The organism is Enterococcus sp. 5B3_DIV0040, assembly GCF_002140755.1.
GTDB classification, from domain to species: Bacteria; Bacillota; Bacilli; order Lactobacillales; family Enterococcaceae; genus Enterococcus_D; species Enterococcus_D casseliflavus.
The window spans coordinates 355479-586164 of the sequence record NZ_NGLC01000001.1 but is presented as its reverse complement, the minus strand read 5'-3'; the positions used below and the strand labels follow the sequence as shown (position 1 = coordinate 586164).

The 230686-nt window shown below is 43.1% G+C and carries 212 protein-coding genes and 2 pseudogenes (2 of these 214 only partly in view); 56 read left to right on the top strand and 158 right to left on the bottom strand.

Annotation, left to right across the window (positions count from 1 at the left end; all coding sequences use genetic code 11):
* Positions 1-387, bottom strand: the 5' portion of a protein-coding gene (locus A5883_RS02860) for a DUF1934 domain-containing protein (RefSeq protein ID WP_005228669.1). 51 nt of this gene lie to the left of the window's left edge; only the first 387 of its 438 coding nucleotides appear in the window; the start codon lies at positions 385-387; the stop codon falls past the left edge of the window.
* A gap of 223 nt (positions 388-610) precedes the next feature.
* Here A5883_RS02860 and A5883_RS02855 point away from each other — a divergent pair, with 223 nt between their 5' ends.
* Genes A5883_RS02855 through yidA form a run of 3 tightly spaced genes read left to right on the top strand, consistent with a single transcriptional unit; the run spans position 611 to position 3614 of the window.
* Positions 611-1432, top strand: coding sequence for a lipoate--protein ligase family protein (locus A5883_RS02855; RefSeq protein WP_034869150.1), 822 nt, complete (start codon positions 611-613; stop codon positions 1430-1432).
* Entirely contained in the window at positions 1416-2786 is a 1371-nt protein-coding gene (locus tag A5883_RS02850) for an HD domain-containing protein (protein WP_010749809.1), read from the top strand. Before A5883_RS02855 ends, A5883_RS02850 begins: the two co-directional genes overlap by 17 nt.
* A 9-nt stretch (positions 2787-2795) precedes the next feature.
* Positions 2796-3614 (top strand): sugar-phosphatase, encoded by an 819-nt coding sequence (yidA, locus tag A5883_RS02845; protein WP_086337977.1) that lies wholly within the window; start codon positions 2796-2798, stop codon positions 3612-3614.
* 45 nt (positions 3615-3659) lie between these two features.
* On the opposite strand, the gene A5883_RS02840 is transcribed toward yidA, so the two are convergent.
* Positions 3660-4103, bottom strand: a complete 444-nt coding sequence (locus tag A5883_RS02840) for an NUDIX hydrolase (RefSeq protein ID WP_005228661.1) — start codon at positions 4101-4103, stop codon at positions 3660-3662.
* Positions 4104-4250: 147 nt separating this feature from the next.
* On the opposite strand from A5883_RS02840, the gene gloA reads away from it, so the two are divergent.
* Together gloA and A5883_RS02830 are read left to right on the top strand one after the other, a co-directional pair.
* On the top strand, positions 4251-4625 hold the full coding sequence (gene gloA, locus A5883_RS02835) for a lactoylglutathione lyase (protein ID WP_005228659.1): 375 nt from the start codon (positions 4251-4253) through the stop codon (positions 4623-4625).
* A gap of 77 nt (positions 4626-4702) precedes the next feature.
* Positions 4703-5416 (top strand): gamma-glutamyl-gamma-aminobutyrate hydrolase family protein, encoded by a 714-nt coding sequence (locus A5883_RS02830; RefSeq protein ID WP_015510190.1) that lies wholly within the window; start codon positions 4703-4705, stop codon positions 5414-5416.
* Positions 5417-5488: 72 nt separating this feature from the next.
* On the opposite strand, the gene A5883_RS02825 is transcribed toward A5883_RS02830, so the two are convergent.
* The 9 genes from A5883_RS02825 to zapA form a co-directional block, all read right to left on the bottom strand.
* A complete protein-coding gene (locus tag A5883_RS02825) occupies positions 5489-6742 on the bottom strand; it encodes an ABC transporter permease (protein WP_005228656.1) in 1254 nt (417 codons plus the stop codon).
* Positions 6735-7634, bottom strand: coding sequence for an ABC transporter ATP-binding protein (locus A5883_RS02820; RefSeq protein WP_005228654.1), 900 nt, complete (start codon positions 7632-7634; stop codon positions 6735-6737). The genes A5883_RS02825 and A5883_RS02820 overlap by 8 nt, the downstream gene beginning before the upstream one ends.
* A gap of 17 nt (positions 7635-7651) precedes the next feature.
* Complete coding sequence (locus A5883_RS02815) at positions 7652-8332, bottom strand: DUF2812 domain-containing protein (protein WP_005228651.1); 681 nt, start codon at positions 8330-8332, stop codon at positions 7652-7654.
* Positions 8319-8645, bottom strand: coding sequence for a PadR family transcriptional regulator (locus A5883_RS02810; RefSeq protein WP_015510192.1), 327 nt, complete (start codon positions 8643-8645; stop codon positions 8319-8321). The genes A5883_RS02815 and A5883_RS02810 overlap by 14 nt, the downstream gene beginning before the upstream one ends.
* Positions 8646-8766: 121 nt before the next feature.
* Positions 8767-11001: a L,D-transpeptidase gene (locus tag A5883_RS02805; protein ID WP_086337976.1), complete on the bottom strand. Its 2235-nt coding sequence runs from the start codon at positions 10999-11001 to the stop codon at positions 8767-8769.
* Between the two features lie 179 nt (positions 11002-11180).
* A complete protein-coding gene (trxA, locus tag A5883_RS02800) occupies positions 11181-11495 on the bottom strand; it encodes a thioredoxin (RefSeq protein WP_005228645.1) in 315 nt (104 codons plus the stop codon).
* A 96-nt stretch (positions 11496-11591) separates the two neighbouring features.
* On the bottom strand, positions 11592-13955 hold the full coding sequence (locus tag A5883_RS02795; RefSeq protein WP_074933413.1) for an endonuclease MutS2: 2364 nt from the start codon (positions 13953-13955) through the stop codon (positions 11592-11594).
* A gap of 78 nt (positions 13956-14033) precedes the next feature.
* A complete protein-coding gene (locus A5883_RS02790; protein WP_005228642.1) occupies positions 14034-14588 on the bottom strand; it encodes a CvpA family protein in 555 nt (184 codons plus the stop codon).
* A 23-nt stretch (positions 14589-14611) separates the two neighbouring features.
* Positions 14612-15052 (bottom strand): cell division protein ZapA, encoded by a 441-nt coding sequence (gene zapA / locus A5883_RS02785; RefSeq protein ID WP_005228634.1) that lies wholly within the window; start codon positions 15050-15052, stop codon positions 14612-14614.
* Between the two features lie 216 nt (positions 15053-15268).
* Between zapA and rnhC the strand changes: the two genes are divergently transcribed.
* Entirely contained in the window at positions 15269-16195 is a 927-nt protein-coding gene (rnhC, locus tag A5883_RS02780) for a ribonuclease HIII (RefSeq protein WP_005228632.1), read from the top strand.
* 89 nt (positions 16196-16284) lie between these two features.
* Here rnhC and A5883_RS02775 read toward each other — a convergent pair whose 3' ends face one another.
* Positions 16285-17265 carry an ROK family protein gene (locus tag A5883_RS02775; RefSeq protein WP_015510195.1) on the bottom strand — a complete coding sequence of 327 codons (981 nt, stop codon included), beginning with the start codon at positions 17263-17265 and terminating at the stop codon, positions 16285-16287.
* Positions 17266-17424: 159 nt separating this feature from the next.
* On the opposite strand from A5883_RS02775, the gene A5883_RS02770 reads away from it, so the two are divergent.
* The 3 genes from A5883_RS02770 to A5883_RS02760 are packed head-to-tail and all read left to right on the top strand — an operon-like array spanning position 17425 to position 19328.
* Entirely contained in the window at positions 17425-17817 is a 393-nt protein-coding gene (locus tag A5883_RS02770) for a VOC family protein (RefSeq protein WP_074933412.1), read from the top strand.
* Positions 17818-17830: 13 nt separating this feature from the next.
* Positions 17831-18472, top strand: a complete 642-nt coding sequence (locus tag A5883_RS02765) for a sugar O-acetyltransferase (RefSeq protein ID WP_074933409.1) — start codon at positions 17831-17833, stop codon at positions 18470-18472.
* 19 nt (positions 18473-18491) lie between these two features.
* Positions 18492-19328 carry a histidinol-phosphatase HisJ family protein gene (locus A5883_RS02760; RefSeq protein ID WP_074933406.1) on the top strand — a complete coding sequence of 279 codons (837 nt, stop codon included), beginning with the start codon at positions 18492-18494 and terminating at the stop codon, positions 19326-19328.
* A 119-nt stretch (positions 19329-19447) separates the two neighbouring features.
* Here A5883_RS02760 and A5883_RS02755 read toward each other — a convergent pair whose 3' ends face one another.
* The 4 genes from A5883_RS02755 to A5883_RS02740 form a co-directional block, all read right to left on the bottom strand.
* A complete protein-coding gene (locus tag A5883_RS02755; protein ID WP_005228611.1) occupies positions 19448-21172 on the bottom strand; it encodes an ABC transporter permease/substrate binding protein in 1725 nt (574 codons plus the stop codon).
* A complete protein-coding gene (locus A5883_RS02750; RefSeq protein ID WP_005228609.1) occupies positions 21165-22379 on the bottom strand; it encodes a quaternary amine ABC transporter ATP-binding protein in 1215 nt (404 codons plus the stop codon). Before A5883_RS02750 ends, A5883_RS02755 begins: the two co-directional genes overlap by 8 nt.
* A gap of 135 nt (positions 22380-22514) precedes the next feature.
* Complete coding sequence (locus A5883_RS02745; RefSeq protein WP_005228608.1) at positions 22515-23168, bottom strand: GntR family transcriptional regulator; 654 nt, start codon at positions 23166-23168, stop codon at positions 22515-22517.
* Between the two features lie 54 nt (positions 23169-23222).
* Positions 23223-24416, bottom strand: a complete 1194-nt coding sequence (locus A5883_RS02740; RefSeq protein ID WP_074933396.1) for an NAD(P)-dependent oxidoreductase — start codon at positions 24414-24416, stop codon at positions 23223-23225.
* Between the two features lie 94 nt (positions 24417-24510).
* Here A5883_RS02740 and A5883_RS02735 point away from each other — a divergent pair, with 94 nt between their 5' ends.
* A complete protein-coding gene (locus tag A5883_RS02735) occupies positions 24511-25134 on the top strand; it encodes a DapH/DapD/GlmU-related protein (RefSeq protein WP_005228606.1) in 624 nt (207 codons plus the stop codon).
* 194 nt (positions 25135-25328) lie between these two features.
* Positions 25329-26867: an AMP-binding protein gene (locus tag A5883_RS02730; protein ID WP_005228605.1), complete on the top strand. Its 1539-nt coding sequence runs from the start codon at positions 25329-25331 to the stop codon at positions 26865-26867.
* Positions 26868-26939: 72 nt separating this feature from the next.
* On the opposite strand, the gene menC is transcribed toward A5883_RS02730, so the two are convergent.
* The 6 genes from menC to menB are packed head-to-tail and all read right to left on the bottom strand — an operon-like array spanning position 26940 to position 34280.
* Positions 26940-28067, bottom strand: a complete 1128-nt coding sequence (menC, locus tag A5883_RS02725; protein WP_016608806.1) for an o-succinylbenzoate synthase — start codon at positions 28065-28067, stop codon at positions 26940-26942.
* Between the two features lie 15 nt (positions 28068-28082).
* The gene (gene menH / locus A5883_RS02720; RefSeq protein WP_074933394.1) at positions 28083-28922 is read right to left on the bottom strand and encodes a 2-succinyl-6-hydroxy-2,4-cyclohexadiene-1-carboxylate synthase; all 840 of its coding nucleotides are present in this window, start codon (positions 28920-28922) and stop codon (positions 28083-28085) included.
* Positions 28919-30631, bottom strand: coding sequence for a 2-succinyl-5-enolpyruvyl-6-hydroxy-3-cyclohexene-1-carboxylic-acid synthase (menD, locus tag A5883_RS02715; RefSeq protein ID WP_074933391.1), 1713 nt, complete (start codon positions 30629-30631; stop codon positions 28919-28921). The genes menH and menD overlap by 4 nt, the downstream gene beginning before the upstream one ends.
* A complete protein-coding gene (locus tag A5883_RS02710; protein WP_074933389.1) occupies positions 30624-31988 on the bottom strand; it encodes an isochorismate synthase in 1365 nt (454 codons plus the stop codon). Before A5883_RS02710 ends, menD begins: the two co-directional genes overlap by 8 nt.
* The gene (gene menE / locus A5883_RS02705; RefSeq protein ID WP_086337975.1) at positions 31966-33465 is read right to left on the bottom strand and encodes an o-succinylbenzoate--CoA ligase; all 1500 of its coding nucleotides are present in this window, start codon (positions 33463-33465) and stop codon (positions 31966-31968) included. The genes A5883_RS02710 and menE overlap by 23 nt, the downstream gene beginning before the upstream one ends.
* Positions 33465-34280: a 1,4-dihydroxy-2-naphthoyl-CoA synthase gene (menB, locus tag A5883_RS02700; RefSeq protein WP_005228595.1), complete on the bottom strand. Its 816-nt coding sequence runs from the start codon at positions 34278-34280 to the stop codon at positions 33465-33467. The genes menE and menB overlap by 1 nt, the downstream gene beginning before the upstream one ends.
* A 188-nt stretch (positions 34281-34468) precedes the next feature.
* On the opposite strand from menB, the gene A5883_RS02695 reads away from it, so the two are divergent.
* Together A5883_RS02695 and A5883_RS02690 are read left to right on the top strand one after the other, a co-directional pair.
* On the top strand, positions 34469-34837 hold the full coding sequence (locus tag A5883_RS02695) for a PaaI family thioesterase (protein WP_005228593.1): 369 nt from the start codon (positions 34469-34471) through the stop codon (positions 34835-34837).
* Between the two features lie 202 nt (positions 34838-35039).
* The gene (locus A5883_RS02690; protein WP_005231861.1) at positions 35040-36239 is read left to right on the top strand and encodes an AI-2E family transporter; all 1200 of its coding nucleotides are present in this window, start codon (positions 35040-35042) and stop codon (positions 36237-36239) included.
* Positions 36240-36284: 45 nt separating this feature from the next.
* Here the strand turns inward: A5883_RS02690 and A5883_RS02685 are convergent, their stop codons facing one another.
* The 15 genes from A5883_RS02685 to A5883_RS02615 all read right to left on the bottom strand — a co-directional run bounded on the left by A5883_RS02685 (position 36285) and on the right by A5883_RS02615 (position 48532).
* A complete protein-coding gene (locus tag A5883_RS02685) occupies positions 36285-37229 on the bottom strand; it encodes an ROK family protein (protein ID WP_086337974.1) in 945 nt (314 codons plus the stop codon).
* Positions 37226-37864, bottom strand: a complete 639-nt coding sequence (locus tag A5883_RS02680; protein WP_086337973.1) for a GyrI-like domain-containing protein — start codon at positions 37862-37864, stop codon at positions 37226-37228. The genes A5883_RS02685 and A5883_RS02680 overlap by 4 nt, the downstream gene beginning before the upstream one ends.
* A gap of 276 nt (positions 37865-38140) precedes the next feature.
* The gene (locus A5883_RS02675; RefSeq protein ID WP_086337972.1) at positions 38141-38821 is read right to left on the bottom strand and encodes an amino acid ABC transporter permease; all 681 of its coding nucleotides are present in this window, start codon (positions 38819-38821) and stop codon (positions 38141-38143) included.
* Positions 38821-39672 carry a transporter substrate-binding domain-containing protein gene (locus A5883_RS02670; RefSeq protein ID WP_015510211.1) on the bottom strand — a complete coding sequence of 284 codons (852 nt, stop codon included), beginning with the start codon at positions 39670-39672 and terminating at the stop codon, positions 38821-38823. The genes A5883_RS02675 and A5883_RS02670 overlap by 1 nt, the downstream gene beginning before the upstream one ends.
* Positions 39673-39684: 12 nt before the next feature.
* The gene (locus tag A5883_RS02665; RefSeq protein WP_086337971.1) at positions 39685-41136 is read right to left on the bottom strand and encodes an amidase; all 1452 of its coding nucleotides are present in this window, start codon (positions 41134-41136) and stop codon (positions 39685-39687) included.
* 259 nt (positions 41137-41395) lie between these two features.
* The gene (locus tag A5883_RS02660; protein ID WP_010749839.1) at positions 41396-42238 is read right to left on the bottom strand and encodes a DUF368 domain-containing protein; all 843 of its coding nucleotides are present in this window, start codon (positions 42236-42238) and stop codon (positions 41396-41398) included.
* A 122-nt stretch (positions 42239-42360) separates the two neighbouring features.
* Positions 42361-42870, bottom strand: coding sequence for a GNAT family N-acetyltransferase (locus tag A5883_RS02655; protein WP_086337970.1), 510 nt, complete (start codon positions 42868-42870; stop codon positions 42361-42363).
* Between the two features lie 113 nt (positions 42871-42983).
* Positions 42984-43610, bottom strand: a complete 627-nt coding sequence (locus A5883_RS02650; protein ID WP_010749841.1) for a glycosyltransferase family 32 protein — start codon at positions 43608-43610, stop codon at positions 42984-42986.
* Between the two features lie 176 nt (positions 43611-43786).
* Positions 43787-44890: an alpha-hydroxy-acid oxidizing protein gene (locus tag A5883_RS02645; protein WP_010749842.1), complete on the bottom strand. Its 1104-nt coding sequence runs from the start codon at positions 44888-44890 to the stop codon at positions 43787-43789.
* Between the two features lie 151 nt (positions 44891-45041).
* The gene (locus tag A5883_RS02640) at positions 45042-45458 is read right to left on the bottom strand and encodes an NUDIX hydrolase (protein ID WP_086337969.1); all 417 of its coding nucleotides are present in this window, start codon (positions 45456-45458) and stop codon (positions 45042-45044) included.
* Between the two features lie 103 nt (positions 45459-45561).
* Positions 45562-45885: a DUF1292 domain-containing protein gene (locus A5883_RS02635; RefSeq protein WP_086337968.1), complete on the bottom strand. Its 324-nt coding sequence runs from the start codon at positions 45883-45885 to the stop codon at positions 45562-45564.
* Positions 45886-45907: 22 nt separating this feature from the next.
* A complete protein-coding gene (gene ruvX / locus A5883_RS02630; protein ID WP_005234242.1) occupies positions 45908-46339 on the bottom strand; it encodes a Holliday junction resolvase RuvX in 432 nt (143 codons plus the stop codon).
* Entirely contained in the window at positions 46339-46605 is a 267-nt protein-coding gene (locus A5883_RS02625; protein ID WP_005228556.1) for an IreB family regulatory phosphoprotein, read from the bottom strand. The genes ruvX and A5883_RS02625 overlap by 1 nt, the downstream gene beginning before the upstream one ends.
* A 145-nt stretch (positions 46606-46750) precedes the next feature.
* Complete coding sequence (locus A5883_RS02620; protein ID WP_086337967.1) at positions 46751-47581, bottom strand: TIGR03943 family putative permease subunit; 831 nt, start codon at positions 47579-47581, stop codon at positions 46751-46753.
* Positions 47582-47584: 3 nt separating this feature from the next.
* Positions 47585-48532 carry a permease gene (locus tag A5883_RS02615; RefSeq protein WP_086337966.1) on the bottom strand — a complete coding sequence of 316 codons (948 nt, stop codon included), beginning with the start codon at positions 48530-48532 and terminating at the stop codon, positions 47585-47587.
* Between the two features lie 220 nt (positions 48533-48752).
* Here A5883_RS02615 and A5883_RS02605 point away from each other — a divergent pair, with 220 nt between their 5' ends.
* Positions 48753-49115 carry a thioredoxin family protein gene (locus tag A5883_RS02605; RefSeq protein ID WP_086337965.1) on the top strand — a complete coding sequence of 121 codons (363 nt, stop codon included), beginning with the start codon at positions 48753-48755 and terminating at the stop codon, positions 49113-49115.
* A 93-nt stretch (positions 49116-49208) separates the two neighbouring features.
* On the opposite strand, the gene A5883_RS02600 is transcribed toward A5883_RS02605, so the two are convergent.
* On the bottom strand, positions 49209-49883 hold the full coding sequence (locus A5883_RS02600) for a redox-sensing transcriptional repressor Rex (protein ID WP_005228549.1): 675 nt from the start codon (positions 49881-49883) through the stop codon (positions 49209-49211).
* 217 nt (positions 49884-50100) lie between these two features.
* Here A5883_RS02600 and A5883_RS02595 point away from each other — a divergent pair, with 217 nt between their 5' ends.
* The 4 genes from A5883_RS02595 (at position 50101) to add (ending at position 55278) form a co-directional block, all read left to right on the top strand.
* Positions 50101-52032 (top strand): ABC-F family ATP-binding cassette domain-containing protein, encoded by a 1932-nt coding sequence (locus A5883_RS02595; protein WP_086337964.1) that lies wholly within the window; start codon positions 50101-50103, stop codon positions 52030-52032.
* Between the two features lie 100 nt (positions 52033-52132).
* A complete protein-coding gene (locus tag A5883_RS02590) occupies positions 52133-52855 on the top strand; it encodes a C39 family peptidase (RefSeq protein WP_086337963.1) in 723 nt (240 codons plus the stop codon).
* 148 nt (positions 52856-53003) lie between these two features.
* A complete protein-coding gene (gene ald, locus A5883_RS02585) occupies positions 53004-54110 on the top strand; it encodes an alanine dehydrogenase (protein ID WP_081116086.1) in 1107 nt (368 codons plus the stop codon).
* A gap of 151 nt (positions 54111-54261) precedes the next feature.
* A complete protein-coding gene (add, locus tag A5883_RS02580) occupies positions 54262-55278 on the top strand; it encodes an adenosine deaminase (RefSeq protein WP_086337962.1) in 1017 nt (338 codons plus the stop codon).
* Positions 55279-55347: 69 nt separating this feature from the next.
* On the opposite strand, the gene A5883_RS02575 is transcribed toward add, so the two are convergent.
* The 17 genes from A5883_RS02575 to A5883_RS02490 form a co-directional block, all read right to left on the bottom strand.
* Positions 55348-56115, bottom strand: coding sequence for a histidinol-phosphatase (locus tag A5883_RS02575; RefSeq protein ID WP_086337961.1), 768 nt, complete (start codon positions 56113-56115; stop codon positions 55348-55350).
* A 272-nt stretch (positions 56116-56387) separates the two neighbouring features.
* Positions 56388-57371, bottom strand: coding sequence for a LacI family DNA-binding transcriptional regulator (locus tag A5883_RS02570; RefSeq protein WP_254907811.1), 984 nt, complete (start codon positions 57369-57371; stop codon positions 56388-56390).
* A gap of 285 nt (positions 57372-57656) precedes the next feature.
* Entirely contained in the window at positions 57657-58496 is an 840-nt protein-coding gene (locus A5883_RS02565) for a sugar phosphate isomerase/epimerase family protein (protein ID WP_086337960.1), read from the bottom strand.
* Positions 58468-61140: a beta-galactosidase gene (locus tag A5883_RS02560; RefSeq protein WP_086337959.1), complete on the bottom strand. Its 2673-nt coding sequence runs from the start codon at positions 61138-61140 to the stop codon at positions 58468-58470. The genes A5883_RS02565 and A5883_RS02560 overlap by 29 nt, the downstream gene beginning before the upstream one ends.
* Before the next feature lie 193 nt (positions 61141-61333).
* Positions 61334-63544, bottom strand: coding sequence for a helix-turn-helix transcriptional regulator (locus tag A5883_RS02555; protein ID WP_086337958.1), 2211 nt, complete (start codon positions 63542-63544; stop codon positions 61334-61336).
* 86 nt (positions 63545-63630) lie between these two features.
* Positions 63631-64509, bottom strand: a complete 879-nt coding sequence (locus A5883_RS02550; protein ID WP_005234200.1) for a carbohydrate ABC transporter permease — start codon at positions 64507-64509, stop codon at positions 63631-63633.
* An 11-nt stretch (positions 64510-64520) separates the two neighbouring features.
* Positions 64521-65468, bottom strand: a complete 948-nt coding sequence (locus A5883_RS02545) for an ABC transporter permease (protein WP_005234199.1) — start codon at positions 65466-65468, stop codon at positions 64521-64523.
* Positions 65453-67966: an exo-rhamnogalacturonan lyase family protein gene (locus A5883_RS02540; protein WP_086337957.1), complete on the bottom strand. Its 2514-nt coding sequence runs from the start codon at positions 67964-67966 to the stop codon at positions 65453-65455. The genes A5883_RS02545 and A5883_RS02540 overlap by 16 nt, the downstream gene beginning before the upstream one ends.
* Complete coding sequence (locus tag A5883_RS02535; protein ID WP_010749862.1) at positions 67941-68615, bottom strand: YesL family protein; 675 nt, start codon at positions 68613-68615, stop codon at positions 67941-67943. The genes A5883_RS02540 and A5883_RS02535 overlap by 26 nt, the downstream gene beginning before the upstream one ends.
* Positions 68615-69283: a DUF1961 family protein gene (locus A5883_RS02530; RefSeq protein ID WP_086337956.1), complete on the bottom strand. Its 669-nt coding sequence runs from the start codon at positions 69281-69283 to the stop codon at positions 68615-68617. The genes A5883_RS02535 and A5883_RS02530 overlap by 1 nt, the downstream gene beginning before the upstream one ends.
* 279 nt (positions 69284-69562) lie before the next feature.
* Entirely contained in the window at positions 69563-71077 is a 1515-nt protein-coding gene (locus A5883_RS02525; protein WP_086337955.1) for an extracellular solute-binding protein, read from the bottom strand.
* Between the two features lie 374 nt (positions 71078-71451).
* On the bottom strand, positions 71452-72969 hold the full coding sequence (locus A5883_RS02520; RefSeq protein WP_086337954.1) for an MGH1-like glycoside hydrolase domain-containing protein: 1518 nt from the start codon (positions 72967-72969) through the stop codon (positions 71452-71454).
* 51 nt (positions 72970-73020) lie between these two features.
* Positions 73021-74274, bottom strand: coding sequence for a glycoside hydrolase family 28 protein (locus tag A5883_RS02515; RefSeq protein ID WP_086337953.1), 1254 nt, complete (start codon positions 74272-74274; stop codon positions 73021-73023).
* Between the two features lie 421 nt (positions 74275-74695).
* On the bottom strand, positions 74696-76309 hold the full coding sequence (locus A5883_RS02505) for a glycosyl hydrolase family 28 protein (RefSeq protein WP_086337952.1): 1614 nt from the start codon (positions 76307-76309) through the stop codon (positions 74696-74698).
* Positions 76310-76384: 75 nt separating this feature from the next.
* Positions 76385-77218, bottom strand: coding sequence for a carbohydrate ABC transporter permease (locus tag A5883_RS02500; protein ID WP_086337951.1), 834 nt, complete (start codon positions 77216-77218; stop codon positions 76385-76387).
* A gap of 3 nt (positions 77219-77221) precedes the next feature.
* The gene (locus A5883_RS02495; RefSeq protein ID WP_016608843.1) at positions 77222-78181 is read right to left on the bottom strand and encodes a carbohydrate ABC transporter permease; all 960 of its coding nucleotides are present in this window, start codon (positions 78179-78181) and stop codon (positions 77222-77224) included.
* Between the two features lie 188 nt (positions 78182-78369).
* A complete protein-coding gene (locus tag A5883_RS02490; protein ID WP_086337950.1) occupies positions 78370-79680 on the bottom strand; it encodes an ABC transporter substrate-binding protein in 1311 nt (436 codons plus the stop codon).
* A gap of 264 nt (positions 79681-79944) precedes the next feature.
* On the opposite strand from A5883_RS02490, the gene A5883_RS02485 reads away from it, so the two are divergent.
* From A5883_RS02485 to A5883_RS02475, 3 genes are read left to right on the top strand one after another with little or no spacing between them, the layout of a single operon-like run.
* On the top strand, positions 79945-80601 hold the full coding sequence (locus A5883_RS02485; protein WP_010749870.1) for a DUF624 domain-containing protein: 657 nt from the start codon (positions 79945-79947) through the stop codon (positions 80599-80601).
* Positions 80570-82339 (top strand): sensor histidine kinase, encoded by a 1770-nt coding sequence (locus tag A5883_RS02480; RefSeq protein ID WP_086337949.1) that lies wholly within the window; start codon positions 80570-80572, stop codon positions 82337-82339. Before A5883_RS02485 ends, A5883_RS02480 begins: the two co-directional genes overlap by 32 nt.
* A complete protein-coding gene (locus tag A5883_RS02475; protein WP_005234181.1) occupies positions 82336-83787 on the top strand; it encodes a response regulator in 1452 nt (483 codons plus the stop codon). The genes A5883_RS02480 and A5883_RS02475 overlap by 4 nt, the downstream gene beginning before the upstream one ends.
* Before the next feature lie 155 nt (positions 83788-83942).
* Here the strand turns inward: A5883_RS02475 and rhaM are convergent, their stop codons facing one another.
* Positions 83943-84254 (bottom strand): L-rhamnose mutarotase, encoded by a 312-nt coding sequence (gene rhaM, locus A5883_RS02470; protein WP_060791390.1) that lies wholly within the window; start codon positions 84252-84254, stop codon positions 83943-83945.
* 39 nt (positions 84255-84293) lie between these two features.
* Complete coding sequence (bglB, locus tag A5883_RS02465; RefSeq protein ID WP_086337948.1) at positions 84294-85400, bottom strand: beta-galactosidase BglB; 1107 nt, start codon at positions 85398-85400, stop codon at positions 84294-84296.
* A gap of 132 nt (positions 85401-85532) precedes the next feature.
* Between bglB and A5883_RS02460 the strand changes: the two genes are divergently transcribed.
* Entirely contained in the window at positions 85533-86417 is an 885-nt protein-coding gene (locus A5883_RS02460; RefSeq protein WP_086337947.1) for an AraC family transcriptional regulator, read from the top strand.
* Between the two features lie 124 nt (positions 86418-86541).
* Here the strand turns inward: A5883_RS02460 and A5883_RS02455 are convergent, their stop codons facing one another.
* Positions 86542-87966 carry a 6-phospho-beta-glucosidase gene (locus A5883_RS02455; RefSeq protein WP_086337946.1) on the bottom strand — a complete coding sequence of 475 codons (1425 nt, stop codon included), beginning with the start codon at positions 87964-87966 and terminating at the stop codon, positions 86542-86544.
* 11 nt (positions 87967-87977) lie between these two features.
* Positions 87978-89834, bottom strand: a complete 1857-nt coding sequence (locus tag A5883_RS02450; RefSeq protein WP_086337945.1) for a beta-glucoside-specific PTS transporter subunit IIABC — start codon at positions 89832-89834, stop codon at positions 87978-87980.
* A gap of 469 nt (positions 89835-90303) precedes the next feature.
* Here A5883_RS02450 and A5883_RS02445 point away from each other — a divergent pair, with 469 nt between their 5' ends.
* The gene (locus tag A5883_RS02445) at positions 90304-91125 is read left to right on the top strand and encodes an MBL fold metallo-hydrolase (protein WP_086337944.1); all 822 of its coding nucleotides are present in this window, start codon (positions 90304-90306) and stop codon (positions 91123-91125) included.
* A 35-nt stretch (positions 91126-91160) separates the two neighbouring features.
* Here A5883_RS02445 and A5883_RS02440 read toward each other — a convergent pair whose 3' ends face one another.
* The 8 genes and pseudogenes from A5883_RS02440 to A5883_RS02405 form a co-directional block, all read right to left on the bottom strand.
* Positions 91161-92048: a MurR/RpiR family transcriptional regulator gene (locus A5883_RS02440; protein ID WP_074933326.1), complete on the bottom strand. Its 888-nt coding sequence runs from the start codon at positions 92046-92048 to the stop codon at positions 91161-91163.
* A 128-nt stretch (positions 92049-92176) separates the two neighbouring features.
* Positions 92177-93355, bottom strand: coding sequence for an MFS transporter (locus A5883_RS02435; RefSeq protein ID WP_034858974.1), 1179 nt, complete (start codon positions 93353-93355; stop codon positions 92177-92179).
* A gap of 290 nt (positions 93356-93645) precedes the next feature.
* A pseudogene (locus A5883_RS02430) lies at positions 93646-95404 on the bottom strand (1-deoxy-D-xylulose-5-phosphate synthase).
* Between the two features lie 442 nt (positions 95405-95846).
* Positions 95847-96920 (bottom strand): ABC transporter substrate-binding protein, encoded by a 1074-nt coding sequence (locus A5883_RS02425; protein ID WP_086337943.1) that lies wholly within the window; start codon positions 96918-96920, stop codon positions 95847-95849.
* A complete protein-coding gene (locus A5883_RS02420; RefSeq protein ID WP_005228535.1) occupies positions 96917-97753 on the bottom strand; it encodes an ABC transporter permease in 837 nt (278 codons plus the stop codon). The genes A5883_RS02425 and A5883_RS02420 overlap by 4 nt, the downstream gene beginning before the upstream one ends.
* Positions 97750-98559: an ABC transporter permease gene (locus A5883_RS02415; protein ID WP_005234157.1), complete on the bottom strand. Its 810-nt coding sequence runs from the start codon at positions 98557-98559 to the stop codon at positions 97750-97752. The genes A5883_RS02420 and A5883_RS02415 overlap by 4 nt, the downstream gene beginning before the upstream one ends.
* Before the next feature lie 12 nt (positions 98560-98571).
* A complete protein-coding gene (locus A5883_RS02410) occupies positions 98572-99660 on the bottom strand; it encodes an ABC transporter ATP-binding protein (RefSeq protein WP_005228533.1) in 1089 nt (362 codons plus the stop codon).
* 16 nt (positions 99661-99676) lie between these two features.
* The gene (locus A5883_RS02405; RefSeq protein ID WP_015510239.1) at positions 99677-100219 is read right to left on the bottom strand and encodes a helix-turn-helix domain-containing protein; all 543 of its coding nucleotides are present in this window, start codon (positions 100217-100219) and stop codon (positions 99677-99679) included.
* Positions 100220-100605: 386 nt separating this feature from the next.
* Here A5883_RS02405 and A5883_RS02400 point away from each other — a divergent pair, with 386 nt between their 5' ends.
* Genes A5883_RS02400 through A5883_RS02385 form a run of 4 tightly spaced genes read left to right on the top strand, consistent with a single transcriptional unit; the run spans position 100606 to position 103577 of the window.
* The gene (locus A5883_RS02400) at positions 100606-101595 is read left to right on the top strand and encodes an acrylyl-CoA reductase family protein (RefSeq protein ID WP_086337942.1); all 990 of its coding nucleotides are present in this window, start codon (positions 100606-100608) and stop codon (positions 101593-101595) included.
* Entirely contained in the window at positions 101592-102341 is a 750-nt protein-coding gene (gene coaB / locus A5883_RS02395) for a phosphopantothenate--cysteine ligase (protein WP_086337941.1), read from the top strand. The genes A5883_RS02400 and coaB overlap by 4 nt, the downstream gene beginning before the upstream one ends.
* A gap of 31 nt (positions 102342-102372) precedes the next feature.
* Positions 102373-102930 (top strand): phosphopantothenoylcysteine decarboxylase, encoded by a 558-nt coding sequence (gene coaC, locus A5883_RS02390; protein ID WP_005228528.1) that lies wholly within the window; start codon positions 102373-102375, stop codon positions 102928-102930.
* A 2-nt stretch (positions 102931-102932) separates the two neighbouring features.
* Entirely contained in the window at positions 102933-103577 is a 645-nt protein-coding gene (locus A5883_RS02385; RefSeq protein WP_005228527.1) for an ECF transporter S component, read from the top strand.
* A 66-nt stretch (positions 103578-103643) separates the two neighbouring features.
* On the opposite strand, the gene A5883_RS02380 is transcribed toward A5883_RS02385, so the two are convergent.
* Positions 103644-104864 (bottom strand): hypothetical protein, encoded by a 1221-nt coding sequence (locus A5883_RS02380; protein ID WP_034869132.1) that lies wholly within the window; start codon positions 104862-104864, stop codon positions 103644-103646.
* 116 nt (positions 104865-104980) lie between these two features.
* Positions 104981-105865 (bottom strand): UDP-N-acetylmuramate dehydrogenase, encoded by an 885-nt coding sequence (murB, locus tag A5883_RS02375; protein WP_371875350.1) that lies wholly within the window; start codon positions 105863-105865, stop codon positions 104981-104983.
* Between the two features lie 222 nt (positions 105866-106087).
* On the opposite strand from murB, the gene A5883_RS02370 reads away from it, so the two are divergent.
* Both A5883_RS02370 and A5883_RS02365 read left to right on the top strand, forming a co-directional pair.
* A complete protein-coding gene (locus A5883_RS02370) occupies positions 106088-106840 on the top strand; it encodes an exodeoxyribonuclease III (RefSeq protein WP_005234144.1) in 753 nt (250 codons plus the stop codon).
* An 84-nt stretch (positions 106841-106924) separates the two neighbouring features.
* Complete coding sequence (locus A5883_RS02365; RefSeq protein WP_010749886.1) at positions 106925-107458, top strand: 3'-5' exonuclease; 534 nt, start codon at positions 106925-106927, stop codon at positions 107456-107458.
* Between the two features lie 75 nt (positions 107459-107533).
* Here A5883_RS02365 and A5883_RS02360 read toward each other — a convergent pair whose 3' ends face one another.
* The 5 genes from A5883_RS02360 to A5883_RS02340 all read right to left on the bottom strand — a co-directional run bounded on the left by A5883_RS02360 (position 107534) and on the right by A5883_RS02340 (position 111085).
* Positions 107534-108049: a GNAT family N-acetyltransferase gene (locus A5883_RS02360; RefSeq protein WP_086337940.1), complete on the bottom strand. Its 516-nt coding sequence runs from the start codon at positions 108047-108049 to the stop codon at positions 107534-107536.
* A 16-nt stretch (positions 108050-108065) separates the two neighbouring features.
* Entirely contained in the window at positions 108066-108590 is a 525-nt protein-coding gene (locus A5883_RS02355; RefSeq protein WP_010749888.1) for a GNAT family N-acetyltransferase, read from the bottom strand.
* Positions 108583-109056 carry a tRNA (adenosine(37)-N6)-threonylcarbamoyltransferase complex ATPase subunit type 1 TsaE gene (tsaE, locus tag A5883_RS02350; protein WP_010749889.1) on the bottom strand — a complete coding sequence of 158 codons (474 nt, stop codon included), beginning with the start codon at positions 109054-109056 and terminating at the stop codon, positions 108583-108585. Before tsaE ends, A5883_RS02355 begins: the two co-directional genes overlap by 8 nt.
* A 214-nt stretch (positions 109057-109270) precedes the next feature.
* Positions 109271-110254: a phosphate acetyltransferase gene (pta, locus tag A5883_RS02345; protein WP_005228517.1), complete on the bottom strand. Its 984-nt coding sequence runs from the start codon at positions 110252-110254 to the stop codon at positions 109271-109273.
* Between the two features lie 141 nt (positions 110255-110395).
* A complete protein-coding gene (locus tag A5883_RS02340; protein WP_016608882.1) occupies positions 110396-111085 on the bottom strand; it encodes a uracil-DNA glycosylase in 690 nt (229 codons plus the stop codon).
* A gap of 132 nt (positions 111086-111217) precedes the next feature.
* On the opposite strand from A5883_RS02340, the gene A5883_RS02335 reads away from it, so the two are divergent.
* Positions 111218-112087: a Cof-type HAD-IIB family hydrolase gene (locus A5883_RS02335; RefSeq protein ID WP_086337939.1), complete on the top strand. Its 870-nt coding sequence runs from the start codon at positions 111218-111220 to the stop codon at positions 112085-112087.
* A 39-nt stretch (positions 112088-112126) separates the two neighbouring features.
* A complete protein-coding gene (locus A5883_RS02330; protein ID WP_005228514.1) occupies positions 112127-112648 on the top strand; it encodes an LURP-one-related/scramblase family protein in 522 nt (173 codons plus the stop codon).
* Between the two features lie 4 nt (positions 112649-112652).
* On the opposite strand, the gene A5883_RS02325 is transcribed toward A5883_RS02330, so the two are convergent.
* Together A5883_RS02325 and gloA2 are read right to left on the bottom strand one after the other, a co-directional pair.
* Positions 112653-113219 (bottom strand): GNAT family N-acetyltransferase, encoded by a 567-nt coding sequence (locus A5883_RS02325; protein WP_005228513.1) that lies wholly within the window; start codon positions 113217-113219, stop codon positions 112653-112655.
* Positions 113220-113312: 93 nt separating this feature from the next.
* On the bottom strand, positions 113313-113690 hold the full coding sequence (gene gloA2, locus A5883_RS02320; protein WP_005228512.1) for an SMU1112c/YaeR family gloxylase I-like metalloprotein: 378 nt from the start codon (positions 113688-113690) through the stop codon (positions 113313-113315).
* Between the two features lie 136 nt (positions 113691-113826).
* Here gloA2 and nrdI point away from each other — a divergent pair, with 136 nt between their 5' ends.
* The gene (gene nrdI, locus A5883_RS02315) at positions 113827-114276 is read left to right on the top strand and encodes a class Ib ribonucleoside-diphosphate reductase assembly flavoprotein NrdI (protein WP_005228511.1); all 450 of its coding nucleotides are present in this window, start codon (positions 113827-113829) and stop codon (positions 114274-114276) included.
* Positions 114277-114317: 41 nt separating this feature from the next.
* Complete coding sequence (locus A5883_RS02310; RefSeq protein ID WP_086337938.1) at positions 114318-115967, top strand: MutS-related protein; 1650 nt, start codon at positions 114318-114320, stop codon at positions 115965-115967.
* A 67-nt stretch (positions 115968-116034) separates the two neighbouring features.
* Here the strand turns inward: A5883_RS02310 and A5883_RS02305 are convergent, their stop codons facing one another.
* From A5883_RS02305 to A5883_RS02285, 5 genes are all read right to left on the bottom strand, one after another.
* Entirely contained in the window at positions 116035-117855 is a 1821-nt protein-coding gene (locus A5883_RS02305; protein WP_086337937.1) for an LTA synthase family protein, read from the bottom strand.
* 192 nt (positions 117856-118047) lie between these two features.
* Positions 118048-118872 (bottom strand): ammonia-dependent NAD(+) synthetase, encoded by an 825-nt coding sequence (gene nadE, locus A5883_RS02300; protein ID WP_010749896.1) that lies wholly within the window; start codon positions 118870-118872, stop codon positions 118048-118050.
* A gap of 62 nt (positions 118873-118934) precedes the next feature.
* The gene (locus A5883_RS02295) at positions 118935-120401 is read right to left on the bottom strand and encodes a nicotinate phosphoribosyltransferase (RefSeq protein WP_086337936.1); all 1467 of its coding nucleotides are present in this window, start codon (positions 120399-120401) and stop codon (positions 118935-118937) included.
* 248 nt (positions 120402-120649) lie between these two features.
* Positions 120650-121003, bottom strand: a complete 354-nt coding sequence (locus tag A5883_RS02290) for a DUF1827 family protein (RefSeq protein ID WP_010749898.1) — start codon at positions 121001-121003, stop codon at positions 120650-120652.
* Positions 120990-121871, bottom strand: a complete 882-nt coding sequence (locus tag A5883_RS02285; protein WP_086337935.1) for an HAD-IIB family hydrolase — start codon at positions 121869-121871, stop codon at positions 120990-120992. Before A5883_RS02285 ends, A5883_RS02290 begins: the two co-directional genes overlap by 14 nt.
* Before the next feature lie 114 nt (positions 121872-121985).
* Between A5883_RS02285 and A5883_RS02280 the strand changes: the two genes are divergently transcribed.
* Positions 121986-122759, top strand: a complete 774-nt coding sequence (locus A5883_RS02280; RefSeq protein WP_074535470.1) for a MerR family transcriptional regulator — start codon at positions 121986-121988, stop codon at positions 122757-122759.
* Positions 122760-122820: 61 nt separating this feature from the next.
* Here A5883_RS02280 and A5883_RS02275 read toward each other — a convergent pair whose 3' ends face one another.
* Together A5883_RS02275 and A5883_RS02270 are read right to left on the bottom strand one after the other, a co-directional pair.
* Positions 122821-123738 (bottom strand): LacI family DNA-binding transcriptional regulator, encoded by a 918-nt coding sequence (locus tag A5883_RS02275; RefSeq protein WP_010749901.1) that lies wholly within the window; start codon positions 123736-123738, stop codon positions 122821-122823.
* Positions 123739-123751: 13 nt separating this feature from the next.
* Positions 123752-124015 (bottom strand): hypothetical protein, encoded by a 264-nt coding sequence (locus A5883_RS02270; RefSeq protein ID WP_005228502.1) that lies wholly within the window; start codon positions 124013-124015, stop codon positions 123752-123754.
* A 193-nt stretch (positions 124016-124208) separates the two neighbouring features.
* On the opposite strand from A5883_RS02270, the gene A5883_RS02265 reads away from it, so the two are divergent.
* From A5883_RS02265 to A5883_RS02245, 5 genes are all read left to right on the top strand, one after another.
* The gene (locus tag A5883_RS02265) at positions 124209-124457 is read left to right on the top strand and encodes a helix-turn-helix domain-containing protein (protein WP_005234115.1); all 249 of its coding nucleotides are present in this window, start codon (positions 124209-124211) and stop codon (positions 124455-124457) included.
* Between the two features lie 175 nt (positions 124458-124632).
* Positions 124633-125568, top strand: a complete 936-nt coding sequence (locus A5883_RS02260; protein WP_005228500.1) for an ABC transporter ATP-binding protein — start codon at positions 124633-124635, stop codon at positions 125566-125568.
* Positions 125561-126331 (top strand): ABC transporter permease, encoded by a 771-nt coding sequence (locus tag A5883_RS02255; RefSeq protein ID WP_005228499.1) that lies wholly within the window; start codon positions 125561-125563, stop codon positions 126329-126331. The genes A5883_RS02260 and A5883_RS02255 overlap by 8 nt, the downstream gene beginning before the upstream one ends.
* 151 nt (positions 126332-126482) lie before the next feature.
* Positions 126483-127166: an ABC transporter ATP-binding protein gene (locus A5883_RS02250; protein WP_005228498.1), complete on the top strand. Its 684-nt coding sequence runs from the start codon at positions 126483-126485 to the stop codon at positions 127164-127166.
* Positions 127163-128437, top strand: coding sequence for an ABC transporter permease (locus tag A5883_RS02245; RefSeq protein ID WP_086337934.1), 1275 nt, complete (start codon positions 127163-127165; stop codon positions 128435-128437). Before A5883_RS02250 ends, A5883_RS02245 begins: the two co-directional genes overlap by 4 nt.
* A 67-nt stretch (positions 128438-128504) precedes the next feature.
* Here the strand turns inward: A5883_RS02245 and A5883_RS02240 are convergent, their stop codons facing one another.
* Positions 128505-130334: a glucose PTS transporter subunit IIA gene (locus A5883_RS02240; RefSeq protein ID WP_086337933.1), complete on the bottom strand. Its 1830-nt coding sequence runs from the start codon at positions 130332-130334 to the stop codon at positions 128505-128507.
* 290 nt (positions 130335-130624) lie between these two features.
* Between A5883_RS02240 and A5883_RS02235 the strand changes: the two genes are divergently transcribed.
* The gene (locus A5883_RS02235; RefSeq protein ID WP_074933270.1) at positions 130625-131824 is read left to right on the top strand and encodes an enolase C-terminal domain-like protein; all 1200 of its coding nucleotides are present in this window, start codon (positions 130625-130627) and stop codon (positions 131822-131824) included.
* A 94-nt stretch (positions 131825-131918) separates the two neighbouring features.
* Here the strand turns inward: A5883_RS02235 and A5883_RS02230 are convergent, their stop codons facing one another.
* The 5 genes from A5883_RS02230 to A5883_RS02210 all read right to left on the bottom strand — a co-directional run bounded on the left by A5883_RS02230 (position 131919) and on the right by A5883_RS02210 (position 137169).
* Positions 131919-132626, bottom strand: a complete 708-nt coding sequence (locus tag A5883_RS02230) for a GntR family transcriptional regulator (RefSeq protein ID WP_005228494.1) — start codon at positions 132624-132626, stop codon at positions 131919-131921.
* Complete coding sequence (locus A5883_RS02225; RefSeq protein ID WP_074933265.1) at positions 132623-132949, bottom strand: MGMT family protein; 327 nt, start codon at positions 132947-132949, stop codon at positions 132623-132625. Before A5883_RS02225 ends, A5883_RS02230 begins: the two co-directional genes overlap by 4 nt.
* 139 nt (positions 132950-133088) lie before the next feature.
* Complete coding sequence (uxaC, locus tag A5883_RS02220; RefSeq protein WP_086337932.1) at positions 133089-134477, bottom strand: glucuronate isomerase; 1389 nt, start codon at positions 134475-134477, stop codon at positions 133089-133091.
* Positions 134478-134493: 16 nt separating this feature from the next.
* Positions 134494-135570, bottom strand: a complete 1077-nt coding sequence (uxuA, locus tag A5883_RS02215) for a mannonate dehydratase (protein ID WP_074933260.1) — start codon at positions 135568-135570, stop codon at positions 134494-134496.
* Positions 135571-135573: 3 nt separating this feature from the next.
* Entirely contained in the window at positions 135574-137169 is a 1596-nt protein-coding gene (locus tag A5883_RS02210; protein WP_086337931.1) for a mannitol dehydrogenase family protein, read from the bottom strand.
* Positions 137170-137357: 188 nt separating this feature from the next.
* On the opposite strand from A5883_RS02210, the gene A5883_RS02205 reads away from it, so the two are divergent.
* Complete coding sequence (locus A5883_RS02205) at positions 137358-138026, top strand: GntR family transcriptional regulator (protein WP_015510256.1); 669 nt, start codon at positions 137358-137360, stop codon at positions 138024-138026.
* A 97-nt stretch (positions 138027-138123) separates the two neighbouring features.
* Here the strand turns inward: A5883_RS02205 and A5883_RS02200 are convergent, their stop codons facing one another.
* Positions 138124-138960 carry a YitT family protein gene (locus tag A5883_RS02200; RefSeq protein ID WP_005234105.1) on the bottom strand — a complete coding sequence of 279 codons (837 nt, stop codon included), beginning with the start codon at positions 138958-138960 and terminating at the stop codon, positions 138124-138126.
* Between the two features lie 58 nt (positions 138961-139018).
* Positions 139019-139939, bottom strand: a complete 921-nt coding sequence (locus A5883_RS02195; RefSeq protein WP_015510258.1) for a cation transporter — start codon at positions 139937-139939, stop codon at positions 139019-139021.
* Positions 139940-140261: 322 nt separating this feature from the next.
* On the opposite strand from A5883_RS02195, the gene A5883_RS02190 reads away from it, so the two are divergent.
* Complete coding sequence (locus A5883_RS02190; RefSeq protein WP_034859003.1) at positions 140262-141053, top strand: L-threonylcarbamoyladenylate synthase; 792 nt, start codon at positions 140262-140264, stop codon at positions 141051-141053.
* An 82-nt stretch (positions 141054-141135) separates the two neighbouring features.
* Here the strand turns inward: A5883_RS02190 and A5883_RS02185 are convergent, their stop codons facing one another.
* Entirely contained in the window at positions 141136-141453 is a 318-nt protein-coding gene (locus A5883_RS02185) for a hypothetical protein (RefSeq protein WP_074933251.1), read from the bottom strand.
* Positions 141454-141968: 515 nt separating this feature from the next.
* On the opposite strand from A5883_RS02185, the gene A5883_RS02180 reads away from it, so the two are divergent.
* Positions 141969-142286 (top strand): RNHCP domain-containing protein, encoded by a 318-nt coding sequence (locus A5883_RS02180; RefSeq protein ID WP_170927546.1) that lies wholly within the window; start codon positions 141969-141971, stop codon positions 142284-142286.
* 206 nt (positions 142287-142492) lie between these two features.
* Here A5883_RS02180 and A5883_RS02175 read toward each other — a convergent pair whose 3' ends face one another.
* The 10 genes and pseudogenes from A5883_RS02175 to A5883_RS02130 all read right to left on the bottom strand — a co-directional run bounded on the left by A5883_RS02175 (position 142493) and on the right by A5883_RS02130 (position 155102).
* Entirely contained in the window at positions 142493-144262 is a 1770-nt protein-coding gene (locus tag A5883_RS02175; protein WP_086337929.1) for an ABC transporter ATP-binding protein, read from the bottom strand.
* A 2-nt stretch (positions 144263-144264) separates the two neighbouring features.
* Positions 144265-145974, bottom strand: coding sequence for an ABC transporter ATP-binding protein (locus A5883_RS02170; RefSeq protein ID WP_060791424.1), 1710 nt, complete (start codon positions 145972-145974; stop codon positions 144265-144267).
* 229 nt (positions 145975-146203) lie between these two features.
* Positions 146204-146641, bottom strand: a pseudogene (locus A5883_RS02165) (MmcQ/YjbR family DNA-binding protein).
* 253 nt (positions 146642-146894) lie between these two features.
* On the bottom strand, positions 146895-147509 hold the full coding sequence (locus A5883_RS02160) for a LysM peptidoglycan-binding domain-containing protein (protein ID WP_005228480.1): 615 nt from the start codon (positions 147507-147509) through the stop codon (positions 146895-146897).
* Positions 147510-147837: 328 nt separating this feature from the next.
* The gene (locus A5883_RS02155) at positions 147838-149121 is read right to left on the bottom strand and encodes a uracil-xanthine permease family protein (RefSeq protein ID WP_086338707.1); all 1284 of its coding nucleotides are present in this window, start codon (positions 149119-149121) and stop codon (positions 147838-147840) included.
* A gap of 49 nt (positions 149122-149170) precedes the next feature.
* Positions 149171-150526, bottom strand: a complete 1356-nt coding sequence (gene guaD / locus A5883_RS02150) for a guanine deaminase (RefSeq protein WP_086337928.1) — start codon at positions 150524-150526, stop codon at positions 149171-149173.
* 252 nt (positions 150527-150778) lie between these two features.
* A complete protein-coding gene (locus tag A5883_RS02145) occupies positions 150779-151054 on the bottom strand; it encodes a helix-turn-helix domain-containing protein (RefSeq protein ID WP_005228477.1) in 276 nt (91 codons plus the stop codon).
* On the bottom strand, positions 151041-151409 hold the full coding sequence (locus A5883_RS02140; protein ID WP_060791427.1) for a type II toxin-antitoxin system RelE/ParE family toxin: 369 nt from the start codon (positions 151407-151409) through the stop codon (positions 151041-151043). Before A5883_RS02140 ends, A5883_RS02145 begins: the two co-directional genes overlap by 14 nt.
* 168 nt (positions 151410-151577) lie before the next feature.
* Positions 151578-152912, bottom strand: coding sequence for a hypothetical protein (locus A5883_RS02135; protein ID WP_086337927.1), 1335 nt, complete (start codon positions 152910-152912; stop codon positions 151578-151580).
* A gap of 78 nt (positions 152913-152990) precedes the next feature.
* The gene (locus tag A5883_RS02130; RefSeq protein ID WP_086337926.1) at positions 152991-155102 is read right to left on the bottom strand and encodes a glycoside hydrolase family 65 protein; all 2112 of its coding nucleotides are present in this window, start codon (positions 155100-155102) and stop codon (positions 152991-152993) included.
* Positions 155103-155277: 175 nt separating this feature from the next.
* On the opposite strand from A5883_RS02130, the gene A5883_RS02125 reads away from it, so the two are divergent.
* Positions 155278-156495, top strand: coding sequence for an amidohydrolase family protein (locus tag A5883_RS02125; protein WP_086337925.1), 1218 nt, complete (start codon positions 155278-155280; stop codon positions 156493-156495).
* A gap of 82 nt (positions 156496-156577) precedes the next feature.
* On the opposite strand, the gene A5883_RS02120 is transcribed toward A5883_RS02125, so the two are convergent.
* From A5883_RS02120 to A5883_RS02100, 5 genes are all read right to left on the bottom strand, one after another.
* Positions 156578-157387: an alpha/beta hydrolase gene (locus A5883_RS02120; protein ID WP_086337924.1), complete on the bottom strand. Its 810-nt coding sequence runs from the start codon at positions 157385-157387 to the stop codon at positions 156578-156580.
* Positions 157388-157397: 10 nt separating this feature from the next.
* Complete coding sequence (locus tag A5883_RS02115; protein ID WP_086337923.1) at positions 157398-158864, bottom strand: alpha-L-fucosidase; 1467 nt, start codon at positions 158862-158864, stop codon at positions 157398-157400.
* 173 nt (positions 158865-159037) lie between these two features.
* The gene (locus tag A5883_RS02110) at positions 159038-160774 is read right to left on the bottom strand and encodes an ABC transporter substrate-binding protein (RefSeq protein ID WP_086337922.1); all 1737 of its coding nucleotides are present in this window, start codon (positions 160772-160774) and stop codon (positions 159038-159040) included.
* Positions 160775-160804: 30 nt separating this feature from the next.
* On the bottom strand, positions 160805-161752 hold the full coding sequence (locus A5883_RS02105; protein WP_086337921.1) for a carbohydrate ABC transporter permease: 948 nt from the start codon (positions 161750-161752) through the stop codon (positions 160805-160807).
* Between the two features lie 12 nt (positions 161753-161764).
* The gene (locus A5883_RS02100; protein ID WP_015510289.1) at positions 161765-162706 is read right to left on the bottom strand and encodes an ABC transporter permease; all 942 of its coding nucleotides are present in this window, start codon (positions 162704-162706) and stop codon (positions 161765-161767) included.
* Positions 162707-162940: 234 nt separating this feature from the next.
* Here A5883_RS02100 and A5883_RS02095 point away from each other — a divergent pair, with 234 nt between their 5' ends.
* Positions 162941-163546, top strand: coding sequence for a DUF624 domain-containing protein (locus tag A5883_RS02095; protein WP_086337920.1), 606 nt, complete (start codon positions 162941-162943; stop codon positions 163544-163546).
* Positions 163547-163556: 10 nt separating this feature from the next.
* A complete protein-coding gene (locus tag A5883_RS02090) occupies positions 163557-165341 on the top strand; it encodes a sensor histidine kinase (RefSeq protein ID WP_086337919.1) in 1785 nt (594 codons plus the stop codon).
* Positions 165342-165399: 58 nt separating this feature from the next.
* On the opposite strand, the gene A5883_RS02085 is transcribed toward A5883_RS02090, so the two are convergent.
* The 7 genes from A5883_RS02085 to xylB all read right to left on the bottom strand — a co-directional run bounded on the left by A5883_RS02085 (position 165400) and on the right by xylB (position 176143).
* On the bottom strand, positions 165400-166863 hold the full coding sequence (locus A5883_RS02085) for a glycoside hydrolase family 43 protein (protein WP_086337918.1): 1464 nt from the start codon (positions 166861-166863) through the stop codon (positions 165400-165402).
* Complete coding sequence (gene yicI, locus A5883_RS02080; protein WP_086337917.1) at positions 166864-169134, bottom strand: alpha-xylosidase; 2271 nt, start codon at positions 169132-169134, stop codon at positions 166864-166866. It lies immediately after the preceding gene.
* Entirely contained in the window at positions 169131-170030 is a 900-nt protein-coding gene (locus A5883_RS02075) for an ROK family protein (RefSeq protein WP_086337916.1), read from the bottom strand. The genes yicI and A5883_RS02075 overlap by 4 nt, the downstream gene beginning before the upstream one ends.
* Positions 170031-170167: 137 nt before the next feature.
* Positions 170168-171577, bottom strand: a complete 1410-nt coding sequence (locus A5883_RS02070) for a response regulator (protein WP_086337915.1) — start codon at positions 171575-171577, stop codon at positions 170168-170170.
* Positions 171578-171613: 36 nt separating this feature from the next.
* Positions 171614-173080, bottom strand: coding sequence for a glycoside hydrolase family 1 protein (locus A5883_RS02065; protein ID WP_086337914.1), 1467 nt, complete (start codon positions 173078-173080; stop codon positions 171614-171616).
* A gap of 141 nt (positions 173081-173221) precedes the next feature.
* The gene (gene xylA / locus A5883_RS02060; RefSeq protein WP_086337913.1) at positions 173222-174529 is read right to left on the bottom strand and encodes a xylose isomerase; all 1308 of its coding nucleotides are present in this window, start codon (positions 174527-174529) and stop codon (positions 173222-173224) included.
* 117 nt (positions 174530-174646) lie between these two features.
* Complete coding sequence (gene xylB / locus A5883_RS02055) at positions 174647-176143, bottom strand: xylulokinase (protein ID WP_086337912.1); 1497 nt, start codon at positions 176141-176143, stop codon at positions 174647-174649.
* A 250-nt stretch (positions 176144-176393) separates the two neighbouring features.
* Between xylB and A5883_RS02050 the strand changes: the two genes are divergently transcribed.
* Positions 176394-177572 carry an ROK family transcriptional regulator gene (locus A5883_RS02050; RefSeq protein ID WP_015510297.1) on the top strand — a complete coding sequence of 393 codons (1179 nt, stop codon included), beginning with the start codon at positions 176394-176396 and terminating at the stop codon, positions 177570-177572.
* Positions 177573-177627: 55 nt separating this feature from the next.
* On the opposite strand, the gene A5883_RS02045 is transcribed toward A5883_RS02050, so the two are convergent.
* The 4 genes from A5883_RS02045 to A5883_RS02030 form a co-directional block, all read right to left on the bottom strand.
* Entirely contained in the window at positions 177628-178461 is an 834-nt protein-coding gene (locus tag A5883_RS02045; RefSeq protein ID WP_005228444.1) for a carbohydrate ABC transporter permease, read from the bottom strand.
* The gene (locus tag A5883_RS02040) at positions 178462-179373 is read right to left on the bottom strand and encodes a carbohydrate ABC transporter permease (protein ID WP_086337911.1); all 912 of its coding nucleotides are present in this window, start codon (positions 179371-179373) and stop codon (positions 178462-178464) included.
* A 128-nt stretch (positions 179374-179501) separates the two neighbouring features.
* A complete protein-coding gene (locus tag A5883_RS02035; protein WP_005228442.1) occupies positions 179502-180827 on the bottom strand; it encodes an ABC transporter substrate-binding protein in 1326 nt (441 codons plus the stop codon).
* Positions 180824-182440, bottom strand: coding sequence for a glycoside hydrolase family 43 protein (locus tag A5883_RS02030; protein ID WP_074933200.1), 1617 nt, complete (start codon positions 182438-182440; stop codon positions 180824-180826). Before A5883_RS02030 ends, A5883_RS02035 begins: the two co-directional genes overlap by 4 nt.
* A 266-nt stretch (positions 182441-182706) precedes the next feature.
* On the opposite strand from A5883_RS02030, the gene A5883_RS02025 reads away from it, so the two are divergent.
* Positions 182707-183501 carry a helix-turn-helix transcriptional regulator gene (locus A5883_RS02025; RefSeq protein ID WP_086337910.1) on the top strand — a complete coding sequence of 265 codons (795 nt, stop codon included), beginning with the start codon at positions 182707-182709 and terminating at the stop codon, positions 183499-183501.
* A gap of 263 nt (positions 183502-183764) precedes the next feature.
* Here the strand turns inward: A5883_RS02025 and A5883_RS02020 are convergent, their stop codons facing one another.
* From A5883_RS02020 to gnd, 11 genes are all read right to left on the bottom strand, one after another.
* Positions 183765-184487 carry an HAD family hydrolase gene (locus A5883_RS02020; RefSeq protein ID WP_086337909.1) on the bottom strand — a complete coding sequence of 241 codons (723 nt, stop codon included), beginning with the start codon at positions 184485-184487 and terminating at the stop codon, positions 183765-183767.
* A gap of 96 nt (positions 184488-184583) precedes the next feature.
* A complete protein-coding gene (locus tag A5883_RS02015) occupies positions 184584-185201 on the bottom strand; it encodes a bifunctional 4-hydroxy-2-oxoglutarate aldolase/2-dehydro-3-deoxy-phosphogluconate aldolase (protein ID WP_086337908.1) in 618 nt (205 codons plus the stop codon).
* Complete coding sequence (gene uxuA / locus A5883_RS02010; protein ID WP_086337907.1) at positions 185198-186295, bottom strand: mannonate dehydratase; 1098 nt, start codon at positions 186293-186295, stop codon at positions 185198-185200. The genes A5883_RS02015 and uxuA (A5883_RS02010) overlap by 4 nt, the downstream gene beginning before the upstream one ends.
* 20 nt (positions 186296-186315) lie before the next feature.
* Complete coding sequence (locus A5883_RS02005) at positions 186316-186771, bottom strand: PTS sugar transporter subunit IIA (RefSeq protein WP_086337906.1); 456 nt, start codon at positions 186769-186771, stop codon at positions 186316-186318.
* 25 nt (positions 186772-186796) lie between these two features.
* The gene (locus tag A5883_RS02000) at positions 186797-187672 is read right to left on the bottom strand and encodes a hypothetical protein (protein ID WP_086337905.1); all 876 of its coding nucleotides are present in this window, start codon (positions 187670-187672) and stop codon (positions 186797-186799) included.
* A 103-nt stretch (positions 187673-187775) separates the two neighbouring features.
* The gene (locus A5883_RS01995; RefSeq protein ID WP_005228434.1) at positions 187776-188282 is read right to left on the bottom strand and encodes a PTS system mannose/fructose/N-acetylgalactosamine-transporter subunit IIB; all 507 of its coding nucleotides are present in this window, start codon (positions 188280-188282) and stop codon (positions 187776-187778) included.
* 18 nt (positions 188283-188300) lie between these two features.
* Positions 188301-189158, bottom strand: coding sequence for a PTS system mannose/fructose/sorbose family transporter subunit IID (locus A5883_RS01990; protein WP_074535421.1), 858 nt, complete (start codon positions 189156-189158; stop codon positions 188301-188303).
* A 19-nt stretch (positions 189159-189177) separates the two neighbouring features.
* A complete protein-coding gene (locus A5883_RS01985; RefSeq protein ID WP_005228432.1) occupies positions 189178-190011 on the bottom strand; it encodes a PTS mannose/fructose/sorbose/N-acetylgalactosamine transporter subunit IIC in 834 nt (277 codons plus the stop codon).
* Positions 190012-190022: 11 nt separating this feature from the next.
* On the bottom strand, positions 190023-191126 hold the full coding sequence (locus tag A5883_RS01980; RefSeq protein WP_005228431.1) for an iron-containing alcohol dehydrogenase family protein: 1104 nt from the start codon (positions 191124-191126) through the stop codon (positions 190023-190025).
* Between the two features lie 15 nt (positions 191127-191141).
* Entirely contained in the window at positions 191142-192143 is a 1002-nt protein-coding gene (locus A5883_RS01975) for a D-isomer specific 2-hydroxyacid dehydrogenase family protein (protein WP_010749950.1), read from the bottom strand.
* A 29-nt stretch (positions 192144-192172) separates the two neighbouring features.
* Positions 192173-193054 carry a phosphogluconate dehydrogenase (NAD(+)-dependent, decarboxylating) gene (gene gnd, locus A5883_RS01970; protein WP_086337904.1) on the bottom strand — a complete coding sequence of 294 codons (882 nt, stop codon included), beginning with the start codon at positions 193052-193054 and terminating at the stop codon, positions 192173-192175.
* Positions 193055-193221: 167 nt separating this feature from the next.
* Between gnd and A5883_RS01965 the strand changes: the two genes are divergently transcribed.
* Positions 193222-194073 (top strand): MurR/RpiR family transcriptional regulator, encoded by an 852-nt coding sequence (locus A5883_RS01965; RefSeq protein WP_005228428.1) that lies wholly within the window; start codon positions 193222-193224, stop codon positions 194071-194073.
* Between the two features lie 255 nt (positions 194074-194328).
* On the opposite strand, the gene A5883_RS01960 is transcribed toward A5883_RS01965, so the two are convergent.
* From A5883_RS01960 to A5883_RS01950, 3 genes are all read right to left on the bottom strand, one after another.
* Positions 194329-194700, bottom strand: a complete 372-nt coding sequence (locus A5883_RS01960; protein ID WP_010749951.1) for a YccF domain-containing protein — start codon at positions 194698-194700, stop codon at positions 194329-194331.
* Positions 194701-194851: 151 nt separating this feature from the next.
* Entirely contained in the window at positions 194852-195916 is a 1065-nt protein-coding gene (locus tag A5883_RS01955) for a DUF1002 domain-containing protein (RefSeq protein ID WP_086337903.1), read from the bottom strand.
* Positions 195917-196216: 300 nt separating this feature from the next.
* Positions 196217-196885, bottom strand: coding sequence for a CPBP family intramembrane glutamic endopeptidase (locus A5883_RS01950; RefSeq protein ID WP_060791459.1), 669 nt, complete (start codon positions 196883-196885; stop codon positions 196217-196219).
* Between the two features lie 399 nt (positions 196886-197284).
* On the opposite strand from A5883_RS01950, the gene A5883_RS01940 reads away from it, so the two are divergent.
* The 3 genes from A5883_RS01940 to A5883_RS01930 are packed head-to-tail and all read left to right on the top strand — an operon-like array spanning position 197285 to position 199838.
* Positions 197285-198259, top strand: a complete 975-nt coding sequence (locus A5883_RS01940; RefSeq protein WP_086337902.1) for an ABC transporter ATP-binding protein — start codon at positions 197285-197287, stop codon at positions 198257-198259.
* A complete protein-coding gene (locus A5883_RS01935) occupies positions 198256-199059 on the top strand; it encodes an ABC transporter permease (RefSeq protein WP_086337901.1) in 804 nt (267 codons plus the stop codon). Before A5883_RS01940 ends, A5883_RS01935 begins: the two co-directional genes overlap by 4 nt.
* A 5-nt stretch (positions 199060-199064) precedes the next feature.
* Complete coding sequence (locus tag A5883_RS01930; protein ID WP_005228413.1) at positions 199065-199838, top strand: ABC transporter permease; 774 nt, start codon at positions 199065-199067, stop codon at positions 199836-199838.
* A gap of 56 nt (positions 199839-199894) precedes the next feature.
* Here A5883_RS01930 and A5883_RS01925 read toward each other — a convergent pair whose 3' ends face one another.
* From A5883_RS01925 to A5883_RS01910, 4 genes are all read right to left on the bottom strand, one after another.
* On the bottom strand, positions 199895-200353 hold the full coding sequence (locus A5883_RS01925; protein WP_016608416.1) for a PTS sugar transporter subunit IIA: 459 nt from the start codon (positions 200351-200353) through the stop codon (positions 199895-199897).
* Positions 200354-200366: 13 nt separating this feature from the next.
* A complete protein-coding gene (locus A5883_RS01920; protein WP_086337900.1) occupies positions 200367-201533 on the bottom strand; it encodes an MFS transporter in 1167 nt (388 codons plus the stop codon).
* A 65-nt stretch (positions 201534-201598) separates the two neighbouring features.
* Positions 201599-202930 carry a 6-phospho-alpha-glucosidase gene (locus A5883_RS01915; protein ID WP_010749959.1) on the bottom strand — a complete coding sequence of 444 codons (1332 nt, stop codon included), beginning with the start codon at positions 202928-202930 and terminating at the stop codon, positions 201599-201601.
* A gap of 28 nt (positions 202931-202958) precedes the next feature.
* The gene (locus A5883_RS01910; RefSeq protein ID WP_016608417.1) at positions 202959-204530 is read right to left on the bottom strand and encodes an alpha-glucoside-specific PTS transporter subunit IIBC; all 1572 of its coding nucleotides are present in this window, start codon (positions 204528-204530) and stop codon (positions 202959-202961) included.
* A gap of 180 nt (positions 204531-204710) precedes the next feature.
* Between A5883_RS01910 and A5883_RS01905 the strand changes: the two genes are divergently transcribed.
* Positions 204711-205484, top strand: coding sequence for a MurR/RpiR family transcriptional regulator (locus A5883_RS01905; RefSeq protein ID WP_010749961.1), 774 nt, complete (start codon positions 204711-204713; stop codon positions 205482-205484).
* Positions 205485-205511: 27 nt separating this feature from the next.
* Here the strand turns inward: A5883_RS01905 and A5883_RS19080 are convergent, their stop codons facing one another.
* From A5883_RS19080 to A5883_RS01850, 12 genes are all read right to left on the bottom strand, one after another.
* Positions 205512-205757 carry a hypothetical protein gene (locus tag A5883_RS19080; protein ID WP_016608418.1) on the bottom strand — a complete coding sequence of 82 codons (246 nt, stop codon included), beginning with the start codon at positions 205755-205757 and terminating at the stop codon, positions 205512-205514.
* Positions 205758-206133: 376 nt separating this feature from the next.
* A complete protein-coding gene (locus tag A5883_RS01900; RefSeq protein WP_086337899.1) occupies positions 206134-206772 on the bottom strand; it encodes an HAD family hydrolase in 639 nt (212 codons plus the stop codon).
* Between the two features lie 12 nt (positions 206773-206784).
* On the bottom strand, positions 206785-209529 hold the full coding sequence (locus tag A5883_RS01895) for a sigma 54-interacting transcriptional regulator (RefSeq protein ID WP_086337898.1): 2745 nt from the start codon (positions 209527-209529) through the stop codon (positions 206785-206787).
* Between the two features lie 102 nt (positions 209530-209631).
* Positions 209632-210600, bottom strand: a complete 969-nt coding sequence (locus tag A5883_RS01890) for an SIS domain-containing protein (RefSeq protein WP_086337897.1) — start codon at positions 210598-210600, stop codon at positions 209632-209634.
* A 48-nt stretch (positions 210601-210648) separates the two neighbouring features.
* On the bottom strand, positions 210649-211461 hold the full coding sequence (locus A5883_RS01885; protein ID WP_086291725.1) for a PTS system mannose/fructose/sorbose family transporter subunit IID: 813 nt from the start codon (positions 211459-211461) through the stop codon (positions 210649-210651).
* Positions 211462-211474: 13 nt separating this feature from the next.
* On the bottom strand, positions 211475-212248 hold the full coding sequence (locus tag A5883_RS01880; RefSeq protein WP_086291724.1) for a PTS mannose/fructose/sorbose/N-acetylgalactosamine transporter subunit IIC: 774 nt from the start codon (positions 212246-212248) through the stop codon (positions 211475-211477).
* Positions 212249-212261: 13 nt separating this feature from the next.
* Positions 212262-212732 (bottom strand): PTS sugar transporter subunit IIB, encoded by a 471-nt coding sequence (locus tag A5883_RS01875; RefSeq protein ID WP_086291723.1) that lies wholly within the window; start codon positions 212730-212732, stop codon positions 212262-212264.
* Complete coding sequence (locus tag A5883_RS01870) at positions 212729-213145, bottom strand: PTS sugar transporter subunit IIA (protein WP_086337896.1); 417 nt, start codon at positions 213143-213145, stop codon at positions 212729-212731. Before A5883_RS01870 ends, A5883_RS01875 begins: the two co-directional genes overlap by 4 nt.
* A 461-nt stretch (positions 213146-213606) precedes the next feature.
* Entirely contained in the window at positions 213607-213870 is a 264-nt protein-coding gene (locus A5883_RS01865) for a type B 50S ribosomal protein L31 (protein WP_005233979.1), read from the bottom strand.
* A 99-nt stretch (positions 213871-213969) separates the two neighbouring features.
* On the bottom strand, positions 213970-215265 hold the full coding sequence (rho, locus tag A5883_RS01860; RefSeq protein WP_005228301.1) for a transcription termination factor Rho: 1296 nt from the start codon (positions 215263-215265) through the stop codon (positions 213970-213972).
* A 2-nt stretch (positions 215266-215267) separates the two neighbouring features.
* Complete coding sequence (locus A5883_RS01855) at positions 215268-216527, bottom strand: UDP-N-acetylglucosamine 1-carboxyvinyltransferase (RefSeq protein ID WP_086337895.1); 1260 nt, start codon at positions 216525-216527, stop codon at positions 215268-215270.
* Between the two features lie 173 nt (positions 216528-216700).
* Positions 216701-217570 (bottom strand): class II fructose-bisphosphate aldolase, encoded by an 870-nt coding sequence (locus tag A5883_RS01850; protein WP_005228297.1) that lies wholly within the window; start codon positions 217568-217570, stop codon positions 216701-216703.
* A gap of 369 nt (positions 217571-217939) precedes the next feature.
* On the opposite strand from A5883_RS01850, the gene A5883_RS01840 reads away from it, so the two are divergent.
* Positions 217940-218395, top strand: coding sequence for a YehR family lipoprotein (locus A5883_RS01840; RefSeq protein ID WP_005233973.1), 456 nt, complete (start codon positions 217940-217942; stop codon positions 218393-218395).
* 261 nt (positions 218396-218656) lie between these two features.
* On the opposite strand, the gene A5883_RS01835 is transcribed toward A5883_RS01840, so the two are convergent.
* The 5 genes from A5883_RS01835 to lacG form a co-directional block, all read right to left on the bottom strand.
* On the bottom strand, positions 218657-220264 hold the full coding sequence (locus A5883_RS01835) for a CTP synthase (RefSeq protein WP_005228290.1): 1608 nt from the start codon (positions 220262-220264) through the stop codon (positions 218657-218659).
* 525 nt (positions 220265-220789) lie between these two features.
* A complete protein-coding gene (locus tag A5883_RS01830) occupies positions 220790-222421 on the bottom strand; it encodes a glycoside hydrolase family 53 protein (protein WP_086337894.1) in 1632 nt (543 codons plus the stop codon).
* 15 nt (positions 222422-222436) lie between these two features.
* Positions 222437-224110, bottom strand: a complete 1674-nt coding sequence (locus A5883_RS01825; protein ID WP_010749966.1) for a PTS lactose transporter subunit IIBC — start codon at positions 224108-224110, stop codon at positions 222437-222439.
* 12 nt (positions 224111-224122) lie between these two features.
* Positions 224123-224440, bottom strand: coding sequence for a PTS lactose/cellobiose transporter subunit IIA (locus tag A5883_RS01820; protein WP_086337893.1), 318 nt, complete (start codon positions 224438-224440; stop codon positions 224123-224125).
* A 24-nt stretch (positions 224441-224464) separates the two neighbouring features.
* Positions 224465-225865, bottom strand: coding sequence for a 6-phospho-beta-galactosidase (gene lacG / locus A5883_RS01815; protein WP_086337892.1), 1401 nt, complete (start codon positions 225863-225865; stop codon positions 224465-224467).
* A 236-nt stretch (positions 225866-226101) separates the two neighbouring features.
* On the opposite strand from lacG, the gene A5883_RS01810 reads away from it, so the two are divergent.
* The gene (locus tag A5883_RS01810) at positions 226102-226887 is read left to right on the top strand and encodes a DeoR/GlpR family DNA-binding transcription regulator (RefSeq protein WP_010749969.1); all 786 of its coding nucleotides are present in this window, start codon (positions 226102-226104) and stop codon (positions 226885-226887) included.
* Between the two features lie 2 nt (positions 226888-226889).
* The gene (locus A5883_RS01805) at positions 226890-227582 is read left to right on the top strand and encodes an HAD family hydrolase (RefSeq protein ID WP_010749970.1); all 693 of its coding nucleotides are present in this window, start codon (positions 226890-226892) and stop codon (positions 227580-227582) included.
* Positions 227583-227653: 71 nt separating this feature from the next.
* On the opposite strand, the gene A5883_RS01800 is transcribed toward A5883_RS01805, so the two are convergent.
* The 5 genes from A5883_RS01800 to A5883_RS01780 form a co-directional block, all read right to left on the bottom strand.
* A complete protein-coding gene (locus tag A5883_RS01800; protein WP_005228270.1) occupies positions 227654-228361 on the bottom strand; it encodes a zinc metallopeptidase in 708 nt (235 codons plus the stop codon).
* 94 nt (positions 228362-228455) lie between these two features.
* Positions 228456-228788: a zinc ribbon domain-containing protein YjdM gene (locus A5883_RS01795; protein WP_010749972.1), complete on the bottom strand. Its 333-nt coding sequence runs from the start codon at positions 228786-228788 to the stop codon at positions 228456-228458.
* A 183-nt stretch (positions 228789-228971) separates the two neighbouring features.
* A complete protein-coding gene (locus A5883_RS01790; RefSeq protein WP_010749973.1) occupies positions 228972-229631 on the bottom strand; it encodes a methionine ABC transporter permease in 660 nt (219 codons plus the stop codon).
* On the bottom strand, positions 229624-230649 hold the full coding sequence (locus A5883_RS01785; RefSeq protein ID WP_010749974.1) for a methionine ABC transporter ATP-binding protein: 1026 nt from the start codon (positions 230647-230649) through the stop codon (positions 229624-229626). Before A5883_RS01785 ends, A5883_RS01790 begins: the two co-directional genes overlap by 8 nt.
* Before the next feature lie 14 nt (positions 230650-230663).
* On the bottom strand, positions 230664-230686 hold the final stretch of the coding sequence (locus A5883_RS01780) for a MetQ/NlpA family ABC transporter substrate-binding protein (protein WP_010749975.1). 835 nt of this gene lie beyond the right edge of the window; only the last 23 of its 858 coding nucleotides appear in the window; its start codon lies off the right edge, out of view — the gene reads right to left on this strand; the stop codon is at positions 230664-230666.

Genomic DNA, 230686 nt, shown 5'->3' with positions numbered 1-230686 from the left:
CATGAACAAGTCATAATCGATATCGATCTTTCCCGAGTATGGACGGTCTTTCAAGCTAACGTGCAGGTGATTGGTGAAGGTGTGGAACATCATCAAACCATACGGGGTTTGGTAGCTCGTCTCTAACCGTTCCTTATAAGAAAATTTCAAACGCATGCGCATTTCCCCTGAGCGAATCAATTGAATCAATCCGTCTGGCATGATTTTCATCGTGACGGGAACGTCGGTACCGTCTGGCTGGATCTCTTTGTAACGGATATATAAGGTATCACCGATCTTGACTGCTTGTCCTTGCAGATCAAACAGAAAGTTCTCTGTTTCCCCTGCTTGACGTACATTGGTTGTTAAATGAATCGAGATTGGGATTCCTTTTGATAATTCTTGCATGTACGTGTGCCTCCTTTGAAGATTTCAGTTTCATTCTTGCTTTTTTTCATTCGTTTGTCAATCATTTCAGTTGATTCTCCTTGGTCTATTTCTTCATTGAAAATAAAAAAGCGAAAACAAAAGCAAGTTTTCATTCTTTTCTCCAAGTAATTTTCCAAGAATCGTATATAATAAGGATAACAGGTATTTTTAAAGGAGTTTAACCGATTTGACTATCTATATAATGGATCAAACCTTACCACGTATCCACAATCCTTATGAGCCGTTTGCTTTCACCGATGTTGCCACCGAAGCTGCTGGCAAACTGGAACAAGTTTATTGTCATTTTTGGCAGTTGTCCGATACGATGATTTTAGGAATGAAAGATACCCGGCTGCCTTTTTTGATAGATGGTCTGCAGGTTTTGAAAGAAGCTGGCTATGCCTCGATCATCCGCAACTCAGGCGGGCTTGGGGTCATCAATGATGCCGGTATTTTGAATGTCTCCCTCATTTTCCCTAAACATTTGGCTGCCACTACGGATGCAGCCTATGAAATGATGGCGACATTGCTACAAGCAGCCTTTCCTGAGCGGACAATTTTGGCTTATGAAATTGCTGACTCGTACTGCCCAGGCACCTATGACCTGAGTATTGACGGAAAAAAAATTGCTGGCACAGCACAACGACGGATAAAAGACGGCGTGGCTGTCATGATGTATCTGAGCATCAATGGCGACCAACCAGCCCGCGGCTCTCTCGTTCGTCGTTTTTACCAAGCAGGTTTAAAAGAGCGCTTTGGTACGGATGGCTATCCAGCCGTCAATCCTGCGAGCATGACCACTTTAGAAGCGGCTCTCGGCCGTAAGTTTACCACACAAGAGGTGATTGACCGTTTGCAAAAAGCCCTGCTTTTCTTGATCACAGACCAATCCCTATATCCGCTTGAGTCACTGGATCAATGGCTTTCAGAAAATGACCTTAGCGAACAAATGCAGCAACGCTTAGCTGGCATGGAAAAGCGAAATCACCCAATAAAGGAGTTTAGCGATGAGCCTACCATATAAATATCAAACCTTAGCGATAGAAAAAGTGTTTCGTGACCCTGTTCACAACTATGTCCATGTGCAGCACCAAGTGATTTTAGACTTGATCAATTCCAAAGAAGTGCAGCGTTTGCGACGAATCAAACAACTAGGGACTGCTTCTTTCACCTTTCACGGAGCAGAACACAGCCGCTTTTCTCACTCCTTGGGGGTTTATGAAATCAGCCGCCGCATTTGCGATATTTTCCAACGCAATTATTCGATTGAAAAAGTTGGACCGAACGGCTGGGATGATAAGGAGCGTTTAGTGACCTTGTGTGCAGCATTGCTTCATGATGTGGGCCATGGTCCATACTCCCACACCTTTGAGCATATTTTTCATACGGATCATGAAGCCATCACAGTGGCGATCATCACTTCTCCTGAAACGGAAGTTCATCAGATATTGAACCGAGTGGAAGCTGGATTTCCTGAGAAAGTGGCAAGTGTCATCACTAAAACCTATCCAAATCCCCAAGTCGTTCAAATGATTTCCAGTCAAATCGATGCTGATCGGATGGACTACTTGCTGCGCGATGCTTATTTTACCGGCACTGAATATGGCACGTTTGATCTGACCAGAATTTTACGAGTGATTCGTCCGTACGAAGGCGGTATTGCTTTTTCTATGAATGGCATGCACGCTGTGGAGGACTACATCGTCAGTCGTTACCAAATGTATGTGCAAGTTTATTTCCATGCGAGTTCTCGAGGGATGGAAGTGATCTTAGCCCATTTGCTGGACCGTGCTGCAGAACTTTATCAGGTGGATCAGGAAATGTTTCAAAGCCATTCGCAACTGCTTCTCCCGTTTTTAAAACAAGAATTCACTTTAGATGAATACTTGAAACTCGACGATGGCGTGTTGAATACCTACTTTACCCAATGGACGGAAGAGAATGATCCGATCCTCAGCGATTTAGCCAAGCGGTTCTTAAATCGTAAACCGCTAAAATCCGCTCGCTTTGACGATGAGACACAGTTGCCGATGATTGAAGAAATGCAGGGACTGGTGGAAAAAGTCGGCTTCAATCCCCGCTACTATACTGCCATCAATTCAAGCTTCGATCTGCCTTATGATTTTTATCGACCAACTTCTGGTAAGCATCGGACACAGATCGAATTACAGGAAAAAGATGGTTCCCTTGTAGAATTATCCCAAGCCAGTCAACTTGTTGCAGCCTTAGCGGGACAGACCCAAGGTGACCAGCGCTTTTATTTCCCAAAAGAAATGATTGACCCCAACATCCAAAATCACTATGATTTATTTGGAGAGACGTATCAAGAGTTTGCCAAGCACATTCGCAATGGTGCTTTGATCAAACCAAGCCACTAGGAGGAACTTATGAGTATCAAACTGATCGCCATCGATATCGATGGTACCCTGCTGAACAACGACCGCAAGATCACTCCAGCAGTTTACAAAGCATTAAAAGACGCAGAAGCACAAGGCGTGCGCATCGTTTTGTGTACGGGACGCCCCTTAACTGGTGTCCAAGATTTATTGAAGGAACTAGACTTATTTACGGACAATGATTTCGTGATTACCTACAATGGCTCTTTGGTTCAAAAAACCAAAAATCAAGAGATCATCTCTGAATTCGGCTTGTCCCAAGATGACTATCTCTTTGTTGAGATGACTGCGAGAAAATTAGGGGTTCACCTTCATGTAGAAACTGAGGATACCATGTATACCGCTAACCGCGATATCAGTCCTTACACGATTTATGAAGCCTTCTTAGTCAACATGCCATTGAAATATCGGACACCAGAAGAAATGCCTGCTGACTTGAATATCATCAAAATGATGATGATCGATGATCCCGCAATACTGGATCAGATCATCCCACAATTGCCGAGCAGTTTGACCGACAACTACAATGTGGTTAAAAGTGCTCCATACTTCTTGGAAGTCCTAAATAAACAAGCCCATAAAGGAGCTGCTGTCAAAAAATTGGCGGAGCACTTAGGCATCAAACAAGAAGAAGTCATGGCGATCGGCGATAATGAAAATGATTTAACCATGGTGGAATATGCTGGTATCGGTGTGGCGATGGCCAATGCTACTGAAAACGTGAAAAATGCCGCAGATGTCCTAACCGCTTCAAATGAAGAAGACGGTGTAGCAGAAGTGATCAACAAGTATGTTTTAACAAATAACTAAGTGCAAAAAAAGTCAGGTTTCCTTTTTATCGGAAACCTGACTTTTTTATTTTGCCAACCACTGTTCAACTGCCCATTTATGGCTGCCGCGTTTCAATCGTTGGATCGCTTCTTCTGGCGTGTGCCAAGACAATTGATTGGTTTCTTCTGTCGGTTCGCAAACTTTTTTCCACTGTGTCATTAAATAGAAATAGCCCGGGTGATGGTAAAATGTATCGCGATGGCGCGAATAGAAGTATTCAACTGCCTCCCCTAGATACTCAGCGATCTCCCCTTCAAATCCAAGTTCTTCAATCAATTCTCGTTGGATCGCTTCTTCTTTGCTCTCATTTGGCTCAATTTCACCACCGGGCAAAAAGTATGCGCCGTTGGGTGCTTGCACCAAGATCACTTCATTTTTTTCGTTTGGAAGAACGACATACGCCCCATATCTTGATTTGTATGGTTTCCCCGCTTCTTTTTCCCCGAACACAATTTCCTTTTCTGGCATGATTCCCTCCACCAACACTTTCTTTCCATTTTACCTTATGCCAATAGTCTGGACAAGCTGGAAATAACGCTCGGTTGTCTTTTATTCGTTACAAAAAGAGAAAATATGTTATCATACAACTATCAAGATCGAAAGGATGATTTACCCATGAAAATGGCTCACACATGTGTCCGCGTCAAAGACTTAACGGCTTCTCTAGATTTTTATCAAACTGCCTTTGGTTTTGAAGAATCTCGCCGTCGTGATTTTCCTGAACATAAATTTACTTTGGTTTACTTAACTTTGCCTGGTGATGATTACGAGCTAGAGTTGACGTATAACTATGACCATCCTGGCTATGAGTTAGGCGACGGCTATGGCCATATCGCCATCAGTACCGATGATCTAGAAGCGCTTCATGAGAAGCACCAAGCGGCTGGATTTGATGTCACTGACCTGAAAGGACTCCCAGGAACTTCTCCTTCTTACTATTTTGTGAAAGATCCTGATGGCTACAAAATCGAAGTTATTCGCGAAAAATAAAGCGAAGGTGATCGAAAAAAGGACCTCGTGTCCTTTTTTCTTTTTCGATTCATTTACTAGTAGAAAGGTTTGATCAAATGAAGCCCATTATCGGCATCGCTGCTAATGAACGACCAATGATTGAAGAAGCAGAACATTGGTTGTCCTATACACCCAAAAATTTTGTGACCCATATCCAACAAGCCCAAGGCATCCCCCTATTATTACCAATGGGTGTCGTGGAAGATGCTGCGACTTACATCAGCAAAATCGATAAACTCTTGTTAGCCGGTGGTCATGATGTCTCCCCTGTTCACTATGGCGAAGACCCTCATCCCTTGATTCAAGGCATTCATCCTGATCGTGATGTCTTTGAATTGGCATTGATCAAAGAAGCAGTGGCTCAAAACAAACCGATCTTTGGAATCTGCCGCGGCATGCAGTTACTCAATGTCGCATTTGGCGGGAGTTTGTACCAAGATCTCTCTTTGATCGATCACCCAACGATCAAACACGTGCAATTGCCGACGTTCTTTCAATTCCCTACACATCGGGTAAAAATCAAGGCAGACAGTCGTTTGGCTGCTCTTTTAGGCACAACCTATCACGTCAATTCTTTTCATCACCAAGCAGTCAAAACCGTTGCGGATGATTTCAACGTGATTGCCACCGCTCCTGATGGTGTCGTTGAAGCCATTGAATCCACTGCCTATGGCGCACCGATCTTAGGCATTCAGTGGCATCCTGAGCTAGCCGCTCACAAGCTGCCTTCTGAGCAATCGATCTTCAACTTTTTTGTGCAGGAATTCTAAAGTCTTGCCCCTTGTTTTCTAGATTTTAGCGAATAAAAAACGCCCGATCACGAAAAGGATCGGGCGTTTTGCTTATTTTTCGTTTTTCATTAACACTAATGATTGTTTCAACGTTGCTAAAATGCCATTGTCGTTATAGATCAAGACATTTGATTTGTACATTTTTGCAGAAACCAGCATCAGGACGATCGTGGTAACAGCAAGAATTCCTACTGAAATTAATGCACCGCCGATACCCACTGTATCATTAGCAAGCCGTACTGGCATAATGAAGGAAGATAAAAATGGTACATAGGAAGTTACTCGTAAGACCACGTTATGAGGATCCATACCGCCTAGCACGATTCCAAGCATATACCCGCCCAATGAAAGATACGTCACTGGAATGATGGCCTTCGCCGTATCTTCTGCTTTGTTCACTAACGACCCGCAAAGGGCTGATAAGACCGAGTAGATCAAAATTCCTAAGAAGACGAAAACGATCGCAAACACCAGGAAGGGACCAAAAATGCCATCTGTCGAAAAGTTTGCCAACAAGTCTTTTACCATTGGGTTATCCTTGATCCAGAAATAGCTCCCGCCAAAAATCGCAACATAAGCAACTAGCTGGGTCGCTGCAACCATGATTACACCAGTCAATTTGGCATAGTAATGGATTTGCGCCCGTGTACTAGACAAAATGACTTCCATGATGCGTGTGCCTTTTTCAGAGGCAATCTCTTGTGCAATGATCTGTGCGTAAGTAATGATAAAGAAAAAGAGGATGATTGTTGCGATCATACTTACTAGTGATTGCATCGCGGTATTGTCTTCCCCATAAGTCATTTCGCCATCTTCACCGAAGGAAACTTTTTGACGATCAAGCGGTGCGACTTCACTAAGGACTGCCACTTGCTCAGCAGTCAAGCCAAGCTCACTAGCTCTATAGGAAGACTGCAAACCCGTCAATAACTGTTGGATCGTCAGCTCTAAAGCTTGCCCCATCGAGGACTCGCTTAATAATTCCCCTTGCAGCGTATCCCCAGAAGCAGTAATAAGTAACAAAGCATCAGCATCTTTGTCTGCCATCTGTTGCTGCCCTTGTTCTTCGCTGTCAACAATTTCAAATTCAAAATCATCGCCGCTTTGGTCCACAAAGGTCTGCGCAATGGCTGGTTCATTCGCATAAACGGCAATTTTGTCGACACTGTTCATACCATCAGCAAAATAACCAATGAGATAAAATGCCCCCGTTGCAATAAATGGCACGAGAATCATAATCAAAAACGAAATTGATTTGATATTTTTTTTATAAACATCTAATGCGATTACCCAAAACTTACTCATTTATTTTTCCCGCCTTCCGCTTAAAGATTTCTTCTAACGTTGGCGGTTGTTGATTGAACATAGGGATATAACCATCCGCCGTTGCTAAATCAAATAAGGTTTTTCCTACTGCAGGATCAGCAATCGTAATATCATAGCTGCCATCTTCTCTGGCAAGAACTTCCTCGACACCTGCCACTGCCAAGAGCTGTTCTTTCGTCAAGTTGGATTCTAAATAGACTTTCGTCCGCCCAAAGGATTCACGAATTTCATGAACTTTTCCGTTTAAGACGGTTTGACCATCCCGCAGCATAATCAAGTGATCGCAGATTTTTTCCACATTATCCATATTATGACTGGAGAAAATGACACATGAGCCATTTTTTTTCAGTTCAATGATCCCATTTTTCAACAGTTCTGCATTGACGGGGTCTAACCCACTAAATGGCTCATCTAAAATCACCAATTTTGGTTCATGGATCAACGTTGAGATCAGCTGAACTTTTTGCTGATTTCCTTTTGATAGCGATTTGACTTTATCGGTTTTCTTGCCTTTGACTTTAAATTTGTCCATCCAATAGTCGATTTTTGGTACGATGTCTTCTTTCTTCTTGCCTCGTAACCGCGCGAAATAGATCAATTGATCTTCAATGGTTACTTTTGGAAACAAGCCGCGTTCTTCTGGCAGATAGCCGATAATATTGTATTCTTTTTCACTTATTTTATGGCCATCCCATAATACTTCCCCTTGATCAGCTTTCAAGAAATCCAAGATCAATCGGAATGTCGTCGTTTTACCAGCACCATTTTGACCAATCAAGCCCATGATCTGTCCATCATTGATGGTAAAGGACAATTGATCGACTGCTGTATAATCGCCAAATGTTTTTACTAATTGTTTTGCTTCTAACACATGCTCACCTTCCCTGTCTAATAAAATATATCACTAAAGAAAAAGCCGATAACGGCGCCAATGATCGCTCCGACAAACATCAAGATGACGGTATCGCGGATCACTCGTTGACGCTTCGCCAGTTTCTCTGGTTCATTGTAATAACTTGCTCGATTTTTATATAAGAATTTCATCAGGATCGTGGTCAATCCTACCCCAATCGGGATAAACACCAGCCCCGTAATCAATCCTAGTCCAAAGGACCAAAATGGATTTGTGCGAATATTGAAATAACGGATCAAAAAGTAAATTGCTGCTAATATCACTAAACTGATCACCGAAAGTAGAATCGATTTTTTCATTAAATACCGTGTTTCATTATCGATCCGTTCTTGATAGCTTTCTTGGTCACTGAAAATCGCTGGTGTGTCAGGAGACGCTTTAAAATAAAAATAGCGATCTTTATAATTGCTGATATAAGTCCAGCCTCCTGCTTGATACATCGCTAAGTAATCAACGATCTCAGAGGGCTCTCCTTCGAAAAAGTCTACTGCATATTTGATCGTTTCTGGGTCTCCTTTGATAAACTTCAAAAACCCTAACCGATTCATCTTCACAAAGTGCCACCCTAACGACGCTTGTTTTTGCAGACGAACCATTTCCTTTTCTGGGTAATAGGCTACACCAAGTGAAAGAAGGTATTTCTTATTGATGCCCATCTTGCTCTCCCCCTAACGCTTCGAAAACCTGTTCTCCGATTTGATAAAATAATTTGCGCCGTTGAATATCTTTCTCCAGAACTTGTCTTCCTTCTGGTGTAATCTGATAGATTTTTTTTCGGTCAACGCTTTCCTCTAAATCGATCCACCCCTTTTTCGTCAGCTTCTTTAAAATCGTATACATCGTTGCGGGACCAATCTCAAACGTCCCTTGGCTTAGCTCATGGATCTGTTTCATGATGAGATACCCATGTTTCGGCTTTAAAAGCGCTAATAAAATCAAATAGGTTGAATCTGTCAATGCCTCATCCATTTGATTCCTCCGTCCCACTAGCTATATCACTTAATGATATATTATCGAATGATATAACCAGCGTCAATCTTTTTTTGAAAAATAAAAGCCGTCTCCACTAGGGGAAACGACTTTTTGAACATTAGTTAGCAATTTTGACAGGCGTATTATAAGGGATGTTATAGTAAAACCATTTGGCATCTGGGACTGCTAAACGAATGCAGCCATGAGAAGCCCGAGTGCCTAATTTTCGTCCTTCAACAGAACTAAAAGCATTAGTGGACCAAGCAATGCTCGTTGGGATCGTATGGAATAAATAGACGCCGTGATCTTTAAAGGAACGGTAGTAAGCGGCTCCTGAAAAAGCTAAGCCTTTTTCTGCTTGGATACGGAAATTCCCTAAAGGTGTTGGCGTATTGAAGGCACCGGTCGAGCAAAGCATCGTATAAATCACTTTATTTCCTGATTTGATGTAGACCCGCTGTTTGCTGATAGATACTTCAATGTTTAAGTTTTTAACGTTTAATGAAGGATATTTCCCTCCTGTAGTATACATCCAAAAGTTGCTATTTACATTTGTGGTTTGATTTTCCTTGACCCAACGGATTCGACCAGCTGGCGAAACGAGATACAAGTAATTGCCATCACTCGTTTTTGCTAGTTTGGTCGCTTGTGCCATATAGCCTTTGTAGGCACTCTTTTTCCCAAGTTTCGCACTATTTGGATCGGCTTTTTCAAAGAAATTGCCATCCCCATTCTTGATGACCACGTAGCGGCTAATGTTGCTTTGAGAAGTGATCGTATGGGCATTGGTCACCCCACTTGCATTGATGTAGCCTAACCATTTGTTGTTGAGATAGAGGGAGTAGTAGGTGGAGCCGTTGAAATGTTGATACTTCCCAGTAACTTGGATATTCTTGTTCATGTAATTCGCGCTACTGCCTTTTTTCTTCGCAAAAGCCAAATCTTGCCATAAGGTATAATTCTTACTTTTTAGGCGGACTGTGCGTTTTTCACTTTGCCAAGTGCCCCCTTGATTGTTGGCAACCGTTGCTGCATTGGCATTTAAGTAGCCGATCCACTTGCCATTCGCATCATAAAGGGACAAGTAGACACCGCCATTGACATGGTTGTATCTTCCTTTGGCAAGATAGGTTTTTCCCGCTAATTTCGTGGTAGTATTTTTCTTACTCGACCAGCGAAAATTGCCCCAAATCGTGTAATTTTTCTTGGTCAATGTCACATATTTCCCGTAGGACTGATAGGCGCCTTGCGCATCAGTCGTTAATTTGACACCCGAGGCATTGATATAGCCTAGCCATTTGTTGTTATTTGTATAAAGAGAATAGTATGTCGACCCATTCAAGTGGCGATATTTCCCAGTAACTTTGACTGTTTTTCCATTTAGAGAGGCTGTCGTTCCTTTTTTCGCTGTCCAATGAAAATTTTGCCATAGCGTATAATTTCCGCTGATGATCGTGGCATACTTTGATTCAGACTGCCATACACCCCCAGGTGATGTCGCTAACTTAACGCCGGTAGCTTTTATCCAACCGATGAGAACATTTTTATTTGAATACAATGCGTAATAGATCACGTTATTATTCGTCGTGAATACTTCTTTGATTTCAAAGGTTTGACCAGCAATGCTTGAAGAAGTGCTCGTTTTTTTATCTAAAAACACATCTTGCCAAAGCGGTTCTTTCGCACTTGTAACGGTTGCATATTTTTTCTCGGTTTTGAAGGTTCCGCTGGCAACTTTCACTGCTGCTTCTGCTACGACACCGACAACCTTTTGATCGTCACGAATTTCAAGATAGGTCCGCTTATCGGCACCTTGATACCGTTTGACACTACGGTATACCTTGCCAGCTAATTCATTGATCGTTCCTTGCTCGATCAATTGATCCTTCTCAAAACGGTAAAGGATGTTTTGCGTTTCAGGATTGGCTGCTGCAACCGGAGTGATTTTTATATATTGGTTTTTATCTGCAATTGATTCAACATCAATGATCCCTAAGTCTGGTTCTTCAGAAGATTCTTCCGTCGATTGAGTAGATGAATCTTGTGTGGTCTCGGTCTGACTGGTCTCAGTCGCAGCCGTGCTAGTACTTGACGTTGTTTCTGATGAAGAGGTAGACGTTGATGAAGACTCAGTTGCCGTGCTTGACTCTGTACTCTCTGTACTTGCCTCTTGAGATGATGCTGCGCTCGCTTCTGAGAAACTTTCTGACGTCGCCTCTTGTGCAGTGACAGACGCTGCTGTCGGATCCCCTTCATTTGCTGCATAAACTTGTGTGATCGTTCCTGCAATGGGTGCGACCAGTACCCCAACAATCGCAACGCCTTGAAGCAACCCACGTTTCAACTTCTTCATTTTTATTCCCCCTTTAATCCTATTTTGGTATTACTTTCTTACTATATTAACAAGATATTTTTTAGTGCCACTCCCCACTTTAAGTATACCACTGCCTAATAGAAAATTTGAAAAAAACGTCCCCAAAATAAAAAAAGCAATAGCCACTTTCGGCTATTGCTTCAAAAACGTTTCTTCTATTACATATGTTCCGCAACTAAAGCTTTCAATTGATCTTTTGTATGCACCCCAATTGCTTTATCAACGACTTGGCCGTCTTTTTTCAACAACAAAGTTGGAATAGACATGATCCCGAATGAAGCTGGTGTTTCAGGATTTTCATCCACATCCATTTTCACGATCTTCAATTCGTCTTCCTCATATTCATTCGCTAATTGTTCCAAGATCGGCGCTTGCATCCGACATGGACCACACCAAGTTGCCCAAAAATCAATAAGGACTAAGCCTTTATCGGTTTCTTCTGAAAAAGTTTTATCAGTAATTTCTTTTGCCATCGTACTTCCCCTCCATTTTTAAAACTAAAAAAAGTATACCACGTATCGGAAGTTTTTTAAAATCGTCTGCTTACAAAAGGTAAGGGTTCTTAAAGGTTAGTTAAACTTCACAATGGTCGCTCCATTGCCTCCTTGATTTGCTGGGGCAAATTCAAAACTTTTCACCGAGCGATGGTTTTTTAGGTAGTCAGTGATCCCTTGACGCAATGCGCCGGTTCCTTTACCGTGAACGATCGTCACCTGCGGATAACCTGCCAAAATTGCTGCATCCAAATACTGATCCACTTCATTGAGGGCTTCTTCGTACCGCTTGCCGCGTAAATCCAACTGATTGACCACTGGACTGCTGTCAGCAGAACGAATCGTATTAACGATACGCTGTGTAGGCTCCTTCACTGGCGCTGCTGGTTGGAGATCTGTTTCTGGCAAATTCATTTTCAGAATGCCGATTTGGACTTGCCACTGATTTTTACCGGCTTTTTTCAACAGTACCCCGCGCTGCCCATAAGAAGTTACGAGCACTTCGTCTCCTTCTTTCAGTGTCTTGGCTGCCTTGGCTTTTTGCAGAACCTTGTTTTTTTGCAGATGTTCTTCTTGCTGTAGCCCTGATAACTTGGTGCGCGCGTCGATCAGCTCGTGTTCTTTGACCTTCGTTTGACCGCCGGCTAACTGCATTTTACGAATATCGGCAATGATTTTTTCAGATTCTTCTTTGGCTTCTTCAACGATCTGATTGGCTTTTTGCCGAGCTTTCGCCAATTCTTTTTCACGTTCTTCAAAGAAATAACTATAGGCTGCTTCTAGCTCTTGGTGCAAGCGGGCCGCTTCTTTTACATGATGACGGACTTCAAGATACTCGGTTTCCGTCATTTTTCTTCGATTTTCTAAATCAGCGATCATTTCATTCAGGTCTTGGCTTTCTCCATCCATGATCTCTTTGGCTTGATCAATGATCGTATCTGGCAAGCCAAGTCTTTTCGAAATCTCAAACGCATTGCTTCGTCCTGGAACCCCGATCAACAAGCGATAGGTCGGACTTAAGGTATCAACATCAAATTCCATAGAGGCATTGATCGTATTGGATCGGTTATAGCCATAAACCTTCAATTCAGGATAATGGGTCGTCGCCATGACATAAGCCGACTTAGCCCCAAGTTCGTCCAAAATCGCAATCGCTAGTGCCGCCCCTTCTTGAGGATCGGTTCCTGCGCCTAATTCATCAAAGAGAACTAAGCTTGTCTCGTCGACTTTTTTCAACACTTCAACGATCGTTGTCATATGAGAAGAAAAGGTCGATAGACTTTGCTCAATGGATTGTTCATCCCCAATGTCCGCAAAAATCTCATTGAAGACACCCATTTGGCTTTCTTCTTCTGCCAGAATTGGTAAACCAGCTTGGCCCATGATCTGCAATAGCCCTAATGTTTTTAAGGTGATGGTTTTCCCACCGGTATTCGGCCCAGTAATGACAACGGCTTGATAGTCTTTTCCAATCGTAATATCGTTAGGAACGACTTTTTCTTGATCGATCAATGGATGACGTGCTTGCTTAAAAAAGACATGGTTGTCTTGATTGATCGCTGGTACGATTGCCTTCATCTCTTTTCCAAAACGAGCCTTGGCATTCATGAAATCCATGATCCCGATCACATACGCATTATGGAGAATCTCTCTTTGATATGGGGCTAACTCTGCTGACAATTCTGCTAGAATACGTGTAATTTCATCCCGTTCCGCAATTTGATGCTGGCGCAAACGGTTATTTTGTTCCACTACTTGTTTCGGTTCGATAAACAAGGTTTGACCAGAGGAACTTTGGTCGTGGACTACCCCGCCGAAAACACCTCGGTACTCTTGTTTGACTGGAATCACATAACGCTCATTTCGCATGGTTACGATCGTATCACTTAGATACTTTGCATTGCCACCTCGGACGATGCCATCCAATGTCTCGCGAATCGTCCGTTCTGCTCGTCGGATCGATTGGCGAATTCCACGTAGTGCTGGAGAGGCATCATCTGTGACTCGGCCATCCTCATCGATAGCTTCTTTCAAGCGTCGATTCAAGGTTGGCAAAGACACCAACTGTTCTTCCCAGTGATACAAGCGGGAAAATTCAATCTCGCTTTCAGACAAATCAGCAAAAAAGCGTTTCAATTCCTGCGTAGTTGATAAGACACGGGCAACTTGTGCCAACTCAATGCCGTTTAAATCGGCGCCAATTTCGATCCGTTTCATTTGGGGACGAATATTCTCAATCTTTGGTACAGGGATTCCGCCTCTTAAACGTTGGATCTTGATCGCGTCTTCTGTTTCTGCCAGCCAAGAGGAAATGACTTGCGCATCACTTGATGGCGCAAGCTTTGCTAAGGCTTCTTTTCCTTGGGCTGTTACAATATACTGACCGATTTGACTCTTTACTTGTTCAAATCCTAAAACATCAAGGATCTTAGTATTCATTCTTTTCTCACCTGCTTTGTTTTAACTTTTTGTTCCTAAGAAAAAGGCAGAATGGCTCTGCAACCATCTGCCTGCTTTTTACCCAATCACATCTGTGATCCACAATCGATAGAAGTAATCTGAGAGAATCGGCGACCGATCAACGATGAAATTCGCAGTTCCGCTCGTTTCAAACAGATTTTGAATCGTGGCAAACGGGATCATTGAGAGAATCATGAAAAACATGTACAAATTGATATACATCAAGATAACATTCAAAACACCCGCAACTGCCCAGTCATAACCACCTAAAAAACGTAGGCGTTTGTAACGCAAACTGTCTGCAAAAATCACCACTAGTTTTGTGATCAGCCATCCAGCAAAGAGCACCATCACAAAAGCGATGGCTGCATAATAGGCTTTGTCTAAATCTAAAGCCAGTTCCATATCGTAGTATTTTAACTTTGAGTCCGCCGTTACTGACATATAAGGAACATAGAGCTCAATTTTCTTCGCAATTTCTTGGTAATTTGCTACTGCAAAGAAAAAAGAGATCAAATAGCCCAAAACTGAGACCAATTGTAAACTGGTTCCGCGCCGTGCGCCGCCGTAAAAGGCTGCCAACAACAAAACCAAGACAAATAATCCAATCATTTAGGTATCCTTTCTACGCCGCACTACCCATGGGCTGTCTTTTCTTGAATTTTTCGTTTCCTTTGTTCATTTAAGATCTGTTGTGCTTCCACATGATTATGGATCTCCACATCACTGCGACCTGTCTCATCGAGAACTTTCCGTGCTTCGGATTCAATCGCTTCGATCCGCTTAATGCGATTCTCAAGCTCCGTTGCTTTAATGGCTTGTCCTCGCAGCTCGTCCACCTTTTTTTGTAGGACCAAAAGCTGTTCTTGTTTTTTCAGCTGGTCGGAAACAGCGTTGATCGCTAATAAGATCGACGCTTGTTCTTGATCGGTTTGTGGCGATAATTGCATGATCTCAAGCAGTTGGTCATTGACCAATCTTGTCACCATATCCATGTGTTCTTTGCTTTCGCGTCCAATAATCGTGTAACTTTGATTCGCGATAACTGCTTTATAACGTTTCTTTTGCTCCGTCATAGGAATATTTCCTCCCATTGCTTACATTCTGCTCTATTCTATCACTTATTGAACATGTGTCGCAAACTCTTAACTATTATACGTGATTTTCTTATGAATTTCCATGCCAATCGTTTGTTTGCTGATCGTCTTAGTAAAAAAGAATAAGAAGTATGGTAAAATCTTAAAGTATCCTTTTGTCTACCTAAAAAAAGACAAAAAATCAGGAGGAATCAAATGAGTACGATCGTTATCAAAGTACCAACTTCAACTATCCAAAAGATGCAGCAATTTTACCAACGAGATTTGCTAGCTAAGAAAGTTCCTTATACAGTGTTTGTCGCCAAAAAAGGGCCAACGACGATCACTGCTTATACGTCAGGAAAAGTCATGTTCCAAGGAGCGACTGCTGAAAAAGAAGCTTCCTTATGGGGCGATACGGCAAGTGCTGTACCAGATAAGAAAAAAGCGACTGTTTCATCCACTGCGTTGCCAGCAGGATTTAGCGAAAAAAGCGTCGTCGGCAGTGACGAGGTCGGTAATGGCAGTTATTTCGGTCCTTTGGTGGTCTGTGCCGTCTATGCAAAAAAAGAGCAATTACCACAGCTGAAAGCTTTAGGAGTCAAGGACTCAAAAATGCTGACAGATCCAGAGATCCGTAAGATGGCGCCGAAAATCAAAGAATTGGTTCCTTACCAATTGCTCACCGTCACGCCCAGCAAATACAACGAGATCCAACCAAAATACAACACAGTCCGAATGAAAGTTGCTTTGCATAATCAAGCCATTCGTTTGCTTTTGCAAAAGATTGCTCCTGAGACACCAGATGCCATTTTGATCGATCAGTTCACGAGCGAAAAAAATTATCGCACCTATTTAAAGTCGGAACAAGTAGCGGTCACTGAAAAGCTCTATTTTGCGACGAAAGGTGAACAATATCATTTAGCAGTAGCGGCAGCCTCTATTTTATGTCGTACAGTCTTTTTGGATGAATTAGATGCAGCCTCTAAAGAAGTCGGTTTGCGCTTGCCTTCTGGCGCCCACGCAGCTGCTGATCAAGTTGCAGCAAAATTACTGCAGCAAGGTGGCATAGCACTATTAGGCCAATATGCCAAACTGCATTTTGCGAATACCGAAAAAGCACAGAAACTCGCCAAGCTGTGAGTTCTCGTATTTTCAAAAAAACTGCTGCTACTTCTGAATAAAGGAAGCAGCGGCAGTTTTTGTCCTCAGTACCAGTTGAATGCTGGGAATCAAAGCCCTAAGCCAGCTGCTTCGATTCCCATCGTGATCAACCCAGCCAAATAATTTTCTGAAAACTGATCGGAAAAGTGTAATTTTGGCAAGACGCCATATTGAAACACTGCTGCCAGCTGCTTTTCCAAAAAGGAGCGCGACACGAGCGCCTGCCATTCAGAGGGCAAAAACAAAATGACTTGATGCGGGTCCGTCACTGCCACGATCGCTTGAAGAGTAGCAGTCACTTGTTCTGGGATCGCCTCTGTTGCCAAAGGGTAAGAAGCCGTGTAGAGATGCGGCAAATGCTTGATTTCGCCACTTAAATGGTTGGCTCCTTTAAAGAGCTGTTGGTCGATGACCAGTCCCGCACCTGGCGGATAATTTTTCGGAAAATAAATGCCAGCCACGATTTTTTTCTCTTCTTTGAAATGAAATACCGCAGCATTCACGTCATTCTCAATAAGCGTTTTTACAGCGATCTCCTTTTCAATCAATTCCCCTAGCGCCATGTCCTTAAATGCTGGAGCATCCATGATCTTCAGTCTTCCAGCAATTTCCACACCAGGAATTCCCACGACTGCCAAGCTGATTTTCGGGTATTCCTGTTTTATCTGACGAATCACTTGCAAGAACTGCGGCAATCGGCCCTCTGCTGACTGCTCATGATGCAAAATGTTCCCGACGAGATCGACGACTGAAAAACGAATCACGATCTGCTGGTCTTCTTCGATAAACTGAATGATCAACAACAGTGTCCGTTGCGCATTGTACTGGTAAGCCGCAGCTTGACGTCCTCCCGTTCGTTGCGGTTGATCCGTCGTCAAAAGCAACTGCTTTTCAATCAATTCAGGAAGCAGCTTGTTGATCGTTACCACGCTTAATTGAGAGGCATCTGCCAGTTGGCGCTTGGTCATAGGCGCTTGCTGCTGTTTTAGCAAATCCAGCAATACTGCCTGATTATGTAATTTAATGGTCGTTGGCTGATAAGCTTTCATTTTTCTCCCCCTCAACGCTCCTATTTTAACAGATAAAAAGCTGGGAATATACCTTTATTAATTTTGTTAACAAAGGTATAATAGAAGCAACTTATTAAACAAAGTTTACTAAGTTCAAAAAAAAACGATCTATGTTGCTTATTAAAGGAGTTGTCGATAATGAAAATTGAACACATCGCACTATATGTCAATGATTTGGAAAAAATGAGGACATTTTATGAAACCTACTTTCAGGCGGTCAGCAACCCAAAATACCATAATCCGAAAACAGGCTTTCAGTCCTATTTTTTGACCTTTGATTCTGGAAGTCGGTTAGAATTAACGACCAAGAAATTTTTAAGCCCTCGTATCAGCGAAAGCTTAGGCTACACTCACCTTGCGATTGCAGTTGGTGATCAAGCTGACGTCGATCGATACGCTCAACGGTTTGTTGAAGATGGCTACCCTCTTTTAAATGGTCCTCGTACAACAGGCGATGGCTATTATGAAGCAGTTATCCAAGACCCCGAAGGCAATTTGATTGAATTAACCACCGACGATTTACCGTCTTAGAAAGGATTTTGCAATGAAAGAAGACTTTGATTATCAAGCGATGTTGGCTGGTCAATTGTATCAAGCTTCTGGCATTCTCCCTGAGAATGGTTCAGCGGAGGGAAAAAAACGTGCCCAGGAAATCAACCACTTACCAGTCGATGACCAAGAACGAATCATCGCCAAAGAAAAAGCACTCTTTGGCAAATTTGGGCAGCATTGCTTTGTCCAACCACCCCTTTATGTTGATTATGGTCGCCATGTTGAGATTGGTGATCACTTTTATGCCAATATGGATTGCATTTTTTTAGATGTCAATAAGATTCTGATTGGTGATCATGTGATGGTGGGACCACGGGTCAGCTTCTATACCGCCGGTCATCCAATCGATTCTGTGGTCCGCAGTCAAGATTTGGAATTTGGCCTACCGATCACCGTCGAAGATTACGTTTGGATCGGGGGCAATAGTACGATTTTACCAGGTGTCACGATCGCCAAACATGCCATCGTCGCTGCTGGTTCCGTCGTCACAAAAGATGTGCCGCCGAATACGATCGTCGGCGGCAATCCAGCCCGTGTGATCCGTGAGATTCAGCCGGCTGACAAAGAACATTGGGAAACTGCCGCCCAGCTCTATCATCAAAAACGAGCAGACTGGCAGAAGCAGCAAAAATAACGAAACAAAAGGAGACGCCATGATTTTTACAGACTATCACGTCCATAGTGATTACAGCGATGATTCTTGGTATTTGATGGAAGATGTAGTCAAAGACGCCATTAAACTAGGCTTAGCAGAAATCTGCTTTACCGATCATGTGGATTATGGAGTCAAAGAAGACTGGCAAGCGACGGATACGTACCTCGTCGGGGCCAATAAAGTTGTAAAAAATGTCTACTACGACTTGTATTTTAACGAACTGGCACGCTTAAAAGAAACATACAGTGACCAAATCAAGCTAAAAACTGGGCTGGAATTTGGGATACAAATGCACACGATCCCACAATTTACCCGTCTTTATCATTCGCATCCCTTTGACTTCATTTTACTTTCCGTTCATCAGGTAGACGATCAAGAATTTTGGACTGGAGAATTTCAAAAAGGACGCAGCCAACAGGAATGCTACGAGCGCTATTATGATGAAATGTATCAGCTAGTCACGACATATAAAGAGTATTCCGTCTTAGCCCATATGGATTTGATTCGTCGTTATTTAGATAAAGAGAAGGACGCTTTTGAACAAACGAAAGAACAAATCGCAGAGATCTTGAAAGTCGTGATCAAAAATGGCAAAGGCATTGAACTGAATACCTCTTCCCACCGTTACGGAATCAACGGGTATACGCCATCGATCGAGATCCTCAAGCTTTATCGTGACTTGGGGGGAAGCATGATAACCATCGGCAGCGACAGTCATAAACCAGAGCAGCTCGGGTTTCAAATCAAAGAGGGACAAGATCTTTTACGGTCATTAGGATTTACTAAGCTCTGTACGTTTGAACAGATGCAGCCGATTTTCCATCGTTTTGCTTAACCTGCGCAAAAGCTCCGTCTTTTGCAAAAATCATCCCCTCGTCTTTCGTCATGAATCTAAGTATTTTAAACAACAAAAAGAACGACCGCTTCAATCTGCGGTCGTTCTTTTTTTAGACATCAGTTCGTCCAAGCAGCAACTTCTTCTGGGTGATTGGCTACCCAATCTTTGGCTGCATCTTCGGCTGACGTTCCGTCATTGATTGCTAACATGACTTCTTCCATGTCTTCTTGTGTCCAGTTGAAACGATCAAGTACTTCGTAGACTTCTGGCATGTCATCTGCTAATCCTTGGCGTACAACAGTGTTGATGCTTTCTGCTTCACCCATTGTTCCTTCTGGATCATCCAGATATTTCAGATCATATTTCGCAAACATCCAATGTGGAGACCAGCCAGTAATAACGATCTCATCTTGGTTCTTGATGGCTTGGCCTAATGCCACTGTCATCGCTCCTGAAGAAGAGGTAGCGACATTCCAATCGGAAAGGTTGTCATACGTTGCAACCGTATTTTCCGCTGCATTTACGACACCAGCGCCTGGTTCGATACCAGTGATGGTTTTTCCAGCTTCGTCAGAAAGGTCTGCGATGGAATCTACATCCATATAACTTGGTACAACGATCCCCAGTTTTGCCCCCTCTAAGTTAGGACCTAAGTTTTCAACTTGGTCTTGGTACTGTTCATACTGGGATTGATGCGTAGATGGCAGCCAAGCAGCGACCATCCCGTCAACTTCCCCTTTTGCCACCGATTCCCACATGATGGCATTATCCAAAGGCGTCGTATTGACTTCGTAGCCCATTTGCGACAAAACTTCTGCCACCACATGGGTAGATGCAACTTCCGTATCCCATTCGACATACGCCAAGTTCACCGTGCCTTTGCTGTCAGAAACATTTCCAAAGGCAAACGATGCTCCAATCAAAGCAACGACTGCCGCTGCAGCAATCCCGCCAAAAAGACGTTTTTGTTTGCGACTTGTCTTGCTGGCTGCTTTTTGATGTGCCGAACGATTCAAATTCTGGGTAAAGCGATCCATGATGATCGCCAAAATAACTAAGGATACCCCACTGACAAATCCGTTACCGACTTGTGCTCGTTGCAAGGCGGACAAGACGCCGCGCCCTAACCCAGGAGCACCGATCATTGACGCGATCACGACCATTGATAATGCCAGCATCGTGGTTTGGTTGACCCCAGCCAAAATAGTGCTTTTGGCTAGTGGCAATTCTAATTTGATCAGTTTTTGCCAGCCAGTCCCACCGAAGGAATCAGAGGCTTCCACCAATTCACGAGAAATTTGGCGAATCCCTAAGTTCGTCATCCGAACGGTTGGTGGTAGAGCAAAGATCACTGAGGCGAAGACCCCAGGAACCATCCCGATCCCAAAGAAAGCAACCGCAGGAATCAAATAAACGAAACCAGGCATCGTTTGCATAAAGTCTAAGATCGGCGTCACGATACTTTGCGCTTTTTCGCTTTTCGCCATTAAGATTCCTAGTGGAATCCCAATGATGATCGAAACCAAACTCGACAATAAGACCAACGTGACGGTGTTCATCAAGTCTGTCCATAACCCTTGGTTATAGATGAACAGCAACCCGACAAAAGTAAAAGCTGGCAAGCCGAATTTTTTGCGTGAAACGAAAAAGGCAGCAGCCGTCAATAAGACGATCATTAATAACGGTGGTACAAACAGTAATACATTTGTAATAGCGTCCATGATAAATTGTCCGAAAGACTGTAAGGCTGAAAACAATCCACTGAAAGTTCCTGTTAGCCAATCAGTAAAGTTTTCGACCCAATCAGCCACCGGAATCGTATGTTGTAAGAAATTATCCATTTGTCACTACCCCTTCCTCTGCTTGAGCGGCTGAATCAGTCTCAGCCAATGCTTCAATCACACTTCCGCGGATCACGACTCCGATCAAACGATCGTTTTCTACCACGGCTAAAGGTGTAGGCGAATCATAGATCAAATTGAAGATATCCGTTACCAGCATATCTTTATCGATCTTTTTAACATTTTTATCAATAACTTCCTTCAAGGTCAGATTGTTTTTCCGTGCCTCACGAGCAGACTCGGCTGTCAGGCTTCCTTTTAGGTGACGACGTTTGTCGACGGCTAACAGCATGCTGACTTCTTCTTTCCGCATCCGGTTCAATGCTACGCTTGGTCCATCGATCTCGATGTTCGTCGTCAATGCTGGGACCATGATGTTTTGCGCAGTCAAGACTTTGGAACGATCGACATCTTCCACGAAATCACGCACGTATTGGTTGGCAGGATTCGTCAAAATATCTTCTCCTGTACCGATCTGCATGATCTGACCATCTTTCATTAAAGCGATCCGGTCACCGATCCGCAAGGCCTCGTTCAAATCATGGGTGATAAAGATAATCGTTTTTTGAACATTGGCTTGCAATTCTAAAAGTTCATCTTGCATTTCACGGCGAATCAGCGGATCTAATGCTGAAAAGGCCTCATCCATCAAGAGGATCTCTGGATCATTGGCTAACGCACGGGCAAGTCCCACACGCTGTTGCATCCCTCCAGACAGCTGGTCAGGGTATTGGTCTTTAAAAGAAAGCAATCCTGAGTTTTCTAACGCTTTTTCCGCTTTCGCTGTTCGTTCTTCTTTCGAGACCCCACGGACTTCTAGTCCGTATTCTGTGTTCTCTAAAATTGTCCGATGAGGGAAAAGGCCAAAGCTTTGGAAAACCATGTTGATTTTGTGACGGCGAACTTCTCGTAGTTCCTCTTTACTCATTTTGGCAACATCCACGCCATCTATGTAAATATCTCCGCCAGACGGCTCGATCAATCGATTCAATAGTCGAATCAATGTTGACTTCCCGCTTCCAGAAAGGCCCATGATGACGAAAATCTCGCCTTCGTTGACTTCAAAGTTCACATCATAGACCCCAACGGTGGCACCCGTTTTTTCTAAAATCTCGTTTTTGCTGCGTTGTTCTTTGACCATGGCAAGAGCTTGCTGCTTTTTCTTACCGAAGATTTTGGTTAAGTGTTCCACTTTAACTTTACTCAAATGATTAATACTCCTTTTTCTGAAAAATTTCACGAAAGTGACCATACTATCTTAACAAGATGTGGTCACTTTGTCAAAAAAAATTTCCCAATGCTTTTTCTTTTGCAAAAAAAGCATGGGAATCAGGAAAAAGAATTACGCTGAATGGTCCGTTGGATAGAAGAAATTGGTCATGCGCTGCAACGCCAATTCATTCCCGACAAAATAAATCGTATTGCCTGCACTGAATTTCGCATAAGGTCCCGGTGACAACAACAATTCTTCGGTTGTTTGGATCGCGATGATCGTCGCCCCTGTTGCCTGCCAAACATTCAATTCGTTGATACTTTTTTCCAAATGCTGCGCCTGTTCCGTCAGCTGAAGCTCAAAGGGCACAAATGGACTCATGTGGTGTACCTTTTTGGTTTGCTGCACTAGCGTGTTCAACAAGTCAGAAAAATTATCCAGCTCTTGCTGCTGCCGCTCCACACTGTCTAAAATATCTTGTCTAATTTCTTGGATCGACTGCACATCTTGGTATTGTTCCACAAAGGCCTGTGCTTTTTCCTTTGAAGCAATATAGGCGCCGCTGCCATGACGGACGTCCATGATTTCTAAATCAACTAATACATTGATCGCTTTGCGGGCTGTTTCAGGAGAGACATTGAAATTGCTGGCTAACGTTGAGCGTGCATGGATCTTTTGCCCAACTTGGTAGCGATTTTCAACGATTCGTTCCGCGATCGCTACGGCAATCTGCTGATAACGAGGCAAAGCGACCTTCTTTTTATCTTGAAACTTATTCGTCATGATGAACTTCCTTTACTTTTTTTTCATCATAACAAGAAACATTGTTGGTGGCAACTATTCACTGGTTCGCGAATTTTTGATCAAGCGGGCACGAATGATCGCTGTTTCTTGCTGTATCTGCTGCTGTAGATCTTGCAGCAGTGTTTCATTTGTCTCATCAAGATCAATCAAAGTATAGGCAACTCCGGCTTTTCTCTCACTCGCCAAATTATCGATATCCACGCCTGCTTCAGAAATGATCCGCAATAATGGGGCAAAAGCACCAGGCTTGTCGTGATAAAACAGCGCTAAGCGATACGGTGCCAAAAAAGGCAACTCTGCATGGGGGAAATTGACCGATTCTTGAATCGTCCCAGCGCGTAAATAGACATGCATGCGATCAAAAACTACGTGATCCCCCTTTTCCAAGGCATTGGTAGTACTGCCGCCGATATGCGGATAACACAACACTTTCGGTTGTCCGATCAAGCCCGCACTAGGAAAATCAGTGATGTATTGTTTGAGCTGATTTTTGGCTAATGCTTCTAAGACGGCTGCTTCTTCCACGATTTCCCCGCGACCAAAATTCATCAACACTGCATTTTTTTTCATCTGCTGAATCGTTTGTCGATTCAGCATGCCTTTGGTCTCTTGACTTAAAGGGAGCAAGACCACTACAAAATCTGATTCGGTCAACAGCATTTGCAGGTCACTGACTTGCTCGTAATCGTGTGCTGCTTTCTTCGTTCGGGCATAGCCCAAAACCTCCATCCCTAGCTGATGACAGGCTTTTGCCACCCGTTCACCGATCTCTCCTAACCCTAAAATACCGATGGTTTTTCCAGCTAATTCTTCGCCAATCACTTCTTTTCGCCGTTCTTCAGCTACCTTCAACACCTCTTCTGCTTCAATTTGACCGGACGTTAGTTCTTCTTGCAAATCGGCTACCGTCTGGATCGCTTTGAATAAGGGGCGGACGCTGAGAAATAAATTGGATAGCACCAACTCTTTGACTGCATTGGCATTGACACCAGGACTATTGAAAACTACTGTGCCATTTTGAGTACACCGTGCCAAATCGATCGTATTGGTGCCTGTTCCTGAGCGAGCGATCACAGCTAATTCTGGTGTGATCAATTCGTTAGGAACCGTTGAACTGCGCACAAACAGCGCCTCTGGGGCCGCTTGATTTTTTAACGAGTATCCTTTTTTGATTGCTCGCTTAGCTATCGTTTCGGTCATCTTATCTAACTGATAAATCGTCTCCATAAAGCAGACCTCCTTTTGTCTTTAGTGCGTATTAGTCAAATAGTACAAAAAAGTGCGGTAAAATGATAGCAATACGCAAGAGAGGATGATTTCTATGCACCTATCGATCACAAATTTTCCAGATGAACAGCCGATCGTTGGCAAAGACTCGCAGCTTCAAGACACAACTTTAGGAGACTATGTCGAAATTGGCGAAGCCAATCACATTGATCATTCTTCCATCGGCAATTATACCTATACGGGGCAATATTGCTTTATTCAGAACAGCCAATTAGGACGTTTTATCAGTATCGCAGCGATGGTCCGCATCGGCCCTACCAATCATCCCTATGAACGCCCTAGTCAGCATCTTTTTGCCTATAATGGCGAAGGCTATGGATTTGCGCCAAAGGACGAGTTCTTCTTAGAAAAACGCAAAGCAAAAACGACTGTCATTGGCAATGATGTCTGGATCGGCCACGGTGCCGTGATCCAATCTGGTTTGACCGTCGGTGATGGTGCCGTGATCGCCTCAAACGCAGTCGTAACCAAAGATGTGCCGCCTTATGCGATCGTCGGCGGGGTTCCAGCAAAAGTGATCAAATACCGCTTTGATCCAGAAACGATCACTGCTTTGCAAGAAATCGCTTGGTGGAATTGGAATCGTGCAGAATTAAAAGCACGCTATTTAGACTTTCGCCTCCCAATCGAAGATTTTGTAGCAAAATACACTCGTTGATTATGCACTTTTTCCGCTTAGTACGAGGAATGAATGATAACACATCACAGTCATTCATTCTTCGAAAGTCTTTGCCCGGATGATTTTTTAGAAATAAATAAAAAACACAAAATATCTATTGTATCGAGGAATTCCTGTGCTAAAATGGAGAAATCAAATGAAGTTTTTCACGAACTTTTAAAGGAGTGTTCTATTTGTCCATTTTAGACTATCGTCCATTGAATCTATACACCAATTATCGCGAAGCTGCTGAGACGTTTCCTGACACCCCCATCATTCATGATGAAGTGTTGCCAGCATTTCCTGAGCTTGGCTATCGTAGTACCTACCGTTCGAGCCATGAAATGATTTTAAAGCGTGCTTATCAACTTGCCTCACTTGGCGTGCAAGCAGGAGATAAAATCATTCTGTATAAATCTTCAAAATTCGATACGTATTTGTTAGCAACGGCTGCTTCTTACCTTGGTGCCGTTCCTGCTATGATCTCCTATCATTTTCCTGCTGAAACCATCGAAGTGTTTGTGGATCGCTTAGAAGATCCTTACATCTTATTTGATGAAGAAACCGAAGGCCGCGTCGCACAAGTGAAAAATAGCAGTACTGACAAACAGATCGCTGTTCGCCATTTGCTGCAGCAGCCAGCGGAACCAGTGGAACAAACTGAATTACCGGTGGATCAAATTTCCTATATGACCCATACTTCTGGAACGACGGGTATTCCAAAATTGATTTGTCATTCAGCAAACTCCATGGGCTGGCGGACAAAATGGCAAAAAACGATCTTCACCAAGATCGATCGCACCAAAGCTGACTCTGATTTAATTGCGTTCCATATTTCACCGGTGCACTCCCGCTTCAATATCGGTATCTCCTCCTTGATGGCGATGGGCTTTCCGATGATGCCATTAGCCAATGCCAACGGCGCTCATGTCGTAGGCATGTTAAAAGAATATCCACCGATTGCTTTGGAAACTCATCCAAACAATTTTGTCCAATGGAGCTTTGTGGCAAAAGAACAACCAGATGCTTTTGCCAATATTCGTTACTATCACTCAACCTTTGATGCCATCAACAATCAAACAATGGCGACTTTTTTAAATACTTCAGCAACAAAAGAAGCACTCTTTTTACAAGTCTATGGCCAAAGTGAATGCGGGCCAATGATCCTAAAAGCACATACCTTAGAAAGCATCGCTACCAACGATGCCCGTGATATGGGTGTCGGTCTGGAGGACTTAACGAGAGCACGGATCGCCGATGCCGAGGGAAACGAGCTGCCAGCCAATACCGATGGGCACATCCATTTCCTTTCAAAAGGACGCGCGTTGACCTATTATAAAGAAGATCAGCGTTTTGCTGACAATGTCTATGGCGCTTGGTGGGACAGTGGTGATTACGGCATGATGGATGATCAGGGACATCTTTACTTAAAAGACCGTCAAGTGGACTTGATCAAAAATATTGAAAGCAATCTTGCCTTGGAAGACCTTTTGCTGGATCATTTAGACTTCCTTGCCGAAGTCGTGATCGTTCGCGACAAAGAAAACTCACCGCAACCAATCATTGCTTTAGCACCAAATCGTCAAATGGATTGGGATGCTTGGTGGAAAATGGTGGAAGATCTCCCTCACCTCAATCAGCCAATTTTACGCGACTACGAAGATATCCCACGAACAGCAACCATGAAAGTCCAACGACTACAAATTGAAAAAGAATTCAAAAACGCAGAATAAAGCAAAAGAAACGGCCCGCAGATTTCCCTGCTGGCCATTTCTTTTGCTTTCGCTGTTTTTTCTTTGCTGATGTTATTCTTTCGCTGATCGTTTTCTTGAGTAGATGCATTCTTTAGGTTGCCCATACTGACTTAGCTTTGTTTCTGCTAACGTGATGCCAAAGCCCTTTCCATCAGGTACCAGCAGCTTGCCTTCATGCAAAGTTGCAGGCTGTGTAATGACATCATCATAAAAGTAACGATCAGAAGCGGAAAGATCGCCAGGAAAATGGAAAATATCTTGACTCGCAAATTGCAAATTCATGGCTCGTCCCACACCAGACTCAAACATGCCGCCTAACCAAACGAGTAGTCCATGAGTTTGACATCGATCAAGGATTCGCAAGGCTTCGGTGATCCCACCGACACGGGGGATTTTCAGGTTGATCGCACGGCAGCTGTCCAGGGCTGCGACGGTATCGACGTCTTCTGCCGATCGAATATCTTCATCCAAACATAGAGGCGTCTTCATCTGCCGCTGCAGCTGACTGTGCCCCACCAGATCTCGTACCTTAAGTGGTTGCTCGATCATCACCAAGCCTAAGTCATCAAGTGCCAAAATGCGTTCTGGCTCACTCTGATAGGCTCCGTTTGCATCTGCCATCAAAAGCAATTCTGGAAAGGCTTGTCGAATCGCTCGCAAGGGTACCAGATCTTGCCCAGGCTTGATTTTTAATTTGATTCGTTGATACCCTTGGGCGACATAATCGGCAACAAGAGCCACTAGTTTTTCGACAGAGTCTTGTATGCCAAGACTAACGCCAACAACGACACTCGGTCGGGTTGCGGTATACAGCTCTTTCACACTTTGATGCGTTTGCTTGCCATATAGATCCCAAATCGCTGTTTCCAAAGCCGATTTTGCCATGTAGTTTCCTTGGACCGTTTGAAACAGTTGACAAACTTCTTGCGGATGCTCGATCTCTTGGTCAATCAATAATGGGATCAGTGCTGTTTCAATCACTTGTCGAGCAGAAAAGAGGGTTTCTTCAATGTAATCTGGCTGCTCAAAAGCGACCAATTCACCGATGCCCATCGTTTTATCCTCTGTCGTCACCAAATAAAGATCAAAAGCTTTTTCTGTTAATTGTCCATAACTTGTCACAAAGGGTTGTTTGAGGGGCAAGCGACAGGCGATGCGTTCAATTTTTTCAATCTTCATTGCGTTCTCTCCTTGTCAATCAGCTGACTGTGGCCCCGATCCTTTTACAAACCATTGATCGATTTCATGACGAACCTGTGTCGGCTGTTCTAAATGGATACAATGTCCAGCATTAGCAACGACTTTGATGGTCATCTCTGGTTGCAGCTGCTTCATTTGGTGGGCGATTTTACGAAACTTTACATCTTTTTCCCCCGCTAAATAAAGAATTTCACAAGCTAGCTGCGGAAGTGCCGACCAACAGCTTGGCTGTTTGCCAGTACCACCGTAAATCAAGCTTACTGCCAAGCCAAATTTGTTTTGCTGCAAGCGTCCTTGCCGTACAGCAGCCTGCTGCGCTAAAGGTAGCTCCTTTTGACTAGCAAACAACGGCAGTTCTTGCCAGTAATCGACAAAATCGACCAAAGGCTCCCTTAGTAAGCGCAACGCTAAGCGACGATCGTGCCGCTGACGAGCGAGTCGTTCCGCTGGATCAGCTAACCCAGGTGAACCACTCTCAAGCAAAAGATGGGTCACTGCCGTTGGTTCCATGACCGCCCAGACAAGTGCGATTCGCGCCCCCATCGAGTAGCCATACAGGCCATAACGTTCAATCCCTAACTTCGCTAAAAGGTGTGCGAGATCCTCCACCAGTAAAGGAAGTTCATAACGCATGGGATGGACATAAATCGATGAACGTCCATGTCCAATCAAATCGATTGCCAATACATTGTAAAAACCTTCCTCTGCAAAAACCGGTCGAAAGCTTTCCGAAGAACCCGTGAAGCCATGCAATGCCACAAGGGTTGGTAAGGATGGTCGATACGGCTGCAGCCACTGATAAAAATAACTGACGCCATTTATCGTGTCCTTCATTGCTGCGCTCCTGCCTCGCTAAACTGCTGTTGGAGTGCTTGCCAAGTGTTGACCGGATCTTTTTGCTCACCCTTCACTTCGATTATTTGAAAGCGCGGCTGTTGACTTGTTTCCGTTAAAATCGTTTGAAACTCTAGCAAAGAGGTCGGTGTGTGCCAATCTGCCTCATATAAGGCCGCCACTTTTTGAAACTCAAGATCTAACGGAGTACCAAAGAGCGGGACAAAGTCGTTTGGTTCTAAGGTGTTTTGTGACAAAAAGGAAAAAATCCCACCACCGTTATTATTCAGTAAAATGATCGTTACTGGCAATTGATACTGGCGCAGTAGTTGTAGGCCGTTCATATCATGGTACAACGCTAAATCACCAATCAACAAGTAGGTAGGCTTTTGACTGGCGGAAGCAATCCCAGCCACGGTCGAGACAAGGCCGTCGATCCCATTGACGCCCCGGTTTCCATACACGCGATAAGTGGAGGTAGTTTTGCTGCCGTAGCGATCAAAAAAACGGATCGCATTGCTGTTTGCCAAAAGAATTTGCGCTTCTTCAGGCAAACATTGTTGGAGCATGCGCACAGCGCTGCTCTCATCCCATTGTTGCAACTGGGGACTTGCAGCAATCACCTGATCTGCCCGCGCTTGAAGTGCTTGCCATTGTTGTTGCCACGCCGTATGTTTGACGATCGGCAACTGGGTGATGGCCGCCACGAAAGTGCTGATCGCTGTTTCGATCAAATAGTTTGCCCGATGCAGCTGATCTTGCCACTGCCCCGATGGATCAACAAAGAGCCACGTCGTCGTATCCGCTGCTTTGTTCAACCATAATAGGACATTTTTAGTGACTGGTAAGCGACCAAAACGCACGACCACTTCTGGTTGGAAGGCAGAAGTCAATTGCGGGAAAACAAGATCGGCTTGACTGATAAATGTTCCTACTTTGGTACCGGCTGTCGCCAGATTGGTCAATGGATCGCCGACGATCGGCCAGCCTAATTTCTCCGAAAAAGCCAGCAACTGCTGCGCTTCTTCGATCGTAAGGCTTTCTCCAGCAATCAGAATACCTTTTTTCTCAAAGTAAGGGGCTAGCTGGGTGATCATCTCTGCTGACAGCTCTTGTTGTGGTGCCAGATAGCTCACGTCTTGCTGCATACTGCATTGGCGACTAAAGTCAGGCAACAGCGGCTCCCGTAATGGAAAGTTGATTTGGACAGGGCCTTTCGGCTGTTTTTGCGCTTCGATCGTGCAAGTTGCAGCTTGCCAAAAACTATAACGCAACAAAGCAGGATCGTTTTCTGGCACCGTCATCTCTACCATCTTTTTGACATGAGAGGCATACAAATTCTGTTGATCCATTGCCTGTGGCGCCCCAACGCCCCGCAGTTCTGGTGGGCGATCAGCCGTTAAGACGATCAGTGGCAAGTTGGTAGCTTCTGCTTCACAAACAGCTGGATAATAATTGGCTGCTGCAGTTCCAGAAGTACACAGTAAGATCGTTGGCTGGAGATCAACTTTGGACATCCCTAAAGCAAAAAAAGCAGCCGAACGTTCATCGACAGCCACCGTACAGGTGATCTCAGGATCACGATGCAATAGTAGCGCCAATGGCGTGGAGCGTGAACCGGGACTAATGACTGCTCGCTTCGCACCCGCTGCTTTTAGTCCTTGGATCGCCGCTAGTAAATAGTCTGTCATGACTGTCTGGTTATTCATCTCCTAAGATCCCTCTCCTCATCGGTTGAAATTTTAACCGTGTTTCTTGACGTTCGGATTCCGCATCTGAATCGGCAACGATCCCACAGCCCGCATACAGCGTTGCTTGATTGCCGCTAAAGAATCCTGAGCGGATCGCCACAGCAAACTCGCCAATATCTTCTTGAATACCCAACCAACCGATCGGTCCACCGTACATCCCTCTGCTGGCTGGTTCATGGGTACGAATCCATGAGACGGCTGCTTCTTTCGGTTCTCCCCCCAATGCTGGGGTCGGGTGTAGTTTTTGCACGGCGGTCAGAAAGTTGACTCCTGCCTTTCTTTGCCCTGCTAAAGGAACAAACAAATGCTGAATGTCACGATTTTTGATCACGGAACGGGCTTCTGATTGAAAGCCGTCAGCTAACAAAGTGGCCAATGCCGTTTCTAAGCGATCGACAACTACTTGATGTTCATGGGTATTTTTTGCGTCCGCTAAGAGGGCTTGTGCCAGTGCCTCATCTTCATCTTTGGTTTTGCCTCTTGGTGCGGAACCTGCGATACTCACCGTTTCAAACTGATCGACAGTCGCTTTTAGCAAGCGTTCTGGCGTCGCACCAGCAAAAACATGGCCCCCATGTTCGATGGCAAAAAGATAGGTATTCGGCTGCTGTTGCGCCAACCGTTGCAACACCGCAGCACTAATGATCGACTGCTTCGTTTCTACCTTCATTCGTCTTGCCAGAACCACTTTTTTCAACGGTGTTTCAGTTGAGCGAATGGCTGCCACTGTCTCTTCGACCGCTTGCAGCCATTGGGTCACCTCTAGTTCCTCTTGTGCCTGAAAAGCAGGCGTTTCTGCTACAAGACTCTTGTCCGAATTGGCCTGCAACCAGCTTGCGACTTTTTCCTGTAAGGCAGCGACTTTTTGTTGTCGTTGTTTCTCGGAAGAAGCGGCTACTGTATAAACGACGCCACACTGATCGCCAGTTTTGCTGACCAGTATTTCTGGCAACGCAAAGAGACCAGCACCTAGCTCAGCCCAATCCTGACTGACTTCTGCCTGTTCATCAAAAGCAAAACCGCCAACTAACTGCGCCTGAAAAGGTGCCTCTGGTTGATAGTGGGCTTGCTTTAAGAGAGAGCGGACTTCTGAAAAGTCTGCAAGTTTGGGTTGCGAAAAAGTGGCTAACCAACCCAACCCTACCATACTAGTCGTTTCATCAGGAGTACGCCAGAAATAGCGTTCCCCTCGATATTCTTGTGCCGCTGCATAAAGAGCCAGTAAGTCACACCTTTCTATAGGTTGATACTCACTCAAATAGGTTTTCCCGGCAGCGATCGCTGCCTCATAATTACTTGTTGATTTGCTGTTCAATGTAGTTCACTCTTTCTTCACTCAGCAATAGCCTTTTTAAAACTTTACCGCTTGCTGTGCGCGGCATTTCTCGCACGTGATAAAAGCGGCGCGGAAATTTATAGTGGGCGATCTGCCCTTCTAACGTATCCAATAAAGCTTGGAAGTGGATCGGTTCATTTAACGTTAAATAAGCCGCGACAGATTGTCCCCACTCCTCGTCTGGCTCCCCCACCACAGCTGCCTCTTTGACCGCTGGATGCTGCAACAAGGCTTGCTCCACTTCTGCGGGATAGATGTTTTCTCCACCAGATATGATCAGTTCGCTTGCACGACTGACTACATACAAAAAGCCCTCTTGATCAAGATAACCTAGATCTCCTGTGGCAAACCAGCCCTCTTGGTCCCACTGCTGTGGACTGCGATCGTTCAAGTAACGAGTCGTGATCGCAGGTCCTTGCAGTTGGATCTCTCCGATCGGCTGGGTATTTTCAGCAGTCTGGTGGTCTGCCATTTTCCCATCAGTCGCAATTCGTAAATGGACACCTTGCAGGGGAACCCCAGAGGCGCCGATTTTCTCAGAAGCTTTTTCTGGCGGCAATGCCACCACTTGTGAGCAGGTTTCTGTCATCCCATAGGATTGAATCACAGAAAGCTGATTTTGCTGGCATTTTTCCAATACACTTTTGGCAATCGGACCGCCGCCTAGCAGGATATAACGCAACGAATCAAAGCCTTGTTGGGGCACCAAGGGCAGCAAATCTATCAGCATTTTTGCCACCAAAGAAACGATCGTCCCTTTCCCTGCTTCAAGGTCTTTTGCCATTTCTCCAGCATCAAAGCGCTCATACAAACGAACACTCATCCCAAGTCGCAAGGACCGTAAGAGAATTGATAACCCACTGATATGATACAGCGGAACTGCACAAAGCCAACAATCCTCGCTAGTGATGGCTAAGTTTTTTTGAGTCGCTTCGGCACTTGCTAGATGATTCCCAAAGGTTTGGGGCACACCCTTGGGATTGCCAGTCGTACCAGATGTATACATAATTGAAGCCACTTGCTCTGCTTGATAGATTGCTTCATTAGGACCAAACGAAGGAACAACAGAACCAACAAAAGCCTCCGCCTGTTTGATCGCTTGTCCAAAGGTCAAGCTGCGAACACCCGAAATCGCAGCCTGATCCGCCGCGATCACCCAGTCGCAGTGGGCATCTTGCAATTGGAAGGAGATTTCAGCGGCTGTCAATCGCGTATTCAGCAGCTGGACTTCGATCCCCAACTCCCATAACGCAAGGATCGTAAAGACCATTTCAGGGGAGTTATTGCTAAAAAGAGCTACCCGGTTTGGCTGATCAACGAATTGGGCTTGATAATAAGCAGCGTAATCATAAACCTCTTTTTGCAAGGCAGCAAACGACCAGCTTTTTTCATGCCAATAAAAAGCTGGTCGTTCTGGATGAAGTTGTGCTTGCCTTTGCAGCCAACTCCCAGTCATTATGGGAATTTAGGGAATTGGTCGAAGTCTGGTTGACGTTTTTCTTTAAACGCGTCACGACCTTCTTTGGCTTCATCCATCGTGTAATACAATAAGGTCGCATCGCCAGCTAATTGCTGAATGCCAGCTAATCCGTCCGTATCTGCGTTCATTGATGCTTTGATCATGCGTAACGCCAACGGGCTCTTTTGCAGCATCGTTTCTGCCCATTCCATCGTTTCATCTTCTACTCGATCAAGAGGAACGACTGTATTGATCCAGTTCATCGCCAATGCTTCTTCGGCGGTATATTGTTTTGTCATGAACCAAACTTCCTTGGCTTTTTTATGACCGATCGTCCGTGCAAGATAGCCCGAACCATAGCCACCATCAAAACTACCGACATTTGGTCCAGTTTGACCAAATTTAGCGTTATCAGCGGCGATCGTTAAATCACAAACCAATTGTAAAACATTTCCGCCGCCGATCGACCAGCCTTTGACCATGGCGATCACCGGTTTTGGTAACGTGCGAATCAAGCGTTGCAGATCCAATACGTTTAAGCGAGGAACCTGATCTTCCCCAACGTAGCCACCGTGACCACGGACTTTTTGGTCTCCGCCTGAACAAAAGGCTTTATCGCCGGCGCCTGTCAAGATAATCACGCCGATGCCTGGTTCATCGCGACTGATCGAAAATGCATCAATCATTTCAAACACCGTTTTTGGTGTAAACGCATTGTGGACTTCTGGGCGGTTAATCGTGATTTTCGCCACTTTTCCATGTTGTTCAAACAAAATTTCATCGTACTCTTTTAAGGTTTTCCATTCTCTCATTACTTGTTCCTCCTCAATTCACATAGCTCTATTATACACATATCTAGTCGCTTTTCGTTAGAAATTGCTTTGGTTAAGGGAATTTCTTAAGACTTCTCCCCCTGTTGCCGACTTTCTGAGATCTTCGGCTATTTCTACCAAAACTCGTGCTATAATCATGGTAACTTTCTTAGAAAAAGGAGCAAAAAATGAATTTACTGGAAGCCTTAGAAATCGAAGTAGAAGCAGCAACAGCCGATTTTGTTCGTTTACGGATGCCGATCAAAGCGCAGCACAAACAGCCTTTTGGTCTCGTTCACGGTGGCATTAACGGTGTTTTGATCGAGACCGCCTGTAGCATCGGTGCCAATCAAGCTTTGGCTCAAGAAGAGGCCTTTGCCGCCGGCGTTGACCTGCAAGTCAATCATCTAGCCGCCGCCCAAGAAGGAACCCTGATCGTAGAAGCTAGTCCTGATCGTATCGGCGCTCGTATCCAAACTTGGCAAGCCACTATTTGGTTAGCTAGCGGGTTAAAAACTGCCGTTGGGCGCTGCACCTTAACGACTGTGCGCAAATAATCCTTTACGCTCCTGTATTGTGCTCACGGGAGCGTTTTTTGGTCTGTTTTGAAGAAAGAGGTCACCAGTCAACGCCTTATTAAAGATATTCTTTCATTATAAAGATATTGAGAATGTGAGCGTGGTTTTTTCGAAAGGTACGTTGTTTTTTTACAGAATAGGGGTCTTTCGTTATAATGTAGCTAAGAAAGCGAGGCTTATTATGAAAAATAACCGATTGATCCACTTTTTAGGCGGCAAAACAAGCTATTATGTCTTAGGACTGATTATCTTGTCGGCAGTTGCTGTCTTTTTGCTAAATCAGATTTCTTTTTTATTTACACCCTTTTCAGCCATTCTTACAGCTATTATCCCACCCTTTTTATTTGGGCTGATCCTTTACTATCTGTTTAATCCGGTGGTCGATAAATTGGAAACGAAAAAAATTCCCCGCAGTGCTTCGATTGCTGGGATCTATCTGTTGATTCTTTTGTTGATCGTCTTTGCTGGTTTCCAGCTTTATCCGATTTTGGAGCAGCAAACCACCGATCTGATCAATAGCTTACCAAGTTTGGTCAGTGACTTTGAGAAAAACGCGACCGCCTTTTTAGAAAATACCCCATTTCAAGATGAGATGGCACAAATTACAGACACACTACAAAATATCACCAGTAATATCATGAGTTTTATTGGAGACTATTGGCAAACTGGTGCCGCTGGGCTCAGCAGTTTGTTTTCAACCATTTCGACCTTGTTCATTGCTTTGTTTACTGGACCGATCATTGCCTTTTTCTTATTGCGTAACCCAAACAAGTTTTATTTTTCGGTCCTCTCATTAGTGCCACCACGTTTTCGCAAAGACTTTAATGAAATCGTCAAAATCTCTGACTTACAAGTCGGTGCCTTTTTGAAAGGACAAATCATTTCATCCCTGATTTTAGGGGCGATCTATTGGGTCGTTTTCCTCTTGATCGGCCTAGAGTATGCCAGTATTCTGGCGATCGCCGCTGGTCTGCTTTGCATCATCCCCTATATCGGACCTTTTATCGTCTTTTTCCCGGGGCTTTTCATTGCCGCACAAGACTCCACCGGGATGTTGGTTAAGTTTTTGATTGCTTGGTTTGCTGTACAGCTGCTTCATGGCGATTTAGTCGTGCCCCGTGTGATGGGTGACCGATTGAAAATCCATCCTATTACGATTCTGGTTGTTTTATTGGTGATGGGTGATTTGATGGGAATCGTTGGGGTGATTTTCGGAATCCCGATTTATTGTCTGCTAAAAGTTCTTGTCGTTTACGTGTTCCGCAAATTCAAGCAGCGCTACAACCGCTATTACGGTCAAGACGGCAAATACTTCCACAGTGCCTTCACTAGCAAAGATTACCTAGGTGACGAAGACAAAGACACCAAGAAAAAAGCCTAAAAAACTGCTGCGAATCGTTGGTTCGCGGCAGTTTTTTTGTCTATTTTATTTCATCTCATGTTCCAAAAAGAAATGATAGAGCGCCCCTAATAAATTGGCGTCATTTTGAAATTTGCAGGCTTGGATCTCCGGCTTCGTCAAGGTCTGCTGCAAAATCGGCAAACTAGCCAGCAGTTGCTGATACTGACGGTCGATTTCTTCCACCACGATCGCTTGGGCACTGATGCCACCACCAATCACGAAGCGCTCTAAGTCGATCACGGCTTGAACATTGAGTATGACACACGCAATTTCTCGGCAATACGCTGTAAACAGCGCCCAGACCCATGGCTCTTTTTGATTGATAGCGTCAAAAACTGCTTCGCCATCCGCAAAATCAGCTAAGCCTAGCAGTTGGGCGCTGCGGCGAATCATGGCGACCGCTGAACCGCTAAAACCTGCCAATTGCTGCAGGGTCAATCCCTGATTATTTGGTTGCTCAGCGTTTTCTGGAGCATCGCTTCTCTTAGTGGCATTTAGTAGAAAACTTAATTCCCCTGCTTGAAAATGTGCACCTTGGATCAGTTTTCCTTCAACGATCACACCACCACCCAAACCAGTACCTAATGTTATGGCAGCCCCATTTTGAATCCCTTTAAGGTTTCCTAGCCACCATTCAGCTAATGCGGCTGCCTTACCATCGTTGGTCACAGCCAGCGGCACTTGGTACTTTGCCAGCAGCTGTTTTAAGGAGACTCCATCTAAAAAAGGCAATGCCCCGCCAAACGAGATCGTCCCTGTCTCTGGGTTGACTTTTCCTGGAGTACTAACAGCAATGCCCCGAATGCTCCCATGAACGTCTTCAATGATCGTTTCAATCCCTGTCAGAAATTCCGTAAGATTTTTCGGCGTATCCATCCGTCCTCGCGTCAGAATATTCCCCGAGCGATCAATGACAGCCGATTTGATTTTCGTGCCGCCGATGTCGATGCTTAAATAGTTTTTATTCACTGAATCCCACCCTCTGCTTCTACTGCCCATCGTAGGACCGTTTTGGCTTTATCTGGTGAAACTTTTCGCGGATCAGACAAATAGATTTCTCGATGCTGGAACGTGTCCATCGTTGGACGGATCACTAACTGCTCTTGTTTTAACAGCTCCTTCATTTTCGCAAATGTTTCCGCTTCAGTGTCAAAAGAACCTGTATGCATCGCTTGCAGACACAATCCTTCTTCATAGCGCTCAAAGATGAGCTTTTCTAGATTTGGATTGTCTTTCTTCTCTTTGACGGCCAAGAGCTGTTCTTGAAACAGTGTTTCCGTGACTGGTTCTGGTTGGCGAATCATGATTTTGTAGATCAATTCTTCTTTGTTGACGGCACCGGCTGGCTTTGTCAGAGAGGTCCACACACCTTCTAAAGGAAAGACCGTGTATTCAAAGGGTTCATTGCCAAAAGCCCCTTTTTTCAATCCCATCCTGAGTGAATAAGAAATCGTATATAAAGCGGCGATCTCTTCGCTGAATTCAGGTCGATTCGGATTGCCGCTGCCGCTCAAACTGATAAATTGATACGTTGGCACCTCGATCACTGTTGGTTTTTTGGGAAGATAGAGCTCTTTTTCTAGTTTGCGCCATTCATACTTCATAAGGACCCTCCTCGATTTGCTTTTCTTTATTTTACCATGAATCACTTGAGCCGAACGAATGAAATATAGACTGTTTAAGTGAAGGAAAATAACTTGGTCAGCACCATTTTCATACTGAAACTAGTTTGACATTACAGAAATTTCTCTATCTTCCTTGCCTTTGGTCATTGTTTTACTATGGCAATCTCCTTTCTTCTATCTTTTCAAATACAAAAACTGCAGAAATCAATTCAAGAAGAGAGTGATTTCTGCAGTGATCGAGCCTCGGCTCTTTTTTTATTGTCTTACAGCCTCATTAGAGGCAAAGCGTTTTGAAAAATGTTGTTCTAATCGCTTTTGCCCGGCTTCAATCAAAATGCACAACAGCCAATAAATGATGGCAACTAGCACATACATGGACATGTAATCAAAGGTTCGTCCGCCAACGATCTTAGCTTTTTGAAAAATATCAGGAATCGTGATCATTGCTGCCAAGGAGGTTCCTTTCAACAAATCCATTGCCACATTACTCAATGCCGGTACAGAAATACGAAAGGCTTGTGGCAAAATAATCAGACGCATCGTTTTCGTAAAGGATAACCCTAACGCATAGGCAGCATCAAATTGCCCACGATCCACACCAGCAATTGATCCTCGGTAGATTTCCCCGATAAATGCGCTGCTGGTCAATGTAAAACAGATGATCGCAGCACTAAGCGCCGACAATTGATAAGGCAAGCCAAAATACAGTAGGAACAACAAGACCAACGCTGGGACGCCTCTTAGAAATGAGAGGTAGCCCCGCACGAACCCTTTAATGATGGGGTTTTCCAGCATCCCTAAGAAGGTGACTGTGATCCCTAATACGTTGCCTCCTAGAAACGAAACGACAGCAATGCCGACCGTATAGGACAAGCCCGACAGCAAATAGGGCAATGACTCCCACATCAACGGCAAATCAAGGGTTGGAATATACATTAGTCTGTTTCAACCGTTTGGATCGCTTGATCAGATTTTACTGAAATATCGGTTTGAAAATACGTTTCCGCAAGTTCTTTTAAACGGCCGTCTTCTTTCATTTCTGCTAAAACAGCATCCACTTTTTCCTGCAATGCTTGATGATCTTTCACAAATAAGAAGCCCGTTTCATTCGGATTAAAGTAGACATCTTCCAAAATTTTTACAGGGATATCTGGCAAAGCAGCGACTGCCATTTTTTGCAAATAATAATCATTCAAGATCACATCCGTTCGACCATTCGCAACATCTGTCAAATACTGATCATTCGTTGCGTTGTCGTAAGTCACTAATTCTGCCCCATAGGATTCGGCTAAGCGCATGTAGCTGGTATTCGGTTCACCAGCAGCTTTTTTGCCATCCAAATCTTCTAAAGAAGCAATCCCAGAGTCATCACTTTTACGCACGATCATACTATCGAACGAGTATTTAATAGGCGTTGAGAGACTGAATTTTTCCGCCCGTTCATCTGTCAAACCAAAATCGTTGGCAGCAAAATCGGCTTCTCCACGTGTTAAAGAAGAAACTTGTCCATCGACATTGTACTCTTTAAATGTGATCTCTACGCCTAATCGTTTGGCGACTTCTTTTGCCACATCGACATCATAGCCCACTAATTCATTTTCATCGTTATAGTAAGACGATGGATACAAGGTTCCCGAAGTAGCAACAACCAATGTTTTGGCTTCTTCCACCTTGCTTAAACTGGTGTCTTCTTCCGTTGGTTTGCTGCAGGCACTTAACAGGACCCCCGCAAATAAACCTAAAAAGCCAACCATTGCAACGATTTTCCCTTTTCTAACTTGTTTCATAATATCCTCCTCTTAGTTTCCTTGTTTTGGCAACAGAAATCGTTGCTGTGTTTCAAATAAATAGCCGACTTGGAAAAGTAGGTCTTCTCTGCCTTTAGACGCCATAAATTGGACCCCTAGCGGCAACCCTTCCTCGCTAAGAGCAGTTGGCAAGCTGATGGCTGGCTGCCCCGTTAAATTGGCTAATTGAGTGTAAGGTGTCAGAGCATAGCTCTTGGCAAACATTTCTTCGATCAACTCACCCGCAGCACTTTTTCCAAGCGATTCGATCTCATGCAGTCTTTGGCGAATGCTATCGCTTTGTAAGTCTTCCTCGATCAAAGGGGCTGGAAAAGCCGTCGTCGGGGTCAAAAAGAGATCATAGGTTGAAAAGACTTCTTCCATTTTTTCTGCCAGCTGATCCCACCACTGCAAGGCAAGAACGTAATCGGCGGCAGACAGTTTTTTGCCATATTGGTAAAGTGCCCAGGTCATCAATTCCATCTCTTCCCGTCTGACCGGTACTTGACGAGCAGCATTGATCTCAGCAAACATCGCGGCTGTTTCGCCGCCATTCATGGCGTAATAGGTGGTCATCATTTGCTGACCATCCACTGGATAGCCCACTTCAACGACTTCATGTCCCTGCTTTTCTAAAAATGTGGCTGCACTTCGCACTGCTTGGATGGCAGTTTCAGACACTTGGCCACCGGTCGGCGATGCGGTAGTAAAAGCAACCTTCAACCGCGGTTTTTGACTCGCTTGCCGATGATGCCATTCTACTTGCGGTGCCTGATAAGGGGCTGTCGGCTGTGACGTCCGCAACGCATAAAACAACTGTTCCGTATCACGCATGGAAAGCGTCAACGCAAAGTTGATGGAAGCGCCTTGCCAGCTACGCCATTCACTAGGACCCACTGGCATCGTACCACGGGTTGGCTTCAAACCAATCAATCCGCTAAAGGATGCTGGAATGCGGATCGATCCGCCGCCATCACTGGCACCCGCAATCGGAAACATCCCCGAAGCCACTGCCGCTGCCGCACCACCACTGGAACCACCAGCTGAATAGGCAGGATTCCACGGATTACGTGTAGGCCCATACAATGTTGGATCAGTAATATTTTTGAATCCAAATTCTGGTGCATTGGTTTGCCCTAACGGCACAAAGCCTGCCTCTTCTAAACGAGAGACAAAATGAGCCGTGCGGCTGGCTCGTGCATTTGCAAACAGTTTGGCTCCTGACGTTGCTAGCCACCCTGCTTTGGTTTGGCCGAGTATTTTTAACGGCATGGGTTGTCCCCCAAAAACCGTTTTTTGAAGATGCTGCTCGTAATGCTGGATCGCTGCTTGCGGATCAAATGTTACAAGCGCATTCAAAAGCGGATTTTGTTGATTGACTTTTTCTTCGATCATCGCCACCCGCTCTGCAAAACTGATTTTTCCTTGCCGCAATTGTTCCGCCCAATAGGTCGCATCTTGCATGCTTGCCCCTCCTTTTTCTCAAAACCTCAAACAATTATCTATACTGTAACACACGAAAAAATCTTCTTTATATAGACTACAATATACCAAACACTAGGAAATCTTTCAACAAAAATAGAACAGTTTTTAAACCTGTATTATATCGTTATCAAACGTTCCCATATTTTTTACTACCAGCTGTCGACCAACGCTTCTTCTTAGCTGTCCCCATCATTACCTAACAAAAACGGCACATCGCCAAACGATGTGCCGTTTTGATTTACTTGTATTTTTCTTCCAGCTTGCTCATCCAAAGACCTAACCAAGCCCCCAAGACAAACAAGATAATTCCGATGACAGCCGTTACCCAAGTAAAGCCGCTATAGTTTGCCACCGGAGGAATCACGATCAATATCGTTGAGGCAATAACGATCCCTAAAATGAAGTGATAGACTTTTGAATGATAATGGCTCAATAGCCACTCCATCAATTTCGAAAACAGCAGCATCACTGCCAAGCCGCCAATGGCGATCGGTAGAAAGACCCCCATGATGTCAAAGCTCTTAAAGCCTTTCAACATCGGATCATAAAGGCCCAGAACGAGCAAAAGGTTTGAAGGACTCAAGCCAGGAACCAAAACACCTAACGCGATCAGACCGCCGGCGATAACAAAACCAATGAAATTGGCAGGGATCGTTCCTAAGATATCGCCCATAAAATAGAGGAACAAGAAGCCGATGACCATACTGCCGAAGAACCAAAGCAGGTCGCCGGTTGTCCGTTTGCTTTTCAAGGTCGATTCTTTAGCAAGTGCCGGTAACGTCCCAATAATTGCCCCCGCAAAGCCCCACAAAACGATGATTTGATAGTTTTGCAGCAGCCACTCTAATGGCTTTGATAAAAGCCCGATCCCTACGATTCCCCCGATCCCTACTGGCAGGAAAAAGAGGAGATTCTCTTTAAAATTCTTCGTGAGATGTGCCATAAAGCGCAGCATCCGCTCATAAATGCCTAAGATGGCTGCCAATACGCCACCTGAAACACCAGGCAAGATAAAGCCCAAGGCAATCACCACGCCTTTAAGAAAACGTGACAAAATACTTTCGTTTCTCTGTTTTTCCATTTACAATTGCTCTCCTTAGCGATGGTTTTCACCAATCGTTCTTTTTTCATCAATCCCTTTAACTATACTTGATTGCCAAAAAAATGGAAAGTAATTTCTAATTCCTCATACAAAGGCAGATTTCAAAGTTCTTTCAGCATCAAGAAATCCATCTGCTCATCATCCCCCATAAAAAAGGAATGACTGCCAACTCTTTCAAAGCCCATCGTATGATAAAAAGCCAACGCATTGTCGTTAAATTCCCAAACGCCTAACCAGATCGACTTTTTCTGCAGCTCTTTGGCGGTCTCTTGAGCAAACAGCAGCAGTGTTTTGCCATAGCCTCTGCGCTTATGTTCTTTTTTGATATAGATTCGTTCAATTTCCAACCCCTCTGGGGCGATTGCTTCCGTTTGCGCCTCACCCCAGTTAAGTTTGATATATCCTACGGTTTGATCATTTTCTTGTAAAAAATAAAACGCCGATTGCGGATTTTCTAACTCTCGGGTCAGTTTCGGCAGATTGTAGGCTTCTTCTAGATAGCTACGAGTATTTTCCTCCGTATTGAAAGGAGCAAATGTATCGTAATAGGTGGATACGCTAATTTCTCCCAATTCTTCTAAATCTGCCAAAGTACATCGTTTGATAGCCATCAAAACGCCTCCTCATTTTTTCAAGCTATTCTATCACATCTCCATCATCCCTTGCAAAAGCAAAAAGGACGGACAGCTTTCCCCACTGTCCGTCCTTTCATAGACTTACTCTTTTATAACCAAGAGCCAGAAAACTGATGGATCACCATCGTACTCGGATCTTCCTCGACCTCACCAGTGATATAGCTTTTTGGTGAAAACGTCATTTGCGGGAAGATTTCTACACCCTTAACGGTTTGTCGTTGATTATTCAATTCTAATCCGTGGTTTTGCAACAGTTCCGTCACTCGGATCACATTGGTGACGACATCTTCCGTTTTTTCTGCCCGGACAAATTTTCGGTCATCGTAATCGTGGTACCACTCTTCCATAAAGGGATGATGCGGCACCGCTCCAATGATCCCAGTAGAAATCTTGGTTTCGATCTCAAAGCCCATAAATGCCTCCAGTGTCAAGAGCTCATCTAAAGGTTTGACCACCTCGATATCAGTATCCATATAAATACCGCCTTCTGTCACTAACGCATACAAACGAACCACATCTGACACAAAGGCCCATTCTTCTTGGTCATAGGCCTCTTTTAGATAAGGACCGAATTTTGAAAGGTCGATCGTTGATTCATCCCAACGTTTGATCTCATAATCCGGACAATATTTTTTCCAGGTATCCATGTATTTCTTTTCTTGTTCACCTAATGGATTGCCGCCAAACCAGCAATAATGAATAATTTTTGGAATCATCAATCTCTCTCCTTTAGTTTATTGGTCTCTTTTAAGTGTAGCTGATTTTACAATTGTTTCAAAATCATATACACTTTTTTCAGCGAAAGCAGTTGCTCCTGCTCCTGGGCATGATCAGAAAAATCCATTAAAAAAGCACCAGAATCAGCGATTCTAGCGCCTTTTTGAGGGATTACTTATAAATAGCGATTGTCCCGTAAAACGGCTTTTTTAATATCTGCCACCGTTTGCGTCCCCGCAAGCTGCATGACCATCTCCAATTCTTTTTTGAAGAAATCAAAGACTTGTTGAACACCGGTGGCACCACCTAGAGCCAACCCATAAATCACTGGTCGACCGATTGCCACCAGATCTGCTCCGCAAGCAATCGCTTTAAAGACATGTTGTCCTCGCCGTACCCCGCTATCAAAGACGATCGGCGCCCGACCTGCTACTGCTTCAGCCACGATCTGCAAGGAATCAAAGGAAGCTGGACCACCATCCAATTGGCGTCCCCCGTGATTTGAGACCCAAATCCCTTGTGCACCTGCCCCTAATGCTCGTTCCACATCTTCTTCTGATTGCACCCCTTTGACATAAACCGGCAAATCAGATTCTTTGGCGATAAAAGCGACATCCTGAGGACTTAATTTTTGTTTTGAGGAGCCGTAAACGGCATCCATCGTTTGTCCGATCCCTGATTGATAAGCCTGAACGATCGGCATTGCCAACGGAAAGGTGAAGCCATTGCGGCGATCCGTTTCTCGATTGCCCCCCACGGTTGCATCTGCGGTCAAAACGATCGCTTTGGCGCCATTGCGTTTTGCCATCGCCAAGATGTCTTTGTTAATACCATCGTCTTTACTCATATAAAACTGGAACCACTGCGGCGCTTCTTGACCTCCAGCCGCTCGGATTTCTTCCAACGTACAAGAGGCATACGAACTCGCCGTATAGATCGTGCCAAAACGTGATACACCTTTGGCTGACGCTTGTTCTGCCGCAACATTTGCTAAGCCGTGGGCAGCCACAGGCGCCATAATGATTGGCGCTGACAACGTGTCACCGCCAAAGGACAACGTTGTGTCCGGTAATTCAATGTCCTTTAAGACATGAGGAATAATCAATTTGTGATTGAAGGCGCGTTCATTTTCTTGATAGGTAAAAATATCTCCCGCACCACTGCTGATATAGCCATACCCACCTTTAGGAATCACTTCCTCTGCCGCGATCTCCAAATCGCGCATATTGATAAAATCGATTGCTCCTTCTGCGGTACTTGCTTGATAAATTTTTTCCATGCCTTTCCCTACTCTCCAATAAGATAACGTTTACATTTTCATCCTACCCCTGATTGCAGGATCACGCAACTCATTCGCTCACTCCTACTCAACACGCTGCTTTTACTTTTCCACTCAAGACAGCCCTCCATTTGAGTGGGCTGAATTATTTTTATGTTCGTGAGAAATATTCTGCCAATAACAACGGCTGAATCGTTGGATATGTCCAGTTGGCAGGCGGCTCTGCCATTACATAGATTGCTTCGATCTCTGAGGTCAATTCATCCTGCAAGTCCGTGATCTGGGCTTCAAACACCAAGCCATAATCGGTCTCCCCGTTTTTTTCTACACCATAGATAAATAACGGTTCTAGGGTAAAGTGCTTGGCGCCTGTTTCTTCTTTTAATTCACGGGCAGCACACTCTGTGATGCTTTCTCCTAGTTCTCGCTTGCCTCCAGGGATCTCCAATGTGTCTCGTTCTTTGTGTTTGACATAGACGAACTTTTCTTGGTACTTGCTGATGATCACGGCAAAAACTAGCTGCTCTTCTGCGATCTTTTCAAGCTCGAATATCGTTACGTTACTCATTTTTCTCATTCCTTTCAAAAAGCAGACATGCTTCTAAAATAAACAGTCGTTAAATCAAAAAAAGTGCTGATCCCTTATGGAAAGGGTCAGCACTTGCAACTTATTACTCTTCTTCTTCCGCCATGAATGTGTTGAAGACTTCTTCAATCATATCCCATTCTGCTTCTGTTTCGATCTGTTCTAATTCACCTTCAGAACCGTCTTCGTTTTCAATATAAGCGTACGCTTGTAATTCAACGTCTTCTTCTTCTGGTACGCCTGCTGGATAAAGCAAGACGTAGTTGCGGCCGAATTCTTCCGTACCGTCAACCGTTAATAGAATTTCGTATAAGGTTTCATTTCCTTGATCATCGATTAAAGTAATGTGTTCATGTCCTTCATGATCGTGATCGTGATCGTGGTTATGATCGTGTGTATGTTCTGACATTTATTTTCCTCTTTTCTGTAAATTAAAACAGCTGTTTCCCAGCACCATCTAAATAATTCTGCAAAATCATGACTGCTGCTAATTTATCAATCACTTTTTTTCGTTTGGCACGCGATGTATTCGCCTGTTCTACCAGCATTCGTTCTGCTTGAACGGTCGTCAGACGTTCGTCTTGGTAAACGACCGGCAAACCGAATTGCTGTTCGATCGCTGCGCCGTAAGCCATAGAAGCTTCCGCTCTAGGTCCGATCGTATTATTCATATTTTTAGGTAGTCCTACCACAAAACGTGAGACTTCATATTCTTTCACCAATTCAGCAAGTCGATCATAACCGAAATTGCCTTCATCTTCATTGATGCGAATGATCTCGATCCCTTGTGCTGTCCAGCCCATTGGGTCACTGACCGCCACGCCGACTGTCCGCGAACCAACATCCAATCCCATGATTCTCATTATAGGTTGATCCCGTGATTGCCTAAATAATAACGGATCAGAACTTCCATGATCTCATCCCGTTCGTGACGACGAATCAAATTCCGGGCATCCCGATAACGAGGAATGTAAGCCGGGTCGCCAGAAAGGAGATAACCGACGATTTGATTGATCGGATTGTATCCTTTTTCCTCTAATGCTCGGTAGACGATAGCTAATGTTTCGCTGACTTCTTTTTTACGGCTATCATCAAAATCAAAGCGAACTGTTTCATCTGTAAAACCCATTTCACGACACCTCTCTTTTGTATAGATTTTAGCATATGTTCCTACTATATTGTACTAAACGTTTGATAAAACTACAAACATATGCTTAGATTTTCTCCATTATAACAAAGGTTTATGATGTTTTTATGAACTTTCTTAAAAAAAGCTAGAAAGCGCGATAGACATACTGGTTTTCTGGTGCTTCAATCGTCTTCTCTTGGTCTGCTACCACCATCGGCAAGTCCCGTTTGAAGGGTTGATAGTACTTCGATTGGATCGTCCCTTCCACGTGGAGCCACTGGTTATTTTCTGCCGTTGTTTGTTGCGGTAATTCCACTCGCAAACCAAAAACGCCTGAATCAGCCACACAATGGATAATGCCAAAACGAAACAAAAAGATTTCATTGGCATCATCTTGATCTGCATGGTACACAAATCCATCATAGGTGATTTTCTTGCCAATAAATTCGCTCGGGTACGTATAGATCAACTCCATGACTTCCAAGTAATTTTCTTCCGTTACCGCAATCGTCTCATCTTTGGCGTAACGTGCCAATGCTGCATCCATCTGAGTGTCATAATCTTCTTTGTTAAAATAAAGACTTGTATCGGGTTTCAGATATTGGGTCGTCATTTCTGGATCCCCCACAGATTCTTCACTTAGGGGGAAATTAAACCCTTTTGCTTCAACGATCGTCGTATCCAAGCTAACGGTGGGGAAAAAGAGACCCACGATGATCGGTAAGGCTAATAGAAAATACGCAATCACTCGTTGGTGTTTTTTCTCCAATCCATGCTGGTGCTCATCGTCATGATGATGCTCGGGCTCTTGTTTGACCCAAAAATACAGCTGGACCAAAGCCATTAATAAAGAAATGATCATGGATAAAATAGCGAGATAGCGATAATGAATGTTGATAAACTGATTAAGTTTGCCCGTCACTTGCAAATACATCATCAATTCAAAATAGCCTGATAAGATCAAAAAACGAATCATTCTTTACACCACCCATGCATAAATTGAAACGACGATTGCGACTAAACCAACTAAAGAAGCGATAAAACGCCCCGAAAAGTACCGCTTCATCATCAACAGGTTTTTAATATCTACCATTGGACCAAAAACCAGGAAACCGACGACTGGTCCCGTGCCGAATAAACTCAACAACGAAGAGCCGATAAAGGCATCTGCTTCGGAACATAAGGATAACGTTAATGCCAACAGCAGCATGACAAAGACCGCTAACAGCTTCGTGGAGCCTAATGTCAGCATCAAGCCAGTTGGCAGATAGGTCTGCATCGCTGAGGCGATCAACGCACCAATGATTAAATAACGCCCAGTATCGAAAAACTCATCCAAACTATGCTGCAACAAATGACGAATCTGCCGAAGAAGTGGATGGCTGGTCTTTTCCGTTTGATGGTGGGCGTGAGCATGCCCATGATGGTGTGGGTGAGCTGCCTGCTCATTCCCGCCACTTAATTGATTGGCAAGCCGTGTTTTTAAGATCTCTTGTTTGTTAAAATACGCCAGCCAGATCCCCACGACCATTGCGACCAATAAGCTGCCCAGTACACGCAAAAAGGCGAACTTCGCGGAATTTCCAAAGGCAATGAATGTAGAAAAAATCACGATAGGATTGATGATCGGTGCAGTCAGCATAAAGGCAAACGCCGTATACACTGGCACCTCTTTTTTTACGAACTGATTAACGATCGGTACGATCCCACATTCGCAGGAAGGAAAAAAGACCCCCAGACCACAACCAACTGTGATCGATGCCAATTTGTTTTTTGGTAAGAGTCTCGTGACTCTTTCTGGCGTCAAGAAGACTTGTAAGGCACCTGAGATCAAGCAGCCCAATAGGACAAACGGCAAGGCTTCAATGACGATAGATAAAAAAATAACACTCATTTGCAGGACAGAATTCGGTAATGCCTGAAACATAACTTTAACCTTCTTTATCAATAAATTCGAAACGCTGGAATTACTATACGTTTTTTCCTTTTTTTATACAACGTTTTTTTTAAAGCAGCCTATTTTTTTAATCGTTGCTTTAGATTTCCCTTATCTTTGAATCCTTCTTACTCACCTAAGCGATCAGCTGCTAGCAGATATTTTGACTTTTCCTCAAGAACAGCGTACATTTTCCATGGAGGAATGACTTATGCAAAAAAATCAACCGATCCAAGAGCAGCTCGCCCAACAACCGTTGGCACTACTCTATCTCTCTCAACCGAATTGCAGTATTTGTGTTGCAGACAAACCACGCATCCAAAAACTGGCACAAACCCAGCAACTCCCCCTATTAACCATCAACACGCTGGCAGAGCCAGAAGCAGCCAGTTTATTTTCGGTCTTGACGGTTCCCGTCGTCCTCTTGTTCGCGAATGGGAAAGAAGTGCATCGTGAAGCCCGCATCATCGATTTCACACGTTTGACTCAACAAATCTTGCGGTATCAAGAAGCGCTCACAAGCGTTGAAGAGCAAGATTCCTACGAATCACTTTTTGACCAGTTAGACGAGTAAGTTCAGTGGCGAAAAAGCAAAAAACAGCTGTCAGATCGTTGTATATACTACGATCTGGCAGCTGTTTTGTTGGTTCCTATTTATGTGATGCGATTATTCGCTTAGTGATGGTTCTTCTACTGGTTCTTCATGGGACAAGACGTTGCCTGAATGCAAGAAATAAATCAATGTTTGCAATTCATTGGTTAAGTCAACGTTTTGAATCAGCACGCCTTTTGGTGCAGTGATCCGTGCAGGTGTAAAGTTCAAGATTCCTTTAATGCCAGCTTTCACAAGCTCGTTCACTAAATCTTGTGAATGTTGTGCGGGAACCGTCAAAATAGCCACATCGATCTGCTGGATCTTCACTTGTTCCTTCATGTCATCCATTGGATAGACCGGCACACCATCTACGATTCGACCAACTAGATCTTCATTGACATCAAATGCAGCACTGATCCGAATGCTGTTGCTTTGGTGAAATTTGTATTTCAACAAGGCGCTCCCCAAGTTTCCGACACCGACTAAAGCTACATTCGTCATGTGGTCTTCGTTCAATGTCTTCGCAAAGAACTGCATCAAGCTTTCAACGTCATAGCCATAGCCGCGTTTGCCTAATTCACCAAAGTAGGAAAAGTCGCGGCGAATCGTCGCACTATCAACTTGAACAGCTTCACTTAGTTCGGTCGAAGAAACTTTTAATTTGCCAGCTTGGTGCAAAATACGCAAGTAACGATAATATAAAGGCAATCGCTTCGCTGTTGCCTTTGGAATTTGATGATCTTTCAAAGAATACTCCCCCATTGTGAAAAATTCACTTGTGATGAAGCTATCATAACAAATACATTGTTCAAAAATCAATTTGAATGCTCATAATTTGAAATATAAATTTTATAATGGTAAAATCAAACTTTTTCCCAATCGCCGTTTCCCTTAAAATATGATAGACTTGTAGTATTGCAACCTTGATACAGACAAGTTTCTTAAAGATAGGAATGACATACACATGATTTTATTACAAGCCAACCAAATCGCCCGTCTTTTCGGAGCCGAGGTTTTATTTGAAAATATCCAATTAGAAATTGCCAGCAATTCCCGAATCGCGCTTGTTGGGCGCAACGGTGCTGGTAAATCAACGCTACTGAAAATTATTGCTGGACTCGAAAGTCCTGATAAAGGAACGATCGCTAAAAACAAGACCGCTACGATGGGCTACTTAGCTCAAGATACCGGACTTGATAGTCAAGCCACCGTTTGGGAAGAAATGCTAGGAGCTTTTGCAACGGTTCGGCAGATGGAGCAGCGCATGCGTACCTTAGAGATCGCCATCTCCGAAGCAGATCCTGCTGCTGACTCTGGCAATCTCCTGAAAGAATACGACCAATTGCAGCATGAATTTGCAGAAAAAAACGGCTATGGCTATGAAAATGAGATTCGCTCCGTCTTGCACGGTTTTCAGTTTGATCCTTCTTTTTACACGCAAGCCATCAATACCCTTTCTGGTGGTCAAAAAACCCGCTTGGCACTAGCAAAAATGCTGCTGCAAAAACCTGATATCTTGATCCTCGATGAACCGACCAACCATTTAGACATCGAAACGTTATCTTGGTTGGAAAACTATCTGCAAGGATATGCCGGTGCGTTGCTGATCGTTTCCCATGACCGTTACTTCCTAGACAAAGTCGTCAACGAAGTCTACGAACTGAGTCGTCAAAAAATGCGCCACTACAAAGGCAATTACAGCCGCTATTTGACCCTGAAAGCGGAGCAGTTGCAAAGTGAATGGAAAGCCTTTGAAAAGCAGCAAGAAGAAATCAATAAACTGGAAGACTTTGTTGCCCGCAACCTTGTCCGTGCGTCTACCACCAAACGCGCGCAAAGCCGCCGTAAGCAATTAGAGAAAATGGACCGGCTGGATCGCCCGCAAGGAGATGAAAAATCCGCCCACTTCCTTTTTTCTATTGAAAAGCCTTCAGGAAATGTTGTGATGCAAGTAGAAAATGCCGCTATCGGTTATTCTGAAGAAGAAGTCTTATCGGCGCCCATCGACTTAGATGTTCGGCGCAAAGATGCGATCGCTTTAGTAGGACCGAATGGGATCGGCAAATCAACCTTACTGAAATCGCTGATTCATAAAATCCCCTTTATTCAAGGAAAGGTCCATTTTGGCGCCAATGTCTCAATCGGGTACTATGACCAAACCCAATCCGATCTGCACTCAACCAAAACGATCCTCCATGAGCTTTGGGATGACCACAGTACCACACCTGAAGTCGAGATTCGCAATATATTAGGCAGCTTCTTATTTTCTGGAGAAGATGTTGAAAAGCCGATCACGCTATTAAGCGGTGGCGAAAAAGCCCGTGTCGCTTTGGCAAAATTAGCCATGGACCATGACAATTTCTTGATTTTGGATGAGCCAACCAACCATTTAGACATCGACAGCAAAGAAGTCTTAGAAAATGCGCTGATCGATTATGAAGGCACTTTGTTCTTCGTATCTCATGACCGCTACTTTATCAATCGAATCGCCACCAAGGTCGTGGAACTGTCTGAAAACGGCAGCAAGCTCTATCTCGGCGATTACGATTATTATTTAGAAAAGAAACAAGAAGAAGCTGAGATCGCAGCAATGTTGGAAGCAAAAACAACCGAAACCACTCTCTCAGCGGGCAAGCAAAACTTTGTCCAAAGCAAAGAACAGCAAAAAGCCGTTAGAACCTTACAGCGAAAAGTCGCCCAAATCGAAGAAGAACTTGCCGCAATAGAAGAAACGATCCAACAACTGGAACAAGACATGACCGCACCAGATGCGTTGAATGATCATGTCAAATTGACCTCGTTGAATCAAGCATTAGAACAAGCCCGCACTGAACAAGAAGCCCTATTAGAAGCATGGGAAAGCACTAGCTTAGAACTAGAGGCATTTGAAAGTTGATCGTGGAATCGGTCTGTAGGCCGATGACAAGCGCCCCCTCCTTTGTTTTACTTAAAAGAACAGGATGAATACGTACGATTCGTAAAACAAGGAGGGAAAAATGCAAAAACAGACAGATGTTTATCGAAAGCGTCGGCCAATGGTTGTTTTGGCAGGATTGGCGTTGATTTGGATAGGGTTCAATCGAATCTCTCATCACGTGTTGTACGGAGAGTTGTCCGAACACGTGCAGACCGTCGTTGCCTATGATGAGAGTTATGACGACGAATATGTTTATTCTCAGGCTATTTTTAGTGAAGATATCAATGCTTACTTATGGGAAATGGACATCACGACACCGATTTTCTTGCAGACGAACGAAGAATGGGCTGATAGATCCTATGGCAATGATGGCAGCCAAAGCTTAGCAGAAAATGGCTGTGCGATTGCTTCTCTTGCGATGGTTCAATCCTATCTTGAAGGCTATCCCATTTCGCCACTAGAAGTCCTCGACTGGGCAGGAGATCATTATTACGTTGACGGCCAAGGAACGGACTGGCGGATTTTTTCTGACTTTGCCGATGCAAACGGCTACAACTATTATGATCTTGGCACAGATCTAGCCAGCGTTGAAGCTTACTTGCAACAAAATCATCCCGTCATCGTTTCTGTGACTCCAGGGGAATTTACAGATGGCGGCCATATTATGGTCTTAGGTGGAATGATGGACGATCAAGTGTTTGTCTTAGATCCCAATGATGATCCAGAAAAATCCCATTACGCTATCTATTACACACTAGATGAAATCGCTAATCAAAGCTTGCGTTTTTGGACCTTCAGCTGATTGATCAAAAAAAGTCCCCTTTCGGGGCTTTTTTCTTTGTCGTGGCGTAGGCAGCAACTGGATCTTACTTTTTTAATAAAAAAACCATTCTTTCTCCCCTTAGGAATCCGCTTTCTATTATAATGGAAGAAAGAAAGGTGTGAAGTCTATGAAAATCGGTATCCCAAAAGAAATCAAGAACAATGAAAATCGTGTGGCATTGCCGCCCTCGGGAGTCTATGAGTTAGTCCAAGACGGACACGAAGTCTTCGTTGAACAAGGCGCTGGTGCAGGATCAACCTTTTCTGATCAAGCGTATCAGGAAGTCGGCGCTACGATTACTACCGTTGAAGAGGTTTGGGCCTCTGAATTGGTTATGAAAGTCAAAGAACCTTTACCAGAAGAATACCCCTTTTTGCATGAGGGACTGGTTTTATTCACCTATTTCCACGTAGCCGCCAATCAACAGCTTGCTCAAGCATTGATCGACAGCAAAGTGATCGCTGTTGCTTATGAAAACGTCCAGCTGGCGAACGGCACCCTGCCTCTGCTATCGCCTATGAGTGAGATCGCTGGAAGAATGTCTGTTCAAATCGGCGCACAATTTCTCGAAAAAATATATGGCGGAAAAGGGATCCTGCTTTCAGGTGTTCCCGGTGTCCGTCAAGGTCGGGTAACGATCATTGGTGGTGGCGTTGCCGGTGAGAATGCCGCGAGAGTCGCTGTAGGTTTAGGCGCACAAGTGACGATTTTAGACGTTTCGATCCCACGCTTACAAGAGCTGGATCGACAGTTTTCTGGTCAAGTTCAAACCTTGTATTCCAATCGCTTGAATATCGAACGAACGATCCAATCCGCAGACTTGGTGGTAGGAGCCGTCTTATTGCCAGGACAAAAAGCCCCGTGCTTAGTGACCCGCGACATGGTGAAACAGATGCCTGAAAAATCCGTGATCGTCGATATTGCCATTGACCAAGGCGGAATTTTTGAGACCGAAGACAAAGTCACTACCCACGACGAGCCAACCTATATCCGGGAAGAAGTTATTCACTATGCAGTCGCGAATATGCCAGGTGCTGTGCCGCAAACGGCAACCATCGCTTTGAGCATTGCCACCTTACCGTATGCCCAGCAGCTAGCGAACGATCCTTTAGCAGCGTTGCGAGAAAATCAGGCACTTGCCAAAGGGGTCATCGCCTATGAGGGCGCATTTACTTCAAAAGAAGCCGCTCACGATCTGTCATTGCCTTTTACCGATCTATCGGAATTGATTTGAGTCACTCTCCCACAATAAAACCAGCAGCCGCACAAGTAATTCGCGGCTGCTGTTTTGCTTTCTATGAGAATTTCCTTTTTTGGGTAGCATGGGCTTTGGAAGTATGCTATATTCATACTTAAAAAAATTCGACCTAGACAGGAGGAACACTGTGCTTACTCAACAACAAATCCAAGCATTTCCCAAAGTAGAACTTCACTGCCACCTCGACGGTTCCATTCGTCCAGAAACATTGATCGCCATCGCCAATCAGCAAGAACTACCGATCGAGCAAGACATAGAAGCTGTGAAAGCACAGATGCAAGCCCCCAAAGATTGTCATGACCTGAGGGATTATCTTCGCTGCTTTGATTTCGTTCGGCCGTATTTGCAAACACAAGAAGCGTTAGCAGCTGCCGCCTATGATGTGATGGAACAAGCCGCTCAAGATGGGGTCGCTTATATTGAGATCCGCTTTGCTCCCAGCTTATCGATGGACAAAGGACTCACTTGCAGCCAGACCATCCAAGCCGTGATCGAAGGCATCGCACGAGCAGAAGAACGCTACCCAATCAAAGGCAATGTTTTGATCATTGGGATGCGTCAAGAAGACCTACCAGCTATTACGGCGATTTTTGATGAAGCGATCGCTCTTACCGATGAAAAAGTCGTCGGCATTGATCTGGCAGGTCCAGAAGAAGACGGGTACGTCCCTGATTTAGCTGCCAGCTATCAAGTGTTCCTCAAGAACCAAAGTGTCCAACTGACCTTACATGCAGGCGAATGCGGCTGTGTGCAAAACATTTATCAAGCCATCGAAAGCGGTGCGCAGCGGATTGGCCACGGCATCGCCTTAAAAGGAGATCCTACTGCTCAAGCGTTTGTTCGAGAACAAAATCGCTGTATCGAAGGCTGTCCTACCAGCAATGTTCATACGCGTGCGATTCCCACATACTCGGTATACCCATTAAGAGAATGGCTAAAAGCCAAGGTCCCTTTTTGTTTGAACACCGATAACCGAACGGTCTCAAACACGACATTGACCAATGAATACCTGCAAATGGCTCATCATTGCGACATGACCGAATCAGAGATGCGCTTCTTAAACGAAACCGCCGCTCAGCATTCCTTTGCGGAAGCTGCCGACAAAGCGGTACTCTTGAAAAAAATTCAAGAATGGCAATTCTAATAAACATGGACGCTAGTGATCCCCACTGGCGTCCATGTTTTATTTCCAAAACGTTCAACTTTCTTTCCTTCACGCAAAGAAGAGCCGATCGATCCGTGTTAACCCCAATGCATCGATTTCTAAAAGAGCTCTTTCGTAAATTTCTGTATTCGTTAAAGCCGCACTCTCGTGGGCATCGATCCCAATAATACAAGAGCAGCCGACTTCCTTGGCGATCTTCCAAAATTCAGGATGCGGATAGCCACCGTTCGTATAGCCTGCCAAATTATACTCCAACGGCAGTTGATACTCTTTGGCTTTTTCACATAGGCGGTAGGCAACTTCTTCACAATGAGAATCGAAGGTTTTATAGCCCCGCATGAACACATCTGGGTGTGCCATATAAGCAAAAATTTCTGATTCAATTCCCTGTAAAGAAACACGGAGATAATCTTTGATCGCTTTTACCGAATCCCCGGGTGTATGGTCGTAATAGTGATTGCTTTCGATTTCAGGAAAGTGATTGCCAAAAATCAAATAGTCGATCGACAGCCTTTCTTTCTCTGCAACTAGCCAAGGGATCATTGTTTCAAAATATTCACACTCTAAACCTAATTTCACATCGATTTGTCCTTGGTATTTTTCCTGTAAGCTTTTCACCGATGAAACGTAATCTTCCAATTGCACAACATCCATCCGCATGGGCGAGACATACCCATCCTCAAAGGGCCAAGGGCAATGATCAGCGAAGCCAATTTCCTTAAAGCCAGCTTGGATGGCTTTGATCACATAGTCTTCATCAGAATCCCGTGCATGTTTGCATCGAGTTGTGTGGGTATGATAGTTTGCTTTCCACATGGTTAATCACTCCTTCTTATTACATTTAGGTTAATTTGTTTTTGTGATCGCATTTTAGGTACACTCTTCTTGAGGCGTTATCCTTCAAACCGTTCGTTATTTTACAAAATCTTTTGTAAGCGGAACCATTTTTTCGAAAAATAGTACTAGCTATCAACACCTATCACTTAGCAACTTCCTCATTCTGGATTTATTCCAGTCCATTTCATTATAGAATTGCGGCTATCCCAAGACAATCAAAAGAAAGCTGCAATCGGTTGCTTCTTTTCCCATCACTTCCATTGAGTCGTTTCTCTTGGGACAAATGAATTTTTCAAGAGGACGTGTCTTGGTGCGGTTTTGTCTCCTTGTACCTCTTGAAAAAGTAGCTGGGTCGTCCAATCCACCATCTCCTCTAATGGTCGTGCGATGGACGAAAGCAAAGGGCTAGTACAAAGACAAACATTGGTGTTTTCATAACCAATCACTTGAATCGCTTCACCAACCTTTTTATCCAGTGAATGAAGGGAACGTAAAGCACAGGCTGCCAAAAAATCGCTTGCCGCAAAAATGCCATCGATAGAAGGCCATTGACGAAAAAGTTGATCAAAGGAAGTTTGCGTGACATTTACAAAATCGAGTATGACCTCGTGAACATAGATCTCTGGGTATTGGTCCATCACTTGATAAAAACCAGCTGATTTTTCTTGAACGGAATGTAATGTCTTTGGTCCATTAATGAAGAGGATCTCGCGACAACAATTTTGGATTAAGATCTGTGCTGCCAACTGTCCACCTGAGGTATTATCCGCAGAAACGGAGGATACTTCATCGCTAAGGACTCTACCCACACTCACTAGAGGTAATTTGAGAACCTTTTGCAACAACGGACCTTGCGTACAAAGGTTGGTACATAAAATTACCCCATCAATATTATTTGCGAGAAACAAGTTCAAAAAATAGGTTTCTCTTTCAGGATTCCCTTGTGTGGTACCGATCATCAAACTATAGCCTTTCTCAATCAGTTGCGACTCGATTCGGGTAATAAATTGATTATAAAAATCATTTTTCAAATCATAAATCAGCAAGCCTATCATCTTTGAGGAATTGTAATAAAAGGACCGTGCTAATTCATTTGGTACATAATCAAGTGCTTGAATTGCTTCTAGCACAATCTGCTTTGTTTCTTCATTGACATATTTTCTGTTATTGATCACTCGTGAGACGGTGGTCACAGATACATTGGCAAGTTTTACCACGTCTTGCATGTTTGCCATTGGTTCCTCCTTTCTCTCTTTTACATGTCTCGTAAATATTAAATCCTTTTCCATTTGATCCATTATCCGAATGCAACAATCCAAAACACTTATTTTTATTCTATAATAACAAATTTTATCTAGTATTTTTTATTTTTATGAAAATAAAAAAGTTGTTTAGATGAAATTTCATCATAAACAACTTTTCTATGCTAGATAAAATTTGCATTCAATGCCAGCGTTTTTTAAGAAAACAAGAAAACTACTCCCGTGTTCTCTTACACAATCATCTACACAAACCCCCAGCTAATTTTTTAGATCTAAGCCTTCAATCAACGCCACCGCACGATCGATCCCAGCATCTTTTGTTTCTTCTAGCACCACGTAACAGTATGGCTTGTGTTTGATCAAAAGCTGTAAAATTTCTGGATACCGTATTTGTCCTTCGCCTAATGGGACAGGGATCACTTCTTCTCCCGAGAGTTGAAAATCCTTTAGGTGCAAGCAGACGATTTTCTCTCCGAAAAGAGTAAATGCTTCTTCTACCAATGCGACTTGATCAGCAGCCGTTTTTGCGGTGATCAAATTCGTTGGATCGTAAATGATCCCTAAATAATCAGAAGGAACACGTTCAATCAGCTCGGCGATGCGCTGATTCGAATACAGCGGATGATTCAGTCCAGCTTCGATCCCTACCATGATTTGATATTTTTCTCCCACTCGAACGAGTCGCTGGATCACATGGATCAAGTCTTCAAAAACCTCATCCGAAAAATTCTCTTCGCTATATCCCAGCGCGGCAATGACTGAGCCTGTTTCTGAAGCCACCATGCTGGCACCAAAATAACGGGCATGGAATAAATAGCGCTCAAATTTCTGTAAGATTTTTTCTCGTTCCCCTGGTTCGGGGTGAATCAAGTTACTATAACAACTTAACAAAGCGATTTGAACGCCTTGTTCTTGGAATTCATTCTTGAAGAAGGTCCCCATACCTGGATTCATCTTTTCAGGAGCACTTAGATCTGGAAAAGACGCATTCAAGGCAAACTGAACGTTTTTTATTTTCTTTGCACCTACCGCTTGTGCTAACTGCTTTGGTGTATATTCTCCTGAAAGGTCATGCCCTCGGATGGCTAAATGAATCATCTGACTCCTCGCTTTCTACTATTTTTTCCCATTCAATAATCAAATTTTCATAAGGTTCTAGCCTATGGTTACCGCGCGCCAGCGCTTCACCTGATAAGCGTTCGAAACCGGGTAGATGTAAGGTAAAATCAGCTGTCGTCAGCCCTAAGTTACTGATCCAGAGTTGGACATGGGTCGCTGACTCTCGGCGATACTTCATCACACCTTCCGAACATTTGATCAACTGGCGCTCTGATTCATAAGGGAAAAGTTCTTTGCGACAAAACGACTGCCATATCAAACTGTCTGGTAAATTGCTAGGTAGCGCACCTAAATAGATGATCTCTCCTTGAGCCAGTTGTTTCTTAGCTAGTAGCGTTTGGTCATTCCCTCGTCCGATCGTTTCCCAATCTTCTGGGCAGTGAAAAACTGTGACCAAATGATCCAAAGGTTCTTTTAGGCCGTCATAGGTTAGCTGATAAGTCAGTCCTTTCACCGTAAACTGCTGGATTTGGTCAAACCCGAGCCATTCTCCTAAACGATCTAAGCCATTCGTCGCTGGCCACGCCAGCTCTTTTGTCCGATCCCCCGTCATCGGGCCTAAAATCAGCTTGCCTCCTGCTTCAGTAAAGGCGGCAAATTTTTTCAACAAGGTAGGACTGATCCAACGAACAAATGGGGCAAGAACAACATCATACTCTTCTAACGGACTATTTTCTTGAATGATTTCTACACGAATCCCTTGGCGAATCAGACTGCCGTAAAATTCGGTAAACAGGCTGCGATAATCATAAACACCCCCATGATCGATCGTGTAAAAACGTTTCGAGTAATCCGAGTAGATAATGGCTATTTTTGCCGATACATACTTCGTTTCCGCTAAAAGTGGTGCGATCTGTTGTCTTAGTTCGCCAATCCGAACTACTTCTTCATACCCACGATCTGGCTCCCCCCAAGCAGTTAACACGGCACTATGGGGTTGCTCCACACCATAGCGATGTCCACGAAAATGCCAAAAGCAGAAGGACTTCAAATTACCAGCATAGCCAATGAACGCTTCACTTGTGACAAACCCATGAGGACGAGGTGCCGCATAATTTTCAATATGACCTGCATTGGCAGTACAAGTTTCTAACAATAACATTTCCTTGTTGCGCGGTTTGACATTCCGCCAACGATCCAAGTTCATCGTATACGCTGGATAGTTGTCTGCCGGTGCATACGTATCAAAACCAGCAATATCTAAATCAGCAAATAGCTCATCATTTTGCAAGTTAAACCCAAAAGCGGAGTTATGGGTAATGGGTAACGCGGTCTCCATTCGGATAAAATGACAAAGATCATGCGCAAACTCATTCAACGTATCGGTGGTAAAACGGCGAAAGGCATTCATCAAGGAAGAATTATGCAAAAATGGGGTCGTTAGCGGCAAGACGACATCCTCAAATGCGTCATACCACTCACTCCACACCTTCGTTCCCCAACACTCATTGAGGTTAGTCACGGATTGATAGCTGTCTTTTAAATACGTATGCCAACGCGTTTGGCACGTCGTACAATAACATAGATCGACATGACATTTAAACTCATTGTCCAATTGCAACATAACGACATTTTCATGTTTTTCGGCAATCTCAGCGATTTTTCTCGTTAACCGATAGGCATAACGGCGAAAGTCCTCGTTGTTGGTACAGACATGCTGTCTTGAGCCGTGATGCATCTTCGTTCCATCTTGGTTAGTGACCAATGCTTCTGGGTACTGTTTTGTAAACCAGCGGGGCGGAGTTGGCGTTGGAATACATAAGCAAACATCGATGCCATTTGCTTGGTACTGTTCTAGCGCACGTTCCAACAACGCAAAATCATATTCTCCAGGTTGAGGCTCCAAGTCACGCCACATGAATTCCCCAATTCTAGCAAAATTCATGCCCAACGTTTTCATCGTGTGACTATCACTTTGCATGATTTCTTCCGACCAGACTTCTGGATACATGCAGGCGCCGTAATAAATATCAGGAAACAGTGGTTGCTCATGGAAAAACGCCTGTAAACGAATCGCTACATAGCGAGCGATCATATGCGCCCCGAGCTTTGAAAAGTGGGTATCATCTGCGAGACCTGCAGGATAATTGGGGTGCTCATCCGGTGCTAACCAAACAAAGAGTGCTTTGGAAGCTTCTAGTCCTAATGTGTCATAATAATGATAGGTATAGCGATTTAAATCAAACAAAACTACTTCTTCCGTTCGACTAAGTTCTCTTAAGACAGGTAAAAATGCTGACAACGTATGCGCCAGTCGTCCCTCTTCTCCTACCCGCCGTTCAACAGGTGTACACAGGATCGGGATTCCTGCTTTTTCTTTGATTTGACGGATCATGTCTGTCAAATGAGCAATGTACGCCTCCATCGTGACATGATTTTTCTCTTTTTGGTCATTATGTCCAAATTGCAGTAGGACGACTGTATTCGGTTCGACTTCTTGCAGGAGTTGCTCAAACAACCCTTCTTCGATAAACGAACGAGTCGTACTGCCGTTTTTTGCAAAATTGCGTACGTTTACTTCTGGGGGTAGATAGCTTGGTAAGGCTTGTCCCCAGCCCATCATTGGCTGTTGATCAAGGGGATAATCCGCCACGGTTGAATCTCCGCCTAGAACGATTTTCATTTCTTTTCTTCCTCCATCTATTTACTATCAGATTTCCAACAGCGTTGACAAGTCCGCTGGTTTTCTTGCTGAACTTAAGCTGTATTAGAAATCGCTTTCTTTTCTATTATACAAAACATTCGCTGACGAAAACATGGAAAAATCAGAGCAAAAGCTGCGAAAATGCGAGCTTTTCCGCAGCAACCAACAGTGATCAGCTCTGACCTTTTCGATATTGTCCTGGGGTCATTCCCGTGCACTTTTTAAATAAACGATTGAAGTAACTGGGATTATACCCAAGGTTTTCTGCGATTTCATTGATTTGATGATCGGTTTCTAGCAACTGCCGTTTTGCTTCTACGATGCGAACATTGGTTAAATAATCAATAAAGTTGACCTGCTTGGCACGCTTGAACTCCTTACTCAAAAAGATTGGGTCTACTTCGAAACGATCCGCAACATATTCTAACGAAATTTGTTCATTGCGAAAATCAGATTGGATGTACTCCGCTACTTTTTGGATCATTTCACTATAAGAATTAGCGACATTTTCTTGCCAGAGGATGGAAACGGGCTTTAAGAAATGATGGTACAAAAAGGCTTGGATTTGATTGATGTCCAAAAGTCGTTCGATTCGCTCTAACACAACCGTTTTCGATAGATAATCCGTTCGTGAGACACCATTTTCATTTAAAAGGTAATCGACTTGATCATACAGTCGATTGACCACATAGATCACCGCAGCCTGTTGATTGTTTTCTGCCACGACCTGTTCCAAAAACCGCTGGACACTTCGTTGCAATTCTTCATGATAGCCACTTTTCAGCGCTGTTAAAATCAAATTTTCTTGCGAAAGAGAATACTTCGGCAGCGGGCGCATTTTCTCTCCTTGAAGCACTTGATTTTCGGGAATCAACCGTTGCAGATGGATTTGCTTTTTGAGACGTTGGGCAACTTCAGGCAACTTGCGAATCTCAGTTTCTTGTTGCGAACTAACGATGGTGACATAACGACAGACGATCAAATTGATTTGCTTGGTGACCATCGTGAAGTAATCTGTCAGTTGCTGCTCTTGATTGACCACAAAAACCAAAATCCGCCCTTCATTTGACGAAACGATGGTTGATTCTGGGAAAAACATGGCTGTGACATCCGTTATAATGTTTTCTAGTGCAAACAAAATGTGGGTTTCATCTTGTGAATTTGCTTGATTGCTTAATAGATCATTGAGTTGGAAATAAAACAGGCGATACCCTTGGTCACTTAAGCGCCAGTTTTTTTGCTGCAGTAATTGTTGCGATTCTTCCTCTGACAAATAGCCATAATACCCTTCCATCAAATGTTGGATCACTTGCCGCTTCAGCGAATCTTGAAAGCGTTCCGCCTGATTTTGTAGCAATCCTTTTTCCCGACTTAATTGTTGCCAACGGTCCACCAAAAACTCCAGATCGTTTTCTTTTTTCCATTGGGTATTACCAAAGAGCTGATCCATCGTTTTTTCAAAAGGTTGGTATTGTTTTTTTGCCAAAAAGAGACTCATGACTGCCACACAAGCAATAAAAAGAATACTTACGACGATCAGCACTCTAGCCAAATGAGTGACTGGCTCGGTAATCAATGCTAAGGGAACGACGGTATAAAATGTCCATATTTGGTTGAGTCGCGTACTGTTTACGGCGATCATGCTATAATCATTGCCATTGATCGATTCGACCCAGGTTCCTTGATGCTCCTCACTCAGCGGTTGGATAACATTCGCTAAGTTCTGATCGCCAATAAAACGAAAACTCTCATGATTAAAGGAAATCGCTGCGAGACCATTTTCAATTTGAGTATCATAAAAATACTTTAACAATGATTGCTCGTCGATCGTTGCAACTAAAAAAATTTTAGGCTGATCTTCGCCTTGGCTATCAATGTTTTGTACAAAAATCAATTCATCCTCTTCTTCAATGATCTTCCACTGATACTGCCTACCATTATCGATCCGATAGCGTTCAAATGCTGTTTTGGTTTGCTCGAGCGTTAATTCATACGTGCCGCCACTTTCAATCCCAAAGGGCGCCTCTCCGAGCGAATAAATACCGATTCGATTGACATAATTGGAGCTATTGGTTAAGTAAAACAATTCTTCCGACAGCTGGATCAACGTCTGATAATTCGTCGTTTCCAATAAATCTTCTTGGTAGCGCCTTTGAAACGATTGCCCCCAAACGCTTAAAGTCACTTCCAGCTGCGAGAACTGTTGGTTGATGTTACTAACGATTCCTTCGACTTGGCGATTGTTTAGTTCTTGATACGATCGTTGTAATGGTCCGATCAAATAGGCATGCAAAAAGATTGTAACGGCTAATAGCGGCACGACGATCCATAGACTGGCTAGCTGCAGTTTTCGATGAAAACCGCCTGTTTTAAAGTACTTCATTCCCAAACACCCTTGTAATAGATTTTATGTAACAAATTGTCATGCGAAAAAACGCATGACAACCTATCCACAACTATTGAAGTGTATCATCCTTTGACGGATCCAATCAGCATTCCTTTGGCAAAATGTTTTTGCAAAAACGGATAGAAGATCAAAATTGGTAAAGTCGCCACAATGATGACTGCAAATTTGATTCCTTGTTCAGGCGGCACATAGTTGGGGTCCATACTTGCTAACGCATTGGCACCACTGGAGGCCATCGTGATCTGTCTTAACAATAACTGAATCGGCCATTTTGCTGAATCGTTGATATAGAGCAACCCACTCATGAAGTCGTTCCAGATACCAACGGCGTAAAAAAGGGTGAAGGTCGCGATCACTGGTTTTGATAATGGCAAAATGATTTTCCATAAGATCCCTAGTTCCGTACAGCCGTCCATCTTGGCGGATTCTTCCAATTCGATCGGCATTTCTTGGAAAAAGTTTTTGATGATCATTAAGTTGAACGGATTGATCGCGATCGGCAAAATCAATGCCCAATAAGAATTGATCAGTCCTAAATTTTTCACCACGATAAACGTTGGGATCATCCCACCTGAAAAGAGCATTGCAAAAATCACGAGATTCAACAAGGTGTTCCGTCCTTTTAGGTGCTTGCGTGATAAAGGATAGGCAAAGGTGAAGGTACAGAAAAGCTGCACCAGCGTGCCAACGATGGTAACGCCGACCGTTACAAGCAAACTACGGATAAAGGTGTTGGTTGAAAAAATAAAGCGATAGGAGTCGAGACTGATCTCATTTGGCCATAAGAAAAACGAACGTGTGGTCAATTCTAACTCCGTAGCAAATGAACCTGCGATCACATAAATAAAAGGAATCACCATGAATAACCCAATCAATGCCAAAAATAGCGCATTAAAAATGTCAAATATTTTCCCTGCCTTCGTATTGTGTAAAGTATCCATCTTTTTCCTCCTTAGTATAAGCCGCTTTCGCCAAAGCGTTTCGCTAATTTATTGGTACAAAGTACGAGGATGATCCCAACGATCGATTTAAATAATCCGACGGCTGTTGAGTAACTGTAAGCGCCATTGGTGATCCCCATCATATACACATACGTATCAAAAACATCTGCTACTGTTCGGTTCAACTGATTAGTCATCAAGAAAATCTGATCAAACCCAGTAGACAAAATCGACCCGATCCGCATGATCAGCATAATGATGATCGTCGAACGAATCGCAGGCAAAGTGATGTGCCACACACGACGAAAACGTCCTGCACCATCCATGATCGCGGCTTCGTATTGTTCCTGATCCACACCTGATAAGGCAGCTAAATAAATAATAGTCCCCCAACCGATCTCTTTCCAAATCGATTGCATCACGATCATGGGGCGGAACCATTGCGGGTCTGAGAGAAAGTCGATTTCAACGCCTGTCAACGAAGCGATAAATTGAGTGATCGCTCCATGATCGATGTTGAATAAGATATGCCAAAGACTAACGACGATCGTCCATGAAAGAAAATGTGGTACATAGACGAAGGTTTGAATGGTCCGCTGAAACAGCTTGTTGCGCAATTCATTCAGTAACAGTGCCAAAAAGATGGGTGCTGGAAATGAAAAGAAGATGTTTAAAAAGGCAATCATCAACGTGTTCCACAAGATCCGAAAGAAATCAGGATTATTGAAGAAATCCATAAAATTTTGTGTTCCGACCCATGGACTATCTGCGATTCCTAAAAAAGGCACATAATCTTTGAAAGCAATGATCAACCCATACATCGGTGCATAACGAAATACTGCAAAATAGATGATCCCGGGAATCGTCAAAATATAGAGCCATTTATTTTGTTTAAAATGGTTGAGAAAACTCCCCCATTGCTCTTTCGTTTTCGGCACTTTTTTTATTGTTGTTTCCATTCATTCTCCTCCTCTAACTCCGCTCCGATCAGTGCTAAACAACAAATCGTATTTAGACCCCACTGTGACAACACATTGGTCGATACCCACGGCATTTCTTTTATTTTTTTCCACGTTGTCGCTGCTTCAATGGTCGCTTCGATCGGCAATGGAACACCCGATTTGTCATTATCAAGCAATAACTGCCAAGCCCTTTGGCTAATTGCTTGATCGTTACGCACTCGCCCAGCAAAGGCCATCATCGTCGACGCAAACATTGGCCAGGCAAAATGAGGTTCCGTCAGTACCCCGTTTGATTCTTCTGCTTTTCTCTCAGGACTCAAGCTATAAAACCAGCCAAACTCCCCTAACATCTCTGTCCACTCGGGGTCTTCCAGCACTTGAGCAAGTTCTAACCAAACTTGCGGTGCCCCAAAGGAGATGACCATGTGATAGCCGCCAAAATTCCCAGTTCCCATATAAGATAAGGTTTTGTCTTGTGGATCAAATAACACTGTGGGACCAGACAATAGGCGCTGGGGCATGGCTTTGATGCAGGTGATGCCGGTGCGAATTTTTTCAAGGTAAACAGGATCATTCGTCCGTTCCCACTGGGTAAACCAGTTCGAGACTAGCGCAGCCCAATCTGGTCCGATGCGAATCGGTATCCGCTTCGTTTCTCGTTCATAAAACTCGCGCATCGGTGGTAACGCATCAAAAGCATAGGTTTCATTGTCTTTGACTTGTTCCATAATCTCCCCAATGCGTTCATCCGCTGTCAAATAGTAGTAGTAGCGATGGAGACCCGCCATTGAAATTCGAACTTCTTTTGCTTGGCAGCCCCAATGAATGACATTATGCCGTGACCCTAATCCTTTGTATTCACCAGCATGGTACTGATCGACTTCTGAAGTATGTCTCGTCATGCTTTCAGCCAGATAGTAAACGCTTGGATCACCAGTCCGTAAGAAATCTAGCCAAAGCCACATGTTAGGGACCAATTCAGTGTTTTGCCAAGCGTACCCACCAAGATCGTAGCGCCATTGGTGTCGAAATTGATCATAGGTATGCATGACATCACCATAGTTCCAATAGCCATACCAACTTCTTTGTTGGACTTCTGCTAAATAGAATTGACGCATCTCAGTCAATTGTTGCTCCAGCAACTGTTTCGTTTTCGTTGATTCGTCTGGTAAACTGATCCTGCCAAAAACCTTCGTCTCTTGATAACGCTCAGGCAATGAAACGATCTGGGCAGGTTCTTGGTTTTCTTGAGCTAAGCCCAGCAACACTTCTTCTGACGGGGCTTCTTCATATAGATCCAACCAACAACGCGTCGTATTTGCTACACCAACTGCCGTCGAACGAATCTCTTCCATTCCTTCGTATCCGCTAAGCATATGATCCCGTTTGGAATAGTGCTGAAAATCCATTGGCTTGGCATTCGGTGACCACTGCCACATCGTGATTTGAGTTTCTTTTTGGGTGATGCCTGTCACCTCGATCGCAGATGGTGCTTTTTCCCAAAATTTCTCCATGCTGCAAGCAACGCCGCCGGTTTCTCCCCCAGCGTAAAAGGTACCTGAATAATGCTCGCCATCCCCAATGGGCAACCAACAGTACCCAGCTTCGGTCTGTTTTTCTAATTCAAATGACCGATGATTGATTTGATTGACCCGAAAATTGTCCCAAATAGCATTTTCCACCGCATGAGACAGCATCGGCTCGTCCGCTGGGGTCAATGAAACGAGCTGTCCACTGGCTTGTTGTTGATAGGGAATGTTTTGCTGATAGTGTCGCCGTGAAAGTAACAATTGTGCCGCTTCATGATACACAGCGTCTGCAATAAATTTGACTTGTCGATTCCAATTATCACCTGTCAACGCATAATCAAATGCTATCCCCATGCCTTCATAAGCAAGTGGTTTGATGATAATGACCGTATGAATGATTTCCAATTTGCTGATTTCGCGAAAGATGCGGAACCGTAAAATAAACTCTTGCACCACTTCTTGATTGATCTCAATGACGCCCGATACTTTGATAACGGCTTTTTCTGAACCATTTTCTTCCAACATCAAGTCCGTTACTTTGGACTGCACCTTTTTGTTTTGGTATTGCAGGATTGCGTGAAGATCTTGCAATTTTTTCTGCCCATTGACCGCTACCCAGTCCAATACATTTTTCCCTTCCCCATGTTTCGGGAAGAAGCCTTTGATCGTACCGTTGTCAAAATAAATACCGTTGTAAGCTTCCCTAGCAATCGCCTGTTTCTTCTGGACACGCTGTTTTCTTTGAAAAAGTAACTGCGTCGTTTCTGCCACCAGACCACTGTGTCCTGTCCATTTCACACTGCCATCTGGCCAGTAAGCCAGTACTTTCGTTTGCAGCGGTTCCTCCCCCAGCAAAAACAGTTCCTCCCTTAGAACCTCAGGTTGTAAAGCTCCTTTTTCCCATGGATACCCAAAACTCAGCCCACGTTTTCCCTTAGGTTTATTTTTGAGCCATTTCAATGCCATGTTCGATTTCCTCCTCTTCCCTCTCTGCAGGTTGAACTGCATCGTTTTGTTGCTTTAGCTTTTGTTCATTTTCATCAAATAATTTCAAGTAAATCCCCATTGTGCCAATGATCCACATCCCAATACTTAAAAATGGAAGGAGACCGGGGAGAAAAAAGCTGATCGTACTACAAATCCCAAACCAAAGGACGCCTAAAAAGGTGCCAATAGGTTGAAAAAAAAGAAAGCGTAGCGAAGCGCCTAGGTACTTCTTCGTTGGGAGCACATAATATTCGTACATGCTAAGCAATGTATTGATCACAGCGATCGCTACGCATTGGCTAACGATCAATAGGATCAAGCCTGTTTGAGTCAATGCCGCTAAAAATCCTTGCTGGATCACCATCATGGGGCACAAATAAAAGAGAATGATCGGTAAGCCCAAGCGATTCGATCGCCAAAAGTTCCTGCGGTAATACCCAAAGAACGTTTGAAAAAAAGGCGGCGATTCCTGTTTAAGGGTTTTCTTTGCTACGTGGAATCCTGCTTGTACGCTAGGCGCCAGTCCAAAGATGATCCCACCTACTAGCGCACCTATAATAACGGTTACATTTATCAGCAAACAATAAAAGACAAAATCTGCTGCTTGATATGCTTTCTGCCAATTCATCACCGTTCCTCCTCTAAGGAATATACCTTCAAGTCTTTATAGCGGGCCTTCATTGGCGCCATTTGCCGAAATCCGATCGCTCCTTTAGTTAATACGGGACCAAACTGTTCCTCATCAAGGTACCTTAACACCAATAAGTCGTTGATCCAAAAGGAAATCGTTGCACCTACCTTATCGATTCTTAGGTGATAAAACCCTCGGGCATCTGCTACACTCGGAAGTGGGTCTGCGCCTTGGGCGACCAGATGAAACCCATGGCTTTTGCGCAAATTACACGTTTCAAACGCCCGTTCCTCCTCATACTTTCTTCGAAAATAAGAAAGGTGGTAAGCATTGATCCCTCCAGAATGATACTCGGGATATGACCCGGTTCGTTTGGGTACTCCAGAATCGAAGATCGAGCCACCCTTGCGATTGGTTGCTGCAAAAAAGAGCATACATAAGCCTGGTTCAGCCAGTGGTTGAAACTGCCAGGTGATTCGTAGGTCCGCTGGAAATTGTTGAGGCAGCCATAAAACAAAATGTGGTTGTTTGTTTGATTCTTCAGAATACGTATTCGCCAGAATCATCCCGTCTTGGAAAGTAATTTTGGGCTCTCCTTCAGCAATAAAGTGTTGAATATCTACTGCTTGGTTCAGCGGATTTTCATAGATCAATTTCGCTAACATTTCTTCTTCTCCTTTTATGCGTATATGAGCTACTTTTCTCTTTTCATAGTAAACTTGACCTACATTTCTAACAATTGACTTTTTTTGAATTCCTTGATATCAAGCGTTAGATTAGGGTTTCCACTTGTTTTTTTCCATTTTTTCTTTTCTGATTTCTTACTACCTGTCTCGTCTCACCTGAATAGTACTCCATTTTATTAGCTGAATAATTAGCTGAAAAAAATTATTGAAAAAGAAAAAGGTTGAGAGCAAGATCCACTCAACCTTCTTCGACTGTCGTTATTGTGCTTGATGAAGGGCATTCGTTTCTTCCATCAGCTGCGTGCCTCCTTGATTCTTCCAAAGTTCGATCGCAGCTTCCCAACCCGCTTCATCGATTTGTCCTGCAATAAATTGAACCCGCGCATCACTAATGATCTGATCAAGCTGTGCCCCTTTTGTTACATACGTATCTGTATTATAGGAGGCTGCTGAGTTAAAGACAGCGTGCTCTAAATCAGCTTCCATCAGTGACAATCGTTTTTCATAGCTTTCAGTAGCCGCTTCTGTATCAGGCTTAGCAATATAGTACAGGGTATCTTCCGTTACATTCATCCCAATTTGTGAGTACCCTTTGACCGCATTGGCTAACGCTTCAGCTTCTGATCCTTCTAGTGCGACGGACATTCCATCCACTACTTCAAAATTGATTCCTTCGATTCCGTTGTTCAGCAACACCTGTGCTTCTTTATCATTTAATTTATCAAGGAACGTCAACACCTCTTTTAGATGTTCCTCTGTCTGGACACTCGACTTAGGAATCGCCAAGAAACCAGAATAGCCATCTGTCGGTAACGCATTCATCGTACCGCTATTATCTTTTAAATTCCCTGTAAAGACGACGAGGTCTTCTTCTCCAGCTTGCAATAATTTATTACTGATTTGTGCTGCTCGTGAATACGTATCAATAATGATCCCACCACGTCCATTGATAAACGGCTCATCCCATTTATCTGCTGCCATGGTTGCAAAATCACGATTGACATAGCCTTGTTCCACCATATCTTTAACAAATTGCATTGATTCTAGGTATTCTGGTTGCATAAAGGATGGCTCTAAAGTGCCGTCTATTTCTTTCCAAGCATTTCCTGCCCCAAACCAAGTAGCTAACACATCGTAAGGGCTATTTGAATTGATCGAACCAGGCCATTGGGGAATAATCAAACCAAACGTATCATTTTCACCATTCCCATCGGGATCGTTCTCAGTAAATGCTTTGGCAACCTCATAGAGATCATCGATCGTTTCTGGTACATCTAAGTTTAAGTTTTCTAACCAATCTTTTCGGATGATCACCGCCGTCCGCATCGCATCACGTTTCCGATAAATTCCGTACACTTTGCCATTCACAGAAGAATTACGCAAAACATCCTCGTTAGATTGAGAGAGATTAGGATAATCAGCTAAATAGTCGGTCAAATCCCAAAAAGCGCCATTTTCTGCTGACTTGATAAATCCTCCTGATTTTCCTTGAATGACCATCACTTCTGGAATATCATCTGAAGCTAACGTAATATTCATTTTATCCTCGTAGGATGTATTGGGTGCCCAGGTAATATCAATGTTTTTGCCAGTGTACGCTTCTAATTGCTTCAAAATCTCGTTGTCACTTGCAGGGGGTTCAGTTTCAATGTACGGCGATAAAATCGAAATCGTATCATAATCTGTTGTGGAACCTGCTTCCTCCTTCCCACATGCCGACAAAAAAGCGACTGATAGTAACCCCAAACCAAGAATCGTACTTAATTTTTTCACTACTTTTCCTCCTTAGATTTTGTTGTTGAGCCCGATTAAATAAACCGCTTTCAATACCAAAAGCATAACGAAAAGCAGGATTTCCAGCAATTGACATTTTTTGTTAATCGTTGATATATGGCTAGGTAGGGGTTTGTTGACAACGATCTGCTGAGTCTTCCCTTTCCAAAAAAAGTAAGAACATCTGAAGCACTGGCTCTTGGCTTAAAATCTTCGCTCTCTTTTCTCTATCCGTCTCTAATTTCATGCTATGCTTCTAAATAGATGGACAGATCTTTCTTACTCAAGTAGCACATTCTCTTAAGAAGTTACTTGTGACCAAACCAATTAGGCTGTAAATTTTTCAAATTAAAAAAGACCAATTTCTTGGTCCTTTACAAACTGATTTCAATCTTATTTTTACTCTGATAGTGTTTGCCATCGATCAATACCGTAATGCCTACGCCCTTGCCAAAATGTTCTCCTGATCGATCATACCAGACAGAAATAAAATCACCTTTCATCGGCAAATCCTCAAAAGAAAAATACTCAAGCGTCGTATCTTTAATTGGATCGATCGTCAGCAGTCCCTCATCAGAAAGATGAATACCACAATATCCACGAATGAATAAATCACTGAAAGCAGAATGATTGTAATCTTTTCCACGTTCATAGCCACCTTTTCCTATGGGCCAGTTCTGGTCTTTTAAAATTTTTCTGGAAAGCCATTCTCCTGTATCTGGATCAATATTTTCATCAAGCCAATTGACTTTTGTCCCATCTGCTTTGTTTCGATAAAAACTATTCCCATAGGTCAGCAATTCTCGTGAAATGTCTGTTGCTTTAAGTGAACTATTTTTGTTTTGACGTGAGGCTATCATTGCATTGATCGTTTGGGTTGTGGCAAACGGCCAAGATGGTCCATTCCAAAGGCACTCATGATTTTTCTCACTGGGTAAGTTATAACACAGATGATCTCTGGCTGCTGTAGTCAGACCATACTCACCGTGAAAACACATGGGATCACTCAAATAGCGCCAAGCCCTCGCATGAGTATCTTCGGCAATACCAAAGAGCCAAGGGAGATAGCCAATCAATTCTTTTACATTGTGTTGCTTTGGTATTTGTTTAAAGTCAAATGTTGCAATTTGCGCATCTTTATCCTCTAAGGGAATCACTTTAAAAAATTCTTCTTCAGAATCCCATAAATACTTTATTATATTTTGTTTTAAAAGTGACGCTTTATTTCGATAGTCTTTAGCAAGTGAAGAATCACCTGCTTGCTCGGCAAAATAGGCAATTCCTAAGGCATTGGCATACATGTAACTATTTAATGTTGGCCTCAATCCGCTACCACTAATAGAACACTCCATGGCATCCCGGTCATCATTTGACCAAAACAAACCATAACGAGTCAGATGATGCGTTTCGATCTCTTGATAAAAGGTTACCAAATGAGGTAATAACTGAACACCATACTCAGCATCTGACCAAAGAATCGCATAATTTTTGATCGCATCAATGATCCAAGACGAATAGGCATACTGATTTCCACTGCCTTTAAACCAAAAATCAACATATTCGTGAATGAGTTCGCGACCACATTTTAACCAACGAGCTTCGGAAAGATGATGTCCAACAGCACAATTGATGGAATTGTATGGTCCTGACCAACGAACGGGTGGTAAAAACTCAGTTATGATCGTTCCCTCTGGTGTGGCTTTCAGATGCTTCCGAAATACCCACCATCGAAAATAATATGCTTCTTCAAATAATGGTTGATTACATGTAAATACTGGGACGTTTTGCATCATCCAGGTTTCTGCGTCAGCATTTGATATACATTGAGAATAAAGTTCTTCATCATTGTGATTAAATGTATCAATATATTTCTTTATAAAATTTTCCCTCATTGTGCCCCTCTCTTTTCCTACTTAGCGATGTACGTTCTCGTTGTCTCTCTACTACCGCTCATACACATCATTTTGATCCAAGGTTGGCGCTAACGCAGTGACGATCGTTTCCACCATCTTTAAGTTCTCAACCCCTGCAATCTTGCCGAACTCGTCGGCATGGATGGAAAGATTTTTTAATGTTAGATTGCGGATCGGTTCTGCTGGGCTGGCCTCGATGAAAAAAGCACGCACGCTTTGTTGTCCTGTTTTGGTAGCTTGCACGTTTTCAATAGTAATGTCGCAGACCTTTGCTGGACCTACTGGAATAGCTGGTTGTACCATCAATTTGTGCCAATAGTCGGGAATCTCTTCCTCATAATCAGCTGGCAGTTCTGGATAACTATAATCTGGGTACCAATTTGTTTGTAAGAGAAAAGGAAAGCCAACATCCTTCATCGTTAAATCCGAAGCAGTGACCTTGCGTATAAATCCACCTCGATTGTTGGCGGATTTGATCCGAAACCCTGCGCCAGTTTGCTCAAAGACGACTTTTTGGATTTTGATCTCTTCGATCCCACCCGAAGTTTCACTACCAATGGCAATTCCTGAACCATACCCTAACTGACAGTCTTTGATCGTGATTTTCCGACAGCTTCTTTGCTGGGCTAAGGCTTCTGCCCCACGTCCCGCCTTGATCGAGATATTGTCATCGTTGCAGGAAATGTAGGCATTTTGAATCGTGACTTCTTCACAGGAATCAATATCGATGCCATCAGTACTAGGCCCTTTTCCATTGTCTATCGTGATGCCGTCGATCAATATGTGGTGAGAATACGTGATTTGGGTATTCCAAAAACCCGACTGTACCGACGAAATGCCTTTGATGGTTACTTGCTGACTTTCATAAACAAGGATATTTCGTGGGCGCTTGCAATCATAATCTGCTGCCCAGCGTAAGCCTTTCTTTGCGTAATCCGCCATCATCCCGCTGGCTTCATCTGTTCCCCAAAACGTTTGCCACCATATTTCTCCACGACCATCAAGTTTTCCTTTTCCAGAGATCATGACATTTTCTGCGTGAAAAACATTGATCATCGCTGCAGGCCACTTCATATTGATCCCTGCGACCCGATTATCTACTTCGGGATAATCGGCCAGTTCTTGACTACCATACAGAATCGTATCCTCTGAGACAATCAAGTGCACATTGCTTTTTAAAAACAATGCGCCGATTTGATAGGCGCCGGGTGGTGTAATCACTGTTCCCTGCACAGTTGATGCTTGGTCAATTTCTCGTTGCAATAATTGCGTGATGTCTTCCATTCTTGCTTGCCTCCTACGTTTTTGTTTTAAGCTGTTGATAGGTTTGTCGATACCCATGATTGTAAAAATTGCGCATCGCCAACCTTTTTTCATCTATCATTTCGTTGGATAGAACTGAGTGCTTCTTACTGGCGCTGTCCATCAAGTAAAGCGTTCCTCTTGGCACATCTCGTTGTCTTCTCCCATGTGCTTTCTGGCGTCCTTTTCCCTACATTCTTTACTATAGTCCCCTTATCGGGAAATGAAAGTCCTTTTTGATTTCTGGGGATCGTCTTTTTTTGCATCGTCCTTTCTTGTTAGAAAAATGCGCCTTTTTGTCTACAAAAGCAAAAAGGCGCAACCTGTCAAGGGAGGAAATAAGGTGCTTAACTAACTGTTTCTCATTGGGAGAACCAACGCAGATCATTTTCAAAAGCTTGTTCTACGTGAGTTTCTTTTGTCCCACCATGGATAGTTCGACTGTTTCTTGGCAACTTATTGCGTCACTTATGGCCGCTCGATCAATGATCGCTGCCTCTTTAAAGCTGACCTCCTGACACTGTTCAAAAATCATTTTCTTTTGCCCTTTAGCTGATTCAAAGGCAACTGACTCAAAAGCAACGCGTTGGATCGGTGAAACCTGCTGTGCTTGTTCATCGACAAACCCTTTTAGCTCGACCAAAGGGTTCTGCCCTACGATACGGGTATTCTTGACCAAAATACCCGAAATGATCGGTAACTGTTGGGCTGCCTGACCATCGGCATTGTAAGCAACAGGATGAGCCATGAAACGATCCAACAGGCAATCGGTGATCGTCACTTGACGAATATAGCCACCACGATCATTCTGCGCTTTCAATTCTAGCCCATAAAGCGTATTGGTCAGTTGACAATCTCGAAAGGAGATATTTTCGACGCCACCAGATTGCTCACTACCAATCGCGATGCCATGTCCCCCACGAATAGCCAAATCAAACAGCCGAATATTTTTCGCTGGTCTATTGATCTGATTTCCTTCTGGATTTTTGCCAGATTTGATTGCGATACAATCATCACCCGTATCAAAAACGGTGTCAAAAATCAGCAAGTTTTGCGAAGAATCTGGATCCCAACCATCGCCATTGTCGATGCCTTTGGACTGAATATTCACCCCATGGGTCACAACGGTGTCACAGTAAATCATATGAACAGTCCAGCATGGTGGATCAATCAACGTCAGCTCTGTCAAATGGATGTTTTTGGCCTGCATCATACAGATCAAACGTCCCCTTACTCGTCTTCCAGGTTTTCCATCAGAAACATATTCTGGATACTGTTCACGATCTGCATAAGGGTTTCGCATCGCCAGTCCTAATGGATTTCCGCCACCAATGATCGTCCCTTTGCCACAAAGACGGACATTTTCACAAACGATACGCCCTCGATCGCCTTGATCGATATACCCAATGTTGATCAATGAACGAAAGCAAAACAATTCCCAGCCTTCATAACGGCTTAATGGTAAGCCCTCTTGATTCACGCTTCCTAAATACTCGTGAGGGGCAACCCGATACGTTTCTATGTCGAGGCTTGCTTGCAATGTGCCATCTACCTGAAAAATCATATTGCTTTTTAGCTCCAACGCACCAGAAAGGATCACCGCCCCTGTTGGGATCCAGACAGTGCCATTGCTAGGGCAATCGTTGATCGCTTGCTGGAGAATGGCGGTACTATCTTCTTTGCCTGCGCTATCAGCATGGTAGGGTGCTTGCGTAACATCTAACACAACACTTTTTTTCTTTGTACGAAAGGTCGTCGTGACTGCGGTATTTGTAAGCAGGCACCCCTGATGATCGAGGCAGATGATCGTTACTTGATACGTTTGATCGGCAGATAAGTTTGTCAACGTCCAATGCGTCTTGTTTGTTGGTCTGGTTTGGATCAAATCGTTGTCTAAAAACAATTGATAACCAAAAATAGCTTGAGCGTGCAGCGGCTTCTCCCAAATAAGGGTCGCTTGATGAGCGCCGATCGTGCTTGGTACGACATGAAAATCAATTACTTGAAATGGTTCCATCGGTTTGTCCTTTCTTCAACGAATTCATTCAATAGAAAAAAGATATTCCAAAACAGCGAATATCTTTTTCCACAATTATTTAAGACCAGTCGTGCTGATGCCTTCAACAATGTATTTTTGAAAAATAAAGAAGATGATCAACACAGGCAGTAAGGAGACCACAGACATCGCGAACATCGCTCCCCAATTGGAGGTGCTGCTAGCATCTAGGAACTGCTTTAAGGCAATCGATACCGTGTAGTTTTGCGGACGTGTAAGGTACAGCATCGGTCCGATCAGTTCTTCCCATTTCCAATAGAAAGAGAAGATCGCAGCGTTTGCCAAGGAAGGCTTCATCAACGGTAGAATCACGCGGAAGAAAATACCGCCCCGTCCACAGCCGTCCATTTTTGCTGCTTCATCTAAATCTGTCGGGATCGCAGAGACGAATTGAACCATCATGAAAATAAAGAAAGCTTGTCCGAAGTATGAAGGAACGGTTACCGGACGAATCGAGTTAAGCCAGCCTAATTGATTAAACCAAAGATACTGAGGCACCATGATGATCTCTTGCGGCAGCATCATCGTGACCAAGATACAAGCAAACCAAAAGCCTTTTCCTTTGAAAGGAATTCGACCAAATCCATAAGAAATGACAGCCGAAGAACAGACCGCCCCTACCATTGAAATCAACGCGATTTGCAACGAGTTGAAAATATAGCGAATGAAGGGAATCCCTGCGATCCCTTCAAACCCCTTGGTAAAATTTTCTAACGTCCAGTTTCGGGGGATCAACTCCGTTGCCGTTCGAAAAATGTCACTACTAGGTTTAAAGGCACTAAACAGCAGCCAGAAAATCGGATAAAGCATCAGTAATGCAGCAACTAAGATCACGGCATCAAAGAAATAATTTTGTTTTTGTTCACGCATCAATCAAACCTCCTCGTTTTCTTTAAACACCCAAAATTTCGATGTTGCGAACAACAGAATCGTAATCAACCCAACGATGACCAGTAAAATCCACGCTAAGGCTGAAGCATAGCCCATTTTGAAATCGGTAAAGGCTCGTTGATACATGTACAAGGAATAGACTAACGTGCCGTTACGGGGTGAACCCGTCCCATTCGAAATGATAAACGCAGGTGTAAACGTCAAAAAGGCCATGATCGTTTGATAGATCAGATTGAAAAAGATGATTGGCGTCAGGACTGGAACCGTGATATTGAAAAACTGTCTGATTTTCCCTGCCCCATCAATTTCTGCCGCTTCGTAATAATCTTTCGGAATATTTTTCAAACCGGATAAGAAAATCAACATCGACGAGCCAAATTGCCACGCTGCTAATAAAATCAAGGTCATCAACGCTAAGCCAGGACTTTTAAAGAAGTAGATCGGGTCTAAGCCGATCGCCGCTAGCACGCCATTGATCAACCCTGAATCGCCAAAAAGATTCCGCCACATGATCGAGACCGCCACGCTCCCACCTAAAATCGAAGGGATATAAAATAATACCCGATAAGCGCCGCTTAATTTCGATGGGCGGTTGATCAGCATCGCCACTGCTAATGCGACGATCAGCCGTAAAGGGACTGCCAACACAACATATTTCAGCGTAACAGTCAGTGACTGAACAAACTTGGGATCATTCGTAAAAATCGTCTTAAAGTTATTCCAGCCAACAAATTGCGCCTCTGTCAATAAATCATAGTCATGAAAAGACATAAAAAGAGAAATCCCCATCGGGACGATAATAAAAGCAAAAAAGCCAATGATGAAGGGTGAGATAAATAAGTAGCCTGTAACCATATTCTGTTTTGATTCTGGTAATCGATTAAACCAGCTTTTGAGTTTCCCAGGCTCTTTTGCCGTGGGTGATTTTGATTGTAGTTCCATAATTTTCACTTCCTACCTCCTATAGTTGATTACGCTTACAAGTTGATTTTAACGAAGTGCTTCTTAAGAATGAATAGAAAAAAAAGCACAGAAATGTGAAAAACTAGAGGACCTATATTTTTTCCTCCATTGCTTCTCCTAAAAAAACGCCTTTACTGAAAAAGTCAGTAAAGGCGTCGCAGCTATGCTTATTGATAGTTTTCTGCAAAAATTTCTTCGCAGCGTTGCGTAAAGGCATCATAAGTTTCTTCTGGTGTCATGGTGCCATAAGTGATCTCTGCGTACAGCTCTTTAAAGTACGTGTTGATTTCAGCAAACCCAATTGGTGGGATTGGGGATGGATCACCAACGATGTCTGCAATATCATCTAAGAAATCAGAGGACTCTTGTTCTTCTGGTGTCATGTCGGCATAAAGCAATTCTTTGATGGCATCATTGGAAGGAATCCCCCGCTCAGTACCGATGATCTTATTGGCTTCTTCACTATTTACTAAAAAGTCAACAAACTTCGCAGCTGCTTCTTTTGATTCAGAAGCATTCGCGATCGAATAAAAGAACCCTGGTCGATACGCCATCGCCCCGTTTTCTGAGTCGAATGGACGAGCCAAGTTGATTTCGACATCTTCTGCGGCGGAGGCCTTATAGGTCAAGTATTGATTGGACCAAGTCATCATATAGGCTGCTTTTCCTTGTGAAAACGGATATTGATCCATACTGTTGGCATTGCTAGTCACTTCTGCGGTTGGCATTGCTTTGGCTTGCGTAAGATCTGCGATAGCCCCCATAAATTCAATCCAGTTTTCTTTGGTAAAACCGATCTCTGGTTTGCCGTCTGCATCGTATTGGTATAGATCTTCGCCTTTAGTACGTAAAAAGTATTGCAAAATCGTACTGTTGTCATTGTTATCATTCCAACCATAATCACCGGTTGCTTCAGCGATCGCTGCCGTACTTTCTACAAGGTCATCGAAGGTATAATTGCTAAAGTCGATCCCAGTGCCCCCTTGTTCTACCAATGAGGGATTGTAGAGCATCGCCATCGTATTGACAGAAGTTGGTATGCCAAAAACTTTTCCATCTAACTCGCCAGTTGCTAAAATTGATTCTTTGATATCATCGGTTTGAATCTCATTGCCGATAAATTCCGACATATCTGCTAATTGATTTTTCGTTCCATATTGCGCAATGTACTGCACATCCATCTGGATCACATCAGGTAATTCTCCAGAAGCCGCTTTTGTTGCTAGTTTTTTCCAATGGTCATCCCAAGAACCATATTCATATTCAACTTTGATGTCAGGATTTTGTTTCTCAAATTCTTTGATCGATTCGATATACTTCTCGTGTCTGACTTCTGAGCCCCACCAGGTAAAGGAAATCGTCGTTTTCCCATCTGCATCAGCTTCTGAGCTTCCGCTACTATTGCCGTTGTTGCCACAAGCTGCTAAGGTCGCACCAAGAAACAACAAGCTCGCTGCTTTTAAAAAAGTTTTCTTCATTCTTCTACACTCCTTTTTGTTTGCGCTTACAAGGTGATTGTAATGGAAATCCTCGTTAATAAAAATGAAAAAACAAGAGCAAATATGTGAAAAACTAGACTGTCGTTTTTGCTGAAGGCTAAGCCTTCACGGGCAATAGCTAGAAAAAAATAGAAAAACAGATGAAAAATGTAAAAAAACAGACATGCTCTATTTTTTCCAATATACTATGCTATACTAGCGTTGAAAAGGCTTACTTTTCAGAAAACAAGGTAGGTGGAAACAATGAAAAAAATACAAACCGGACTGTTTCGTCTTTTTACGGTAACAGCTTATTTTGCTAAATTAAACCTTTTATGGCTTTTCTTTACCCTTTTAGGGTTGGGGATTTTTGGCTTCGGTCCTGCCACCGCTGTCACGATTAAATGTTTACATGATTTTCGTAAAACTGGCCATGACTATTCAGCTGTTGCCTTCTGGCAAGCCTACAAGCAAGCCTTTCGCACCTTTTCCCTTTTTGGCATCGGATTATTGAGTACAGTACTCCTGTTGTTGTTTAACTTACGGATTACTCATTTTTTCCCGACTGAAATGGCTTGGCTGCGCCCTGTCTATTTACTTTTAACGATTCTCCTCCTTTACACTGCATTCATCAGCTTTATGACCTATGCCAAAGCCGAACAACACGCTTGGAAACAGACCTTGTACGTCAGTATCTTTCTAGTCTTTCGCTACCCACTGCAAGGCCTTGCCTTGTTGTTTACCTGGTATTTATTGTTTCTCTTATTGACTGCCAAAACCTCCTTGTTACTCGTCTTTGGACTAGTGATTTTCTTGTTTTTCGCTGAATTTTTTCATGGTCAGATGATTGAAAAAACCAAACAATTGCAAGCAAAGCGAGGCAGTGTCCATGAAGTCCCAGAAGCTGATCAATCACTTTAAAAAGCAGCCTTTTGAGCGACAGTTACATTTTGTCTTTTTTGCGACGGTGGCAATTATCGTCTCATTGGCTGTTCTCCTGACCTTAGTTTGGCGACAAGTCTACATGGCGCAGCTGAAAGAAGCCGCGTATAAAGATGTCTCGATCATTTCAACAAATATCGCCAAACGTTTAACTGCCGTCGAAACCCTCTCTTTTCGCATTATTGATAGTGCACCGATCCAAAATGGCCTACAAAGGATCTTGGCACAAGATTCCTTGCAATCCTTAGAGGCGATCGACCAAAAGAATGCCTTAAGTGCAGAAATCAACGCCCTCGTACGCAATGAATCAACGATTCAAAACGTCTATCTCTTTACCCCAACGAACGAAAACATGATCAACTTTCTAGCCGAGACCGACCATATCTTTAATGGCCAAACCATCAAAGATATGATCGAGACTTTGCCCGATAAGCCTGCCAAAGGGAGTTGGTTTTTTGCAAAAGACCTTTCTCAAGGTGTCTACCTGCGAAAAATCTATTCAACAGCCGATCTTTCTTTAACCTATATTGGTACGGTGATATTTCTAGTCAATACGTCCTTCTTTCGTAACGAGATCGAAAGTCTTCCCATTGTCTCTGAACAAAACCAATTTTTCATGGCGTATCAGAACCAATTTTATAGTACCGCAAATGACGAGCAAACCCTCGCTGCGGATCAAAATACCTTGCAGCAAAAAATAGGAACCTTCCAGCGATCGATCGGCTCCATGACGTTTGATAATCGCCAGTACTACTATGCAATGGATCGGAAGACGATGCCGAATATGACCTTCATTTATTTACTGCCTGAAAACCAAGTCTTAGCGGATCTTTATAAACTACAAGGCCTTTCCATCGCTGTGAGTTTGCCTTTTTTATGTTTGATTATTGTTGTGATTCGGAAAATAAGCAATCAGCTGACCCGTCCTTTAGCTGACTTGGCTTCGCAAATGGCCGTTCTGCGGAAAACGAAAAAACTGGCCTCTTTAAAGACCCTCGCTGTCCCAGAAAATAGTCAAGAAGAGATCATGGTCCTTTACGAAAGCTACAATACGATGATCGATGAATTAAATGCCTTGATCAAGGACAATTATGAAATGCGTATTTTGTCCCAAGAAATCGAATTTAAGGGATTGCAAGCGCAATTAGATCCGCATTTTCTCTACAATACGTTAGACTCGATCAACTGGATCGCCATTGAAAATCAGCAGTGGCAGATCTCAGAGATGGTCACCTCCCTTGCCTATTTGTTTCGTAAAAAAATCGATACCAAGTCTGACTTCACGACGCTGCAAGATGAGTTAGATATCGTGCATGCCTATATCAATATTCAAAACGTTCGCTTCGGGAAACGGATCGAGTATATCGAAGTAATTTTGGTGAATGACCTGTCCTTTAAGATTCCTAAGTTACTAATTCAACCATTGATTGAAAATGTCTTTAAATACGCCGTCAATGATATGAAGGAAACGTGTCGACTCATCCTCACGATTGAACAACAAGCAACCTTTCTCCAAGTCAGTGTCTCTGACAATGGCCCTGGTTTTAAAGCCAACTTCTCGATTGAAAAAGAAGGCGGCATCGGATTGACCAATATTCAAAAACGATTGCAACTGCATTATGGTGATCAAGCGTCGTTAGCCATCGTCTCCTCGATTCCCTTCAAAAAGACGACGGTGCGCTTTGTGATCCCCTTAAAAGGAGTGAGTGAAACATGAAAAATATCCTCGTTGTTGACGATGAACCCTTGATAGCAAATGGTGTGGCTAACCTCGTTGCTTCTTTTGATTTCCCATTAGTGGTCAAAGGAATTTACACAGACAGTGAAGAAGCCTTGGCATTTTGTCAGCAAAACACCATCGACATCGTGATTACCGACATCAATATGCCTAAAGTCAATGGACTTGCCTTGATCAAAAAATTAAAAGCCATCAATCCTGCGATTCAAATCATTATTTTGACAGGTTTTGGCAGCTTCTCCTTTGCCAAAGAAGCGATGGCTTTAGGGGTCAAATTTTTCCTTGAAAAACCTGTTTTTCCGAGCAAGCTTTCAGAAGCGTTGGCTGAGACGATCGAACGCTCTGAACGTCGCCAAATGGAATCTACCCTCTATTTAAAACAACAAATTGAACAATACATCAATAGCTGCGGAGAAGAACCGCTGCCTGAATCGTTCGTTTTTCCATTTTGTATGTACTTATTTGATTCGAAATTCTATCACGCCATCGCTAAGCGGATCGAAAGCTATGAGAACCATCACGAGTTGGTGATCGGTCATCAAAACAAAGTTGGCTATATCCTGAACTTCAGTACGGAAAATACCTTTAATCTCTTTTTTAAAACGAAGGTACAGGCTGCGCATCTAGGAAAAGGGATCGCCATCAATTGCTGGGTCGAAACTCCCGAAAAATTTTTACTCAGTTATCATTTAGGCAAGCGGAACTTGGATAAGGAGTTTTATTTTGATACCTTTGAAGTCATCCAAGAAGCCCAAATCTCACAAGAAAATGTCTATGAAAATAGTCTCTATATGGAATACCGTGAAAAACTTTTGGCATTGATCGACAAAGGCGAACTGACTTTAGCCCAAGTTCTTACGGAAAACTTTTTTTCTACCTGTCGCATGGAGCTTTACCCTGTCCAACTATTGCGGCTGCAGGTCAACGATTTGTTATCGGCAATTTTTGAAAACCATCGCATCAAAAAAGACATTTACTTTGATGACTATTCCCCAAAGATCATGCTCTTGAATAATTGGCACGAACTCCAGTTTATGCTGCTTCACTGTATCGATTTGATGCGGGGCAGCTTAGATGATAGCGAGAACATGCAGCTGTCCCAAAAGGTCAACCTGATCATCGAAGAATATTATGACCATGAAGCATTGTCATTGAAATGGATCGCAGCCCATCTTTTGTACTTGAATCCTGAATACTTAGGAAAAACCTATTACAAAGAAACCGGGATTCGCTTCAATCAAAAATTAGCCGAATACCGCATCCAAAAAGCACAAGAACTGCTGAAGAAAAACTACAAAGTCTACGAAGTGGCAGCGATGACGGGCTTTAGCAATGCGCCTGAATATTTTGTTCAAACGTTCAAAAAGATTACTGGTATGACACCAAAGAAATTTTTGAAGCAACAAGAAAAAGCCCTTCTCTCTTAACGTTTCTTCTATAACGAAAGCATTGTTTTGCTATTTCAACAAAAGAGGTAGTCCGCTCACGAATGTGAGCGAGCTACCTCTTTGACTAACGAGTGATTGATGTCAAACAACTGATGCGACCGTGTTCGTTTTAAGGAATGAGCGTTTTGTCTAGCTTACAGCGTAAAGACTTCCTTTAACTCCTGTGTCACTGGCGAATCATCAGGATTTGTTTCCATGAGTTCTGCCATGTAATGCCACCATTTTTGGTTGATCTCGGTTGCCGCTAACTGCTGCCAGCGGGTTTCATCTTCAATCTCAAGGTAGCCAAACAACGCAAGGGTTTCTGGATCTAAGAAAATCTGGTAGCTTTTCGCCCCGTGTGCTATGAGCTGCTCTTTTAGTTCTGGCCATAGTTCGCGATGCCGTTTTTCATATTCTGCTTCATATCCAGGATGTAGCTTCATCCGAATCGCTTTTTTGATCATCTTTGTCTGCTCCTCTCTTCATTGCCTAAGGTGTTTAACTTAACAAAATGAAACCAATAGTTCAGTAAATGCTAAGACTGTCAGTGATTGCCCGTAAGGCATCGCCGTAATCGCAATGTTTTTGTAGTACGCCAAGTCTTCTCCCATTCCAGTACCGATGGAAACATTTTGGACTTCTCCATCTTCTGCGACTTGTTCGATCAAACCGGCTAACGCTTTATAGGCAACATCTTCCCAAGCTTTGTCAATGTAACGCTTATGAACGGCTTTTAAAATCCCATAGGCAAAACCAGCCGTCGCGGAAGCCTCCACATACGAACTAGGATCGTCTAACAAGGTGTGCCACAGGCCACTTTCATCTTGCATTTCTTGCAAGGCAGTTAGTTGGTCTAAGAGGGTATTGATCAAGAAGCCCCGTAACGCATCTCCTTCTTGCAAGTCGAGAATTTCAATGATCTCAGGAATCGCAATGGTGATCCAGCAGTTGCCTCTTGCCCAAAGCGCTTGTGCATAATTGTGGCGTTCTTCAAAGGTCCAGCCGTGGAACCAAAGCCCAGTTTTTTTATCCACTAAGTATTTGATATGGATCATAAATTGTTGTTTTGCTTCTTCGATATAAGCCGGACGATTCAGCAACATGCCAATTTTCGCCAAAGGCAAAGCAGTCATCATCAAGGTATCGTCCCAAAGCTGGTTGCGATTTTCTGGTCCATAGGTCGCATGCTGCAGACCATTTTCGTCGGTTCGCGGCATATCATGCATGACCCATTCCGCCCATTGTTCAAGGTAAGGCAAGTAACGAGAATCTTTGGTGTCTTCATAAAGATACGCCATTGCCAAAAGCGGCGCCATCGTGTTGACATTTTTAGGCGGCGCGCCTTCTAACATCCGCTGCTCAAACCATTCTTCCACAACTTGGAGCGCTTTAAGATTTTTGGTGATTTGGTAGTTTTTATAAATGCCATATAGTCCCACCCCTTGCGGCCAGTTCCAAATCCCCCAGCTTTTATCATCAACGATCAAGCCGTCAAAGTCTAATAGAAATTCACCATTATCATCCTTGATCGTCGTTAAATTTTCGATCATGCGATCAATTTTTTCTTCCACGACACGTTTTTCCACAAATAACTGTTCTAAAATCACCATTGGGTTCATCCTCTCATTTCTCTTTGATAGATTGATCGTAACACGCTTACATTTACACAAAAATAGCAGTTATTGACACTTTACTATCTATTCTTGTATGATAAAATCAAACGAGCATGAAAGGAGCCAATCATGGAGAAGCAAAGTGCGGACACGATGATCAACGATCGCTTTGAGACCTTTCATATCAAAGACATCGTAGAAGAAAGCAATACCCTTTATCATTACCATAGTTTTTATGAGATTCACTGTACCTTAAAAGGATCAGCGATCTTCTTTATCGATGGCGGAGAATTCCCTTTAGAACCTGGTACGATCATCTTGATTCCTCCGAATGTCTTGCATCGAATCGTCCATCAAACTTCTGATTTTTTCGAGCGAACCTACCTGTATATCAATCCTAGTTATCTCGCTGCCCTCTCCACTACCCAAACAGATCTCACTGCCTGTTTTCGTAGCAACGGCGGCATCAACAGTCGTATTTTATCGATCGATGCCGACCAACTAGACCAGCTATTGCGACCTTTGCGCAAAAAAACGGATAGCAATTATGGCACCGACTTACTTTATCAAAATCATTTGATCGCGTTTTTGATTTCCATCAATACGATTGCCTATCAGGAAAAAGAACCGCTGTTTTTATCCGACTCACTCTATAAAAATAAAGACATTTTGGCTGCCATTACCTATATCAATCAGCATTTGACCGCTGATCTCTCCTTAGAGACCGTCGCCAAAGCCCTTTTCATGAGCCCATACTCGCTTTCAAGGACCTTCAAAAAAGAAACTGGCGTCGCCTTTCATGCCTATGTCGTCAAGAAACGACTCTTAAAGAGCAAAGAAATTTTACGTAAAACCAGAAGCGCCACCGCCACCTTCGAAGCTTGCGGCTTCAACTCCTATACCCATTTTTTACGCTGCTTCAAACAAGAATTTCAACTGACACCAAAAGAATTTTTACAAGAAGAAGCCCAAAATCAGTTTGTTCGTTTTACGCATTTTGCAGGGAAAAAATAGCAAGCCGTTGCAAAGCGTCCACCATTGGCTCGTGTAAAAAAAGAGTTCCTGCTTCCCTGTCCTGATGTTGCACGACACAATACAAAAAGAATGACACATTTTCTCGTGTCATTCTTTTTGTATATTATAAAACTTCCCCATTTGAAGCGATCACTTTTTTATACCACTCAAAGGATTTTTTCTTGGTTCGTTTCAAGGTGCCGTTGCCTTGATCGTCTCGATCCACATAGATAAAGCCGTAGCGTTTACTCATTTGACCGGTGCTGGCTGCTACAAGATCAATACAACCCCAAGTAGTATAACCAAGTAGTTCCACGCCGTCGATCGTCACCGCATCTTTGAAGGCTTGAATATGTTTTTTTAAATAGTCGATCCGATAATCGTCTGCGACAAACCCATTCTCATCAGGGGTATCGATCGCCCCTAACCCATTTTCTACTATAAACAACGGTTTTTGATAGCGATCATACAATTGATTCAATGAATTTCTCAGTCCTAACGGATCAATCTGCCACCCCCACTCAGTCGATGATAGATGTTCATTTTTAATTGATGGAAAGAGATTCCCTGTCGCTTGCGTATAGTCTTCTGGGTGGGCACTGACCGTTCGAGAACAGTAATAAGAAAAACTGACAAAATCAACAGGAGAAGCCGCTAAAATCGCCTCGTCCTCAGGTGTTATTTTGATTGTTAAGCATTCTCGCTCAAATTTTTTCAAGGCATAATTGGGGTATTTGCCTCGGGCTTGCACATCGATAAAGAAATAGCCTTCGCGATCACGATTGATTGCTTCTTGGTAATCTTCAGGTCGGCAAGTATAAGGATAATGACTGCCACCAGCCAGCATACAACCAACTTGATTGGTCGGATCGATTTCATGAGCCTTTTGGGTTGCTAAGGCACTGGCGACTAACTGATGATGCGCTGCTTGGTATTTGATTTCTTGACGATTGTCCCCTTCTTTAAAGACGATCCCGCCACCTACAAAGGGCTGATGCAGCAAAATATTGATTTCATTGATCGTCAGCCAATATTTGACCAACCCGCGATAGCGTTGGAAGACGGTTTCCGCATAAGTCACATAGAAATCAATGAGTCGGCGATTTTTCCAGCCACCAAATTCCTTGATCAAATGCAGCGGAACATCGAAGTGGGCAATCGTGACTAATGGCTCGATTTGATGTTTTCTCAATTCTTTGAAGATTTTCTCATAAAAAAGCAGTCCTTCTTCGTTGGGCGCTTCGTCATTGCCATTCGGAAAAATCCGTGACCAAGAAAGTGACATCCGATACACGTTAAACCCCATTTCGGCAAAAAGGGCAATATCTTCCATATAATGGTGGTACATATCAATGGCCGTTTGGGCTGGATAAAAAGAATCTTCCTGCCATTCCAACATTTCCAGTTCACCCGTAGCGACCTTTGCGCGATCAGGACCAGTTGGTAAGAGGTCGACATTTGATAAGCCACGTCCTCCTGCTAATACGCCTCCTTCTGCTTGATTGGCAGCCGTTGCACCACCCCATAAAAAATCATCTGATAATCCCATGTTATTTCCTCCTAAACTTTGACTACAAGTACTTCCTCTTCTTTAGCTACCAATCCTTCCTTCACAAGTTCGACTGCGGTATATTGTGGTGTATTGGTAACGATGATCGGTACTTGTGTGACATATCCTGCAGCTTTTATCTGCTGTACATCGAACGTCAGCAGTCGCTGTCCTTTTGTAACTTTTTGCTCTGCTTCTACTAACGCATCAAAATACTGACCATTTAGTTCCACTGTGTCTAAACCGACATGGATCAACAATTCAATTCCCGTGTCTGAAACCAATCCAATCGCGTGTTTGGTAGGAAAAACAGCAGCGACTTTTCCATCAAAAGGCGCAATGACTTCACCGATGGGTTCATCGACCGCAAATCCTTTTCCGAGTGCTTCAGAAGCAAATGCGTCATCTTTGACTTGATTCAGTGGCATCACGGTTCCTGGTACAGGATTGATCAATAGGGTATCTTCTAAGACTACTGCTTTCATATCTGGAACATCAATTGTCACTTTTGTTTCATATTTGAAACTTAAGACATAGGTAACGACCGCACTCACCACAGCTGCAATCACCAATGCGATAATGATATTCCAAAAATAGCGCATCGTATCATCACCGATATATAGTAAGACTGCTGGGAGACCAGACGAACCGGTCGCAAAGCGATGCGTATTGGTCAAGCCAGCATACAAACCACCAGAAGCCCCACCGATCATTGCCGCAACTAACGGATATTTTTTTGGCAAATTGATTCCATATAAAGCGGGTTCAGTAATCCCCATGTAGGCAGTAATCGCCCCTGATACCGCCAACTGCTTAGTCTTTTTCTCTTTCGTACGCAATGCGACAATTGCTACTGCGGTTGCTTGAGCTATGTTTGAGACTAATGCCCCTGGACCAAAAATACTGTCATACCCAAGTTCTGCCATTTGCATCACCCCTAAAGGAGCAATCCCATTGTGCAAACCAAACATCACCATGATTGGTAAAAAGCCCCCAATCAAAACCGCTGGAACCCAGCTAGCATGGACACTTAAGAAGGTAAAGAAAGTTGCCAAATAGCCACCCAAGATACTACCGATCGGTCCAAATAGCGAGAAGGCTAATGTACCCATTATCAAGAATGTTAGCATTGGAACAAAAACCAGTTCTACTGATTTTGGAATCACTTTGTTCAAAAACTTTTCGACATACGATTGGAAAAAAATCACGATCAGGATCGGAATAACTGATCCCGTATAGTTTGCTAATGTAAAAGGAATAACCCCAAAAAAGTGAACGGGTTCGCCTGCTGTGACCAAGGCACCCCAATTAGGATGCATCATCATAGCAGCCACTGAAGCCGCTAAAATCGGATTGCATCGCAATTTTTGTGCCACAGTGAAGGCCAGGATCATTGGTAAGAAGAAGAAAACACCATCTGCAAAAAGATTCAGCATGTAATAGGTTTGCGAATCAGCGGTGATCACATCAAAGACGATCAACAAAGCCAAAACTGCCTTAACCATTCCAGCACCGGACAATGCCGGAATAATTGGTTGAAACGTTCCTGCCACAAAATCGATCACTGCAGCTGCCGGCCCTTTTTTCTCCCCAGGCTCTGACGTCCCTGATGATTGAAGCGAAACCAATTTTGTGACTTCTTCATAGACATCTTTGACATGTGTTCCAATCACGACTTGATGTACCCCTGCGTTATTGATGTATTTGGCAACCCCATCGAGTGCCTCTAGTTCTCCTTGATCTATACACTTTTCATCTTTGACTTTAAAGCGTAATCGTGTTTGACAATGATAGGCATCCGTGATATTTTCTTGTCCCCCCAGATACTGGACGATTTTTTTTGCTAATGATTGATAATTTTCACTCATACATTCCACCCCTAGATAAATTTCAAAGAAAATCTATGTTGTATGTGCTCACCGGTAAAACATACTGTTCTTTCTGCCAGCAATGTACCATTTTTAGAGAGCGGTTCCAACACATTTTCCTAAAGTCGAAATGGATTTCACCTTTTCATTAAATACCGCTCTTTTTTCGAAATTTATTCCACGAAAAGACCCCGCACTGCCTTGACGAAGCCAGGAGAAACAATGGTATAATTTACTCTATGAATGCGACACTTTTGAATTGTGGCAATCAAAAACAATCGATGGGCGCACGCCATAGAATAATCATGTAAAAAATGGCGGCATAATACTCTCTTAAAATTACTGGAACTGCAGCTTCTTTCCCCCAAACCGTTGAAGCACCTCATAATGGAACAACGATTCAGCATAGCCTGTTACGAACGGCGATGCTGCGTTGGAATAAAAAAACAGGCGAAGGGAACGAAAAAAAATGACAAACGCACAACAAGCAATTCCTCCAAAAACGATTGTCTTTAACGAAAAAGCTTTTCAAAAAACGGATCAAACGATCATTCGATGGTTAGGAAATTCCGGCATTCTTTTAAACAGCCGGGGTACTTGTATCATGGTCGATCCGGTCTTAGAAGGATTTGACCTGCCGTTACTGATCGATCTGCCAATCAAACCGTCGGCAGTTCCTCACTTAGATGCGGTATTGATCACCCATTCGGATAACGATCATTACAGCATTCCGACAATTGACAAATTAGTTTCTGTTACCGACAGCTTTCATGGACCCAAGTATGTCGCCGAACTTATACAAGAGCACTTTCATGTTGCTGCCCAAGGCCACGATATCTATGATTCATTCACCGTGAAGAATTTGACGATTTCTTTAACAAAGGCGTATCACCTTTGGCAAAATGAAACGACAAAATTTGATCGTGTCTTCCAAATTGAGGACTATTGTGGCTTTTGGATCGATACACCTGATGGCTCCTTGTGGATTCCTGGAGATTCTCGTCTTTTACCAGAGCAATTAGAGATGCCTCAGCCAGATGCGATCTTGTTTGACTTTAACGACAACGCGTGGCACATCGGCTTTGAGAATGCCGTCAAGCTGGCAAACACCTATCCGCATGCTGAATTGATCCTCTCCCATTGGGGAACAGTGGATGCTCCGCATATCGATGCCTTTAATGGGGATCCTGAAGCTTTGTACGATCGGATCGTCAATCCAAAGCGGATTCGTCTTGTCGCTGCCGGTGAGCCTATCGAATTGAAATCAACCACTCCTAACAATGTACAATAGGGAAAAAGGACCACACCATATTCGGTGCGGTCCTTTTATTCTTCTGCCATCTCTTTAAACGTCGTTTTTCGGCTCGTCTCTAAAAAACGAGCATTGGTGATTTTCATTTGGATATTTTCCTGATAATCGAGGGAAAAAATCTTAGCAAACAAAACTGTCAAAAGGAACTGAATCGATTCTTCTGTGGAAAAATTTCCGATTTTGGAATACAGTTTTTCTCGGCTAGCAATCGTCAAGACGATCGTCGAATAGTCCCGCAAATAGTTCTCTCCACCACTCGTAATACTGATAATCGGCACACCATTTTTCAACAATGTTTTCACATTTTTCATAGGATACGTTTCTGAATTATTACCAGAATAAGAGATCAGAATGGCACAATCCTGTGGGGTCAGCGTATTAGAAATCAAGCCAGATTCATCCGCATCTGCAAGAAAGGCTTTTTTATGGATCGTGTTTAAGTTGCGTTTAAACAGCTGTCCGAAATAAGAATTTGGACTACGCCCATAGATGACGATGGTTTGAGCGCCATTGATGAGCCTCGCAGCTTGATTCAGGTCTTTTACGGTCATAAGTGCCGCTGTTTCTTTAATCGTTTGCATACGCAAGTTCGCCAAGTTTTCAATGATTTCTAATGTGTCTGCAGCTTCATCAAAAGGAATGTTCACATCGATTGCTGCTGACCCATCATCAAAATGAGCCAATTCGTGCATGAAGGCATATACAAATTCTTTCCAACCAGAAAAGCCAAAATATTTTGCAAAACGGACCAGCGTCGGCTTGGAAGTATGGGTCAGTTTTGCGATTTCTTCCATGCTATACTCACTAACTTTTTCTCGATTGCTTAATAAAAAGTCACCGATCGTTCGTCTCGCATCATTTTGTTTAAACGCTGCTTCTTCAATTTTTTGAAAAAGATACATCTGGTTCTCCCCTCTGATTGACGCCTGCAGTTTGTCTAGTACGCTCAACTCATCATTGTTTCTTTTTATTATAAGCGATGAGAAGGATGAAATGAAGATGGAAAAACGAGGATTAAGCTAGCTTTCGCCTATCCTCGTTCAAAATACAGAAAGTATTTATTTCCCAAAAAAGCTAGAACACCAATCAAGCACAACAAGCCCCCTGATAGGATCATCTGCATCCCTGCTGTTTCATTGCCACTGACTAGTATCAGCAAGCGTGATGCATAAGGTGCTAACGTGACTCCTAAATTGTAAGCAACGATCGAGACGATCGTGCCAAACTTAGCTTCCGCTTCACCACCAGTCGTCAGCAAGTGGGTGAAAAAAGGCATGATGTTGCGAAAGGCAAAGCCTAGTAGTAGAGAACAACCCAAGAGCAGCCCCACCGTCTGCAAGGGATACGTCAAATAGATGCTGCTTCCTGCAAGCAATGCCGCAATGGGTAGCAACCAGCGATGTAGGCGGCTATATATCAAGCCAAAGGCATTGCCTGCGATAAATGCCCCCGTCGCAATGGCGGCGATCATGTTACTGCCATCGGTCGCATCACCGATTCCTTTTTCCAACAACAACGGGGTGATCTGCAGATTGTAGTTGATAAACAAGACAACGATTAGAAACAAGAGCACCCCCAAAACAAATGACTTTTGTTTCCGTTCTTTTGAAACCGTCACGTTCGCTATCAGAGCCGCATCAGTGTTCGCTTTTGTTTCGTTGGGAATAAACACCTGAACAAAAAAGAGACTGATCAAGGCAAAGCCATAAACGAAGAAAGAGATCTCCCAACTGATCTTCACTAGCTGCCCTACCAGCAAAGTCATAAAGATACCGCCTAAACCACCGACGGCACTTTCTAACCCAAGAGCCTTGGCTTTCTTTTGCGGCTCATTTTGAAACAACAAACTAATCATTTGAATCGCCAAACGATTGAATAAGCCGATCCCAAAGCCAAGAATCGCGCGCGAAAGAAACAAGACGGGAAAGCTCCCCTGATACCATGCCGGCAGCGTGCCAAAAATCGCCACAATGACCAAGCCGGTGACCATCGTGTATTTTTTACCGATCCTTTTTTCGATCATGCTGGTAGTAAAAATCCCCAGCAAAAGAAACAATGACGGAATCGTGGTCAGTAACCCGACGTAGACCGCATCTACTTCTGGAAAGCTTGCCGCAATTGCGGGAACATTGGCAGAAATCGCCGGTGCCGAATAGACGACCATTGCCACCGACAACAGTGCCAACAACTTCATTGAAAAAAATTTCATAGTTACCCCTTTTCTTTTTTCAAAATACTTTTTTATTTTCTCTGAGCTCAACCGGATAAGACACCAAAGCAATCTTTTCCTACCTCTTTATTATTTGCTGGATCGCCAGCATTTGACCAATGCTTCCTACGCTGAGGCTTTATGCTTGAAAAGCATTGGTCTTCTGCATTTGCTGCAGATCGTCACCGATAGTCTGCGAAAAAACCTTGCAGTCTGTTTTTCTGCAAGGTTTTCTTCGATCATTCATTTTTTAACAATCCTATCAGCCACACAAGACACCCTAAGAGAACTTATTTCTGCAGCTGTTCTATGACATCTTTCGTAATTGCCTCAGCAGTGATACCAAGTTCGGATAAAACGTCCGCTGCTCGGTAGTTATCATAAAATTTCTTTTCTAAGCCATAGTTTTTGACGGCGATCTCACGATCACCAAGATAGCTGGCAATCATTTGTCCATAGCCGCCCTCTCGTATACCGTCTTCCAACGTGACAACGAGTTTATGCGCTCGTGCCACAGCATCCAGCAATTCGTTGTCGACTCCTGAAATAAACTTAGGATTGATCACCGTTGGGGTAATTCCATGTTGCATTTCCAATTGTTCAGCGATCTCTTCTGCTAGCGCATAAAAGTTTCCGACACCGACGATGGCTACCTGCGTGCCAGCTTGAGTCACCTCATTTTTTTGATCGCTGTAGTCAGTAGAGGCTGCTCGTACCGTTTCGTTGACAGGTCCAACCGGTACTCGGATCGCAACTGGAGCGTTGGTTTGTTCCAGCGACCAATCCAACATTGCTAGATATTCTTCTTTAGAGGTTGGCGCAAGATAAACAAGGTTGGGAATATGTGCCAAAAATGGAATATCAAAAATTCCCAAATGGCTCTCGTCATTCATTCCATGAATCGATGCACCGTATACCAGAATCGTTCCAGGCAGATGATTTAAGGCCAAATCATGGGAAATTTGATCAAAACTACGTTGCATAAAGGTAGAAAAAACGGCCCAGACAGGTTTCGCTCCATTTTTTGCTAACCCAGCAACCATCGATACCGCATGTTCTTCTGCAATACCCACATCTACAAATTGTTTACCTGCTTTTTCTCGTTGTTCTGGAGAAAAAAGCAGCATCGGTGTACCAGCATTTACAGCCACGACTTTAGGATCTGTCGCCATTTTTTCTAATAAATAATCCGTCGTTAAGCTGTTGTAGGTTACTTGATTGCCCCCAGCAGAAATATATTCGCCGGTTTCTAAATGAAAGGGACCGCCTGCATGAAACTTTTCACGATTTTCTTCCGCAAACTTGAAGCCTTTGCCTTTGATCGTATGAATGTGTAATAAAACAGGATGATCAATGTCTTTCACTTTTTCAAATAAAGCGATCAAGGCAGCGAGGTCATTTCCTTCATCTAAATAGTGGTACTCAAAACCAATCGCTTTGAACAGATTGTCTTCTGCTTGCCCCTTGGTTTCCCGCAATACCCGCAAATTCTGGTACATCCCCCCCATGGTTTTCCGCGATTGATTGGTCATTGTCGTTGAGGATCACGATGGTATTGGTGCCTAATTCCACAATATTGTTCAAGCCTTCAAACGCTAAGCCACCTGATAGAGAACCATCGCCAATGACGGCAACGACGTTATACGTTTCATTTTTTAGGTCACGGGCTTTCGCCACACCATTTGCCAACGAAACTGAGGTGGAGGTATGACCGACTGTAAAGAGATCGTGCTCGCTTTCTTTCGGATTCGTGTAACCAGAAACCGCATCATACTGCGTAGCATCAAGAAAGGCATGGGCGCGTCCTGTCAGCATTTTATGGATATAGGTCTGATGAGACACATCAAAAATCAGCTTATCGGTGGGGGAATCAAAGACTTTATGCAACGCGATCGTCATCTCAACCATCCCCAGATTAGGGCCATTGTGCCCTCCATGGTGACTGATTTTTTCCAATAAAGCAGTTCGTGCTTCTACTACCAGTTCTTGAAGTTGCCCGCTGGTCAATTCTTTTAACTCTTTGGGGCTTTTGATTTTTTCTAATAACATGTACGTACCTCCTGTAGAAATGTTTGAATGGTTCGTGTGTTTACTCACAAGGAAAAAGACACGAAGTCGAAATGAGTGGATCGTTCTCTAAAATGAAAAAAAGCGGCAATCGGAGCTGGACGCTCTTTTTTAAATTCCTGTCAAACCAAGAAATAGCAAGTTATCCTAAAGGGATATCGTGATTTTTCTTAGTTCTAACCATCGCTGCTCATTTCTTCTATCTAAAAAGATACCACCTAGAGTTGACTTTAGGTCAAGTGGTTTTTGAAACATTTTGAACAAAACGAGGTTGATTTTTCCTAATTATTGAAACAATTGCAGGTTTATTCTCTATAAATTTCCTTTTCTAATACATATTCCTAGAGGTTCATTTGATATGTCATAGTAAATTATAAAAAACTGCCATTAAACAGGATCCATTCCCTGCTTAATGGCAGTTTGCTTACTTCCGATACATCTTCAATTCCAAGAACAAATCATTATAGATGCCCAGATACTCAGCACCTAAGTTTTCATAGACTTCGAGGTGTTCCATTAATTCATCGGATGGATAGAATTGTTCGTCTTCGGTGATCTCGTCAGGCAGTAATGCCTTGGCTTCTTGGTTAGGTGTGGAATAGCCGATGTATTCTGCGTTTTGTGCAGCGTTCTCGGGTTCTAGCATAAAGTTCAAGAAGGCGTAAGCACCGGCTTCGTTTTGTGAGGTCTTAGGAATGACCATATTATCAAACCACAGGTTGGAGCCTTCCGAAGGGATCACGTAATGAATGTGCTCGTTTTCGTACATCATGTCGGCTGCTTCCCCAGAAAATGTGACCGCAACCGATGCTTCTTCATTTGCCATGTACATCTTGATTTCATCTGCGACGATGGCTTTGATGTTTGGGGTCATGGTCCGTAGCTTATTGAATGCCTCTTGCAGCTGATCATCGTCTTTGCTGTTAAGAGAATAGCCTAAGCTGTCCAAACCTAATCCCATCACTTCACGCGCGCCATCGATCAGCATGATGCTATTTGCTAATTCGGGTTTCCAAAGATCGTCCCATTGGGTGATCTCACCTTCATCAAAGAATTTATCGTTATAGACGATCCCCAGTGTTCCCCAGAAATAAGGGATGGAATATTGATTGCCTGGATCAAAACTCAGGTCCAAAAAGCGAGGGTCGATATTGTCTAGCCCTTTAATTTTACTGTGATCCAATGGTTTTAAAAGATTTTGTTCCATCATTTTCTCAATCATGTATTCACTCGGTATGGCGATGTCATAAGACGTACCACCTTGTTGGATCTTCGTGAACATCGCTTCATTTGAGTCAAAGGTTTCATAGTTGACTTTGTAGCCTGTCTCTTCTTCAAACTTACTGATCAAATCAGGGTCGATGTAGTCGCCCCAGTTGTAGATGTTGACGACCTCAGCGCCTGCCATACCAGAGGAGCGTTCCAATTCACGGACACCAAAGAGCAAGATCAGGACGATCGCAACAATACCGATAATCAGAGATTGTAGTCGTTTCATCGCAGATTTGCCACCTCCACACGGCGGTTTTTACGCAATTTCTTCGCGCCGTTTTCTTTACTGATAAAGTAATAGCCTACCACCAGGATCATGGAGAATAAGAAGACAAGTGTACTTAATGCATTGATTTCTAAACTGATTCCTTGACGTGCTCTAGAATAGATCTCTACCGATAAGGTACTAAAGCCATTGCCTGTCACAAAGAATGTCACGGCAAAATCATCGAGTGAATAAGTAAAGGCCATGAAATAGCCAGCGATGATGCCTGGTGTCAAGAAAGGCAAAATGATATTTTTAATGACTTGAAAATTATTCGCGCCTAAATCACGGGCAGCATCAATCATTGAATCGTTCATCTCTTGCAGTTTCGGCAAGACCATCAACACCACGATCGGGATACTAAAGGCGATATGCGAAAGCAATACGCTGAAAAAGCCTAAGCTAAACCCACGGAACAAGTTGCCGATCATCGTAAAGAAAATCAAGAAGCTGGCACCAATGATGACATCTGGTGAAACCAACAAAATATTATTCAAACTCAACAATGCCGTTCTCGTTCGGCGTTTGCGGGTATAGTAGATGCCCATCGCACCAAATGTGCCGATGATCGTTGCCAGTAATGCTGATAAAAATGCCAGCATAAAGGTGTTCAACACGATGATCATCAAGCGGGTATCTTGAAAGACGGATTGGTAATGTTCAAAAGTGAAACCCGTAAAAGCATTCATGGTGCCTCCTTCATTGAAGGAATAGAAAATCAAATAAAAGATCGGCACGTACAAAAGAATAAAGACGACGATCAGATAAAGATTCGACCAGCGAAATTTTTTCATTTACGTTGCCCTCCTTTTTTCTTTTCTCCCGTAAACAGCATCACGAGGAACATAGCGATGATCAAAATGACGCCGATGGTTGAACCCATGCCCCAGTTTTGGGTAACGAGAAAGTGCTGCTCGATCGCCGTACCAAGCGTGATTACGCGATTGCCCCCAATCAAACGGGTCAACATGAAGAGGGAGAGCGACGGAATGAAGACGGCTTGGACGCCGCTTTTCACACCGTTTAACGACAGAGGGAAAATCACTCGTCGAAACGTATCATAGCTGTTTGCCCCTAAATCGCGGCTGGCACTGATCAAAGAGGGATTCATTTCTTCTAAGGCATTAAAAATCGGCATAATCATAAAGGGCAGTTCGATATAGACGGCAACCGTCAAAAAGCTAAAGTCGGTAAACAAAATCTGCTTTGGTCCAACACCCATGATTTCTAGGAAGTTGTTGACACTGCCATGAATGCCGAAGATCCCAATAAACGCATAGGCTTTTAACAATAAGTTGACCCACGTTGGTAAGATGATCAACAGCAGCCATAAATCTTTGTGACGCAGCTTAGTTAAGAAATAGGCTGTCGGGTAGCTGATCACTAAGGTAATCAAGGTGATCAAAAAGGCATACCAAACCGAGTTTAAGGTCATGATCAAATATTTGCCAGAACCTAAGTAGCTTTGATAATTGACCAGCGAAAAGTTGCCGTTCATATCAAAAAAGGATTGGTAGATGATCAATAAGACTGGTGCAATAACAAATAGCAATAACCAAAAGACATAGGGTATCGCATAAAAACGACGCATTTTCGTCATTAGCTTTCCCTCCTAATCTTCGTAGCTCTCTAAACGAGCATCAAAATCTTCTTCGGACTCATTGAAACGCATGACGTGGATATCTTCTGGTTCAAAGGAAAGACCGATCTTGCTTCCTTCAGTGGCTTTTCTTGTAGAGTGAACCATCCACTCGTTGCCTTGTTCGTCGTAACAAATGATCTCGTAATGCACGCCTCGGAACAATTGCGTGTCTACTTCAACGACCAGCTTGCCTTTTTCCGCCGTCGTCAAATTCAAATCTTCTGGACGGATCACGATCTCAACAGCTTCATTCGGCCGCATCCCGCCATCGACACATTCAAATTGCTTGCCGACAAACTCCACTAAGTTGTCTTCGATCATCGTACCTGTGACGATGTTGCTTTCACCGACAAAATCCGCCACGAAATGGTTGATTGGTTCATCGTAAATATCCACTGGTGTGCCGCTTTGGACGATCTTCCCTTTGTTCATAACGAAAATCTCATCACTCATGGCCAACGCTTCTTCTTGGTCATGGGTGACAAAAATAAAGGTGATGCCTAGTCGCTGCTGCAATTCCCGCAGCTCGTATTGCATGTCGGTTCGCAATTTCAAATCCAATGCGGACAATGGTTCATCCAGGAGCAATACTTTGGGTTCATTGACGATCGCTCGTGCGATTGCGACCCGTTGGCGTTGGCCTCCTGACATTTCGCTGATTTCACGATTCTCATAACCAGGAAGCTGCACTAGCCGCAACGCTTCTAAGACTTTTTTATTCACTTCATCTTTTGGTAATTTTTTGATTCGCAGACCAAATGCCACATTTTCAAAAACGTTCATATGTGGGAATAAGGCGTAATCTTGAAAGACAGTATTCACTTGCCGTTGATTGGCAGGAACGTCATTGATTCTTTGTCCATCAAAATAAACGTCGCCTTCTGTTGCGTCCGAAAAACCCGCAATGATGCGTAAGATGGTTGTTTTTCCACAACCTGAAGGACCTAACAATGTATAAAAGCGACCTTCTTCAATATCAAAACTCACTTTTTTCAAAACTGTTTCATCATCATCAAATCGCTTCACCACATTGTTGAATGAAATTATTGTTTTTCCCACACTCTTTCCTCCTGTACTATAAATAAGAATCTGTCACGACTACAAGCACACGGCTTTTTTTGCCCGCAATATTTTTTAATTGATGCGGCTCAGTCGCCTGATAATAAATCGATTGGCCTTTACGAGCCTTGTACTGCGTTTCTCCTAGTGTCAAGGCCACACTGCCCTCTAAGACATAGATAAATGTTTCTGCTAACGATGGTTCAAAGGTCTTGTATTCGCCCGCTTTATCAAAGGTCAGCAAGACTGGCTCCATTTCTTTTTCATTGGAATCGGGAATCAGCCACTTCAATTCATAGCCATTTTCTTCATCATAATAAAGCGTGCTGTCTTCTTCGCGATAAACCACTTGATGCTGCGCATTTTCTTCTCGGAAAAATTCCTCTGGTGTCACGCCTAAAACTTCTAAGATCGTAAAAAAAGTTTCCATAGAAGGCGAACTCAAATCACGCTCCAACTGTGAGATATAGCCTTTCGTCAAATCGGTCCGCTCGCCTAATTCTTCTTGGGTCAAATTCTTTTGAACGCGCAAATTGCGCAGCTTCTCGCCAATCTCCATGTTCATTCCCCCTTTGATTGACACAACTTCAAATAAAAAAGTTTGCTATAAGTAAACTTCATGTTTAATTTCACTTTTTCTAGTATACAAATAATTGCAAAAAACACAAGCCTTTTTTCTTCATTTTTTTGAATTCTTTTCTCCCTGATCAAAAAAAGGAGTGACGCTAAACGCTTGTGTTATAAAGGAAACAATTGGCGGTCCCGGCATTTTCGCTTTTCAAAGGTTTAAAAGAACAACTTCTATTTTAACGAAGAAAAGGTAGATTTAATAATAATCTGTTTTTACTGATTTTTTGATAAGAAGACCTGCCTTTTCTTGCTTCACTGGTTAAAAAAATAAAACTTATGGTATTATGAGTACAAACCATCAAAGGAGTGTCTGAAATGACGAATTTCTCTACCTTTCGTGTCATGAATGAACCAAATTTTACTGCTTCACTCACAACTGCAACCCTTGACGAGCTGCCAGCAGGCGATGTGCTTGTCCGTGTTGATTACTCAGATGTCAATTACAAAGATGCCTTGGCAGCAAAAGAAAATGGCGGCGTGATCCGCACGTATCCGATGACGCCGGGAATCGATTTAGCAGGGGAAGTCGTGGACAGTCAGTCTGCTGATTTTGCCCCAGGCGACCAAGTCTTAGTGACAGGTTATGGCTTAGGGGTTTCTCACCCAGGCGGTTACAGTCAATTTCAACGGGTCCCAGCCGAGTGGCTCGTGAAACGTTCTGCTGGTTTTTCAGCAAAAGACAGTATGACCTATGGCACTGCTGGGTTCACAGCAGCTTTAGCAGTGCAAGAATTAGAACAGCTGCACTTAGCAAAAGACGCTGCTATTTTGGTGACAGGCGCTAGCGGTGGCGTCGGCAGTGTCAGCATTGCTTTATTGAAAAAACTGGGCTATACAAATATAGTGGCGCTATCTCGGAAAAACGATGCGCAATGGTTGTTAGACCTAGGCGCAGCAAAAATCATTAGTCCTGATGACGTGGTACCAGAAAAGGTCAAACCATTAGCAAAACAAACGTTTGCAGCGGTCATCGATACAGTTGGCGGTCCATTGCTTGCGGCAGTGCTTCCGCAAATCGCGTATGGGGGCGGTGCCTTCTTATGCGGCAATGCTGGTGGAATCAAAATCGAAACGACTGTCTTACCCTTTATTTTGCGTGGGATTCGCGTAATTGGGATCGATTCGGTCAATGTTTCCCATGAGATCCGCTCGGCATTATGGGAGAAATTAGCGGGTGAGTGGAATGTGATCGATCAGCTTTACACGAAAGCCATCACTTTGGAAGACTTGCCAGAAACATTGGCAGCTTTATTAGCTGGTACGCACCAAGGACGGACGATCGTTGAGGTGTCACAAGCGCAATGAGAATTTTGATTACGGCTGGCGGTACTTCCGAAAAAATCGATGATGTCCGTGCAATCACGAATCATTCCACGGGCTCACTTGGTCAAGCCATTGCCAAGGAATGGCTGCAATACCCTGAGGTGGCCATCGATTACGTTACGACGAAAACTGCCAAACAACCGCCGACCGATCCACGCGTTACCTGTCATTTCATTGAAGGGACCACGGACTTGTTGACGCGGTTGACCGATTTATTGACGACCCATTCGTATGCTGCTGTGATCCACAGTATGGCAGTCAGTGATTTCACCCCTGCTGCTCATTTTTCAGAAGCAGCGTTTTATGAAGCAATCAACGATGCCCTACCAGCTTATGACAACCAGGTCACTCCGGCATTGATGGCACATGTGCTCTCACAATCTGAAACAACGGCAGGCAAAGTTTCTTCCAATACTGATCATTTGTTTTTAGTGTTGAAGAAAACCCCAAAAGTGATCCAAACCATCAAAGCATTACAGCCGACAACCTTATTAGTCGGATTCAAATTATTAGTAGACGTAGCGGAAGTCGAGTTGTTTGCGGTCGCACGAAAAAGTCTGCTAGCTAGCCAAGCGGATTATGTGTTGGCCAACGACTTGACGCAAATTTCTGGAAACCAGCATGTCGGACACCTTTTGACACAAGAAGGACAAATCGGGACTGGCCGCACAAAAGCTGAGATCGCAACCTTGATCGTTGACACATTACGCAATGACCTGCGTGCTTAGCTAGATGTTTTTTAGAAAAGGAGAAAGAAACATGAAACAAAAACACGTTCTGCTTGGCGTCAGCGGCAGTATCTCTGCATACAAAGCAGCCGACCTAACCAATGAATTAACCAAAAAGGGCTATGCAGTGGATGTCTTAATGACTCAAAACAGCACACAATTTATTACGCCTTTGACGTTACAGTCATTATCCAAACGCCCGATCCATGTAGATGTTATGCAAGAACGTCAACCAGATCGGATCAATCATATTGAACTAGCCAAACAAGCCGATCTTTTCTTGCTCGCCCCAGCTAGTGCCAACAGTATTGGCAAGCTGGCGCATGGGATAGCCGATGATTTGATCTCAACAGTTGCCTTAGCGTTGCCGTTATCCGTGCCCCGCTTGATTGCGCCAGCCATGAATACCGTCATGTACGAAAACCCGATTGTTCAAAGAAATTTGGGGATTTTGAAAGAAGTCGGCTTCCAAGAGATTGAACCCCGTGAAGCGTTACTGGCTTGCGGTGATTTCGGCAGAGGCGCATTAGCAGCAACAGAAACGATTCTCGAAAAAGCATTGACTGCTTTGGAAGTACGGAGTGTCTAACAATGAAAAAAATATCAACTTTTGAACTTGTCTTAACAGCTTTCTTTTTAGGAATCTTGATTCTTTTAGCATCGGTTCCCTTTCTTGGGTTTATTCCCTTAGGACCAATAAATGCGACAACGATGCACATTCCTGTGATCATCGCTTCCATTGTATTAGGCCCTCGGATCGGCGGCTTTTTAGGCGGCGCCTTTGGGATCATCAGTATGGTGCGTTCGACCTGGATCATCACCCCGCTTTCTTTTGTCTTCTCCCCTTTCGTACCGATTTATGGGAGTGATCAAGGAAGCTGGAAAGCGATCCTCGTAGCGTTGATTCCTCGTATTTTGATTGGTGTCGTTCCTTACTTTGTGTACAAAGGCTGTCAAAAAATCTGGAAAAACAAACAGCAAAGTCTTTCGCTACTGATTGCTGGTGTCGCTGGAGGCTTGACGAATACGATCCTGGTAATGAACTTGATCTACTTCTTGTTCCAGCAAGAATATGCGGAGGTTGTGGGGAAAGCTGGCAATGCTGTCTATGCAGCGATTTTAGGTGTAATCTTCGCCCAAGGTGTACCTGAAGCCATTGTAGCGGGAATCGCCACGATGGCAGTTGGAACCGTCCTTTTACGCTTAGTCATGAATCGCAAAAAAAATCGTATCTAAAAAAATAGCGACCGCCCAAAGTTAGCTTTTTGGCTAACTTAGGCGGTCGCTTCCCTTTTGAGTGTCTTATAAACTTTGTGTCACTTGGAGTGCTTCGACAAGCTCTTGATACTGCTCTTGGGTCAAATACTCTTCATAAAATGTCAGATAATCATCGATATCTGCTTGGGTCAAATAAGGCAGCTCTTGCTTGATTTGCAGCAGCAGTTCTTCAAACTCCTCATCCGTCAGCATATAAGAAGACCAATCATCGGTTTCATCATAGCTATCCCAGTACTCATCATCATAATCATTTTCATACCCATCGTCATAGCTGTCATCCCAACCATAATCATAGGGAGAAAACAATTCTTCTGGGTCAATCAATTCTTCCGCTGTAGGGATTGCAACAGCAGTATCACTTTTCTTCCCTGTAAAAGTCACCGTGGCTCCGATAGTGGTTTGCAGCTCATCCGCTTGCACGAAGTGAAAAGCCATTTTCTGCTGATTTGTTTTCGTATTGACGGTCATGGTTAAGTCAAACTGCTCGACTTCTTCCAACATCGTTTCTAATTCGGCGACTTGCTTTTGATCGGCGCCGTGTTCTTGGGCATAATCTGCATAATCTGCCAATTCTTCTTTGGTAAACGTGTGGCTGATCGTATCTCCATCTCTTTTGAAAGCATCCGGTTCAAAGGTTTTCAGATAGTCTGCAAATGTCTCATTATGAAAAAGACTGTTCATGGTAAAGAGGTTTTCAGGCTCTTTTTCTGCTTCGGTTGTCCCCTCGCCGTCCTCTGCAAAAGTTCCTTCGCCAAAGTAAGAATCTAAGGTTTCTTGATCGATGCGCAGGTATTTGCCTTCATATTCCGCAGCGTCTGGTTTTGTCCCATAACTGTCACTACCAAATGCGCTGATATACCCTTGCAGTGTTTCATAGATTTCAGCTGACACATACGCTTCTTGTTTTTCTGGATCGACGATCAGCTTGATCGGCAGCTCCTGCCCCCCAAAAGCGACTGCCAGATTGAGTAAAATCGCTTTGGTTTCTTTGTCCTGGACGAAGTCCCCTTTAAATGACGAGCCGACTAACTGTGACATCAACATAGAGGCATACCTATCGGCTTCTTGACCGTATTCGCTGCTGCTGCCCATCTCAAAGGTATCGATCGTCGCTTGGAATTCACCAGCATTCGCTGCTTGCTGATTCGTCAACTGTTCGGCAAACTGTTCTTGCGGTAATTTCGTACAACCGCCGAAAAGAAAGGCGAACCCAACAAACAAAATGACGCGTCCCCACTTTTTCATCCTGCTCACTCCTTTTCGTTTATTGTACCGAAGACTGAGAAAGCTTACAAACCTAAGCTCTTTTTTATCAGCTCTCATAAAAAAAGACTGCCCCTCGGGACAATCTTTTCGCTAATCTATTCTTCGCCGATGATTCGGACTTCTGTTTCTAAGGTGACATCAAAGGTTTCTTTGATGACTTGTTGGATATGAGCGATCAGTTCAACGTAATCCGTTGCAGTGGCTTGATCGACATTCACGATAAAGCCCGCATGTTTTTCCGAAATTTGGGCTCCGCCCCATTTCAATCCTTGTAAGCCTGCATCTTGGATCAGCTTTCCGGTAAAATGACCGACTGGACGTTTAAAGACACTCCCACAAGAGGGGTATTCTAGCGGTTGCTTCAATTGCCGCAATTCTGTCAGTTCATCCATCCGCTTTTTGATTTGCTCTTGATCGCCTTTTGCTAAATCAAAGCGACTGCTTAAAATGATCATCTTTTGCTCTTGTAATTTGCTATGACGATAAGCAAATTCCATTTCTTCCTTGGTATAAGTCACGATTTGACCATTAGCCAGCAAAACGTCGCAGGACGCAAAGACATCTTGGATCTCGCCATCATAGGCGCCAGCATTCATAAAGACGGCACCGCCGACACTGCCAGGAATCCCGCAGGCAAATTCAAAACCAGTCAACGATTCATGCAAAGCGACATAGGTGGTATCGATCAACTTTGCTCCAGCATCGACGATCAAAGAAGTGCCGTCCACCACGATTTGGTTCATTTCTGATAGCATGATCACCACGCCACGAATACCACCGTCACGGACGATCAAGTTGCTGGCATTTCCTAAGACGATCCAAGGAATCGCTTGTTCTCGGCAATAATCAAGCAGCTGTTTGGCTTCATCTGCTGTTTTGGGAAAAGCCAAAATGTCTGCCGGCCCACCAGTTTTTGTATACGTATAGTTCAATAAGGGTTCATCTTTTAATAAGGCAATTTCAGGGAATTGCGCAATCATCAAGTCTTTATTCACGAGAAGGTTTCCTTTCACAATAAACATCTCACTTATTTTAGCATGTTCAAGGAAAAGTTGCTACCTCTGGTGAATATGATCTTCAACCAATCCCCCCTCTTGAAGGCAAGCATTCCTCCTTGTTTTCCTCATTCCGCTCACTTGCTTTGCGCTTCTGGCTTTTTTAGGTAAAATGGGAGGCGTAGTGGAAAATAAGGAGGAGTCTCAATGAAATTTATTTCTTGGAATGTGAATGGTTTACGGGCCATCGTTAAAAAAAATTTTTCTGAAGTGTTTGAAGCCCTCGATGCTGATTTCTTTTGTTTACAAGAAACAAAGCTGCAAGAAGGTCAGATTGAATTGGATTTACCAGGCTATCATCAATACTGGAATTATGCGGAGAAGAAAGGCTATTCTGGCACAGCAATTTTCGCAAAAGAACCTGCACTATCGGTCCGTTATGGATTAGGAATCGAAGAACATGATACGGAAGGTCGCGTCATCACGCTGGAGTATCCTGAATTTTTCTTGATTACTTGCTACACACCGAATTCCCAAAATGAATTGCGCCGCTTGGATTATCGCATGACTTGGGAAGATGCCTTTTTGGCTTACTTGACTGAATTGAAACAACAAAAGCCAGTGATTCTCTGCGGTGATTTGAATGTTGCCCATAAAAATATCGACATCAAAAATTGGAAAACCAATCAAAAAAGTGCTGGGTTTACACCTGAAGAACGGGAAAAGTTTTCGACTCTTTTGGCTGCTGGCTTTACCGATACGTTCCGCTATTTCTATCCAGATGCAGAAGGTATTTATTCTTGGTGGAGCTACCGTTTCAACGCTCGCAAAAACAATGCTGGCTGGCGCATCGATTACTTTGTCGTTTCGGATGACTTAAATGAGCGCTTGCTAGACGCCAAGATCCATACAGATATCATTGGTAGTGACCATTGTCCGGTTGAACTGGATCTCAACTAACCGTAAGAAAACTTCAGTTTTTCTTAACGTTTGTTCGCTTTTCATTCTTTGATTTTGTGCTAGAATGGCAATGAGGTGAGTCTGATGAATTTTATCGCAATGGACTTTGAAACAGCAAATTATCAAAAGCATAGTGCCTGTTCCCTTGCACTAGTCATGGTACAAGATAGCAAAATCGTGGGCGAATATTACACATTGATCCAACCGGAAACGGAATTTTTTTGGAAAAACATTCAAATTCATGGCATCCGTCCAGAAGATGTACAAGAAGCGCCTAAGTTTCCTGACGTATGGAAACAAATCCAACAATATTATCAACTGAACAGTTTGATCGTTGCGCATAACGCTGGTTTTGATACTGGAGTTTTGGCGGGATGTCTTGATTATTATGGGTTGTCACAACCAAATTATCTTTCCTTATGCACGGTGCGAACGAGCCGCAAGCTGTATCCAGAATTTACGAACCACAAATTAAACACGGTTTGTGAGCAATTACAGATTCCTTTACTAAACCACCATGATGCACTAGAAGATAGTCGGGCATGTGCCCAAATCTTATTGCGTCAAGAAGAAGAATTTGGTATCGATCCATTAAAAAAATTGGTTTTAGTCAAATAAATAAGAACGTGCGTCCTAAAGTCAGCATTGCGCTAGCCTTTAGGACGCACGTTTTCATTTAAGGAAGGATTCATTTTAAGTCAGATCGATCCAATAATGACAGATTATAGCGCCATCTTCAGGATCAATGACTTTTTCTGTCAATTTACCACCGTTGTTTTCAATGACTTTGGCGGAGGCGCGATTGGCTTCTTCACAGGTTACTAACACGTTGTTCAAGCCAAATTGTTTGGCCTTTACCAATGACTGTGCCAACATTGCCGAGCCGATGCCTTGATTTCGATGGTCTGGGTGCACTGAATACCCGATGTGTCCGCCAATTTGGCGCAAATACGCATTAAGTGTCAGACGCAGATTCAAGAGACCGACCACTTTTTGATCTTGGATAGCCAGATAGGTACGGGCGGGAACGAATCCTTCTGGTACCGTTTCTGCTGTTTTAAAATCCACCAATCCCTCTAGCCAGTCTTTGGCTGTCGGACTTTCTACAAGTCCTGCCCCACCATGGATGACTTCTTGATTCTTCTCGAAGGCTTGCCGATACGCTTCGATTTGATCGCAGTCTGCGATCGTCGGTTCCCGAAACTCCATTTCCTTCACTCCTTTTTTATGATTCAAAAAGACGTGCCATCATCAAGACGTCAACTTTTTGCCCCTCGCGGGTTTGCACCGCTTCTTTCATACAGCCTTCTGTTAAAAAACCAAATTTTTGATACAGATGGATCGCCCGTAAATTTCTCGCTTGAACGGTCAACTCGATGCGGGTCAATTCGCCAACTTCTACTACCCAGTCCAGTAATTCTTCAATCAGGAGCGAACCTAAGCCTAAGCCCCAATAGTCTTTTAAAATCGAGATACCGATCTCCCCGACATGGGCTAATTGCCACTCTTCATGGCCTTTGACTGATGCCATGGCGATCAATTGTTCTTGATCAAATGCCAACAACAGCAAATAGTCGTCCCGTTCATAGATAGCGTCCAGCTGTTCTGCCAATAAGGCTTCTGGCAACGCCAAGCCGCTTTCGTCCATCAAAAGAAAATCCGTTTCTTCTCCTAGCTGTTGACTGACTGCTAACACAGCTTTGGCATCAGCACCCGTGGCTTCTTTGATCTGTAATTGGATCTCACTCATGGGCTGCCTGCCATTTTGTTGTGATCCGTTGCAAAAAGGCGGTTGCTTTGGTGCCATATGCATGACATTTCACAAGACGTTTTTGTTCATCTGTATCATCTTTTTCCAAAATCAGTTCTAAATAATCCTCTGGCAGGGAGGCTTCTAAGAGATTGCCCCATTCGATCACACACAAGCCATCCCCTTCGAAATAATCATCCAGTCCTAAATCTTCTGCACCGTATTCCACCCGATAGACATCCATATGATAAAGCGGTAGCCGCCCATTGGTATATTCACGAATGATCGTATAGGTCGGACTTTTGATCAGTTGCTCGATTCCTAGCCCCAAGGCGATGCCTTTCGTCAAGGTTGTTTTGCCAGCACCTAAATCGCCCGTCAATACCAGATTATCCCCTGGCTCGGCTGCCTCTCCAATGATTTTTGCAAATGCTGCGGTTGCTTCTAAGTCGTTAATGGTAAACATAGTCCCCATCCTTTGATCAATCTAATTTACTAGTTGCTAGTATAGCTTGTTTTTCAAGGAATTGTAAAGAAGGAGCTTAGGGAAAATTTCCCGACGATCACTGGATCGTTGCTTTTGCGCACACTTCCTCCTTTGCTGCCCTCAACTTTCCAAGAGCAAAACAAAAAACTGACCCTCAAGGGATCAGTTTTTCATAAGTGCAGCGATTGGCTGCTTATTTTTCCATTAGTGTTTGTGCCGCAGTAATGATTGATAATTTGTAGACATCTTCTTCATTTGAACCACGAGACAAATCAGAGATTGGTTTGTTCAATCCTTGTAAGATTGGTCCAATCGCTTCAAAGTTACCGAAACGTTGGGCGATCTTGTAACCAATGTTTCCTGATTGTAAATCTGGGAAAACAAAGACGGTTGCTTTACCTGCTACTTCAGATTCAGGAGCTTTCAATTGCGCAACTGCTGAGATATACGCAGCATCGAATTGCAATTCTCCATCGATTTGGTATTCTGGTGCCAATTCTTTGGCGATTTTTGTTGCTTCAACGACTTTATCTACTTCTGGTGCTTTCGCAGACCCTTTCGTTGAGAAGCTTAACATAGCAACTTTTGGATCGATTTCAAATAATTCAGCGGTTTTCGCTGAGTCAACAGCGATTTCTGCCAATTCTTGTGCAGTTGGGTTTACATTGATGGCACAGTCTGAGAACAAGTATTTTTCTTGGTCACGACCACGAACCATTAAGAAAGCACCACTTGTACGGCTCACACCTGGTTTTGTTTTGATGATTTGTAAAGCGGGTCTTACTGTATCACCCGTAGAATGGATCGCTCCTGAAACCATTCCTTCAGTAATGCCCATGTAAGTCAACATTGTACCGAAATAGTTGACATCTTTTAAGATTTCTTCTGCTTGTTCTTTCGTTGCTTTGCCGTTGCGGCGTTCCACAAAAGCTTCAACCATTTCATCCCAACGATCATAATTTTCAGGATCTAAAATTTCAAAGTTTGATACGTTGATTCCGCGAGCTTCCGCTGCTTTTTCGATTTCAACCGGGTTACCGATCAAAACAGGTTCAATTAATTCTTCTGAACGTAAACGGCTAGCAGCACCTAGGATACGAGGATCTGTTGCTTCAGGAAAAACGATTTTGATATGACGACGCACGATTTTAAATTTTAAACTTTCGAATAATTCCACGGGTAAAGACCTCCAGTTTTTTTATACCCTTCCATTGTACAATAATTGCGAAAAAAAGAACAGATAAAAATCCTGTATTAGTCGATTATTTTAAATATCGTTACCTTTTTCACAAGTTTACTCATTCTAAATAACACAGTTTTACAACTGTGTTATTTTTTCTGGCAACGCCCAGGAAATCGGTTCTTCTCCTAACGCCAGCAATGCTTGATTGATCTTAGAAAAAGGCTTCGAACCAAAGAATCCTCGATGCGCTGATAACGGACTTGGATGAGGCGCTGTTATAATAATATGTTTGCTAGTATCTAGCAAAGCGGCTTTCTTTTGGGCGGGTTTGCCCCAAAGCACAAAAATGACCGGTTCTTCTCGTTGATTCAATTTTTCGATGATCGTATCAGTCAGCTGCTCCCAGCCATGCCCGTGATGTGAATAGGCTTGCCCTTCACGTACTGTCAACACGGTATTCAACAATAAGACCCCTTGTTGCGCCCAAGGTACGAGATAACCGTGGGACACAGGTGGAATCCCTAAGTCATCAGCTAATTCTTTGTAAATATTCCGCAACGAAGGCGGTATTTTGACCCCCGGCTGCACGGAAAACGACAGTCCGTGGGCTTGGTGAGGCCCATGATAAGGATCTTGACCTAAGATGACAACTTTTACGTCATGGTATGGCGTCAGTTTTAAGGCTTCATAAATATGATCCATCGCTGGATGGATCGTTTGCTGGGCATATTCTTGTTTCAAGAAAGCCCGCAGTTGTTGGTAGTACGGCTGCTCAAATGATTCCTGCAATTGTTCTTGCCAATCATTGTCCAATAGTCGTTTCATGGCGAATCTCCTTTGTTTTCTTCTAGGATAACAAATCCCTCCCCTTAGAAACAAGAATTACTCTTCGAAAGAAAAAAAATGCGCGATTTATGGTACACTATTTGTAGAAACGATTAAGAAAGGACGCTGACAATGATCAAATTAATTGCTTCTGATATGGATGGTACGCTTTTAAATGCTAGTATGCAGATTTCAGAAGAAAATATCCAAGCAATCAAATATGCCCAATCCAAAGGAATCGAATTTATGGTCGCAACTGGCCGTAACCGCAAAGAGGCTTTGCCGCCGCTGCAAGAAGCCGGGATCGACTGTGCAATGATCACCTTGAATGGTGCCCAAGTCTACGACGAAGCGGGTAATTCATTATTTACTGTGCCGATCAGCCATGAACAAACTCGTTCGTTGATCGACCTACTCAAAGAAAACGACATCTATTTTGAGATCTCCACGAGCAACGGGATCTATTCGGAAAGCCAAACACGTCGGATCGAAAATTTTGCGATCCACACGGCAGAAGCAATGCCCCATTTAACCCATAAGATGGCGATTGCTATGACAGCAGCCCGTTTGGAATTTTTACCGATCAATTATGTCGATGATTTCAGTGAGTTGTTTTCGATCGAAGAATTAGAATTTTTGAAAGTGATCTGCTTCCATCAAGATGGTGCGCGGGTATTGGGTCCTATCACGAAAATCATCGATGGGTACGGCGATCTAGTGGTGACTTCTTCTGGACAAAACAATATTGAGATCAACCACCGAAACGCGCAAAAAGGAATCGCAGTGGCGCATGTCGCTAAAGATCGGATGATCTCACTGGCGGAAGTGATGACGATCGGTGACAACTTAAATGACGTAAGTATGCTGCAACTGGCAGGCGTTAGTTTTGCAATGGGAAATGGCGAGTTAGAGGTAAAAGAAGCCGCGAAGTATTTGACGGACACCAATATTGAGTCTGGTGTCGGCAAAGCGATCGTTCGGGCAATTGATGAAAATCTTTAAATCACGCAGCTTTTTGGGGATACATGAGGAGGCGTAAGTATGTCAGAATTTTTCATCCAAGACAGACAACTTAGCAGAGTCACACGCACCATTGTCAAAGATGAAACAGGCAAATCACTGTTTTTAATGGTGGGCCGTTGGGGAACTAAGGGCGATGCTCTTTCCCTTTACCGCTTGAATGGGCAAATGGTTGCTAGTATCAAACAAATCAGTTTTACTTTTGGTACGCGCTTTGAGATCTACAAAGACTTTGAGAAAGTCGGTACACTGCAGAAAATCTTTAACTGGCCGGGTGATTTCTACTATATCCAGCAGCTTCACTGGGCGGTCCACGGCGATATCTACAATCATCGCTATGGGATCCATCATTTCAATAAAAAGATCATGGAAATGGATAAGGCGACCTTATTGACGGGGGATTATTATGTACTGGATGTCGTTGATGATCGGGATGCACCGGTCTGCATCTGTATCGCTGCCGTCATGGATTACTGGCTGTACAATCGGCACCGCAAGAAAGACCATCCTCTTGAGCTTCGACTAACAAATGGAACCAGCTGAAAAATCAGCTGGTTCTTTTTTGCATATGGTCGTATAGGTGGCCACTGATCTCTCTTTGGGCCACGACTTCAAAGCCATGCTTTTCATAGAGCCGCTTCGCATGGGGATTTGCTCGGTCAACACTCAAGCCGATCACCTCATAGCCATCTCTAGAAGCAATTTTCGGCAACGCTTCTAATAAGGCTGAGCCGACACCTTTGCCGCGAAATTTCTCAGCCACACAGATGGTATCTAAGTACCATTCATTTGGTAAGGTTTCTTCATCGATAAACAGCTTCATGTCTTTACTCAAACCGTACTGTTCCAGCACTTTATCTAGAGGCTGATCGATCGTCGCCTCTTCTTTGTCTGGGTATCCAAAGGCGACCCCAGCAACCTCCCCGTCGATCTCATTGACCAACGCACGGCGAAAGCCGTAACGATAGTCGGGTTCTAGCATGGCATCTGCCAAGATCTCTAAGGTCTTTGCTTCACCGATCTCTTTGACAAACGGCAATTCCATATCCTTTAAAATGACTAAAACGAGTTCAGCCATGACAAAGCGATCTTCTTTTTTTGCAAATCTTATCACGTTTTCTCCTCCTTACTTCTATACATAGAATAACAATTCTCTCAAGAAAAACCAAGTTGAATCGACAAAGGATCCACACAAAGTTTTCCTTATTTATTCATGCAATTCCAACGGCAAGCCGTCCGGATCTTGGAAAAAGGTCATTTTCTTATTCGTAAAGGTATCGAAACGAATCGGTTCACACGCAATTCCTTTGGCGGCTAACTTTGCCACGACTGCTTCAATATTTTCCACCGCAAATGCCAAATGTCGCAAGCCAGCTGCTTCGGGGAAACTTGGTCTTGCTGGTGGGTTTTCCACCACAAACAGTTCTATTTCTGATTCCCCAAAGCGCAGGTCGATTTTTACATCTTTCTTTTCTGGGCGCGCATGTTCACGAATCACTTCAAAGCCTAATTTCTCTACATAAAATTCTTTGGTCTGCTGGTAATCACTGGCGATGATCGCCACATGATGCATTTTTGAAAACATTATTGCCACTCCTTTGTATTGGACTCCTCTCTCAGTTTAAAGCCTTTGGCTGCATTTTACTAGAAAAGACTGCCGAAGTTCTCCTCTTTTCATAAATGGTTTCTGTTATACTAGAAAGCGGAAGGTGATGAAAAAAATGAAACTACTTTATATTTCAATCTCTGGAAATACCCGTGCATTCGTCAACCGCTTGTTGGCCTATGCGGATCAGCAAGACACTCCGAGTACTTGGGAAGCCAAAGAAATTCATGACAATAGTGTCTTTGAACAAGAAGACGAACCTTATGTGGTTTTTGTCCCTACCTATTTAGAAGGTGGAAATGGCGTCGATAACGGCGATCAGGAGATTCTCACAGAAACCATGCGGGAATACATTGACTATGAAAACAACGCAGCTCTTTGCTTAGGCGTGATCGGCAGTGGCAACAAAAACTTCAATTATCAATATTGCTTGACCGCAAAGCAATATGCGGAGCAATTTTCGATCCCGTTCTTAGCGGATTTCGAGCTGCGAGGCACGACCCAAGATATTGAACGGATCTATGCTTGTTTGAAAGAAATCGATCCTGCCCACAGCAACACTTAACTTTAGCCAGCATTCATTAGCCATTAGGAGGACTTTTGCATATGGAACCACAAACGATGGTCATTTTGATCATACTCGCCAGCATTCTCATCTTGACCGCATTAGATATCTGGAATCGATACAAAGTACGCCGTTACGTTCGGCTTGCTTGGGGAAAGCTTCCCCGTCAGCCCCGCTTTGATAAAGAAGCGAGTTTGAAAAAGGCTTGGCTGACTGAGAAGAAGTTTCACGATTTTGATAGCGAGGTCGATGACATCACTTGGTATGACTTGGATGGCTTTTCGTTGTTTGAGTCCATTAATCTGACGTTTTCCAGTGTTGGTTCAGAAGCGTTGTACCAGCAGTTACGCAATTTTCGCTTCAGGACGGACAAACAGCTGACCAAATTGATCGACTTTTTTGCTGCTGACAGTGCTGCACGCGAACAATCCCAATATACGTTTGCTCGTTTAGGAAAACAAGATGATAATTTTTCGAAAGCCTACTTGGCCAATGAAGCGGCGCAATCGATCGGTTCTCTGCCTTTCTTTGTCTTTTTAGGTGTGCTGCCGTTAGTCGGCATCTTGCTGCTCCTGCTGGGGTTTGTCCAAGGCATCCTGTTGACGTTGGTCAGTGTCGTTTTCAATACGATCTATTACTCCATCAAAAAAGCCAAGCTGGAAACAGAACTGAACAGCATGCGCTATTTGGTTCAAACGATTGCCTGTGGCAGTCAGATCGCTAAAATCAACACGCCCCTCCAAGATGAGATCAAACAATCCTTGGCACCATTAAAAAAGATCACTCGTTTCGCTTTCTCGTTTCGTGCCAAAAACGGCAGCGAAGGAGATATGTTGTTTGAATACATCAATATCATTTTTATGCTGCCGTTTATTTCCTATCAAACGGTCACTACTACCCTGGCAAAGCACCAACAAGCAGCCATCGATCTGTGGAATTTGCTGGGAAAATTGGAAGTCGCAGCCGCCATTTTAAATTTTCGCACGTATATGCCCATCACTTGCCTACCGACCTTCCAAACAAGCGGAGGTGTACAAGCAACGGGTACGTATCACCCGCTTCTAAGTGAAGCAGTCATGAATGATGTTGCTTGGACCCACAATACCCTCGTGACTGGCTCCAATGCCTCGGGCAAATCGACGTATGTCAAAAGCATCGCCATCAATTGCATTTTGGCACAAACGATCCAGACAGCAGTTGCCGAAACTTTTACGATGGTTCCCGGTCACGTCATTACCTCGATGGCTGTTGAAGATGATTTATTTGAAGGCGACAGCTATTTCGTGGCGGAGATCAAATCCATCAAACGCCTGCTAGACACCGTTGCCACGAACCAGCGCTGCTATTGTTTTGTTGATGAGATTTTAAAAGGAACCAATACGGTGGAACGGATCGCTGCTTCTGCCAGCATCATCCATTGGCTGCGAGCCTACCCATCATTGGCATTTGTCGCCACTCATGATATTGAGCTGACTGAAATATTGAAAAATGACTGCTGCAACATCCATTTTTCTGAACAAGTCACGGAAGATGACGGCATCTCCTTTGATTACAAGGTCAAATCCGGTCCTGCCTTGAGCCGCAATGCAATCGCCCTCTTAAAAGTCATGGGCTACCCTGAAACGATCGTTCAAGACGCCTATGCCGCCGCCAATGATTTTGATCAAAACCGTAAATGGCAGGATTTATAACTTCATACAAACAAAAGCGCCTTATCCTGTGACTAACACTGGGATAAGGCGCTATTTTACGTTTCAGTTAGTCAAACAAACCAGTCGTTAAACTGTATTGCTCTCCTTGTAACACATCGTATTGGATCAAATTGTAGGCATCATAGATTTCTTGGGCTTCTTGATCCAATGCAAGGGTCGTCTGCCATTGCCCGCCTTGATAGTATTGACCCATTTCAAAAGCTGGCAGCTCATCTTGCAAGGCCAATAACAACTGGTAAAACCCGCTCGTTGGTTGGTCACTGGCTTCTAATAGGTTCGGCGCAAAGTAAAAGGGACTTGTTACAGGTACATCTTCTGGGGCAAAATTTCCTTGCGAATCGACCATCAAAAACTCCGTTTCATGCAGGGCAGCCGTTTCATTTTGCTCCTTGATCTCATCGGCATAAATGCCTGGTAAATGATCCCCCCAAAAGACGACCAGCGTTCGCCGATCCAGCTGTTCTAATTCAGCTACAAAGTTTTTCAATGCTGTACTGCTGTAGGAGATATCCTGCAGGTAGTTTTCCAAAGAAGCCATATTGCCCGGACCGCTTGCTTGGTAAGTCAAGGTATCGTATTTACCAGCATACGGCATATGGGTCTGCATCGTCACTAAATGGACAAATTGCGGTTGCTGATCGTTTTCCAACAATGCCAGCACTTCTTTGTAGGCCGCCTCATCAGAAATATAAGGATTATTTTCGATTTTGTCGGTATAGGTCATCGTCTCTTGATCGATAAACTGTTCAAACCCCATCACGCCATAGACATCCTTGCGTTTGTACATCGATGTATCGTAAGGATGGATCGCCGTTGCCGTATACCCGGACTGTTCCAAGAAAGAAACCAAGGATGGCAGTTGCGTCAATTTCGGCACCAGCATCGTGTAAGGCGTTGTCATCTGTGGATTCAATAGGCCCATGGCAAAACCAGTCAACGCTTCAAACTCGATGTTTGCCGTACCGCCCCCATAATTTTGCGAAAGCATTTTTCCACTGATGGTTTGATCAGCGACGTGGTAATAGTCTTTCAACGGATCGCCGGTGATCGACAAGCCATTTAAATGGCTCGGGTCGGAAAAGCTCTCGCTCATCACATAGACGATATTTGGTGCTTCACTTTCACGGTCTTGATTTTTCTCCGCAGCCTGTGCATTGTAGGTGTCCGCAATCGCTTGGATCGCTTCTTTTGAATACCCCTCAGGCTTCGTCATGGCATCTACCCGCAGGTTGTACAAAAACCCACCGATAAATCCCGTATTGTAGTAGTTCATTTTTTGTGAATACGGAATCCAGAGCGCCGTCTGATTGTAGGCTTTGCGTAAAAGGTTGTTGCTGTCATTGAAGTGAGAAACATAGACTAAGCCCAGCGAGCATACGACCAGCACCGCTCCTCGCATCACTTGCAAACGCAGGTTTAATTTGCGGCTGCGATAGATACTCCAGCCGATTGCCCCGATCGCCGCCAGAGCGAAGAGGATGGCTACGAAAAAGGCGCCATTGCCGATCATGGTTCGTAGAAGGTCGAATTGAGTGACCATCTTTAAATCATCGGGATAGATTGGTTCTTGGCGATAGACCATCTTTGTGTGGTTGGCATATCCTAAGATTCCGATGACGACACTATAAAAGACGCCTCCGATCAGTACCGAACCTGCCAAGCTGGCAAACACCCCATACACCAGCAGTAGCACCCCACAAGCCAAGAAAAACTTTGCTGTATGCCACGAAAAGGCAAATTTCAGAGCTAATTCAACGGAAAGATTGTTTTGACACCATTGCAAATATAAATTACTGAAAATGATCAACAGGACGATGGCGATGCCTTTTAATGCGATCTTCAGATAAGGATGGATATTTATTTTCACGAAGGAACATTCCTCCTTTTCTACACGTTCTAGGTACCCTCGTATTTTATGCTTTCGAGGCAAGAAAGTAAAGCCGAGGTAAGAAGCTTTTGTTATTTTTAAAGAAAGCAAGCCTCATAAAAAAAGAGTCTAAGGTTTCTTGCCCCCTAGACTCTTCTTTCTATCCGAATGGAACTCAATCATTGGTTTCGTTTATTTCCAAAAATCATCAAAAATCGTGACTGGCAAGTGGCGTTTGTGTTGCGTTTTGTTCCACCAGTTTTCAATGGTTTGTTGGGCTTCAGCCGAAATTTCCTTGCCTTCTAAATAGTCATCGATGTCGTTGTAGGTCACTCCTAAAGCTGCTTCATCTGCCACTAAAGGTTTGCCATCTTCCAAGTCCGCAGTTGGGACTTTTGTATACAACGCTTCTGGCGCGCCTAAGTATTGCAAGAGTTGACGGCCTTGGCGTTTATTCAAACGAAACAGTGGTAAAATATCGGCTCCGCCATCCCCGTACTTCGTAAAGAAGCCGGTGATGTTTTCCGCAGCATGATCTGTTCCCAGAACAGCCCCTGCTTTTTCACCCGCAATAGCATATTGCGTGATCATCCGTTGACGGGCTTTGATATTGCCTTTGTTAAAGTCGGAAACCGCTAACCCTGCTTCTTCCACCGCTTGTACTTGCGCATCGACGGCGGCTTTGATGTTTACCCGCAGCTCAATGTCTGGTTGGATAAACGCTAGTGCTTTTTTGGCATCTTCTTCGTCTGCTTGTTCCCCATAAGGTAAGCGTACCCCTATGAACTGATAGTTAGGATTCCCAGTTTCGCTGCGCATTTCCTCCATCGTCAATTGCGCAAGCCGTCCAGCTAACGTCGAATCTTGTCCACCACTGATCCCCAAGACAAACGTATGCAAGAACGGATTCTTTTGCAGATACGCCTTTAAAAAATCAATACTCTTACGAACTTCTTCTTTCGGGTCGATGGTCGGTAAGACTCCTAATTCTTTGATAATTTCTTGTTGCATGGTCATAGAAACGCCTCCTCTTATTTTTTGAAGCAGCTGACTGATCCTAGGACCAGCGCAGTTGCGGATTACAAAATCGCGCCATTGGTTTGTTTGCGTACTTTTTCAATCGTGCGCATTTTATGATCCCAGCATTCTTGCGAAAGATCGACTGGGTATTTCTGTGGATTCAAGTCACGTTTGTACTCGTCCCAAAGGGAATCCAAGCAATTCGTCGCATAGGCTTTGATGTGTTCTAAGTCAGGCACTTGATACACTTGCTGGCCATCCACAAAGATGTCTTGCAATAATGGTCGCGCATCAAAGTTCGTCACTGTTTTGTTGATAAAGGTATGAACAGGATGGAACATGAACAGTTCGTCTTCTGCTTGTGGATTTTCTTCCCATAGCGTGACATAATCGCCTTCTGACTTGCCGTCAGATTTACGGGTGATCCGCCAAACTTGTTTTTTCCCAGGAGTCGAAACCTTTTCAGCATTGCTGGATAATTTGATGGTGTCGATCATTTCTCCCTGCTCATTTTCGATGGCCACCAGTTTATAAACCGCGCCTAATGCCGGTTGATCGTAAGCGGTGATCAGCTTGGTGCCGACACCCCACACATCGATTTTCGCCTTTTGCATTTTCAAGCTTAGAATCGTATTTTCGTCTAGATCATTGGAAGCATAGACTTTGGCTTCCGTGAATCCCGCTTCATCCAGCTGTTCACGGACTTTTTTCGAGATATACGCCATATCGCCGCTGTCGATTCGCACACCTAAGAAATTGATCTTATCCCCCATCTCTTTGGCCACACGAATCGCATTTGGCACACCTAAGCGCAATGTATCATAGGTATCGACTAAGAATACGCAATCTTTGTGGGTTTGGGCATACGCCATAAATGCATCATAGTCATTGCCGTAGGATTGCACGAGGGAATGGGCGTGGGTTCCGCTGGCTGGGATGCCAAAAATCTTCCCTGCCCGCACATTACTCGTCGCATCTGCTCCGCCAATATAAGCCGCTCGGGTCCCCCAAACGGCTGCATCCAATTCTTGTGCCCGCCGTGAACCAAATTCCAACAAGGGATCCGTGCCGATCACGGATTTGATGCGGGCCGCTTTCGTGGCGATCAGTGTTTGGAAATTGACCATATTCAGTAACGCCGTTTCGATCAACTGTGCTTGTGCCAACGGCCCTTCTACTTGAATGATCGGTTCATTGTTGAAGACTAAATCGCCTTCTAAAGCAGAACGAACGGTACAAGCAAACTTGAACTCCTTTAGATACTCTAAAAAGGCTTCTGGATAGCCACCGATTTCTCGCAAGTAGGCAATATCCGTTTCTGAAAAGGATAAATCGTTCAAATAGTCGATCAATCGTTCCAGACCGGCAAAGATCGCATAGCCGTTTTCAAAAGGCATGTCACGGAAATAGCATTCAAACACCGCATTACGATCGGCTCTGCCTAACTCCCAATAGGTTTGCATCATGTTGATTTGGTAGAGATCGGTGTGCAGCGTCAAGCTGTCATCTTTAAATAATTTCTGCATGTTCTTACTCCCTCTAGCTTACTTCTTCTCATTATAGCAAAAAAAACACAAAAGACAGAAAATCTTGTTTTTTCAAAAAAAAGTTGGGTTTTTGCTAGTAGAAGGCAATCCATCTGAGAACAAATTGCTCAAAAGCATGGGTCAGCCTCCTACTTATTGGCGCATCATTCCTGCGCGCGTGTAAGGTCGCCCCTTTGTTCAACGTTTGATTGCTCTTGCAACGTGCATGTCCCAACTTCTTTCAACTACTATTCTTTCACAGGCAATTGAACAAGAATGACATCTTTCCTCGGTTTAGAAAAGGTGATGCCTCTTGCTTCCATTTCTTTACGAATATTAACATTGACGGTCACGTCTTTGCGATCGACCTTCAGCAAACGATGAATCGCTGTGTCGACTTCTTCCCGACTGATTTTCTTTTTATTGTTGATCAATACTAAAGAAATCGTATCAAAACTATCCACATAGAGAATCTGCGTCCGATCAAGCGAGTACAATTTATAGTATTTGATCGCTATTTTGTCGAATAGATACTTGGAGATGTTCGGGTAAAAAGTTTCCATATTTAGATTTTGGTTTACTGGGGTTTCAATCAACTTCATGCACAACATCCTCTCTCGAAACTAATTCTGTTAAAATAAAGCGGCCAACACCGCCGTCTTCCGCGCGCTCAATGGTTCGATCACAAACTGCTTTGATCGCTGGGCTGGCATTTGCTACAGCCAAAGAAACATCCACCGCTTCAAACATCGCAAGGTCATTTTCACCATCACCGATCCCGTAGCTTTTGGCAGCGGGAAAAGCTTCTAAAAAGGAACGGATCGCGGCACCTTTGGTCGCCAATGGATCAACGATCTCCAGTGTTTGGACAAAGGATTGAAAAATCGCAGCCGTTTCTGATTGGATCATCTCCCGTAGCCGTTCTCTTTTTTCGTCTGACGCTTCCATCAGTTCGATTTTGATGACCTTTATCTCTGGATGTTCCTTCATAAACTGCAGCACGTCGTCTTTATGAAGACATTCGTTGTAAAAGAACTCATATTTGTAGTCAGCGATGATTTGTCCTCGCTCCCCTAACTCCGCGAGTAACTGCTTGCGGCTTTCTTGAAACTGCGCTTCATACAAATGCGCTTGTGGGGAAATGATGCCATGGTCAGTATGTAAGAAATAAAAAACCTCTTCTGTTTCTAAGATACCAATCACTTGCGCCAATGTCTTATAGGGCAAGGTATGCGTCAAAACAGGCGCTTCTCCTTTTACCATCAGACCAGCGCCGTTTCCAAAAATCACATCGCAGGAAAGGCCTTCTTCCGCCATCATATCTTGAACAAGCTCAAATCCTCGCCCTGTGACAAACACAAAGTGATCCCCTTGGGCTTGCAAACAACGGATGGCTTCTTTATTGATCTCATGAATCGGGTGCCCCATTTCTTGGAACGTCCCATCAATATCAGAAAAAACTATTTGCATCTTATCTTCCTTTCTTTGTTATAATTATAGCACATTTTAAAAAACGCAAAAAAATTTTCTTGACTTTGTCGTTACGTCAACCTTTAGGATACAGGTGTAAGGAGGGAAAAGCCGATGGAATATACGATCAGTGCCTTAGCTAAACTGTCAGGAGTCAGCAGCCGTACCCTGCGGTATTATGATCAGATCAAGTTGTTACAACCGCAACGCACCAACTCAGCTGGTTACCGTATCTACGGGAGACAGGAAGTCGATCGCCTACAGCAGATTTTATATTTTAAGTCTTTTGGGCTGTCATTAGAAACGATCCGCGGAATCTTGGATGAGCCACAAGAATCGATCCAAACGGTCTTGTTGCAGCATTACCAACAGCTTTTACAAGAGCGAGCAGCCCTGGACAGTCTTTTGACCACCTTAGCGCAAACAATTGATTATTATGAAGGAGAAAAGACGATGACCGATCAAGAGAAATTCCGTTATTTTAAGGAACAAAAAATTCGTGAAAACGAAGCGAACTACGGTGCCGAATTACGAGAAGCCTACGGTGAGGAAATCATCGAACAAAGCAACCAAAAGTGGCAGCAGATGACCCAAGTCGATTATCAAGCACTGACCGACAACGAAAACCGCTTGTTGCAGCTGATAAAAGAGCTATTGAATGAAAAGGAAGGGAAACGAATCCCTTCTGACAAAGCCGAAAAGGCTTTTGCTGCGCATCAAGCATGGCTTAAGCAAGCAGCGCCCTTTTACTCAGCAGAATATCACCGATCTTTAGGAGAAATGTACGTTCAAGACGAGCGTTTTACCGCCTATTACGATCAAAAAGCAGGCGTCGGCAGCGCGCAGCTGTTGAAACAGATCATTGACCATTACACCAAATCCCATTAAAAAAACGATGCGCAAGCACTGCCCGCTCAGGGGCACTGTTTGCGCATCGTTTCGTCTGTAGCTATCGTTTGATGAACTCATAGGGCATGCGATAGTTGCCGCTTTTTTCCATTACCGCCAATTGGACGGCGGTCTCCCCGCAAGCTTGCAAGTGATGATCGATCGTTGAAAGCTGCAGCAGCTCGCTGATGTATAGATTGTCCCGTCCAATCACGAGCCATTCTCCCGGCGCCTGCGACTGGATCCCAGCAGCAACATGATCCCCATTGGTGAAAATCGCTTCGACTCCTTTATCTGCAAAATAAGCAGCCGCTTCTTTTCCATCTTCTTCCGTCAAACAATCCCAAAAAATCAAGTCTTCGGAAAAGGTCGAAAAATAGTCATGAGCCAAACGGACCGTGATTTTTGAATTGCTGCTGAGCTTGCGGCTACGTCCCAATGTCACGCCGATTTTCTGGATGCCTTGTTCCTTAAAATACGTGAAGACCTCCTTGATCGATTCCTCTCGATCGATATAAGTGCAGCCGTCAGTCAAATACGAGATATTTTCACAAAAGACGATGCGTCCGTATGAACGATAAGGCAATAAGGTTTCGATCGGATTCGCCCGCGAGGTAATGATCAAAGCATCAAAGCTTTTCGCCGCAAATTCTTGCAAATATGCTTCCTCTACTTGCGGATCATAGTTCGTGGCTAAAAGCGTCACCTTATAGCCACGAGCAAACGCTGCTGTCGTGATGCCGCTCAATAATCGATCAAAATAGGGATGATTGACAAACGGTAGGATCACGCCGATGTTTTTGGTTTTGCCGACACTTAATGCCCGCGCCGTGTAATTCGGAATATAGTTGACCTCTTCCATGACAGCCAGGATCTTACGACGCTTTTCTTCACTGACATAAGGATTGTTATTAATGACTCGTGAAACCGTTGAGACCGAATAGCCGGTCAAGCGTGCAATATCCCGAATGTTTGCCATGACTCACTGCTCCTTAAACGAATAATTGTTCTTTCATATAGTCTATCACACTTAGCCCACATGTATAAAATTCATAGTAATCGTTGTGATGGATAAATCCGATGCGCTGAGACCCGAAGTGTTCATCACACGTCAAGTGACTGATCTCATCCACAGGAATTTCTACTAACCGTTCTTGAAAGAACCCTTTTGGCTTCGTCAATACCAGTTGTTGTCCATCAAATGCCAACGTCACATAACAACATTCCGCACCATTTTTCTTCATGTATGTATTCATGTTTCCATCCCGCCTTCCTTTTTATAAATCAAGCATACTGTATGAAACGCGTCTCAGAGCAAGTCATTTGTTTCACTTTTTGACAAAAACCGATCGCCCTTCATGTGAATCACTTCGCATATTTTGCTTTTGTTGGTACAATAAAAAGAGAACAGTGCGAAAAAAAGCGCTATTTTTTAAGGAGGACCGCAAAGTGACATTAGAAGAAGCTTTTTTATTAGACACCTTGCGTTGCCGCTTCAAATTTTTAAGAGAAGAACGCGGATTGAGCCCAAAAGAAGTATGCCAGCATCTCGATGTGTCTTACCCCGATTACACCTTATACGAAGCAGGCGATCGCTTACCCGATGTATTGACGCTGCTACACGCAGCTTCCCTCTATAATGTTTCTGTCGATTACTTATTAGGACAGACAGAACGACCAGAACGGTATTTATGCTAACAATCGACTTTATCGAAAAAACGATCAAATGGTCGTTTTTTCTTTTGCCTCTTTTCCACTTTTCATCGATTAGCAACAATTGTTATCTAATCAAATGAAAAAAATCAAATCATGCGGTTCTTCTTGAAAAAAATGATAGAATAAACCATCATACATAGAAGGAGTTCAAACAAACATGACCTATGCACTAGAACTAACCGATTTACGCAAAGTCTATGCTACCGGCGTTGAAGCGTTGCGGGGCATAAATTTGACGGTGGAAGAAGGCGACTTTTATGCCTTGTTAGGCCCAAACGGCGCTGGAAAGTCCACCACCATCGGCATTATCACCTCTCTTGTCAATAAATCTTCCGGAAGCGTCAAAGTCTTCGGCTACGATTTAGACAAAGAATTGGTCCAAGTCAAACAACAGATTGGTCTAGTTCCCCAAGAATTCAATTTCAATCCCTTTGAAACGGTCCAGCAGATCGTTGTCAATCAAGCCGGGTATTATGGTGTCCCCCGCAACGAGGCCATCAAACGCAGCGAAAAATACTTGAAGCAGTCGAATTTGTGGGAAAAACGCAATGTTCGTGCGCGGATGCTGTCGGGCGGGATGAAACGCCGTTTAATGATTGCTCGTGCCCTGATGCATGAACCACGGCTATTGATTTTGGATGAACCGACGGCAGGTGTCGATATCGAATTACGGCGGGAAATGTGGAGCTTTTTGCGGGAATTGAACCAAAAGGGCACAACGATCATTTTGACGACCCATTATTTAGAAGAGGCGGAAATGCTTTGCCGCAACATCGGGATCATCCAATCTGGTGAACTGATCGAAAACACCAGCATGAAGTCCTTATTGGCAAAACTGCAATTTGAAACCTTTCTTTTTGATATCGCACCGATCAAACAAGCACCAACGATCACTGGGTATCCGATCCAAATGGAAGATGAACAGACCATCGCTGTTGAAGTCGCTCGAGATCAAGGCGTCAACGATCTTTTTGCCCAATTCAGTCAGCAAGGGATCAATGTCCTCTCCATGCGCAACAAATCCAATCGCTTGGAAGAACTATTTTTGAAAATCACCGAAGAATCACACGAAGCGGAGGAAAACCATGTTTAGTCTTTATTTTACAGCCTTAAAAAGTTTAGCGGTCAAAGAGACCAACCGCTATTTACGGATTTGGGTGCAGACCCTCGTCCCACCCGTCATCACTACTTCCTTATACTTTATTATCTTTGGGAAAATGATCGGCAGCCGCATCGGCGAAATGGGCGGCTTTTCTTATATGGAATTTATCGTTCCTGGGCTGATCATGATGTCGACGATCACCAGTTCTTACTCTAATGTGTCTTCTTCCTTCTTTTCACAGAAGTTTCAAAAAAACATTGAGGAACTCTTAGTGGCGCCGGTCCCTACCCACGTCATCATTTGGGGCTTTGTCTTTGGCGGACTTGGACGTAGTATCTTGGTGGGCACATTGGTGACCATCATTTCCCTTTTCTTCGTCCCATTACATGTTTATTCTTGGGTCATCGTTGTCTTAACCCTTGTCATGACCGCCATCTTATTTTCATTAGCAGGGTTGCTAAATGGGATCTTCGCCCAATCCTTTGACGATGTTTCCATCGTGCCAACCTTTGTTTTACAACCATTGACCTATCTTGGAGGCGTCTTTTACTCCATCAGCATGCTGCCGCCAATTTGGCAAACGATCTCCAAAGTCAACCCGATCGTGTATATGATCTCTGGTTTCCGTTACGGATTTTTGGGCACCATCGATGTCCCGATTTTCCTCTCCATCGGTATTTTGGTCTTGTTCATTGTCGTCTTATACAGCGTATGCTGGTACTTGATCCAAAAAGGCCGCGGGCTGCGTAGTTAATTGAACTTAAAATTTATTTTATAGCTTCTTAGCGATTCCCAGTGGGGGTCGCTTTTTTTCATTTAATTTTAGAAACTACTCCTAAAGACTGATTTATTGGCAATTATTTGTGATAACCTTAACTTATTAACGTTTTTAGAGGAGGAATGAAATGATCGTTTTAGAAACAAGAAAGTTAACGAGGGTTTATGGAAAAGGAGAAACTAGATTCGATGCCTTGAAGGGCATTGATTTAAAAATCTATGCGGGTGAGTCAGTGGCAATTATCGGTAAAAGTGGTTCAGGTAAGTCCACATTGATGCACTTATTAGCCTTGTTGGACCAGCCGACTAGCGGAGATCTATTTTTACTTGGAAGAAATGTCAAAGGAAAAAAGGCTGCTGAATTAAACAAACTGCGAAACGAAACCTTTGGCTTCGTGTTTCAGCAATTTTTTATGAACGCCAAAGATACGGTTCATGACAACGTGATGCTGCCATTGAAAATCAGCGGTATGCGTCGAAATCAACGAAAAAAACTGGTAGATGAAGCACTACAAGCCGTAGAATTGGGTGATAAAGCAAAAAATAAAGCATCTGACCTTTCTGGCGGTCAAAAACAACGGGTCTGCATTGCCCGAGCACTCGTCAACAAACCAAAAATCATTTTTGCCGATGAGCCCACCGGAAATCTTGATTCAGCGACGGGAGAAAAAGTCGAAGAGCTATTATTTGATCTTAACGAAAAAGAAAATATCACCCTAGTCATCGTCACCCACGATCCTGATCTAGCTGCTCGCTGTGATCGGCAGATCCATATTAAAGATGGTTTAGTGATTGAGGAGGACGATAAATGAAATTCAACGATTTGTTAAAAACTTCTGCGAAGAATCTGTTGCGAAATAAAGGCCGAACGATCCTGACGATCATTGCTATTTTTATTGGTGCCTTTACCATTTATCTGACTATGGGCATCAATACCGGTATTAACAATTACCTCGACCAACAAATTACAGCTGTCGGTGACAATAGCCTACTAGCAGTCTACAAAATGGATGGCAGCAATAATATGATGCCAACATCCAATATTCAAGAATATGATCCAAATAAATCTTCTGCAGAAGCTAACGTAATTACACCTGCAGATATGGAAGTAATTGAAAGTATCGAGCATATTGATACCGTTAAACCAATCAGCTTTTTAGTAGCAGATTACATTCAGGGAAGTTCCAATACGAAATATCAACTCAACGCAATGGCTTCTGGTGATATCGATTTAGAATTAGAAGCTGGTCGACAAGTCAATAATGAAGTTGATGGATTTGAAGTCATTCTTGATCAAGATTATGTGGAAATTTTAGGTTTTAAAGATGCCCAAGAGGCTTTGGAAAAAGAAGTTACTATTGGTGTTTCTTCACAAGCAACTGGCGAACAAGAAACTGTAACAGCAACAATTGTTGGGGTTCGCCACTTTAGCTTTGTTCAAGCTGGTAGGACTATTTTTAATCAGGCTTTGAGCCAAAAAGTGGTGGAGATTTATGAACTAGGCTTACCAGAAAATTTAAAAAACCAATCTTTTATTGTACAGGCTTATCTAGAAGAAAACTTATCCAGTGAAACAATCGATACCATCAAAGAAGCTTTACTAGAAAATGGCTTCCAAGGAATGACTGTGGAAGATGAAATCAATATGTTTCGTATGGTAATTGATGCAATTACTGGCGTCTTGACTTTATTTGGGGCAATTTCGCTGTTAGCCGCCAGCTTTGGCATCATCAATACATTGTATATGTCTGTTCAAGACCGCACCCGAGAAATTGGTTTAATGAAAGCCTTAGGGATGAGCCGCAGTAAAGTTTTTCTGACCTTTAGTTTCGAAGCACTCTTAATTGGTTTCTTCGGCGCTTTCAGTGGGATCATCGCCGCTTTTAGCTTAGGAAATGTCATCAATGACTATGCTTCAAGTACGTTTCTTGAAGCTTTGACCGGATTTCAATTAATTGGTTTTTCTTGGTCGAACACGCTGACTGTTATGGGTGTCATCTTATTAATTGCCTTTTTAGCCGGCACATTACCTGCTAATCGAGCAGGTAAACTAGATCCAATCCAAGCTTTGCGTTATGAATAAAAATAAATAGTTACTGGACAAACAAAAAAGATGAACTTCGTTAACGAAGCTCATCTTTTTTCTTTTATTAGGCATTCAAGACGACTTTTTCCAGCAATGCACCGGCTTGGTGTCTGCCTTCTAAATCAGTACTTCCAGAAAATTGTTGCACGCGATCCATGTTGGTGATCAAAACGATCACCATGGTTTCTTTGCCTTGCTGCTTGATAAACGGCAGATCCATTTGTGCCAGTTTGGTTTGCGGAGTGACTTGCTCCCCAGCTTTGACAAAGACTTCAAAGCCTTGACCGCCAAGGGAAACTGTATCGATCCCCATATGCACAAGAACTTCAACGCCGTTTTGGGTTTTGATCCCGACGGCATGTTTTGAAGGGAACACAGTGGTGACTTCGCCACTGACTGGTGCAAAGATTTGGCCATCTTGTGACTCGATGGCATAGCCTTCTCCCATCATTTTCGTTGAAAAAACTTCATCTGGTACATCTTCTAATGGGACGTATTCACCATGGGTCACGGCATGCAGATCCACTTCGTTGGTGTAACGATCGCCTTCTGCTGCTTGATTTGGTACCAAGAACCAGCTCATGGCAAAGGATAAGCCGATCGCCAAGATGATCCCTAGAACGGCGTAGATAAAGTATTCCCCGATATAGGCTGGCAAACTAAAGATACTTGAAAGAATGTACCCATAAATACGAACACCGAAGAAACTGATGAAGGCAGAAGCCACAGAACTACCAACTGTTGCTGAGATAAAGGCTTTTTTATACTTCGACAAAATCCCGAATAACGCAGGTTCTGTGATCCCTAACAAGCCTGAAACCGCCGACGATAGAATGATCGATTTTTCTTCTTTGGTTTTGACTTTGAAATAAATAGCTGCTGTTGCGCCGGTGATTGCCATATTTGCCATAAACATCATTGGCATCAGCATATCATATCCTTGATTGGCAAAGTTTTGCAAAGCGATCGGGGTCATGGCATGATGCAGTCCCGTGAAGATTGCGATTGGTCGAATCGCCCCTACCACGATTCCTGCTAAGACAGGCGAGATAGTGAATAATCCAGCCACGCCAGCAGCCAATAAGTTTCCTAGATGGATACTGATTGGGCCAATGACCGTTAATGTCAAGATACCAGCGACAAACAACGAAATCGTCGGTGTAAACACGGTGCGCAGAACTTGTGGTAAGAGTTTATCGACCCAACGGTAAATATAGCTGAGTGCCAGCACGGCAAAGATAATGGGAATCACTGTCCCTGCATAGTTAAAGACGGGTACTGGCAATACACCGAACAAACGAAAGGCGGAAATGCTTCCTTCGGCTACCGCATTGGTCATTGTTGGAAATTGCAGCGTTGCCGCGATTGCGATCGCTAAATATTGATTGGTTTTAAAAATCCGAGCGGCAGAAGCAGCAACAAAAAATGGCAAGAATGTGAATACGCCGCTCGCAATCATGTCGATCACTAAATAGGTATCTGTTTGATTAGAGATGACATTCAATGCCACCAATCCAGCCATCAATCCTTTGATCATTCCTGCGCCAGCGATAGCTGGAACGATCGGACCAAAAACGCCAGAAACGGTATCCATAAATAAGGAAACGGCGCCTTTTTTCTCAGATGACTCCCCTTGGTTCGCTTCATCAAGTCCTAATTCTTTGGCCAAAGGTGCATAATAATCAGCAACATCCGTTCCTATCACTACTTGCAGCTGATTGCTTTGATATTTTGTTCCTACGACTTTGGGTGTTTTTTCTAACGCCGCATAGTCGACTTTTTTCTCATCCTTTAAATCAAAACGCAAGCGAGTCATACAGTGCCATGCATTGTTGATATTGTCTGATCCGCCAACATCTTTAATGATCTGTTTTACGATGTCTTCTTTGGTCATCTTTTTTTCCCCCTGTTGTTTGCTAACGGTCCTGATCCTTTTGACGGGCGCCCTTTCAGGTGTTTCCGTTTTCACACACATAGTAGCATGCTCACACAGACTTGTAAAACCAGTCCTTTTTTGATAAAACTAGAATAAAAACGCTATATATCAACGTTTTATTATAAAATAGGCAAAAATTGGACTGGTTTTATGGTGTATATCCAGTTTTTATTAGACCAAATTGACAGCGGTTGCCAAGCATGTTTCAATGGCTATAGCAACTAGAGACAAAAATTGGAGTGAATGAAATGACACCAACGATCATCACCGACGTCAAAGCCTTTGCGATCAAACCTGATCGTCATAACCTTGTTGTCGTTAAAGTAGAAACGAACAAAGGCGTATCTGGGTTAGGTTGTGCAACCTTCCAGTTTCGCCCACTAGCCGTAAAAACCGTCGTTGACGAGTATTTACGCCCCCTCTTACTTGGCCGCGATGCCAATCAAATCGAAGATCTTTGGCAAGTGATGAATGTCAATTCTTACTGGCGGAATGGTCCGATCACCAACAATGCCATCTCAGGAGTCGACATGGCTTTATGGGACATCAAGGGACAATTAGCCAATATGCCATTGTATCAACTGTTAGGTGGAAAAGCGCGTACGGCGATTCCCGCCTATACCCATGCCGTGGCAGATAATCTCGAAGACCTTTATCAAGAAATCGATCACTTCTTGGCTGAGGGCTATCGCTATATCCGTTGCCAATTAGGTTTTTATGGTGGAAATCCTAGCCAACTGCAAACACCCGATCAGCCCATCGCTGGTTCCTATTTTGATCAAACAGACTACATGGACACAACACTGAAAATGTTTGCTGCGATCCAAGAACGATACGGCAATCAATTTCAAATGCTGCATGACGTGCATGAACGGCTGCATCCAAACCAAGCGATTCAATTTGCAAAAGCCGCTGAGCCTTTCAATCTCTTTTTCCTAGAAGATATTTTGCCGCCGGATCAAAACAAGTGGTTGCAGCAACTCCGCAGCCAGTCGGCGACCCCGATCGCGACCGGCGAATTGTTCAATAATCCGATGGAATGGCAAGAGCTAGTCAAAAATCAACAGATTGACTTTATGCGTGCCCATGTCTCACAAATTGGTGGGATCACGCCAGCATTGAAATTGGCTCACTTCTGCGATGCGATGGGCATTCGGATCGCTTGGCACACGCCGTCTGATATCAGCCCTGTCGGCTTAGCCGTCAACACCCATCTAAATATCCATCTCCATAATGCCGCGATCCAAGAAACGATTGCGATCCCAGCAAATACCCAGTCGGTCTTTGGTGGTAGTCCGCAACCTGAAAACGGCTATTTTTATCCCATCGAGAAAAGTGGGATCGGAATCACGTTCGATGAAGCAGCAGCTGCGGAATTTCCCGTGGTTTACCGTCCTCATGAATGGACCCAGAGCCGTACACCAGACGGCACTTTGATCACTCCTTAAACACAACAAAAGACATCCCCTGTCCAATCGACAGGGGATGTCTTTGTTCTCTCTGGGTAAGGACAACGCAACTGGCACATTTGCTTTTCCAAAATCAATCGATGCGTGAGCGATGGATCTCACGGTCAAAGGGACGGATATAGGTCACAGCATAATCAATGGCAACGATATTGCTGAACTCATACACGCGGCCGTCTTCTAAAATCGCCCGATTGCTGATCTGCATTGCCGGTGTTCCCCGCTTGCACAATAAAATACCCGATTGCGCGGTCGATGTGGTGATGGGGGTATAGCTGGTAATGTAGTGGGAAATTCGGTATCCGCAGCTTTCGACATAGCGTTGGATCGAGTGCTCCACGATTTCTTGTGTCAATTCGGGAAATAGGCTGACGGGCAATTTAGAGGTTTCCAGCTGTTCGATTTTATAATTGACGATCCGCACTCGTTCAAAGGTCCAGACTTCCTCATCTGGGCCTATTTGGAAAATCTGCTGTTCATCCAACGTTGCTACCGCCTTATTCAAGGAAATCATTTTGGAATGGATGCGGTCATAAGGGGTGCGGGTCAAGGAATTAAAGATCATTGGGTTTTTGACCCATTTTTCATGGATAAAAATCCCTGAACCTTGTACCACTTTGACGATCCCGATCTCTTCAAGGTTTTTGATTGCTTGCTGGATCGTAAACCGCGAAACGCCATAGGTTTGCGCAAGGGTTCTTTGGTTGGGTAATTTGCCGGCAGAAAATTCTTCCTGATAGATTTTACTCAACAGATCTTGCACGATAAATTCACGTTTTTTCATAATGGCTCCTTCATTTGAGCGGGAGCGATCTCGCTCATGGACCAACTGCAAGCCTTCATATCGATACGACCACTGGCTTTGAAGACCACCCCTTCATCGACGAGTGCTGCTTTTCGCCCATTGGCGGAGGGACCAACTAAGACGCCATCTGCCCGCACGACACGATGGGCAGGGACATCCTGAGGGCTCAAGCGCATCGCTCGACCGACTGCTCGCGCGCCGTTGATTTGTCCCAATTTCCACGCAATCTGACTATAGGAGACGACTTTACCAAAAGGGATCTGCCGCGCCAGCGCATAGACTTCTTCATAGAATGGATTCATACTGTTCGCTCCTTCTTTGATTCTTTCTATCATAGTACTGGATTCCCTGCCAATAGTAAATGAACAGACGCAACTTTAGCAATAGCCATACAAACACTCGATTCGTTCTCTAGCAAGCCAAGAACGAATCGAGTAGTCATTAGTTTGGAAAATCAAAGTAGGTTTTCGCATTGTGATAAGAGATATCTGCGACGATCTGCCCTAAATATATTTCATCTGCTGGTAGTTGTCCGTCTTCTACCCATTCACTGATCACCTGACACAAAATCCGCCGGAAATACTCGTGGCGTGGATAAGACAAAAAGCTGCGAGAATCCGTCAGCATGCCGACGAAGTTTCCAAGAATCCCGCCTTCTGCTAGGGTCGTCAACTGATATCGCATACCAGAATACGTATCATTGAACCACCAAGCAGAGCCTAATTGCAGCTTGCCTTTGCTCTCTTCTTGGAACGCCCCCATCAGCGCAGTCAACACTGGATAATCTTTGGGGTTCAGTGAATACAAAATCGTCTTCGGCAGTAAGCTTTCCGCCTGAAGCTGCGCCAATGTCCGACTTAAGCCGCTCGCTAGACGGTCGTCCCCCATCGCATCACCGCCACTATCAGGCCCTTGTTGTTGGAAAAGCTTTTGACTGTTGTTGCGAGTCGCCATCAGATGCAATTGCGCGGTCCAGCCTTGCTTTGCGTATTGGCGCATCAAGTCAATCAGCAAGCCGGTTTGAAACTGTCTGATTTCTTCATTAGTCAGTGTCCCAGTGGTCAAACGCTTCTGAAAAATCGCTTCAAGTGCAGCGGTATCGTAGGCTTCCTCTCCAAGACGTGACAGACTGTGATCTGCTAAACGACAGCCCCGTTGGTGGAAGTAGGAAATACGCACGGCCAATGCTTCAACCAGCGTTTGATAGCTAGTGATTTCTTTGCTCGCAGCTGCAGCCAATTGCTTAAGGTATGCTGGAAATTCTGAATTCTGCAGATTAATTGCTTTGTCAGGACGAAAGGTAGGATACACAGCAAAGGATTCTTCTGCCAGCTTTTGATGATACGTCAACAAATCAATGGGATCATCCGTCGTACAGATCACCTCAACGGCCATCTTTTTGATCAGCCCTCGTGGTGAAAATTCCTTCGTCTGCAACTGTTGATTGGCTTTTTCCCAAATGCTTGCTGCATTGGCTAGTGTCAACCGCTCATCAATACCAAAGATTCGCTTCAATTCCAAATTGGTCCAGACATATAATGGATTGCCAATGCAAGCCTCCAAGGTCTGCGCCCAAGCACAGAATTTTTCGTAGTCATCAGCATCGCCAGTGATCAAAGATTCTGCAACACCATTGGCTCGCATCAAGCGCCATTTGTAATGGTCCCCCGCCAGCCACGCTTGGGTCAGATTGGTGAAGTTTTGGTCTTCGAAAATCTCTTTCGGATCTAAATGGCAATGGTAATCAATGATCGGCTGCTTTTTTGCATACCCATGGTATAACTCTTTGGCAAAGCTGTTTTTCAAAATAAAATCGTCAGTTAAAAACATTTCTTCGCTCCTTTTCTTAACGCTCCACGCTCTTGTCGATGGCTTCCCACAACCCTAATAAGTAGGAAGCGCCGATCGCCCGATCATATAAGCCATAGCCTGGACGTCCCGTTTCTCCCCAGATCATTCGCCCATGATCTGGTCGAATATAGCCGTCAAAGCCATTTTTGTACATCGCTTCTAGGATCTGATACATGTCTAACGAGCCTTCAGAGGAGAGATGCGGTGCTTCATAAAAGTCTTTGTCATTGCCCAAGTATTGAATGTTACGAACATGGGCAAAAGGAATTCGATCCCGGCGACAAAACTCAGCCAAAATCTCATAGACATTATTGGCTGGGTCTTCGGCGATACTGCCAGTACAAAGTGTGATACCATTTGACGGACTGTCGACCACGTTACAGACCCAATCCAGATCATCACGGTTTTTAACGATACGCGGCAGACCAAAAATCGAATAGGGAGGATCATCTGGATGAACAGCCATCTTGATGCCGACCTCTTCGCAGGTGGGAATGATGGCTTTTAGGAAATAAGCAAAGTTTTCTCTTAATTTGTCATCATCGACATCCTTATACGCAGCAAACAATTCTTTGACATGAGCCAAACGTTCTGGTTCCCAGCCTGGCAAGGTATAGCCAGAGCTTGACTCCTCAACTTCTTTGACGATCTCTTCTGGGTCTTTGTCGATCCCTGCTTTTTCAAATGCCATCGTAGAAGAACCATCGGCTAAGCGATAATCGAGATCCGTTTTGATCCAATCAAAAATCGGCATAAAATTATAGCAGATCACTTCGATCCCGTATGCTGCCAAATTACGAATCGTTTCTTTGTAGTTTTCGATATACAGGTCTCTCGAAGGCAAGCCAATCTTGATGTCATCATGAATATTGACACTTTCGATCACCTTCAGAGAAAGTCCAGCTGCTTCGACTTCTTCCACGAGCGCCTTGATCCGTTCTTTGGGCCAAACTGCTCCAGCAGGCAAATCAAAGAGTGTACCGACGATGCCTTTCATCCCAGGAATTTGACGGATATCTGCTAATTTGATTTTATCGTATTCTTTTCCATACCAACGAAATGTCATTTCCATTTTTTATTCGATCCCTTCTACTGTTTCATGTAATGTTTTACGGACTGCGCCGGTTCCTGTTAGCATCTTAGCGAACAAGTGACCCACGTTTTCAGCGATTCCTGCTTGATAGAGATCCAACCCGAAAATCTGCGGATTTGCTAAGATTGGGCGAATGATCCCTTGAACATCGGCGGCTGTCCCTAACTGACACTCCCGTAAAATCTCTTGCAATTCTGCTAAGAGGGGATCAGGACTTGGGACAAATGGATGGCCTTCATCATCGATCGCTAAGAGATAACGCAACCAGCCAGCAATCGCTAAGGGAATGAAAGTCAGCTCAGAAGCCGAGCCTTCTTTCTCCACATACTTTTTGATGGTTTCGCCAAAACGGATGGCGATTTTCTGTGAGGTGTCTGCGGCGATCCGCTGTGGGGTGTCAGGAATCAGCGGATTCGGTAAACGAAGACCGACCACCTCATCGATAAATTTCTTTGGCTGAATGATCTCAGGATCTTCCACTACCGGTAAGCCTTCACGATAGCCGATTCCTTTGATCAAAGCGACAATATCTGGATCGGTCATTTCCGCAGCAATGGATGTATAGCCGAGTAAACAGCCAAACAAACTCATTGCCGTATGCAGTGGATTCAAACAAGTTGTGACTTTCATACTATCGGTTTTGTCTACGATCTCTCGACTCGTCAAGATCACCCCCGCTTTGTCTAAATTCGGGCGACCGTTCGGGAAATCATCTTCAATCACTAAATAATGAGTCGCTTCTGTGTTAGCAAACGGAGCGATCGTCGTTCCTTTATCGGTCCGAATGACTGGCAACTGCTGAATGCCAGCTGCTGCTAATTCTTCTGCAACTGCTGTTGAAGGATTTGGCGTAATCCGATCGATCATTGACCACGGAAACGTCACTTGCGCGTTGTTTTCTAAGTATCGGACAAACGCTTCTGAAACATGCCCCAGCTTTTGCCACTCTTTTGCGATGGTGACCATCGCCGTTTGGAAACGGAGCCCATTTTGCGAAAAATTATCGGTGGAGACCATAGCGATCGGAAGAGCCCCTGATTGAAAACGATCCCATAAAAAGCTAGCCAAAATGCTCATTGTATGGTTGACCTGATGAGGACCCGCAGCGAGATCCGCTTGGACGACAGGCAAAAAATTCCCCTGACTGTCTTTTAAGCCATAGCCTTTTTCTGTGATTGTTACGGTAACCAATTGTAGTGACGGCTCACGAAATACTTTGCGTATATGCTCATAACTCGCAGTGCGGGAAGGATGGCAATAATAACTAGCCGCCGTTGACTGGAGCAATTTTTTCTCCAACCGTCCCCCTTCGTGCATGATCACTTCTAAAATGTCATTCTCGTAAGGCGCGTACACTTGATCGATCACTTGTTCATCAAAGGTTTCACACACTACGATTCCTTTTGACAACGCTTGTTGATCGATCAACGTTTGGGCTACTTCTGCGTGAAATGCCCGATACAAATTTCCCCCACCAAAGTGTAGCCATTGAAACTGAGTATCTGATTGATCCCTCACTTCTTTGGGAACGACCGGCATCGTAACTCCTGCCTGCTTCAAGGCAGCAAAATCAAACATCCTATTTCCTCCTTTTCCATGAAACTGATATATTAGTATTCTAGTTCATTCCATACTGAATTGCAAGCCTTTACAAAAGGTTATTCAACTTATATACTAGTTTTATTACTCAAAACTATCCCTAGGCACTTTCCTTCAGAGTTTTTCTTTCGAAGGGAATTGAATGCCTGATACAGAAAGAAGCGTTTATGTTGAACCCTACAAATTTTCAATCACAAGCTTATGAATCAATCAAAGAGTTGATCTTAACCGCCAAGCTGATTCCCGGTCAAAAAATATCTGAAAAGGAATTGGAGCAACGGCTAACCATCGGTAGGACGCCGATCCGTGAAGCAATTATTCGTCTGCGCCGTGAAGCATTGATCCATGTCGTTCCCCAAAGCGGCACCTATATTTCTAAAATCAGCATCAAACAAATTGAAGAAGCTCGCTTTGTCAGAGAGACGCTTGAAAAAGAAGTATTCGTAGCGGCCTGCCAAGCCGTTACAGAAGAACAGCTGAAAGAACTAGAAAAACTCGTTATTTTGCAGCGGACCTATGCCCAATTGAAAGATGAAATCGAGTTTTTCCAACTCGACGAGGCCTTCCATCAGTTGATTTATAAAATCGCCGACAAAGAGAATGTCTGGAATTGGCTACAAACGATCAATCTGCCATTAAATCGCTTCCGCTTCTTACGTTTAGAGGTGGAGGAATTGTCTTGGGAAATTATTTTGCGAGATCATGAAGAAATCTTAGCAACCTTAAAAGAAAAAGACCAAGCCAAAATTGCTCCCTTGGTCGGACAACACATTGATGTCATTGATAACGATTTGGTTTTTGTGGAAAAAGCCTTTCCCGATTACTTTACGGAGTAAAGCTATTTGAAAATCATGGACCTTAAAAACCACCCTCGTCGAGTAGATAGCCTACTTGACGAGGGTGGTTTCATATGCTGAACAAGCGAGAATACGATCATTCAATCGGGTGATAACTAAAACCTTGCCCCAGTACTTCTGAGACATTATTGACGATCACAAACGCTTTTGGGTCAATCGTCTCAATGATTTGTCTGATCTGCATAAACTCTTGGTCGCTGGCAACGATCAGCAGCACTTGCTTGTCGGCTTGCTGGTAACCGCCTTGGGCAGCCAACAGGGTCGCACCCCGAGCTGTTTTATCAAAGACCGCTTCTCGAATCTCATTCACGTGGTTCTCACTTAAGATCATGATAGATTTCTTTCGGTTAAAGCCGGTTTCAATGTAGGTCATCACACCAGAGGTGATCACGATCGATAAGATCGCAAACAAGAACTCTTCAAACCCGAAAACGAACAAGTTCATGGAAACAACGATCGCATCGGTCGCCAGCAAGCCAATCGCTGGATTCAAATTAAAGTATTTCTTGAAAATCAGCGGTGGAATCGTTGTGCCGCCGCTGGAAGACTGATTTTTGTACAAAATCGCTACTCCTAAAGCAAAAATCGCACTGCCAAAAATCACGGAAAGCAACCGGTCTTCAGCCACCATATATTCCGGAACTAAAGCAATTGCTACTGGAAAAGCAAAACTACCATAGAGGACTTTCAAAAAAGGCCCCTTCCCTAAAAAGGCATAGGCAAGAATAAGCATGAGAATATTCAAGACCATGATCACAGCCGCTCGATCCCAACCGAGTGCTGACTCTAATAAAATACCGATTCCGCTGACACCGCCAGCTGCCACATGATGCGGGCCCAAAAATAAATTGATGCTTGCCGCTAACAAGAAAAGCGCTGCGGTGATTTTTCCATAGGTTTTCAGAATTGTCATTTGTTTCCTCTTTTCTCTGTCATTTTCACGGTTTATTCAAGCTGCTTTGCAGCCATTCTTACTCCTCACTATACGCCCATTTGATGTCACCGACAAAATTTATGTTTAGCCAGAGGGAATAACCGGAAATCTGTTGGCTGATTGCCTGATTCAATCGTTCTCGCAAGGGATCTTGCTGACCTACTGTATCGAGAGGAGTTGCAGGTAAAATCACTACATCTAATTCCACAATGACTTGATTACCGACTTTGGCGGTACGTAACACAAAGTCCACCACTTCTTCTGCGCGCAATTCTTTTTCAACGATCGTCATGATGGTCTCCCGCAGTTCTTCTTTTGGAGTAGAAGAAGTCAATTCTAAAATCGCTGCTTTCAACTCTTTTATCGAAAGCTGGATAAAGAACAAGGTGATCCCGATGGAGATGATTGGGTCGACATACATCGCAAAATTCCCATAGGGACTGGCTTGGATCAGCCAGGACACAAGAAATGAACCGACGACACCCAGACTAAAGAAAAAGCCGAAACGCCATTGTTCTAGTTCCACCCAATAAAAGGGATGGGTCAGTGGTTTCTTTTTTAAGTACAAGTAAAAAGAGAAACAGTAGATCGTACCAACCAGCGAGAAATACAAACCGATTGGATCAATCATGCCATCACTGACGTGTAATAAACTAAAAGCAGACTCAATGATCCCATAAATTGAGATCAGCAGGATGATACTATATTGAATAAATACCACTAATGGCATCAATGCCTCTTTACCGAATGGGAAACGTTCAAAATCTTGGGCTTGGATATATTTTGCCACGTACAAAGCAATCAGTGACATCACTGCACCAATCAATGTATAGACCCCATCTAACAAGAGGACGTTATAACTGACCAGCAACCCAAAAAGCAAGGCCCCGCCACCATAGATACTCCCAGCGACAATCGATGCCAACAAAAGCTTGCGTATTTTTTTCTTTTCACTCATGATACTCCTCATCTTTCACAAAAAAACTATTCTTTTGATTGCGTTCTTCTATCTATAAGCCTATCTTCCCATATAAATAACATGAAAAACAGTCAATTTTTTCATACAAAGCGGAAAAAAATAGTGTTGCTGTCAATCATTCACTCTATTCTCTAATGACGTATATACGGTTTTCCTCTTCCTCTCTTTTTACATTCTGGTGTAAATCCCCTTGACTACACAGATTGATTCCCTTATCATCAAGGGTAACCATATTCAATCAGAATTTTCAGAATATTCCGTTATATTTTTCATGACGGCGATTCATTGGAAGACAGGGAGGATGAAGAGAGTGAAAGAAACAAAACAAGTCCCATGGACAGGAGAACCAAATCAACGTGCGATCAACTATTTGAATGAAGAAGGCAAAGTGATCGTTTGCCCAACCAAAGTCGGCTATATCATTGCCGTCTCTGATAAAAAGGGGCTGGAACGCAAGTTTTCAGCAAAGAATCGCAAGCGTAACAAACCAGGCGTCGTTCTTTGCAGCTCATTGGAACAGCTACATGAATTAGCCGAATTAAATGCGGAAACCGCCGCCGTTTACGAAACTTGCTGGAACAATGACGTGTTATTCGGTGCGATTTTGCCTTGGAAAGAATCAGGAAAAGCCTATATCCCCAACGATGGTTCAGAAGAATTGATGACGGACGTTCGGGGAACCAGCTGTTTTGTGATCAAATTCGGTGTCCCTGGTGAGCAGATTTCAAAAGAACTTTGGGATCAGAAAAAGAAATTGCTTTTCGCCAGCTCAGCGAACCCTTCAGGCAAAGGAAACCGCGGACTTGTTGAAGGGATCGGCGAACAAATCGCGCAAGAAGCCGATCTAATCATTGAAGGCAACGACTATGTTGCATCGATCCAACCAGACAAAACGCTGGAAACCCGCTATGAGCAAGGAGTCATGGTTTCTTTCGTTGATAAAGACGGCAACTTGATCCCTGAGCAAGGAGACCAACGTTCCATCACTCCCGCACCTGTCTTGATCCGTAAAGGACTCGATGTTGAAAAAATCCAAATGTACCTTTCTGATCACTTCAACTCATGGGACTATCGCCACGGGGAGTACTATTGATCTTTCATCGTCAACAAAGAACCGAAGAACCAGCTAGCTGTCTCCTTTTCAAGGAGAACCGCTAGCTCGTTCTTCGGTTTTTCTATCGTGTTTCTTTCAAAAGCTGAATGATCTCTGCCTGTTGTTTGATGATCGTATCTTGTTGCTTGATTTTAATCCAGTTTTGATCGATTTGGATAGCTGCTCCGAGGTCTTTGTAACTAAGGTTGGGGATCTCCATGAAATGTATTCGGTGTGCAGATAAGTCATTAAAGATCTGGACAGACAGACCATCACTCAATTCATGGATCTCTTTTTCTTCAAGATATTGGTTGATCAGATTTTCTACAGTCAAACGCTTTTTTCGTTTCTTGCCTTGTGTGCCATTCGAATTTTCGGATTTCTTGTTCGTACCAAACATTTTTGTTCTCCTTTCGTTAGGTGATCTTTTCTCCATTTTGTGATTCCGTGTCTCTTCTTCAGTAACCAAAATAAAATCGAGAGAAACCTACATATAAATATTTTGTCACAAAATAGCATTATTATCTACATGTTATTGTTTTTAACGATAAAAAAGAGGGATGAATTACGATCTGGTTTTATCTGTCTTAGAATTCCAACTTTATTTCTGCTATAATACCCTCATAAACACATAGGAGGTACTCGATGAAAAAGCATTCCTCAATTGCTTTCTAGGGGACGACGCCAATGACAGTGACTTTGGACTACACTTACTGCTGGGTTGTGGGCTGCCGCAACACAGTGCTTAGCACAAAACGAAAAAACTAAGCGTGGTACGGATTGCGAAATCGCATGAAGCTGGAAGCAGAAGTAATCGTTACGGACGGTGAATGTGTCCCTAGCCAAAGAAGCCTGATGAAGAACGAACGGAACCCTTTTCTCTCAAAAGAAATCATTCTTTTGGAGGAAAGCAAAATGAGAAAAGATGAAAATACGACCTTTGTTTGTAAAAACTGCAGTACGCCTGTGGCACCCTTGACCAATGGTTCTTACCGCAACCATTGTCCCCAGTGTCTCTACTCGTTACACGTGGATATTCGCCCGGGTGATCGTCAAAATACTTGCCATGGCTTGATGCGACCGATTGACTATCGCCAACATTCCAAAAAAGGCTATCAGCTGCTGCATGAATGCACCCGCTGCAAAAACCAGCAGTGGAATATCGTGGCACAGGATACGCAACAGCCAGACCATTTTATTGAGTGGTTGACTCAAACCGCTGCGTATCACTAAAAAACCAAAGAAGACCATGCTTAAGGCTGGTCTTTTTTGGTTATCAGAACAACGGACCCCTTATACCACTAACTGCTCATAAACATTGTCGTCATAAGAAGCGCTTGCTTTAACCTAAAAAAACAGCCCGCTGTTTCGTCGATTGGTTGACGAAATTGCGGGCTGTCCTGCTAGTGTCTTCTTGATGATTTTACGTTGGTTTGCGCTTATTCAAAAACGAATTGATTGTGATACAGTTCTGCATAAAAGCCGTCAGCCGCCACCAATTGATGGTGATTGCCTTCTTCAATGACTTTGCCATCCTTCAAGACAACGATGCGGTCGGCATTCAAAATCGTCTTCAAGCGATGGGCGATCACAAAACTGGTTCGACCTTTGATCGCTTCATCCATTGCTCGTTGAATTTTCGCTTCGGTCACGGTATCAACGTTACTGGTGGCTTCATCCAAAATCAACAATTCTGGATTGGTCAAAATCGTTCGGGCAATACTCATCAATTGTTTTTGACCAGTACTGAAAAGATTATTCTCTTCGGTGATCTCCGTGTCATAGCCTTTTTCCAACGTCATAACAAACTCATGGATATTGGCTTGTTTCGCTGCTGCAATGACTTCGGCTTCAGTCGCTTCTGGTTTCCCAAAAGCAATGTTTTCGCGAATCGTCCCTGAGAACAACACGGATTCTTGCAAAACGATTCCCACTTGAGAACGCAGCAGATCCAAGTCTAGCTCCCGGATGTCGATGCCGTCAAAGGTCACAGAACCACCATTCACATCATAGAAGCGATTCAACAGGTTCATGATGGTCGTTTTTCCTGAACCCGTCGGTCCGACTAATGCGACCATTTCGCCTTTGTTGACTGTGATCGACACATCTTTTAGGACCAATTTTTGACTGTCATACCCAAAGTCCACATGATTCAAAGCAACCGCCTCTTTGATGCCCTTCACTTTGATCCCGTCTTTTGGTTTGACCTCATTGGGTTCATCAAACATTTCATTGATTCTGCGCGCACCGGTGATCGCCAATTGAATCATGCTGTAACCAGAAGAGATCTGCATCAATGGTTGGTAATACTGCTGCGAATACTGGACAAAGGTCACAACTAATCCTAAAGCAACGGAACGTTCTAAGTCACCGTTCAATGCTAACCAGCCACCAAAGAAAATCACGATTGCCGTGTTCAACAAGGACATCCCTTGCATCAATGGGAAAAGCAGCCCCGAGTAGACTTGCCCTTTGTAGGTAGCTTCGCGGACTTGTTGGTTGTGGACCAGAAAACCGTCGATGGTTTCTTCTTGCAGTCCATTGGTGATGATGATTCGTTGACCACTGATTTTTTCATCAATATAGCCGTTTAATTTTCCGACTTCATCTTGCTGCAGATCGACATATTTGCGGGCTTTTTGGATCACGATCACCGCGATTAAGACCGCAATCGGGGTAGAAGCAATCGTTGCCCATGCCAATTCAACGTTTTGACGGAACATCATGATCAAGATCCCCACCATTAAGACTACATTGGTCAGCACTTGCAACAATGCTTGGTTCAGACTGTTTTGGATGTTATCCAAGTCACTGGTAAAACGGCTCAAAATATCACCGTCTTGATGAGAATCAAAGAATTTGATCGTCAATTTTTCCAGTTTATTAAACAAACCGATCCGCATTCTGTTGGTTGATTTCCCTACCACTTGCGTGAACAAGATACTATAAACAAAATTGGCTGCACTGGCTAAGACATAAAAAATCAACAGTTTCCAAATGATCGATAGAAAAGCTGATTTATCATCGACCCCTTGCATCAAACCACCAACATAATTCGCCAACTCTTGGAACGCTTCTCCGACAAAGACTGGCGCTTGCACTTGCAGATACGTTGCCAGAATCACCGTCACAAAAATGAATAGAAACGACCACTTGTATTGTTTTAAGTAATGGTAGAAAAATTTACTCGCTTTGAACAAATCTGTCATGGTTACTCCTCTCCTTTCTGTGTTGCGAAGATTTCTTGATAGATGGCATTGTTATTGGCTAAAAATTCATGGCTTCCTTCACCAACCAGACGTCCATTATCTAAAACGAAGATGCGGTCGGCTTTCACAACAGAGGCAATCTTTTGCGCGATGATGATCGTTGTCGTGTCTTTTAATTGTTTTTCAAACGCTTCGCGAACCAATTTTTCCGAACGAGCATCTAATGCACTCGTACTATCATCCAAAATCAAAATTTTCGGTTCACCGATCACTCCTCGAGAAATCGATAAGCGTTGCTTTTGCCCTCCAGAAAAATTGCTGCTGCGCTCGGAGACCGGCGCTTCAAACCCAGCGGTCAATTTTTGAATAAATTCACTGGCTTGGGCGATTTCCGTTGCGCGAGACATCTCAGATTCTGAGGCGTCTTTTTTCCCTTGCCGCAAGTTTTGGGCAATCGTTCCTGAAAAGAGGATCGCTTTTTGCAAGACAAAAGCGACCGTTTTACGCAAGCTTTGTTCATTGACTTCTTTCAAGTCAACGCCGCCAACTCGCACGACACCTTCCGTTGGGTCAAACAAACGGGGAATCAGCTGCGCCAGTGTTGATTTGCCGGCACCAGTCGCCCCTACGATCCCAATCATTTCGCCAGGTTTGATGGTAAAACTGATAGCCGTTAGGGCATTTTTTTCATCCCCAGGGTAACGGAAACTGACGTTTTCAAAAGCGACACTTCCAGACAACTCTTGTTCTGGGACATCTTGGTATTGCAGATCCGGTTCGGTATCTAGAATCTCTTTGATCCGTTTTAGCGAAACTGCAGCCCGCGATGTCATCATCATCATCATGCCGCCGATAATGATCGCCATCATAATTTGCATCAAATAATTCATGAATGAGGCAATTCCCCCAATCAAGGTTGGATCATCTTTCGCTAGATCACTGACAAAGAAGATCGCGCCGACGACGGCTAAGTTGGCTGCCAGCATAAAGGAGGGGATCATTACAGAGAACAAGGTTCCTACGATAATATTATGCTTCGTTAACGTTTCACTGACTTTGGAAAAGCCTTGTAGCTGGTTTTCTTCTTGAACAAAAGATTTCACCACACGAATCCCCATCAAATTTTCTTTGGCAATCCCATTGATTTTGTCGATCAAGTTCTGGATGATCATAAAGTGTTTGCCCATCCGTGTAAAGGAGAGTGCCGTAATCACTAGGACAGCGATAATTAGTAAGACGATGATCCACCAAAGTTGCGGCATGGTTGTCATCGCCAAAATGAAGGCACCGATAAATAAGAACGGGATGCGAAACAACGATTGCAACGAGATCATCACTAAGTTTTGAATTTGCGTGATGTCATTGGTCAAGCGCACCACTAGGTTTCCTGCCGAGAAGGTTTCGATATTACCAAATGAGAATGTCTGGATTTTCCGAAACATCTCTTCCCGAATATCGGCACTAACGCCTTGCGCCACTTTCGCAGAAAAAATCGTGTTGATAATCCCTGCAACAAGGCCTAGCAATGCTAGCCCAATCAGCTGCACACCAATTTTTTTCATTTCATCATTGTTTTCGGTAATAATTGATTCTAGCACTTGCTGCAAGAGCTTCGGCTGCCATAATGCAGCAACGACCATTAAAATGACCGATAATAAGGCAATGCCGGTTGCCGCTTTGTACTTTTTGACATGGCGTAAGACCAGATCCATATACGTACCACTCCTTTGTGTTTAGCAGAAAAGACTGCCAAAAAATTTCGGTTGCACAACAATTTACCATGGATCACGACGGGAAACAAGCGAACAAATAAAACAAAAAGAGCTTTCATGAAAGCTCTTTGAAAATATTGCATAAATGTTGTCGAAAATAACGAATAGTAAAGGGATTATGATGCTCCTCGATACTGGTTTGATTATTTTTTGTCGCTAAATCTTTGACTTACGATTCGCTGTTTTCCAGCTCACTTTTTTGTTTTTTTGTCAGTTTTTGTTTGACTAAATCGTAGGAAACCAAAATCATTTGTTCGATGTTTTCTTCCATCAAGGCATCAGATGCCAACTTGATGGTATTCCAATGGGTCTTATTGGCATAATACCCTGGAATGATCACGTCAGGAAATTGCTCTCGCAGCGTTTCGTTGACCTCGGGCAGATTTTTCAAAGTCAAAAACGCTGTTTCTTCTGGTTGTGGACTCATGATTCCAAACTGCTTTCCTACTAAATCAAAGTAGATTGCATCTCAATCTTCGCGATAATAGACTTTGGCTCCCGGCAAGCCTTCCCCAAATGCTTGAAATCGCTGCATTTTTTTTGCAATTTTTTCTTCAATCGATGTACTCATTGTGTTTCCCCCACTTTCTGCTATCAAAATCGCCATTTTCTGTCTCAGTTTTGACAGATTGAATCGCTTTCTGCTCTATTTCCTACTATTATATATGGTTGTCGTGGAAAAAGGGATTTTTTATCAGTGGCATGTCGACTGATAATGACGTTACATGCAGCTGTAAGCGGCGTTACATTCATTCACCTTTCTCAGAAGACACAAAAAAGCCCTCATCAGCGAGTAAGTTGTACTCGCCAATAAGGGCAATTGATTACTAGATATCACGGACAAGATTCATTTGAGAATCTTAGTACCAACCATTTGCTTCCCAGAATGCTTTGGCAGCAGACCAAGAACCATAACGTGATGCAACATATTCATCGGCAACCTTTTCTTGGTTAGCAGCTGAATAGTCACCATTTAAGTAAGAGTTGGTTAATTGGTAACGGCCATAGTATTGTCCGTTTGTCGCTGTGTAAGAACCACCAGATTCTTTGTTGGCGATCCATTCTTTTGCTGAAGCTTCTGAGCCGCTAGCTGAAGAGCTGTAGCTTGAGCTGCTTTGTGTGCTTGCAGCAGATTGTGTGTTGCTTGATTGTGAAGCTGCTGGTTCACTTGGTTGTTGTACACTTGCTGCAGCAGTCGTGCTTGCAGATTCTGTATAAGTTGCAGTGCCATCTGTAGGGATGATCAATGCTTCCCCAACAAAAATCAAGTTTTTATCAGCAATCTCGTTTGCTTCAACGATCGCATTGATCGTATCATCAGAGCTATAACCATAAAAGTTAGTAGCGATTGTTGATAAAGTATCACCAGATTGAACAGTGTATTGTTCGTCTGCAAAGGCGTCTTTCCCACCTAAGAAAAGGCCGAAACCGGCAAGGACAGCTGTACTAAGTAAAACAGTTTTTAAAGACTTCATATAATTAAATCTCCTTCTTTGAAACTCATTTTGCGTCATTTGAGATGACTCAAGCGCATAAACAAGTCTAACATCGAAGAATATTTCATAGGTAAAGAATTCATTACAGATGATTACGAAAACGACAGTTGCCTTACGTTTCGTAAGAATTTGAGAATCCTATCATATCAAGCTTTACTCTGTTGTAATTTTTAACATTACAGTTATTTTGTTTTCAGGTAAACCAGTTAACCTTAGAAAACCTTTCCTATATTACAAAAAACCCTCTTTTTACACAGGATTGTAACAAAAGAAGGAACGAGACAAGGTCTCATTCCTCATTTACTTTCTATTTTTTCTTCACTGGGATCAATTTATTCATGACGATCGCCGCAATAGCGCTTAAAGCAATCGGTGAATCTAATAAATATTGTAAGAATTGAGGCGCAGATTCTTTGATTTCTGCTGGCATAAACAACAAGCCGATGGCAATAATCAACGGTACCCCGATAATATACAACTCCCGCTCGGAAAACTCTTCATTCTTAATGACCCGAAAGCCGCTCAACAAAATAATGACGCAGACGACCGCGAACACGCCGCCGATGACAGCAGAAGGTACTGCGTGAATCAAGGCTGAAAGTTTTCCCATGAAGGACAATAGGATAAACCAAATGGACGCCATCACAAAGACTTTTTTACTAGCAACCCCTGTGATCGAAATGATCCCTGCATTGGTAGAATAACCAGTTACAGGGGTCGTTCCAACTAAGGCGGCAACCAAGCAGCCTAACCCTTCACCGATCACGCCTTTATTGATCTGTTCATCCGTAACAGGTTCTTCTGTCACAGAACTGACCGCGTACCAAGTTCCTGTTGTTTCTGCTAGGAGAACCATATAGATCACTAGCATCGTTAAGATCGCTGAAACATCAAAATGCAGGCCATAGTTTAGAAATACCAGTTTTGGCAGACTAAAGAAAGAAGCATCCGCCACCGACTGAAAATCAACGCCTCCCATAAAGGAAGCAATCACGGTACCGATAACCAAAGCAATAATGACCGAACTGATTCGGAAGTATTTTCCCATTCCTGGAAAATAATCGCCTAACATGGAAAACAAGATCAAAATCGCCGCAGTAATCGCAGCTAGCAACATGTTTTGATTGGCACTTAGTGTTTCAGTGGCAGGATAGATATTGCTAGTAAATGCCGTTGGCAGCAGCGTCAAACCAACGATCATGATGATCGTTCCACTGACGATCGTAGGAATAAAATGACGAACGATATACTTATAGATGCCAGTAAAACCTAGTAAAATGACTGCCGCGGCACCAACAATGCTGGCACCTAACACCGTGTCCATGCCGTTGGCACCAAAATAAATACCGATGATCGCTCCAACGGGTACAAAGGATGGTCCTTGACATACGGGTAATTTCAAGAAAAAGAGGACTTGGATCAAAGAAGCGATCCCTGCTCCTAAAAAGGTCGATTGGATCAAACCTGATGCGTCTGAAGAGGACATCGCCACCGCGGTTGCGATAATAAATGGCGGCACATACACGTCCATTGCCAACACATGCTGTAATCCTAAAAGTACTGCTTGACCAAAGGGAATGTCTTCGTTCATTCCGATCGTTAAATGTTTGTTTTTCGTTGATTCCACTGTCTCATTCTCCTCATTTTTCGTGTACTTTTTTTCCTTGGACCCAGACTTGGCGAATATTTTGCATCGTTGCTAAGTACAGGATTTTTTGTAATCTTGCTTCGGGTGAAGTAAACACACCGAAGTCAGGCAAAGGATTTTCTTTTTGTCGCGTATCGATCACTTGCACATCAAACGCATACCCTTCTTTGATGACACCTACTGGTAATCTCAGTGCCTCACCGCCGCCTTTTGTCGCCAATGAGAACGCATCGATCACGGATATACGAGAATCAGCTACTCCTCGTGTGTTTTGAGGAAGCGTGACATCCACGCCATCTTCTAACATTCTCGAAGACATCACAGCTTGTTTGATGTTGTCATACAAACTCGGTGAAAAACCGCCGGAGATATCCGTTCCTAAACCAATCGTGACCCCTTGTTCTTTCAAGCGCTTGATTGGGATCACGCCATTGGCAAAGTAGGCATTTGAGATGGGACAGTGCGCAACTGCGGCGCCGGTTTCGACAAAACGAGCGCCGTCAGCTGGGCTGATGAAATTGCCATGAGCCATCACTGCTTTTTCACGCAACAAGCCAAAATCTTGCAGCACTTCGGTATCCGTTTTACCAAATCGTTCTTGAACAAAGTCATGTTCCCATTGCCCTTCACTGCAGTGGGTCTGAACATGAACATCATATTTTTCAGCCAATGCGCCTAACCCTGCCAAGCCTTCATCGGTACAGCTGGGGACAAATCGCGGAGTGACCACAGGATAAACGCCTTGTGGTGCGGTCTTTGCGATTGCTTGTACTTCTTGAATAAAACGTTCTGTATCCGCTAATGCCTCTTCTGTTGACGCGTCTCGATAAAAAGCAGGATTGGCTTGGGGATCGTCCATAACGACTTTTCCGACTAATCCCCGTTGACCAAGAGTGGCACAAGTCTTCGCCAATTGAAGGCTCGCTTCTAGATGGATCGTTGCAAAATAAAGAACCGTTGTTGTTCCTCTTGCCAATAGCTGTGCCACCAAATCTTGATAGACAGCTTTGGCAAATGCTGGATCGGCATATTTTGCCTCCAGCGGAAACGTGCATTCATCTAACCAGACATTTAACGGTTCATCTAACGCGATCCCTGCTTGCGGCCATTGTGGGGCGTGGACATGCAGATCGACAAATCCTGGTAAAAAGCACTGGCCTTCGGATAAAGCCTGAAGATTCTCTGATGCTTTTGCCAGCTCTACCTCATACCCTTGATCTGTTTTGGCAGTAACTTTCGTGATAATCCCTGCGTCATCGACTTGAATCAAAGCTTCTTCTATATATTCTAGTTTTCCATCAGTTGGAGTATGGAAAACATCTCCTTTAAAATAGCGAATGGTTGCCATTTGTTTGATTTCCCCCGTTCTCTAAGACATTGTCAGGAAAAAGCCGTTCATTTAATGTTCCTTTTTCACTAACACGATGTTCTTATTTTGACGCTATTCGAAAATAGTGCAATAAAATTCACTATCATAAAGGAAGATAAAACGCTGAACGTTCGGTTTTTATGCGATTTCAAAAAAAGACACCGTCTAGAAATAAGACAGTGTCTGCTTTTTGAGAATATTCGCTTGGTTTATCTATAACTAAGGCGTTACCTAAACTAGACTAACGGTCAGGGTTTTTCCGAGGGCGGAAGCAAGTTTGGATAATGTTTCGAAACTTGTATTATCCCCTCTCTCAATACGTGCAATGGTTGACTGAGGAACAGCGGCGAGCTCTGCAAGTTCTCTTTGTGTGAGTCCTGCACTTTCTCGCGCTTTCATCAATGCTACAGCACTAGCAAGTTTCGCTTTTTCAGCTTCATATTCAGCTTTGAATTCAGTGTCTTTCATTTTTTCTTTTAAAAAATCATTGAATTTAACTGTTGGCATCTTTGATCTCCTCCTCAAATTCTTTTCGGATCTCTATCGCTTTTGCTATTTCTTGAATTGGCGTCTTCTGCGTTTTCTTGGTGAAACCATGGGTAATAATGAATTTAGAACCTAGCCAATGAAAATATAAAGCTCTTTGAATGTTTCCTCCTATTCCTGATCTCAGCTCAAATAGGTTATCTCCCAGTTTTTTCACCCATTTCATTTTTTGAGCGATCAGTATTCCATGTTCTTCCACATTCGCAATGACTGCTAACATTTTTTTCTGGTCTTTCTCAGGTAACTGTTCAAAAAACTCAATAAATTCATTGTGTCCATTTGGTCGCTCATAAAACTCAAACTTAGGTTTGTCCATACACAAATGATAGCATATATGCTATCATTTGTCGATTCAAGTTACCGTTCATTATTCTTTCTTAGACTTTATTCCCTATAATTGGTTTCATCTTTTTTCTAGTTGATACAAAACTACTTAACATTCTCTTTGTCGATTACACCGAATCAACTCCAAATCATTTCTCCATCATTTCTCTTTACGATTCCTACGAAAAACCACCAGTCCGCCTACTAGCAAACAGATTACTCCTGCAATCGAGCCCCATTTTGCTGGCTCTAAAAAGCTTTGGATCCTTGAGGTCTGATTCGTTGCCGTCGTTCCTGATAGCTGAAACAAGAAAGCCAGCGGCTGATGTTCAAAACGAAGAATGACGAACAGGAGTGTCATCAAAAGAAATTGATGTACCAGACTCCCTTTGTTTTGTGTGGCATATTTGGCTAAACTCTGCTGCTCAATTGCTTCCGGTTTTGCCGCCAAATACTGTTTCGTAAGCCATTGATTCAATCCCGCATTAAAGAAGCTAATGACGAATAAACTTATTGGAATCAGTGTGTCGCTGCTGAACAGAAGAACACCTGCCATCAGCCCAAGTAAATATGTTGGTACCAGCTGCTTTTCTAAACGATGAGCAAGTTTTCCTCCGAGAAACATGGCACCAAAAAGGCCCAGTGCATATGGTAAGTAAACGTGAGTGCTTAGCGCTTGTGCTCCAAATCGACCGGTAACATACACCGAGCCGAAAAGAAAAAGAAAGTTACCGATCACTCCCCGAATAAAGGTGAGAATGTTCAAGTGAAGCGGCTGTCTCCACGACTTACTGCGTTTCGTTAAAGTGATCAGCATCAAAGTAAAGAGAAACAAGAAACCAGTGATCGCCCATTCAAACAGGGCATTCGACTTGATCAGCCTTGCTGCTCGCAAGCCAAACAGTAAGAGAAAGAAAAAGAAATACAACAAAAACTGCTTGTTGAATAACTGGTTGCGCTGCATCAACGGTCTTTTTGGGAGGTTGTTGACGGTTTGGCTACTCTTAGCTGCCAGCACAAAGAGTGCAAAATAACTGCCAAATAGGCCAATGCCTTGAAGGTCATCAGGCAACCGTAAGGCAAAGAGTAAAACGAAAAGAAAGAACAGCGCCTCCTTCCAATCATTTTTCAGCGGCTGTTCAGTGAGCTTGACTTTTTGGCGTACCATCAGGTCAGCTGGCGGCAGCCAAGAAGCACTGATCCCCAACAAACTAGCAGCTGGCAAGAGTGCAGCGCTCCACCAAGTGCTCAAAATACCCACCAATGCGCCGGCGCCGCCGATCAAGACACTGGCTGCTAACAATGATGGTGCGAAAAGCGCCGTAAGCGTCTGTAAGAAAAAGACCCCTGTCATGCGAAAGGTATAAAAGAGCGCAAAGGCTAATGCTGCACTTAGCGACTGCTCTTTGCTCAAAGATAAAAAATAAAGATACGGGATGATCGTGATCGTATTGCTGATGATCAAAAGTGCGGTATGGGATTTTTTGTATATCATCTAAATTCCTCTACTATTGATTGTAGTCTTATTATTTTTTCTATTCTTGATAGTAGATAGTCATTATAAGCAAGTCCTCTATTTAATCCAAAGGCCATTCCTATCCTCCACCACCTTTAATTTACTATTCGGCTGTAACTGGCATTCGATTTCTCCCCCTTGAAGCTTCACTCTGATTGCTTCTTGCTGATAAGTGATCGTAAAGGTCAGTGATTCGATTTTCTGTGGCAAATGATTCGCCAAGTGAAGTCCGCGATCATAGGTCAGACCAGCAAAACCATAAATCAAACTCAACCAGCTGCCGCCCATATTGGCAGCATGAACACCGTCTACAACATTCTTTTGCAAATCATTGAGATCCATCAGTGCGGTATCCATGAAGTAGCGATACGCTTTTTCAGTGTCGCCGATTCGGCTAGCCATCACACTAAAGATTGAACGAGACAACGAGGAGTCATGGGTCGTCACCTGCTCGTAATAGTCATAGTCTCTTGTTAATTGATCTGCTGAAAATTCATGGGTAAACAGCATCTCTGCTAAAACCGTATCTGCTTGCTTGCATACTTGATACTTATAAATGATCATTGGATGATAGTGAAGCAGAAGCGGATAATTCTCAGCAGGTGTTTCCTCAAATGGCCACAGCGCTTGATCTAAGAAGGAATCATCTTGTTTCGTTAGCTGCCGCTCTTCATCGTAACCGAAGTACATCAGGTCAGCTGCTTTTTCCCAATCGGCAATCAATTCTTGATAGACATGGTATCGTTTGGCCAATTCGACCGCATAGCGTAAGTTATTTTGTACCATTTTGTTTGTATAAAAATTGTTGTTTACCAAAGCGCTGTATTCGTCTGGTCCTGTCACTCCATGAATACAAAACCGCTCTTGTCCTTCTTTTACAACAAACGTGCCATAATGAAACCAGAATTTCGCTGTTTCAAAAACGACTTCTTGACCAATTTCTTCAATAAAGGGTTGATCACCCGTGATACGTTCATATAATTGAAAGCCATAAACGATATCGGCATTGATATGCAGCTGTGCTGTACCTGCTGGATAATAGGCACTCGTTTCATTACCGTCAATCGTACGCCAAGCAAACAATGCCCCAGCTTGATTCAATTCTTTTGCTCGTTTTTTGGCTTGCGGCAAAATACTTGCACGATAGGAAAGCAAGCTTTTGGCTATCTCGGGGTTCGTATAAATGAAGAAAGGCAGTAGATACATTTCTGTATCCCAAAAATAATGTCCTTCATATCCTTCACCCGTAAGCCCTTTTGCGGCGAAATTCGTTTTCCCATCCCGCCCTGCACCTTGGTTCAAATGAAACAAATTGAAACGGATCCCTTTTTGCAAATAGTCATCACCCACAATTTGAATATCGCTGGCTTGCCAGAAAGATTGATAGTAATCCGCTTGTTCTTTTAATAAGACAGAAAACTTGTCGACGCTCTGCTGAAATGGTGTCTCACCAATCCTTTGCAACAATTTGACCTGAAAAATCGAAGTTGACGGTTCTCCAACAGTCAAATGCTGCTTTTCTTGATGTAGCTGAATAGCGATTTTCTTTTGACTATTTGGTGCTGTCCATACTTGGTATGCGCCCATTTGTTCTTTTTCCAATTGATGATTCTTACTGGCAACTCGAGGATCATCTGTTTTATTGACAGAGAATTGCTGATTTAATGTGTGGGAGAGTTCGATCGGTTCTGAAAAATCGGCTGTTATCACTTCATAGCGACAAACATAGAGTTCACTGCGCGTCATTGACGCAAACGAAGTTAACCCCAACTCAAAAGACTTTCCAGTCGGAGTAGTGATCTGGTAACTTTCCGTTAGAACCCCATCAGCTAATTTAAGACTCATTTGGGTTCGTTCGACTTGCCATTCCTCAACCGAAGAATCCTCCTCGCCGATTTTCAAAATAACTCCACGCAAGTTGGGCAGTTTGCAAATCGTTTGATGTTCTTTTGCATACCCATAAGCCCATTCGCCATACTGAATCGGCTCGCTGTCAAAAAAGCCGTTGACAAACGCCCCAGGATTTCCTGGATACAGTTGATTGACCTTCAAAGGATGCCCTGCACGGACGCCGATTTGCCCATTTCCTAAAGCGAACAATGTTTCTAGATACTCCATTTTCTGATGGGACAGCTCATCAGCTGTCAATAGAAAGTCGTTTTTCTTCATCCTTTATCCTCCAAGTCTTTTGGTTTATTCCTCGTTATCTTCACTTAGTTTCTATCCTACACTTCTAGCCAATGATTGCAAGGCTCAGCACTTCGTCCTTTTGCCACAAGCATCTCTTTAGAGCCGAGCAGCGAATGTATGATACCATGAAGCAAACACGAAAGAAGGCGATTTCTTGGATTTATGGCTTACAAATGTACAACTTGAGACGAGTTATTTAAAAGAAGGCGATTGGTCTTATGGAACCAAAACAGAAAATACAGCAATCGGGATCAATGATGGAAAAATAGCGGAAATCGTGCCGATGACCGAATGGCAGGCATCAAGCGAAGCGACGATCATTGATGGGGAAAATCAGTTATTGTTGCCAGGATTGATCGAAAAACATTGTCATTTGGACAAAAGTAAATTAGGTACTCCTTGGCGTCCAGTAACGCCGGCAGCTAGCTTGGTGGAACGATTTGAAACTGAGATTCCCCAATTAGATGCCTTGCCGTTATCGATCAAAGAACGCGGACAAGCGCTGATTGATTTAGAACTACCTCACGGTGCGGTGATGTTCCGCTCACATATCGATATTGAACCAATGACTCAGCTGCGTTATTTTGATGCGATCACTGAATTCGTTGCCGAACAGCCTTTTGGCTCGGAGTTGGTCTTATTTCCCCAACATGGCTTGCTGCGCTCAGATGCTGCTTCCTTAATTGAAGAAGCCTTAGCAACGGGCAAAGCATCTTTTATTGGCGGTGTTGATCCTTATACACTCGATCAAGATTACCAGGCTTCCTTACGGACAACTTTTGAACTTGCTCAAAAAGGACATGTCGGGATTGACCTCCATCTTCATGATCGGCAAGAAGCTGGCAGAGCGACCGTCAAAGAAATGATTCGTTTGACGAAGGAATTCAATATGCAAGGAAAAGTGGCGATCAGTCACGCCTTTGGTCTAAATGACTTTGAAGGCGCAGAACGCAAAGAAGTCTTTCAAGCGTTAGCAGATTTAGAGATCCATATCATTTCAAGTATTCCCATCAGCCCTGGCACGATTCCACCGCTTAAAGAATTGCAAAGCTATGGCGTTGCTATTCATATTGGTTGCGACAACGTCTATGATTCCTGGTCTTCTCTAGGAGATGGTTCTTTACAAGAAAAACTGGCGCGCTATTTAGAGATTTTTTCCGTCAAAAGTCAGGAAGACTTGACGCAAGCATTAGGTTTAGTCACGGATGGCAAAGTGCCATTGGATAAAAACGGTGCGCAGCAATGGCCTAAGGTTGGTGATTCGGCTGATTTCTTACTGACACCAGCTGCTTGTACGGCAGAATTTGTTGCCCGCAAAGGCTTCGTCAGCAAAAGTTTTTATCAAGGAACGGTTGTCTTTTCAGCTGAATAAACTATCTGATAACAACGAAAAGAAAAGCCATTGTCTGAACTCAGCAGACAATGGCTTATTTCTTTCGATCATTAAACGTTTCTCAAAAATTCCATTTTACCCAATCAGCAAATAATTCTGGCCAACGGACAACCGACGCTTCGATCCCGTGTTGATCGCTGTTGGCGGTTTCTGGCGTTCCTAAACTTAACCCGTGACCGCCCCGAGGGAAAATGTGTAGCTCATAAGGTATATTAAATTTGCGCAGCTGTTCGGCAAAAAGGAGGCTGTTTTCCGCCAAGACTAATCCATCTTCTAACGTATGCCAAAGAAACGTTGGTGGTGTCTGTTCATTGACTAAAGTCTCTAAAGACAAGGCGGCTTTTTCTGTTTCGTAAAGATCTGCTAATAATGAACGGAAGGAATCTTGGTGCCCAAGTTCTCCACTAGATAATACTGGGTAGCTCAACAGTAACCCGTTAGGCCGCCATTCTTCATTGGCTCCTTGTAAAGCCTCTGCTAGAAAAGGTTGCTGCCAAGACACACCCAGATTAGCAGCTAAGTGACCACCAGCTGAAAAACCGGCAACAATGATTTTTTCAGGATCGACGTGCCAGACCTCATGATTGGTGCGGACAAGACGAACGGCAGCAGCCAATTCCTTTAAGGCTAACGGATAGACAGCCGGTTTGATACTATAATGCAACACAAAGGCTTGGAAACCAAAGCTCATCATTTTGATGGCAATGGGTTCCGCTTCACGATCCGATAACATTTCATAGCCGCCGCCAGGACAGATGATGACCGCCGGTCGGACACGATCTGGTTCCATTTCAGGAGAATTTTCCATGACATACGTGGTTAAACTGGCTTGGCTTTCTGGTAAAAGTGCGGTTCTTTTTTCATGTATCACGGGTTGCGCCTCATTTCATTGTAATTTTATAGACAATTGGTTGGTCGGTTTCAATTGGTTCAAAAGTTAGTTGCAAGCCTTCATCGGTCACTTGCCAATCAATAGGCTGTTCTTCGTGTCCTAGAATCGTCACGTTTTGGATGATGCCGTGAAATTCTGGTAGATTTTGATCTTTAGACTGGGCCAGTGCTTGGATCCTTGCGTGTCCATTCTCAGGACTTGCCATGCCAATAGCATACAACGAATCCCCCTGAACCGTAAAGCGGAAATCCTGGCTTGTGTATGTCGTCGCCTGTGCCTCTTGAAATTGGCCTGAGACAACGGTCGTGGGTCCTTCCCCAGCTTTGCGCCATGGTTTCGCTTCATAAATGGCTTCACCGTTTACATCCAGCCACGCACCGATTTCTTTTAAGATCGCTTGATCTTTTTCTGGGATCGAACCATCCCCTTTCGGCCCGATATTCAAAAGGAGATTGCCGTTTTTACTGACGACTTCGATCAAATCCTGTAAAATCTCACGCGTTGTTTTGTAATCCAACGTTGTGGTATAGCACCATGAATTACGAGCGATTGCTGTATCTGTTTGCCAGTAAAAAGGTTGTGGTTCGGCAAATTTTCCCCGTTCGATCTCCACAATACCACTACCAAACATCATGGCATCATGTTTGTAACAGATACCAACTTTTTTGCCCCATTCAGCCCCACGATTGTAATAGTAAGCAGCGAAAAGTTGCAAGTGCTCCTTGAAGGCTTCGTGTTGGATCCACCAATCAAAATACAGCAGCTCTGGTTGATAGTTGTCGACGAGTTCACAGGTTCGCAACAGCCAATCATCTAAAAACTCTTTTGAGGGATATGGCTCGCTATACAAATCTTGATTATCAGGTTCTGGCATAGCAGGCCAATAAAAGTCGCCTTTTTCTAACGGTTCCTTGATGTCGCTGTCGAATTCCTTACCGTGTCCCATAAAAAACCAATGTTCGGCGCGATGAGATGAGGTACAAAAATGCAGGTCTTGTTCCTCAGCTGCTTCTTTTAATTCCCCAAGAATATCTTTTTTCGGTCCCATAACTGTTGCATTCCATTCAGACAGCTCGCTTTTATACATCTGAAACCCATCGTGATGTTCTGCAACGGGAAAAAGATAATTGGCACCGGCTTGTTTGATCAAGCGAATCCATTCATTTACATCAAATTTTTCTGCGGTAAACATGGGAATAAAGTCTTTGTAGCCAAAGTTTTTTTGTGGGCCATAGGTTTCAATATGATGATCGTATTCCGGATGGCCTTTGATGTACATATTTCTGGAGTACCACTCGTTGTTAAATGCAGGAACACTGTACAATCCCCAATGAATGAAGACCCCAAATTTTGCTTTGGGGAACCATTCCGGTAGAACAAAAGCGCCCAATGACTGCCAATTTGGGAAAAAGGGGCCTTGATGCGCGACTTGTTTGATTTTTTCGATCGTGATCATGGATCATCCTCCTTGTGAAAAGCAGCGGATCACTGCTATTTTTTTTTCATACAGCTAGTATCGTTATCTAGTTTTACCTAAAAAGAAAGAGAGGCAAAAAACGTCAACTCGTTTTCTGCCAGACTTTCTTCTTATGCAATTTAAACAACAGGTTCGTACAGATTCGCTGTCATTTATTTCATAATCTCTTCTCTTGCTTTATTTTGATTCTCAGCATTTTCATTATCAACAGCCAAGACATCTTCATAACCTAAACCAATTGCGGTTTTCTGCATTTCATCTTTTAACTGTTCAAATTCTTCTTCGTTAGAAGCAAAGACCATTTTCCATGAGAATTCTTTGATCGTTGATCCGATCTGACTTCGTAGCGTAGAAATTTCAGAGCTATCTTCTGGGGTAACAAATGTAGCACCTGGTGCTACCATGATTTGATCATTTTCTTGTAAAAATTCGATGGCACTTGAAGCACCACCCATTTGAGACGACCAGTCTTCTTTCAATGCATTAGAAGTGGCTTCTGCATACGAATCCCATTGATTGAAATTATAAGGATAGCCCGTATTTGGGTTTTCATCGATCAGCAAGACAGAGTTGAAATTCAATGCTGAACCGCCGTCTTTATAACTGCCACCACCAAATTCTTCTGGTACATCTGCATCGCCATCGATCAATGCTTCTTTCCCGAAATCTGTTAATACGGGCGCACCATCTTCGCCGACTTCCCAAGTCAATCCTTCTGGACCGGAACCACCGACGGTTTGAGACGAATTCGCCATAATTCCTTCTGGGGAGTATAGCCAATCGATAAATTCAGAAATCCTTTGGGGATCATCTGCATTTGAACCGATGCCAATGAAAAGATTTCCACCGTTGACTTTAGCACCATCAGAATAATTTTTTTGATCCTTGATCGGTGCTAGCATGAACCCAACACCTTCATCCATATTTTTGGTCGTGTTGTAAGCAGATTGACCTAACCATGGGAACCACGAATACAAAACTTGGCCGCCTTGGAATTTTGAATAAAGAGTGTCATAATTTTGCGTCGTAGATTCAGGATCAACTAGCCCCATTTGATTTGCTTCATAATAAAACTTCAACGCACGCATATATTCTGAATCATCATCCAACAGCCCTTGTATATCACTACCATCAGCTCTCGCTAATGCATAACCTACTGTATTGTAGCCATACATTTGGGCTAATTGAACTGCATTTGACATGGAATCACCATCCCAATCGCTAAATAAAGAGAAGCTGTAGACGCGTTTACCATCTTCGGTTGTCCCTTTGGCTTCTTGCATTTGTTGAAGGATTGGAAGCAGATCTTCCAAGGTATTCATTTCTGGATAGCCGACTTCCTTATAAAGATCCCAGCGCAAGTAAGGCCCTACGTTCAAATCAAGTCCTTCAGAAGAAGTATCAGGAGCAGAAGTGGAAACTTCTGTTGGAAAACCATAAATTCCATCTTGTCCTTCATTCAAAAATTGGACAGCACCATCATACTGCTTTAAATTCTCCATCGATTCATACAATTCGGAGGATTCATACAGTAAGCCGCCTTGTACCAATTCATTGTACTCTTTTCCATTATTGATTATGATCAAATCACCTAAATCACCGGCTGCGGTACGAGTTTGATACAAGGTATCACCGTTACCTGCGACATTAGGCGCAATGATATTTAACTCAATATTGAACTTATCCTTAACTAATTCACCAAACCATCCGCCTTGGATGCCCATATAATTAGCAACGCTATTGTAGACATCGATCGTTAGTGTTTCACTGTTATCACTAGAACTCTCATTCGAAGATTCATTCGATGAACCGCAGGCAGCTAACCCGAGCAAGGCTCCCCCGCATACGAGACCCATTGCTGTTTTTTTCAACCATTTTTTGCTTTTCATTTGTTTTTCCCCTTCCTGTTTTGTTATTATCTACCCTTTGACCGCTCCTAGCATAATTCCTTTTACGAAGTATCGTTGGAAAAGCGGATAAATAAACATAATTGGTAACACTACGATCACTGAAACGGTCATCCGAATCGATGTCGGTGTTTGTGTCGTGGCTGCTGAGGCCACACTAGATAACGCACCGCCAGAATTTTTGACCATTTGGGCTAGTGAATTAGCTTGATTGATATAGGTATACAGCAAATATTGCAGTGAATAAAGGCTCTGATCGGTGATATAGATCAACGTATCTTGGAATGAATTCCACTGGGCGACTGCCGAAAAAATCGCAACAGTTGCTAAGATCGGCATACAGTTCGGCAAAATGACTTTGAAGAAAACTTGCAGAATGTTCGCTCCATCGATTTCAGCTGCTTCCTGTAACGATTTGGGAATCGATTCAATATAGGTTTTCACCAAAATGATATTAAACGGTTGAACGATCGCCGGCAAAATATAGACCCAAAAGTTATTTGTTAAGCCAAGGGTTTTCATGGTGATGAACATTGGGATCAGTCCTGCATTAAAGTACATGCTGATAATGATAAAGCGATACCAAAATTTTCTTTTCCACATTTTTTCTTGCGTGAACATGAAGCCGAGAAAAGCAGAAGCTAGTACTGTACAAGCCGTACCAATGACTGTTCGGGCAACCGATACGATGGCCGCAGCGGTCAATCCGCTTAATTGAAACACTTGCCGATAATTTTCAAAATGAATCCCTTTTGGTACAAACCGAACATCGCCTAATGCACTTAATTCGTTGTTGCTGATTGAATTAATGATTAGATAATAAAAGGGATAAGCGCAAATCAACGTGATCAAAACAAAAAATGTATAGTTTAAAATCGTAAATGCAGCATCGCCTTTGCTGCGCGCTTCTTTTGTTTTCTTTTTGGTTCGTTTTCGATTGAGATTTTCTGATAATTCCATGACTATCCCTCCTTAGATGATCGATGACCCTCTGATTTTCTTTGATGCAATATTAACGATTGCCAAAAGAGCGACGCTGACTAAGCTTTTCAACATACTGATGGCAGTTGCTAATGACAAGCTATTGCCGCCGAGACCGATATTATAGACATAGAGGTCCAGTACCTGGATCGTTTCTTTGTTAAAGGCATTTTGGAATACAAAGTACTGATCCATCCCGTTATTAAGCAAATTAGCAATCGACAACATCAACATGACTAAAAACGTAGGCATCAACGCTGGCAGCGTGATATGACGCATCAATTGGAAGCGGCTGGCGCCATCAATTCGCCCGGCTTCATACAATTCAGGATCGATCCCAGCAATCGCCGCTAAGTACATAATTGCTCCCCAGCCCAAACCTTTCCAGATGTTCCATAAACACATCATCAGCCACGTATGATTGCCGCTGTCTAAGAATTTGATTGGATCTGTGATCAGTCCCCACTCTTCAAGTAGTGTGTTCAATAGGCCCGTCGTAGAAAAGAGACTGAAAGCAATGGTATAAACCAACACCCAGCTAATAAAGTTGGGCAATGTAGTCAACGTCTGCACCAAACTTTTAAACCACTTCCATTTGACTTCATTTAAGAGAATTGCAAAAGCCACAGGGAAAATCGATGTAGCAATACCCAAAAAGCTCATCGCAAAAGTATTTTTCATGACTTGCACGATCTGTGCGACTTGCGTTTCACTTGAAATCAGCATGCGGAACCACTTTAATCCGACAAACTCACTTCCTGATAATCCTAACGCCGGCTTGTAATCAAACAATGAATAAATCCATCCGTGTAAAGGAAAATAAGCAAATAAAAATACTAAGCAAAGAAAAGGCAAGACGCAAAGGAACATGATCTTTCCTTCTCGATTTGCTCTCTTGCTGATAACCGGTTCTTTATTTCTTCCAATCTCCATTTTCATCCCCCTCGCATTGTAAACGCTTTACTTTAATTATCCTATCATCTCATCTTCTATTTGCCATCTGACAAAAATGGACTTTGATACGTACATTTTAGACATTCTAAACAACTGCTTGTCCAGAAACCTTATCAAACCAGCATTTAACATGAAAAAACAATTTTGATAAGGCTTTCAAAATAACTGATTTACATGTAAACTACAAATAACATCAACGAGGAGGAACACTTAATGAAGTTCAAACCAGACAGTACGTTTCATCAAGTAACGACGACACTCATCCATTTCATTTTTTTAAATATTGTTTATCTTTTATTATGTTTGCCCGTCATTACCATTGGCTGGGCCACATCCGCTCTATATGAAGTCTGTCTCAACTATGCTGATGGTGAAAGAGGCGAATTGATACCTGACTATTTCCGAGCCTTAAAAAGCAATTGGAAACCAGCAACTGTCGTATTTTTTGTCTTGCTTCTACCATTGGTAATCTTGATTTTTAGTATTAGCTTCTGGTTTTCCCTCAAGACACTCTTTGGCGGTATCGTTGGCGTAGTTGCTTTGATTTTAGGCAGTTATTTCTTGATCGTGCTCATTTATAGCTTGGCATTGGTCGGTCGATATGACACGTCGATCAAACAAACCATTAAAAATGCGATGCTGCTACCGCTGGTTGAACCACTGCGTTCACTGATGCTGCTATTAATACTAGTGATCACCCGTGCATTATGGTTATTCGTACCGTTTTTTAGAATACTCTTTCTGTTCTTCGGAATTGCTTTTGTTATCTACTGCAGTTGTTTTCTCTTATTAAAGATTTTCACCAGATATCAAGCGTGAGGATGATTGAATGAAACATTCCTTTGTAAAACACCTCAACCAGTTCTCTATTCGTCGGCAGTTGTTTATTATCTATCTGCCGATTATTATTCTTTCGACCGTCACTATCGGTTTGATGTTGGTTTGGGACTCTACCAAACAATTGACTGGCAATTATCAGCATCTTACAGAGCTGAATGCTCAGCGTGTCAAATCTATTTTGTTTGATACAACTAATACCTTGACTAACTCAGCCAGCACGCTTTCTAATGATACGCATTTACGCACGATTTTGACAACTTCTTTCTCAGAAGAACAAGAAGCAGCTGATACGATCAGTGAGTATGAACGTATCGATGAAATACGAAGTTTACAAACTTCGATTGCTGATTTGACCATCTATACTACAAATGAGACCATTCCAGATTACAAGTTCTTTCGCCAAGCGGATGATGCGATCAAAGAAAGCCTCTGGTACCAACGAGCAATGAAACAGCCGGATGCTTTTTTAATGACCTCTGAACAAGAGGGGGAAATGAATCGGCTCACCTTATATAAAAATCTTCCCCTGCCGCTTTCTGAGGAAAGAGCTGTTTTAGCCATTCAAGTGGATTACAATTATTTAAGTAACCGACTTCGTAATTCTTCCTATAAATTAGAATTGCAACTGAACGATGATGTCAACTTTTACAGTGATACGATCAATCAAGTCGGAGAACCAATTCGTTTTTCAAGTGATTCTGAACTAAGTACAGCAGATACCTTCCTCAAGAAAAATGATGATCGTTTTCTGATTGCAAAAAGCACCTTACCCATGAGTAACAAAGAAGACATCATCACGATTTATAGTGCGGATACAAATGCCTATCGCAATCTACGCACTAATCTGATCCGGTGGAGCACGATCGTTTTGGTGATTTTGATCACTACTTTCATCATCGTCTTTCTCTTTGCTCGATTCTTTACCAAACGAATCTCTCAACTGCAGCAGGCGGTCTACTTTGCCTCGATCGAGGATTATGATTTCTTTCAAAATATCAGCGGCGAAGACGAGATTTCACAGATCTCTCTTGATTTCCACAAGATCATTCAACGAATCAAGAAAAAAGAAGAAGAGATCTACCGTTCACGTTTGGCACAGCAAGAGCTGTTGACTCAGCAGCAGCAAATGGAATTTAATATCTTAGCGGGGCAGATCAACCCCCACTTCTTGTTCAATACATTAGAAACGATTCGTATGATGGCGCTGACTTCTGGCAATTCTGACGTCGTTTATGCCATCAAGTTACTGGCAAAATCGATGCGCTATACGCTAGAAGCCCACGGAACCAAGCGAACGAGTTTAGAAGAGTCCTTAGATGCGGTTCACGTGTATGTCAAGATCCAGCGGATGCGCTTTGGCGATCGAGTCAACTTTTCCTATTCAGTCTCCAATGAGATCGACCAAAAAGAAGTCCAAATATTGCCCCTCCTGATTCAACCATTGGTGGAAAATGCCATCTCCCATGGTTTGGAAGGCATCACCTATCCAGGGTTTGTCCGTTTGACGATCACCAAAGACGGCCATGATCTGGTGATCGTGGTACAAGACAACGGCAGCGGGATACCGCCAGAAAAACTCGAACACTTGCAGCAAAAAATCAAGACGCCCTCCACCCATGCCAAAAAGAACATTGGGCTAGCCAACGTCAATCATCGGGTCAAAATGTTTTATGGACCTGAATACGGCTTGACGATCGAGAGTGTGCTGGGCAGCGGCACACAAGTCACCTTGCGGATCCACGATCTAAGCCAAGATTCATCTTCTCCTCACTAAAACAGCAAAGCCCCCCTTCGATTCCTGTTTCAGAAATCGAAGGGGGGCTTTTGATTGATTAGAAATCCCGCACACGAAGGGTTTGTTGGGATGAAGAGGCGCTGGCATAGCAGCCTACCATGATCCCAGTAAAGACACCACCAACTTCAGTAGTCAGATATTTTGTTTCTCCACTGCCTAAAGGCTGTGCTTGTCCTTGCTCATCAACAACAGAAAAACGATAAGTTTCTTTATCGGCGCTCAGCTGCAAGGTGACTGTATCTGCTGCATAAGGCAGTTTCTTTTCCACTTTCCATAGGGAGCCGATTTGTCGGCGGAAAACTAGCTGCTGACTGGACGCCGTTTTTTCCAGGTATCCCTCATAGTGATGGGTGGCATTTAAGAAAACCGTCAATCCCGCTTGTCCATCCGTTAGTTGCCGACAATCAAAGGTTGCTTGAAATTGTTGATCAAAGGCGGTTTGCCGTTGGAACACAGCCGCAAGTTTGCCTTGATCAGACAGACCCGTCTGATTAGGATGCAGCAAGAAGCCATGCGGCTCTTCTTCAATCAACGTCGGGTCCCATTCGAATAAAGTCACGTAATCAGGCTTGCTGCTCTTCTTTTGTGTTTCCTTTGGTGCCGCTGCTGTGTCTACCTGAATGGTTTCTGGTAGATGACCTTCCTCGCCAAACACCGGCCATGGGTTTGACCAGTCCACTGGCAGCAGGCATGTTTCCCGCCCTAACAAATGCCTCAAAGGATAGCTGATGGGGCGTACTGCTAGACAGACTGCCCACCAGTTGCCTTTAGTATCTTGCACGAGATCCGCATGCCCTGCGGCTTGCAGTGGCAGATTCGTACTGCGATTGGTCATCACTGGATTGTTGGGGCATGCTTCATAGGGTCCCGTCAAGGAACGGCTGCGGGCCATGGTCAGCATATGCCCATAGGACGTTCCGCCTTCGGAGATCAACAGGTAGTAATAGCCGTCTTTTTTATACAAGTGGGGGCCTTCTGGATCAGCCGCTCCGCTGCCCGTCCAAATATTTTGCCGCGGGCCTAGTTCTCCAGAAGCCAAATCGATCGTCCGCAGATAGATCTCCTTATGGGTGCCTAAGTAATAGGTCTGCCCATCGTCATCTACGAAAATCGTCGGGTCGATCCCAGGGGTGTCCAGCCAAATCGGGTCAGACCATTCACCAGCAATGTCATCCGTCCAAATCAGAAAGTTGCCTTCTCCTCCTTCGTTTGCGCCAACGTTAGTACAAACGAGGTAAAAGCGGTCCTTGATGAAACGCAAGGTTGGGGCATACAGACCAAAAGCATTGGGATTTTTCGTCGGTAGCTGCAACTGCTCAGGTCGCGAAAGTCCATGGCCAATCAGCTGCCAGTCTGCCAAGTTTTTACTGTGATAGATTGGTAATCCAGGAAAATATTCAAAGGTACTCATCACCAGATAAAAGTCTTCACCGACACGGCAAATACTGGGATCTGGATGAAATCCAGGTAAAATTGGATTCGTGATGGTTCGCATGGGCATCTAAAACTCCTTTATCGTGGTTTGGTCAGCCGTCAGCTCATGGCTCGTTTTTCCAGCAGTCGTGTGTATCTGCAAGGATGCTTGCTGGATGCCAGTCAGCTTGACGATCAGTTCTTGATCGACTCTTTCGACAATGACCTCGCCAAGCCACTCACCGTGGTGATCATAGATAGCGGCAGCGGTCTTGTCTTGCGGATCAAAAAGATGGATCGTTGGCTGTTGGGCATAGTCATAGACTGCTTTGGTTTGTTCATGGCCTTCGATAATGACTTGATTTGGTCGGACTAACAGTGGCAAGTGGAAATAGTCATAGGTTTCTTGGTACCAGCGTCCGCCCTCGTATGCTTTGCCAGATAAATAGTCGATCCAATGCCCCTTCGTTTTCGGTACGTAAAAGGAGACTGTTCCTTGATCATTAAAAATGGGCGCCACTAAAAGGTTTTCCCCCAGCATGTATTGGCGATCCAAATGATGGGTCATCTCGTCTTCAGGAAACTCTAAGACCATTGCCCGCATCATCGGAATCCCCGTTTGAGCGGTTAGCACCGATTGGGCTTGCAAGTAAGGCATCAAGGACAGTTTTAACTTGGTAAAGGCTTTAGCTACCGCCACGGCTTCGTCGTCATAGACCCATGGCACTTTGTATTCCCAGCTGCCATGGTAACGGCTATGGGAAGACAGCAGACCAAATTGTGTCCAGCGCTTGTAGAGGTCTGGAGTTGAGCCAGCTTCAAACCCTGAGATATCGTGGCTCCAATACCCAAAGCCGCCTAACCCAAAGGACAGACCTGCCCGCAGCGACTCTGCCATCGATGGATAATCTGAGGTACTGTCGCCGCCCCAGTGTACAGGCAAGCGTTGTGAACCAACCGAAGCTGCCCGCGCAAAAACGATGGCTTCTTCTGCTCCCTTGACTTCTTTCAGCAAGTCAAAGACGACCTTATTGTATAGATAGGCGTAATAATTGTGCATTTTTTCTGGATCAGAGCCATCATAGTACACCGCATCGGTGGGAATCCGTTCACCAAAATCCGTTTTGAAGCAATCCACACCCATGTCTAATAAGGCACGCAGCTTGCTGTTGTACCAAGCGATCGCTTCAGGGTTGGTGAAGTCGACGACCGCCAAACCAGCTTGCCATTTGTCCCATTGCCAGACATCTCCATTGGCGCGTTTCAAAAAGTAGCCATTGGCCATCCCTTCATCAAACAAGGGTGATTTTTGCCCAATGTAAGGATTGATCCAGACACAGATTTTCAATCCTTTGGCTTTCAAGCGCTGCAGCATTTTTTCAGGTTCTGGGAAAGTTCGTTCGTCCCACGTGAAGTTGCACCACTCATATTCTTTCATCCATAAGCAGTCAAAATGAAAGACCTCAAGAGGGATATCACGTTCTGCCATACCGTCTACAAAAGACGTCACGGTTTGTTCATCATAATCCGTCAAGAACGAGGTACTTAGCCACAAACCAAAGGACCACGCAGGCGGCAGCGACGGTTTCCCCGTCAAATCAGTGTAGCGCTGAATCACTTGTTTTAACTCATCGCCGGCAATCACAAAGTACTGCAGCGATTGTCCTGGATTGCTGAATTGAACACGCGAAACTTTTTCACTCCCCACTTCGAATTGCACACGATCTGGTGAATTGACAAAGACGCCATACCCTTTATTACTTACATAAAAAGGAATATTTTTATAAGCTTGCTCTGTACCAGTGCCCCCGTCGGCATTCCAGATATCAACACTCTGGCCGTTCTTCACGAAATTTGTAAAGCGTTCCCCTAAACCATAGATCGTTTCTCCCACATCCAGGGTCAACTGTTCGCTGATATGGGTATTTGCTTGCGGATCGATCACTAAGGCTTTGCTGCGAGGCTTGCTTTGGGTAATCAGCTGTTCTTTGTAATAAAACGAAGCTGTCACATTTTCCTCTTTGGTGATTACGACTTGCAAGTCTCCCGAGCGAAAAACATATGATTGCTCGTCTTCTGAAATATCAGGAGTGATCGCTTCTGTCATCAATTCAAAATCGGGGGCTTTGGCTTGGACCCCTTTATAGTTATAGAGGGTGATCCCAATGATATTGCTTCTAGGGGTAGTGACTTCCATCGTTAACAATCCGCCATCCAGCGTTGCCCCATTATGTCCGACATAGCTATAAGGCAGATATAAAACCAATTTGTTTTCTTCTTTACGGGCATCGTAGACATGCACCGCAAATTTCACATCAAATCCTTCACGAAATAACCAACCGCCATCTGAAAATTTCATTTTTTTCCTCCTTGTTGGATCAATGTCAACGCCCCTAACAGACCAGAATCATTATAGTAACGACAAGTCTCGATCGGCACTTGGAAATCTGGCCAATGGGGGTTCTCATTGATTGCTTGTTTGATTATAGCTAATAGATCAGGGTGTTGGCTGATGCCGCCGCCGATCAGTATTTTTTCGGGATTCATCGTGACAGCTAGGTTGTAAATCGCAAGTGCGACATAACGTGCCCACTGTTTCAGGATCTCCTGCGTTTCAGGATCACTCGACCGATGTTGCATGATGGTTTCGCCTAAAATCTCCTCTGATTCAGGAATCGCTTTTGCCCGCCGATAGGCAGCAATCAGTCCTCTCGTTGAAGCTAGATCATGGAGGGTCGCAAAAGAAGATGCTTGAAAATCAGTGATCATCATTCCGAATTCTCCTGCCCGAAACCCATGTCCGTGAATCAACTGGCGCTGATGAACGAGCGCGCCACCAATACCGGTGCCTAGTGTGATCATGACAAAATCTTGTACGTCAGCAGCATTGCCGGTAGAAAGTTCTGCTAAAGCAGCACATTTCGCATCATTTTCGATCCAGATCGGATAGGACTTGTTTAAACGCTGCTGCAGCTCTTGTACAACAGCACAGCCGTGTAAAGGAGCCAACGCCCCCGCCATGATCGCTCGGCCATTGACTGAATCAATGAAACCAGGAAAACTCAGCCCGATCCCTTCGATGACATGCACTTGCTCGACTTCTTTTATTTTGGCAGCTAAGGCAGCAAAAAATTCATCCCGCGTATTACTCGGGGTTTTGATTTTGCCTCGGTCCAGCCATTGATTCTTCTCGGTAAAAACCCCGAATTTGATATAGGTCCCCCCTACATCAAAGCACAGGCGTACATCTGTCATTTCTCCTCCTCCGTTCGAAAAGCGCTTACAGTTTCATTTAAATTATATAAAAGAAAAAAAAGAAAGCCTACCAAGCAATTTAGTCATCGTTACCCTAAAAAATAGATGTCCGTAGAAAATCACGGACATCTTTGTGGTTATTCATTTTTCCGAAACTCATTCGGTGAAACCTGATGGTATTGTTTGAACTTTTTGTAGAAATAATCAACATTGCTGTAGCCCACCAATTCAGCAACTTCGTAGACCATTAGATTGGAATGACGCAAGATTTCCACCGCTTTTTCCATTCGTACTTCATCCAAGAACGCCAAATAATTTTTCCCAGTTTCTTTGCGAAACTTCTTGCCTAGATAGGCACTATTGTAATTGAAACGTTCCCCGATTTTTTTCAAGGTCAAATCTTCTTGATAATGCTTTTTCGTGTATTGGATCAATTCTGCAATGATATCGATTTGGTTCAAACTGCTGGCGACTGTTGCTTGCAAGTCTGCTAGTTTTGCGGTGATCACCTCTTGCAGCATTGGAAACGTCTGGGCGAGAAAAATCTGCTGATGTACTTCGTCTGTCGACCATTCGATTGCTAAGGCTACTTTTTCACTGATTTGATGCTGCAGCCATTCGATGTCACCATTGATTTGCCATTTGATTTCTTCTTCCAATGCCAATGAATGATAAAAGGTTTGATAATAGCGGGATAACGGCTGTTCTAACGGATCGTTTGCCAAAATCGCCTTGACTAATTCTTCACGCAAATCGCTTCGCTCTTCTGCTTCTTGCGTCGTATCCAAAACATGGTGAGAAATGACTTGATTGGGAAATAAGAAAATCAATTTACTCAATGTCTGGATATCGATCATCAATGGCTTCAAGTTATCTTGCGCCGCAAACCAGCGGGAGATCAAGATTTCTTGGTGAGCCATTTTTTTACGGCACCACGCATCGATCGCCTCGTCGGGAAAGCGCTCCTCGTTTAACAAAACCAAATACCGATGATGCCGATGGATCAAGGTGACGACTTGCGCCACTTGCTCCTGCAATTTCTCAACCAGCTTTTGGGCATCTGCCTCCTCGGAAAGACGCAATAGCTTGATGGCTTGTGCGTCTTTGATCCCCGTTTGATCCCCGCCAAACAATTTCTCCATCAACTGACTCTTCTGATTTTTCTGCTGATCGGTCTTGGCTTTTTGATCGATTTTCGTCAAAATACCGATCAGCTCTTCTTCATCAACTGGTTTCAGCAAATAGGTCACAGCGCCCAGTTGCAAAGCTTGCTTGGCATAGTCAAAATCTGAGTAGCCGGATAAAATAATGGCAAAAAACAAAAGCCCTTCCTCCGATGCTGCTTGCACCATCTCAAGACCATTTTTTCCCGGCATACGGATATCAGCGATCACAACGTCTGGCTTCAATTCACGGATCATTGCCAAGCCAGCTTCGCCGTTTTCCGCCGACCCGACGATTTGATACCCCAGACGTTCCCAATCGATGATCAGAGGTAGCCCATTTCGGATCGATGCTTCATCGTCAACGATCAACACTTTACGCATTTTCCAACCTCCATTTTCAGCTACTCCTTGGTTACATCATGTTTCACTTGTCAAACTTGCCCCGTTGGTGCGAATCACCTCTTGATACCAATAAAAACTATCTTTCGGGATGCGCGCCAACTGACGTTCGCTTTGATTGTCGCGATCGACATAAACAAACCCATAGCGTTTTTTGTATCCATTCAACCAACTCAGTAGATCTGTAAAGGACCAAGCACAATAGCCGATCAGCTCAACCCCATCCGTGATGGCCTTTTGCAGTTCCACCAGATGTTCCTGCAAATAGGTGATGCGATATGGGTCATGGATCTGTTTGTCTTCTGTCAATTGATCGATAGCGCCTAACCCATTTTCAGTAATAAAAATCGGCAAGTCATAATTGGCTTGGATGCGGCGCAAGGCTACACGGAAACCAACGGGATCGATCTCCCAGCCCCAATCTGTTTTTTTCAAGTGAGGATTTTCTGCTGTCGCAAACATGGTTTCTTCGGGTGAGAACTCACCAGCTGCCGCTTGCATCAAATACGGATCGACTTTAGAAAATTCTTTCTTTTCAGCTGACTGCTTTTGCAAATTGTTTTGCTGGGCCGTCCCACCGTGATAGTAATTGATTCCTAAGAAATCAGGTTTTGCCTGTTTTAATAGTGCTTGATCTTCTGGAGTGACTTCAGGAGCCAAGCCAACTTTGGCTAATTGCTTGTAGACAAATTTCGGGTATTCGCCTTTGCAATAGACATCTAAAAACCACGCGTTGTTGAAGGCTTCGCCATTTTCTGCTGCTAGCACATCTTCTGGGTCACAGCTAAACGGATACATCGGTCCATAGCCAAAACTTGGGCCGATCTTGCCCTGAGGAACCAGCTCATGGAACAAATTGATCGCCTTAGCATTGGCAAGGTTGATGATATGATTGGCTGCATACATCCGTTTTAAGTCCTTCAAGCCCGGCGGATGTGCCGCCCAACGGTACCCAAGAGAAGTGAAGACATTTTGTTCATTCATGGTGACCCAATAGGTGACTTTCTTTCCTAGGCGTTCAAAAAGGATTCGGCAATAACGTTCAAATGCTTCTGCTGTTTCTCGGCCTTCCCATCCTTGGTATTTGTCTTGCAAAGCCTGGGGAAGGTCCCAATGATACAGCGTCAAAATCGGCTCTACTCCTTGCCGAAGCAATTCGTCCACCAGCTTTTCGTAAAACGCCACACCCGCTTCATTGACCGCGCCTTCGCCATCAGGCAAGATTCGCGACCACGCCACGCTGAAGCGATAGGCTTTCAAGCCCATTTGCTTCATCAAATCAACATCTTCTTTGTACCGATGGTAGTGATCGATCGCCACTTTGCCGTTGGTTTCCTCAAAAGTATTGCCAGGAATTTGGGCATAGGTGTCCCAAATCGACGGACCTTTGCCGTCTTCTGCCCATGCTCCTTCAATTTGATAGGCCGCCGAAGCTGCCCCCCATAAGAAGTTTTCTGGGAAAGGATCTAAGTTTGTGTGAAACATCAAGTTGCCTCCTTCATTTCCTAAACCGAAATAAATCGGTTACATTTTATCGTATCATAATTTGGTTGATTCGTAACAATTGCCAAAAGATATTTTTTAGGTGAAAAAACTGCCGCTCCTCAGAACGACAGTCGTTTCTTATTAAAACAGGTAATCATTCAAACGAGATTTCACATATTCAATGTGGCTGGATTCTAATTCGATTTGATCATGCGCCAATGCGTAATCTGTCAGTGTTTCTAAGTTTTCCTCATCAGCAACGATCTTCGCTCCGATGCCTTCTTGGAAAGAGGCGTATCGTTTTTCCTTCAATTCGTCTAAGAAGCGGTCTTCTTTTAGTTTCGCTGCTGCTTTCAACGCTCTGGCATACGTATCCATGCCAGCGATGTGGGCTAACAACAGATCTTCCATTTCAAATGACGAACGACGGACTTTAGAATCGAAATTGATTCCTCCCGGCGCAATGCCGCCGTTTTCTAAGACTTCGTATAAAGCAAGTGTCGAGTCAAAGACGTTGGTTGGGAATTCATCCGTATCCCATCCTAACAGCATATCTCCTTGGTTGGCATCCAGTGAGCCTAATGCGTTATAGCTACGGGCAACGGCGATTTCATGTTCAAAGGTATGGCCAGCTAATGTTGCATGATTGGCTTCTAGGTTTAATTTGAAATCTCCTTCTAAGCCGTAGTGCTGAATGAAGGCCATCGTTGTCGCTGCATCAAAATCATATTGATGTTTTGATGGTTCTTTTGGTTTCGGCTCTAATAAGAACTGAGGTTTATGACCGATTTTTTCGCCATAAGCGATCGCCATTTTGAATAGACGGGCGATGTTGTCTTGTTCAAATTTCATGTCTGTATTCAACAAGGTTTCATAGCCTTCACGGCCACCCCAGAAGACATAGTTTTCGCCGCCTAATTTTTTCGAGATGTCTAAGCCTTTTTTGACTTGGGCTGCCGCATACGCATAAACTTCCGCATTATTGGTGGAAGCAGCGCCGTTATTGAAACGAGGATGTGAGAACATATTTGCTGTATTCCATAATAGTTTGATTCCCGTTTGTTCCATTTTTTCTTTGATCAAATCGGTGATTTCGTCTAAGTTTTGGAAAAACTCTTCTAACGTTTCTCCTGCAGGCGCCACGTCTACATCATGGAAACAGAAGAACTCTGCCCCTAATTTTTCGCAAATCTCGAAGAAGGCTTCTACTCGATTTTTCGCCGTTTCCATTTCGGTGTCACCGATCCACGTCCGTTTGTTGACAGGTGCGCCAAAAGGATCAGAACCGTCTTGCGTCATCGTATGCCAATAGGCGATTGCAAAACGTAGATGATCTTTCATTTTCTTGCCTAATACAACTTCTTCGGCATCGTAGTGGCGAAATGCAAGCATATTGTCTGTTTTAGGACCTTCGTAGCGGATTTTTTCGATCTCTGGAAAATAAGTCATTGTTGTTGCCTCCATTTTATGTTTTTTAGTGTAATAAACTAACTTACTTGTTTCCAATCATTTAGAACCAAAAACGATTCCTCGCTTTGATCATGTAGATTGCCTGCTGCCATTACGCTACTCGATTTGCGCCAATGCATGGCAGATAGGGGCGGTTTGTTGGTAGACGGTGCGGTAGATCGTATAAATTTCTTGGTATTTGGCGACATTTTCAGGAATCGGTGCAATGGCTTTGCCGTATTTGACAAAGGCGTTAACACAGGCAGCTGCATCTGGATAAATGCCACTGCCGATTGCTGCCAGCATTGCTGCGCCCATACCTGGACCTTGCTCAGTAGACAAAGTCAGCATTTCTGCATTAAAAATATCGGCTTGCATTTGCAGCCATTCGGCATTTTTCGCACCGCCCCCCACAGAAACGATCTGGGTGAATTTCCGCTGTGCCCGTTCTTCCATGATCATTTGGGAATCTTTTAAAGAGAAGGTAATCCCTTCTAAGACCGCACGACTGAAATGCTTTTCGCGATGCCGTGTGTCGATGCCGATAAAACTACCCCTGATTTGGCTGTCGGTATGCGGTGTGCGTTCGCCCACGATATAAGGCGTAAACAGCAGGCCTTCTGCCCCTGGGTTTACCTCACTGATCGCTGAAAGCAATTCCTGAAACGATTGGTTGGGGGCAAACGTATCACGATACCAGCTTAAGGAATTTCCAGCGGCTAACGTGACCCCCATTGAATACAACTTGTCTTTGATCGCATGACGGAAAAGGTGTAGATCTCCTTGATAATCAACCTCTTGCGCTTCTTCAAAGGATAAGAACACACCGCTCGTGCCAATCGACACCATGCCGACACCTTCGGCGATGATCCCTGAACCTAATGCAGCACAGGCATTGTCTGCGCCACCTGCATAGATCGTCACCTCTTGTTCAAAGCCAAAGGCTTCTTGCAGCTCTTTTCGCATTTGCCCTACAGGCGCTGCTGATTCAAAAAGCGGCGGCAGTAAATCCGATGCGATTGCGAATTTTTCTAGAATGGCTTCAGACCAGCACTTCTTTTCGATATCCAGCAGTAACGTACCCGCTGCATCGGAATAATCCATCGAATAGTTACCAGTCAGCCAAAAAGCCAAGTAGTCTTTTGGCAGCATCATGTGACGAACTTGTTGCCAATGTTCAGGCTCGTGTTCTTGGACCCATAAAATTTTTGGTAAGGTGAACCCTTCCAAAGCAACATTCTTGGTGATTGCTTTTATTTCCTCTCCAAAGGATGCCATGATCGCTTGGCATTGTTTGGTGGTCCGAACGTCATTCCATAATATTGCCGGACGAATGACTCGGTTTTCTTCATCCAATAAAACAAGACTATGCATTTGCCCAGAAAAGCTGACGCCGATCAATTCCTTTTGCAGCGTTGGAAGCTGCTGGATCAAGGTTTTGATCACCTTATCTGCCGCCTCTTGCCAGTGCACCGGCTCTTGCTCACTGAACCCCGGTCTAGGGGATGACAATGGATAGTCAGCACTTGCTGTTCCTTGGAGTTCCCCGGTTTGATCAAAAACTAAGCCTTTTAACGCACTTGTTCCTAGATCCAACCCTAAAAAATAAGCCATCTCTTCTCTCCTTCCTCTGTTTGAAGCAGTTAACCATTGACCCTTAAGTGGTTAATTAGCATTCAAAACTAACTAATTGGATAGTAAACGATTCTCGCATTCCTGTCAAGCGCTTTCAACGAATCTTTCATGGTTTTTCCTTCTCAAACTGCTGCTCCTACATTCTGCGTCTTTTCTTTATTCTTCAGCTTGCACAATATTAATTTGCACGGTAAACTAACACTAATCACATCTACGAAGAGGAGAACACATGATTATCAATAAAATGGGCATACGCGAACAAAATGAAGCTGCTGTATTGAAGACGATCATTGACAATGAAAATGTGTCACGAGCGGAAGTGTCAAATTTGACCCATCTCAATAAAGCGTCTGTTTCTCAAATAACCAAAAAACTGATCGACACGGACTTCGTGCGCGAAGTCGGCATTGGTGATTCCACTTCGATCGGTGGTCGCAAACCGATTCAATTGCAATTCAATCACCGTAGCAGCTTAGCTGTTACCTTTGACATCGGCTATAACTATGTTCGAGGGATGCTCTCTTATATCAATGGCGAGATGATCGCCTCTGCCGACCATTCCCATGAATTGATCACCAAAGAAAATGTACTAGCGACGATCGATTCCATGATGAAAGAGTTTTGGCCGCAAATGCCGCAAACCACTCATGGATTAGTAGGAATCTGTTTGGCGATCCACGGCATCGTTCACAATCAGACGGTCACCTTTGCCCCCTACTACGACTTGGAACACTTTGATTTGATCGCCCCTTTGAGCCAAAAATACAATACGGCGGTCTATATAGAAAACGAAGCCAACCTAACGGCTTTAGGCGAGTACTGTTTTTCTTCTGATTCCACGAATTTACTGAGCGTCAGCGTCCATAGTGGGATCGGTGTCGGAATCATCGTTGATGGGCAGCTGCAAACCGGTACTCACGGCATGGCGGGGGAAGTTGGTCATTCTACGCTCTTCCCTCACGGCAACTTGTGCCCTTGCGGCAATCGAGGCTGCTTAGAGCAATATGCGTCGAACAAAGTCTTGTTTGACACCTACAGTCACTATACAAAAACTGCGTTCGTTAATTCGGATACCTTTGCACAAGCCTATCATGCCGGAGAAAAATCAGCAGTCGAATTGGCGCAACAAAATGTTGAGTTTCTTAGTATTGGGCTAAACAATGTCATCACTTTTTCTGATCCCGAAGAAGTCTATATCAACAGCTCGGTCTATCGCAAAATTCCTGATTTATTACTGGCGCTGCAACAAAAATTGACCAGCCAGTTCACCAAAAACACGAAGATCAAAAACAGTCGATTAGGCGATCAGGCCCCGCTGTTTGGCGGCAACGTTTTAGTGGCGAAACATTTCTTGAATATCAACGATTTGCGCTTTGCGGCACTTGATCTCTCCCGTGTGATCCGTTAAATGAATGCTGGACTGAAGACTCAGTCCAGCGTTTTCTTTTGGTAAAAAGGTCTCACTATCCTTTGATTCCGCCAGCCGTCACACCGCCCACGATGTATTTCGATAGAAACAGGTAAATCAGCAATAAAGGAATAATACTTAAGGAGATCCCTAGATACATACTGCCAAATTCAGTACGGTAAACATCCGTTTTCAGCAATTGGACCAGCATCGGCAACGTATACTTTTCCGTATCGTTGATCAAGATCAAGGGCATCAAGAAATTATTCCACGAGGTCACGAACGAGAAAATCGCCATGGTGGCTAAGCCCGGTTTCATCAAGGGCAACATGATGCGATGGAAAATTTTGATTTCGCCGGCTCCGTCCAAACGAGCAGAATCTGCCAAATCAGGATGATAGATCGTTTCTAAGTATTGCTTTAAGAAAAAAACGGTAGCAGGTGATGCGATCGCTGGTAAAATCAATGGCAGAAAATTATTTAAGAGCCCTAAGCGATTCATAAATTGATAAAAACCGATCATGCTGATTTGCTGAGGAATCATGATCAGCCCAAGAATGACAGCAAACAGGACTTTCTTGCCACGAAACTCATAGGCGATCACGCCATAAGCTGTCAATGCCGAAAAATATACATTGAGAACGGTAGCGCCAGCCGCAATCAAGAAACTATTTTTAAACCCATTGAAAACATTGAAGCCTCTGCCCATTAAGACGGACCAGTTGTATTGGAGATTACCGCCTGGCCACAAGGACAGCCCTTGCTGGATCTGTTCTGCTGAACGGGTCGCATTGACTAAGACGACCCAAAAGGGCAGAATACTTAAGATGGTCAGCAACACCAAAAAGACATAGATCAACAATCGTTTTGCCCGATAGCTATTTTCCATTTATTTTCGCCCCACTTTGCTATTTTCTTTGAAAAATTGAAACAATAACGTGCTTAATACGATTGAAAGTACCAGTAATAGCACCGACGCGGTTGCGGCAATGTTGAAATTCCGACTCCCGGTAAAGGCTTGGTTGTAGATAAACATCGTGATCGTTAAGACACTATTGTTGGGATTGCCGTTTGTCAGCAAAAAAGGAATGTCGAACATTTGCAAGCCGCCAATCAAAGACGTCACCAATGTATAAAGCAAGATTGGTTTTAACAAAGGCAGCGTGATCTTGCGGAAAATTTGACCATCATTGGCTCCATCGACCATTGCTGATTCAAAAAGAGCATCATCAATGCTCAAAATGCCCGAAACCAAAACGATCGTGGTCTGACCATACCACATCCAAAATTGGATAAAGGAAACGATCAGCCGAGTGCCCGTTTCACTACGGAAAAAGTCATAGGGCTGGTCCAAAACACCGAAATGCTGCAAGACTAGGTTGATCGGACCTAACGGAAAACTGAACAAAACGAAAAATAAGATTGCTACTGAAGCGGCAGTAATGATGTTGGGTAAGTAAAAAGCGACTTTGAAGAAGCCTTTCCCCCGCAAGCGCAACTTGATATTGGTAAACCATGCCGCCAGCAACAGAGCCAAGCCAATTTGAGGAACAAAGTTTACGCCCCACAAAATAAAGGTATTGCTGATGGATTTTAAAAATAACGGGTTGCGAAAAATCGCAAAATAGTTATCCAGTCCGACAAGATTGGCAGCTGGATTCCACCCTTTTAGATCCGTAAAGCTTAGGTAAATCGTATAGAGAATTGGATAAAGCTGAAAAACCAAGAATGCTAGAAAAAATGGTGCGATAAATAATAGCCCATAGCGATGATACTGTTCAAATCTTCTCTTATTCTGCATCGTAATCCCCCTGATATTTATTTCTTCTACTGCCAACTTCTGCCTGTAAAGACAAGCCATTTGAGCAGCGCATAATACCTAGAAAAGGTTGAAACCGACCCCGTCTTCGGTGCCGGTTTCAACAACACCTAATCTACTTGAACATCTGGATAAGCATTGACGACCGCATCTTTAAAGTTTTGGATTGCCGTTTCCTGATCCACTTCACCTTTTGAATATGGTGTCAAACAACTATCCGTAAAGAGGGTTTCAATCGTCTGGTCATACTCGGTCAGAATTTTCGCGTTGATGTCTTGAACCATATCGGCAAATTCTGCATAGTGGTTTTGACCGCCTAAAAATTCCTCTTCATATTCGCCTTTAATTTCTTCAACGACTCGCTCATTTGATACAAAATCACCGGTATCTTCGGCCCATTGTTTTAAAAATGCTTGATCTGTGGTCAAGTAAGCCACCAATTGCGCAGCTTCTTCTTGCATCTCAGAATTTGCCGTAGCACCGATCCATGTGCCGCCCCAGAACCACGACGACGGTCCTTGGATCATGCGCCAGTCGCCTTCTGTTGAGCTGGAGTTATCGGCAGCTGTCGCATTTGGTTTTAACCAATAGTGCAGTCCCCATGTCGGCAAACTATAACCAAATACATTGTCGCCATTCATTCCAGCAAACCAAGCTTCTGATTGTCCTTCTGTATCTTGTGTCAGGCCTTCTTCTACAAATTTTCGTGATACATCCAACAAGTCATACAAACTGTCGTCGATCACTAATTTGCCGTCTTCAACCCAGCCATGTTCGCGTTGACCATAAAAAGGCTTTGCCAAATCTTGGACACTAGAGATCATATAGGTGGTTCCACCACTTTTTTCTTTGACTGCTTTGGCTTGCTCATAGAACTTGTCGTAGTCTGACAATGCCGCTTGCGCAGCCGCTGGATCATCGATCCCTAGCAGCTCTTCTGCCATCGATGCCCGGTAATAAAAACCGCCAGGAGCAGCTTGCCAAGCCAAGGCATGAAGAACCCCGTCTTTTGAAGTCCCTACGTCTTTGACATATTGATACGTATCTGCCGCGGCTTCATCAAGCCCCAGTGAACCAAGGTCTGCCATCATACCTGATTCCACATATTTTTTGACAAAGGCAGATTCTAAAGCAATCACATCTGGTGCATCTTTGGAACCGAGAATCGGATCGAGCTTGGTCTCGAATTGGTCAGAAGGAATCTCCACGATCCGAATGTCATAGGCCAAGTCGTCATGCGCCGGCAAATAGTAATCATTGATCATCGTTGATAATTCTGAAGTAAAGGTCCAAACCACGAGCTCATCCTTGCCACTACTTCCCGTTGCGCTATTATCTGAGCTGCTGTTTCCAGAACCATTCCCGCAACCACTAAGCATAAAAGCTGCTAAGCCCGCTACTGACGCTGTTTGTAAGACCCGTTTCCAATTTTTCATCTTTCTTCCTCCTCGATTTTTTGATAGTCAAATGAATCAAAATCAGCCGCCAAACGATTGCCGGTCGTATCGATCGCAAACATCCCTACAAAAGCCCCTGTAAAGAATCCACCGTAATGTTCTGCTACATAGTCGTCAGACAATTGCAAGCTGTCAAATAGCTGATCGATGACCTGCCACTCTTTTTGATCAAACGAGTACGCGTATTGATAGTGGGCATAATGAACGATCGTTTTGAAGTAGACTGTTTGTACATCGGCTGGTATCACAACTTCTGGTGCTTTTTGACTCTTCAGTTGGCCCTTCTCGCTTGCCAATACAGTGATGATTCTGCCTTTCGTCTCATCATGAGTGATGTAGATCGCCGACCAGTTTTGTGTATTGTAGTAATTCGTCATGCCTGCCAACTGTAGAAACGAGGTCGGTGAAAATTCGACGGCAGTCGTTGCTTCGAAACGAAAATCGCTCCATCTTCTTGCCACCAGTGCTTGATGGAACAAGGAATTGAACGACTCTCGCCCATACAAGCGCAAGTACCCTGGTCGTGCGGTCAAACTACCGATTTCCTCAGAAAAAGGAATCCGCAAGGTTTGAAACACTGGTGCCAACGACGCCTCTTCAAAATCATCAAAGCCTGATTCTGTTTCCCACGGATGTTCGGGCAGCTGTGGCTGTGGGACTTCCTCTTTTGGAAAGTTTCCGCCTGTGATATACGGCCAATCATTTTCCCAATAAACAGACTGGATCGCTGTTTCTCGTCCGAGCGGGCAATAGCCGCGATTTTCTAAGAGGGGCGTTTCGGGATACTTCAGCGCTCGCCCTGTTAAGTGAACAAAATACCATTCATCGGTCTGCGTTTTCACAAATGAACCATGGCCAGCTTTTTGTAGCAGGATCTCTGGCTGTCCCCAGGAACTGATCAGAGGGTTTTGAGGATGAACTTCATAAGGCCCTTCGATGTGCGTCCCACGAGCGATGGTACTTGCATGTTCAAACTTGGTGCCGCCTTCTGCCGTCAATAAATAATAATAGCCGTTCACTTTATACATAACCGGTGCTTCCGTCAATTTGCGCTCTGTTCCTTTGAAGATAATTTTGGGCTGCCCCACCAATTTCTTGGCTTGCCAATCAAACTCTTGGAGAGCGATCCCGTAAAAGGAATGGTTTGTCGGGCGATAATCCCAAACCATGTTCAGAAAATATTTTTTGCCGTCGTCGTCATGAAATAACGAGGGATCGAAACCAGAAGAATTCATATAAATTGGTTCTGACCAATCCCCATCAATGGTTTCACAGGTGATCAAATAATTGTTCACATCTTTCCAACTATTAGATTGTGTTTTGACATCTGAATAAATCAACCAAAAACGACCATCACTGTAACTTAAGTTTGGCGCCCAAACGCCCCCAGAATCTGGGTTTCCTAGCATATTCAACTGACTGACACGATTGACTGGTGTACTGATCAAGCGCCAGTTCTTCAAATCCTTCGAATGGAAGATGCGCACACCTGGAAACCATTCAAAGGTCGACGTAGCAATGTAATAATCTTCACCTGCACGACAAATACTCGGGTCTGGATGAAAGCCTGTTAGTATCGGATTGGTAATCAAAAAAATTTCCTCCTCTTTCCCTTTTTGGCATTTTGTGATTCAACTGAGTGTCAGTAGGAATGAGCTTCATTCAGTTAGTAAGTTTTCTTTACTAATATACCTAACAAAAAAAAGAAACTTACTGCTGCAGCTCATTTTAAAAATATTCACTAATCATTGTTCTATTTACTTTCTTCAGCTGAACTGTCATAATTATAGAATGAAATCGCTGTCATTCACAGGACGATTTCCACACATCGATAGACAAAAAATGGAGGATAGATCGCGTGACCATTTTAGAAGAATACCATTTCGGCGAATACCTCGGCGTTTCCAGTTACCATCCCTACTCGCTTAATTACATGGAACATTTTCATCGTTCCTTTGAATTGCTTTTTTGTAGTGATGGCGAAGCGGTTGTCAAAATCGAAGAAAGTCCCTATGTCCTTACGACAGGCCAAGTGTTATTAGTCATGCCTTATCAGACTCATGCCATTGAAACCGCTAAGGAATCACAATTGCATATTCTTGTGTTTTCACCTGAGTATATTCCAGATTTTTACGCCAAAACGAAAGATTTCGCTTTGTCAGATCCGGTGATCACCATTGATTCATCTGTTGCCAAGCAGCTCTACTATCCTTTATTTGAAACGGATTCCCTCTATTTACGAAAATCGGCACTGTATCAAGTCCTTTACCTTTTTGAACACCAAACGACTTTATTACCAGCCAAAAATCAAGAGGATATCCTGATCCAGCTACTTGTTTACATCGAATCCCACTTCAAAGAAGAACTGACGCTCGAAAAACTAAGCAGCAGTATCGGCTATAGCAGCGTCTACGTTTCCAGAATGATCACCGATAAATTGAAAAGCACCTTTCCTCGGCTTTTGAATCAAGCAAGAATACGCCATGCCTCTTTTTTGCTGACCCATAGTCTCTTGCCGATTACGGAAGTAGCAGAACAAGCAGGCTTTCAAAATGTGCGAACCTTCAATCGAAATTTCAAAGCATTGACCTCACTGACGCCAAAAGAATACCGTTTAAAACACAATGCTCATTTTTCGTTGCTGAAGGAATAGCGTAAAAAAAGCAGCTTCACTTAGCTGTAAAGTGAGCTGCTACAATCTTACTCGTTTTTCTAGTCAGCCTTTTGCCTCATTCCTAGAAACTAGTGAAAAACGCTCTAACTTCCCCTTCTTCATAGAGAAATGAGCAGGAAAAAACCAATTGCCAAAATGAACCTTTGTTGTTTTACTGATTCCACAAAACTATGCCTGTTTTAAAACACCGTACTTTTTAGCTTCATACCCTTTTGCTTTGTTGATACTTCTTGGAATATCGATCAATCCCAAGAAAAATGATTCACGACGAGCCAGTCTTTGACTTTCATCAGATCAGAAAAAGTTTTCACCTGTGCAGCTACTTCTTGCTCAAGTTTTGGCTGTTTAAGCAAAGGATACTTCCCATTTTTCTTGACTGGCAAAGCACTCAAATCATCCGCAATCAGAAAAGCTGGGATCTCGGCTTGTTTTGCGGCTTTTATGCCAGCTAGAGAATCTTCTAATACCAAGGCTTCTTCAGGCTTTACGCCTAAATGTTGGCAAGCTGTTAGAAAGATTTCTGGATCAGGTTTGCCCTTTCGCACTTGATCCCCAGAAACCACCGTATCAAACCAATCTGGCATCTGTTCCATTTCAAAGTACGCCTTGATTTTTTCTTTCGATGAAGAGGATGCCACGGCTATCAAGCAATCTTGTTTTTTTAATGCTTCCAACAGGTCAAGAAGGCCGGGCTTTTTGAACACCCGTTTTTCTTCAGCTAAAATCACTTCTTTCTGACGATTCATCGCTTCTCGCCACCGATCCGTTGGTACTTGATTGCCATAAAGTTCCTGCATCCCTATACGAATATCTGCTTCCGTTCTGCCAGTCAGGTAATAATAAACTTCTTGGCAAACTTCAAAATCATATTCCTCCGCGGCTCTTAAATAAGCGCGGTAAGCTAGACGACCTGTTTCAAACATCAAACCGTCCATATCAAAAATCACCAGTTTTATCTTTTTCATCCTATAGCCTCCTTTACTTTTCTGCGAATAAAAAAGCAATGGTACCAAAATCCTTTGGCACCCATTGCTTCACCTTGTTTATTTACAGCTGACTGCTCAACTTAGCAATGATTTTACATGCGCCAAATGGCTGTCAGCCTTTTCCCGACCTTCTTTTATTAATGATTCTGAAAGAATGAAGGAGCCGCCAACTGCTAGCACCTGCGGATCAGATAAGTAGTCTTGCATATTTTCGAGGTTGATTCCGCCAGTTGGGACAAATCGAATATCATAAAACGGACCGCTGAGGGCTTTGATCGCCGGCAAGCCCCCGTAGATATCCGCGGGGAAAAATTTCACAACTGATAAGCCATAAGCCGCTGCTCGTTGAATGTCATTTGGGGTAGCTGTTCCTGGAAACACTGGAATGTTTTCGGCAAGACAAAATTCCACCACATCAGGTACAAGAGCAGGGGAAACAATAAAGCGCGCCCCTTTCTCAACTGCTGCTTTCGCTTGTTCTAAAGTGCGCACCGTGCCTGCGCCTACGATCAATTTGCCTGATTGAGAGAGTTTTTCAATCGCTGCTAAAGCAAGGTCACTGCGGAAGGTCACTTCAATAAAGGGTAGTTCATGTTCGATCAACAGTGATTCTACTACTGGCAAATAGGTAAGATCCGTTGCAGTGTAAAGAGGCAATACCCTTGTTTTTGCCAATTGTTCATAGAGTGTCATACACTCTTCCCTCCCTTCGTTTCCTTCGATTGCATTTGTTCTTTCAAGACGGCTTCATGAAGCCCTTGAAGATAACTGATCCCAATCGCGCGATCATACAGACCATAGCCTGGCATCGCCACTTCCCCCCAGATCGTCCGCCCGTGATCTGGACGGATGACGCCATCAAAACCGACCTCAACCAAGGCTTTCATGATGGCATACATATCTAATGATCCTTCGGTGGATAGATGGGCGGATTCTTTAAATTTACGTTCCCCCATAAACAACACATTGCGGAAATGAACAAAGTTGATGCGTCCCTTTAAGGCATGAACGATCTCCACCATGTCGTTTTCTGGATCGGCACCTAACGAACCGGTGCACAACGTCACCCCATTATAAGGCGAATCCACGATAGCCATGATTTTTTTTAAGTCCTCTAAATTTTTGGTGATTCGTGGCAAGCCAAAAATTTCCCAAGGTGGATCGTCGGGATGGATCGCCATTTTCACATCTACTTCTTCACACACAGGAATGATCCGCTTTAAGAAATAGCTTAAGTTATCAAAGAGGATCTCTTGAGTGACCCCCTCATAAGTTGCCATCAAACGCTGGAACTTTTTCAGTCGTTCTTCTTCCCAACCTGGCAATTGAAAGCCTTTTGATTGGCTATGGATCAGCGTATACATCTCACTAGGTTCCATATCATCCACAACGGCTTGATCATAGAGCAAGGAGAAGCTGCCATCCTCGTTTTGATAAAATAGATTTGTTTTGGCCCAGCCGAAGATCGGTTTGAAGCTATAGCAGATCATATGTACATCACAAGCTGCTAAATTCCGAATCGTTTGAATATATTGATCAATGTAGTGATCCCGTTCCTCTGTTCCAGCTTTGATCGCATCGTGGATCGCCACACTCTCAATCCCTAAAAGCGAAAGATGCTCTTTTTCAATTGATGCTTTTAGTGCGTTGATTTCGGAAATCTCCCAGATATCTCCGGGCATTTTATTCAGAAGTGTTCCTACAATGCCGTGCATTCCTGGAATTTGTCGAATATTCGTTAACGGGATCGTATCCCCTTCCCCGTACCATCGAAACCCCCATTGCATTTGCTGTCATCCTTTCGTTTTTAAAAATCATCGTCCTCATCAGTTTCTTCGCTACTATCACCTGCTGAAGAATTGTGCCAAAGCGCTACACTATTTTCTCCTTGCTGGATCACTGCTGCTACCGCCTGTTCAATCGGTGTCGCCAAAAATTGGTGATTGATCGCTTCTAATACCATCGGCAGATTCACTCCGCCGATCACATACGTCTTTTCCTGAAGAGGTTCTTCTAATTGATTGATCGTTACAACCGACTGATTGTAGGGACTCGCACTCAATAGATCAGCAAACACCACTACACCGTCCCCTTGATCTGTTTCGTGGATTGCTTCACGGATTTTGTTTCCCAGAAGTTGAATATCCTCTCCGTGGTTCAAATTAACGACCGCAATATTTTCGACACTGCCCATGATCACCTCTGCAGCATCTTTAAAACCAGTACTCAGCTGTCCGTGAGTTGCCAATACGATTCCTAACAAATGTTGTTCCTCCTTTTTTCGCTTCCTAACCAAATAACGCAAGGACTTTTTGCATATTCCTACTATTCAGCTCTTTTTGCTTTAATTGTTTTCTAGGCAACACATACGTCTGATCCTGCTGCTTTTCTGCACAAAACAGATAGTTGATGCTGCCCATCACTTCACTACTGTGTTCGATCGCCAGCTGCTGCAGTTGCCCTTCATTGAATTGCTTGCCGATAGCTCGAATCGGAGCATCGGCGCCGATAGAATCTAAATAATAAATCTTCGCATTCGGCCCTACTGAATCACGTAACACTTCCAACCCGCGTTCTCCAAAACTTCCTTCATCAAGAAACGCAAAAGCAGTCGCTGTTTGATTGTTTTGACTGATCAGTGACAGCAGCGCTAAGATAGAGGACGTATTGCGGGTCAGATTTTGCTCAAATCCTGCCCCGCGGCTTACGCGATTTAATAGCAGAAAATAAATACCGACTCCTAAAGCAAAAAGCGCTGTTTGCCATGACAACAAGGGAAATCTCCCTGAGGCAAAGTGGATATAAAGCCAGGTACCCAACAACCCAAAAAGAATCATCACTGCTGAAGCAGTCAGAATAAATTGATTTGTTCTGCGCCCTTGCTCCTGCCGATCAAAAAAATGGTAATCGCCGAAATGCTGTGGCGGTGTATCATAATATGTGCAGATGATCCGTTTTGCTTTGGTCAGATCGCCAACATACAAATTGCGTGAGGCGTTTTTTTTCGTGTGATCATACTCGATCACCTGAAGATCTTTGCGAAACGGAATGATATCTGCGATGAGTGCCTTCAAAAATCTTTGTTTGCTTTTATCCGTGGAACGCGATCGGTAGACATACCGATAACGAAAAAGCCAATCACGAAATGTTTCTGTTTGATTCATGGCGGATTCTCCTATTCACAAATTACTGACAAGGAAGGAGGAACTCTATTTTTTATAAGATCCTCCGCCTTCCTCTTCAACAGATGACGAACGCGCTCAATGATTACAAATTGAACTGCTTCAACACATCTTTAAGCGTTGATTTCGGTGCAGAAGGTGTTGCTTGAAAATAGATTGATTCCACACCGTACGCTTCGTTCATTTCTTTGAGTTTTTGCGCATCAGCTTGATTTAAATAAACAGATTTCGTTACCAAGAGATCTTTCTCGGGATCTTTTTGGGCGATACCGCCTATGTTCAATTCTTTCATTGGCACGCCGTGTTTGACTAAGTCGTACATCACACTGACGGTTTTAGCGATCAAAATACAGTTGTAATCTTTGAAGTTGTATTCATCCCAGTAAAATTTGGCTTTTTCTGGTGTAACGACGATCGTTTTTTGCCCTGTGCGGCTACCGGCATTTTTGTATAATTCCCGCATGAACTTATCCTTAGCTACTACCTCATCCACTACAAAAATCGAGTTGACTCCGCTTTTTTGTGACAAGGTCATCATGACCTGCCCATGGATCAATCGTTCATCTACTCGTGCTAAATTTACTACACCCATTTTTTCCACTTCCTTTTCTTATAAAATACCGACACCGGCTAAAATAATCAGAATCAAGGTCAGCCATAGTAATGCTTGCGTGACTTTTAATCCTTTCTTTGTATAGAACCAGTAGACGCCCATTACAACTGCTAACGGCAAGATCCCTGGTACAATCTGATCAAGGATATCTTGGATAATAAATTCTCGTCCAGAAATATCAAACTGCAGCGAAGAACTGACTTTGACATAGTTTCCAGCCAGAACCCCCATCATAAACAAACCGAGAACCGACAGTGTTTCAATTGCGGTTTGGACGCCTGTACTCTGCATCAAACCAGTTGCATTGCGCCCCATCGAAAATGCTTGACGGGCGAAAAACATTCCTAGTGAAACTTGATACAGTGCAAAGCAAATGAATGGGAACAACGCACCTAGTGGACTTCCTTGCTGTGCCCAAGGAACAGCAATCGCAATAAAGATATATTGAACGGTTCCTGAGTCGATGGCATCTCCGATTCCTGCTAAAGCACCCATCAAACCAGCTTTCGTGTTGTACATTAGATCATCTTGCATCAAAATCTCTTTTTTCTCATGCTCTTCCTCGGCCCGCTGTTGTTCCATTGATGACATCAGCCCAGTGATGACTCCGCCCCCCCAACTCAGCTGGGTATTGAAAAACAGCAGTTGGCGTTTGTAGGCAGCTTTCAGTGCCTCATCGTCTTTGTAAAGTTTGCGCAAAATCGGCATCATGGCGTATAAAAGCGAGGGTGATAAATACCGTTCAAATGAATGCGGGATCTCATTGGCGAAATGCCATCTTAGGTATGCTTTTGTGACATCTTTCTTCGTGATTTCTTCTGGTGCGCCTTGCGCTTTTTGAATTGTTTCGGTCATTACTACTCCTCCTTATCGATTAGAACCCGTCATCATAGTCATCGTCATCATCAAAGGATGGTGATGCTGTATTCGTTTCTGGGGCTGGGACCAATTTTCCTTTTTGTGACTGAACAAAAATCAACGCGATCAAAATGCCAAAAATCGCATAGGTGACCATGGTAATTTCCAGCGAACTGAAAACTACACTCATGAAATAGGCCAAGAAGAAAAAGACCATATAATCTTTTCGACCGATCACATAGACGGTAGTTGCAATCCCGATCGCTGCCAATCCGCCGCCGACTACTTCTAAAATATGAATAACGACTGTCCCCTCAAGAGCATTGATGACATCAGCAATCAGTGGAGCGCCTAAATAAAGTGCAATAAATACCAGCGGAACAAATAAAATAAATGAAGCCAGCGTTGGGTATAAAATAATTGAACGCGTCATTGCCTTGGCATTAAGATCTTCTACTGCTTTATCCGTATACTTTCCTAAGAAGGTATTGATAAAGAAACGGAACTGATACAAATAACTCCCTAGCAACCCAACAGGAACGGCAACAGCAATCGCTGCTTCTGGTTGCAGATTTCCTAGCAAAGCTACCGGTACAGCAATCGCCGCAGCAATCGAAGGTTCCGCCGGCATGGATCCGCCAGGAGAAAATACCCCCATGTAAATCATTTGTAAAGCGGCAGTAACGATCATGGCTTGAGCCACATTTCCCATCACCAGTCCGACAACTAATCCCGTCATCAATGGTGAAAAACGTAAAGTCAGTGTGGCGCCTCCGCCGAGCCAACGAGACATGACTGCTGCAACCCATAGCGCAATCAGTAAACTTTGTGTAACACTTAATGTATCCATTTTTCCTCCTCCTAAACTTCTTTCAAATAGTTTTCTAAATCAAGAACAGCTTCTTTCAAGCGTTCTTTGGTGATTAAGACTGGAATCAAGTGTACTTTTTCTTTCGAATCTATGAACTGCACCAACTGATCGATGACTTGTGCATCTTCAGGAAAAATACCCATTTGATGTAAACTCATTGGTAAGTGCAATTCTTGATAAAAGGGGATCAACTGATCGATGACCGTCCATTTTTCTTCAAGGGCTAATTGATAAAACATCCCATAGGCAACCTTTTCCCCGTGAAGAAAACGATGACTTTCAGGCAGATATTTACTGATGGCATCATGCATCGCATGCGCCGCTGCATTGCGGGCATATTTATCGCCTAGCCCGCCTACCATTCCAGCAACTGCAATAACGATCTCCGACAAGTGACAAAAGGCGTCTGTCACTTCCTGCCGCTTCATATCTTCAATCGCTTGTTTCGATTGTGTCAAAATAGCTGTTTCGCATAATTTTGCTGTATAGCCTGCCATTTGCAAGAAGGGCTCATTTTTCAAATGTGGTTGGGCTAAGATTGCTTCCGATTCAATCCACTTTGCCAACGTATCTGCTAAACCGGCGATGAAGTAGGAGACTGGTGCATCGATCACTAACGTCGGATCGGTAATCAAAAAAGCAGCCTGTCTTAAATAGTGTTCCGACTTTCCTTCAGATTCTCCCGACTCTTTATACATGACAGACAAGGGTGTCCATGGTGCACAATTACTGGCCAATGTTGGGATCAGTCCAAAGGGTCGATTGACTACATGTGCTGCATATCCCACTAAGTCGGCTAACTTCCCGCCGCCAACCCCCAGAATAAAATCGATCGCCAGTTCTTCAACAAGATCAGCAATCAGCCCAGCGCCATAATAGCTGCATTCTCCCGTGTAGCGATGATAAAAAATTTCCAAATGCGCATCTTCTAAAAAGAGTAATTTTGGTTTTGCTTTTTCCCATGAAACCGTTCCATGTACGAGCAGCAGTCGTTTTACTTTGTATTCTTTTAATACTTCCGGCACATAGTCGATCGCGCCTTCATGGTAACGATAAACTTGCGGTCCAACCTTTACTTTTAAATCCGTTAGCACGAGTTTCACTCTCCTTTATACAGCCAAAAACCGACTTTCCGCTTGAACAGCACGGTCTGGCAGCAGCCCCTTAACGATTCGTTCAATATCCGTTACACATTTGTTTCCCATCTCTTCTAAGCATTCCATAGTATAAGCCGATGTATGCGGTGTCATAACTACATTTTCAAAAGCTAAATACGGATGATCTTTATGACCAGGCTCTTCCTCTAAGACATCGGTGGCAAGACCAGCAATTTTCCCACTTTTTAATCCGCTTACAATTGCCTCTTCATTCAAAAGGGCGCCACGGGCACTATTGGAGAGATATACTTGATCTTTCATTTTTGAAATTTCTTCAAAGGAAATCATATGATAATTTTCCTCCGTCAAGTTAGCACATAGACAAATAATATCTGATTTTGCTAGCAGCTCGTCTAGCTCGACTTTTTTTCCGCCATAGCTTTGAATATGCAAAGCGGACTTATATGGATCGTATGCCAAAACCTCGCAGCGGAAACCATTTCTCAATATTTCTACTACACAACTTCCAGTATTGCCGACACCGATCACCCCTACCGTCTTGTTAAATAATGCGCGTCCGACAAAGTTCGCTCGTTTTTCCCATTGATCTTCGCGGACCTTTGTATTCGATTCAACTGTACAGCGCAGAAGCGCCAATAGATTGGTCACGTTATTTTCTGCTACTGCATCTCGCTCGACCAAAGCTGGAATGATCGAAACAATCGTTTGGTGGTCCTTCGCTGCTTCTAAATCAATATTGTTATAGCCGATCCCGTGGCGTGTGATCAGTAGCAATTCATCTTTGTACTCAAAAAACTCTTTGGTAAAAAATGGGGTAACACTTGCTATAATGATGTTGTATCCCTTAAGCTTTTCTGCTAATTCTTTCCCATTGATTTCGCTATCGAACGTGAAATGACTGACAGTTCCGATTGCTTTCAACCGCTCGATATGTTGCGGAAAGATTTTTCCAAAGCTGCTGGAATTCACTATAGCGATCTTAAACTGTTCCATATTCTTCCTCCTTACTCTTTTGCAACAATCTAGTGACCACCAAAACCATTCCTTAGCGCAGAGACGACTTTTGCTGAGAAACTGTCTTCTTCTTGGGACAAATTTCTCATAAACAAACTCATAGCGATCGTCGGTACAGCAACATTCATCTCCAAAGCCGTTTCCACAGTCCACCTAGCTTCACCAGAAGCTGCAACAACCCCGCGATATTCCTCCAACTTAGGGCTCTCATTAAATTGGGCCGCTGCGATTTCCATCAGCCAGCTGCGAATAACCGATCCATGATTCCATACCTCTGCGACGGAAGCCAAATCAAAGTCATAGGCACTTTGTTCAATCAATTGAAAGCCTTCACCGATGGCTTGCATCATTCCGTATTCGATACCGTTATGGACCATCTTTAGAAAATGACCGCTTCCTGATTCCCCTGCATAAAGGTAGCCTCCTAAAACAGCCACATCTGCAAACAAAGATTCCACCTCTGAAAAAGCGATTTCATTCCCGCCAATCATCAAACATGCATCTTTTCTAGCTCCGGAAACCCCACCAGAAGTCCCACAATCAAAGTAATGCACCTCTTTTTCTTTAAACCAGGCTGCTCGGCGAATCGAATCTTTGTAATTAGAATTTCCGCCTTCAATCACGATGTCTTTCGCTGATACAAGGGGACATAGTTCTTCAAGAATCCCCTCAGTCACAGTTCCCGCAGGAAGCATCAACCATAAAACCCGTCGGCCGCTAAAAGAATTCGTCAAATCAGCTAGCGTTTGATAGAGTGTAATTCCAGCTTCTTGCGCTGTTTTCTGCGCATGTATCGAAAGATCCAGCCCTTTTACTTGATAACCTTGATCTTTTAAATTGAGGGCCAAGTTCAATCCCATTTTTCCAAGTCCGATAATTCCTATCTCCATGATAGCGCCTCCATTTCATACTTTTATTATACGAAAAAATATTTTTTTGTAAACACAAAAAATAAAAATAATTTTTATTTGCTTTTTTTCTTTAAAAGAGGTAACTTTAAAAGAGGTAACGTAACAATACAAAGATAATAATGTTCATATAAAGGAGGTAACCGTCTTTGACTGTTTCGATTCGCCTGCAAATAAAAACGCTTTATAAAGACTTAAGTCTCAAAGAACAAGCGATTGCCGACTACATTTTGGAAAATCCTAGTAAAGTCAGCCACAGTTCAATCAGTGATTTATCCAATGAATTAGGCATCGCTGATTCGACCTTTTTTCAATTCACAAAAAAACTCGGTTACAACGGATTTAAAGACTTCAAAATGGCAATGCTGATGCAGGAAAATGATTTTTCTGCCATTTCGATCCATGAAAATATCCAGAAGTCTGATAATGAATTGACTATGGCTCAAAAAGTATTTGATTCCAATATGACCACATTGACTGATACCAAAAATCTTTTGAAAGAAGAAGATTTAAAGCTTGCTGCTGCAATGATCAATCAATCTAAACGACTTTTTTTCTTCGGCGTTGGTGGTTCAGAGATCGTGGCAACCGATGCCTATCACAAATTTTTGCGCTCGCCGATCACTGTTTTTCACAGCAGTGATTATCACATCCAACTGATGGAGGCTTCATTGTTGACGCCAGATGATTGCGGCATTTTTATCTCTCATACTGGAAAATCAAGAGAAACCATTGAACTAGCTCAAGTTGCCAAAAACAATGGTGCCAAAATTATCGTCATTACTAGCCATGCTGCTTCCCCTTTAGCCAAACTCGGCGACGTGGTTTTCATCTCTATTTCCGAAGAAACTGAGTTTCGCTCAGAGGCATTGGCATCCAGAATCGCTCAACTGAGCATCATGGATTCCCTCTATGTCATCTTAATGTTTATTAATCGAGACAAAGCACAACAATCGATTGCCAAAATTCGGCGCTCCATTTCAAAAATCAAAGAACCCTGAGAAGGGAAGAAAAAACTTACATTTTTCTGCGTTTCGCTAATTCTTTTGTGAATCACAGTTGATATGCAAAAAAACTTGTGCTTTTTTCTGTACTCTTCTTTGGTTTCTTATCAACTTTTTCAGTTCTGAATCTCAAATGCGCTGAGCCTGCCAAAAATCTTGTCCCTTACTCTTGCTAATGTTCGCAAAAAAACCACATCACAAAGCTATCCGCTCTGTAATGTGGTTTTTTAAGACTATCTTTTTTTAGGTAAATCAATAACGACTAGACACAATCTCTGCTCCAAAGGGCATCAACGCTAAGCGCGCCATTTTCAATGATTGCGCCGCAAATGGAATGCCGATGATCGTGATGGCTAGAATGACTGCGCTAGCTAAATGGCCTAAAGCCAGTGGTATACCAGAAAAAATCAACCATAAAATATTTAGAATCACGGACACGCCACCGCCACGGTAAACGATGTCTTTCCCAAATGGTGCGAGTGACAACGTCGCAAACTTAAAACATTGCAGACCAATGGGAATGCCGATGATGGTGATACACCATAAACACCCAGCCAAAAACCATGAGATCGCACCGATCAAGCCGCCAAAGACAAACCAAATCACGTTGCCTAAAAAATTCATCTGATTGCCCTCCTTCTTTTTTTAATAAAGACTGTTCCTGTTTTAGCAAAGAAAGCAGAGGACATCGAAAGCACTCAGACGTGCGCTATCGTCTGATGCTCCGCTTCTCTTTTTTCTTAATACAAGCGAAATGTGTTATTTTGTAAAATGCTTATTGCCCAGAATCAACGGTTGATTCGCTGCTATTGTTAGACTCATTTGAGTCATTGCCGAAGACACCGGTGATCGAAGACCAGATGCCGCTAAAGAAGCTCTTGATATTTTCCCAAAGTCCCTTAGAGGTTTCTTCGATTTGCTTGCGGGCTTCTGACAGATCCAATTCTTTGATGAAGTCATCGAAGATATTATTGTCTCGCATGTCGCTCATCAAAGAGGTCAATTCAGAAATTTGATTTTCCGTAACGATTCCTTCCAGTCCGTTGTCTTTCAAGGCTTTTTCTACTGTCTCTTGAATATCGGCTTGGGTTAATTCCGTACCATCTGCGGTTTGAGCAGCCAAATCGGTTTTCGCTTGTTCTTGCGCTGCATTCAAAGCTTCATCGGAATAGCCTTCTTTGTCTTTATTCTCTTCGGTGATCGTAGACAGCACATCCATTTCATCTTGGGCTACAGCTACTCGATTCTGATTGATGACACCGCCTGATTCTTCAACGATTTTGTATACCCCAGCTAAAGCTCCGGAACCGTCGATCGGTACGGCAGAAGCGACCGTTAGCTTCGCATCAGTGATCCCTGCCGTCAGCGCTGCATTTTGGTACTGGGCTGCAGTGATGCGGGTAATGTTATCTGGTGTCGCGATATCGACAGTGATTCCTGCCCCGCTTTCTAAAGTCTGCATTCTGACCGAGCTATAGACCGCCCAATCTGCAGTAAAGCCGCCATCGGGAATGTATTTCATCAAGTCATTACCGTTTGTCGTATAAATCGGTGTTTCGCCTTGGATGCCTAAGCGCTCAAGTGTGTAGTCTTCTTGTGCTTTCGTCAAGGCATTTCCGATTGCCACGGCATTGACTTGCAAACGATCTGAACTGCTGTCAGAAGTACTTGTTTGACTGTCGGTAGTGGCTGTCGCTGCGGTAGAACTGCTTGTTGCAGTGGAACTGCTGGTCGTTGAATTGGTTTCGTCAGCAAAAACTTGTGGTGCTGCTAATAAAACTTGGCTAGATACCAAGAGAGTCGCTAAAATCATCGCTGGTTTTCGAGTCTGTTTTTTCATCACTATATCCTCCAAGTGTTGATCTCTTTTTCAGGGATTTTTCCCTCTTACTGCTGTTATTGTACTATAGGTTTTCTTGCAAAGCCTACGTCTAGGGTCTGAAATGAAGAAAAACTTAGAACTCTGGTGCTATTTAAAAAAGGCGCAATTTGGTACTATCCTTGGTACAGCAATACTTTAGACGCTTTTCTTTTCATCAACTGTTTTTTTAGCAAAACCAACAGCGTAGGATTTCAAACAGCTGCCAGAGTAAACAAAAACCACCGAATCGTTTTGATTTGGTGGTTTTTGCTGACTTTCTTATCCTAGCAAGATCATTGCGATCGCCGCCAAGGCGTTGTTAAGAAAATGCATGGCGATGGCTGTTTCTAGACGCTTAGTTTTAACATAAATCAACGCCATGATCAATCCCATAGCACCATAAATCAAAAACTCGACCAGATTGGTGACGGAATGGATGATACTAAAAACCGCTACACTTGAAATGATCCCGACTATTGGGTATTTCTCGAATAAAAGGCCAATAAACCCACCACGAAAAACGATCTCTTCCATAATTGGCGCAGCAACAGCGATCAATAAAAAGATCAAAAGCGGATTTTCGCCTGTAAACAGTTCCCCTAACAATGCATCATTGGCGGTCGCCTCTTGATCGGATATATGCTGCAGATAGAGCGTTCCGCCAACTGCAACGACTCGACCTAAAACAAACCCTCCGACGATCCATAGCCAATTTTTCTTCGTTGACCAGCCAAAGTCAAAGGTGGCAAGTCCTAACTTTTTAGCCAAAAACATCAGTAGACCAATGTTTGCCAAAAGCAAGGCAATCAACCCATAGCTGATCATCGCAGGAATCGTCGGTTCTCCTGCTTCCAAATAATAGATTTTTACCACGCTAAATGCGGTCATCCCTACTTGACTAAGTAAGAATAAGCCAATCAAAATAAAGACATTCTTTACTGCTTTCATGCTCTCCTCCATTGTTTGCTCATTGCATTTTTCAGGATCGGGTTACGACAAATCATGACACAGCCCATCATTTGGTTCCCCATGTTTCCAGAAAATGCTTAGCCACTATCGGCTGCTTATAATGATACTTAGTTTCCTCATTATTTACAACTAATAAAAAATAAAAATAGTTATTTTGCTCATTTTATCGAATAAACCACGCTTTTTCATTCCCATTCTTTTCAAAAAAAAATATAAGTAATGTTTGAAAAAAGCGCTCTCTTATGCTACACTGTTCCTACTTTTGTTTGGCTGACGAACCGCTGCCCCAACCATGTTCGTTTGGACCAACTCGTTGCGAGTATTCGATTTCGAATGCTCTTTTTGTCGCGTTTGTCAAAAGAAAGTGAGTGAATCCAAATGATCCAAGTAGAACACCTCAGCAAGACCTTCCAAGTATCCAAGCGAAAAAGCGGCTTTCGCCAAGCAGCCAAAGCCTTTCTTTCTCGTGAAACCACCACCGTCCATGCGTTGCAAAACATCAGCTTTACCATCAATGAAGGCGAAATGGTTGGCTACATCGGGCCTAATGGTGCTGGAAAAAGTACCACCATCAAAATCATGTGCGGGATTTTGACCCCTGATCAAGGCGTTTGTCACATCAATGGTCGTACGCCTTGGCAAGAACGTATCCAACATGTCAAAGACATCGGCGTCGTCTTCGGGCAACGCAGTCAACTCTGGTGGGATGTCCCCGTCAATGACAGCTTTGATTTGATTCGTGATATCTACAAAGTCGACGCTGCTAGTTATCAACGCAACCTAGAAGAATTAGTCACCTTACTAGATTTAGGTGAGATCTTAAAAACCCCTGCTCGTTCCTTAAGTCTCGGTCAGCGTATGCGCTGTGAGATCGCAGCCTCCTTACTCCATGACCCCAAAATCTTATTTCTTGATGAACCCACCATCGGTTTAGATGCTGTGTCAAAAATCGCCGTGCGTCAGTTCATCAAAAAAAGAAACCAAGAAAAAGGTACCACAGTCATCCTGACGACCCACGATATGCAAGATATCGAGGCGCTGACACAACGAATTCTGTTGATCGGCAAAGGGCAAATTTTGCTAGATGGTCGCCTCGATGAACTAAAGCACCGTTTTTCTGATGTCAAAACGCTGGAGGTCGACTATCAAGGGAATGAGCCCCATCTGCCAGAAAATGTCCAACTTCTTCAAAAAGACGTCGGTCGCCTTGTTCTGAAGCTTGATCCCAAAGAAGTGTCGGTCGCTCAGCTGCTCAGTCTGCTCAGCAGTCAAGTCGAGATCACCGATTTGGCCGTTGCCAGTATCACCGCCGAAGAAATGGTCGCCAAGCTGTATCAGGAGTATCAGATATGAGGAAGTATCAGGCATTTTTCCGCATCCGCTTTATCAATACCTTGCAATACCGCTCGGCGGCAATTGCCGGGATGGCTACGCAACTAGCTTGGGGCTTGATGGAAATTCTGGCATTCCACGCCTTTTACCAAGCAGATCCTAGTGCCTTTCCCATGACCTTTCAACAAACCGTCTCCTATGTTTGGCTCCAGCAAGCCTTCTTGTCTTTATTTATGTTGTGGTTCTTTGAGGCAGAAATTTTCAATACCATCACCACAGGGTCGATCGCCTATGAACTTGTGCGGCCGATGGATCTATACAATCGCTGGTTTTACCAATCGGCTGCCAATCGCTTAGCAAAAGCCGTCTTGCGTTGCGGACCGATTTTTGTGATTGCCTTTTTACTGCCAGCACCTTATCGTTTAATTCTGCCAGCAAACATCGTTGCCCTGTTCTTGTTTCTTTTGTCTATGGCGCTGAGTTTAGGTGTAGTGATCGCTATGTCGCAGCTGGTCTACATCTCGACTTTTTATACATTATCCTCCATCGGGGTGCGGATCGTCATCAGCTCCATCGGTGAATTTTTAGCTGGTGGGGTCATTCCTCTGCCTTTCTTTCCGCAGCCTTTTCGCCAATTCGTGGAACTACTGCCTTTTGCTTCCATGCAAAACGTCCCGCTGCGAATTTACAACGGGGATCTGACTGGCTTTGCGCTGGTTTCAGCATTGCTCTTACAAGCCTTTTGGCTCGTACTTTTGATCGTGATCGGAAAAATTTGGCTGCAGCAGGCGCTCAAACGCGTCGTTGTGCAAGGAGGTTAAGGAATATGGTTTATTGGCATTATTTTTGTATTCATCTCAAAAGTCAGATGCAGTATAAAGTTTCCTTTGTGTTAACCGCTTTAGGACAATTTCTAGGCTCCTTTACTGCTTTTTTAGGCATTTGGTTTATGTTTACCCGGTTTCATCAAGTGGATGGCTTCACCTTTGAGGAAGTCCTACTTTCCTTTGCGACGGTTTTGTTTGCCTTTTCGATTGCGGAATGCTTCTTTCGCGGGTTCGATCTTTTTCCGCAAATGATCAGTAATGGCGAGTTCGATCGGGCACTCGTGCGCCCTCGCTCCTTGATTTTTCAAGTCTTAGCTTCCAAAATGGAATTCTCGCGTCTTGGCCGTTTTATTCAAGCCTTGCTGTTGTTTGCTTATGCGATTCCTAATAGTGGAATTGCTTGGCATTTTGGAAATGTCCTGACTCTTTTTCTGATGATCGTCTGCGGCGCCCTCTTTTTCGCCCTATTGTTCTTAGTGTATGCCGCCATTTCCTTCTTTACGATCCAAGGACTTGAATTTATGAATATTTTTACCGATGGTGCCCGCGAGTTCGGCCGCTACCCCTTCAGTATCTACGGAAAACACGTCTTGCGTTTATTGACCTACGTCGTGCCGATGGCTTGGTTTCAGTATTATCCGTTTCTGTATGTCATTGGTCGCGTAACTAATCCTTGGTGGATCTTATCACCCTTGGTTTGTCTACTCTTTGCCTTTCCCGCCTTCTTCTTTTGGCGAGTAGGTTTGAAGAACTATATTTCTACGGGTTCGTAAATAAAAAGGAGCGCCTCTCTTTGAAACTAAGAGAATGCGCTCCTTTTTTTATTCGGTTATTTCAAGTGAAAAACAGCTTCTCCTTGCTGAATATCGCCGTCAGTTCGCAGGCACTTCCCGCCTTGTTCCTCCATGAAGACAACGATCACCATGGTCTCTTTGCCCATTTCCTCAACTGCTGCTACATCCATTTCTGCCAGCAGCTCACCTGTCGTGACTGACTGGTTTTCTTGGACCGCGATCGTGAAGGGCTCCCCTGCTAACGCCACTGTTTCAATTCCCATGTGGATCAAAAGGGAACGGCCATCCACCAACTCAACGGCTAAGGCATGCTGTGTTGGAAAAATCGTTCGAACCGTCCCGGCTGCTGGTGCATAGATTTTTCCGTGATGATGAGAAACGGCAAATCCATTTCCCATCATTTTAGACGAAAATACCTCATCTGGTACTTCTTCGATCGGTAGCAGTCGGCCTGTTGCCGGTGCACAAATTTCTATTTTTCTTTTAAAAAGCATCCGTAATTCCTCCTTAGATTGCCGACAGTGTTCTCTGACAGCTAGAATAGATAAGAAAAGCTACGAAGGGCAATAAACCAAAGATAAAGATGGCAGTATCGAGGGACAGCACCTGAGAAAGAAAGCCGCCAGCTAATGGCGAAAGAAACGATGCCGCACCAATGTACACACTGATTGATATCAGTTGTCCAGAAGAAAAAACAGCTGGCGGTGTAATAGCACTGATAATCATTCGACTGCCGATAGTAAATGCCGGTACAGTGAAAAACTGCAGAAAACTGGCTGCCAAAAGTAAGAATGGGCTACTAGCAAGCCAATAGACAAAAAATTGTAAGGTTAAAAATATACCTGCAATCAAAATCAAGCGCTCATTTTTCCATTTAGCAATCATGCGATTCAGCAAAAGGTACGCTGGAATTTCACAAAAGGATTGGATCGACCATTTCAGACCAACAAATTCACTGCCTCTTTCCATTGTAATCAGCTTGTCGATAACGACCGTATTGTTCGCAACGATCGTCAAGTACAAGAGAAAGAACAGTCCCGTATAAACCAAAAAGCGTCGGTCTTTGCATAACAGAAGAATGTCTGCCAGCGAGACACCGCTGTTTGTTGCTGTTCCTTGCTTTTGCGGTAAGACGTTTTTCTCTGGGATCGTTCGTGAAAATGTATAATTGATAAGCAAAAAGAGGAGCAGCGGCAAACTAAACCAGCGATAATTATTGGAAAATAAAAAGAATGGCACGCAGACACTCATCATACTCCACCCTAAAGAGCCGTTTGCTTTGATTGAAGCAATTCTTTTTGAAGTACTGGACTCCGATAATACCCAGTTATCGAGCACCGTTGCTGTTGTATTGGCTAATCCACCCGCAATAGCCAATACCAGAAGATGGATCAGCCAGTGGTCTTTTCCTAACCAATAAAAACTAATGGAGAAGAAAACCAGAAAGATCATCAGAAGCATCGAAATACGTTTTAATCGCTTGCTCTTGTCCGAATAATAGCCGATCACTAACTGAAAAAGAATTGTCGTGATGCTGTAGGAGGCTAAAAACCAGCCTCTTTCAAGCGCATCATAGCCTTGCTCAGTTAAAAAAGGAACGATTTGTGTCATCAAAATCGCCATCGTTGCATATTGAACAAAATAGATTACTTGAAATTTGTGTTTGATTTCCATACTTTGTTTATGATCAGCTGAAGGAAATTCCTTCAGCCGATCCCTTTCCTTTTTACCTGCTGAACCTATTTAAGTTCTGGCCAATATGGTTCGTTCGCCACAATCATTTCATCTAATATTTCTTTGGCGACTTTCGCACTTGGTACAGTTTTATTCATAGTAAAGGATTGCCACAATTTTTGGTAAGACTCTTGTTCCCAAGCATCAACTGCCAATTTTTCAGATGCGATCTGCTGCTCCATCAATCCCTTTTGGAATGTTGGAATATCACCGATCGACAAGACTTCGTAGCCATCTTTTCCAACTAGACAAGGCAGTTCCACCATTGCATCATGGGCAAAGTTGGCAATTGCGCCGTTGTTTTCAACAATCAGAATCATGCGTTCTTTCGTATTAAAGGTTAGTGCGCAAGCAAGGTCTGTAATAAAGGAAGCATGTTCGTTTGAGGCAAATGTTGTATCAACTGCTGTGTTGTTTGCAACGATTCGTCGGCATTCATCAAACACATACTTCTCTCGTCCGTCAATGATCTCATTGGCACGGGTATACTCTTTGTCCGCATGAGCCACCGTTTCATCAGCCATCAAATAATATTTCAGATAGGTATTCGATAAAAATTCTGGTTCAATTTCGTGCAGATCTTTAGCCGCCCACATCGTTTCCAGCCAACTGCTTTCTTTATGCTGGCCTTTTTGTGTTTGTTCGGTGTAGCCGTACTTTTGAACATGCGCACTGATTTGTGGCATTAAGTCATTGCCGTCATGGTCTTTGATGCTGGTCCACCAGCCAAAATGATTCAAGCCGAAATAGCTCGTCTCAAATTCTTTCCGATCCTTCAACCCAATCACTCGCGCCATGATATCTTCCAAACAAACTGGCATATCACAAATATTGATGATTCTTGAATTTGGTCGGAATCTTCTGGTCGCTTCGGCAACGACTGCTGCTGGGTTGGAATAGTTCAAAAGCCAGGCATCTGGCGAGTATTTTTCCATGTAGTCGACTAGTTCTAAGATCGGTCCAATCGAGCGCAGGCCATAAGCTAAACCACCAGGTCCGCATGTCTCTTGTCCGACAACATTATGCCTAAAAGGAATTTTCTCATCTTGTTCCCGCATAGCATATTTGCCGACACGAAGCTGTGCCATTACGATATCGACATCCGTAAAAGCTTCCTTTGGATCGGTTGAATATTCGAACTGTACTTCTGGCGCTCGCTCAGCAATAATGATCGCACAAGCTTTTGCTACGGTTTCTTGTCGCTTTTCATCGTTGTCATAAAATTTGATTTTTCTAACTGGAAAGCGCTCTTGACTTTCTAATAACATCATAACTAGCGATGGTGTATAGGTACTTCCGCCACCTGCAATTAAAATTGAACTTTTTTTCTTACTCATGGTACTTGTTCCTCCTTGTGATTCTGTTTTATTCGGCCATTAGTTCTTCGAATGATTCTCTAACCGTTGGTACCGTTAATCCTACAATGATTTGAATGCCGCCATTTCCAGGGTTGACCAATCCTGAGGCACCTGCTTCTTGAAACTGCGTACTATCTGCAACTTTGTCGGCATCCTTAACAGTCAAACGCAGCCGTGTCGCACAATTCGTTACATCAATGACATTGTCTTTCCCACCTACCAAGTGCATATAGGCCTGTGCTTGCCGCACATGTTTTGGTAATTTTTCATCTTGCTTTTTGTTGTCATAATCTGCTTTTGTATACAACTGCATTGCTGCAGTATCATCCTCACGTCCAGGCGTTTTTAAGTTGAACTTCTTGATCATAAAGGAGAACACAAAATACCAGATAGCGGTAAAAATCAGCCCGATAATGATTTGGGTAATATAAGTTGAACTGTGAAATTTCCACAAGGGCAGCCAATTTAGACCTAACCAGTTGATCAATCCGCCGCCAAAGTCCCCGACAACCCCGAAAGCATAGGAGATTGTGGCGATCGAAGCATCCAGTAAAGCATGAACAAACCATAATGCTGGTGCAACAAACAAGAAAGTAAACTCGATTGGTTCAGTGATTCCGGTCAAAATAGCCGTCAATGCTGCTGGTGCAATCAATGCGATCACTTTTTTCTTTTTATCAGGCCGAGCCGCTTGGATCATCGCTAAACTCAGACCTGCCGTTCCAAAGACTTTCGACATTCCTGATAGTGAGAAACCGCCAAACGGATAGAGTTCTTTCAGCGAAAATGCAGTAGTTTGGAACTCGCCAATGTGGGAGGCCCAATAAACGGCCATTCCCCCTTCGACAACCGCACTGTCATAGGCAAACGGTGCATAAACAAAGTGATGCAAGCCTGTTGGAATCAGTATTTTTTGCAAGAACTGATAAATAAAGACACCGAAGTTTCCTGATTCAATGAAAAAGCCCTGCATGCTTCTCATTCCCTCTTGGATAACTGGCCAGACAAAACACATGAGTACTGCCAAAGGAACCATGGCAAAAAAGGAAATCATGGTTACAAAGACTGATCCGCTGAAATTCGACAGCATTTCTGGCAATTCTTTTTCATAGAAGCGATTGTGGAGATAGACAACGATTCCCGAAATCAGCAAGCCGCCCATCATGCCGGTATCTAAGGTGATGATTCCTGCAATCGAGGTCAACCCAGAACCAGCAGTTGCCCCTTGAGCTAAATCTACCGCAAATGATTCTGGCCACAAAGTTAAAATTGCATTTACAAAATAATTAAAAGCGATATAAGTAACGAGTGCCTCCATCGTAGCGCGGGCGGCGTATTTTTTAGCTAGACTGATCGGCAGCCCTACTACAAATAAAAGCGGTAATTGGAAGAAGGGCGTCCAGCCTCCTGCTGCGATCACATTCCAAAATTTGAACCAGAGGGTATTTGGTGCTGCGATATCCCCCATAATCGTCTGATTCGAAAATAGCAGAGAAAAGCCGATAACGATCCCAAAAAAGGAAAACAGCATGACCGGTGCCAGCATCGCTCCGCCGAACCTTTGAATTTTTTTCATCATAGTTTTTCGTCCTTCACGTTTTTTAGTTAAGCGCTTTACTGATTCTCATTTTACTATTAAAATGATGCTATGAAACCCTTTTCCGTTGTTTAAAAGTTTCTCACATTTGAAAGGTTTTTTTCACATAAAATGTGAATTGTCACACATTATCAATGGAGAGATAAAATGAGGAGATAGCCTATGCTGCAAGACCGTATCACTACCTACCAATCAAGATTAACCGAGAATGACTTTTTGATCTGGTCCTACATCACCACTCACAAAAAGCACTGCTTGGCAATGTCCATCAATGATTTAGCCAAGGAGTGCATCGTTTCTAGGACGACGATTATGCGCTTTTGTCAAAAAATCGGCTTTGATGGCTTTTCAGAATTCAAATACCATTTAAAGAACGAGGTACAACAAGAAAATGCCCTACTCTCTGAGATTGAAGGCGAAATTCTCGACAATCATATTCAAACGATTGAAAATTTAAAAAAGAAAGATTTTACAGCATTGTGCAAAATGATGGCTCACGCTAAGCGAATCTTTGTCTATGGTTCAGGGGACATTCAAAACCTTGTTTCCAATTATATGAAACTCTTATTTTTGCCTAATGGACTACTTGTCTACGATTTTGGTGCGATCTCAGTCAATGAACAATTTTATCGCATCATCGAGCCAGATGATTTAGTGATTTTGATTACTTTAAATGGTGAGTCACCCACCGTTGTCAAACTAGCAAAGCAACTGAAACAGCGCAACATCAACACGATCGGGATCACGAAGCTGAGAAACTCAACGGTTTCTAAACTCTGTTCTGAAACGATTTTCTTTTTAAATCCAGAGATCCAGTCAACCGAAAATGCGATCGCTCCCTTTGAAACGACCGCCACACTTTTCTTTGTGATCGAGTACTTATTGTTAAAATATGATGCTTGGCAAAAACAAGCCGCAAGCGTCTCAGAGCCATAAAAGTTCTCTTGATTTTCCTTCATTCATTTAACTTACAGTATTTTGAAAGACGCTTGAATAAGCCATTTTCAGCCAATTTCTGCTAGGAAAAGCAGCCAATCTCTGGTAAGATAAATAAAAACGTAAAAGAGGACCAGTTATGGAATATTTAGCGATTTTACTTGTTTTCTTTCTATTGAATGTAGTGATACTTGTACTTGGATTGAAGAAGAAACGAATCATGCTGCTTTTTCTGTCACTCTCTGGTTTATTGTTGGTTTGCTTGATTGCCATATCTTACGTTTTCTTCTATTCAAATACACTTTAAGTCGTCAAAATAATACTCATTTTTTGATTTGCATCCACAAGCATTGACTCCTCGCCAGCGTCTGGCCTATAGAAATTGTCAAATATAAACAAAAAAACCAGAATTCCGGATAGGAGTTCTGGTTTTTTTAAATACAGTACTGATAAAAATCATTCAATAGCCTTGCATAACAAGCGTTGATAATCAGACATTAAAAGACGCATCTATGTGTAGATGAGGCTCACATTTCTTACCATTATTGATCAACAAAGATTTAAGAATGACCAACCCTTCTCTTAACTAGCCGAACTTAGGTCTCATCAAGGGAATTGTTCCTGAAAAAATTTTTACTGCCAAGAATCTTTAGACAAGTGTCTTTCTTCTTAGAATTTGTGGAATTTCGTTCAACTCGCTAATTTGTTCATCCGCCTCTGATTGATCAATATAAAATGACTGTTTTAAAGCTATGGTATATATTTCTGCTGCTTTTGCGGCTTTAATCCCCACCACTGAGTCTTCTATCGCAAAAAAATAAGAACACGCGAGCGCTTGCTTTTGTTTCAGATAAATTTCTGGATGAGGCTTGCTTTTTCTCAGGGATTCCCCACTACTAACGCAATCAAAATATTTTTCAAGATTACACTGAGAAAGCATGTTTTCTATCTCTCGCAATGGTGAGGACGAGGCCAATCCAATCTTTACTCGTTCTTTTTTTAATTCTCTGAGTAAAGGTTCTGCCTCTTTTCGCAAAACTTGCTGGAAATTGATGGGATAATCTTTTTGATACTTTTTGTACAATAAATACAACTTGCTTCGCAACGCTTGATCATTAGGAACTAAAGTTTCCCAGATTCCTTTTTCCGTCTTTCCGACATACTCTTCCATGTTTATGGATCCTGGTGCGATCTTGATCTTTTGAAAGAAATCCATTCTTCTTTTGAAATAAAACTCTTCACTATCAATCAAAACACCATCCATATCAAAAATAATTCCGGTAGTCATCCTATTGCACTCCTATCCCTGAATGATATCATTTAATATTCTTAGTTCTAAATCCGGTATTTGAATAGTATATTCTGCTTCAATATCATAAAAGGCCGCTCGAATTTTTTCTATATCTTCTCTATTTTCTTTTTTATACTGTTCAATGTCGCTTTGATCATCAACACTTTCTTTACGTAAAATCCTCTCGATCATACAGCTGCAGTGTAAATATAAAAGAAAAAGCTGATTATTAGAAAATTCGATTTCCATTAATTCAGCTGTTTCTCGAATTGCTTTTTGGACAGATGCCAATACTTTATCGGGATCTAATATCGTCAAATTTTCAACGATTTTACCAATGGAAAAACGGAAAATTAATGCCTCTTGCAGATTCTCAGATTCAATGGTAATTTCTTTTCCCAACAATCGAAGAAACTCACCAATGGCTTCCCCATTAATCAAACGATCTAATCCAATATACGGTATTCCCGAAATTTTTGGGTCCTCTGTTCCGACAATCATCATTACATCATATAAGTGAAACGGCATCTCATATTTTTTATTTTTACTTAATTTTTTATAATCGTATGGAATAATCATCAGTTCTTTCACAGAATCACCCAAACATTTCGTTAAAATTTCTTGAATCTGGGTTGCACTTCCTATACCGGTGTAACAACAGGTAATAATTGCTTTCTTTTTTCTCGTTGACGGAAACAGCAATTGCTTTTGCAAAACCAGCTGGGGATCAATTTTCTGTTCAATTTCAGCGATGCTTTTGTCTTCTAAAATAGATTGTCCTACTTCTAACAAAAGCGGCGTATTGACATGGTCAAAAACAAGCAAGGGTCCTTTCAAATGATCACTCAGACCTTTTCCAATTTGGTTTAAAGAACCCATATCGACCAAAAGAATCAATCCTGAATCTGTTCGATACTCTTCGAGAAAACGAATAAGCTGTGCCTCTATTTTCTCTAAAGTAATATCTAGTGGCATATCATATGCATGAAAGACATTTTTGTTTAATAAACGATTCGCAACATTTGCCATGCTGCTTGCTGTTGAATACCCATGTGCTAAGACAATACTCTTAATTCCTGTAGTCACATTCGTAATGTTTAAACTATACAAATAAATAGTAATAAAGAAAATATCTTCCGTATAAACCGGCTGATCTAATCGTTCTGACAGTATAGTTAAAATTTTTTTTGCAAACCAATAAGATGTTTCCATTACACTTGATAAAAAATCACTTAGCTGCTCTTGTAGACCATCTCTTTGCAGATCTTCTTCCGCAAGCACCTGATTATCTTTCATGAATAAATAATTTGCTAGTGCAACAACACGATTTCCATCTTGCTCAAATCCATAGCTGTCACGCAGAAAATCAATTGTTTGCCGAATATGATAAATTAAAATAGTATACAAAGACTGTTCTTTTTCATAGTCCTCTTGAAAGATCAAACTATCCATAATTTGAGTGACTTTTTCCACCATTTTGTTGATAAAGATCGACGCATCAGTTTTGTGTGTAATCATATCAAAAAATTCTTGAATCAATTGTTCAAAAAATTTCACTAGCAGATGGTTTTTTCTCTCTAAACGCAACTGTCGCGTTTCTTTAGGGTAATAAAGTCGATCTGTTTTTTTCTTTCTTGGCTTGTCTAATTTTTCCTTATATTTACAGCTATATTCTAATGGCATATCCAACAATCTGACTTGGATCAATGGTTGATTTTTTTGATGAATGTACGCATTTCCACAAGCATATTTAACAATATTTTTGATATTCCCCACATTGCCTTCAAAGTCACTATCTAGCAAAAAATGAATCAGAGCATTAGAAACCGATAATTTTCTATTTAATATTTTACTTTCTGAAATAAAAAATTCATCAATTATCGCTAATCGTTCTAATGAAGGTCGTTGATGAAATCTTGGCAAATTGACAACTACTGGAACTCGCCGGACAAAAGTCGGCAAAAATGTCTTGTAAATATTTTCAGTTGTAGCAAAAATGAGCCGAACTTTAGATTTTCTGCGTATGCTGTTATCACCCATCGGGGAAAATTCGCCAGAATCCATAAAGGTAAACAATTTCTCCTGCCCCTCTTCCGATAAGCGGTGCACTTCATCCAGGAACAAGATCCCTTCATTAGCTTTCTCAATAACGCCATGGTGTTCTTCCGTTGCACCAGTAAATGCGCCTTTTGTATAACCAAACAAAGCTGCCGATAATAATTCGGGATTATTTACATATTGTGCACAGTTATAAGCGATAAATGGCGCATTTTTATCGATTACTTTTTCCTCCACCGCATACTCGAAAATTTTATTTGCCATAAACGTTTTCCCTGAGCCGCTGGCACCAATCAGTAATAAAGGCAGTCCTTGTCCTGGATAAAGAACCGCTGTCTTGATTTGATCAATCACTTCTTTCAAGCTGCCTTTAGCACCGATCACCTGATCAAGCGCTGGGACTTTCTTATACCATAACAAGCTCTCCAATGAATCAATTTCCGTCTGTGAAGTAAAGATATCTAAGCATTCTAGCGCCTTTTTATGTAAGAATAAAACTGGATAATTTTTCACTTTTATATACTTCCCTTGCCGAACCCCTTCATTCAAATAGCTGCTGATCGTACTTCGCTCGAGCTGAAAAAATTGTGAAATATTACTTGCTGAATAATTGATCGCATTCGTTGTTTTCACTTCTAGAGTCAATTGATACAAATAATCATCTAACCGCTTCAAGTTTCCACCTGCTTTCACCATCTATCATATTACCTGTATTCTAGCATAGGTAAAAAACGTCTAATTAAGGGAATAGGTTGGCTTAAAAACTATAAGCCAACCTTGTTATCACTTCTTTATCTATTAATAAGACAATTTCCACATGTATCGTCTTTTCGTTAGTGGATGCTGTCTTGCTGCAGCCAACTCTTCTGCATATACTCTAAACACAGCCGTGATAACGAATGGATTAAAATAATCTACCACTTCTTTCTCAATGTGTGCAGATAATCCATAATCCAAAGCATCTACCACTTCAGTTTTTGTGTCAAAACGTTCAAGGAAAGCCAGCGCTCTTGCATCAATGCTTCTCGTTTTTCCATCATTCATCAATAGGATAAATGGAATATTTTTATCAACAATCTCAAAGGGACCATGGAAGAATTCACCGGAATGAAAAGTTCCTGAATGGATCCATTGCATTTCCATCAATAAACAAATCGATGTAGAATAGGCTGTTTCTAGTGTTGCTCCACTGCTCATCACATAAATAACTTCCTCATCTTTGAATCTTTGAGCAAATTTCTTTGCATCTTTACGAGCAGATTCAGCACTGGTTTGTACCAAGTCATAAATTTTCGCAAAACTTTTTTCCATCTTTTGATAATGGGCATACCCTTCAATTTGGTGTAAAATCTCTACTGCCAACTCTAAACAGTAACCTGTTTTTTCTAATTTTGCTGCATAGTTTTCGCCGAAGCGATGATAAATCACATAGTCGGCATCTTTTGTCAAAGGCGAATCCACACTTTGTGTTAGGCTGATCACCGTTGCCCCTTTTTCTTTAGCAACTGCATTTGCTTCAACAGTTTCTGGTGTGGTACCGCCTAAAGAAGCAGAGATAACGATAGTCGTATCATCAACAGATACTGGCGTTGCATGATTGAACTCATTGGCTGTATAATGACTAATACGTAATGTTTTGGCATTTTGCTCTAAAAAATATTTCGCAGGGTATAGATCTGCCTTGGATGCCCCGCATCCTACAAACACGATCGATTTCACTTCTTTCTTAGCAGCAATTTCTTTAATAATTTCTTTTGAATTCAGCATTTTGAATTCCTCCTTATTTATTTTTTAACCAAAGTTTCTGGTTCATTCCTATTGCAATATACCTAACAAGCTCAGCACAATGCCGCCAGCTAGACAAATTGTCAACATCCAGCCAGTTTTGACTTTCTTTTGCAACAACCAATACATGAGAAATGTCAGACCTAATGGAAGAAGCTGCGGCATGATATTGTCTAACACTTCTTGTAAAACAAACGCATCATTCATCTGAATAGGCGTCGTAATGCCGATCATACTGGCGATCATCGAGCCAATTACCATCAAACCGACGATCGAACATACATACATTACTTTATCCATCAACCCTTCTTGATAAAGTTTGGCTAGATACTTATTTCCCATGGTATAGCCGATTTTCCCACCATAATAAGTAACTAAGAAAGAAGGTACAAATGAAATAATCATTGCTAAAATGGGGCCCAAAATACTGCCTTGTTGAGCTAAATTGATTCCCAAACCAAAAGCTAACACTCGGATAGTTCCTTGAAAGAATGAATCCCCTATGCCTGACAGTGGTCCCATTAGAGATGTTTTCACAGCGGTAATTGATTCAGGATTAAAGTTTTCATGATCTTCGTGATACTGTTCTTCCATGGATGCAGCTAATCCCAATACAAAAGCACTCGTTTGGGGGGTGCAGTTGTAATATCTCATATGCCGTTCATACGCCTCTTTTTTCAAAGCATCGTCTTTCGACTCTTTGTATATCTCATCTAGTATGGGGGCGATTCCATACATGAAGCCCATATTCATTTGACGTTCATAATTCCAAGAGGATTGAATGGCCCAAGATCGCCATAAAAATTGCCGGTATTTCCAAGCGTTCTGATCTTTTTTCTTCATTAAGTTTCCCTCCTTATAATTCATCTAATGGATCAGGTTCTCCATGACTGTTGCCAGTCTCTTTACTATGAATTTGAATCATTACAAAAGCGGTAATACAAGCAAAAGCAGCTACACCAGTCACACTTAAATTAGAATAGGCAGTAATCAAAAAGCCCAGTAATAAAAAGGGAACAAGTTTTTTGGTTAACATTGTTTGCAACAGTAACGCAAAACCAAATGCTGGTAAAATTTTACTTGCGACAGTAAGCCCGTTCGTTAACCATTCCGGGATAGCTTCCACGATTTGTGATACCAAGTTCGTTCCAAAATAGATTGCTAGAAAAATCGGAAGAAAGTACATTAAGCTATAGAGGGCTGTCCCATACAATATGTGAATTCTCCTTGCTTTTTGATATTCACTTCTCTCGATAAATTTATCTGCAACGTGTGTCAAATTTGACAAAATCGTACGCATCAGAATGCCTAACATCTGTCCTAAAACAGAGATTGGAATCGCAATGGTTAAGGCTGTTTCAGCATTGGCATTGGACAAAATAGCAAAAGAAGTCGCAATGATCGATGCCATGTTCATATCCGGCGGTGCTGCTGCACCGATATTGACGATACCCAAGGACATTAACTCCAATGAAGCACCAACCATTAATCCTTTTTCTAAATCCCCCAAAACCAAACCAACCAGTGTACTTACAATAAGCGGCCGTTCAAAATTCATTCTTCCCAGCAGTCTTGAATCTAAAATACAAAAAACACCAATTAAACCTAAAGCAATTGATTGGATGATCATCTTCCTTCCCCCTTTATATCATTGTGTTTAAATCCTCTTTCTTAGAGGTTGGAACCTGTTGTATAAATTGAGCGATTCCCTGCTCTTTTAAACATTTCGCATCAGCAATTTCTTCTTCGTTTAAAAAGACTGCATTGCTGAATTGTTTGGAACCTGTTTTTTTTATAATCCCCCCATAGTTGATTTCTTTTATTTTTGGATATGCTTCACAAAATTTTCTTACCTCCTTTGTGTTCCCAAAAATCAGCATAATATTCTCATTCAAAGTCTCAATTTTGGGTATTTTTTCTAATAGCTCCGCCACAGAAAAAATATGTAATTTTACCCCTGTCGGCTTAGATAGATTTAAAGACATTTTCTTGAAATCATCTTTTGCAGCTTCAGTATTGGCTACAATGATTCGGTTAATATTCAGTGATTTACTCCAAGAAAAAACAACTTGTCCATGCAATAATCGGTGATCAATACGTACTAACTTAATCATAGTTCATCTCCTTCGGCGGTTAATCCTACCAATAATTTCTTACAATCCACGAGAGAGTTTTGGCTCTCTAGGATAATATTACTTAAATCATTTTCATTAATCGGTCCGCAATGCGTTGCTAAAGAAATAACCAGCGGTAAATTCATTCCTGTAATCAGTTGTATCTCTGGGTGTTCTTTTATAAGCGTCATCATGTCATTATTAACACTCCCCCCTAAAATGTCTGTTAATATATACGTATTGTTTGTATCTGTCTCCCTAAGCATTCTGTTTATTTGCTTTAAAACAGGTTCATCCTCGTCTCTAAATGCAGACAAAGCATAAATAGGAATACTATCTCCTATGATCATCGTGGCTGTTTGTTTTAATCCTTGAGATAATTCCCCATGGCTGACAAGAATTATTGTTACCATTTCCATTCCTCCTATCCTTTCACTTTTTATTAGCAAAGAGTATGCCAACTTAAAAAGTATTGGTATCACTTGATTTCTTTAATTTTTCTCAACACTTTTGTATGAATAGTGAAAGTGTTGGATAAAGTGTGGCCGAATCCTTTTAGACTTAACGAATAGGAACAACGATTGAAGATTATAGGATTTTTATTGCTTCTACGAGCGATTTGCTCCTCTGGTAAAATAAAAAAACCTTTTTCTACTAGCAGCTTTTGTGTTCAAAATAGCGCTTTTGCAGATATGTTTGGTTTTCTACAAGAATTATTAGTTCTTTAATGGATCGATCAATAAAACCTTTAATTTTTAAGGGTCTTACTCCTACCTAAATTGAAAAGCTGCTTAACAGCAAAAAAAGAGCCTTCCTTTGATAAGGAAGGCTCTTAATAATGTTGCAACAACATTTATTTTGTTTTTGTCTAAAATTATTCTGCAGCGTTTGTGTCTTTGAGACCGTATTTTTTGTTGAAACGGTCCACACGTCCGTCTGCTTGTGTGAATTTTTGACGTCCAGTGTAGAATGGATGTGAATCAGAAGTTACTTCGACACGGATCAATGGATACGTGTTGCCGTCTTCCCACTCAACAGTTTCTTGAGAATTCTTTGTAGAACCTGATAAGAATTTGAAACCAGTAGTTGAGTCCATGAATACAACTGGATGATAATCTGGATGGATATCTTGTTTCATTTCTTCTTCTCTCCTTTGCCCTGGCTCATTTGCTTCACCAGAGTTGATTTGTCGATTTTACAACATGACTATCTTACCATGTTTGGTTTTTAGATGCAATTATCTTTTTATATTTCTTTTTTGCCGTTTGTCTCCGAAATGGACATCATGAAAAGCCGCTAAAAACTCTTCATTGTTCTTCGTTTTACGCAAGAATTGAATGAATTGTTCTGTGAACTCCAAGGAATCCCCCAACATGTTGTTGCGTAAGCGCCAGGTTTCTTCCAATTGCTCGCTGCTCATCAGCAATTCCTCTTTACGGGTACCAGATTTCTTGATGTCGATCGCAGGGAAGATCCGACGTTCTGCTAAGCTGCGAGAAAGCTGCAGCTCCATATTGCCGGTTCCTTTAAACTCTTCATAGATGACATCATCCATGCGGCTGCCGGTATCCACCAGTGCGGTGGCAAGAATCGTCAAACTGCCGCCTTCTTCAATATTGCGGGCAGCACCAAAGAATTTCTTCGGTTTGTACAAAGCAGCTGGATCGATCCCGCCGCTTAGTGTGCGTCCGCTTGGCGGTACCACTAAGTTGTAGGCTCTTGCCAAACGAGTGATACTATCCATCAAAATCACGACATCACGCTTGTCTTCCACCAAACGCATCGCCCGTTCTAGTACCAATTCAGAAACACGGGTATGATTGCTAGGCTGCAGGTCAAAGGTTGAAGAAACAACATCGCCTTTGACACTGCGTTCCAGATCAGTCACTTCTTCTGGGCGCTCGTCGATCAAAAGAACGATCAACTCCACCTCAGGATAGTTATCAGTGATCCCATTGGCAATTTCTTTCAAGATACTGGTTTTCCCAGCTTTAGGCGGAGCAACGATCAGTCCCCGTTGTCCAAAACCCACTGGCGACAGCATGTCGATCATCCGCGTAGAAAGGCGTCCTGACGTTGTTTCTAATTTTAAATGACGATTCGGATAAAGCGGCGTCAGCGCTGGAAAATGCGGACGCTCTTTGGCATCTTCTGGATCTTTACCATTAACAGACTCAACGTGCATCAATCCATAATAGCGCTCAGATTCCTTGGGCGGGCGCGCCTTACCGGCGACTTTATCACCATTACGCAAACTAAACCGACGAATCTGTGACGAAGAAATATAGATATCTTCTGCACTCGGTCCGTAGTTGATTGGGCGTAAAAAACCGTAGCCTTCTTGACCTACGATATCCAAGATTCCTTCCATATAAAAGAAGCCTTGTTTTTCCGCCTGCGCCCGTATCACAGCCAATGACAATTCTTTTTTATTCATCTGGCTGTAATAAGGAATTCGAAACTCTTTGGCAAAGGTGTAGATCTCTTTTAAGGTTTTGTTTTCCAACTCTGCCATCGTAAGATAATCGCTCATAATTACTCCTCTATCATTTGAATATCAGCTCCAAGAGCCGTTAGTTTTTCGATGATATGATCATAGCCGCGCAAAATATACTCGACATTAAAGACGCTGGTCGTGCCAGTCGCCATCAATCCGGCAATGACAAGACAAGCTCCTGCTCGCAAATCAGAAGCGACAACTTCTGCTCCGTGCAATTGGCTCGGTCCGCTAACAAAAATCATGTTGCCTTCTGTCGTTGCTTGTGCGCCCATCCGTGCTAATTCAGGAATATGGTTGACCCGTTTGGCGTAAATCGTGTCCATGATCTCCGACGTTCCGTTTGCTTTTAGCAATAATGGTGTGATCGGCTGTTGCAGGTCTGTGGCAAATCCTGGATAAGGATAGGTTTTCACAGTCGCTGGTTTCAAGTCTTTTGAGGGATGCACATAGATTTCATCTTCGCTGATATCCATTCGTACGCCAATTTCTTCCAATTTCGCAATGTAGCTTTCTAAATGCTCATAAATCACATTTTTGACAGTAACACCTTCCCCCGCTGCTGCGGCTAAAGAAAGGTAGGTTCCTGCTTCGATCCGGTCTGGAATGATGGAATGACGACAACCGTGCAATTCTTCCACGCCTTCGATACGAATTTCATTGGTACCTGCACCTCTGATTTTCGCTCCCATATTATTTAAAAGGGTCGCAACATCAATGATCTCAGGTTCTCGTGCGGCATTTTCAATGATCGTTTTGCCTTTCGCTTTTACTGCTGCCAGCATCACATTGATGGTTGCTCCGATGGAGACCATATCTAGGAAGATTCGTTCACCAGTCAAGCCTTCTTCTTCGGTACGCAAGTACATGGCACCATGTTCGTTGGTGACTTTTGCGCCAAGTGCTTCGAAGCCTTTAATATGCAAATCGATTGGTCGCGGGCCTAAGAAGCAGCCGCCAGGCAATCCAACGACGCCTTCACCAAACTTCGCCAACAATGCCCCCATGAAATAGTAAGAAGCTCGTAGACTGTTGATTTTTCCGTTAGGCATCGGGATCGAAACGATGTTTGTCGGATCGATCTCTAGCGTATTGTTTTCAAAATGGGTCTTCACACCCATGATTTCGATAATCTCAATTAATGAGTGCACATCTTGGATGTCAGGCACTCCTTCTAAAATGACCGGTGAATCAGCTAAGATCGCTGCCGGGATCAATGCGACTGCACTGTTTTTTGCGCCGCTAATGGTGACTTCACCTTTTAAGGGACGATTGCCGTTGATGACAATTTTTTTCATGGAATTCCACCTATACTCTTTTTTAATTTATGTGTATCATTCCAATTTTAGCACAGATCACTCAAAGAAAAAAGATGCAGGATATTTTTGATCCCCGCATCAAGAATATTTTCTTGGAAAACAAAAAAACTCTTAGAATCAGTGATTCTAAGAGTTTTGATCTTTGATTAAGATTAAGCTTTACCAGCTGAACCGAACCAGTCGATGTGTTCTTCTGCATCTTTAACGATTGCAGCAACACCTGGTGCTAATAATTTACGAGGGTCGAATCCTTTACCTTCTTTATCTTTGCCAGCTTCGATGTATTCACGAGTTGCTTTAGCAAATGATAATTGGAATTCAGTATTTACGTTTACTTTAGAAACACCCATTGAGATTGCTTTTTCGATTTGGTCTTGAGGAATACCAGAACCACCGTGTAATACTAATGGTACATCAGAACCTACTGCATCAGCGATTGCTTGTAAGTGGTCAAAAGCAAGGCCTTTCCAGTTTTCAGGGTATTGACCGTGAATGTTACCAATTCCGCAAGCTAGGTAATCAATACCAGTTGCAACCATTTGTTTACATTCTTCGATGTCAGCTAATTCGCCAGAACCGATGATTCCATCTTCTTCTCCGCCGATTGAACCAACTTCACACTCAACAGAAACGCCTTTTGCGTGTGCTTTTTCGACAACTTCTTTAGCCAATTTCAAGTTTTCTTCAAATGGTAAGTGAGAGCCATCAAACATAACAGAAGTGTAACCAACTTCGATACATTCCATTGCTGCATCATAATCACCGTGGTCTAAGTGGATTGCAACGGGAACAGTGATGTTCATTGAATCAACCAAGTTTGTAACGATGTCTTTAGCAACTTTGTATCCGCCCATATATTTGGCAGCACCCATTGAAGTTTGGATTAGAACTGGCGCTTTTTTCGCTTCAGCAGCTTTTAAAATCGCTTGTGTCCATTCTAAGTTGTTTGTGTTGAATCCGCCGACTGCATATCCGCCTTGACGAGCAGCTTTTAAGAATTCAGCTCCTGATACTACTGGCATAAAAAATTCCTCCTAAGTTTTGAAAAACTTTATTTGTTAAGCAATGCTTAACCGACAATGCTATTTTAGCAAAGATTTGCGGTATTTGCTACTAAAAAGAGGAATTTCTCTTTTCAAAAAAAGATTGCACAAATATAAAAATCCAGCATTTTCATCATCTTTTCTGAAAGTCTAGGATTCTGTAAGGTTTTGCTCTTCTGTCTGTGGTCGTTAGATAACAAATCGGCATGTGAAAATTCGAGAAAAATTTCACATATTTTTTCGTTATTTTATCATAATCTTCCAGCAAATCCTTTCTTCTTTCTCTTTTGAGCATAAGAATAGCCTTGTGAAAGCGGCTATATTATTATGTAAAAAAGGAGGGATAAAATGAAAAAAGCGCTTATTGGATTTTTGGCAGTCATCGGAGTTCTTTTCTTGGCAAGCTGTAGCTCGGGGGCTAAAGAAGAAACCAAAACATTCACAATGGATCAAAATGGGGTTTCGATGGAACTGGTCTTCACTTATGAAGGCGATAAAGTAAAAACTCAGACTGCGAACAATGTCATGCCTTATTCAGCGATCGGGGTAACGACTAAAGAAGAAGCACAAACCGTGCTTGATCCGATCGCAGAACAGTATCAGCAAGTCAAAGGGTTGGACTATTCCCTCGACTATACAGATAGTGAAGCGACTGAATCCTTGACCATCAATTATGATGAGTTGGATTATGATTCAGCGAAACAATTGCCTGGGGTTAGTTTCGAAGGAAACACCGAAAATGGGATCAGTATGGAACGTACAGAGGAAATGCTCTTAGATCAAGGGTATAAGCTAAAAGAATAATCCTCTCTAGTCACCAGCAAATCAACATGGGTTTCCCGCTGGCGGATTTCATTCGAACTGCTAGCGAAAAATAATGCATCAGCCAGAAACTTCCGGTCGTTTTGACGGAAGTTTTTTGTGTGCAGAAACAGATGATTTCCACCAGCGCTCACGCAAGTTTCAACCTTTTACGGATTATTGGGATGGCGCAACTCAAAAAAACTCCCCATCTTGAGATGAGGAGTTTCGCACATTCATTCCTTGGTTTGCCGCTAGCGATTATTATGCTTGGCGGTTGTCTAATGAAGCTCCAACAAATGCTTTGATCAAGCGTTGTGGGCGAGTTGGACGAGAAATCAATTCTGGGTGGAATTGGCAACCCACGAAGAATTTGTTTTCTGGGATCTCAACGATCTCAACCAAACGATTGTCTGGTGACACACCTGAGAAAACCATCCCGTTTGCTTCAAAGATTTCACGGTATTTGTTGTTGAATTCATAACGATGACGGTGACGTTCTTGAACAACTTCTTCTCCGTCATAAGCTGCAGCTGTTTTGGTGCCTTTCTTCACTTTACATGGGTACAAGCCTAAGCGCAATGTCCCACCTAAGTTTTCGATGTTTTCTTGGTCAGCCATCAAATCAATGATGTTGTTGGCTGTTTCAGGATCGGTTTCTGCGGAATTGGCATTTTCCAAGCCAACGACATTGCGGGCATATTCCACACAAGCCATTTGCATCCCTAGACAAATCCCTAAGAATGGCACATCATTTTCCCGAGCATATCGGATCGCTTCGATTTTTCCTTCAATCCCGCGATCACCGAATCCACCAGGAACAAGAATACCGTCTACTTCACCTAAGTAAGAATCCACGTTTTCTCGTGTGATTTCTTGGGCTTTGATCCAATCGATCTCGATGTCTGCATCAAAGGCAAAACCAGAATGTTTCAAGGCTTCGACAACTGATAGATAAGCATCTGGCAATTCCACGTATTTTCCGACTAATGCGATACGTACTTTTTTCTTCAAATTCAGTACCTTTTCTTCCAATGCTTGCCATTCAGTCATGTCAGCAGCTGGTGCAGTCAGTTTCAAATGATCACACACGATTTGATCCATGCCTTGCGCTTGCAGTGCCAATGGAATCGAATAAAGGGTCTCAACGTCACGAGATTCGATCACGGCTTCTGGTGCCACGTCACAGAATTGGGCCAATTTGTTTTTCGTTGATTGTCCTACGGGTTGTTCTGTACGAACGACCAAGATATTTGGTTGAATCCCTAAGCCGCGCAGTTCCTTCACACTGTGTTGGGTCGGTTTGGTTTTCATTTCGCCCGCTGCTTTCAAATAAGGAATCAGCGTGGTGTGGATGTACATCACATTGTCTGAACCTACGTCTGCTTTCATTTGACGCAAAGCTTCTAGAAATGGCAATGATTCAATATCCCCTACTGTACCGCCGACTTCTGTAATGATCACATCTGAATCAGTCATTTTGGCTGCCCGCATGATTTTTTCTTTGATCTCATTGGTGATATGCGGGATCACTTGAACAGTCGCGCCTAAGTATTCTCCTTTACGCTCTTTCCGCAAAACTTCTGAATAGATTTTTCCAGTTGTTACATTTGAGTATTTGTTCAAATTGATATCGATAAAGCGTTCATAGTGACCTAAGTCTAAGTCGGTCTCTGCTCCATCATCGGTTACGAATACTTCACCATGTTGGTATGGGCTCATCGTTCCTGGATCGACGTTGATGTACGGATCGAATTTTTGAATCGTTACTTTCAAGCCGCGATTTTTCAACAGACGTCCTAATGATGCTGCTACGATCCCTTTACCAATAGAAGAAACCACACCGCCGGTTACAAAAATATATTTTGTCATAAACTGAAAAACTCCTTTAATCTATTTTACAGGAAAAGCATTTAGAAAATAATAAAAGCTCCCTATCCATAAATGAATAGGGAGCGAAAATTCTAAATCACTTTCTGACTCTTGTAAAGAGTGCCCAAACAGAATGATACATTCTCACCTAGCAAATGTCAAGAAAACTTTATCTGTTTTTTTCAGAAAAAAACGAGGTTTCCAGACAAAGCGCTTTACTTATCGATACAGCTGGTTCCTTCTTTTTCACGACTAAGTTCTATGGTTATTCTTTCTTAAGCAACCTTCATGTTTTCTACACAACTTTTTGCAAATTTTTCATTGCTTCTTACGAAATCGTTGAACTCTCTTTGGCATAATACAAAGTGTAGATGAAGTCTGGCGCTTTACTCGTTTTGGTAAAAATGATCGGAACGTATTTCTGGTTATTTTTGGCAAAGACGAGGTGCAGGTTCGATTCCTGCCTTCTACGCTAGTGATGCGGTTGAAAGGGAGCTCTGAGGATCAATCGCAGCAATCCTTAGACTATTGTTTCACCAACGAAACAAAATCAACGTTCGTCCAAGCATTTGCTGAAGCCTTGCTATAAACCCCGATTTCACAAACACCTGTTGTAATTGGAATGTCTTTGATTGTAATTTTTGTCCATTCACTGGTTTTATCAACCGCAGTATTTAGTTCCGCTCCACCATAATTTTTGATATATAACTGATTGGTATCAAACTCTCCCCCAGACATTACGTAGGCACTCAATGTGTAAGTTCCATCGCTGATGCCACTAATATTTTGATAAGCTGATGCCTCGTAAGCTTGGTCCTTCCAAAAAGTTAATTTGTAGTCTCCAAAAAAAGTCCCTGCTTCCGTTTTGATCGTACCTTCAGCTGTTCCTTGTTGAAACCACGTTTGCCAATCAGAAGGACTGGTCGTTGGTCCATCGCTCTCGAAACTTGCATTTTTAACCAGATTTGTTTGCGTCCCTGCTTGTTTAAACGCACGCAAGCTTGGCAAGGCGTTTCCAGCAAAATCAAACATCGCCTGGTTGTCCCATTCGTTTCCCATAGTGGATTGAACACCGAGATAATTCATACCTGCTTGTGTTGCCCAACTCACGTTTCCGTTGTACCAAAGAGGTTCCCAGTAAAAGAAGCCCGCCCCGCGATCATTCGGCACCGCTTGAATACGATCGGCTAGATCCAGCAAATACTCTGCTTGTCCTGACGGCGTTGGTTCATATCCCCCCGCCGCTGCTTCGGCTTCGCCAAAGGCATTTGGCATAGTATCTGCATTCGCTGTTGTATGCCCATAAGCTGTTTCAACTACGATCACTTCTTTGCCATACCGTTGACTGATCGTATTCATATTGGTTTGAAGTTCATTCATTGAACCGTGCCAATACGGATAATACGATACTCCAATTAAATCAAATGACACACCCCGACTGGTGATTTCATCAAACCACCAAGTAAATGCTCCTGTATCGCCACCATCAGCTAAGTGGAGCATTACTGGAGTTGTTTTAGGTTGAGTGTCTCGAACAGCTTGGACACCAGACTTCAAAAAAGTAGCCAATCGATCAAACTCTCCCCCGTCTTCTCCCCAAGACTTGCCATAAGGCCAGAGCATGCCACTATTCAGTTCATTGCCGATCTGAACCATATCAGGATAAACGTCTAGCTGCTTCATTTCCGACAGAACGTTCTTTGTATAGTCATACAATGCCGTATTCATTTCTTCAAAGGTCAGATCTTGCCACACTTTAGGAACATTCTGTTTCCCAGGATCAACCCAAAAATCACTGTAATGGAAATCTAGCAACACGTTGAGTCCAAGACTTTTTGCTCGTTTTGCAAGGGCAATCGTCGTTTCCAGATCATTTGTCCCTGCCCCATAACTTTCTCCGTTACTATTATAAGGATCCTGCCACAAACGCAGTCGAACATAGTTGACACCATTATTTTTTAGAATCTCTAAGGCATCTTTTGAAATACCATCTTCATAATATTTTGCACCAGATTTTTCCATATCTGACAAGATTGAAATATCTGCTCCGCGAATAAACTCGCTGGCAGATGCTTCAACTGTTTTTGAAACAGCCCCCAAAGTCCCTATCACAGCTGCAAATAAAGCGACTTTACGCAACCAAGCTCCCTTTTTCATTCATTTGCTCCTCCTTTATTGAAATTGGCTCAGAATAAATTGAACGGCTTTTTCAGGATCTCTCGTTAATCCGATATATTCTGCTCCTTTTGTCGCAACCAGCTTGATTCCTAAGCGATCGGTATCTTCTTTGATATCATCATAGTAAGAATTGACTTGCGGTGCTAAGACCACCATATCAAAATCCTTCAGCATTTCGTAATGAGAACCATAAGCACCCGCCATTGCACTGATCGGTGCTTTCGATTCAGATGCACCTTCTTTTAAAGCATTAGCTAACATCGCACTTGTCCCTGCTCCAGCACAAAGCACCAACACATTGATTTCTTTATTTGTATCGCTGATAATTTGTCTCGCTGCCACAGGTACTTCCTCACGTATAGCAGCAGAAGCACCTTCTTCGGTTGCGATCACTTCCGCTTTTTGTGCTTCTTGCTCTACTAAAACAGCATCGTATGCTTTACAAAATGGTAGATAGATCAGGAAGTCAACGACGATTAGAACCGCTGCTAAAACAAAGGCTAACACCCCCATGCCTGTTCCTAGAACCAAACCGATCGGTGCCGGAGTTGCCCAAGGTAAAACGTACATAAAACTGTTCATGCCTAGCACATCGACAAAAAACTTAAACAAGCAAACGTTTACAACTGGTGTTAACAAAAACGGAATGAAAAAATAAGGATTCAAAATCATGGGTGCTGCAAACAACAATGGTTCATTGACAGCAAAACTTACTGGAATAAAGGAAGCTTTCCCGACTGCCTTCAATTGTTTAGACTTAGCAAAGAGTAAGAAGATAAAAGGAACGACCAATGTGGCCCCAGTTCCTCCCATAGTTCCTACAAAATTTCCTAAACCGACTGTCAGTACTTTTGAAGCTTGCTCACCGGAATTGAACAATTGCAGATTGGTTTCCACATTGGCATAGATAATTGCTGCAATTGCTGGTTCCACGATCGACGGTCCATGAACACCGACAAACCAAAATAGCGCCATCGCTCCCCAGATAATAGCGATTCCTAAATAACCGTCGGCTGCTGTGAATAATGGCTGCAGCACAGTAATGATTGCTTCTGCAAATGAGATTTGGAAAATTTGCCGAATACCTAAATCAATTAAAACGGCCGCAAATACTGAAAAAGAGAAAGGAAAAATATCTCGGAAGGTTTGCGAAATCGTACCAGGAACTTCTTTAGGCATCTTAATGGTAATATCTTTCAGCACACAAAACTTATATAAATTAACTGTTAAAAATGCAGCGACAAAGGACGCCAAAAGCCCCTTTGTCCCCATGTATTCCGTTGAAAATCCGCCTTCGATTGGAGAGACGCTTAACAACAGGAAACTTACCACAGAAGCCAGCATCACAGAAGTCGTGTTGATTACTTTGTTTTTCGGTAAGCGGCGATTCATCGAATCAGCCAAGCAGCGAGCAGTGGTTGCTGAAACAAGTAACCCTACAACCCCCATCGAATAATTATAGACTTTCCACAACCAAGTGGAGACAGCTTCAGGCCATTGGTAACCAAAAATCTCAGGAACCGCAGCAATCAAAATGAATATGCTTGAGAATAAAATAGCCGGCATCGCTGTTAAAAATCCGTCACGAACGGCTCCCAGATAACTATTGCGTGAGATTTTTTCAAAAAACGGTTTCCCTTTTTCGATTTGTTTAATGATTCCATCCATAGCGTTCTTCTCCTATCCTTGATTCTGCTTGTACAGTGCAATAAAGTCTTGAATCAGATCTCTCAGCAACAAAGTGGTCATTAAATGATCCTGTCCATGGATAAAAATGAATCCCATCTCCATCTCTTTTCCCGATGCTTCTTCCGCTAAAATTTTCGTTTGCGAATTGTGTGCAAGGGTTAAATTTTCGTCGACTTCTTTCAGTGCTGAATCAACATGCTCAAAGTTCCCTTGTCTTACTTCTTTCAATAATTTCAATAATGTACTGCGAGCGTCCCCTGAATAAGCAACGATCTCAAAACCAAGCATTTGTAATTCCTCTTTATTCATCTTTTCTTCCTCCATTATTACTTATTAAATAATCGTTTTGGTTTCACTAACTAATTTGTACCAGTATGCTGACTCTTTCGGGTAACGCTTCTGGGTTTCAAAATCAACATAAAACAAGCCATACCTTTTGTTATACCCATTTGTCCATGAGAAAAGATCCATAAGCGACCACAAAAAATATCCCTTCACATTTACCCCAGCTGTTATCGCCTTGCTTAAGGATTCCAAATAGACTCTCAAATAGTCGATTCTCGGCTGATCCATAATGATGCCATCTTCAAACTGGTCTTTATACCCCATGCCGTTTTCAGTGATATAGATTTTGTTGTAATGCGGGTAATCGCTTTTAATTCGCAACAACAAGTCATAAAGCCCTTCTGGATAAATCAGCCAGTCCCAATCTGTTCGAGGAATTCCTTCTTTATAAATGCGTTCTCCGATCCCCTTCACTTTATAAACAGAGGTCCCTTTTTCACCCGTGCCATTATGATGGATCGCGTTTTCTCCATCGTAAGCTTTGACAAAATGGCATTGGTAGTGATTGATCCCTAAATAGTCATTACGCGTGGAGGCTTTTTTCAATTCGACAAAATCTTCTTCAGGAAAATGATAGCTGGCTTGATTTGCTTCACATATCTCATCAAGAGCAGTCAAGGTTTCAGTTGAATAATAGCCTAAATAAGTAGCATCTAATAAGAAGCGGATCGACAATGCATCGTCTAAAAAGGCTGCATGCTTATCTTCTGGAGCATCTGTTGCCGCATATTTCGTCTCCAATGAGTGAACGACACCGATTTCGCCTGGAAGTTCGTTTTCTTTGAAATAGTTCACTACACGTGCATGGGCAACCATCATATTATGAAGACAGGCGATGATTTTTGTAAAATCATATTTGATTCCTGGCGGGAAAACGCCTAACAAATATTGATTGGTCGCAACAGGATAGATTTCATTAAAGGTACTCCACACTTTCACTTCTTTGAATTCATGAAAACAAAAAATGGCATAGGAAACGAATGCTTCTATTGTTTCTCGATTCAAAAAATCTCGCTGGTCAAACAAACGTTTAGGGGTATCAAAATGATGCAATGTCACAAACGGCGTTACGTTTCTTTTCGCACATTCTTCGAACACACGATGATAAAAAGCGATTCCTTCTGGGTTCGGTTCCCCATCACCATCAGGAAAAATTCGACTCCATGCAATGGATAATCTTAGCCCATTCACACCAAATCGTTCACACAATTCAATATCCTTTGCATATTGATGATAAAAATCACTTGCCGGATCGGGACTGAATCTACCCTGTTCCTCTAAAAAATCATCCCAAGCAACAGCGCCTTTGCCGCCTTCCTTAGTGGCTCCTTCAACCTGATAGGCTGCTGTGGCTCCACCAAAAATAAAATCTTCTGGTAATTTAAGCATGTACATCTCTCCTCAAATCTATAATCAGTTTCCACACTTTCTAACTGATTGAATTGTAATCGCATCCAAAACATTTGTCAACAAAAACAAACATAAATAATCACAAAAATCGAAAAAAATGATAAAAACCATTGAAATAAACATGTATCACGCAAATAATTGTTTGTTTTTGTTTGAAACAGATTGACTGTTATCCGATTATATGGTAGATTATCCTTAAATTAGAGGTGAAGACGATGCTGAAAAAAGAAAGATTGTTTACTATCGTAGAAATGGTCAATAAAAAAGGAATCCTTACCGTTAATGAAATCATCAATCAATTAGATGTTTCTGATATGACCGTTCGCAGAGATTTAGATGAATTAGAAAAATCGGGCAAGCTGCTACGTGTCCATGGAGGGGCGCAAAGTCTTTCCTACACTTTAGATCAAGAACTTTCTCACACCGAAAAAGCCACTCTGCAGATTCAAGAAAAAAAAGAAATTGCTGCCGCAGCAGCCTCCTCAATTCAAGAAGGCGAAACAATTTTTTTAGGACCAGGTACAACAATCGAACTTTTGGCGACCCATTTACTGAACAAGAAAATTCGGATTATTACAAACAATTACCCGGTTTTTGATATTCTTGCGCAAGCAGATGGACCAGAAATTTTACTAATTGGTGGTGATTTCCGTAAAAATACCGGCGCATTTGTGGGACCAATCACCAACGACAATTTAAGAAGACTAAAGTTTACAAAAGCATTTATCAGTTCAAATGGCGTTCACAACGAAGCAATTTCTACTTACAGTACAGAAGAAGGAGAAGCGCAGCAGATCGCATTAAATAATTCTCGCAAGAAATATCTGCTCGTTGATAACAAAAAGTTCAATCGCGATGATTTTTATGTGTTTTATAATTTACATGATTTCGATTTACTCATTACGGATCGCCAGATCTCGCGAGAGGTTCAAGAGCACTATGCACAATATGTCGATCTGCAAATTGCTGATTCAACCGAAAATACCACTATAGGAGCGTAACTATGAAAGGGATTATTTTTGATTTCAACGGAACAATGTTTTTGGACTCTCATCTACATGAAGCTGCTTGGCTGCACATGATTCATGATCATACAAAAGATGGTTTATCAGATGAGGATATTTTAAAAAATATCCATGGTCGAACGAATACGGAGATTTTAAAACATTTCATTTCAGAACATTTGACCGCCTCTGAGATCGCCGTATTGTCAGAAGAAAAAGAAAGCTATTATCGTATGCTTTGCTTGCAAAATAAGAACGATCTCCAATTGACAAAGGGGCTTGAAGCGACTCTTGATCAGCTGACTGACCAGCAGATTCCATTAACGATCGCCACCGCTACTGTTAAAGAGAATGTTGCTTTTTATTTTGATACTTTCGATTTAGCTCGCTGGTTTGATTGGGATAAGATCGTCTATGACGATGGCTCTTTTCCTGGAAAACCGCAACCGGATATTTTTCTTAAAGCGGCTGGCAAATTGGGCTTAGCTCCTGCAGATTGTCTTGTTATCGAAGATGCTTATTCAGGTTTGCTTGCTGCCAAGCGTGCTGGGATTGGAACAATTATCGCAATTGATCCATTCGGTAAGAATAAATCAGTATTTGAACAGGCACAGCTAAATAAAGATGGAACCATCAAAGATTTTACTGATTTTTGGACAGAGCACCTGTCAAAAGTTTTCGTTAAATCATAATATTCCATACAAAAAGCGGCTCAACCAAGAAATCTTGATTGAGCCACTTTGTTATTATTTGTTTCCATTTTCTAATTCCGACGGTTGTTATTACCGAATAAAATAATCAAACGTAAGAGCTGCAATAAGGTTGCTACGGCAGCTGCGACATACGTCAACGCTGCGGCAAAGAGCACTCTTCTTGCTTGTGGTACTTCATCTTCTGTTAACAAGCCACCATCTGCCAAAATACGGATCGCCCGTTTTGAGGCATCGAACTCGACTGGCAAGGTCACTAATTGGAAAATAAACGCCAATGAGAAAGCCAACAAGCCTAAGTTGATCAGAAACGATCCTCGTAATAGGACCCCAATCAAAATCAATGGGATCGAGATGCTGGTTCCGATATTAGCGATCGGTACGATCGCATGACGCAAACGCAAAGGAAAATAACCTTTGGCATCTTGGACTGCGTGTCCACACTCATGGGCCGCAACACCGATTGCTGCTACCGAAGTTGATTGTGCAGTGGATTGCGATAAACTCAGCATTTTGTTGCCAGAATTGTAATTATCCGTCAAATCACCAGCGATCGCTTGCACACCCACATTATTGATTCCTTGGCTTTGCAAGATGTACTGCGCCGCTTTTGTGCCGGTAATATTATTTTTACTTCTGACTTTGTCATATTTGTTAAAGGTACTTTTGACGTACGCTGACGCTGCTAGCGAAATCACCATACCGATAATTACAAGAATGAAAGTCGGGTCATAAAAAAAGCCGAACCCGTATCCGCCCATACCATACACGATAAAATTCCCCCTTTTAATCTTTGACCTTATTTTACCATTAAAGTGGTGAAAAAATTATGAAGATGACTGGAAGATTTTGTTTTTAACCTTTTTTTACAAATTCTGATTTTAGTTTCATTGCGCCGAAGCCATCGATCTTGCAATCAATGTTGTGGTCGCCTTCGACTAATTTGATGTTTTTCACTTTCGTTCCTTGTTTGATGGCGCCAGATGCGCCTTTGACTTTCAAGTCTTTGATGACCGTTACTGTATCGCCATCGACTAAAATATTGCCGTTGGCATCTTTATATACGGGTGCTTCTTCCATCGCTTGTTGCTCTTGCCATTCGTTTCCGCATTCAGGACAAACAAACAGCCCACGGTCTTCATAAGCGTATTCAGATTGGCAATTTGGACAGTTAGGAATTTGAGTCATAGTGTTGCTCCTTTAAAATATAATTTTCGCTGTAAAAAAACAACTCACCATCAGCATACCGAAAAACCATTAGAGGTGCAACCAAAAATCAGTGACCTGTAAGTAAAAAAAATCGCTTCTGTAGAGTAATAACAGAAGCGATAACTCAAGTGTATTCGAAAAGGAACTACAAAGCGTTGGATATTATTTTGAGAAATGATTCGCACAAGCATCGCCGACCCACTGGATGATTTGTACCAGAAGAATCAGCAGGAGAATCACCACAATCAAAATCGCCGTTTCATAGCGATAATAACCATACTGAATTGCTAAATCGCCAATGCCGCCTGCGCCAATTGTTCCCACCATCGCTGAGTAGCCTAAAAGACTGATCAAAGTTAGCACAAATCCACGAATCAAAGCTGGCAGACTTTCTGGTAAAATCACTTCGCGAACGATCTGTCCCGTCGATGCTCCAGAAGCGACGCTGGCTTCAAGGACGCCATAGTCGATTTCGGCAAATGCGGATTCAGCGATTCGGGCGTAAAAAGGAATCGCGGCAATCGATAAAGCAATCGCACCACCCGCTGGGGTATAAGGATCACCGATCAGCATCGCTGATAACGGAATCAGCGTAATCAATAAGATCAAAAATGGCAGCGAACGGATTGCATTGACGACAAAATCGGCCAGATGATGCAAGAAAATATTTTTATGAAAAAGGTTACTGCCGACTAAAAACAGGACTAATCCAATTAATAAGCCGAAAACTACTCCTATAATTGCTGAGGTCCCCACCATAAAGAATGTTTCCCATAGTGCTTGAGGCAGGTTTGTTTTTAAAATCTCAATCGTTTCAGCCATTCTTCTCACCTATCTTTCTTAGAGAAAAGACGTTCGCAGCTAAGTGTTCTTGGGCTTTTGCTGCTTCTTCGGCAGGTCCCGTCAAATAGATATACAAAATACCGATCACATCTTTTTTGATATACTCAATTTTCCCATGGATGATATTGATCGACACATCGTAGGCTTTCGCTACAGTCGAAATCAGCGGTTCTAACGTATACTCACCTTGGTAGCGCAATTCCAGCAAGTCGCCTTGCGTGAAAGATGCTAGAATCTCTTCAGGAAGCGTCAGATCCAAGTAGCGGCCTACCAGTTTTTTCGTAATAGGCTGTTTAGGCTGACTGAACAAGCCATAGGTCGTTTGTTCTTCAACGATGCGCCCCTTTTCCATCACTGCCACCCGATCAAAAAACTTACGGGCAACATCCAATTCATGAGTGATAAAGACGATGGTGATGCCTGTCTGTTCCTTGATTCGGATCAATAATTTCAAAATTTCTTCAGTCGTTTCAACATCTAACGCACTGGTAGCTTCGTCACACAACAAAATCTCAGGTTCGTTGGCAATCGCTCGTGCAATGCCGATTCGTTGCTTTTCTCCCCCAGACAAATTATTCGGATACTCGTGAATTTTGTGAGGCAGATCCACCATTTCCAACAGTTCCTTGATCCTCGCTTCTTGCTGATCTTTCGGATAATCACCAGCGCGCAAAGCAAAGGCTAAATTTTCCTTGATGGTTCGATTATGGATCAGATTGAAATGCTGAAAGATCATCCCGATTTTTTGTCGTACTTCACGCAAGTGTTTGCCTTTGGCTTGCGTGATGTCTTGACCATCAATCAGAATTTGACCGCTAGAGGGCACCTGCAGTAGATTCAACGTACGAACCAAGGTACTTTTCCCAGCCCCGCTCAATCCGACGATCCCGTATACTTCTCCAGCTTGAACGGAAAAATCAACGGAATCCACTGCTTTTTTGATTTGTTTTTTATGAGTGAATGTCACTGATACTTGTTTTACTTCTATTTTTGCCATAAGATATGCCCTTCTTACTCAGTCCAAAATTTCGGTT

Coding starts and splice junctions, on each gene's coding strand:
- A5883_RS02020 (WP_086337909.1), bottom strand. CDS start 184,487: ATGAAAAAGATAAAACTGGTGATTTTTGATATGGACGGTTTGATGTTT.
- A5883_RS01840 (WP_005233973.1), top strand. CDS start 217,940: ATGAAAAAAGCGCTTATTGGATTTTTGGCAGTCATCGGAGTTCTTTTC.
- gloA2 (WP_005228512.1), bottom strand. CDS start 113,690: ATGTTTTCAAAAATGCATCATGTGGCGATCATCGCCAGTGATTACCAG.
- A5883_RS02050 (WP_015510297.1), top strand. CDS start 176,394: ATGATTATCAATAAAATGGGCATACGCGAACAAAATGAAGCTGCTGTA.
- A5883_RS02205 (WP_015510256.1), top strand. CDS start 137,358: ATGTTGAACCCTACAAATTTTCAATCACAAGCTTATGAATCAATCAAA.
- menB (WP_005228595.1), bottom strand. CDS start 34,280: ATGAGAGAATGGAAAACCTTAAAAGAGTACGATGAAATTTTGTTTGAA.
- trxA (WP_005228645.1), bottom strand. CDS start 11,495: ATGGCAAAAGAAATTACTGATAAAACTTTTTCAGAAGAAACCGATAAA.
- A5883_RS02690 (WP_005231861.1), top strand. CDS start 35,040: ATGAAAAATAACCGATTGATCCACTTTTTAGGCGGCAAAACAAGCTAT.
- A5883_RS01985 (WP_005228432.1), bottom strand. CDS start 190,011: ATGGATACATTAAGTGTTACACAAAGTTTACTGATTGCGCTATGGGTT.
- A5883_RS02645 (WP_010749842.1), bottom strand. CDS start 44,890: ATGGAAAAAATTTATCAAGCAAGTACCGCAGAAGGAGCAATCGATTTT.
- A5883_RS01820 (WP_086337893.1), bottom strand. CDS start 224,440: ATGAATAAAGAGGAATTACAAATGCTTGGTTTTGAGATCGTTGCTTAT.
- A5883_RS02100 (WP_015510289.1), bottom strand. CDS start 162,706: ATGGAGATTGGAAGAAATAAAGAACCGGTTATCAGCAAGAGAGCAAAT.
- A5883_RS02460 (WP_086337947.1), top strand. CDS start 85,533: ATGGAGAAGCAAAGTGCGGACACGATGATCAACGATCGCTTTGAGACC.
- A5883_RS01880 (WP_086291724.1), bottom strand. CDS start 212,248: ATGATCATCCAATCAATTGCTTTAGGTTTAATTGGTGTTTTTTGTATT.
- A5883_RS02505 (WP_086337952.1), bottom strand. CDS start 76,309: ATGGAACCATTTCAAGTAATTGATTTTCATGTCGTACCAAGCACGATC.
- A5883_RS02650 (WP_010749841.1), bottom strand. CDS start 43,610: ATGATTCCAAAAATTATTCATTATTGCTGGTTTGGCGGCAATCCATTA.
- A5883_RS01835 (WP_005228290.1), bottom strand. CDS start 220,264: ATGACAAAATATATTTTTGTAACCGGCGGTGTGGTTTCTTCTATTGGT.
- A5883_RS01855 (WP_086337895.1), bottom strand. CDS start 216,527: ATGAAAAAAATTGTCATCAACGGCAATCGTCCCTTAAAAGGTGAAGTC.
- A5883_RS01900 (WP_086337899.1), bottom strand. CDS start 206,772: ATGACTACCGGAATTATTTTTGATATGGATGGTGTTTTGATTGATAGT.
- A5883_RS02565 (WP_086337960.1), bottom strand. CDS start 58,496: ATGATTCATTTAGCCATCCGAGGGCATGACCTTTCAGGAGAATATACA.
- menH (WP_074933394.1), bottom strand. CDS start 28,922: ATGAAGGACACGATAAATGGCGTCAGTTATTTTTATCAGTGGCTGCAG.
- A5883_RS02450 (WP_086337945.1), bottom strand. CDS start 89,834: ATGAGTGAAAATTATCAATCATTAGCAAAAAAAATCGTCCAGTATCTG.
- A5883_RS02285 (WP_086337935.1), bottom strand. CDS start 121,871: ATGCAAATAGTTTTTTCTGATATTGATGGGACGTTCCAAGAAATGGGG.
- A5883_RS02195 (WP_015510258.1), bottom strand. CDS start 139,939: ATGAGTGAAAAGAAAAAAATACGCAAGCTTTTGTTGGCATCGATTGTC.
- A5883_RS02625 (WP_005228556.1), bottom strand. CDS start 46,605: ATGGGTTTTACAGATGAAACAGTTCGCTTTGATTTTGATGATAGCCGT.
- A5883_RS02335 (WP_086337939.1), top strand. CDS start 111,218: ATGATCAAATTAATTGCTTCTGATATGGATGGTACGCTTTTAAATGCT.
- A5883_RS02160 (WP_005228480.1), bottom strand. CDS start 147,509: ATGAAGTCTTTAAAAACTGTTTTACTTAGTACAGCTGTCCTTGCCGGT.
- A5883_RS02400 (WP_086337942.1), top strand. CDS start 100,606: ATGACGAATTTCTCTACCTTTCGTGTCATGAATGAACCAAATTTTACT.
- A5883_RS02575 (WP_086337961.1), bottom strand. CDS start 56,115: ATGTGGAAAGCAAACTATCATACCCACACAACTCGATGCAAACATGCA.
- A5883_RS01795 (WP_010749972.1), bottom strand. CDS start 228,788: ATGACTCAAATTCCTAACTGTCCAAATTGCCAATCTGAATACGCTTAT.
- A5883_RS02105 (WP_086337921.1), bottom strand. CDS start 161,752: ATGGAATTATCAGAAAATCTCAATCGAAAACGAACCAAAAAGAAAACA.
- A5883_RS02095 (WP_086337920.1), top strand. CDS start 162,941: ATGAAGTTCAAACCAGACAGTACGTTTCATCAAGTAACGACGACACTC.
- A5883_RS02185 (WP_074933251.1), bottom strand. CDS start 141,453: ATGTTTGGTACGAACAAGAAATCCGAAAATTCGAATGGCACACAAGGC.
- A5883_RS02830 (WP_015510190.1), top strand. CDS start 4,703: ATGAAGCCCATTATCGGCATCGCTGCTAATGAACGACCAATGATTGAA.
- A5883_RS02475 (WP_005234181.1), top strand. CDS start 82,336: ATGAAAAATATCCTCGTTGTTGACGATGAACCCTTGATAGCAAATGGT.
- ald (WP_081116086.1), top strand. CDS start 53,004: ATGAAAATCGGTATCCCAAAAGAAATCAAGAACAATGAAAATCGTGTG.
- A5883_RS01830 (WP_086337894.1), bottom strand. CDS start 222,421: ATGAAAAAGGGAGCTTGGTTGCGTAAAGTCGCTTTATTTGCAGCTGTG.
- A5883_RS01995 (WP_005228434.1), bottom strand. CDS start 188,282: ATGGGTGTAGTAAATTTAGCACGAGTAGATGAACGATTGATCCATGGG.
- A5883_RS02065 (WP_086337914.1), bottom strand. CDS start 173,080: ATGTTTCACACAAACTTAGATCCTTTCCCAGAAAACTTCTTATGGGGG.
- A5883_RS02075 (WP_086337916.1), bottom strand. CDS start 170,030: ATGACAGATGTACGCCTGTGCTTTGATGTAGGGGGGACCTATATCAAA.
- A5883_RS02815 (WP_005228651.1), bottom strand. CDS start 8,332: ATGGGCATCAATAAGAAATACCTTCTTTCACTTGGTGTAGCCTATTAC.
- A5883_RS02615 (WP_086337966.1), bottom strand. CDS start 48,532: ATGTTTCAGGCATTACCGAATTCTGTCCTGCAAATGAGTGTTATTTTT.
- A5883_RS02200 (WP_005234105.1), bottom strand. CDS start 138,960: ATGACAATTCTGAAAACCTATGGAAAAATCACCGCAGCGCTTTTCTTG.
- A5883_RS02765 (WP_074933409.1), top strand. CDS start 17,831: ATGAAAGAAGACTTTGATTATCAAGCGATGTTGGCTGGTCAATTGTAT.
- A5883_RS02225 (WP_074933265.1), bottom strand. CDS start 132,949: ATGAATCCATTCTATGAAGAAGTCTATGCGCTGGCGCGGCAGATCCCT.
- A5883_RS02805 (WP_086337976.1), bottom strand. CDS start 11,001: ATGAAGAAGTTGAAACGTGGGTTGCTTCAAGGCGTTGCGATTGTTGGG.
- A5883_RS01960 (WP_010749951.1), bottom strand. CDS start 194,700: ATGAATTTTTTAGGCAACGTGATTTGGTTTGTCTTTGGCGGCTTGATC.
- A5883_RS02535 (WP_010749862.1), bottom strand. CDS start 68,615: ATGAATTGGCAGAAAGCATATCAAGCAGCAGATTTTGTCTTTTATTGT.
- A5883_RS02660 (WP_010749839.1), bottom strand. CDS start 42,238: ATGGAAAAACAGAGAAACGAAAGTATTTTGTCACGTTTTCTTAAAGGC.
- A5883_RS02455 (WP_086337946.1), bottom strand. CDS start 87,966: ATGGGATTATCAGATGATTTTTTATGGGGTGGTGCAACGGCTGCCAAT.
- A5883_RS02175 (WP_086337929.1), bottom strand. CDS start 144,262: ATGACAGATTTGTTCAAAGCGAGTAAATTTTTCTACCATTACTTAAAA.
- xylB (WP_086337912.1), bottom strand. CDS start 176,143: ATGGCTTATTTTTTAGGGTTGGATCTAGGAACAAGTGCGTTAAAAGGC.
- A5883_RS01910 (WP_016608417.1), bottom strand. CDS start 204,530: ATGATGAAAAAAATTCAAAGGTTCGGCGGAGCGATGCTGGCACCGGTC.
- A5883_RS01975 (WP_010749950.1), bottom strand. CDS start 192,143: ATGGAACAGTTTAAGATCGCTATAGTGAATTCCAGCAGCTTTGGAAAA.
- A5883_RS02655 (WP_086337970.1), bottom strand. CDS start 42,870: ATGGCTATCAAACGATGTACTTTGGCAGATTTAGAAGAATTGGGAGAA.
- A5883_RS01785 (WP_010749974.1), bottom strand. CDS start 230,649: ATGGCAAAAATAGAAGTAAAACAAGTATCAGTGACATTCACTCATAAA.
- A5883_RS02295 (WP_086337936.1), bottom strand. CDS start 120,401: ATGCAGAAATTATTTAAAGATGACAGCTTGACGCTGCACACCGATCTC.
- A5883_RS02270 (WP_005228502.1), bottom strand. CDS start 124,015: ATGAATACATACATGAAGAAAAATGGTGCGGAATGTTGTTATGTGACG.
- A5883_RS01865 (WP_005233979.1), bottom strand. CDS start 213,870: ATGAAACAAGATATCCATCCAGATTATCATCCAGTTGTATTCATGGAC.
- A5883_RS02770 (WP_074933412.1), top strand. CDS start 17,425: ATGAAAATTGAACACATCGCACTATATGTCAATGATTTGGAAAAAATG.
- A5883_RS01790 (WP_010749973.1), bottom strand. CDS start 229,631: ATGGCTGAAACGATTGAGATTTTAAAAACAAACCTGCCTCAAGCACTA.
- A5883_RS01895 (WP_086337898.1), bottom strand. CDS start 209,529: ATGGTGAAAGCAGGTGGAAACTTGAAGCGGTTAGATGATTATTTGTAT.
- A5883_RS02790 (WP_005228642.1), bottom strand. CDS start 14,588: ATGATTGGATTATTTGTCTTGGTTTTGTTGTTGGCAGCCTTTTACGGC.
- A5883_RS02085 (WP_086337918.1), bottom strand. CDS start 166,863: ATGCCCATGCGAACCATCACGAATCCAATTTTACCTGGATTTCATCCA.
- A5883_RS01885 (WP_086291725.1), bottom strand. CDS start 211,461: ATGAAGAAAAAAGATCAGAACGCTTGGAAATACCGGCAATTTTTATGG.
- A5883_RS02425 (WP_086337943.1), bottom strand. CDS start 96,920: ATGAAACGACTACAATCTCTGATTATCGGTATTGTTGCGATCGTCCTG.
- A5883_RS02775 (WP_015510195.1), bottom strand. CDS start 17,265: ATGAAAGCTTATCAGCCAACGACCATTAAATTACATAATCAGGCAGTA.
- zapA (WP_005228634.1), bottom strand. CDS start 15,052: ATGACGGAGCAAAAGAAACGTTATAAAGCAGTTATCGCGAATCAAAGT.
- A5883_RS02000 (WP_086337905.1), bottom strand. CDS start 187,672: ATGAATCAAACAGAAACATTTCGTGATTGGCTTTTTCGTTATCGGTAT.
- yidA (WP_086337977.1), top strand. CDS start 2,796: ATGAGTATCAAACTGATCGCCATCGATATCGATGGTACCCTGCTGAAC.
- A5883_RS01955 (WP_086337903.1), bottom strand. CDS start 195,916: ATGAAAAAACAGACTCGAAAACCAGCGATGATTTTAGCGACTCTCTTG.
- A5883_RS02380 (WP_034869132.1), bottom strand. CDS start 104,864: ATGAAAAAGTGGGGACGCGTCATTTTGTTTGTTGGGTTCGCCTTTCTT.
- A5883_RS02665 (WP_086337971.1), bottom strand. CDS start 41,136: ATGCAAGATGCGACCTATTGGGCGGAACAATTGCGGCAAGGAAAAATC.
- A5883_RS02245 (WP_086337934.1), top strand. CDS start 127,163: ATGAAATTCAACGATTTGTTAAAAACTTCTGCGAAGAATCTGTTGCGA.
- A5883_RS02355 (WP_010749888.1), bottom strand. CDS start 108,590: ATGAGTGAGATCCAATTACAGATCAAAGAAGCCACGGGTGCTGATGCC.
- A5883_RS02495 (WP_016608843.1), bottom strand. CDS start 78,181: ATGGAACTACAATCAAAATCACCCACGGCAAAAGAGCCTGGGAAACTC.
- A5883_RS02695 (WP_005228593.1), top strand. CDS start 34,469: ATGAATTTACTGGAAGCCTTAGAAATCGAAGTAGAAGCAGCAACAGCC.
- A5883_RS01890 (WP_086337897.1), bottom strand. CDS start 210,600: ATGCTGAATTCAAAAGAAATTATTAAAGAAATTGCTGCTAAGAAAGAA.
- A5883_RS02330 (WP_005228514.1), top strand. CDS start 112,127: ATGTCAGAATTTTTCATCCAAGACAGACAACTTAGCAGAGTCACACGC.
- A5883_RS01905 (WP_010749961.1), top strand. CDS start 204,711: ATGCTGCAAGACCGTATCACTACCTACCAATCAAGATTAACCGAGAAT.
- uxuA (WP_086337907.1), bottom strand. CDS start 186,295: ATGCAATGGGGGTTTCGATGGTACGGGGAAGGGGATACGATCCCGTTA.
- A5883_RS02385 (WP_005228527.1), top strand. CDS start 102,933: ATGAAAAAAATATCAACTTTTGAACTTGTCTTAACAGCTTTCTTTTTA.
- A5883_RS02235 (WP_074933270.1), top strand. CDS start 130,625: ATGACACCAACGATCATCACCGACGTCAAAGCCTTTGCGATCAAACCT.
- A5883_RS02145 (WP_005228477.1), bottom strand. CDS start 151,054: ATGCCAACAGTTAAATTCAATGATTTTTTAAAAGAAAAAATGAAAGAC.
- A5883_RS02560 (WP_086337959.1), bottom strand. CDS start 61,140: ATGAAAATCGTTCTAGGCGGAGATTCAACCGTGGCGGATTATCCCCTT.
- A5883_RS02670 (WP_015510211.1), bottom strand. CDS start 39,672: ATGAAACAAGTTAGAAAAGGGAAAATCGTTGCAATGGTTGGCTTTTTA.
- A5883_RS01810 (WP_010749969.1), top strand. CDS start 226,102: ATGCTGAAAAAAGAAAGATTGTTTACTATCGTAGAAATGGTCAATAAA.
- A5883_RS02210 (WP_086337931.1), bottom strand. CDS start 137,169: ATGTTTGATTTTGCTGCCTTGAAGCAGGCAGGAGTTACGATGCCGGTC.
- A5883_RS02515 (WP_086337953.1), bottom strand. CDS start 74,274: ATGGAAGACATCACGCAATTATTGCAACGAGAAATTGACCAAGCATCA.
- menE (WP_086337975.1), bottom strand. CDS start 33,465: ATGACTGGGAGTTGGCTGCAAAGGCAAGCACAACTTCATCCAGAACGA.
- nadE (WP_010749896.1), bottom strand. CDS start 118,872: ATGACCATGCAACAAGAAATTATCAAAGAATTAGGAGTCTTACCGACC.
- A5883_RS02190 (WP_034859003.1), top strand. CDS start 140,262: ATGAAGAGAGTGAAAGAAACAAAACAAGTCCCATGGACAGGAGAACCA.
- murB (WP_371875350.1), bottom strand. CDS start 105,865: ATGATTGCGCAATTCCCTGAAATTGCCTTATTAAAAGATGAACCCTTA.
- xylA (WP_086337913.1), bottom strand. CDS start 174,529: ATGACTTATTTTCCAGAGATCGAAAAAATCCGCTACGAAGGTCCTAAA.
- A5883_RS02130 (WP_086337926.1), bottom strand. CDS start 155,102: ATGAAGAAAAACGACTTTCTATTGACAGCTGATGAGCTGTCCCATCAG.
- A5883_RS01875 (WP_086291723.1), bottom strand. CDS start 212,732: ATGATTAAGTTAGTACGTATTGATCACCGATTATTGCATGGACAAGTT.
- A5883_RS02760 (WP_074933406.1), top strand. CDS start 18,492: ATGATTTTTACAGACTATCACGTCCATAGTGATTACAGCGATGATTCT.
- gloA (WP_005228659.1), top strand. CDS start 4,251: ATGAAAATGGCTCACACATGTGTCCGCGTCAAAGACTTAACGGCTTCT.
- A5883_RS01990 (WP_074535421.1), bottom strand. CDS start 189,158: ATGACCGAAACAATTCAAAAAGCGCAAGGCGCACCAGAAGAAATCACG.
- A5883_RS01850 (WP_005228297.1), bottom strand. CDS start 217,570: ATGCCAGTAGTATCAGGAGCTGAATTCTTAAAAGCTGCTCGTCAAGGC.
- nrdI (WP_005228511.1), top strand. CDS start 113,827: ATGAAACTACTTTATATTTCAATCTCTGGAAATACCCGTGCATTCGTC.
- A5883_RS02500 (WP_086337951.1), bottom strand. CDS start 77,218: ATGCGTGAACAAAAACAAAATTATTTCTTTGATGCCGTGATCTTAGTT.
- A5883_RS02855 (WP_034869150.1), top strand. CDS start 611: ATGGATCAAACCTTACCACGTATCCACAATCCTTATGAGCCGTTTGCT.
- A5883_RS02155 (WP_086338707.1), bottom strand. CDS start 149,121: ATGAACGAAGACATTCCCTTTGGTCAAGCAGTACTTTTAGGATTACAG.
- A5883_RS02230 (WP_005228494.1), bottom strand. CDS start 132,626: ATGAAAAAACGTGAATTTATCGTGCAAGATCTGTTGAGTAAAATCTAT.
- tsaE (WP_010749889.1), bottom strand. CDS start 109,056: ATGTTTACCATTAACGACTTAGAAGCAACCGCAGCATTTGCAAAAATC.
- A5883_RS02310 (WP_086337938.1), top strand. CDS start 114,318: ATGGAACCACAAACGATGGTCATTTTGATCATACTCGCCAGCATTCTC.
- ruvX (WP_005234242.1), bottom strand. CDS start 46,339: ATGAGAATCATGGGATTGGATGTTGGTTCGCGGACAGTCGGCGTGGCG.
- lacG (WP_086337892.1), bottom strand. CDS start 225,865: ATGCTTAAATTACCAGAAGATTTTATTTTTGGTGGAGCCACAGCAGCC.
- A5883_RS01940 (WP_086337902.1), top strand. CDS start 197,285: ATGATCCAAGTAGAACACCTCAGCAAGACCTTCCAAGTATCCAAGCGA.
- A5883_RS02530 (WP_086337956.1), bottom strand. CDS start 69,283: ATGTTAGCGAAATTGATCTATGAAAATCCGCTGAACCAAGCAGTAGAT.
- A5883_RS02170 (WP_060791424.1), bottom strand. CDS start 145,974: ATGGATCTGGTCTTACGCCATGTCAAAAAGTACAAAGCGGCAACCGGC.
- A5883_RS02590 (WP_086337963.1), top strand. CDS start 52,133: ATGCAAAAACAGACAGATGTTTATCGAAAGCGTCGGCCAATGGTTGTT.
- A5883_RS02240 (WP_086337933.1), bottom strand. CDS start 130,334: ATGACCAAAGAAGACATCGTAAAACAGATCATTAAAGATGTTGGCGGA.
- A5883_RS01920 (WP_086337900.1), bottom strand. CDS start 201,533: ATGGAAATCAAACACAAATTTCAAGTAATCTATTTTGTTCAATATGCA.
- A5883_RS02840 (WP_005228661.1), bottom strand. CDS start 4,103: ATGCCAGAAAAGGAAATTGTGTTCGGGGAAAAAGAAGCGGGGAAACCA.
- A5883_RS02595 (WP_086337964.1), top strand. CDS start 50,101: ATGATTTTATTACAAGCCAACCAAATCGCCCGTCTTTTCGGAGCCGAG.
- A5883_RS02140 (WP_060791427.1), bottom strand. CDS start 151,409: ATGGACAAACCTAAGTTTGAGTTTTATGAGCGACCAAATGGACACAAT.
- A5883_RS02480 (WP_086337949.1), top strand. CDS start 80,570: ATGAAGTCCCAGAAGCTGATCAATCACTTTAAAAAGCAGCCTTTTGAG.
- A5883_RS02365 (WP_010749886.1), top strand. CDS start 106,925: ATGAATTTTATCGCAATGGACTTTGAAACAGCAAATTATCAAAAGCAT.
- A5883_RS02675 (WP_086337972.1), bottom strand. CDS start 38,821: ATGTATATTCCAACCCTTGATTTGCCGTTGATGTGGGAGTCATTGCCC.
- A5883_RS02850 (WP_010749809.1), top strand. CDS start 1,416: ATGAGCCTACCATATAAATATCAAACCTTAGCGATAGAAAAAGTGTTT.
- A5883_RS02605 (WP_086337965.1), top strand. CDS start 48,753: ATGCAAAAAAATCAACCGATCCAAGAGCAGCTCGCCCAACAACCGTTG.
- A5883_RS19080 (WP_016608418.1), bottom strand. CDS start 205,757: ATGGCAATCAAGCAAACCAACAATAAACCAGAGAGTGACAGAAAAAGC.
- A5883_RS02485 (WP_010749870.1), top strand. CDS start 79,945: ATGAAAAAAATACAAACCGGACTGTTTCGTCTTTTTACGGTAACAGCT.
- coaC (WP_005228528.1), top strand. CDS start 102,373: ATGAAACAAAAACACGTTCTGCTTGGCGTCAGCGGCAGTATCTCTGCA.
- A5883_RS02420 (WP_005228535.1), bottom strand. CDS start 97,753: ATGAAAAAATTTCGCTGGTCGAATCTTTATCTGATCGTCGTCTTTATT.
- A5883_RS02415 (WP_005234157.1), bottom strand. CDS start 98,559: ATGACGAAAATGCGTCGTTTTTATGCGATACCCTATGTCTTTTGGTTA.
- A5883_RS02640 (WP_086337969.1), bottom strand. CDS start 45,458: ATGAGTAACGTAACGATATTCGAGCTTGAAAAGATCGCAGAAGAGCAG.
- A5883_RS02090 (WP_086337919.1), top strand. CDS start 163,557: ATGAAACATTCCTTTGTAAAACACCTCAACCAGTTCTCTATTCGTCGG.
- A5883_RS01800 (WP_005228270.1), bottom strand. CDS start 228,361: ATGGGCGGATACGGGTTCGGCTTTTTTTATGACCCGACTTTCATTCTT.
- A5883_RS02040 (WP_086337911.1), bottom strand. CDS start 179,373: ATGCAGAATAAGAGAAGATTTGAACAGTATCATCGCTATGGGCTATTA.
- A5883_RS02490 (WP_086337950.1), bottom strand. CDS start 79,680: ATGAAGAAAACTTTTTTAAAAGCAGCGAGCTTGTTGTTTCTTGGTGCG.
- A5883_RS02540 (WP_086337957.1), bottom strand. CDS start 67,966: ATGGCATTGAAATGGCTCAAAAATAAACCTAAGGGAAAACGTGGGCTG.
- A5883_RS02745 (WP_005228608.1), bottom strand. CDS start 23,168: ATGACGAATAAGTTTCAAGATAAAAAGAAGGTCGCTTTGCCTCGTTAT.
- A5883_RS02110 (WP_086337922.1), bottom strand. CDS start 160,774: ATGAAAAGCAAAAAATGGTTGAAAAAAACAGCAATGGGTCTCGTATGC.
- A5883_RS02440 (WP_074933326.1), bottom strand. CDS start 92,048: ATGTATCTTTTTCAAAAAATTGAAGAAGCAGCGTTTAAACAAAATGAT.
- A5883_RS02015 (WP_086337908.1), bottom strand. CDS start 185,201: ATGACACTCTATGAACAATTGGCAAAAACAAGGGTATTGCCTCTTTAC.
- A5883_RS02555 (WP_086337958.1), bottom strand. CDS start 63,544: ATGAAGTACTTTAAAACAGGCGGTTTTCATCGAAAACTGCAGCTAGCC.
- A5883_RS01930 (WP_005228413.1), top strand. CDS start 199,065: ATGGTTTATTGGCATTATTTTTGTATTCATCTCAAAAGTCAGATGCAG.
- A5883_RS01825 (WP_010749966.1), bottom strand. CDS start 224,110: ATGGATGGAATCATTAAACAAATCGAAAAAGGGAAACCGTTTTTTGAA.
- A5883_RS02180 (WP_170927546.1), top strand. CDS start 141,969: ATGAGAAAAGATGAAAATACGACCTTTGTTTGTAAAAACTGCAGTACG.
- coaB (WP_086337941.1), top strand. CDS start 101,592: ATGAGAATTTTGATTACGGCTGGCGGTACTTCCGAAAAAATCGATGAT.
- rnhC (WP_005228632.1), top strand. CDS start 15,269: ATGAGTACGATCGTTATCAAAGTACCAACTTCAACTATCCAAAAGATG.
- A5883_RS02620 (WP_086337967.1), bottom strand. CDS start 47,581: ATGATTCGTTTTTTGATCTTATCAGGCTATTTTGAATTGATGATGTAT.
- bglB (WP_086337948.1), bottom strand. CDS start 85,400: ATGGTGATTTTAGAACAGTTATTTGTGGAAAAACGTGTCGTGGAAGAA.
- A5883_RS02280 (WP_074535470.1), top strand. CDS start 121,986: ATGGAATATACGATCAGTGCCTTAGCTAAACTGTCAGGAGTCAGCAGC.
- A5883_RS02115 (WP_086337923.1), bottom strand. CDS start 158,864: ATGATCACGATCGAAAAAATCAAACAAGTCGCGCATCAAGGCCCCTTT.
- A5883_RS02045 (WP_005228444.1), bottom strand. CDS start 178,461: ATGGAAAATAGCTATCGGGCAAAACGATTGTTGATCTATGTCTTTTTG.
- A5883_RS02435 (WP_034858974.1), bottom strand. CDS start 93,355: ATGAAATTTTTTTCAATGAAGTTGTTGGCACTGTTGTCGGTGGCAATG.
- A5883_RS01870 (WP_086337896.1), bottom strand. CDS start 213,145: ATGGTAACAATAATTCTTGTCAGCCATGGGGAATTATCTCAAGGATTA.
- A5883_RS02370 (WP_005234144.1), top strand. CDS start 106,088: ATGAAATTTATTTCTTGGAATGTGAATGGTTTACGGGCCATCGTTAAA.
- A5883_RS01935 (WP_086337901.1), top strand. CDS start 198,256: ATGAGGAAGTATCAGGCATTTTTCCGCATCCGCTTTATCAATACCTTG.
- A5883_RS02635 (WP_086337968.1), bottom strand. CDS start 45,885: ATGTCAGAACATACACACGATCATAACCACGATCACGATCACGATCAT.
- rhaM (WP_060791390.1), bottom strand. CDS start 84,254: ATGATCAAAAAAGCGATTCGGATGAAGCTACATCCTGGATATGAAGCA.
- A5883_RS02520 (WP_086337954.1), bottom strand. CDS start 72,969: ATGAGGGAAAATTTTATAAAGAAATATATTGATACATTTAATCACAAT.
- A5883_RS02825 (WP_005228656.1), bottom strand. CDS start 6,742: ATGAGTAAGTTTTGGGTAATCGCATTAGATGTTTATAAAAAAAATATC.
- A5883_RS02360 (WP_086337940.1), bottom strand. CDS start 108,049: ATGGAGTTTCGGGAACCGACGATCGCAGACTGCGATCAAATCGAAGCG.
- uxaC (WP_086337932.1), bottom strand. CDS start 134,477: ATGTTTTTAACTGACGATTTTATTTTGAAAAACAGCTTTGCCAAAGAG.
- A5883_RS02810 (WP_015510192.1), bottom strand. CDS start 8,645: ATGGATGAGGCATTGACAGATTCAACCTATTTGATTTTATTAGCGCTT.
- gnd (WP_086337904.1), bottom strand. CDS start 193,054: ATGGAGATAGGAATTATCGGACTTGGAAAAATGGGATTGAACTTGGCC.
- yicI (WP_086337917.1), bottom strand. CDS start 169,134: ATGAAATTTTCAGATGGCGGTTGGTTATTTCGTGAAGGATTTGATGTG.
- A5883_RS02405 (WP_015510239.1), bottom strand. CDS start 100,219: ATGGAGATTGGCGAGAAGCTGCGCAATTTGCGCGTTCAAAAGAATTTG.
- menD (WP_074933391.1), bottom strand. CDS start 30,631: ATGAATAACCAGACAGTCATGACAGACTATTTACTAGCGGCGATCCAA.
- A5883_RS01805 (WP_010749970.1), top strand. CDS start 226,890: ATGAAAGGGATTATTTTTGATTTCAACGGAACAATGTTTTTGGACTCT.
- A5883_RS02445 (WP_086337944.1), top strand. CDS start 90,304: ATGACAAACGCACAACAAGCAATTCCTCCAAAAACGATTGTCTTTAAC.
- A5883_RS02735 (WP_005228606.1), top strand. CDS start 24,511: ATGCACCTATCGATCACAAATTTTCCAGATGAACAGCCGATCGTTGGC.
- guaD (WP_086337928.1), bottom strand. CDS start 150,526: ATGGCAACCATTCGCTATTTTAAAGGAGATGTTTTCCATACTCCAACT.
- uxuA (WP_074933260.1), bottom strand. CDS start 135,570: ATGGAAATGACATTTCGTTGGTATGGAAAAGAATACGATAAAATCAAA.
- A5883_RS01950 (WP_060791459.1), bottom strand. CDS start 196,885: ATGAAAGCAGTAAAGAATGTCTTTATTTTGATTGGCTTATTCTTACTT.
- A5883_RS02135 (WP_086337927.1), bottom strand. CDS start 152,912: ATGATATACAAAAAATCCCATACCGCACTTTTGATCATCAGCAATACG.
- A5883_RS02260 (WP_005228500.1), top strand. CDS start 124,633: ATGACCTATGCACTAGAACTAACCGATTTACGCAAAGTCTATGCTACC.
- A5883_RS02290 (WP_010749898.1), bottom strand. CDS start 121,003: ATGAAGTTGATTGAAACCCCAGTAAACCAAAATCTAAATATGGAAACT.
- A5883_RS02795 (WP_074933413.1), bottom strand. CDS start 13,955: ATGAATACTAAGATCCTTGATGTTTTAGGATTTGAACAAGTAAAGAGT.
- A5883_RS02070 (WP_086337915.1), bottom strand. CDS start 171,577: ATGCGTAAAGTGTTGATCGTTGACGATGAAGCATCGATCCGAAATGGG.
- A5883_RS02250 (WP_005228498.1), top strand. CDS start 126,483: ATGATCGTTTTAGAAACAAGAAAGTTAACGAGGGTTTATGGAAAAGGA.
- A5883_RS02340 (WP_016608882.1), bottom strand. CDS start 111,085: ATGAAACGACTATTGGACAATGATTGGCAAGAACAATTGCAGGAATCA.
- A5883_RS02275 (WP_010749901.1), bottom strand. CDS start 123,738: ATGGCAAACATTCGGGATATTGCACGCTTGACCGGCTATTCGGTCTCA.
- A5883_RS01925 (WP_016608416.1), bottom strand. CDS start 200,353: ATGCTTTTTAAAAGAAAAATAGAAATTTGTGCACCGGCAACAGGCCGA.
- A5883_RS01915 (WP_010749959.1), bottom strand. CDS start 202,930: ATGAGTAAGAAAAAAAGTTCAATTTTAATTGCAGGTGGCGGAAGTACC.
- A5883_RS02740 (WP_074933396.1), bottom strand. CDS start 24,416: ATGGAGACGATTTATCAGTTAGATAAGATGACCGAAACGATAGCTAAG.
- A5883_RS02570 (WP_254907811.1), bottom strand. CDS start 57,371: ATGGCAAACATGCAAGACGTGGTAAAACTTGCCAATGTATCTGTGACC.
- A5883_RS02255 (WP_005228499.1), top strand. CDS start 125,561: ATGTTTAGTCTTTATTTTACAGCCTTAAAAAGTTTAGCGGTCAAAGAG.
- A5883_RS02550 (WP_005234200.1), bottom strand. CDS start 64,509: ATGGATACTTTACACAATACGAAGGCAGGGAAAATATTTGACATTTTT.
- A5883_RS02545 (WP_005234199.1), bottom strand. CDS start 65,468: ATGGAAACAACAATAAAAAAAGTGCCGAAAACGAAAGAGCAATGGGGG.
- A5883_RS02035 (WP_005228442.1), bottom strand. CDS start 180,827: ATGAAAAATTGGAAACGGGTCTTACAAACAGCGTCAGTAGCGGGCTTA.
- A5883_RS02755 (WP_005228611.1), bottom strand. CDS start 21,172: ATGGATAATTTCTTACAACATACGATTCCGGTGGCTGATTGGGTCGAA.
- rho (WP_005228301.1), bottom strand. CDS start 215,265: ATGAGCGATTATCTTACGATGGCAGAGTTGGAAAACAAAACCTTAAAA.
- menC (WP_016608806.1), bottom strand. CDS start 28,067: ATGAAGATTGAAAAAATTGAACGCATCGCCTGTCGCTTGCCCCTCAAA.
- A5883_RS02680 (WP_086337973.1), bottom strand. CDS start 37,864: ATGAAGTATGAATGGCGCAAACTAGAAAAAGAGCTCTATCTTCCCAAA.